This is a genomic window from Variovorax sp. YR566 (assembly GCF_051992195.1).
GTDB lineage: Bacteria > Pseudomonadota > Gammaproteobacteria > Burkholderiales > Burkholderiaceae_C > Variovorax.
In genome coordinates this window covers 5,016,410-5,240,798 of record NZ_CP197092.1, presented here as the reverse complement: position 1 = coordinate 5,240,798, position 224,389 = coordinate 5,016,410, and the positions used below count along the sequence as shown (strand labels likewise).

Genomic DNA, 224,389 nt, shown 5'->3' with positions numbered 1-224,389 from the left:
CCGAGCAGAAGCCGCAGCGCGCCGAGCATGGCTGAACGGCCGCATAGGGCGTGAAGGTCAGGGGTTGCGCAAGGCGCCGCCGGACACCGCCAATGGTGTGCGAGTGCCAGCGCGCCGCCTGCCGTGGGTCGGGCGCACGCAGGTTGACCTGCGCGGCGGCGGCGCGCAGGCGCTCGAAGAACGGAGAGCTTGCGCTGCGTGGCAGATCGGCGACGGCCACGCTGCCCATGGGGACGGTGAGGGCGCGCGTGGCACTGTCGGAAGGCATTGCGGAAGGCATGTCGGGCGGAGGAGCCAGGAGTCGATGCACCCGCAACGATACGACACCGCGCCGCGCGCGTTGAACGAGAATCTGCCGCTCACCAACCGGGAGAAGCAACGCCATGGCGAATGTCGTCAAAACCATCCGCAACTTCAACGCCGGTCGCGACCCCGAGCGCCTGGCGATGAAGTACGAGAAGCTGCGCTCCAGTCCGTTTGTCTTCCTGCGCGGTACCTGCCACCTGTTCTACGACCGCCTGCCGGCCGATGCGCTGTTCGTCAAGGCGCCGACGGCATGGCTGTGCGGCGACGCCCATCTGGAGAACTTCGGCAGCTACAAGGGCGACAACCGGCTCGCGTACTTCGATCTCAACGACTTCGATGAAGCGGCACTCGCGCCGGTGACGTGGGAGCTGGTGCGCTTCCTCACGAGCATCCTGGTGGCCGGCGACAGCCTGCGCGCCTCGCGCGACGATGCGAATGCGCTGTGCAAGGTGTTTCTTGAAGGCTATGCCGGCGCATTGGCGCTCGGCAAGGCCCGTTGGGTGGAGCGCGACACAGCCAGTGGCCTGATCCATGAACTGCTCGCGAAACTCAAGGCCCGCAGCCGCCCCGATTTCCTGAACAAGCGCACCGAACGGAAGAACGGTCGCCGAAGCATCCTGCGCGACGGCGAGCATGCATTGCCAGTCGACAAGGTCGGGCGTGAACGGGCGAAGAATCTGATCGGCGCATTCGCGGCAACGCAGGACAACCCCGACTTCTTCAAGGTGCTCGACGTGGCGCGGCGCATCGCCGGCACCGGCAGCCTGGGCGTGGAGCGCTATGTTGTCCTCGTCAAAGGCAAGGGATCGCCCGACGGCAACTACCTGCTCGACCTGAAGCAGGCACCCGTGTCGTCGCTAGTGCCGCACCTGAAGAAGATCAAGCAGCCCGCATGGCCGTCGAATGCGCACCGCATCGTGGGGCTGCAGCGCCGCATGCAGGCCGTGTCGATGGCCTTCCTGCACCCGATCGTCGACGGCAAGTCTTCCTACGTGCTGCGCGACCTGCAGCCCAGCGAAGACCGGGTGACCCTCGACGTGCGCCACACCGGGCTCGACCAGGTCCGCGACGTGATCGGGGAGATGGGGCAGATGATGGCCTGGGCGCACCTGCGCAGCTCAGGACGCCAGGGTTCGGCCATCGCGGATGCGCTGGTCGACTTCGGCGCTTCGGCGAAGTCGTGGCGGCGCGACCTGCTGGATGCGGCGCACCAGTGCGCGGCGCAGGTCGAGAGCGACTGGGAGGTCTACAGCGAGGCTTATGACGCGGGGGCGATGGTGCCTGCGAAGGCGAAGCCCTAGTCGTGCTACTCCTATGAACTCAATGACTGACAACGCGCCCAAGCCCTCAAAGCCTCTGCCTGAAAAGAAATACTGCTTGCGGAGCGAGTCGAATGGCGACGACATCGTCCTATTCTTTGATTTGGTCGAGGGGCTGCCCGACGGGTGTGTCGAAAAAGAAGGCACCGAGACCGAAGACTTGCTCCTTGTCATCGAAGGCATGGAGGCGCCGAAAAACTGCCCGGCGTTGAGAGAGGGGGCTGTCTACACGATCTGCAGAGTCATCGGTGATATCGAGGTGGACGTCGCGGGAATCCATTGCAAGCAACTGCTGCATCGCGCGGGAACGCGTCACCATTGGCTCATCTCGGTTGGCTGGGCCCGCATGCCGCTTGCTCTTATCCTGGATGCTTGGCTGGGCGGCGTTCCCGTTGGGTGGCGTGCGCTGAATCCGTTGTACAGGCCCTCGTGGATCGAGGCCTGCATGAAGTTGGCTGCATCTCGAAACTGGCGGCAGGTACTGGTAACAGAGCGTGTGGTGCTGAGCGTGACAGGGCTGCAAGCAATAGAAGACTTTTATTGCCATCTGGGGGAAGCGCTCTTTGGTGATTGGGGTTATGCGGGTAACAGCAACCTCGATGCCTTCGAGGAAGTGCTGAGAGCCAACCAACCCGAGCGCATCCTGTTCTGTATTCCGGACGAGGCTGGGTTTGACGCGTTCCTTGCGCGAACTACGGGCAGACCAGACTACGCCACTGTCTTCAAGCAGATCGTCATTGAGGCCGGAGCTCGTCTGAGCACGGCGTGTTAAAGCTGGAGGGTTTACAGCGAGGCCGTTGAAACTAGGCGTGGCCCGGACTTCGCCTGCACCGGGCGGCTGACGCATCTACCCGTTCGGCACCTGAGCATTTCCGCGCCCGTGAGGGGGATGGCTCACCCGATCAGCCCCACCACCGACCGCACCACACTCACCAGCGCCAGCGCAATCAGCAGATTCAGCACATGCCTCCTGAACTGCTCCGGCGACACGCCCTTGAACGAACGCTGTCCGTACCAGATGCCGGCAAGCATCGCTGGTGCGAGCCACAGCGCCCACTTGAGCGTGTCCGGCCCCAGCAGGTTGCCGGACGCGTGGGTTGAAGAAGGCATCAGCGCCGCGCAGATCAGCGACACCACGTCGCTAAACAGCAGCAGCGCAATCAGCGTGGCCCGCAGCGCGGCCGGTGCCATCTTCGCCGTGCTGAGCAACACCGCGATAGCGATGCCGCCGATGGCCGCCACGCCATTGATGAAGCCAGAGGCCAGCCCTGCCGCCAGCCGCACGCCGCGCGTGGGCACCAGCGTGACGTGCGCGCCGCCGCGCAGCAGCAGCGCGGCCGCCATCAGCAGCGCGCCGATCAGCAGGCGCAGCGGCGTCTCGGGCAGCCATGCGAGCAGCGCCACGCCGATGGGAATGCAGATCAGGTTGCCCAGCATCAGCCAGCTGAGCCAAGGCATGTCGACATCGCGCGCGATGCCGCGCAGCTGGCTCAGGCTTGCCAGGATTTCGAGCATGAAGATCGCGGGCACGACCAGCGCGGGCGACACCACCAGCGACATGCCCGCCACGGTGATGGCCGAGAAGCCGAAGCCCGCGAAGCCGCGCACGATGCCCGCCGCGAAAACCACGCACAGGCTGTAGACCAGCGTTACCGGCGCCAGCGGCGGCACCAGCAGTTCAGCCGCCGTCATACCTCGAAAAGCGGCAACAGCTTCAGGCGCTGCACCTTTCCAGAGGGGCCGCGTGGCAGGTCTTGCACGAAGCGGTAGTGGCCGGGCGCCTTGTAGCGGCCGAGCGCGGTGGCGCTGAACTCGCGCAGCTCGTCTTCGGTGCAGGCGCAGCCTTCGCGCAGCACGATGCACACGCCGATCTCCTGGCCGTAGTGGCGGTCGGGCACGCCTACGGCAGCGGCTTCGAGCACGGCGGGATGTTGCAGCAGGGCTTCGTCGATCTCGCGCGGCGCGATGTTCTCGCCGCCCTTGATGATCAGCTCCTTGATGCGGCCGGTGACGAAGAAGAAGCCGTCCTCGTCGCGATGGCCGAGGTCGCCGGTGCGCAGCCAGCCATCGGGCGTGAAGCTTGCGCGGGTGGCTTCCTCGTTCTTGTAGTAGCCGAGCATCACGTTGGGCCCGCGGATCACGATCTCGCCGGTCACGCCGGTGGGCACAGCTGCGAGCTTGGCATCGACCACGCCGGCCATGCAGCCCGACGCGCGGCCCACCGAACCGAGCTTGCGCGCGGCCGGGTCCATGGGGTTGGAGAACGAGGGCGCGGCCGTCTCGGTGAGGCCCATGGTTTCGACGATGCCGATGCCGAACATCCGCTCGAACGCACGCAGGTGCTCGGGCGGCAGCGCAGCCGATGCCGAACGGCAGAAGCGGATGGCCAGCGTCTGCGCCAGCGGCGGCTTCGGGCCTTCGAGCAGGTACGAGATCATGGTGGGCACCACGTTGATCCAGCTGCACTGCGTTTGCGTGGCCTGCTCCCAGAAGCGGCCGGCCGAGAACTTCGGTGGCATCGCCAGGCTGCCGCCGTGCGCGAGCGGCGCGAGCATGGTCACGGCAAAGGCGTTGATGTGATACAGCGGCAGCACGGCGAGCACACGGTCGGAGGGGCGCAGCGCGTGCTCGACGCTGATGGCGTGCGCGTTGGCCGCGAGGTTGCGCTGCGTGAGCATCACGCCCTTGGGCACGCCCGTGGTGCCGGAGGTGTACATCAGCAGCGCGACGGCATCGGGCGAGGGCGGCGGTGTGTCGACGGCCGGTTCTTCCTCGTCGGGCAATGCATCGCCTTCGGGGTCGACCACGACCAGCGTCACGGGCCGGTCGAAGCCTTCGACGATGCCGCGCACACGCTCTTCCCACTCGGGCGCAACGCAGACCACACGGCAGTCGGAGTGCGAGAGCACATAGCGCATCTGCTCCGGCTGCGAGAGCAGGTTGACCGGGTTCACGCAGAAGCCGCCGTGCATCGCGCCCAGCAGCAGCCGCAGGGTCTGCAGGCCGTTGGGCATGACGACGGACACCGTGTCGCCGGGCTGCATGCCGAGGCCGCGCAGCACGGCCGCCACGCGGCGGCAACCGGTCGCGAGCTCGCCGTAGCCCAGGTGGCGTTCGGTCTCGGTGGCGCGGGCATACACCGCGTGCGGCTGCTGCCGCGCCTGTTGCTCGATCAGCGCATGAACCGTTGTTGCAGCCGCCGTCATGCTTACTTCGCGCCGTGCTCGGCGAAGAAGGCGCCGAAGATTTCTTCCTCGCTCGGCACCTTCTCCGGAATCGGCCGCGACACGCGCGTGATGTTCAGGTAGTGGCGGTAGTTCATGTTGTCCGAGAAGTTGTTCTTGCCCCAGGTGCCACAGCCCATCGACAGAGAGAACGGCAGGCCGTTGTCGAAGCTGCCGCCGGTGGCAATGCAGTGCGCCTGGTCGACGATGACGCGCGACACCGGCAGCGTGAGGCCCAGCGTGAGCGCGCGTTCGGGCACCGCACTGTGCAGGCCCACCGAGTGGCCCGCGCCTTCGTACGCGTAGATGCGTTCGACGGTGGCCATGGCGTGCGCGAAGTCGCGCGCCGCATACACCGCGAGCACCGGGCTCAGCTTCTCGCCCGAGAACGGATGGTCGTGGCCCACGCCGTCTTCGGCCACCATGAGGATGCGCGGATCGGCATCGGCAATTGCCAGCCAGGCGGCGCGGTTGGCGCCGTCGATGGCGGCCGCCCGCTCGGCGATGGTGCGTGCCGACTGGCCGATGACGGCGGGCGAGAGCTTGCCCTCGGGCCACATCAGCGCCTGCAGCGTGGCCTTCTGCGCGTCGGCGAGCATGACGGCGCCGCGGTCTTTCAGCGCGGCGAGCGTCTGCGCGCGCACTGCGTCGACGATGACGAGGCTGTTTTCCGACGAGCAGCTGGTCGCGTTGTCGAAAGTCTTCGAACGCACGATACGGTCGGCGGCTGCGGCGATGTCCGCCGTTTCATCGACGATGCCCGCCACGTTGCCCGCGCCCACGCCGAAGGCCGGCGTGCCGCTCGCATAGGCCGCGCGCACGTTGGCCTGCGAGCCGGTTGCAACCACCAGGTCGCACAGGCGCATCAGCTCCGCCGTCGATTGCTTGTTGACCGGCGAGGGCAGCAGTTGCACCAGGTCGCGCGGCGCGCCGATGCGGTCGAACTGCTGGTGGATGAATTCGATGAGCCGCGCCGCCGTTGACCAGCCCTTGGGCGATGGCGCGACGATGACCGCGTTGCGCCCCTTGAGCGCATTGATGATCTTGTTGGCCGGCGTGGCGCCCGGGTTGGTCGATGGCGTGACGGCGCACACCACGCCCACGGGCCGCGCAATTTCGACGATGCCGCGCACCGGGTCTTCTGCGATCACGCCGACCGAGCGCGCGCCGTGCAGGTCGCGCAACAGGCCGAAGGTCTTGCGGTGGTTCTTGCGCACCTTGTCCTCGACGTTGCCCACGCCGGTGTCGGCCACGGCCAGTTCGGCCAGCTCGCGGTTGCGCGCCGGCTCGATGATGGCCCAGCCGGCCGCGACCACGGCGGTGTCGACCTGTGCCTGCGACCAGGTTTCGTAGATGCGCTGCGCGGCGCGTGCGCGCGCCACGAGTTCGGCGATGGGGGAAGAGGGGGCTGCGTTTTCCATGAGTCTGTCCGTGTCGATCAATCGACCTTGATGCTGGCTTCCTTGGCGAGCTTTTGCCAGCGCACGAGTTCTGTAGTGACGACCTTGCCGAGTTGCTCTGGCGTGCCGCCGACGCCTTCGCTGCCCTGTGCGAGCAGCTTGTCGCGGATGTCCGGTTCCTTCACCACGGTGTTGATCACGCGGTTGAGCTTGTCGATGGCGGGCTGCGGCGTCTTCGCGGGCACGAACACGGCGTACCACGAGTCCACGTCGAAGTCGGGCACGCCGGCTTCCTGCATCGTCGGCACGTCGGGGAAGGCCGCGCTGCGCTTGGTGGTGGACACCGCGAGTGCCTTGAGCTTGCCTGCCTTCACGAACTGCGCGGCCGCCGGAATCGACACCCACAGCAGCGGCACCTGCCCGCCCATCACGTCGGTCACGGCCGGGCCGCCGCCGCGGTAGGGAATGTGCGTCATGTGCGTGCCGGTGCGCAGCTTCAGCAGCTCGCCCGCCAGGTGCCCGGGCGAGCCGTTGCCCACCGAGGCGAAGGCGATGCTGTCGGGCTTGGCCTTGGCCAGCGCGATGAGTTCGGCCACGGTGTTGGGCGCGAACTGCGTGTTGGCCACCAGGATCTGCGGCAGCGAGGCGACCATGCCGACCGGAGCGAAGTCTTTCGCGGTGTCGAAGCTCAGCTTGGCGTAGATGGCCGGGTTGATGGTGTGCGAAGACAGAGTGAACAGCACCGTGTAGCCGTCGGGCGCCGACTTGGCAACCACCTCGGTGCCGATGGAGCCGGCTGCGCCACCGCGGTTGTCGATCAGCACCGGCTGGCCCAGCAGCGTTTGAAAGCGCTCCTGCACGATGCGCGCGATCACGTCGGTGCCGCCGCCGGGCGGGTAGGGCACGATCAGGCGGATCGGCTTCGTCGGGTAGTCGCTGCCGTTCTGCGCCTGTGCGGCGAAGGGCGACGACAAGGCGGCGAGAGCCAGCAGCCCGGCGTGCAGCCAGGGGGCGAAGAACAACTTCATTCGGATCTCCTTCTCTTTGTGATGGGCGTCGACGGCAACGGCACGGCCGGTGCGGCGTTCAAGCGATAGCCCAGCGTGACGCTGGCGTCGCGCGCGCAGGCCATCAGGTGATCGGCCAGCCCGCGTGCCTGTGTGCGCGCAAAGCGGATCGAGGGCACGCTCATGCCGACGGCCGCCACGGCTTCGCCGCGCGCATTGAGCACGGGCACGCCGAGGCCGCAGACGCCGATGCGCCACTCCTCGCGGTTCTCGGCATAGCCGCGGGCGCGCGAGCGTTCCAGTTCGCTGAAGAGGGCGTCGAAGTCGGTGATGCTGTTCTTTGTGTGTGCAACCAAGGTGCCCAGCCGCTCCTGCAGCGCCGGCACGTCGAGCGCGGCTGCAGCGAGCAGCGCCTTGCCCGAGGCCACGCAGTACGCCGCCGCACGACCGCCGATGCGCGAGTACGCGGCCACGGGCAGCGGGCTGTCGAACTTGTCGAGGTAGACGATCTCGGCGTCGTCCAGCACTGCGAGGTGGATGGTCTCGCCCGTGGCTTGTGCCAGCAGCGCGAGGTGGGGCCGCAGCAGCGCGCCGATGTCCGATGCATCGGACACCATGGCCCCCAGCTCGAACAGCCGCAGGCTCGGCCGGTAGGCGCTCGTGTCCGGGTCTTGCACGGCCCAGCCGCATTCGACGAGCGTCTGCAGCGTGCGGTGCGCATTGCTGCGTGCCATGCCAAAGGCCTGGGCCAGTTCGGTGACGCGGCAGTCGCGCTGCTGGCGCACCATCCATTCGATGGCGGCGAGGCCCTTGGCAAGCGTGGAGTCCATGAGGCTTTCTATGGGATATCCGATGTTCCAAATATTGGAACTGCGTTCCCGGATGTGAAACGCAATGTAAGAACGCTGGGTGCCCTTTGTCAATCAGGGACTTGGATGTAATGCCAAACGTCTCAGGTTGGAGGCCTCAGCGGCGATGGCGTCCGGCCATGAGTTCGATCACCTCGCGGAAGATGGTGTTGCCGCTGGAGGTGGCCAGGTCGAGCACGTGGCTGCGGCTGTAGTAGGGGCTCAGGTCGAGGCCCACGCCGATGCCTGCGATGGCGATGTCGCCGCGCTGCTCCTGGCGCGCGACCACGTCGCGCAGGTGGTGGTCGAGGTAGTGCGCGTCGTTGGCAAGATGCGTGGCGCTGTCCATCGGCGAGCCGTCGGAAATCACGAGCAGCAGCTTGCGCGCCTCGCTGCGCTGGCGAAGCCGCATGCACGCCCAGTCGATGGCCTCGCCATCGATGCCTTCTCGGAACAGGTCGGCTTTCAGCAGAGCCGCCATTGCGGGGCGTGCGCGCCGCCATGGCGTAGCAGCACTCTTGAAGACGAGGTGGCAGCGCTCGTTGAGCCGGCCCGGATGCGGTGGCCGGCCGGCGCGCACCCATTCGCGCTGCGGGCGTCCGCCGTTCCACGCGCCGGTGGTGAAGCCCAGCACCTCGCTGGTCACGCCGGCCTGTTCGAGCGCACGCGCGAACACGTCGGCCATCATCGCGACCGACTCGGCATGCTCCTTCATCGAGCCCGAGCAGTCGATGAGAAAGGTGACGATGCAGTCGGCCACCGGCTCCATGCGCTCGGTGCGGAACAGGCGGCGCTCGGTAGGCGAGGCCACGAGCTGCGCAAGGCGGCGGCCGTCGATCAGGCCTTCTTCCTGGGCACCGTCCCAGCCGTCGCGCTCGGGCTCGGCCAGCAGGGCGCGCAGTTCACGCGCGAGGCGGGCGATGTTCACTCCCTGCGCGGCAATGCGGCGATCGAGCTTTTCGCGGTGGTCGGCGAGCACTTCCTTGCGTGCGAGCGTGGCGGCGTCGTGTTCGCGGTCGTAGGCGTTGGAGAAGACGCGGTATGCGCCGCCTGCGTCGTCGAGCACCGCGCTGCGGCCCGACTCGGCGGTGGTGAAGCGCTCGACGATCTCCTGGTCCATGTCGGCCACGAGGCTGAACACGCTGCGCTTGTCGTCCACATGCGGGTCGCGCGCGGCGTTGCTGCCTTCTTCATCGGCTTCGTGCAACATCGCGGCGACGGTGCGCGCGATGGCACGGGCGTGCACTGCGTAGGCGGCCTGGTCGGCGCGATCCTTGCGCAAACCTGCCAGCGCATGGCCGATCAGCGGTGCGAGCGCGAAGCGCGTGGCTTCGAGCATGTCTTCGGTTTCTTCCACCACCTGCTGGCCGCTGACGCGGGCGCGGCAGATCTGCGCCACGGCGTACAGCAGCAGGCCGCGCGCGGTGTCGGTCAGGCCCGAGTGATGAAAGGCGAGCGACCACTGTTCGTGCCGGTGCCGCAGGTTGTGCCGCATGCCGGCCATGACTTCGGGCGCCATCGCCTCGACGCGGAACTGCTCGAGCATTTCGAACAGCATGCGTTCGACCGGCTCTTCGGGGCGCAGGCTTTCGTGCAGCGCTGCGTCCGATTCGGTGAGCCGCAGCGCGAGCCCGTCGGCCACGCCACGGAACGAAGCGAAGTCGTCGGTGTCGGGCGAGGGATGCAGGTGCGGCGCAAACCACGGCAGCGCCACGCGGCCACGGTGCAGCCGCCGGCCGCGAAAGTGCAGGTCGCGCTCGCCGCTGAAAGCGCGCACCACGCCCGCGCAAAGCTCCGCGACCTGTTCTTCTTGCCGCACGCGGCGCTGCATCGCGCTCGCGGGTTCGGCATTCATTCGCGCGGGCCTGCAGAGAGCTGGTGCGACTCCTTCAGTTCGCGGTCGAAGCAGCGCTGGAAGTATTCGGCGACCAGGGGCCGCTCGGCGTCGTCGCACTTGTTGACGAAGGACAGGCGAAACGCCAGAGCCGGGTCCTTGAAGATCTCGATGTTCTCTGCCCAGGTGATCACGGTGCGTGGCGACATCAGCGTAGACAGGTCGCCCGCCGCGAAGCCCTTGCGAGTGAGGTCGGCCACCGCCACCATCGACGCGACCAGCTTCGTGCCCGCCTTGTCGGCCAACGATGGCACGCGCGCCCGCACGATGGCGATCTCTTCATCGGCCGGCAGGTAGTTGAGCGAGGCCACGATGTTCCAGCGGTCGATCTGCGCATGGTTGAGCCGCTGTGCGCCGTGGTACAGGCCGTTGAGGTTGCCCAGGCCCACCGTGTTGGCGGTGGCGAACAGGCGGAAGAAGGGGTGCGGCCGCAGCACTTTGTTCTGGTCCATCAGCGTGAACTTTCCGTCGCGCTCCAGGATGCGCTGGATGACGAACATCACGTCGGGCCGGCCCGCGTCGTACTCGTCGAAGACCAGCGCCACGGGGCGTTGCAGCGACCACGGCACGATGCCTTCCTGGAACTCGGTGACCTGCTTGCCTTCGCGCAGCACCACTGCGTCCTTGCCGACGAGGTCGAGCCGGCTGATGTGGCCGTCGAGGTTGAGCCGCACGCAGGGCCAGTTCAGCCGCGCCGCCACCTGCTCTATGTGCGTCGACTTGCCGGTGCCGTGCAGGCCCTGCACCATCACGCGCCGGTCGCGCGTGAAGCCCGCGAGGATGGCGAGCGTCACGTCGGGGTTGAAGCGGTAGACCGCGTCGACCTCGGGCACGTGGTCGTCACGTTCGCTGAAGGCTGGCACCCGCAGGTCGGTGTCGATGCCGAACACATCGCGCACGCTCAGCATCCGGTCGGGTCGAAGGTCGGCGGTATCGGTCATGGCGGCTTTCGGGGAATGTGAGGTTCTTCAGGCCTGCGCGCGATCGGGGGCCGCGTCGGCATCGATGCGGCTCAGCGCCTGTGCGGCGCGTTGCAGGGCGGGCAGCAGCGTCTTCGCCTTGGCGGCGTCGAGACGCATCACCGGCGCCTGTACAGCGATGCACAGGTTGGAAGGCGCGTCGTCGCCCGAAGGCACCAGCGTGGCGATGCACAGCAGGCCCGGCAGGAACTCTTCGTGGTCGATGGCGTAGCCGTCCTTGCGCACGCGCTGCACTTCCTTCTCCAGCGCCTCGGGGTCGGTCAGCGTTCGGGGTGTGTACGGCTCCAGCGGCGCGTTCGACAGCAGCCGGCGGCGCTGCGCCGCGCTCATCTGCGAAAGAAAGATCTTGCCGCTGGCCGAGCAGTGCACCGGCACGCGCGAGCCCGAGTGCAGGTAGAAGCGCAGCGGCGCGGCGGTTTCCACGCGGTCGAGGTACACGACCTCGCTGCCCGAAAGGGCGGTGAGGTTGCAGCTCTCGCCGATCTCTTCCACCAGCTGGCGCAGCACCGTGTGGCGCGCACCGTGCAGGCTGTCGTTGAGCAGCAGGTTCTCGGCCAGCCGCCGCAGCCGCGTGCCGATGCCGTAGTGCCGGCCGTCGCCTTCGCGCTGCAGCAGGCCCGCGCCTTCGAGCTGCTGGAGCATCCGGTGCAGCGTGGGTTTTGGCAGGCCGGTTTCTTCCACCAGGCCCTGCAGCGAGTAGCGCTGGTCTTTCGCGGCCATGACTTCGAGCAGCGCGAACAGGCGCATGGTGGGCGTGTCGCCCGCCGGTTCCTGCGCTTCCGGTGAGAGGCCTTTGACGATCTTCATGGGGCCGGATCATATTCTTTTTACGAAAAACAAGACAATACGTTCCGATTTTTGTAAATTGTTTGACGCCGCGGCGATGCCGACCTATATTCCGCCGGAATGAAATCCGGAACGAGAAGTTCCGACTTTTGACGCGCAACCACTGCCCACTTTCCTTCAGGAGACGCCTTCCATGAGCCAGAAGCAACCCGCAGCACCCACACGCGAAGCCGTCACCGGCGTGCAGAAGATGACGCCCTCCGAGGCCTTCGTAGAGACCATGGTCGCCAATGGCGTGACCGACATCTTCGGCATCATGGGCTCAGCCTTCATGGACGCGATGGACATCTTCGCGCCCGCCGGCATCCGCCTGATTCCGGTGGTGCACGAGCAGGGCGGCGCCCACATGGCCGACGGCTATGCGCGCGTGTCGGGTCGTCACGGCCTCGTGATCGGCCAGAACGGCCCCGGCATCAGCAACTGCGTGACGGCCATCGCGGCCGCCTACTGGGCGCACAGCCCGGTCGTGATGATCACGCCCGAGACCGGCACCATGGGCATGGGCCTCGGCGGCTTCCAGGAGGCCAACCAGCTGCCGATGTTCCAGGAGTTCACCAAGTACCAGGGCCACGTGAACAACCCCAAGCGCATGGCCGAGTACACGGCGCGCTGCTTCGACCGCGCCATCTCCGAGATGGGCCCCACGCAGCTGAACATTCCGCGCGACTACTTCTATGGCGAGATCACCACCGAGATCCCGAAGCCGATGCGCGTGGAGCGCGGCGCGGGCGGCGAGAACAGCCTGAACGCTGCCGTCGAGCTGCTGGCTTCGGCGAAGTTTCCGGTCATTCTCTCGGGCGGCGGCGTGGTCATGGGCGATGCGGTGGCCGAGTGCCAGGCACTGGCCGAGCGCCTGGGTGCGCCGGTGGCCAACGGCTACCTGCGCAACGACTCCTTCCCTGCGAGCCACCCGCTGTGGGCCGGCCCGCTGGGCTACCAGGGCTCCAAGGCCGCGATGAAGCTCATCGCGCAGGCCGACGTGGTGCTCGCGCTCGGTTCGCGCATGGGCCCCTTCGGCACGCTGCCACAGCACGGCATGGACTACTGGCCGAAGGACGCGAAGATCATCCAGGTCGAGGCCGACCACACCAACCTCGGCCTCGTGAAGAAGATCACCGTTGGCATCCACGGCGACGCCAAGGCCACGGCCAAGGAACTGCTCAAGCGCCTGCAGGGCAAGACGCTGGCCTGCGACGCCAGCAAGGCCGAGCGCGCCGCGAAGATCAAGGCCGAAAAAGCCGCGTGGGAAAAAGAGCTCGACGAGTGGACCCACGAGCGCGACCAGTTCAGCCTCGACGCCATCGAGGAAGCCAAAGGCGAGAAGACGCCCACCGGCGGCAGCTACCTGCACCCGCGCCAGGTGCTGCGCGAGCTCGAAAAGGCCATGCCGCCGCGCGTGATGGTCTCGACCGACATCGGCAACATCAACGCCATCGCCAACAGCTACCTGCGTTTCGAGGAGCCGCGCAGCTTCTTCGCACCGATGAGCTTCGGCAACTGCGGCTACTCGCTGCCGACCATGATCGGCGCCAAGTGCGCGGCGCCCGACCGTCCGGCCGTGGCCTATGCCGGCGACGGCGCCTGGGGCATGAGCATGGTGGAAATCATGACGGCCGTGCGCCACGACATTCCGGTGACGGCCGTGGTCTTCCACAACCGCCAGTGGGGCGCGGAGAAGAAGAACCAGGTCGACTTCTACAATCGTCGCTTCGTGGCCGGCGAGCTCGAAAGCGAAAGCTTCGCAGGCATTGCCAAGGCCATGGGCGCCGAGGGCATCGTGGTCGACAAGCTCGAAGACGTGGGCCCGGCGCTGAAGAAGGCCATCGACATGCAGATGAACGAAGGCAAGACCTGCGTGATCGAGATCATGTGCACGCGCGAGCTGGGCGACCCCTTCCGCCGCGACGCGCTGTCGAAGCCGGTGCGCTTCCTCGACAAGTACAAGGACTACGTCTGAGCCATTCCATGACCGACTCGCTGCTGACGCTGAACGCGGGTTCTTCGTCGATCAAGGTTGCATTGTTCGATGCGGCTGGTGACGGCGATGCCTCGTTGCCGGCAGCGCGTTGGTCAGGGCAGGCGGATGGACTCGGCGCGGGCCTGAAGGCGCGGCTGCGTGTACGTGATGCCCAGGGGCAGACGCTGCACGATGCGGCGCTCGATGGCGCGCAGGCTTCGCATCAAGGTGCGCTTGCGGCCTTGCTCGAATGGCATGCGCAGCAGGCCGATGGCCGGCGCATCGCGGCGGTCGGGCACCGCATCGTGCATGGTGGTGCGGACTTCGTTGCGCCGGTGCGCATCGATGCCTCGGTGCTCGATGCGCTCACCAAGCTTGAGCCATTGGCTCCGCTGCACCAGCCGCACAACCTTGCGGGCGTGCGCGCTGCAATGGCAGCGTTCGAAGGTGTGCCGCAGGTCGCGTGCTTCGACACGGCCTTTCATGCGGAGCAGCCCGAGGTCAACCGCCGCTTCGCGCTGCCACGTGCGCTGCATGACGCGGGCGTGCGGCGCTATGGCTTTCACGGCCTCTCCTACGAATCGATCGTCGCGCAGTTCGCCGGCATCGCGCCCGAGCTGGCGCAGCGGCGCGTGATCGTCGCGCATCTCGGCAATGGTGCGTCGATGTGCGGCATCGCGCAGGGCCGATCGGTTGCGACGACCATGACCTTCTCACCGCTCGACGGGCTGACGATGGGCACGCGCTGCGGCCACATCGACGCGGCCGTCGTGCTGTACCTGATGCGCTCGCACGGCATGTCGGCTGACCAGGTCGAGGCGCTGCTGTTCCGCGAATCGGGCCTGCTCGGCATCTCGGGCGTGTCGAGCGACATGCGCGCGCTGGAGGCATCGGCCGAGCCTGCTGCGGCCGAGGCCATCGGGCATTTCGCCGAGCAGGTGGTGCAGCACATGGGCAGCCTCGCGGCCGCGCTGCGCGGTGTCGACGCCATCGTGTTCACCGGCGGCATCGGCGAGAACGCGGCCCCGCTGCGTGAACGCATCCTCGAAGACTGCGAATGGTTGGGTGTGAACGTCGATGCGGCCGCTAATCGCAGCGGCGCCGCGCGGCTCACCACTGCCGAGAGTCCTGTCAGCGCGTGGGTGCTGCGCACTGACGAGGAGGCGGTCATTGCGCGCCACACGGCGAACGTGCTGCGCGCTGCTGGCTGAGGGCTTTCTAGCGCGCCGATGAAGCGCGCGGCACGCTGGCGCCGCAGTGGCGCAGGAAGTCGGCCGTCGCGCGGCCCAGCAGCTTGTCGCGGTGCATCACCGTTGCCAGCCGCCGTGTGCCCGCCGGCAGTCGCGTGCGCAGCTCGACCAGGTGGCCGTCTTCCAGCGCCTGCGCCACCGTGTAGCGCGACAGGCACGCCAGCCCGGTGCCCGAGGCCACCACACGCTTGATCGCCTCGGTGCTGCCCAGCTCGAAGCCCACGCGCACCTGCTCGAGGTTCTGGATCAGCCATGCGTCCGTTACCTGCCGTGTGCCCGAGCCATGCTCGCGCAGCACCCACGTGGCTTGCGACAGCTGCCTGTGCGTGGCGACACGGCCCGCCAGTGCATGGTTGGGCGCGGCGACGATCACCAGCTCGTCTTCGCGCCAGGCGCGCACCACGAGGTCGGGGTGCGTCTGCGGGCCTTCGATGAAGCCGACGTCCACGTCGAAGCCCGCGACCGCCTGGATCACGTCGTGCGTGTTCGCGATGTGCAGGTGCACCTGGCTCTGCGGATGCAGGTGCGTCCATTGCGACACCTTCTCGGGCAGCAGGTACTCGCCGATGGTGAAGCTGGCCGCCACGCGCAGCGGCGCCGCATGCTCGCCGCTGAACAGCGCCTCGACCTCGCCCGCCTGATCGAGCAGCGCCTGTGCCTTGGGCAGCAGCGCGCGGCCGTTCTCGTTGAGCACCAGCCGGCGCCCGAGCCGGTCGAAGAGCAAAACGCCCACTGAAGACTCCAGGTCGGCCAGCGCGCTGCTCGCGGCCGATTGCGAACGCGCGATGCGGTCGGCTGCGGCACGGGTGCTGCCTTCGCGCGCGGTGGCGACGAACACCTCCAGCTGCCGCAGGTTGAGGCGCAGGCGCTGGCTCGAAGCCTGACTCTGACTCTGAAGCTGATCTGTTTTTCCGGTCATGGTGAGCGATATTCTCTGCTTTTTCGTTTGATCGAGGCTGCATAACATCGCACGGACCCCGCCTGAAAACAAAGGACCGCCAGTGTTCAGCTTCCTGTCTCGCGAGCCGGTGCACGACCCGCTGGTCGCGCCCACGCCCACGGCCGACACCACGGTCAAGACCACCACCTGCTACATGTGCGCCTGCCGCTGCGGCATTCGCGTGCACCTGCGTGAAGGCGAAAAGGGTCCCGAGGTTCGCTACATCGACGGCAACCCGAACCATCCGCTGAACCAGGGCGTGATCTGCGCCAAGGGCTCGTCGGGAATCATGAAGCAGGTGTCGCCGGCACGTATCACGCAGCCGCTGCTGCGCAAGGCCGGCAGCGAGCGCGGAGCCGGCGAGTTCGAGCCCATCAGCTGGGAGCGCGCCTACGACATGCTCACCGAGCGGCTCGGCAAGATCCGCGCGACCGACCCGAAGAAGTTCGCGCTGTTCACGGGGCGCGACCAGATGCAGGCACTCACGGGCCTGTTCGCGCGGCAGTTCGGCACGCCCAACTACGCGGCGCACGGCGGCTTCTGCTCGGTCAACATGGCCGCGGGAATGATCTACACCATCGGCGGCAGCTTCTGGGAATTCGGTGGGCCCGACCTGGAGCGCGCCAAGCTGTTCGTGATGATCGGCACTGCCGAAGATCATCACAGCAATCCGATGAAGATCGCGATCAGCAAGTTCAAGCGGGCTGGCGGTCGCTTCATTTCGATCAATCCGGTGCGCACGGGCTATTCGGCGATTGCCGACGAGTGGATTCCGATCAAGCCGGGGACCGACGGCGCGCTGTTCATGGCGCTGCTGCATGAGCTGATAGCCAACGAGCTTGTGGACCACGCCTTCCTCAAGCGCTTTACCAACGCACCGCAGCTCGTGGTGCTCGACAACTGCGAGCGCGAAGGCTTGTTTGCCTTCGACCCTGAACGCGGCCCACCGGGCGACGGCCGTAACCCGCACAACAAGCTGGTGTGGGACAAGGCCAGCGGCACGGTGATGCCCGCGTATCCCGAAGGCATTGCCGACGGCTGCGATCCGGCGCTCGAAGGCCACTACACGCTGGCCGACGGTACGCGCGTCGCGCCTTCATTCCAGCTGCTGCGCGAGCGGGTAGCGAGCTGCACGCCCGAGTGGGCGCAGGCCATCACCGGCATCGACGCGGCGCGCATTCGCAAGCTGGCGCGCGAGATGGGCGAGACGGCGCTGCAGCAGGCCTTCGAGCTGCCCATTCCGTGGACCGATGCATGGGGCAAGCACCACGCCACCACGCAGGCGCGCCCCGTGGCCTTCCATGCGATGCGCGGGCTGGCGGCGCACTCCAACGGCTTCCAGACCGTGCGTGCGCTGGCCGTGCTGATGAGCGTGCTCGGCACCATCGACGCACCGGGCGGCTTCAGGCACAAGGCGCCGTATCCGCGTCACATCGTGCCGAACTACCGGGCCTTCAACGACCCCGGAATGATCCAGCCGAACACGCCGCTCAATGCGGCACCGCTGGGTTTTCCGGCCAGCCCGGAAGAGCTGGCGATCAACCCCGATGGTTCGCCGATCCGCATCGACCATGCGTTTTCGTGGGAGCACCCGTTGTCGGCGCATGGACTCATGCACAACGTGATCACCAATGCGGCTAAAGGCGACCCGTACCGCATCGACACGCTGCTGATCTTCATGGCCAACATGGCGTGGAACTCCAGCATGAACACGATGGCGGTGCGCGAGATGCTCAACCGCAAGGACGAGAAGGGCGAGCACATGATTCCCTTCCTCGTGGTGTGCGACGCCTTCCAGAGCGAGACCGTGGCCTTTGCCGACCTGGTGCTGCCCGACACCACGTACCTCGAACGCCACGACGTGATGGGCATGCTCGACCGGCCGATCTCCGAGTTCGATGGGCCGGTGGACTCGGTGCGCGTGCCGGTGGTGCCGCCGACGGGGGAGTGCAGGCCCTTTCAGGAGGTGTTGATCGAGCTGGCCTCGCGGCTGAAGTTTCCGGCTTTCACCACGCCGGAGGGGGTGCGCAAGTTCACGGGCTACCCCGACTTCGTCGTCAACTTCGAGCCGCAGCCGGGCATCGGTTTTCTCATGGGCTGGCGCGGCAAGGACGGCACCGAGCACCTGCGCGGCGCGCCCAATCCGAAGCAGTGGGAAGCGTATGCGCAGAACAACTGCGTGTTCCAGTACCACATGCCCGAGACCATGCACTACATGCGCAACTGGAACCGGGAATACCTGGACTTTGCAAAAGACAAGGGCTGGCGCCAGCGCAACGACCCGGTGCAGCTGGCGCTGTACTCCGACACGCTGCAGAGCTTTCGCCTTGCGGCACAGGGCAAGAGCGCGGGGCGGCAGCCGCCCGATGCGCTGCGTGAGCGCATCGACAAATACTTCGACCCGCTGCCGTTCTGGTATGCGCCGCTCGAAGAGGCTGCGACCGATCTCGATGCCTACCCGCTCAATGCGCTCACGCAGCGGCCGATGGCGATGTACCACTCGTGGGACTCGCAGAACGCGTGGCTGCGGCAGATACACAGCCACAACTACCTGCACGTGAATCCGCTGACCGCGCAGGCCGCTGGCATTGCCGATGGCGGCTGGTGCTGGGTCGAGAGCCGCTGGGGCAAGGTGCGCTGCATGCTGCGCTACAGCGAGGCGGTGGAGCCTGGCACTGTGTGGACGTGGAATGCCATCGGCAAGGCGGACGGCGCATGGCAGCTGGCGCCTGGAGCGGACGAGGCGCGCAAGGGCTTTCTGCTGAACCACCTGATCAGCGAGGAGCTGCCCTGCGCCGGCACTGCGAGCGGGACCATCAGCAACTCCGACCCGATCACCGGGCAGGCCGGCTGGTACGACGTGCGCGTGCGCATACGGCCGGCCGAACCGGGTGAGCCCGAAGAGAGCTACCCGCAGATCGCGAGCATGCCGGCGGTGCCCGGGGTGCTGGGCAAGGCGGCGAGCGTGTTGACGTACTTTGCGGGGAGGGGGAAGAAATGATGCAGTGGTTGAAGGACCTGATGTCGTCGGCTCCGGTCTTGCCCCCTCTCCCGCAAGCGGGAGAGGGCTGGGGTGAGGGCGGCGGCGCTGGAGCTGGATACCTTGCCGCCATGAAGGCCGCTGCACCCTCACCCCAACCCTCTCCCGCCAGCGGGAGAGGGAGCAACACAGTGCGTGCGGCACAGGGCGAAACACTCGCCAAGCAACTCGCCCTCGTCATCGATCTCAACGTCTGTGTCGGCTGCCACGCCTGCGTCACCTCGTGCAAGCAATGGAACACCTCCGGCAGCGCAGGCCCGCTCGCCGACGAGCGGCCCTATGCCGCCAACCCCACCGGCACCTTCTTCAACCGCGTGCAGACCTACGAGGCCGGCGCCTTCCCGGTCACTGAAACCATCCACTTCCCCAAGAGCTGCCTGCACTGCGAAGACCCGCCCTGCGTGCCCGTGTGCCCCACAGGTGCGAGCTACAAGCGCAAGGAAGACGGCATCGTGCTGGTCGACTACGACAAGTGCATCGGCTGCAAGTACTGCGCATGGGCCTGCCCCTACGGCGCACGCGAGCTCGACGAAGAGCGCCAGGTCATGACCAAGTGCACGCTGTGCGTGGACCGCATCTACGACGAGCAACTGCCGAAGGAAGACCGCAAGCCGGCCTGCGTGAAGGCCTGCCCCACGGGCGCGCGCATCTTCGGCGACGTGAAGGACCCGGACTCCGAAGTGTCGAAGGCCATCCGCGAGCGCGGTGGCTACCAACTGATGCCCGAGTGGGAGACCAGCCCGGCCAACCAGTACCTGCCGCGTCACATCACGCAAGCCACGCAGGCAACGGACGCGCGGGAGTAGCCGGATGCATCCCGCGTTCTCGATTCTTTTCTTCACCACGCTGGCCGGCGCGGCTCAGGGGCTGGTCTTCACGCTCGCACTTGCAGCGCTGTTCGGCCTTGCGTTGGCACCCGGCTTCCTGACGTTGGCGCTTGGTGTTGCCGAAGTGCTGCTCGTGGCCGGGCTTGCCGCATCGTTCATGCATCTGGGGCGCAAGACTCGTGCGTGGCGTGCAGTGCTGATGTGGCGCACTTCGTGGATGTCGCGCGAAGTGATCGTGCTGCCAGCCTTCATCGCGCTGGTGGGGCTGTGGTGGTTGTCGCTGATGCTGGGTATCGGCGCGCCGTGGTCGTGGCTGCTGCCCGTGCTGGTGCTGTGCGGGGCCGTCGCGCTCTGGTACTGCACCGCGATGATCTATGCCTGCCTGCGCTTCATCGAGGAATGGGCGCATCCGCTGACTATCGTCAACTTCACGCTGATCGGGTTGTCGTCGGGGCTGGTGCTGGCCTGTGCAATGGCGGCCTTGAGCGGCGAGGCGCGCTTCGTGGAGGTCTTCGGGCCGTGCGCGCTGGTTGCTACGCTGGCAGCGTGGGCCGCGCGCGGGCAGGCGCTTCGGCGCAACGCGGGCATCCGCCACAAATCGACGCTGCAGTCCGCCACTGGCATTCGCACGCAGAAGCTGGTTCAGAAGTCGATGGGCATGTCGGCCGGTTCGTTCAACACGCGCGAGTTCTTTCATGGCGCATCGCTGGCTGCGCTGAAGAACATGAAGCTCGGGTTTCTGCTGCTGGCCTTCGTGTTGCCGGCGTTGCTTTTGGTGTGGGGCCTTGCGAGTGCAGCGGTGTTGCCGTGGTTGCTCGCGGTGCTGGTGCAGGCACCGGGCCTGCTGGCCGAGCGCTGGTTCTTCTTCGCGCAGGCGAAACACCCGCAGAACCTGTACTACCAGGTGGTGTCTTAGCGAGCAACAGCGTGATCACGCTCGGCCCGAGAAGGCAGGCCTGCTTACCTGCGTGATGGAAGCAGCGTCGACAGCGCATCTGCTTCCTTCTTCATGGCCAAGGCCAGAGCGGTGCCGGCCGCACCGGCCAACTTGTCAGACAGGCCAGTGGCGACAAGTGTGTGCGCTACCCGCCCGGAGGCATCGAGCAGCGGCACGGCAATCACCGTCACGCCGCTCATGTAGTAGCCGCGATCGATGCTGAAGCCGCGCTTGCGGACCTGCTCGACCTCGCGCTTCCAGGTGGCAAGATCGATTGGCTTGTCCCATCGCAGGGCCTTGAAACGCTTTTCGATCTGCGGCCACGTCTCGCTGCTGAAGGCCGCCACCAGGCGCCCCGTGGCACTGACCAGCGCAGGGAAACGACTGCCGACATCCACGTGCAGGCGGAAGGGAGCGTTGGAGCGCGACAAGGCCAGCACGACCATCGGCTCCATGTCATGGGTTTCGACGCCGATCATCGTTACGTTCCACTCGTTGGCCAGAACGTCGAGTACTGGTTGTGCGAGGCTGGCGAAGCTGCTGCTTTCGATTGCGCTGCGGGCCAGGCTCAACATGCCGGTTCCCAGCGAGTAGCGCTTGGTGTCGCTGTCGATCTTGACCAGGTCTTCAACGATGAGTGCACGAAGAATATGCAGGCAGGTGCTGGGGACGAGTTCGAGTTCATCGGCAATGGCCTTGACGCCCATCGCATGCGCGGAGCGCCCGAGAAGTCGCAGGATCGCGATGGCCCGCGTGACGCCGGGCACCGGCCTGACACGCACGGGCTTGGTGGGCTTGGCGCCTGTTTTCGTTGGCTTCGAGGCGGAAGAGGAACTGGACTTCATGGGGCTTGCGATTGGCGGGCGCAAGCTTATCCCAGAAGGCGCGCGGCGAACCAGGCCAGCCCAGGTGTTCCCGATAGCGGCGAGAGGGTCGGTCAGCGCAGTCATGGTGTCCATCGGTCCTAGTCCGCCTTCATTCCCGACGTCTTGATGATCGGCTCCCACTTTCGGCGCTCGCTCTGCACGAACTCGGCGAGCTGCTGGCGCGTGCCGCCGCCCGGGTCGAAACCGTACTCCAGCAATTGCTGGCGGGTCTCGGGCTTCTTGAGAATCCGGTTCATTGCTTCGTTCAACACGTCCAGCGTGGCCGAAGGCGTGCCGTGTGGCGCGAAGAGCGCGTTCCATGCGATGACCTCGAATCCCGCATAGCCCTGTTCCGCCACCGGCTTGATGCCCGGGACGAGCGCGCTCGGCACCGCAGAGGTGACGGCCAGAGCGCGCACGTGGCCTGCCTGCAGCTGCGAGCGCAATGCAGTGGGGGTATCGATCAGCAGCGGCAACTGCCCGCCGAGCACATCGGTCATCGCACTGCCGGAGCCCTTGTACGGCACCTGGAAGATCTGGAGCCTGGAGCGCTCCTTGAGCAGTTCGATGACCAGGCGGGCGCTCGTGCTCGGTGTCGCGATGTCCGCGGAGCGAGGGTCGCTCTTGAGCGCACTCACCAGATCGCCGATGGATCGCATCGGCGACTTGGCGTTCACAACCAGCACCATCGGAAAGCTGCCCGTCAGAACGATCGGTTCGAAGTCCTTCTCCGTCTTGATGCGCTGGCCGGCATAAAGGTACTGGTTGACCGCATGCGTGGCATTGGTCCCCATCGTGAGCGTGTAGCCGTCGGGCGGCGCGTCGGCGGCAAGCTCGGTGCCGAGATTGCCACCGGCGCCCGGCCGGTTGTCGACGATGACCGGTTGCCCCAGCTCTTTGGCCAGCAGATTGCCCAGATAGCGCGTGGCGATGTCCGTGCCTTGCCCGGCCTGGTAGGCCACGATGATCCGGATCGGCTTGGCGGGGTAGGTCTGTGCCGGAGCACCGTGCGAACAAAGAGCGATTGCGCAGCCCGTGGCGAGCAGTTTCCAAAGTCTCATTTTTGTCTCCTGTGAAGGCATCGTCGGTCCGGGCCTGACGCCCTTTTTCGGGTCTGTGTCACAGGCCTGGCCTCCGTTCGGAGTGTTGTGATTCGATGGCACACCACGGTCGGACGGGTTGAATCAAGTATCAAAGTCGCGGATGTAATTGTCAAAGAAGATGCAAATTTGTACTAAGACAAAATTAATTTTTGCACTTTCATGAGCGCCTGCGCGACCAGAACCTCCTGACCCGCAGCCCGCAGCTGGCCGCGCATGAACAGCAGGCTCGAGGTGCGGCGCACCAGCTGCGCTCGAGCTTCCACGAGCACGCCGGCTGCTACCGGCGCCAGAAATTGCGTGTCCAGCTGCACCGTCATGCAGGGCATGCGTGAGGCGGCCTCCCAGGCCACGGTGCTGATCGCGTGATCGGTCAAGGTGGCCAGAAGGCCACCGTGCACGACACCCGCCGGGTTCAGATGAGCGTCGGTCGACCAGACGGCGTAGACCCAGCTCGTGCCTTCTCGCCTGGTCCACAGCGGTCCGGCGGTCGACATGAAGGCACCGGCTGTGCGGATGCGACGCCAGCCTGCAGCGGCAAGGTTCTCGAATGGATCGATGGGTTCTTCCATGGCATGAGAGGTGTTCGTTGGAGGATGTCGAAGGTCTTCTTTCTACCGCAACTGAATCTGAGGTTTTGTCTATATACAAAACAGAGTCGTATTTGACAATGAAACATCGTGAGTCGCATAGTTCAGGCATCGCAAGAGGACCTGAACTGATGACCCACCTGACCGACTACACCTCCTTCTCAGACGCACAGTCGCATTGCTCGACGGAGACGCTCTGGGCGCTTTTCGACGGCGACCGGCAGTCGTTCAACATCGCCTACGAGTGCGTCGACCGCCATGCGAGCGAAGGAAAGGTGGCCATCGTGGTGGCGTATGCGAATGGCAGCGAAGAGGTCATCACGTTCAAGGCGCTGTCGCGCCTGTCGAATCGCTTCGCCAATCTGCTGGTGGCGCGTGGCGTCCAGCCCGGCGATCGCGTCGCGGTCATGCTCGAGCCCTCGCTGGCCTTCTACGTGGCGATCTTCGGCGCGATCAAGACGGGCGCGATCGCCGTGCCGCTCTTTACGCTCTTTGGCCCGGACGGCATTCGCCTGCGCGTGGAAGACTGCAAGCCGAAAATTCTCGTGACCAATGCCGAGAAGGCGCCGGTGTCCCAAGGCATCGACGGTGTCGAGGTGCTCGTGGCTGATGGCGGCTTCGTGCAGAGCCTGAGTGCGTTCCCCGACACCTTCGAGGTTCGGACAACGGCCGAGGACTACGCGATATTCCAGTACACGTCCGGCACCACCCGCGAATTGCCGGCGGCCGTCAAGCACAAGCAGCGCGCACTCGTCACGTTGATGCTGGCGGCGCTCTACGGCACCGGCGTCCGGCCCGGTGACCGCTTTTTCTGCCCGTCGTCTCCCGCATGGGGGCATGGGCTCTGGCACGGCACGCTGGCGCCGCTGGCGCTCGGGGTGACCATCGGCGCCTACTCCGGAAAGTTCGATGCGGCACGGCTGCTCAAGGCCCTGCAACACGGCCGCTTCAACAACATTTCGGCCGCGGCAACGCACTTCCGGATGATGCGCAACTCAGGTGCCGCGGACAAATACAAGTACTACCTGGAAAAGGTTTCCTTCACCGGCGAGCCGATGGACAGCGAAACAGAAGATTTCGTCCGCGCCACTTTCGGGCGGCCCGTGTGCAGCATGTACGGCACCACCGAGATCGGCGTGATTCTCGTGAACTACCCCGGCGCTGCGGATTTCAAGGTGAAGCCCGGTTCGCTCGGCAAGCCCATCCCCGGAGGGCGGGTCGATGTTCAGGACCCGGAAGGCAAGACATGTGCACCGGGTGTCGTGGGCGAACTCAAGATCTGGCGCAACGACGCCTGGGTGCCCACCAAGGACCTGGGCAAGGTCGACCAGGACGGCTACTTCTTTCACGCTGGCCGGGCCGACGACGTGATCATCTCCGCGGGCTGGACCATGAGCGCGGTGGAGATCGAAGACGCGGTGCTCAAACACCCCGACGTGCGCGAGGCCGCTGCGATTGGCGTAGCCGACGAACTCCGGGGCCAGGTGGTGAAGGCCTTTGTCGTCACGGAACGCGAGGGCAGTGATGCCTTCACCAAGGAAATCCAGGACCTCGTGCGCAGCCGACTGAGCCAGCACGAGTATCCGCGCCACGTGGTCTTCGTGTCGGACCTTCCCAAGACACCCGCCGGCAAGGTGCATCGCAAGGTCCTGCGAGACCGCGAGCGGCAGCCCGCGAGCGTCTGACCCCTTTATTCCCCAACCCTCTCATCTACAACCACCAGGAGACCAACGATGTCTGTGCAAAGCGAAAGAACCTTCCCGAAGATCACCGAGCGCGGCCTGGACGAATTGCGCGAGCGCATCGGCCAGAAGATCGAAAACACCCAGGAGCCATGGTGCTACGAAGCCACGCGCGACAACATTCGCCATTACGCACACGGCATCGGCGACGACAACCCGCTCTGGTGCGATCCAGCCTATGCCGCAAAGACGAGGTACGGCAGCGTCGTGGCACTTCCGAGCTTCCTGTTCTCGACCAGCCGGATCGTGTCGGGCTATGTGGGTGGCCTGCCGGGTGTGCATGCGATGTGGTCGGGTGCCGACTGGACCTGGCACAAGCCTGTACTGCGCAATGATGAGATCCGCACCGAGGCCTACCTCAAGGACCTGGTCGAGCACCAGACGCGTTTCGCGGGCCGCGCGGTCCAGCAGATCTATCACGTCGACTTCTACAACCAGAAGGGCGACAAGGTGTCCGAGGCCGACAGCTGGTGCTTCCGCACCGAGCGCGATCATGCCCGGGAGCAGGGCACGAAGTACAAGGAAGTGCGCGCACGCACGCCCCGGCAGTACTCGCCCGAGGAGATCCAGGAGGCCTTCAAGCTCTATCGCAACGAGGAAGTGCGCGGCGCGGCCCCGCGCTACTGGGAAGACGTGGTCGAAGGCGAGGCGCTGCCTGTGATGTTCAAGGGCCCGATGACCGTGACCGGCTTCATCGCCTATGCGCAGGGCTGGGGCGGCCTGTATATCCGTGCCAACAAGATGGCCTGGAAGCTGATCGACGCGCATCCCGGCGTGGGCATTACCAACCGCTTCGGCATTCCCGACGTGCCCGAGCGCGTGCATTGGGAAGAAGACTTCGCGCTTGAAGTGGGCGCGCCAGGCGCCTACGACTACGGCCCGGAGCGCACTTCCTGGCTCACGCATCACCTGACGAACTGGATGGGCGACGACGGCTTCCTGCGCAAGGCCAGCTGCAAGATCCGCCGCCACAACCCCGAGGGCGACATGCTGTTCATCAAGGGTCATGTGAAGCGCAAGTACGTCGAGGACGGCAAGCATCTGGTCGAGATCGAGCAGGAAGCGCGCAACCAGGACGATGAGCTCTCCGTGCTCGGTTCCGGCGTGGTTGAATTGCCCAGCCGCGGCTAGTATTTGCGGCCGGAAACAAAAAAAGGCCAACAAGGAAGACAAACGATGCGTGGTGCGCTCAGCGGCATTCGGGTAGTGGATCTGTCGCGCGTGCTGGCGGGGCCGATGTGCTCGCAAATGCTCGCGGATCACGGCGCGCATGTGATCAAGGTGGAGCCGCCCGGTGGTGACGACACCCGCACGCTCGGGCCGCCCTTCGACCGGCACGGTGACGCGTCCTACTTCAGCGCGATAAACCGGGGCAAGCAGTGCATCAGCATCGATCTTTCGAAGCCGCCGGGACGGCGGGTCCTCGAACGGTTGCTCGAGGAGGCCGACGTCCTGATCGAGAACTTTCTGCCCGGTACGCTGGAAAAATGGGGAATTTCTTACGAAGGGTGGATCAAGGAGCGCTTCCCGCGCCTCATCCACTGCAGCATCAGCGGCTTTGGCGCAGACGGCCCTCTGGGTGGGCTGCCCGGCTATGACGCGGTGCTGCAGGCGCTGTGCGGACTCATGAGCGTCAATGGCGAACAGGCGAGTGGCCCGACACGGATCGGCGTGCCCATCGTCGACCACCTCACCGCCTACACCGCGCTGTCGGGCATCCTGCTTGCGCTGCAAGGCCGCAACGTCTCGGGCCAAGGGCAGCACGTGGAGGCTACGCTGTTCGATGCGGCGCTGAGCCTGCTGGTCCCGCATGCGGCCAACTACTTTCAATCGCATCAGGAGCCGGGTCTGCTCGGCAGCGCCCATCCCAACATTGCGCCCTACGACCGCTTCACGTGCGGCGACGGCGAGATCTTTCTCGGGATCATGAACCGTGGCCAGTTCGAGCGCTTCTGCGGCGTGGTCGAACGACCTGACCTTGCGGTGGACGAACGCTTCGCCGACAACGCTGGGCGTCTGCAGCATCGGGATGCCCTTCGGGTCGAGATCGAACACGCCATCTGCCACCGCGCGCGCAAGACGCTGTGCGATGCGTTGATGGCGGCGGGGGTGCCCGCGGCGCCGGTGCATTCGGTGTCGGAGGCCTTTGCCCAGCCTCACGCAAAGCATCGCGAGATGGTGGTCGCTCGCGATGACTACAAGGGAATCGGTCTTCCTGTCCGGTTGCACGGCACGCCAGGCTCGCCGGGCGCGAGTCCTCGGCCTTTCAATTCAGACGCCGTCTGCGTCCTGGAATCGCTCGGATTCACCGCGCTCGAGATCGAGCAACTGTTTGCCGACGGCGTCGTGCCCGCGCCGAATACGGCCATTCCCTTTGCTTAGGCTTCGAAGTTCAACGTGAGCCCGGGCGTCGGCCAGTCATCGATGGCAATCAGCCTCCCGCTGCCCGAGAGCGTGACGTAGGCCGTGCGCCGGTCGCGCCCGCCGAAGCAGATGTTGGTGGTATAGCGATCGGGCAGCGGTATGTGCTCGACGGTGCTGCCATCGGGCGACACGATGCTGATGCCGCCGTGCAGCAGCGTCGCCACGCACAGGTTGCCGAGTGCGTCGACCGCCATCGAATCGAAGCGCTGGTAGTGCCCGCCCGGCGAGGCGCAGAGCATGCGGCCGCCGTGCGGCGAGGGCCAGCCGTCCTTGCGAACGCGGCCCGGCGCGGTGATGTCGAAGGCCCAGACGCGGGCGCCCTCGGTCTCGGCGTAGTAGAGCGTGTTGCCGTCCGGCGAAAGGGCGATGCCGTTGGGCGTCATCACCGGCCGTGCAATGGTGCCTGCGGCGGCGCCGTCGGCATGGCCGTAGAAGAGGCCACCGCGGTCCATGTCGCGCTCGCGCACCTTGCCCAGGTCGGTGAAGTAGAAGCCGCCCTGTGCGTCGAACACGATGTCGTTGGGGCCACACAGTGCGCCGCCTTCGACTGCGTCGTACAGGCGCTCGGCGCGGCCGGTGGCGAGGTTCACGCGTTCGATGCGGCCGCCCGAATAGTCTTCGGCCTGGCCGACCGGCCGCAAGCAGCCATCCGCTTCGGTGTGCCACTTGAAGCCACCGTTGTTGCAGACATAGACCGCGCCATCGGGCCCGATGGCCGCGCCATTCGGGCCGCCGCCGAGGTCGGCAACCACCTGCACCAAGCCATCGGCACGCACGCGGGTGAGCGTGCCACGCGCGATCTCGACGAGCAGCACCGAGCCATCGTCCATGGCGATCGGGCCTTCGGGAAACTGCAGGCCGCTGGCGAGTTCGCGAATGTGCATTGGAGGGCCTCGGTGATCGATCCTCTTACTTTTTCGGATTCTGCATGCGCGCGATGATCTTGGAGGTCTCGTTGCCTTCCTCTCGACCGTCCGCGTAGCGGCGCATGTAGTCGAACACCTTGGCTTGCGACACCTTCACCATCTGGCCCGCGTGCAGGTTCGGCACCTCGACCGGTTCGTTCTTCAGCAGGCCTTCGATGACGTCGCCGTTCCAGCGCGCGACTTCGACCCACATCCATTCGTTGCTGCCGCTGCGCGTGGTGAAGGGTGCCTTCACGAGAATGTATTCGCCGGGCTGCAGGCCCTTGGCGAAGGCGTCGCGCAGCTTGGGCAACTGCGCGTTGGCCGCCTTGCTGGCGGCGAGCAGTTCGTCGTTGTGCTTGAGCCGCGTGACGCTGTCTTCGTCAGCACCGAAGACCGAGACCAGCATTGCGGTCTGCTGCGCATAGCGGTCGGGGCCCTTGTAGCGATCGAAGCGGATCTCGTACAGCCGGTTCTGCGGATCGCCGCTTTCCCACGTGCCGTTGACCAGCGAGAGCTTTGCCACCGCTGCGGCATTGGGCTTCAGGTGCGTGAGCTGCGGGTCGCGCGCGGCAGCGTGCTTGAGTGCGCGCAGGTCCAGGTCGTACTGGCCGGGCTGCGCCAGCGTGGCGCCTTCGACCATTGCCTGCGAGAACATGTTGACGAGATTGCCCATTGGGCGGTTGCTCGACCACGAGAAATCGCTCACCACCACGTCGGGCAACCCGAACTTCGACATGCCGAGCGTGATGGCCCGCACGAGGTCGCCGCTGCGGTAGGCATGAATGGTCGTGTGCTGCGACATGTCGGGCACGCCGCCGGCCCAGGTGTCGATGCGGCGCTTCTGCCATTCGTCGGGCGAAAAGACCTCGCGCGTTTCTTCGTCCCACAGCAGGCCGTTGGTGTCGCGCGCCACTTGCAGTGTGAGCTGCAAGGCTTTCTGCATCGCGGCCGAAGACTGCTGCGCCGGGTGCGCGAAATCGATGATGAGTGCCTTGTCCGCGGTCTGCAGGGCTTCGGCCTGCTCGCGCGAGATGCCGCGGCCGAAGCGCTGCAGCATTTCCATGCTCGGCGCGCGGTACTCCTTGAGCACAGTGGTGGTGTTCCAGTTCGCGAAGACCACAGGCTCGGTGGCCGTCGCTGGCGTGGGTGCCGCCTTCAGCAGCTTCGGGCTGCCGCCGAGCTTGGCGAGCCGGCCGCGCAACGCGGCCATCGGGTCGGTGGCCGGGGTCTTGGCGTAGTAGATGGCGAACTGGAAGTGGACCGGGCCGGTCTGCTGCGGCGAGCCTGCGGGCACCGGAGCGCCTGGTACGGCCTTGGCTGCGCTTTGCGCAGTCGCTGGTGCCGCGGTCGCGGTCGGCGTGGCCGCGAAGGCGACGGCACCGGCAGAAGAAAGAACCAGCGCGGCGAGCGCGAGGCGGGGGAAGAAGGCGGTCGTCTTTGGTGAGGGCATGGTCAGGACGTCTTCGTTGCTGCGGATGCCGGCATTCTCCACACGGCCCGGCCTCAGCTTCGCCGGCCCCCCGTCGCGCGAGGCTTGCCCGGCGTGCCCGGCAGCAGGTGGTCGAGCGGCAGCGCCGTTTCCGACTTGATCTCGCGCAGCACGATGCTCGAACGCACGTGCGTCACGCCTGGCAGGCTGAACAGCACCTCGTGCAGGAAGCGCTCGTAGTGCTTCATGTCCGGCACGGTCACGTTCAGGATGTAGTCCGCGGGCCCGGTGGCCGACACGCAGCGAATGATCTGCGGGCTCGCGGCCACGGCTTCTTCGAAGCGCTGCACCATCGCCTCGCTGTGGCGGTCGAGGTTCACCTCGGCCACGGCAGACACGTGCAGGCCCACCAGTTCGGGGTCGACCAGTGCCGTGTAGCCGCGGATGACGCCGGCTGTTTCCATGTCTTTTATGCGCTTCCAGCAGGGCGTGGGCGACAGGCCGATGGTGTCTGAAATCTGCTGCACCGTCTGGCGGCCATCGTGCTGCAGTGCAGAAAGGATCTTGAGGCAATGCTCGTCAAGGGAAAGAGAATCGACGTTCATGGCAAATTCCGAGAAGATTATTCTTCAAACAAGGGTCTGCGCCAGTGTATTGAAGAAGCACTTCCCTGGTGTGTCGCAGAACAATTCCGGGCATGAACGCCCCACATGACACAGCCGCACTCAGACGGCCCGGCTACCAGCTCTCCGACAACCTCTGGGCCCCTTCGGGCTCGGTCTTCATCACCGGCACGCAGGCGCTGATCCGCGTGCTGGTGATGCAGGGCCGGCGCGACGCGCAGCGCGGCCTGCACACGCAGGGCTTCGTCAGCGGCTACCGCGGCTCGCCGCTGGGCATGGTCGACCAGGCCATCTGGAAGGCCGGCGAGCGCTTCAAGGAAACGGGCATCCGCTTTGTGCCGGCCGTCAACGAAGAGCTGGCGGCCACGCAGGTGCTGGGCACGCAGCGCGTCGAGTCGGACCCGGGGCGCACCGTCGAAGGCGTGTTTGCCATGTGGTACGGCAAGGGGCCGGGCGTGGACCGCGCTGGCGACGCCCTCAAGCACGGCAATGCGTATGGCTCGTCGCCGCACGGCGGCGTGCTGGTGGTGGCGGGCGACGACCACGGCTGCGTGTCGTCGTCGATGCCGCACCAGAGCGACCATGCCTTCATGGCCTGGCGCATGCCGGTGATGCAGCCCTCGTGCGTGGCCGAGTACCTGGAGTTCGGCCTGTACGGCTACGAGCTGTCACGCTACTCGGGTGCCTGGGTCGGCATGGCGGCGCTGTCTGAAGTGGTCGAAAGCGCCGGCACCGTCGACCTGGACGTGATCAACGAGCGCGTCGAGGCATGGGAAGACGCCGACACCGTGAGCGCTGCCACCGGCCACCGCGCGCCGCCGGACGGCCTGCATTACCGCTGGCCCGACCTGCCGTCGCTGCGCATCGAATCGCGGCTCGAAGACAAGCTCGCGGCCGTGGCTGCTTTCACCAAGCGCAACAGCATCGACCGCGATGTGATCGTGAGCCCGCACGCAAAGGTGGGCATCGTCACCTGCGGCAAGGCGCATCACGACCTGATGGAGGTGCTGCGCCGGCTCGAACTCTCGCCGGAGCAACTGGCGCGCGCTGGTGTGCGGCTCTACAAGATAGGCCTGAGCTTTCCGGTCGAGCAGACGCGCATCAAGGCTTTTGCGCAGGGGCTCGAAGAGATCCTCATCGTCGAGGAGAAGGGCGCAGTGGTCGAGACGCAGCTGCGCGACATCTTCTACAACGCACCGCCCGAAGCGCGACCAGTGCTCGTGGGCAAGCACGATCGAGATGGCCAGCCGCTGGTGTCGGCGCTCGGCGAGCTGCGCCCGTCACGGCTCATCGAGCTGGTCGCGCACTGGCTGGCCGTGCACTTTCCCGACAACCACGACCTGGGCGACCACCTGCAGCACGTGCGCGACTTCACGCCGCCCGAGCTGCTCGGCAACGCAAGCGATGCGGTCAAGCGCGTGCCGTATTTCTGCGCCGGCTGCCCGCACAACACCAGCACCAAGGTGCCCGAAGGTTCGACGGCGCGCGCCGGCATCGGCTGCCACTTCATGGCCAACTGGATGGACCGCAGCACGGCGGGGCTGATCCAGATGGGCGGGGAGGGCGTCGACTGGATCTCGCACGCGATGTTCACCAAGACGCCGCACGTGTTCCAGAACCTGGGCGACGGCACGTACTACCACTCGGGCTACCTCGCGATCCGGCAGGCCGTGGCGGCCAAGGCAACGCTTACCTACAAGATCCTGTTCAACGACGCGGTGGCGATGACTGGCGGGCAGCCGGTCGATGGCGTCATCAGCGTGGATGCCATCGCGCGGCAGGTCGAGTCGGAAGGGGTGCGCAAGGTCGTCGTCGTCAGCGACGAAATCGGCAAGTACGACGACATCAAGGACCGCTTTCCGAAAGGCACCGAGTTCCACGACCGCGCCGCGCTCGACGACGTGCAGCGCCGCCTGCGCGAGATGCCTGGCGTGACGGTGCTCATCTACGAACAGACCTGCGCGGCCGAGAAGCGCCGCCGCCGCAAGAAGGGCGAACTGGCCGACCCGCCCAAGCGCCTGTTCATCAACGATGCGGTGTGCGAAGGCTGCGGCGACTGCACCGTGCAAAGCAACTGCGTGGCCGTGCTGCCGCACGAAACGTCGATGGGCCGCAAGCGCAAGATCGACCAGACCAGCTGCAACAAGGACTACTCCTGCGCCAAAGGCTTCTGCCCCAGCTTCGTGGGAGTGACGGGCGGCAAGTTGCGCCGCAAGAGCGGCGCGCTGGCGGCCGGGCGCGATGCCTTCCTGCATCGGGTGGCCGCATTGCCGCATCCGGCGGAGCATGTGTGGACCGGCCCCTACGACCTGCTCGTGACCGGCGTGGGCGGCACTGGCGTGGTGACGGTCGGCGCGGTGATCGCCATGGCGGCGCACCTGGAAGCCAAGGCCGCGAGCGTGCTCGACTTCATGGGCTTCGCGCAGAAGGGCGGCTCGGTGCTGAGCTTCGTGCGGCTGGCCGATTCGCGCGAGCGGCTCCATCAGGTGCGCATCGACACGCAACAGGCCGATGCAATCCTGGCCTGCGACGTGGTCGTAGGTGCGTCGGCCGATGCGCTGCAGACCGTGCGACACGGACGCACGCGCGTGCTGGCAAACATCCACGAGATTCCGGTGGCCGAGTCGTTGCGCAACCCCGATGCGGATCTGCATGTGGATCTGCTGCTGGAGAAGATGCGCTTCGTTGCCGGCGAAGAGCAGGTCGAGACTTTCGACGCGCAAAGCCTGGCTGAAGAGTTCCTGGGCGACACGCTGGCGGCGAACATCGTCGCAACCGGCTACGCATGGCAGCGCGGACTGGTGCCGCTGAGCCTGGAGGCGCTGATGCATGCGATCGAGCTGAACGGCGTGGCGGTGGCGGCCAACCAGTCGGCGTTCTCGCTGGGGCGGCTTGCTGCGGGTGACCCTGCGGCGTTGGATCAGTTGCGCGCTGCGCCTGTCGATGCGCATGCATCAACGACCGACGAGCGCCCGCTCGAGACGCTGCTCGCCGATGCACGCCGCCATCTGACCGGCTACCAGAACGCCGCATGGGCGGCACGCTTCGAGACACGCATCCGCAGCCTGCAGGCACACGAGGCGGCACTGCCCGGTGGCGATGCGAGCCTGCCATTCACGCGCAATGCTGCGCGCAGCCTGCTCAAGCTCATGAGCTACAAGGACGAGTACGAGGTGGCGCGCCTGTACACAGACGGCGCATTCATGCAGAAGCTGAAGGAGCAGTTCGAAGGCGAGTTGAAGCTCGAATTCCACATGGCGCCGCCGCTGGTTTCTCGTGGGGCGCACGGGCAGGCACCCGCCAAGATCCGCATCGGCGGCTGGATGCTGTCTGCGATGCGATGGCTGGCGCTTGGCAAGCGGCTGCGCGGTACGGCTTTCGATCCGTTCGGGCGCACTGGCGAGCGGCGCGCAGAGCGTGAGTTGATCGTGCATTTCGATGGCTTGCTCGAAGCCATGGCTGGCGAGTTGTCGGCCGGCAATCAGGCAACGGCCGCGCGCATTGCTGCGTTGCCGCTGTCGATTCGCGGCTTCGGCCACGTCAAGCTCGCGAACCTCGAAGCCGCGAAGCTGCGGGAGGCTGAGTTGCTGCACCGGTTTGCACCGGCGCGCTATCCGAAGCCGGAGCGTGCTGTGGAGGCAGGGCAGATCCGGGGGATTGCGATCGTGGCCGGCGCGCGCTGACCCTGGCTGCTCAGCCGACCGCCTTGATGAGCTTGTCGCGTCCTGCCTTCGCCAGCATGGACGCGACGGCGCAAGAGGCGAGTCGTGCGGGTTCGGAATCGGCGCGGCTCGTGAGGATCACCGGCACCTTCGTGCCCAGCACGATGCCCGCTGCATAGGCGCCACCGAGAAAAGTGAGGCTCTTGGCGAGCATGTTGCCCGCGTCCAGGTCGGGCACGATGAGCACATTGGCGCGGCCCGCTACCGGCGAGGTGATGCCCTTGATGCGCGCGGCCTCGGCGTCGATGGCGTTGTCCATCGCGAGCGGACCGTCGAGCACCGCGCCGGTGATCTGGCCGCGGTCGGCCATCTTGCACAGCACTGCGGCATCGAGCGTTGACGGTACTTTCGGATTGACGGTTTCAGTTGCCGAGAGAACGGCCACGCGCACCGCCGGCATCTGCAGCGCATGCGCGAGATCGATGGCGTTCTGCACGATGTCGACCTTCTCTTCGAGCGTGGGCGCGATGTTGATGGCCGCGTCCGAAATGATCAGTGGCTGCGCGTGCCCGGGTATGTCCATCACAAAGCAATGACTGATGCGGCGCGAGGTGCGCAGGCCGCCTTCGCGGCGCACGACTGCGCCCATCAGTTCGTCGGTGTGAAGGCTACCCTTCATCAATGCGTCGACCTCGCCGCGCAGTGCCATCGCGACGGCGGCATCGGCTGCGGCATGGCTGTGCGGTGCGTCGACGATGGCGATGCCGGAGATGTCGGCGCCTATCTCGCGCGCCGCGGCTTCGATCTTTGTACGCGGGCCGACCAGCGTAGGAGCGATAAGGCCCAGTGCCGCAGAGGAGAGTGCTGCTTCGAGCGACACAGCGTTGGCGGGGTGGACCACTGCAACGCGCAACGGAGGCAGGTTGCGCGCAGCTGCGATCAGGCGGTCGTAGTGCGGATGGGCTGCGAGGGTCGAAGACGCCATGCGGGCTCCTGGAGGTGAAGGGGAGGGGGTGCGTTGCCGCAACGGTACTTGAAAAAAAGTTGATCGAGGCAGTTGACGATTGTGTAAAGACTATTTACAGTCCAAACCCAGTCAACGCCAACAGGACACACATCGTGAAAGCCGCACAGATCCGCATCTACAGCACTTGCCCCGCATCGGGCAATGTGTTCGTGCGCGTCGCATCGCATGCCGGCCTCAGCTTTGGTCTGCTGCCGTCGTCGCAGCAGCTCGATCAGTCCCCGTATTCCATGCAGAAGCCGCAGACCAATCTGTGGTCGTGCGATTACGAGGATCAGGTGCAACCGGGTGGAGGAAGCGCATAGGCGCAGACCTCCCAAGCTCTCTCGAAAAGAGGCCCGGAAACCGCAAGGTTCCGGGCCTCTTTGTTTTTCTTCTCACTCATTTCTCAAGCAGCGATCGTGCTGCATGACATCGGGCTTCGGCCTCGTGAACGCTCTTTAAAAATTCGCAAGCACCGAGGTGAGACCGGCCACTGGAACGGATCGTCGCCTCTCACATTTTTCATTCAGCCCTGGTGACGCAATTGGTAGACGTGTCCGCCTTAGAAGCGGAATTCTGGGAGTTCGAGTCTCCCCTGGGGCACCAAATTTTCTCTGGGTGTAGTGTCAATCTGGTAGACGGCCTGCCTTGGAAGCAGGAGGCTGCAGGTTCAAATCCTGCCACTCAGACCATCTCTTTTTCTTCGTCTTTTTTTTCCACGCGTGTGTAGCTCAACTGGCAGAGCACTGGACTCCAAACACAACGGTTGAAGGTTCGACTCCTTCCGCGCGCGCCATTCCTTACCGGCCCTTCGCCTAGTGGTCCAAGGCACCGGGTTTTGATCCCGGCATCCAAGGTTCGAATCCTTGAGGGTCTGCCAGCTCTTCTTTCTCTTTCGTTCCGCTAACTCAGTGGCCAGAGTGCCTCCCTGTCCAGGAGGAAGCCAGGGGTTCGACTCCCCTGCGGAACGCCATACTCGATCGAACGCAAACGCCAAAGGAGCAGCGAAGCATGAAACCCGAAGTCCAACCGAACAAGATCGTCGTGCTCTCGGGCTCGGGCGTGAGTGCCGAAAGCGGCCTGCCCACGTTCCGCGATGCCAAGGGCCTGTGGAACACCTACTCGTGGCAGGAGCTCGCAAGCCCTGAAGGCTGGCGAAAGCACCCCGAGGCGGTGCTGGCCTTCTACAACGAGCGGCGAGCGAAGGCGTGGCAGGCGCAGCCGAACGCCGCGCACCTTGCCATTGCGTCGCTCGAGTCGGCGTATGAAGTCGTGATCGTCACGCAGAACGTCGACGCGCTGCACGAGCGTGCGGGTTCAAGCAACGTGCTGCACGTGCACGGGCAACTCGCATATGCGCGCGGCACGTCGGAGCCTGAACCCAGGCGCTACCGCATCGACGGCGAACCCATTGCCATGGGCCAGTTGTGCGAGGACGGCACGCAACTGCGGCCTGACATCGTGTGGTTTGGCGAAGCGGTGCAGCACTTCGACGAAGCTGAGCTGCATGTGGCCACCGCGGCGCGCGTGCTGGTGGTGGGCACGTCGCTCACCGTCAACCCTGCGGCATCGCTGGTGCGGTACGCGGATCGCTCTGCGCAGAAGGTGCTGGTTGCGCTCGACATGGAAGACGTGCCGCACGGATTCACCTTCCTGCAAGGCAAGGCCACCGACGTGGTGCCGGCCTTGGTGGCAAGGTGGCTCCACGAGGCGAGAGCCGGCACGTGATTGCTCTGCAGCGCTGCTCCAACCCAAGCCCGTCATCGTGTCGATGACGGGCTTTTTTATTGATCTTTCTTGTTCGAATCGATCAGCGCATCGTGCAGGCAGTGTCTGTAGTTCTTTCTCCGCATGCCGTTTGGCACTGGTCGTGCGCAGGTGCCTCGCTTAAGGTACGTGCCTTGCGAATCCGATGTAGCGCGGACCGCCAACACCTCTCAGACCCTTTGGCTCATTGCATCTTCGAGAGATGGGGCGGTTTAAAACTTATTGTTTTGTTTCGGACGTTTTCTGAAGAAATAGACAAAAAAAGATCCGTGCAACAGATCGATAAAGCAGGAAAAGTTTGTTAAAAATCGGGCCTTCCGTTGCGTACTTGTTTCGATTTGATCGAATGGAAAGTGGGCACGAATGGATTCGAAGGCGCGATGTAATGCGAAAGCGTTGCGCCTGAAAGATGGGGCGACCCCCGCTGTGTCACCAGCGCTGGCGCCATCCGGTTGCGATTCGCTGCCGTCCTCCTGCAACTGGAGGGCGGCTGGTTCCACGGTGTCCTCGATGGGCACGAAATTTCTGAGGGAGTTGATCTCATGGCAGTAGACATGTTCATGCGCGTTGAAGGCGCAAACGGCGAATCGAAGGACTCGAACCACAAGGAGTGGACGGACATCAAGTCGTTTGCGTGGGGAGCAACGCAGCCTGGAAACATGGTCAGCGGCGGCGGCGGCGGGGTTGGCAAGGCCAGCTTCAACGACCTGCAGGTGCTCGCGCGCATCGACAAGGCGGCGCCTTCGGTGCTCAAGAACTGCGCCAGCGGCAAGCACCTGAGCAAGGTGGAAGTGTCGGTGTGCAAGGCCGGCGGTTCGCAGATCGAATACACCCGCGTCACGCTCGAAGAAGTGCTGGTCACCTCGGTGCAGTACACGGCCGAGCAGGGTTCAGACGCCGTGTTCGTGCAGTACGCCTTCCAGGCCGCGAAGGTGAAGCAGCAGTACTGGGAACAGACCGACAAGGGCGGCAAGGGCGCCGAGACGGTGTTGGGCTGGAACATCAAGGAAAACAAGGAAGCATGAGTTCCCTTTGCCGGGCGCGTTGCACGCTTCTGCGGCACGCGCCGGGCTCGCATTGACCAGGGAGCCTTCCAGGAATGACCCGTAGCTTCATCGCCCACAGCGTGTTGGGCGAGCGCCTGAAGTTCCGCTCGATGACGGGACAGGAGCGCATCTCCGCACTGTTCGAGCATCGCGTGCGGCTCATCAGCGACATGCCCAACATCCAGCCCAAGCGCATGCTGGGGGAGGACATGAGCATCGAGGTGAACCTCGCCACGGAACTCGGCGGCGCCGGCAAGCGCTTCCTGAGTGGACAGGTCACGCGCTTTGCCTACGTGGGCAAGGACGACGGCGACATGTGCGTGTACGAGGCCACGCTGCGCCCCTGGCTGTGGTACGCCACGCGTCGCTCCGACTTCAAGATCTTCCAGTTCAAGACGGCACCGCAGATCCTGCAGGAGGTGCTCGCGCCCTACGGCTATGCCATCGACGCGCGCCTGAGCGGCAACTACCGCACCTGGGACTACTGCGTGCAGTACTCGGAGAGCGACTTCAACTTCGTCAGCCGGCTCATGGAGCAGGAGGGCATCTACTACTTCTTCTCGCACGCGCAGGGCAGCCATCAGCTGGTGCTGTGCGACGGCGCGGATTCGCACGCCCCCCTGCCCAGCGGTCCGGTGAAGGTGCCGTACCACGCGGGGGTGCTGGCCGCGCAGATCCTCGAGCAGGACTTCATCGACAGCTGGAGCCATTCGGAAGACATCGCTTCGGGCAACTTCGCCGCTGACGACTACGACTTCAAGAAGCCCAACGCCGAGATCGACACAGTGCGCCAGCAGCCGGCCGGCCACAGCCGCGACGACTTCGAGATCTACGACTGGCCCGGCGGCTACACCGAGCTGGGTGACGGCGAGAACTATGCACGCCTGCGGCTGGAGCAGCTCGCCGGGCGCCGCGAACTGGTGAGTGCCGAAGGCAACCTGCGCCACATGGCACCGGGCTACCTGTTCGAGCTGGCGCGCCATCCGAACGCCGAGGACAACCGCCGCTACCTGATCGAGGCCGTGACCTACGACTTCCAGGAGAACGCGCTGCGCGTGGTCGGCGCGGCGGACGCGGCCTACAGCGAATCGACCAGCAGCACCAGCTATCGCCAGACCTTCGAGGTGCTCCCCGACAGCGCGCCCTACCGGCCCGCGCGCGTCACGCCCAGGCCGCGCACCACCGGGCCGCAGACCGCGGTGGTGGTGGGCCCCGCGGGCGAAGAGATTCACACCGATGAGTACGGCCGCATCAAGGTGCAGTTTCATTGGGACCGCTATGGCCGGCGCGACGAGAACTCGTCGTGCTGGATCCGCGTGTCGCAGACCTGGGCTGGCAGCAACTACGGCGCCATGCATATCCCGCGTATCGGACAGGAGGTGATCGTCGACTTTCTCAACGGCGACCCTGACTATCCGATCGTCACCGGCTGTGTCTACAACGCCGCGCAGATGCCGCCTTGGGAGCTGCCGCGCCACAAGACGCAGACCGGCTTCCAGACGAACTGGAGCAAGGGCGGCGGCGGCAAGCACATGCTGCGCTTCGAGGACAGCTGCGGCACCGAGCACATCGAGCTGTCGACCGACCACGGCAACACCCACCTGCACATGGGCTACCTGATGAACCAGGGCTCGGGCGTGCAGCGCAGCTATGGCTTCGAGCTGCGCACCAACGAGTGGGGCTCCATCCGCGCGGACAAGGGCCTGCTGTTGACCACCTACACGCAGGACTACGCGCAACGCGTCTCGCGCGACAACCCCGACGGCCACGAGCACATGGGCGCCACGCTGGCGCAGAGCAATGCGCTGATGCAGGCGTCGGGCCAGGCCATCGCGGCCACCAAGGCGCTGGTCGGGTCGATGGCTCAGGGCAAGAACCAGACGCTGATGGGCCTGGTGCAGGGTGTGCAGGCCGCGGGCGGCGTTTCGCAGGCCGTGGCAGCACTGGCCGCGGGCGGCACGCCGGAAGCCGGCGTCTCGGACAACCCCGACCCCGCCATGGCCGACGCGCAGCAGATGCTCGACCTCTCGCGCAAGATCGACAAGCCCGTGGTCTCCATCGTCAGCCCCGAGGGGCAGACCATGATCAGTCCCAAGCCTATCGTGGTGAGCTCGGGGCAGAGCGTGTCGATGCGCGCCACTTCGGCCATGACGCTGACCACCGGCGCGCAGCTCACGCAGCTCGTTACCGGCGGCATGCTCACGCAGGTGAGCGAGGGCGGGCAGGTCAACGTGGTGTCGGGCGGCGACATCGTCTCGCACGCCAGCGCGGGCGCCGTCAACCTGGTGTCGAAGACCGACGCCTCCATGACCTCCACCGAGAGCAACGCCAACATCACAGGCCGCAAGTCGGTCGTGATCCAGGCGGCCGACCAGGACGTGTTCGTCACCGGCAAGACCAGCATCTCGCTGATCTGCGGCAAGTCGTCCATCGTGCTGCTGGCCGACGGCACGGTGAACATCAACGGCGTGAAGGGCCTCGTCAACTTCACGGGCGAGCTCGACCAGCGCGGCAGCAAGATCTTCTTGAACTGCGATGCGCCCATCGGCAGCCAGAGCGAGGAAGCCGTGGTGGAAGACGGCGTGCCCCTGACGCCCGCGGCTGCTGCCACGTCGGCAGAGGCATCGGAGCGTGCTGTGCCCGCAGCCGCGCCGCCGGGCTACGTCACCACCGGCCTCGGCAAAGGTGTCGACGCCATCGCGGCGAGGTCGCCCACGCTGCAGAGGCAGATCAAGTTTTTGCAGGGCGAGAAATGGAATGTCAGCTATGGCGCTGCAGGCGGAGGCTCGTATGCCAACACCAATCCGGGTGTCAGGAAGATCGTGATCGACGGCGACTACGCGAGCGACCCGTACAAGACCGCCGCCTCGCTGTCGCACGAGGTCGGGCACGCGGTCTATTCATACCGCTTCAAGCCCGATATTTCCTCGAAGACCGCGTTCGTCAACAGCATGCTCAGCTCCGAGGGCGAGGCCGCACTGAACCAGATCCAGGTGCAGCGTGAAGTCTGGCGCGCGGCCAAGGTCGACATCCTCCAGGGCGCGAACCCCGCGAATGTGGAAGCTTTCAACGAGGCCTACAACGGCATGGTGAAGGGTGGTACCCGGGAGGCCGCAAGGGCAGCGGCCGGCAAGTACTACGGCACGCTCACCACATCGACCACCGGCGAGCAGTACACGCAGTACTACGGCAACTCCTACGACAAGAAATATGCCGGCAAGCACTGAATCCATGAACCGGCAAGCCACGACCATGACGCTCTGGCAGGCCATCGATGCGCTGGCGGCGCAGTTGCCGTTCTCCACGCAGGAGGTCGGCCGCACGCTGTCGACCACCTTGAGCGACACGCATGCCGCGGGCGGCGACGCGTTCCGGTTCTTCGAAGGTACGCCGGTGCGCCTTGCGGATGGCGCTGAGCTTGCGCGCATCGACCTGCGCATCAAGCGCGAAGACGCGAGCCAGGGCTTCCTGGTGCTGGAGCTGAAGGGGCGCTGCGTGCCGATGGCCGAAGTGCGCCAGCGCTACGCCGCACTGGAACTCATCGACGTGCCGCGCGGCCGTTCGCTCGACGAAGCGAGCACCTTCACGGCCACGCTCGGCTGGGGCCGGCTGTCGTTCGGCTTCACCGAGCGCAACCCCGACTGCCTGGCCTTCGTGGCTTTCGACCCCGCATAGAACAAACCCGGAAGAAAGCAGCCTGATGAAGTACCACATCCAGGAAGGCCAGTTCGACGTGCCGGACGATGGGCGCATCGATCGCTCGATGAACGTGCTGGCCATGCCCGATGGCTCCGGCACCACGCTCATCGTGAGCCGCGATGCGCTGCGCGCGCAGGAGAGCCTGGCGCAGTTCGTCACGCGGCAGATGAACGACCTGACGCGCCAGGTGAGCCAGCTGAAGGAGGTGTCGCGCACCGACATCGCCGTGGGGCCCGCCATTGCGAGCCTGCGCGCCATCGAGCTCGCCACGCAGTTCAAGCAGAACGGACAGGCGCTGCACCAACGCCAGGCCGTGTTTCTCTTGCCGCAGGACGCCACCGGCAAGGCCGTGCTCATTCTCACGGCCAGCAGCCCCGTGCCGTTCGACGCAGAGGCGCTCGCGCTGTGGCGGCGCACGCTCGAGAGCTTTCAGCCCAGGGCCTGACACCTTGAAGGCCACGACGACCCATGGCCGGTAAACCCGCCGCCCGGCTGCACGACCCCATTGCCCACACCAACGCGCACGCGCGCTTCTGGGCCAAGTTCGCGGGCGGGCTGATCGGCGGCATCGCCGTTGGCTTCGCGGTGGGCGTGGCGGCGGCCGCCGTGGTCGGCACCGGGGGGCTTGCGGGGCCGCTGGTGGCGGGCGCTGTGGTGGTGGGCGCGCGCATGGTCGGCGGGTACGTCGGCGCGAGCCTGGGCGAGTCGATTGCCGATGCGCTGGTGCCCGAGACCCTCACCGTGACCGGCATGATTACCAGCGGCTCGTCGGACGTGTTCATCGACAACAAGGCCATAGGCGCGGCGCGCGCCTCGCCCGAGATGCCGATGGACACCGTGAGCTGCAAGAAAGACTCGCCGCAGATCCTTCTTGCCGAGGGCGCGGAGACCGTGTTCGTCAACATGGGCGTGGCCTCGCGCAAGGACGACCACACCGAGTGCGGCGCCAAGGTGAGCGAAGGCTCGCCCACCGTCTTCATCGGTGGGCCGACCGCACGCGTGCGCGAGGTGGCCGACGAGGTGCCGCTCATCTCGAAGGTGCTGGTGACCATCTTCAACGTGGTCATGATCTACCGCGGCCTGCGCTGCCTGCCCAAGCTCGCGCGCCAGGGCAAGAACGCGCTGCCTTGCCTGATCGAAGGGGCGGTGGGGCTGGGCATGGGCATCCACGGCCTGGTCAGCTCCTTCGGCAACCCGGTGCATGCGGCCACTGGCGGAAAGTTTCTGGGCGGTGAGAGCGAGCTCGACTTCAGCTTGCCCGGCCCGCTGCCCATTGCGTGGCAGCGCTTCTACAGCAGCCACGACCTTCGCCGCGACGGCGCGCTTGGGCAAGGCTGGAGCCTGCCCTATGCAATGGAGCTGCGGCTGGGCAATGACGCCGCCGGACAGCCCACCGTGACGCTCATCGATGAGCAGGGCCGGCCGATGGTGCTGCCAGACATCGAGCCCGGTACTCGGCAATACAGCCTGCGCGACGGCCTGGACCTGTGCCGCTCCGAAGGCGGCCACTACTTCATTCACGTGCCGGGCGGGCTGTTCTTCATGTTCGGGCCACCGTCCGCCGAACTGCCGCGCACGCAGACGCTGAAGCTCGCGCGGCTCGAGGACCGCAACGGCAACTTCATCGACCTGCGCCACGATGCGCTGGGCCGGCTGAGCGAGCTGACCGACAGCACCGGGCGCCTGCTTGCGCTCGACTACGCGGGCGAGAGCCGCCGGCTGAGGGCAGTGCGCCTGGCTGCCGGTGCGCCCGGCGAGCTGCCGGGCCTGCTGGTGGCGTACAGGCACGACGCCGAAGGCCGCCTGCTCGACGTGACCGACCGCAACGGCGTAGTGGTGCGCCGCTTCGGCTACGACGCCCAGGGCCTCATGAGCTTCCACGCCGACGCGGCGGGGCTGGAGTGCCGCTACGAGTGGCGCGGCTCGGCCGGCGACGCGCACGTGGCCCGCCACTGGACAAACGACGGAGAGAGCTACGCCGTGCGCCGCATGACGCCCCCCGCGGACGATGCGCTGGCGCTGGGTGAAACCCTGGTCATCGACCAGCTCGGCCGCGAATTCGCCTGGCACTGGAACGCCGACCACCAGGTCACCGACTACATCGACGCGGCCGGCCGCCAATGGCATGCGCAGTACAACGAGCTGCGCCAGCTCGTTGCCATCACCGAGCCGGGAGGCGCCACCACGCGCTGCACCTACGACCCCATGGGGTTCATGAGCAGCCGCACCGATGCGCTGGGCCGCACGCAGAGCACAGGCTGGACCGAGTTCGGCGAGCGCTGGCGCGAAACCCTTGCAGACGGCAGCACCTGGACTTATGCCTACAGCGACCAGGGCAACCTGGTGCGCGAGACCGACCCGCTGGGCCACACCTCCGAGTACGCCTACGACAGGCGGGGCCTGCCCATCGTCGTTACCGACGGCAAGGGCGGCACCAACCGCATGGCCTGGAACGAGTGCGCGCAACTGCTCTCCCTGACCGACTGCTCCGGCAAGACCACGCGCTACACCTACGACGGCTGGGGCCACCTGCAGGCCGTGACCGACGCAGCGGGCCAGCGCACGCGATTGACGCACGACGCCATGGGACGGCTGCTGTCGGTGTCGCTGCCCGACCAGAGCCATCAGTCGTTCCGCCGCGACGCGGCCGGCCGCATCGTGGCCGCCACCGATGCGCTGAGCCGCAGCACGCAATTCGCACTCGGCCTGCGTGGCCAGCCGCTGACGCGGCAGGACGCCGAGGGGCGCCGCATCGCGTGGCACTACGACAGCGCCCAGCGCCTGCAGTCGCTCGTCAACGAGAACGGCCTGCACTTCGAGTTCGTGCGCGACGCCGCCGACCGCGTGGTGGAAGAGCGCCGCGTGGGCGGCACGCGTGTGCAGGTGGAATGCGACGCCAACGGCTGGCCGGTGTGCATCACCCATGTGCCGGGCATCGGTGACGAAGACCTCGCGCTGCACGACGGCACCGGGCCAAGGCCCGCCGCGAGCCGGCCCTTGCGCACAGAACTGCTGCGCGACGCCGTGGGCCGCCTGGTCGGAAAGCGCACCGAGAGCCACCACTATCGCTACAGCTACGACCAGCTCGATCGGCTGACCGAGGCGGTCAAGCTGCAGGCGCCGCAACCCGGCACCGGCGGCGAAGCGCGCACGCTGCACCGCACCGTTTTCGCCTACGACAAGCTCGGCCGGCTGATCGAAGAGACCGCCATCGACGAGCTCACCGGCGAGACGCACACCCTGCACCACGCGCACGACGAACTGGGCAACCGCACGCAGACCGTGTTGCCCGCCATCGCGTCGCAGCCAGGCGTGCAGCGTGTGCTGAACTACCTGTACTACGGCTCCGGCCACCTGCACCAGATCAACCTGTCGCAGCAGCGCGGCGATGCACCCGCGGTGCACCAGCTCATCAGCGACATCGAGCGCGACGACCTGCACCGCGAAGTGGCGCGCAGCCAGGGTGCGCTGCACACCCGCTTCGCGCTCGACCCCTTGGGCCGACGTGCCGCGTCGTGGTGCCGGGCTGGCGGGCTGGACACGGCTTTCACTACGCAAGACCCGAGCTGGCGCCAGGCCATCGACAGCGCCGGCACGCCCGGGGCCCGCTTGCTCGACGGGTTGATGAAGGAATACAGCTACGACCCCGTGGGCGAGCTGCGGCAGAGCCGGCATTCGCTGCAGGGCACGACAGGGCACCGGTACGACGCTACCGGGCGCATCGAGGAAACCTTGCGCAGCGCGGCGGCTGCCAACAGCGAACGCTTCGCCTACGACCCTGCGGGCAACCTGCTCGATGCATCATCGACCGCGCTCGGCTATGTGCGCGACAACTTAGTGCGCGTTTTCGAGGACAAGCGCTACAGCTACGACGGCCATGGCCGGCTGGTGCGCAAGAGGGCGGGCAGGCATACCGAGCAGCGCTTCGAGTGGGACGAGGAAAGCCGCCTCATGGCCGTGCACACCACGCGCCGCCCGGGCACGCCCGAAGCCACCACGCAACTCACCCGCTTCGACTACGACGCCATGGGGCGGCGCGTGGCGAAGCACGATGCGTTCGGCAGCACGCGGTTCGTCTGGGAGGGGATGCGGCTGATCGAGGAGCGCAGGGGCTCGCAGGTGGTGAGCTATGTGTACGAGCCCGAAAGCCACGTACCGGTCGCACGGCTTGACGCCAAGGCCGAGCCCACCTCGGCATCGACCACGGCGCAGGTCTTTCACTTTCACAACGACACCGCCGGCCTGCCGGAAGAACTGAGCAACAACGAAGGCCAGCTGTGCTGGCGCGCGAGCTACAGGACATGGGGCGCGACCGTTACCGAGCAATGGGAGGTCACGGCCCTGAATGGACGCGCTGTTGCATCGACCGGCACGGCGCCCCAGGCCATCGAGCAGAACCTGCGCTTCCAGGGCCAGTACCTGGACCGGGACACGGGGCTGCACTACAACACCTTCCGGTTTTATGACCCGGACATCGGGCGGTTCATCAGCCCTGACCCCATCGGGCTTGCGGGTGGCGACAACCTGCACAGCTACTCTCCCAATCCCATCGGCTGGATCGATCCGCTCGGACTGTCGCCAGACTACACGGTCTCCGCGAACACAGCACTTCCCGACGTGCAGACCCGTGGCATTCACGTCAACGTCGGCGTTCCGAACGGCAAGCCGATCCACGTGGGGTTGCGACCCGACCATGTCGGCGGCGTTGGCTTGGTGCCGGCCGACCCACGAGCGCGTGCCATTGCGCAGAAGAACCCGGCGCAGTGGTCGAGAATCCAGCAGTCCGTCAACACTTGGCTCCAGAATCCTTCGAACGCCAAAAAAATGGCGGACACCGCGGGCGCGGCGAAGTCGGCATTCACGCGACAGGGCGCCGAGTTCGCGCACCTGGAGCGAAATCTCAAGAAAGGCGTCGGATGTTGAAGCAAACCATCGCCGCGCAACTCGACCTGCTGCACTACCTCGAGCGAGGCGCCGTGCATCTGGCCGCTGGCATGAGCATTCCGGAAGAGGCAGCCTGCGAGCAAGAGGCCGACGAGCAATGGCGCACGGGGTCAGGGACCGTCTACACCTTCGACTTCGACGGCTGGAGCCTCAACCTCCATTTCGACCCCGAAAAGAATTTCTCGCACGACACCATCGACTTCTTCGGCCATTGCGATCTACCCGGTTTCTCGGACATTGCCGGGCCTTTGCAAGCCGCCAGCGCCTTCGAAGGCGCGACACACTTCGACCTGGGCGACGAGCAGGTGGTGCTGCTTCCCTCCAGTGTCACGGTTCATTTCCGCAAGGAGGAGGGCGACGTGCAGGTGCTGACGAAGATTGCCGGTGCTCTGCTTCCGCACGGTGCGCTCGCGGACTACTACCGCTCGATGCTGCAGCGTTGAGCGTGGCCCCGTTGCACCCATGCTCGACATCTACTTCGTCCCATCTTCATGCAGGTCCATACCCAAGGATCCGCGCGGATTGGTGCATGCGGGCTCCATCGATTTCGATGCGCATCGCTCCTTGGACGTTGTGTTCGACCAATGCGGGAAAAAGGGCGCAAACCTCACCTACTTCGACGACTCGCTGCTTTGCCCCGAGCAGGTCGTGACGATGCAGCGTGTGTTCGACGCGAACACCGGGGCACTTGGCGCTCATCGCGGGCAGATCGCCGCGTTCAACGCGATCCGGGGGATTCTTGATCGTGCCGCGGAACAGGGCATGGGGCTTGCGGCGTTCTGCGACTGAGGCCGGAGAAGAGCCCCTTGAAGAACACGCAGCTGTCGATGCTTCCACCGTTCATCCTGGATGCGATAGCGCAGCCCATCGGCTGCGTGCATGACCACGCCCGGTTGGTCGCCAGCCTGGGCGCTGCGCTGTCGAACGGTTTGGGCGTGGCGTTCGTTCTGGACGACGACATGAACTACAACCCCGCGCAGTCGCTGACGTGCAAGCTGTCGGGCCGGGACGCGGTGTTGAAGAAGCGCTTCGAATTCGATGTTCGCTTCTACATCTCGGCAAAGGCGCCGCTGTTTGCCGTCTACTGCTTCGACAGGAAGTGGGGCATGGTCGATCGAGCCAATGTCAATCACCCGATCGATCCGGCGAGGTTGCCCAAAGCGGCGAGGGCTTCGATAGACAAGGGCCGGGCCGTGCTTGCGGCGCAGGGTCTGCAGGAAGTGGCGCACGCGTATTTCTTTCTGCCTGCACCCGGCTGCACCACGCAGCTCGACGGTTTGCCGGCGAACGTGCTCGAGAGCCTGTTCGCCGAGATCGTTTGAGCGGCCCCTGAACTTGCCATGACGCCGACCATCCAGAAACTCCAAGCCTTCGCCGCCGCAAGAGACTTCAAGCCGCTGCCCGATACGCCTGCTCACGAACTCGACGAAGTACTCCACGCCTTCAGTACAGCCAAGGCGCACGCTACAGGCCACGGCCCCGCCAACGATCGGTACTCGCACCTGATCGATTGCGAGTTCAGCAAGGAAATGCAGGCCCGCTTCCATGTCCGCTTCGACCTGCGCGTTTTCGTGGTCTTGCCGTACGTCATGAGCGACGGCGTGAGGCAGCTTGCCGTCGACCACGCGGAGCTTGCCGAACGGTGCGCACCATTCGTGAAGATGCTGCAAGACCGGAAGTTCGACCAGATTTCCTTCGATGATGCCGCGCGGTCTCTTTCGGACGAAATGTTCGACAAGGGATTCGCCGACGACACAGTGCTGGCCTACTTCTTCGAGAGCCTGTAGGCCCATGACCGCGATGACCCCCGGCAAGCTGTTGGCATATTGGGCAACGCGGCCGACCGTGATGCCGATGCAGGAAGAGCTGAGCCTGATCCGCGATATGCGCGCGCTGGACACTGCCGACATCGCGAAGGATCTGGCGTCGTTCGTCTCGCTCATCGAACTCGTCCAGCGATCGCATGCGAGCAACGGGATTTTCGAGATGACCGAGGCCGACGAAGCACACACCGTCGGCTTCTTCCAGTGGCTCAAGAGCCTGGAAAAGACGCTTGGCATCCCGTTGGCAACCCACGCCGATGGCCTGGACCTGACCTGCGCCGAGCTGGCGAAGCGGATGCCGCGATAGGGTGCCGAAGGCTCGACCTCTACTTCGTCGAATCGGCCTGCAGGCACTTGCCTAACAACCCGCGTGGCCTTGAGCGTCGCATCGTGCAGCCGATCCAGTCGATCAACCTGTCGTACAGGAAGCCGCAAAAATTTCCAAACCGTGAGCCGGGCCAAACCGTGCTGACCGCCCTGTGAATCGGCGGGCCTTTTCGGGCTACTTGATGGGCGAGATCGACACCGGAAAGATCAGCACGCTCGTCTGATGGTTGCCATTGTCCGAATGGAAGAGTCGGCCGGTGACCTCGACCGTCTTGCCCTTGAGGCGCTTGAACGCAGCCATGTTCTTTTCGTCGAGCGCCATGTGCAGTAGCACCACGTTTTTCTCGGCAGGCCAATCGCGCGGCTCGTCTTCCGGCATGGAGATGGGCTCGGTGAGCCGTATCGCCGGGAACTTGAGCTTCTCTCCCTCGGGCTTCATCCCGTCAGCGGAGAGCAGCGTGCCTTGGAGCGTGACGACGGCTGGCTCATAGGGGAGGGGCTTGGCGGTCGCGAGCGAAGCACAGAGCGCGAAGGCTAACGAACACAGGATTGAAGTGAAGGGCGTGTTTTGCATGGCGAATTTCTGATGCCGGATTCGTGACAGGCTTCACGATCGTGCAAGCGTAGACTGTACGTCAGTGGCGTACGACTTGGCGCATGCTAACCGTCGTTAGAACACCAACTTTTCCAGAAGCTATGGCCGAATTATTGGACAGAGGACGAGCGCGGTGAATTCGCAGCCTACATCTCTGAGAACCCTGACGCTGGCGATCTCGTCCAGAAGTCCGTTGGTGAACCTCGATTCGATCTCTGGCGAGACCTTGAAGGAGTTGCGCGATGCCGCAGAAAAAGCCAATGGGTGATGCCGAACTGGCCGCCTTCGAAGCGAGCCAGGACTTCGAGGCCTTGCTTATTCAGTCTGCACGCGAGATGGGCGCGGGCAAGACGCGCAAGGTCTACACGCCGGTCGTTGCCGCGCGTGAGAACGCGGGCTTGTCGCAAGCCGGGTTTGCGCAACTGCTGGGCGTCTCGGTGCGTACCTTGCAGCAATGGGAGCAGGGGCGTCGCGAGCCGACGGGCGCCGCGAAGACGCTGATTGCCATTGCAGAGAAGATGCCTGAGGCACTAAGGGCGGTTGATCCCGAGTACAAGGCGCCGCGACGTGCGCTCGGTCGTGTGAAGAGCAGGCAGATCAAGACTTAAGCTTCCGCATCGTCGAGCGCAGCAGCGATCACGGTGATGCGCTCAAAGTCGACGCGATCCCCAATTTGTTCACTGCATGGAGGCGTCCGCCAGCGCGCTTCTCCCATACATTTGAAGGTCCGCCGCGCCTCACGGCGGGACATCGATGCACACCGCAGCGATGTCGATGTGAGGCACAAAAGGCGACGGCCAAGGTGCGCTAACACCATGGCCGTCTGACCAATCAACGTGCACTGACTTTGGAAAGCGAGCACATCAAGTGGCTGATCGAATTATCGCCGGGCAAAACACGCCCACCTCCGACGACGTAACCCGCCAGCAGGACGCGTCAGGCACTCTTGAGAACAAGTTGACCCAATTGCAATCTCTGCTGAGTTGCTGTCATGGGGACTGGAGTGAATGGCTCGAAGGAATTGGGGAGCGGCATCGGGACAACATCATGTGGCTTGCCTCCGATCTGACGGACGACATTGCCCGACTTGTCCAGGAGCTTCTGAAGAGGCTCAACGCGATGGATCAGCCACAAACCTGAGGCCGTCTGCCGGCGAGCGTTGCCGCCCGCCGCTGATGATCTTTCATGGCTTGACGACTGCGGCAGGTGCGCCGGGTGATAGCCGGTCGCGAAAGTAGCCCGCCGATGACGTTCGCAAACTGGAACTTGGGCAACTTGATGCGATGTTCGTCCCGGTCTACGTCAACGCGTGTCGTGGCGCCCTCGCCGCGCTCAACTCGGCACTCAACATCATGACGCGCCGTGCCCGCCTGCTCGGCCTGGACGCGCCCCAACGCCGCGAACTCACCGGCGCCGATGGCAAAGACCTGACGCTCATCGCCGCCCCCACCATCTTCATTGGTGGACCGGGCGAGGACGGCGAGCCCGCAGTGGCCGGCGTGTCGGTCGTCATCCGCACGGCCGAGCCGACTGTTGCCGCGTGAGCGCCCTCCTGGTGCCCGACCGGGCCACCGGGCCGCCCGCACAGGCCCTGGACCGCGTAATCTGTCGTCAGGATCTGTGCCTCATGCTGGGTATCAGCAGCTGGATGAAGACCTACGCGAATGGTTACGATTGGCGGATGCCGAGATCAGCCCCTCGGTCACGTACCTACAAGCCGCCCCGGCTTGACGCGTCTCCATCGGCCTCCATTTGAGCCGGAGGCGATTCACCGCAAACACATGGCTATCAAGAAATCCGATCTCTATTCCAAACTCTGGGCCTCGTGCGACGAACTGCGCGGCGGCATGGATGCCAGCCAGTACAAGGACTACGTGCTGGTCCTGCTTTTCATCAAGTACATCAGTGACAAGTACGCCGACCAGCCTTTTGCGCCCATCCAGATTCCCCCGGGCGCCAGCTTTGCCGACATGGTCGCGCTGAAAGGGCGCAGCGACATAGGCGACCAGATCAACAAGCGGATCATCCGGCCCCTGGAAGATGCCAACGACCTGCGCATCAAGGCCGACTTCAATGACGACGCGTTGCTGGGTCAGGGCAAGGAAAAAGTTCAGAAGCTGGACAACCTGATCGGCATCTTTGAATCCAAAGACCTGGATTTCTCCAGGCACCGTGCCGACGGCGACGATATTCTGGGCGATGCCTACGAATACCTGATGCGCCACTTCGCCACCGAGAGTGGCAAGAGCAAGGGCCAGTTCTATACGCCGGCCGAAGTCAGCCGCGTGATGGCCCAGGTGCTGGGGATTGCCAAGGCCAAGACCAGCCGCGCCACCACCGTGTACGACCCGACCTGCGGGTCGGGCTCGCTGCTGCTGAAAGTGGCCGAGGCCGCGCCGACGCCAGTCACCGTGTATGGGCAAGAAAAAGAAGAAGCCACCAGCGGCCTGGCGCGCATGAACATGATCCTGCACCACAACCCCGGTGCCGTGATTGAGCAAGGCAACACCCTGGCCGACCCCAAGTTTCTCGATGGCGATCAGCTCAAGACCTTCGACTACGTGGTGGCCAATCCGCCGTTCTCGGACAAACGCTGGGGCACCGGGCTCCAGACCGACGCGGACGTGTTCGGACGCTTCGAAGGCTTTGGCGTGCCACCCGACAAGCAAGGCGACTATGCCTACCTGTTGCACATCGTCCGTTCGCTCAAGAGCAAAGGCCGGGCCGCCTGCATCCTTCCGCATGGCGTGCTGTTCCGCGGCAATGCCGAGGCCGAGATCCGCAAGAGCCTGGTGCGGCGCGGCCTGATCCACGCCATCATCGGCCTGCCGGCCAACTTGTTCTACGGCACCGGCATCCCGGCCTGCATCATTGTCATCGATAAGGCCGGCGCCGCTGCCCGCAAAGGCATTTTCATGATCGACGCTGCCCAGGGCTTCATGAAGGACGGCCCCAAAAACCGCCTACGCGAGCGCGACCTGCACCGCATCGTGGACACCTTCTCTACGCTGGACGAGAGCAACCCGCGCTACGCCCGCATGGTCGGCCTGGATGAGATCGAGAAGAACGACTTCAACCTCAACCTGCCGCGCTACATTGACAGCAGCACGCCGGAAGACCAGCAGGATATCGACGCCCACCTAAACGGCGGCATACCAGAGGCTGACGTGCAGGCCCTGGGGCGCTACTGGGCGGTATGTCCGAAGCTTCGCGCAGCCCTGTTCAAGCCCCGACGACCCGGCTATTTGGACCTGGCCGTGGCACCGGCCACCATCAAGTCCACCATTCACCAGCACCCGGAGTTTCAGGCGTTCACCACCGCGATGAACACGCACTTCGACAAATGGTGCGGGGCGGCGGCAAGTCGACTCAAATCGCTGGACAAGGGCAGCTTCCATCCGAAAGATTTGATTCGTGGCGCCGAAGGCCTGCTGGACCACTACGAGCACCAACCCACCGCCGAGAAGCTGATCGACCCCTACGCCGTCTACCAGCACCTTATGGACTACTGGGCCGAGACGATGCAGGACGACGCCTACCTGATTTCCGAGGACGGCTGGAGGGCGCAGACCTACCGGGTGCTGGAGACCAAGAAAAACAAGGACGGCTCACCGGGCAAGACGGTGGACAAAGGCTGGGCCTGCGACCTGGTGCCCAAGCCCTTGCTCGTGCAACATCACTTTGCGGTCGAACAGGCGACGCTGGACAAGCTGGCCGCAGAACTAGAGAGCGCCCAGGCGGCATTGACAGAACTGGAGGAAGAACACAGCGGCGACGATGCCGTCTTCACTGGCTTCGACAAGATCAACGACAAGGAAGTGAAGTCACGCATTAAGGAAGTCGTACGCGACAACGATCCGGAGGACGAACTGCCTGTGCTGCAACGCTGGTTGGCTCTGTCCGAGCAGGCCAGTGCGCTGAAGAAGCGCGTTAAGACCCTGGAAGCCGCGCTCGACGCCAAGGCCCTGGCGCGCTACCGCACGCTGACCCCCGACGAGGTGAAGGCACTGGTGGTGGACCACAAGTGGCTGGCCACGCTGAGCGCCGCCGTGCACGGCGAGCTGGACCGAGTGAGTCAGGGGTTGACTGGTCGGGTGAAGGAACTGGCTGAGCGCTATGGACAGACCATGCCGCAGCTGGCACAGCAGGTAGACGATGTGGATTCACGGGTGGCGGGGCATCTGGCCAAGATGGGGTTTGTGTGCTCATGAGCACAGCGACATCGACCAGCCGATGCCTCGTGAGGACGCAGCAAACCGAAATTGGTGCGTTGCCGGTCGACTGGTCGGTCGTACCTTTGATCAGTCTTGCAGAGAAGATCATGGTCGGAATTGCCAGCGCGGCCACTCATGCTTACCGCCCCACCGGCGTGGTGATGTTCCGCAATCAGAACATTCGCCCCGGCCTGCTCGACACCGAGGATGTGCTGTACATCGACCCGGAGTACGAGCAAACCTACAAGAACAAGCGACTCAGAGCGGGGGACCTTCTCACCGCGAGGACCGGATACCCCGGCACCACTAGCCTCGTCCCTGACGGCTTTGATGGATCACAGAGCTTTACAACGCTAATCACGCGGCCTCGCCCTAATGCAGTGGACGTTCGGTACTTGTGTCTGTACATCAACGGAAGGTCAGGACAACAGTATTTCGAGCAGGCGCAGATTGGCGGCGGCCAGAAAAACGTCAATGCGGCGGCGCTGAAGTTGTTACCGATCGCAATGCCCAGCACCGAGGCAGAGCAGCAAGCAATTGCTGACGCTCTGTCCGACGCCGATGCCCTGATCGCCTCGCTGGAGCAACTGCTGATCAAAAAGCGCCAGATCAAGCAAGGCGCCATGCAGGAGCTACTCACCGGCAAGCGGCGACTGCCGGGCTTCTCTGACCCGTGGCGCGGCCTGCGTCTTCACCAGTTGGGCACCTTTCTGAAGGGTGCGGGAATCAAGCGCGATGAAGCTGCCACAGGCGTCATTCCATGCGTCCGGTATGGCGAGATCTATACCTCCCACTCAGACCACATCCGTACATTTCATTCGTGGATTTCCCGCAGCGTCGCGTCTAGCGCCACGAAGCTGCAACTGGGAGATTTGCTATTCGCCGGATCGGGTGAAACGAAAGAGGAAATCGGCAAGTGCGTTGCGTTTCTCGACGACGTTGAGGCTTTCGCTGGTGGCGACATCGTGATTCTTCGTCCCACCAGTGATGTCAATTCGATGTTCATGGGCTACCTGTTGAACACGCCTGCGGTAGTGCGTCAGAAGGCAGGTCGTGGCCAAGGCGATGCAGTCGTGCACATCAGCGCGACAGCACTCGGCGACATTCGTATCGAACTACCTCCATCCCATGAGCAAAAAGCCATCGCCCAAGTCCTGTCCGACCTGGACACCGACATCGAGGCCCTCGAACTCCGACTCACCAAAGCCCGCGCCCTTAAACAAGCCATGGCCCAAGCCCTGCTGACCGGCCGCATCCGCCTTCTGGAGCCGCAAACATGACTCGTCCCGCCAAAAGCTTTTATCGCGTGATGCTGGGCCGCCAGAGCGCGCATGCCGCCGAGTGCATCGCCGGCGGCTTCATGGGCGCCGACTTCGGCATCGAGCAAGACCTGAGCGGCAAGCTGCCCGATGAGTGGCGGCAGTTCAATGCAGCCTTCATTCCGGTCTTCCTCGCCAGCCGCCCAGGCAAGAGCAAGATCGCGGCGGGCCTGGCCTGCGGCGCACTGTGGACCGTGGCCAAAGGCATCCAAGCCGGCGATGTGGTGCTGAGCCCGGACGGCGCAGGCCGCTACCACGTAGGCGAGGTGCAAGGCCACTACCACTACGCCCCCGGCCAGGTGCTGCCGCACCGCCGCCGAGTGAACTGGCTGCCTATCGCCATCGACCGCGCTGCGATGAGCGAAGCTTTGCGCAACTCCACCGGCTCGCTGCTGACAGTGGCCAACATCACCGACTACCACCAGGAGATCGAGCAGTTCTTGGCCGCGCTGCCCGGCCAGGCCGCGCCCAACATTGTGGCCACCGACCCGGTGGTGGAAGACCCGGTGGCTTTCGCGATGGAGAAGCACCTAGAAGACTTCCTGGTGAAGAACTGGTCACAGACCGAGCTGGCGCGGCACTTCAAGATTTACGAGGAAGACGGCGAGCTGGTCGGGCAGCAGTACGGCACCGATGCCGGCCCTATCGATATTCTGGCCGTCAGCAAGGACAGCCAGCGCCTGCTAGTGGTGGAACTCAAGCGCGGTCGCGCCTCGGACGTGGTGGTGGGCCAGATCCTGCGCTATATGGGCTATGTGAAAGAGCAGATCGCTGAGGCCCACCAGACGGTGGAAGGGGTGATCATTGCGCTGGATGACGACCAGAAACTGCGCTGGGCCTTGCTGGCCGTTCCCAGCATCAGCTTCTACCGCTACCAGGTGAGCTTCAAACTGATCAAGCACTGACGCCATCTGCCCAGAACCGCCCCGAGAGGAAACCGATGAGCAATGTCAGCAAGCCCGAGCGGGCCACACAAGACCGAGTGGTGGCCCTATTCACCAACACGTTGGGCTACAAGCACCTGGGCAACTGGTCTGACAGGGCCGGCAATCACTGCATTGAAGAAGGCCTGCTGACGGCCTTTCTGACTCGCAGCGGCTACAGCGCCGCACACATCAGCGCCGCCCTGCACAAGCTGCGCTCGGAGGCTTTGCTGCACGGGCGCAGTCTGTATGCCGCCAATCAGGCGGTTTACCAGTTGCTGCGCTACGGCGTGTCGGTGAAGGTAGAAGCCGGCCAGGTGAACGAGACGGTGCATCTGGTGAACTGGGCGGAACCTGCCAACAACGATTTCGCAATCACCGAAGAAGTCACGCTCAAGGGCGGGCACGAACGCCGGCCCGACATCGTGCTCTACCTCAACGGCATCGCGGTGGGCATGCTGGAGCTGAAGAACAGCCGTGTGGGCCTGGGTGAAGGCATACGCCAATGCCTGTCGAACCAGCGGCCCGAGTTCAACGAGTGGTTCTTCAGCACCGTGCAGTTGGTGATGGCGGGCAATGACTCCGAAGGCCTGCGCTACGGCAGCATCGAGACGGAGGAGAAGTATTTCCTGAGCTGGAAGGAAGACGAGGCCGACAACGTCGGTTACAAGCTGGACAAGTACCTGGCCAAGATGTGCAGCAAGGCTCGCCTACTGGAGCTGATGCACGACTTTGTGCTGTTCGATGGCGGCATCAAGAAGCTGCCCCGCGTGCACCAGTACTTCGGCATCAAGGCGGCGCAAGGCCATGTGCAGCAGCGGCGCGGCGGCATCATCTGGCACACCCAAGGAGCGGGCAAGAGCATCTTGATGGTGTTGCTGGCCCGCTGGATTCTGGAGAACCGATCGGCCGCCCGCGTGGTCATCATCACCGACCGGGACGAACTGGATCGGCAGATCGAGCGCGTGTTCAAGGACGCGGGCGAGACCATCCACCGCAGCCAGAGCGGCCGCGACCTGATGGCGCAGCTGGCACAGCCCAACCCACGGCTGCTGTGCTCGCTGGTGCACAAGTTTGGCCGGCGCGATGTAGACGACTTCGAGGCTTTCTTGCGCGACCTGGCCGCCCAGCCCAGTCCCACGCAGGGCGAGCTCTACGTGTTTGTGGACGAATGCCACCGCACGCAAAGCGGCAAGCTGCACCGGGTGATGAAAGCCATGATGCCCAATGCGGTGTTCATCGGCTTTACCGGCACACCGCTGATGAAATCAGACGCGCAGACCAGCCTGGAGGTGTTCGGCGGCTACATCCACACCTACAAATTTGCCGAGGCCGTGGAAGACGGCGTGGTGCTGGACCTGGTGTACGAAGCACGTGACATCGACCAGAAGCTGGGCAACTCCGATCAGATCGACCAGTGGTTCGAAGCCAAGACCAAGGGCTTGAACGACTGGCAGAAGGACGAGCTGAAGAAGCAGTGGGGCACGATGCAGAACGTGCTCAGCTCGCGTGCCCGCATGGACCGGGTGGTGGCCGACATCGTGTTCGACTTTGCGGTGAAGCCGCGCCTGTCGAATGAGCGGGGCAATGCCATCCTGGTGGCGTCCAGCATCTACGAGGCCTGCAAGTACTTCGTGCTGTTTGGCAAGACGGTATTCAGAAATCGCTGCGCGGTGGTCACGTCCTACAACCCGCAGGCCTCAGACGTGAGCAAGGAAGAGACCGGCGCCAACACAGAGAGCGACAAGCAGTTTATCTACAGCACCTACACCAAACTGCTGAAGGATGTGCCAGCGCGGCCAGGCAAGAACAAGACCGAGACTTACGAACAGGACGTGAAGGAGCGTTTCGTCAAGGCCCCCGCCCGAATGAAGCTGCTGATCGTGGTGGACAAGCTGCTGACCGGCTTTGATGCCCCGCCTTGCACCTACCTCTACATCGACAAGTCCATGCAGGATCATGGCCTGTTCCAGGCCATCTGCCGCACCAACCGGCTGGACGGAGAAGACAAGGACTTCGGCTACATCGTCGACTACAAGGACTTGTTCAAGAAGGTCGAAAAGGCCATTTCCGTCTACACCGCCGAACTGGACCACAGCGCCGGTGGCGCCGACCCAGAAATCATGGTCAAAGACCGCCTGGAGGCCGGCCGCGAGCGCCTGGACGACGCAGTGGAGGCCTTGGCCCTGCTGTGCGAGCCCGTGGAGCCACCCAAGGGCGACCTGCAACACATCCACTACTTCTGCGGCAACACCGAGATCGCGGATGACCTGAAGGCGCGTGAGCCGCACCGCGTGGCGCTCTACAAGGCCGTGGTGGCGCTGGTGCGCGCCTACGCTAACCTGGCCGATGAGCTGGAGGCTGCCGGCTACACGCCCGAGCAGATCGAAAACATCAAAGGACTGCAAAAGCACTATCTGAACCTGCGCGAGATCATCCGCAAAGCGGCCGGCGAGACCCTGGACTTAAAGCCCTATGAGGCGGACATGCGCCACCTCATCGACACCTACATTGAGGCCCAGGCGCCGCGCAAGATCTCGCCCTTCGACGGCATCGGCCTGCTGGACCTGATTGTCAAGACGGGCATCGCCGACGCGATTGCCGAGCGCCTGGGCGAAATGAAGGGCGACCGGGAATCCATCGCCGAAACCATCGAGAACAACGTCCGCAGCAAGATCCTGAAAGAGCAACTGACCGACCCGGCCTACTTCGCCAAGATGTCGGCGCTGCTGGACGAGATCATCCGGCTGCGCAAGGACCGTGCGATCGAGTACGAAGGCTACTTGGTCCGCATCGCCGACGTGGCCCACAGGGTGGCGGCAGGCAGGTCAGATGACACGCCGCAGCAGTTGAAGACCAGCGGCCAGCTCGCTCTGTACAACAACCTGAAGGACCACGTCGTCAGCGACACCGCGCAGGAGCCCAAGGCGACCTATGGAGGTGTGAGCCAAGCGCTGGACACGGCCCTGTGGCTGGATGCGGCAATCAAAGCGAAGCGGCCTGATGGTTGGCGTGGCGTGGTCGCAAGGGAACAGATGGTGAGGCAGGTCATGTTCGATGTGCTCAAAGACATCAATGAAGTGAACCGCCTGTTCCCCATCGTCTTCGCGCACAAGGAATACTGATGCGCGACGTGCTGGACTTGGGCGAGCTGCATGCCGAGGTGACGCGCAAGGCGATCAAGCACGTCCACCTGAGCGTGCTGCCGCCCGCAGGCAAGGTACGTGTGGCTGCGCCGCAGGGCATGGCGCTGGACACGCTCCGACTTTTCGTCATCTCCAAGCTCGCTTGGATCCGCTCGCAGCAGCGCAAGCTTCAGAACCAGGAACGCGAGACACCCCGCGAGTTTCTGAACAAGGAAAGCCACTACCTGTGGGGCAAGCGCTACCTCCTCGAAATCAGCTTTGCCGATGCGGCACCGGCAGTGAGCCTGACGCCGCGCAAGCTGCAGCTGCAAGTGCGCCCCGGTTCCGACACGGCACGCTGCGAAGAGGTTCTGAATGGCTGGTACCGGCAACAGGTGCGGGACGTGGTGCCCGCGCTGCTGGCCAAGTGGGAGCCGTTGCTGGGCGTGAAGGCAGCCCGGGTGTTCGTTCAGCGCATGAAAACCAAGTGGGGCAGCTGTACGCCCGAATCAGGCTACATCCGGCTCAACACCGACTTGGCCAAAAAGCCGCCCGAGTGCCTGGAGTACATCGTGGTGCATGAGTTGGTCCACCTGCTGGAGCCGACGCACAACGAACGGTTTGCGTCCATCATGGCGATGTACTTGCCACAGTGGCAGCACTTGCGCAAGCAGCTCAATAGGTTGCCGGTGAGGCATGAGGATTGGGGCTATTGAGTGTTAGTTTGTTGGCGGGTATCGCCATTGCACTTGCGCTATCACCCGAGGGGCTCAGGGGGCCCGCGCCGTGGGGGGTGCGGAATGCCGCCCCCGTGACTACATGACGCCAAAAAGCAAAAAGCCCGCTACCTTTTGGATAGCGGGCTTTTAATTTTGGTGCCGGAGAGATGAATCGAACACCCGACCTTCTCATTACGAATGAGCTGCTCTACCGACTGAGCTACACCGGCGAAGCCTCAGATTATAGCCAAGAAATCACGCCTTCTCGGCGTGGTACTGGGTCAGCCGCTCAACTTCGTTACGTGAACCCAACATCACGCTCACCCGCTCATGCAGTTTGGTGGGCTGCAGGTCCAATATGCGTTGCTTGCCATTCGTGGCCGCGCCGCCGGCCTGTTCGACCAGCCAGCTCATCGGGTTGGCCTCGTACATCAGGCGCAGCTTGCCAGCCTTTTCGGGCTCGCGCTTGTCCCACGGGTACATGAAGACGCCGCCGCGCATCAGGATGCGGTGCACGTCGGCCACCATGCTGGCAATCCAGCGCATGTTGAAGTCCTTGCCGCGCGGGCCTTCCTTGCCGGCCAGGCATTCGTCGATGTAGCGCTTCATGGGCTCGTCCCAGTGGCGCATGTTGCTCATGTTGATCGCAAATTCCTTCGTGTCGGCCGGAATCTGGATGTCTTCCTGCGTCAGCACGAAGCTGCCTTGCTCGCGGTCCAGCGTGAACATGGCCACGCCATTGCCCACGGTCAGCACCAGGGTGGTCTGGGGGCCGTAGATGCAGTAGCCGGCGGCCACTTGCTGGGTGCCCGCCTGCAGAAAGTCGCCTTCCTGCACGCCGGGGTGGTCGTCGGGCTTCTTCAGCACGCTGAAGATGGTGCCGATGCTGACGTTCACGTCGATGTTGCTGCTGCCGTCGAGCGGGTCGAACATGAGCAGGTATTCGCCTTGGGGGTAGCGGTTGGGCACCACGTAGATGCTGTCCATTTCCTCGCTGGCCATGGCCGCGAGGTGGCCGCCCCATTCGTTGGCCTCGATGAGCACTTCATTGGCGATGATGTCCAGCTTCTTCTGGATTTCGCCCTGCACGTTCTCGCTCTCGGCGGTGCCGAGCACGCCGCCCAGCGCGCCCTTGTTGACGGCCTGGCTGATGCTCTTGCAGGCGCGCGCGACCACTTCGAGCAGCAGGCGCAACTGGCCGGGAATGAGGCCGTCGGCGCGTTGCTGTTCGACGAGGTAGCGGGTGAGGGAAATCTTTTGTTGAGCCATGTGTCTTGTGGGGTTCGGTTGCTTCAGTTTCCGGCCAGGGCGCGGGTCACGACTTCATGCGTGTCCTTGCTCAGGTCGGGCTTGGCGGCCACGCGGGCGATGGCTTCGCGCGCGGCGCTGCGGTACGGCTCGGCCAGCTTGCTCCAGCGGTCGAGTGCGCGGGCGAGGCGGGCAGCCACTTGCGGGTTGATGGCGTCGAGCTCGATCACGCGCTCGCTCCAGAACACATAGCCGGCCGCGTCGGGGCGGTGGAATGCGCCGGGGTTGGCGCTGCAGTAGCTGAAGATCACGCTGCGCGCCCGGTTCGGGTTCTTCAGCGAGAAGTCGGGGTGCTTCATCAGCTGCTTGACCAGCGGCAGGATGTCGCCGCCGCGGTCGCTGGCGCCAGCCTGCAGCGAGAACCACTTGTCGATGACCAGTGCCTCGTCCTTGAAGATGGCGTGGAAGCGCGCGAGCGCCTGTGCCGCCAGGGTGTTGCCCGACGACACCAGCGCGTTGAGCGCGTTGAAGCGGTCGGTCATGTTGCCGGCGTCCTTGAAGCGCTGCAGCGTCTTGCCCGGCCATACGACGTCGCCCGAGGCGCGCGCCGCCAGGCACAGAAAGTTGAGCGCCATGCCGGCCAGCGCGCGTCGGCCCGACGAGGTCGGGTCGGGGCTGTAGGCGCCGGTGTCGTGGTTCTCTTCATAGGCCCACTGCCAATCGGCAAAGAGGGCGGTGGCCAGTTGCGCGCGCATGGCTTCGCGCACGAGGTGCACGCGCTGCGGGTCGACCACGTCGAGCTGTTCGGCAATGTAGGTTTCCGACGGCAGCGTGAGCACCAGTTCCTTGAAGGCGGCGTCGAGCTGCGGGTTGCGCAGCACGCTGCGCATGGCGTCGATGTACGCGTCGTTCAGCACCGGCGTGGTGTCGGTGGCCAGTGCGGCAATGCCGTGCAGCGCGGCGCGCAGGCCCAGGCGCTGGCCGGCTTCCCAGCGGTTGAACGGGTCGGGGTCGTTGGCCAGCAACGTCAGCAGTTGCGCGTCGGTGTACTCGAAGTCGAGGATCACCGGCGCGCTGAAGCCGCGCAAGATGGAAGGCACGGGCTCGGCGTCGAGGCCCACGAAGGTGATCTGCTCGCCGGCGCGCGACAGCACCAGGGTGCGGGTGCCGCGGGTCACGTCGCTTTCGCCTTCGAGCTGCATCGGCAGTTCGCGGCCGCTGGCGTCGAGCAGGCCGATGTTCAGCGGAATGACGAAGGGCTCCTTCGTCGGCTGGCCCGGCGTGGGCGGGCAGCTCTGCACCACGCTCAGGGTGTAGCTGCGGTTCTGCGCGTCGTACACGCCGTGGGCCGCAAGGCGGGGCGTGCCGGCCTGGCTGTACCAGCGCTTGAACTGGGGCAGCAGGCGTGCCAGTTCCGACTCGGGGTTGGCGTCGGCAATGGCCTGTGCAAAGTCGTCGCAGGTCACGGCCTGGCCGTCGTGGCGTTCGAAGTAGAGCGTGATGCCCTTTTCGAAGCCCTTGCGGCCGACCAGCGTCTGCATCATGCGGACCACCTCGGCACCCTTTTCGTAGATGGTGACGGTGTAGAAGTTGCTGATCTCGATGTAGCTGTCGGGCCGCACCGGGTGGGCCATGGGGCCCGCGTCTTCGGGGAACTGGGCGGTGCGCAGCACGCGCACGTCTTCGATGCGCTTCACGGCGCGGGCCGAAGCGTCGGCGCACAAATCCTGGCTGAATTCCTGGTCGCGGAAGACGGTGAGGCCTTCTTTCAGCGAAAGCTGGAACCAGTCGCGGCAGGTCACGCGGTCACCGCTCCAGTTGTGGAAGTACTCGTGGCCGACCACGCTTTCGATGTTGCTGTAGTCGGCGTCGGTGGCGGTGGCCTGGTTGGCCAGAACGTACTTCGTGTTGAAGATGTTCAGGCCCTTGTTCTCCATGGCGCCCATGTTGAAGTCGCTGGTGGCAACGATCATGAAGCGGTCGAGGTCCAGCGGCAGGCCGAAGCGGGTTTCGTCCCACAGCACCGAGTTGATGAGCGAGTTCATCGCGTGCTCGGTCTTGTCGAGGTCGCCGGCGCGCACGTACACCTGCAGCAGATGCTCCTTGCCGTTGCGCGCCTTGATGCGCTGCTCGCGCGCCACCAGCTTGCCCGCCACCAGGGCGAACAGGTAGCTGGGCTTCTTGAAGGGGTCGACCCACTTGGCGAAGTGGCGGCCTTCGGGCAGTTCGCCTTGTTCGACGAGGTTACCGTTCGACAGCAGCACCGGGTAGGAGGCCTTGGCGGCGCGCAGCGTGACGGTGTACATCGCCATCACGTCCGGACGGTCGAGGAAGTAGGTGATGCGGCGGAAGCCCTCGGCCTCGCACTGCGTGAAGAAGGTGTCTTCGCTCACGAACAGGCCCATCAGCTTGGTGTTCTTGATGGGGCAGCAGGTGGTGAAGATCTCGAGCTCGAAAGCGTCGGGCAGGCCGTCGATGACGAGCTGCTCGCCTTCCATGCGGAACGAGGCGCCCTGGCCGTTGACCAGCACGCGCGCCAGGTTCAGCTCGTCGCCGTCCAGGCGCAGCGGCTGCACCGGCACGTCGGGGTTGCGGCGCATCTGCATGCGGTTGAGCACGCGGGTCTTGGCGGGGTCGAGGTCGAAGGTGAGGTCGACGGTGTCGATCCAGTACGCCGGGGCGGCATAGTCTTCGCGGCGGATGGCAATGGGTTGCCCTTGAGCGTCACGTAGCAGCATCGAGTGTCTCCAGAAAATTCGAATGGGCGAGTTCGTTGTAGTCGCGAACCGCGGCAATCACATGGGGGCCGGCAAGCTCGGCGGCGGTATGGGTGCTGCACACGGCCACGGCGCGCATGCCGCCGCGGCGGGCGGCTTCTATGCCGAAGGGTGCGTCTTCAAAGACGATGCAGCGCTCGGGCGCTATGCCGATGCGGCGCGCGGCTTCGAGAAAAATGGCGGGCGTGGGCTTGCCCGAGAAGCCTTCGTCGCCACCCACGATGGCAAGCGGCAGCGGGTCCATCTTCAGGCGCGACATGGCGAATTCGATGTTGCCCTTGTCGCCGGCAGTGCCCACCGCCACCTTCAGGCCGCGTGCAACGGCGGCCCTGGCAAAGGCCGTGAAGCCCGCCACTTCGGTGAAGTTGTCGCTGAACATGGCACGGTAGATCTCTTCCTTCTCGTGCACCAGGGCCTGGCACTCCTCGTCGGAGAGCTCGCGCTCGAACAGCTCTCGCATGCACTCGGTGCCGGTGCGGCCCGTGGTGCGCGCGAGGATGTCGCTCACGTCGAGCTTCAGCCCGTGGCGCGCCACGAACTCCACCCACGAGCGCGCATGCCAGGGCATGGAGTCGATCATGGTGCCGTCCATGTCGAAGATGAAGGCTTCGACCTTGCCACCATCCTTCAGGCTTTTCAGGCTCATCGGTTTTACACGCCCTGCTTGAGAGAGGCTTCGATGAACACGTCGAGGTCGCCGTCCAGCACCTTCTGCGTGGCCGAAACTTCCACGTTGGTGCGCAGGTCCTTGATGCGGCTGTTGTCCAGCACGTAGCTGCGGATCTGGTGGCCCCAGCCCACGTCGGTCTTGCTGTCTTCGAGCTTCTGCTGCTCTTCCTGGCGCTTGCGCATCTCGTGGTCGTACAGGCGCGAGCGCAGGCGCTTCCACGCCACGTCGCGGTTGCTGTGCTGGCTGCGGCCGTCCTGGCACTGCACCACGATGCCGGTCGGAATGTGCGTCAGGCGCACGGCCGAGTCGGTCTTGTTGATGTGCTGGCCGCCCGCGCCGCTGGCGCGGAAGGTGTCGGTGCGCACGTCGGCCGGGTTGATCTCGATCTCGATGGAGTCGTCGATTTCCGGGTACACGAAGATGCTGGCAAAGCTCGTGTGGCGGCCGCCCGATGAGTCGAACGGCGACTTGCGCACCAGGCGGTGCACGCCGGTCTCGGTGCGCAGCAGGCCGAAGGCGTAGTCGCCCTCGACCTTGATGGTCGCGCCCTTGATGCCGGCGGTGTCGCCGGGTGTTTCGTCTTCGATCTGCGTCTTGAAGCCCTTGCGCTCGGCGTACTTCAGGTACTGGCGCAGCAGCATGCTGGCCCAGTCGCAAGCCTCGGTGCCGCCGGCGCCGGCCTGGATGTCGACGAAGGCGTTCAGCGGATCGGCCGGGTTGTTGAACATCCGGCGGAATTCGAGCTGCTTGATGTCGGCTTCGAGCGTGGCGGCGTCATCGGCAATGGCCTGCAGGCCGTCCATGTCGCCGTCTTCCTTCGACATTTCGAAGAGTTCGGTGTTGTCCGAGAGCCCGTTGGTGAGCCGGTCGAGCGTGACGACCACGTCGTCGAGCGACTTCTTTTCCTTGCCCAGTTCCTGGGCCTTCTTCGGGTCGTTCCAGACGTTCGGGTCTTCGAGCGATGCGTTGACCGTCCTCAGACGTTCGGCTTTGGCATCGTAGTCAAAGATACCTCCGTAAATCGACCGTACGGACGCTCAGGTCCGCGAGCATTGCGCCGATTTGGTTGATCTGTTCTGCGTCCATGGGGTGTCCTGACTGTGTTCGGGGAAACCGGGCATTTTCTCACGGTCCGCCAGCCAGCCAGGGAGTGCCCCTGTATTGCGCCTTTCCCCTCTGGGGGAAGGCGCAAGACCCGAAATCAGAACGCCGGCACGAGCGAGCCCTTGAACTGGGTCTCGATGAAGCTCTTCACCTCCGGCGACTGGTAGGCGGCCACGAGGCGCTTGGCCCAGGGCTTGTCCTTGTCGGCGCGGCGCACGGCGATCAGGTTGGCGTACGGGCTCTTCGGCGATTCCTTGATCACGGCGTCCTTGTTCAGCGACAGGCCGGCCTTCTCGGCGTAGTCGTTGTTGATGGAGGCAATGGTCAGGTCGTCGAGCGAGCGCGGCAGTTGGGCAGCATCGAGAGCGACCAGCTTCAGCTTCTTGGGGTTCGTCACCACGTCCAGCGGCGTGGCCGTGTTGTTCTTCACCGCCTCGGGCTTCAGCGTGATCAGGCCGGCCTGCTGCAGCAGCAACAGCGCGCGGTTGCCGTTCGACGGGTCGTTCTGGATGCCGACCGAGGCGCCATCGGGCAGCTGGTCGATCGACTTGATCTTGCGCGAGTAGAAGCCCAGCGGCGCGGTGATGGTCAGGCCCACGGGCACGATGTCGAAGCCGCGCGCCTTGTTCTGGTTGTCTAGAAAGGGCTGGTGCTGGAAGGCGTTGGCGTCGAGGTCGCCCGAGGCCAGCGCCGCATTGGGCAGCTGGTAGTCGTTGAACACCACGACCTGGATGTTCAGGCCGTCCTTGGCGGCGACCTTCTTGACCACCTCGAAGATCTGCTCGCCGTTGCCGACGGAGACGCCGACCTTGAGCGTGTTCTTGTCCTGCGCGAAGGCGGCGCTGCCGGCGAAGAGGGCGGCGGCCAGCGTGGCAAGGGCGAGGGTGCGGCGGCGGAAAGAGGTATGCATGTCGTTGCGCGAAATCAAAAAAAGAAGGCGCGAATGTGGCATTGCCGCCAGCGTTTGGGAACGAACCAATGCGCATATCGATATGGCGTGTCTTGCCTGCTACAGGATTTCCTTATGCGCATATGCGTATAAACAGCATCCTTTTTGTTCGTTCCCTTTCGCTGCGTTTCTTTTCATACTCGGCACCTTTTTGCGAACCTCCGCGACCTGCCTTTGCGCGGGCTGCGCTTCTTTTTCATGACCCACCCTACGCCTGACACGGGCCGCGGCCACGCGGCGCCAGTCATCCGTCTTCAATCGGTGCAGAAGTCTTTTGCCTTGCCCAACGGCGAGGTGTTCGACGCCGTGCAGTCGCTGTCGCTCGACATCCAGCAGGGCGACGTGTTCGGCCTGATCGGCAAGAGCGGCGCCGGCAAATCGACGCTGCTGCGCCTCATCAACCTGCTGGAGCGGCCCGATTCGGGCCAGGTCTTCGTCGGCGGGCGCGACCTCACCACGCTCTCGCGCCGCGAGCTGCGCGACACGCGCCAGAACATCGGCATGATCTTCCAGCAGTTCAACCTGCTGCAGAACGCCACGGTGTTCGACAACGTGGCCTTCCCGCTGAAGATCCACGGCCGCCACTCGAAGGCCGAAATCAACGCACGTGTGCGCGAATGCCTGGCGCTCGTGGGCCTGGCCGAGAAGATCGACACCTACCCGGCCCAGCTCTCCGGCGGCCAGAAGCAGCGCGTGGCCATTGCCCGCGCGCTGGCGCCGCGCCCGCAGGTGCTGCTGTGCGACGAGCCCACCTCGGCGCTCGACTCCGAAACCACGCGCTCGCTGCTCGAAACGCTGCGCGAAATCAACCAGAAGATCGGCGTGACCATCGTGATCGTCACGCACGAGCTGTCGGTGGTCGAGGTGCTGTGCCGCAACGTGGCCATCCTAGAAAAGGGCCGGCTGGTGGAGCAGTTCGCGGTCGATGCACCGAGCGTCGAGCGCAAGACCGCGCTGGGCCGCGAAATCGACGAACTGGTGCGCCGCCGCGAACGCGAGGCGCGCGAACCCTACTCTCCGCGCCCGCCCTCGCAGCTCGGCGCACAGGAGCTGGCATATGTTTGAGAACATCGCCCCCATCCTCCCCGAGCTGTGGGTCGCCACCGGCCAGACCTTCATGATGCTGGCCATCGGCCTGTCGGCCGCCGTGCTCATCGGCGGGCCGCTGGGCATCCTGCTGTTCCTGCTGGGCCCCGGCCAGTCGCTCGAGAACAAGCCCGCGTTCCTGGTGCTCAACTGGCTGGTGAACACGGTGCGTTCATTCCCTTTCATCATCCTGCTGGTGGCGCTGGTGCCCTTCACGCGGGTGATCGCGGGCACGTCGATCGGGCCGCTGGCGGCCGCGGTGCCGCTGTCGTTCGCGGCCATTCCGTACCTTGCCCGGCTGGTCGACCAGTGCCTGCGCGAAGTGCCGCGCGGCGTGATCGAGGCGGCCCACGCCATGGGCGCGACCGAGCTGCAGATCGTCTGGCGCGTGCTGCTGGTCGAGGCCCGTTCGGGGCTGGTGCTGGCACTGACGGTGCTGGCCGTGAGCTTTCTCTCGTACTCGGCGGTGGCCGGCGTGGTGGGCGGCGGCGGCATCGGTGACCTGGCCATCCGCTACGGCTACTACCGTTTCCAGACCGACGTGATGGTGCTCACCGTGGCGCTGCTCGTGGTGCTGGTACAGATCCTGCAATTCGTGGGTAACACCACGGCAAGCAGGCTCGACAAGCGTTGATTCCTTCTCTTTTCTTCTCTGCTTTCCCTATCTCATGAAAACCGCATTCCTGCGCCGTTCCGTTCTCGCCCTGTCCCTGGCTGCCGTCTCGTTCGGCGGCCTCTCGCTGCAGGCCCACGCGCAAGACCCCGCCAAGAAGAACCTCGTGATCGGCGGCACCGCCGGCTCCAACGCCGACCAGCTCAAGGCCGGCATCGTGCCCATCCTCGAAAAGAAGGGCTACAAGGTGAAGCTGGTCGAGTTCAACGACTACGTGCAGCCCAACCTAGCGCTGGCCCAGGGCTCGCTCGACGCCAATTTCTTCCAGCATCAGGTGTACCTGAAGAAGTTCGCGGCCGACCAGAAGCTCGACCTCGCCGAACTGGTGCAAGGCCCGATCGCGCCCATGGGCGTGTACTCGACCAAGCGCAAGACGCTGGCGGACGTGAAGGAAGGCGACCGCGTGACGCTGCCGAACGATCCGAGCAACCTGGCCCGCGCGCTGGTGCTGCTGGAGCAGAACAAGCTGATCACCATCAAGACCGGCATCGATCCGCTGCGCGCGTCCGAAAAGGACGTGGCCGAGAACCCGAAGAAGCTGAAGTTCATTCCGCTCGAAGCTGCGCAGCTGCCGCGCTCGCTGGGCGACACCGAGTACGCCATCGTCAACGGCAACTTCGCGATCTCGTCGGGCCTGAAGCTCACCGAGGCCGTGGTGCTCGAGAAAACGCCCGACTACTACCTGAATGTGGTCGCCGTGAAGACCGCCGACAAGAACACCCAGTGGGCCAAGGACATCGCCGATGCCTACCGCTCGAAGGAGTTCAAGGCCGTGGTCGACAGCAAGTTCCAGGGCTACGCCAAGCCCAGCTTCCTGCAATAACTCTTCCCGCAAGAAAAGGACTCCCATGCCCGTTCTGGCCGTATTCGATGCTCAGGGAAGCTGGCGCGACACGCACGTGTGCGACGGCTGGATCACCGAACACCTGGCCGGGCAGGGCGTGAGTTGGGGGCGTGGCAAGAAGAAGGGGCAGCGCGTGCTCGACAGCGCGGGGCTGTTCTACGTGCCGACTGCCGACGGCTACCTGGGGCTGCTGCTGGAGGCTGGCGAGTGGGCTGCCATGCCGGCTGGCAAGCCGCATTTCTTCGATGCAGGCGAGGCTGAGTCGCTCGACGGCTTGCCTGCCGCGCTGCCGCTGTTCGAAGCTTTCGTCGAAGAAGTGCTGTCCCTTACGGGTAACGACGCCGACGAAGAGTGAAGGGCGCGGCCGGTCTCAGGCCGCCAGCCGCTGTTGCGCCGCTCGACCAGCGGGCCGCGCCAGCCCCAGATGGTCGCGCAGCGTGCGGCCTTCGTACTCGGTGCGGAAGATCCCGCGCTTCTGCAGGATCGGCACCACGCCGTCGACAAAATCCTGCAGCCCATGCGGCAGCGCATCGGGCATCAGGTTGAACCCATCGGCCGCACCGGCCCTGAACCAGCGCTCGATGTCGTCCGCGATCTGCTCCGGCGTGCCGACAATCACGCGGTGCCCCCCGCCGCCCGCCAGTTCGCGAATCAACTGCCGCACCGTGTAGCCGTGGGTGCGGCCTGCCTCGACCACCGCATTGAAGAAGGTGTGGTTGCCGTTGCCATTGCCGGGCAGCGGAAGGTCTTCAGGCAGGCGCTCGTCGAGCTTCAGGCGGTCGGGCGTGATGCCCAGCGTGCCGGCGATGCGCGTCAGGCTGTAGTCCCACGGAATCAGGTCGACCAGCTCGTCGCGCCGGCGGCGGGCTTCGGCCTCGGTGCTGCCGACGATGGTGGTCAGGCCCGCGAGCACCTTCACTGCGTCGGGGCCGCGGCCCAGTTCGGCGGCGCGTGTCTTCAGCGCGCGGGCATACGCCAGAGATTCCTCGAACGACTGCGAGGCCGAGAACACTGCCTCCGCATGGCGGGACGCCAGCTCGCGCCCGTCGGCCGAAGCACCGGCCTGCACCAGCACCGGGTGGCCCTGCGGCGGGCGCGGCAGGTTCAGCGGGCCCTGCACCGCGAAGTATTCGCCGCGGTGCGCAATGGCGTGCACCTTCGTTGTGTCGATGAAGCTGCCGGTGGCCTTGTCGCCGATGAAGGCGTCGTCTTCCCAGCTGTCCCACAGCGTCTTCACGATGTCGGTGAACTCCGAGGCGCGCGCATAGCGCTTCGCATGGTCGGGCGTGGCGTCGAGGCCGAAGTTGCGTGCTGAGGGCAGGTCGGCCGTGGTCACCACGTTCCAGCCCGCGCGGCCGCCGCTCACATGGTCGAGCGTGGCGAAGCGGCGGGCGATGTTGTAGGGCTCGTTGTAGCTCGTCGAGGCAGTGGCGATCAGGCCGATGTGCGTGGTGGCCGCGGCCACGCAGGCCAGCAGCACCGTGGGTTCCAGTGCGGTGATCGGGCGGAAGTTGATCTGGTCGACGATGGCCGCGTTGTCGGCGAGAAACACCGCATCGAGCTTGGCCGCCTCGGCGATCTGCGCCGTTCGGATGTAGTGCCGGATGTCGGCAAAGGCCCGCGGATCGCTCTCCGGCAGGCGCCATGCCGAGGGCACGAAGCCCGAATGCAGGATGTTGACGTTGAGGTGCAGTTGCCGGGGCTTGGGGCTGGTCGAAAGGCTCATTGGGAGAAGTAGTCGGGCAGCCGGTAGCCGGCCCATGTCGGGTTGGCCCTGAAGAAGCGCTGGAACTCGGCCGACTGGTAGGCCGCCGCAATGTCTTTTGCGAACTGGGCTTGCTCGTTGCTGCGCTTGACGGCCACCACGTTCACGTAGGGCAGCGTCATGTTCTCGAGCTTGAGCGCATCGGTGAGCTTCAGGCCCGAGGCCACCGCGAAGTTGCCCTGCACGGCCGCGATGTCGGCATCGGCCAGCGAGCGCGGGGCCTGCGCGGCTTCGAGCGGCACCAGCTTCAGGCGCTTCGGGTTGGTGGCGATGTCGCGCTCCGACACGGCCAGCGGGCTCACGCCCGGCTTGAGCGTGACCCAGCCGACGGCCGCGAGGATGTTGAGCGCGCGCGCCGCGTTCACCGGGTCCGAAGGCAGCGTGACCGTGGCGCCGTCGGGCACCGTGTCGAGCGACTTGTGGCGCTGCGAGTAAAGGCCCATCGGCGGCGTCGGCACATGCACCACCGGCACGAGGTCGAAGCCCTGCTGCTTGTTGGTGGCGTTGAGGTACAGCGTGTGCTGGAAGATGTTGGCGTCGATCTGCCCGCGCTCGACTGCGTCGTTGGGCTGCACGCCCTGGCTGAACTCGACGTACTTGACGGTGTAGCCGAGCTTCTTCAGCTGGGGCTCGATGCCATTCGTGAAGGCATCGCGGTACGGGCCGGGCATGAAGCCCACGCGCAGGTCGGCGGCGTGGGCGGAAACCTGAAGAAGCAGGCTCAGGGCAAGGCCGCCGAGCAGTGGGGCGGACCAGCGCGCCAGCGAGGGCGCGCGCGAAGAAAAGCGCATGACAGGCAACTCCGGGAGGCAAGAGGGAGCTGCGCACTCTAGGTCGCGGTGCGTGCGGCGCGAACGAAGATTCGTGCGCTTCGATATCCGCTTGTCGAATATCAGGCGGGCTGGCCTTCGTTCTTCAGGAAGTCGACGAACGCGCGCAGCGGCGCGGGCATGTGCGTACGGCTCGGGTAGTACAGGAACGGCCCCGAAAAACTCTGCCACCAGTCTTCGAGCACGGGCACCAGCGTGCCGCGGTCGATGGAGGGCCGCAGGTATTCGTCGAAGGTGTAGATCAGGCCCAGGCCCGACTCGGCGGCGTGCAGTTCGAGGTCGAGCATCGACGCGATCAGCGGCCCGCCCGGCGTGATCTTGACGGCCTTGCCCTTGCGCACGAAGCCCCAGGTGGCGAGCACGCCGCTCGGGAAACGGTGGGCGATGCAGGCGTGCTGCAGCAGGTCGGTCGGGTGCCTGGGCGTTCCGTGCTTCGCCAGGTAGGCAGGCGACGCCGCGGCCACGAAGCGCTGCGTGCGAGGGCCCAGAGGCACGGCGATCATGTCGCGCGCAATGCTCTCGTCGTAGCGGATGCCGGCGTCGAAGCCCGCGGCGAGCACGTCGATGAAGGTGTCGTTGGTCGTGATCTCCAGCGTGATGCCCGGGTGCTCCGCCAGGAAGCGGCTGGCCAGCGGCGGCAGCACGCGCTGCGTCACGATCGTCGGTACGTTCAGCCGCAGCGTGCCGGTGGGGCTGTCGCGAAAGCTGTTGAGCGTGTCGAGCGCGCCCGCGATGTCGTCGAGCGCGGGCGAGATGCGGTCCAGCAGCCGCTGGCCGGCTTCGGTGGGTGTGACGCTGCGCGTCGTGCGGTTCAGCAGGCGCACGCCAAGCTGCGCTTCGAGGCGCCGCATGGCCTCGCTGAGCGAGGAGGGCGATACGCCGCGCAGCGTGGCGGCGCCGCGAAAGCCGCGCGCCCGGGTCACGGCAACGAAGGCGCCGAGATCGGAAAGATCGGGATCGGTCATGGCGGGATTGTGCGTTTTTCTGCACAACCCGTGCGCTGCCGGACGGATTATCGAACGGGCCGATTCCTTCCAGACTAGCGCCATGGCGTTCGAAATCGCGACCGGCCACAGTCAAAAAGTCAGAAAGGACACTGCAATGAACACACTTCAACTCGGCACCAAGGCCATGAACGGCCCCAAGGTCTCCGCCTTCGGCCTCGGCTGCATGGGCATGTCGGGCATGTACGGCCCTTCGGATCGCGCAGAAAGCATCGCCACCATCCACGCCGCGATGGACGCAGGCATCACGCTGCTCGACACCGGCGACTTCTACGGCAGCGGCCACAACGAAATGCTGATCGGTGAAGCGCTCAAGGACCTCAAAGGATCGCAGCGCGACGCCGCACTGGTCAGCGTGAAGTTCGGCGCCATGCGCGACCCGGCCGGCGGCTGGGTCGGCTACGACGCGCGGCCCGCGGCGGTGAAGAACTTCGCCACCTACTCGCTGCAGCGCCTGGGCGTGGACCACATCGACATCTATCGCCCGGCGCGGCTCGACCCGAACGTGCCCATCGAGGACACCATCGGCGCCATCGCCGACCTGGTGAAGGCGGGCTACGTGCGCCACATCGGCCTGTCGGAAGTCGGCTCGCAGACCATCCGCAAGGCGGCGGCCGTGCACCCGATCTGCGACCTGCAGATCGAGTATTCGCTGATCTCGCGCGGCATCGAGGACGACATCCTCGCGACCTGCCGCGAGCTGGGCATCGGCATCACCGCGTACGGCGTGCTCTCGCGCGGCCTGATCAGCGGGCACTGGAAGAAGGATGCGGCGGGCGAGAAGGATTTCCGGGCGCACAGCCCGCGCTTCCAGGGTGAGAACGTGGACCGCAACCTCGCGCTGGTCGATGCGCTGCGCAAGATCGCCGAGGCCAGGGGCGTCACCGTCGCGCAGATTGCCATTGCATGGGTGGCGGCGCAGGGCGACGACATCGTGCCGCTGATCGGCGCGCGGCAGCGCACGCGGCTGGAAGAAGCGCTGGGCGCGCTGAACGTGAAGCTGGCGGCCGACGACTTCGCAGCCATCGAGCGGGCGGTGCCGAAGGGCGCTGCGGCTGGCGACCGCTATGCGGCGGCGCAGATGGCGAGCCTCGACAGCGAATCGCGCCGCGCCTGAGCCTCAGTTCGCGAGGAATTCCTCGATCATCCTCGCCACGCGCTGCGGCTGGTCGTGGTGCAGCATGTGACCGGCGTCTTCGAGGCGCTCGATGTGAGTGTTGGCAACTGACTTCAGGCGCTCGTGGAATTCGTCGAGCGTGTAGCGGTTCTTCCACCAGCCCTTCAGGCTGTCGTCGGATGCCTCGACCATCAGCAACGGAGCGGTGATGCGCGCGTAGAGCGCCAGCGTTTCGTCGACGCGGAAGATGTGTGCGTTGACGATCTTGTGCGCCGCCTCGCCGAGGATCTGCCAGCGTTCGCTGCCGTCGGGCTGCGCGTGGTTCACCGACCAGTGGCTGGCCAGCCAGTTGGCCTTGTCGGGCGTGAGGCGGGGGTTGGTCTTCATGAGGCGGCGCGCCACGCCGTCCACGGCCGAATAGCCAGCCAGCGCCATCTCGCCGCGATGCAGGCGCTTGAGCTCGTCGATCCATTGGCCGTAGCGCGCGGGCGCTTCCTCGGGCTTGCGCGCGGGCATGCCGAAGCCTTCGAGATTGACCAAGCGGCGGATGCGCTGGGGCCGCACGCCGGCGTAGTGCATGACGACGTTGCCGCCCATGCTGTGGCCGACGAGGTCGACCTGCCGGGCACTGTCGTCTTCGCCTGCGTAGTGGTCGAGCAGCCACTCGAGGTCTGCCAGGTAGTCGGCGAGCCAGTAGTTGTCGACGCCGCCGCCGTCGGTCAGGCCGAAGCCGCGCCAGTCGGGGGCGATGATGAAGCGGTCTTCCTCCATCGCATCGACCACGAACTGCCACGATGCGGCCACGTCCATCCAGCCATGCACCAGCACGAGCGGCGGGCGCTCGTCGGAGGGCTGGCCCCAGAGGCGCACGTGGTAGCTGAGGTTGCGCACGGGCACGAATTCGCTGCGGGAGGGGCGGAGGGCTTGGTACATGGGCGTCGATGATAAAGAGGCCTTTGTGCTGACGCAGTCCGGCACAGGACAGCGGGCGGGGGCGGAACGCTCGGGTTTTGATGGGGCGGCCAGCAGGCTGTGGGGCGGGGCGGTAGCATCCCGCGCATGAAAAAGATCCAACTCGGTCAAAGCGACCTGCACGTCACCCCGATCTGCCTTGGCACGATGACCTTCGGCGAACAGGTCGACGAGCCCACCTCCCACGCCATCCTGAGTCGCTCGCTCGAGCGCGGCGTCGACTTCATCGACACCGCCGAGATGTACTCGGTGCCCACGCGCAAGGAAACCTACAGCGTCACCGAGACCATCATCGGCAACTGGTTCGCCGCCAACCCCGGCGCGCGCGAGAAGCTGGTGGTTGCGACCAAGGTGGCCGGCCCTTCGCGCGGCATGCCCTGGGTGCGCGAAGGCAGCGGCATGACGGCAGCCGACATCGAAGCCTCGTGCAACGCCAGCCTGAAGCGGCTGCGCACGGACGTCATCGACCTCTACCAGATCCACTGGCCGGAGCGTCACGTGCCGCTGTTCGGCAACATGTATTACGACCCGGCGAAGGAAACCTCGAAGACGCCGATCCACGAGCAGCTCGAAGCGCTGGGCAAGCTGGTGAAGGCGGGCAAGGTGCGCGCGATCGGCCTGTCGAACGAAACGCCCTACGGCGTGCACGAATTTGTGCGGCTGGCCGAACAGCACGGGCTGCCGCGCGTGGCGACGGTGCAGAACGTGTACAGCCTCATCAGCCGCGGCCACGAGAACGGGCTGGACGAGACGATGCACCGGCTGGGCGTGTCGCTGCTGGCGTATTCGCCGCTGGCCTTCGGCCTGCTGACGGGCAAGTACGACCAGAGCGGCATCGAAGGGCCGGATGCGCCGAAGGGCGCGCGGATTTCGAGCTACGAATCGGTGCGCAAGCAGCGTTGGGGCCGCCCCGATTCGCTGCGCGCGGCCAAGCGCTACAACCAGCTGGCCCGCGACAACGGCCTGACGCCGACGCAGCTGGCGCTGGCCTTCTGCTACACGAAGTGGCAGGTGGCGAGCACGATCATCGGCGTGACCTCGGTGGCGCAGCTGGAAGAAGACCTGGACGTGTACGGCACCACGTTGTCGGCGGAAATCCTGGCGGAGATCGACAAGATCCGCTGGGAGATTCGCGACCCTGCTGCGTAATTCAACGGCCACATTCGCCCTGGGCGGCGGCCAGGGCGAGGGCTGGCAGGCTCAGCAGGCCCATGTTGCCGCCTTTGAACTGGCCCTTCATGCAGTCGCCGTGTGCAGCGCTTGCGACGCCTGCGCTCAACCTGGAATCAAAGGCTGAGCGCGGGGGGCCGTTGAGGTTCTGGCCGGCGCGTTCCGCGAATGGGCGCTCGCGGCCGATGTCGCGCAGGGCGCGGCGGGTGCTTTCCGAATGAAGGATCAGCGGCGCGAGGGGTGTCGTGGCTTGCGGCGGCTGTGTGGCTGGCGTAGCGGGGACGGTGATCGCCTTGCCGCGAGCAGTTCGGGGCATGCGCGTGGTTGTCGCGCGTGTGGTCGCAGTCGTGGTTTGCGGCGCCGCTTCCCGCGGTGCGGGAGGCACGGCCTTCACTGGGGCTTCGACCTGCACCACCTCCATGACCATTCGCTTCACCGGGGCGGTCTCGCGGCCGTGCGACTGCGTGGCGACCAGCAGCAGCCAGAGCACCGCCGCGTGCATCGCCACCACGGCCAGCACCAGCCCGAGGTAGAACGAAGCCGTGGCCACCGGGGCTGGCGTATGCTGCATGGCTGGAACGGAATTCAATGTGGTACGGCAGATTTTTTGCCATGGAACACCAGGTTTTCTGAAGCGATCCTGAACCCGCAATTGCCACCGAGATGGCCAAGAAAAGCACTCACACCTCCGAGACGCCCGCCACCCAGTTGCTGCGCGCGCACAAGATCACCTTCACCGAGCACCCCTATGAGTACGTCGAGCACGGCGGTGCGCAGCGCGGCGCCGAGATGCTCGGGCTCGACCCGTTCACCGTCATCAAGACGCTGGTCATGCAGGACCAGGACGCCAAGCCGCTGATCGTGCTGATGCACGGCAACCGCACGGTGTCGACCAAGAACCTCGCGCGGCAGATCGGCGCCAAGTCGGTCGAGCCCTGCAAGCCCGAGGTGGCGCAGCGGCACAGCGGGTACATGGTGGGCGGTACTTCGCCGTTCGGCACGCGGCGCGAGATGCCGGTGTATGTGGAATCGACCATCCTCGAACTGCCGAGGATCGTGCTCAACGGCGGGCGCCGCGGCTACCTGATCGGCATCGATCCGCAGGTGTGCGTGGCGCTGCTGGGCGCGAAGCCCGTGCAATGTGCGCTGGCAGAATAGCCGGCGCCATGGCGACATCCTCGTCTTCCGACTTCTTTCCCCTGCGAGCCGCTGGCAACCCGGGCCAGGGCACGGCGTTCGCACTTGCCTTTCGCAACGACGAGCGCGAATGGACCGAATCGCTCGACCTGTCGGCGTTGCTGCGCGACGCACTGCTGGCGCGCGGCCAGGCCGCCGCGCTCGCACGCGATGGCTGGGTCACGCTGTCCGACGGACTCTGGCTGCTGCCGCAGATCCTGAGCTACTCGCGCGCCGAGGACGGCAGCGTACGCACCTCCAGCACCATCGAGGTGGCCCATGCCGGACTCTTGCCGCAGGGCGTCTTCGAGTACCAGCATTCGGGCGGCGAAACCACCGAGCAGGCCCTGACCCGCGGGTTCGGCCTGTGGGCGCAGGTCGATCTGGTTGTGTTCCAGGATGCGCTGGGCGGTGAACTCGCCCACTGCACGTCGATGGACATGAGCTGGAAGGAGGGGCGGCAGCGGCGCGTGCTGTTCGGCCCCGTGGCGCACCGGGCGGCGTTGCCGGCGGCCGAGGTTGAGGAAGAGCACCCGTTCTGCCCCTGCTGCCTGTTCACCAATACCTGGGACGCCTTCAAGCCGCAGATCGAATCGGACAGTCTCCACGCCGTGCGCCTCTATGCCGCGCGCGACACCGAGGGCCAGGTGCAGGCCGACTGCCGCGTCAACGGCGAGGACTGGCCCGCCGGCGCCGAGGCCCTGCGCGCCTATGTGACACAGTGGCCCGACCGCGGCTTCGAGTTTCGCAAGCAGTATGTTGTGATCCAATCGCCGCCCCAGGCGCTCGTCGCCGAATAGAACAACAACCATCCCCCGCGGAGTGCCGTCTTGAGTTTCAACTTGCCTTCCCTCATCGCCATCGTGGCGTCGTACCTGATCGGCTCGCTGTCCTTCGCGGTCATCGTGAGCAAGGCACTCGGCATGGCCGATCCGCGCAGCTACGGCAGCAAGAATCCCGGCGCCACCAATGTGCTGCGCTCGGGTAATAAAGGTGCGGCACTGGCCACGCTACTGCTCGACGCTATCAAGGGCTGGGTGCCGGTGTTTCTGATTCACCGGTTCGGCGCGCAGTGGGGGCTGGGAGAGGGCGTTGCCGCCCTGGCCGGCCTGGCAGCGTTTCTTGGCCACCTGTATCCGGTGTTCTTCGGCTTCCAGGGCGGCAAGGGCGTGGCTACGGCGGCAGGCGTGCTGGTGGGCGTCGCGCCCTGGCTGGGGCTGGCCACCGGCGCCACCTGGCTGATCATCGCCGTCTTCTTCCGCTACTCGTCGCTGTCGTCGCTGGTGGCGGCCTTCTTCGCACCGGCCTACTATCTGATCGGCGGCGGCATCGCGTGGCCGCTCGACCGCACAGTGCTGATCGCGCTCATCGTCATGAGCCTGCTGCTGATCTGGCGGCACCGCGAAAACATCCGCCGGCTCGCGGCCGGCACGGAGTCGAAGCTCGGCTCCAAGAAGAAACAGGACTGAAGAAAGAACACCATGGCCTCCATCACCCGCTTCCACGTCGGCCCCCGTCTCTCGGAGACGGCCGTGCACAACGGCACCATCTACCTCGCGGGCCAGGTGCCTGACGACACCTCGCAGGACATCCGCGGCCAGACCACGCAGGTGCTGGGCATGGTCGATCGCCTGCTGGCCGAGGCCGGCAGCGACAAGTCGCGCATCCTCATGACGCAGATCTTCCTGGCGGACATCACCGACATCACGGCGATGAACGAGGTGTGGGACGCCTGGATTCCGGCCGGCAACACGCCGCCGCGCGCCACCGTGCAGGCCAAGATGGCCAATGCGGCCTACAAGATCGAGATCGTGGTGACGGCCGCGCAGGCCTGACGCTCAATCAATAGCGTTTTTCGAGGACCATCTGGTCCGCGTCGCGCCGCATCGAGAAGCGATTGATGAAGCTGTTGCCCAGCAGCACGAAGGGCATGGCCTGCGGCGAGACGATGGCGTCGATGTCGTAGACCTCCACGTCGCCCACGCGCACCGATTGCAGCCGCAGCTTGTAGCCCGAAGTCGTGCCGTTGGCGGTGTTCATCATGACGCGCTGGCCCTTGCTGTAGTCGAGCCCGATGCGCTGGGCGTCGTCGGCCGAGAGCGCGATGGACGTCGCACCCGTGTCGAGCATGAACGTGACCGGCCGGCCGTTGATGGCGCCTTGCGTCATGAAATGCCCGCGGCTGTCGGCCGACAGCACGACACGGTTTCCGCCCCCGCCTGAGCTGCCACCGCCGCCGATGCTGACCGGCGTGTCCATGCGCAGGCTGACGCGCTTGCCGTCGAGTTCGACCACGGCCTGTTCGGCCTGCAGCGAGAGCAGTTTCACGCCCTGGTAGCTCTCGCCTACCGCCACGGTCTTGGGCGGGTTGCCGTTCACGATCAGGATCGCGCGGCTGCCGATGCTGCCGGTCAGGGTGACCGAGCCGGCGGCATGCGCCACTGCAGCGGCAGCCAGCAGCTGCGCTGCGACGACGAGGGCTTTCATGAAGGGAGCCCGCTCAGTCGCGGAAGTTGTTGAACGTGAGCGGCATGTCCGGCACGTCCTTCTTGATGAGCGCCATGGCGGCTTGCAGATCGTCGCGCTTGGCGCCGGTGATGCGCACCGCGTCGCCCTGGATGGCTGCCTGCACCTTGAGCTTGCTGTCCTTGACGATGCGGGTGATTTTCTTGGCCTGCTCGCTTTCGATGCCGCTCTTGACCTTGATGACCTGCTTGACCTTGTCGCCGCCCACCTTCTGGACGTCGCCCTTGTCGAGGAAGCGCACATCGACGCTGCGCTTGGTGAGCTTGCTGCGCAGGATGTCTTCCACCTGCACGAGCTGGAACTCGGCGTCGCCGATCATGGTGATCTCCTTGTCCTTGAGCTCGACGGCGGCGGCCGTGCCCTTGAAATCGAAGCGCGTTCCGATTTCCTTGGCGGTGTTCTCGACCGCGTTCTTCACCTCGGGCAGGTTGGGCTCGCAGACGGTATCGAAGGACGGCATGGACTCTCTCCTGAATTCACTGGTGCTGGATGCGACAATTCTCCCATGATCGTGGAGTCCAACGTCCCGCTGCAGCCCTACAACAGCTTCGGCATCGTCGCGCGTGCGCAGCATCTGGCGCGCATTGCGGGCGAGGCCGACCTGGTCGCGCTGCGCGCCGATCCGGCATGGCGCGACGCGCCCCGGTTCGTGCTGGGCGGCGGCAGCAACATCGTGCTCACGGGCGACGTCAAGCCGCTGGTGCTGAAGATCGAGATCAAGGGCCTTCGGCTGGTGGAAGAAACGCCGCGCGCCTGGATCGTCGAGGCCGGTGCCGGCGAGATCTGGCACGACGCCGTCGAGTGGATGGTGCGCAACGGCTACCCGGGGCTGGAAAACCTGGCTCTCATTCCGGGCACGGTGGGCGGCTCTCCGGTGCAGAACATCGGCGCCTACGGGGTCGAGTTGCAAGACCGCTTCGATTCGCTCGACGCCTTCGACCTGGAAACCGGCCGCAGCTTCACGCTCGACGCCGCCCAATGCGCCTTCGGCTATCGCGATTCGGTGTTCAAGCACGTGCGCAGCGGCCCGAACGACTTCGGCCTGGCGGGCAGGGCGGTGATCACTCGCGTGCGATTTCGCCTGCCCAAGCCGTGGAAGGCCGTGGTCGGCTACCTCGACCTCGAACGAAAGATGGAGGAAACCGGCAACTTCACGCCGAGCGCTCAAGACGTCTTCGACTGGATCTGCGCGATTCGCCGCGCCAAGCTGCCCGACTGGCGCGTGCTGGGCAACGCCGGCAGCTTCTTCAAGAACCCGACCGTCACGCCCGAGCAATGCGCGGACATCATCGCGCGCGACCCCAAGATCGTTCACTACCCGATGGACGACGGCAGCATCAAGCTGGCGGCCGGCTGGCTCATCGATGCTTGCGGCTGGAAGGGCAAGTCGGTGGGCAACGCTGGCGTTTACGAGCGGCAGGCGCTGGTGCTGGTCAACCGCGGCGGCCGCGAGAACCCGGTGACGGGCGGCGAGGTGATGACCCTGGCCAAGGCCATCCAGACCAGCGTGTACGAGCGTTTCGGTATCCGGCTGGAGCCGGAGCCGGTGGTGGTCTGACGGCAGCATGGATCTCGACTTCCTGCACCTGAATTTCCGCCGCCGCATCGGCGCGCTGCTATGGGCCCGGCGGGCGGTGCCGCTCATTGCGTTGCTCGCGTTGTTTCTGGGCTCGCGCCGCTGGGGCTCGGTGGTGGCCGTGATTGTGGTGGCGCTGCTGTTTTCGGCGGTGCTCAAGTTCCTCGAAACCAGCTTGCGGCGCCAGTTCATCCGCGAAGCGCGGCTGCCGCCATTCCTTGTCGGCAAGCTGTGCGAGGCGCATCCGCAGCTCAGCCGGCGCGACGCCGAACTGGTGCTGCGCGGCCTGCGCCAGTTCTTCATGGCGCACCTGCGCAGCGAGCGCAAGTTCGTGGCGATGCCTTCGAAGGTGGTCGACACGGCCTGGCACGAGTTCATCCTGCACACGCAGGGCTACCAGAACTGGTGCAAGGCGGCCTTCGGCGGCATGCTGCACCACAGCCCGGCCGAGGTGCTGGGCAAGGATGCCCGGCGCAACGACGGCCTGCGCCGCACCTGGTACTGGGCCTGCAAGGAAGAAAGCATCGATCCGCGCAAGCCGGCGCGCCTGCCGCTGCTGTTTGCGCTGGACGTCAAGTTCGCGATCGACGGCGGCTTTCACTATGTGCCCGACTGCCGGGCGGTCGAGCGGTACATCGGCTCGGACGCCCAGTGCGGCACCAGCTTCGGGGAATCGTCTTCGTCGGATGGTGGCAGCGCGGGTGATGCCGGTGGGTTCGGCGGCAGCGAGTCGTCGAGCAGTGGCGGTGACGGCGGCTCCGGCGATGGGGGCGGCTCATCTGACGGCGGTGGCGGGTGTGGCGGCGGCTGCGGTGGAGGTGGCGGGGACTGACCCTCGCAGCGCACCAATGAAAAACGGGCCCCGAGGGGCCCGTTGTCGTTTCTGCCTCGCAGGGGAGGCAGAGAGCGGCGATCAGCTCGCGTCGCCGTCGTTGGCCAGCTTCGGCAGCGAAGCGCCTTCGCCCGACGACAGCAGGCCGACCCGGGTGTAGATCGCGAGCTTCTCGCGCGTGTCGACGATGTCGAGGTTGCGCATCGTGAGCTGGCCGATGCGGTCCAGCGGCGTGAACGCGCCCTCGACCTTTTCCATGCTCAGGCGCTCGGGCTTGTACGTCAGGTTGGCCGATTCGGTGTTCAGGATCGAGTAGTCGTTGCCGCGGCGCAGCTCGACCGTCACTTCGCCGGTGATGGCGCGCGCCACCCAGCGCTGCGCCGTTTCGCGCAGCATGATGGCCTGCGGGTCGAACCAGCGGCCCTGGTACAGCAAGCGGCCGAGGCGGCGGCCGTTGTCGCGGTACTGCTCGATGGTGTCTTCGTTGTGGATGCCGGTGACGAGACGCTCGTAGGCGATGAACAGCAGCGCGAGGCCGGGGGCCTCATAGATGCCGCGGCTCTTGGCCTCGATGATGCGGTTCTCGATCTGGTCGCTCATGCCCAGCCCGTGGCGGCCGCCGATGCGGTTGGCTTCGAGGATCAGGTCGACCAGGTTGGCGTAGCGAACGCCGTTCAGCGCAACGGGCACGCCTTCTTCGAAGCGCACCGAGACGGTTTCGCGCTTGACTTCGACTTCGTCCTTCCAGAAGGCCACGCCCATGATCGGCTGCACGATCTGGATGCCGCTGTTCAGGTGCTCGAGGTCTTTGGCCTCGTGCGTGGCGCCGAGCATGTTCGAGTCGGTCGAGTAGGCCTTTTCGGCCGACATCTTGTAGGCGAAGCCTGCCTTCTGCATGAACGCCGACATTTCGGCGCGGCCGCCCAGCTCGTCGATGAAGACCTGGTCGAGCCACGGCTTGTAGATCTTGAGGTTGGGGTTGGTCAGCAGGCCGTAGCGGTAGAAGCGCTCGATGTCGTTGCCCTTGTAGGTGCTGCCGTCGCCCCAGATGTGGACGTCGTCTTCCTTCATGGCCGACACCAGCATCGTGCCGGTGACGGCGCGGCCCAGCGGCGTGGTGTTGAAGTAGGTGACGCCGGCGGTGGTCACGTGGAAGGCGCCGGCCTGCAGGGCGGCGATGCCTTCGTTGGCCAGCTGCACGCGGCAGTCGATGAGGCGGGCATTTTCGGCGCCGTAGAGCATCGCCTTGCGCGGGATCTCGTCGTAGTCGGGCTCGTCGGGCTGGCCGAGGTTGGCGGTGTAGGCGTAGGGGATCGCGCCCTTGTTGCGCATCCAGTGGAGCGCCGCGCTGGTGTCCAGGCCGCCCGAGAAGGCAATGCCGACCTTCTGGCCGGCGGGAACGTTTTGGAGGATGGTCGACATGTCAGGTTTCCCGGGTTCGCGGTTCAGCCGAAGTGGCAGATGTAGCTGTAGGGCTCGCCGCTCACGCGGATCTGGAAAGTGGAGTTGCCCGGCACGCTGAACTTCTGGCCGGGGCCCGAGGCCACCCATTCGCTGGTGCCCGACAGCAGGTATTCGCAGCTGCCGGCGGTGCCTTCCATGATCTCGGGGGCGCCGGTGTTGAAGGTGAGGGTGGACGGCAGGATCACGCCGACCGATTTCTTCGTGCCGTCCGCGAGCGTGAGGCTGTGGCTCACGCATTTGCCGTCGAAGTACACATTGGCCTTGGTGGCCACTGCGGCGCTGTTCAGAGTGTCGGTAGTCGTCGTCATTGGGTGGCGCCGGCGCCTGGGCGGTCGGCAAATCGAGGACGCACCGCACCAGCGGCGCACCCGTCAAGGGTTGGAAAAGTCCTCGATTTTAGGGGCTCGGGCGGCATGGGCCGCCGGCCGGTGGCTCAGCGGTGCCAGCCGCGGTATCCGCCACCCCAGCCGCCACGGTAGCCGCCGCCCCAACCGCGCGAATAGCCGAGGTTCAGCGAGATGCCGACCGGCGGGTAGACGTAAGGATAGGCATAGGGGTACGCATAGGCCGGCTGCACGTAGACCGGATCGGCATATACCGGCGCCGGCTGGTAGACCGGGGCGGGGGCGTTGGAGACCACTACGCCCGGTTCGGGCACCACGTTGTCCCAGGGAGAGCCTCCGGACTGCGGGGCGTAGCCGCCGTTGTTGGCCTCGACCGGATAGGTCTGCACCTGCGACTGCGGCGCCACCGGCGAGGTCGTCACGCCGTAGCCGCTGGCCTGGATCGGAATGGTCGCGCCGGGCTGGCTGTTCATGCGGGTGGTGTACTGACGCCCGTTGTACTCGTAGGTGACGTTGTAGTTCACGTCGCTGCCGGTCGTTTCGCGGATCGGGGTGGCGGAAATCACCCGGGCCTGGACCACCTGGTTCTGCTGGGCGTGCACGACGCCGGTGCCCGCGGCCAGCGTGCCGGCCACGGAAATGCCGGCGAGGGTGCGAAAAACGAGTTTGTTCATGGTGTGTCTCTCCTGCAGATCGCGGTTTGACGCCGGGCTGTAGGTCGGGTTCCGGGGTTTACACGGCGTTGACAGCCCAGGATTCGGCGTCGAACCCTGTCGTAACGGGCTTTTTCGGGCCCCAGTTGACCACCGGCCGCTTGATCAGGCTGGGGTTGGCCAGCAGCACCGCGCGGGCCGAACCGGCGTCGACCACGCCTTCTCGGGTGGCGTCGTCCAGCTTGCGCCAGGTGGTGCCCTTGCGGTTGACCAGGGCCTCCCAGCCGGGCTTCTTCAGCCACTGGTCGAGCTCGGCTTCGGGCACGCCCTGTTTCTTGAAGTCGTGGAAGGTGTAGGCCACGCCATGTTCATCGAGCCAGGCGCGGGCGCGCTTGACGGTGTCGCAGTTCGGGATGCCGTATAGGGTTGTCATGGCCGCGATGATGCCCCGAGCGGCGGGTCGGCGACAATGCCGGCCTCCATGGAAACCCTTAACGACTGGCTCGCGCGCGCCGAGCAACTCCATCCCAAGAACATCGAACTCGGGCTCGAGCGCGCCAAAGAAATGGCGCAGCGCCTCGGCCTGCGCTTCGGCTGCCCCGTCATCACGGTGGCGGGCACCAACGGCAAGGGCTCGACCTGCGCGATGCTCGAATCGATCCTCATGCACGCGGGCTATCGCACGGCGGTGTTCACCTCGCCGCACCTGGTGCGCTTCGAAGAGCGGCTGCGGCTCAAGGGCGAAGCCGTCGATGCTTCCAAACTGATAGCAAGCTTCGAAGTGGTGGAAAAGGCGCGCGGCGACATGCCCTTGACCTACTTCGAGTTCACCACGCTCGGCATCCTGCATTGCATGATCGAGGAAAAGCCCGACGTAGCGATCCTCGAAGTCGGCCTGGGTGGGCGGCTCGACGCGGTCAACATCATCGACACCGATTGCGCGGTCATCACCAGCATCGACCTCGACCACATGGAATACCTCGGACCCGACCGCGAAAGCATCGGCTTCGAGAAGGCCGGCATCCTGCGCCCGGGCAAGCCCGCCATCGTGAGCGACCCGATGCCGCCGCAGAGCGTGATTGACCATGCCAACGCCATCGGCGCCGACCTCTGGCGCTTCGGAACCGACTTCAACGTGTCGGGCGACAAGCAGCAGTGGGGCTGGTCGGGCCGTGGGCGGCGCTACAGCGGGCTGGCCTATCCGGCGTTGCGCGGGGCCAACCAGCTCATCAATGCGGCCGGCGTGCTTGCGGCGCTCGAAGCGCTGCGCCCGCAACTGCCGATCACGGCGCAGGCCGTGCGCAACGGGCTCGCGATGGTCGAGTTGCCGGGCCGCTTCCAGATCGTGCCGGGCGAGCCGGCGCTGGTGCTCGATGTGGCACACAACGCCCATGCCGTGGCCGCGCTGGCCGAGAACCTCGATGCGATGGGCTTCTACCCCACCACGCATGGCGTGTTCGGTGTGATGGCCGACAAGGATCTCGCACCGATCCTCGCGCGCATCGGGCCGCTGATCGACCGCTGGTACTTCACCGACCTGCCCACCCCGCGCGCGGCCAAGGCGGCCGACCTGCTGGCCAGCTGGCAGGCGCAGAACACGCGCACCGATGCCTCAGGCAGCGTGTACGCGGGCCCGATGGAAGCGTTGCGCGCAGCCATCGAGCAGGCGGGGCCCGCTGATAGAATCGTGGTCTTCGGATCGTTCTTCACCGTGGGTGGCGTGCTCGAAAACGGCACCCCCCGGCTGCAAGCCAAACACCTGCTGCCAGGCGGCTGATCGTCGGGCTGTCCATACCATCTGGCACCACCTCGCTGCACTCCTTCAGGGATCGAACTTCATGGCGTTTTTCAAGTTCCGCACGCGCGGCCCACAAGGCAACGAAGGACGCAGCGCCCCGGCCGCTGTCCCTGCGGAAAGTGTCGAAACCATGCGTCGGCGTGCGCGCCACCGGCTGCTCGGTGCAGCGGTGCTGGTGCTGCTTGGCGTGATCGGTTTCCCGCTGCTGTTCGATACGCAGCCGCGCCCCGTGTCGGTCGACATTCCCATCGAGATTCCAGACCGCAACAAGGTCAAGCCGCTGCCCGTGCCCGCCACGCCGGCACCCGCCACGAGCACCGCGCCGGTTGCACCCGACAACAGCAGCTCGCGCGTGGCCTCGGCATCGCCCTCGTCCGGCGGCATGATCACCGAGACCGCCGACGGCACGGTGATCGACTCCGGCAAGCCCGTGCCCAGCACGCCGCCCGTCGCGGCCGCCGAGCCCAAGCCTGAACCGAAGCCCAAGCCCGAGCCCAAACCGGAGCCGAAGCCCGAACACAAGCCGGAACCCAAACCAGAGCCCAAGCCGAAGCCCGAAGCCAAGCCGGACCCCAAGCCCGAAGCGAAGCCCAAGTCGGCCGCCTCGGACGACGGCGCCCGAGCCCGTGCGCTGCTCGAAGGCAAGCCCGTCACCACTGCTGCCAAGCCCGCCGCTTCCGATGAAGGTGGCCGCTTCGTGGTGCAGGTGGGCGCTTTCGCCGATGCCGACAAGGCGCGCGAAGTGCGCCAGAAGCTCGAAAAAGCCGGCCTCAAGACCTATGTGCACGTGGCGAAGACTGCCGACGGCGAACGCACGCGTGTGCGTGTCGGCCCCTTCAGTTCACGTGCCGAGGCCGACCGCGCGGCGGAGAAGGTCAAGGGCTTGTCTTTGTCGGCCGCGATCCTCACGTTGTAAGAGCCGTCGCCAGCTGTTGCCGTGGCCTTGCTCGACTGGATCGCCGTCGCGCTCATCGGGGTGTCGATGCTGTTCGGCCTGATGCGCGGGCTGGTGTTCGAAGTGATTTCGCTGATCGGCTGGGTGGCAGCCTTCATTGCAGCCCAGTGGCTGGCTTCCGGTGTGGCGGCATGGCTGCCGTTCGGCGATCCGCAGGGGGCGTGGCGCTATCCGCTGGCCTTCGTGCTGGTGTTCGTGGCGGTGGTGTTCAGCGTGGGCCTTGTGGCCGCGCTCACGCGCAAGTTGATCACGGTCGTGGGGCTGCGGCCGGTGGACCGGATTTTGGGAGCAGCGTTCGGAGCGGCGCGGGGTGCGGTGGCCCTGCTCGTGCTGGCCGTCGTTGTTCATTTGCTGGTGTTGAGCGACAGTGCCTGGTGGCACGAGTCGCGCAGCGCCATTGTTCTCGATGCGGCATTGCAGGGCCTCAAACCCTCGCTGCCTGAAAAGTTGGCAAGCTACCTGCCCTGAGAGGAATCGTTCATGTGTGGAATCGTCGGCGTTGTCAGCAGCGCACCCGTCAATCAGCTGCTCTATGACGCGCTGCTGCTCCTGCAGCATCGCGGCCAGGATGCCGCTGGCATCGTGACCTTGCTCGAACGCAAGTTCTTCATGCACAAGGCCAAGGGCATGGTCCGCGACGTGTTCCGCACGCGCAACATGCGTGCGCTGCCGGGCAATGTGGGCCTGGGCCAGGTGCGCTACCCGACCGCCGGCAATGCGTACAGCGAGGAAGAGGCCCAGCCCTTCTACGTGAACGCGCCGTTCGGCATCGTGCTCGTGCACAACGGCAACCTGACCAACGCGCATGCGCTGCGTTCGGAGCTGTTCTCCACCGACCACCGCCACACCAACACCGAGAGCGACTCCGAAGTGCTGCTCAACGTGCTGGCGCACGAACTCGAGCGCTCCTCGCGCGGCGTGCCGCTGCATCCGGCCGAAGTGTTCGCCGCGGTCAAGAACATGCACAAGCGCCTGCGCGGCTCGTACGCCGTGGTGTCGCTGATTGCCGGCCACGGCCTGCTCGCTTTCCGCGACCCGTACGGCATTCGCCCGCTGTGCATGGGCCGCAGCGCCGACGGCACCGTGATGGTGGCGAGCGAATCGGTCGCGCTGGAAGGCTCGGGCCATGTGTTCGAACGCAACATCAACCCGGGCGAGGCTGTGTTCATCGACCTCGAAGGCAAGGTGCATTCGATGCAGTGCGCCGAAGCGCCGACGCTGAACCCCTGCATCTTCGAATTCGTGTACCTCGCGCGTCCGGACTCGGTGCTCGACGGCATCTCGGTCTACCAGGCGCGTCTGAACCTCGGCGAAACGCTGGCCAAGCGCGTGGTGTCGACCGTGCCGCCGAACCAGATCGATGTGATCATCCCGATTCCCGAATCGAGCCGGCCGAGCGCCACACAGCTCGCGCACCTGCTGGGCGTGCCGTACCGCGAAGGCTTCGTGAAGAACCGCTACGTCGGCCGCACTTTCATCATGCCGGGGCAGGGCGTGCGCAAGAAGTCGGTGCGCCAGAAGCTCAACGTGATCGCCAGCGAGTTCAAGGGCCGCAACGTGCTGCTGGTCGACGACTCGATCGTGCGCGGCACCACCAGCCGCGAAATCGTGCAGATGGCGCGCGACGCCGGCGCCCGCAAGGTCTACCTGGCCAGCGCCGCGCCGCCGGTGCGCTACCCCAACGTCTACGGCATCGACATGCCGACCAAGGACGAACTGGTGGCGCACGACCGCACCATTGAAGAAATCCGCGAACTGATCGGCTGCGACGCGCTGATCTACCAGGACGTCGACGCCATGAAGCGCGCCATTGGCTCGCTCAACCCCAAGCTCGACGGCTTCGACGCCTCGTGCTTCGACGGTGTGTACGTGACCGGCGACATCGACACCGACGCCATCTCGCGCATGAACGGCAACCGTCCCCGCGTCGAAGAGACCGAAGAAGACTCTTCGCGTCTCGCACTCCCCAACCACAGCGAGTGAGAGCCAAAGAAGTGACCGACGAACGAACCCTGCCGCCCGGACTGCATCGCGACACGCTCGCGCTGCGCACCGGGCTGGCGCCGAGCCAGCACGGCGAGCACTCCGAGGCGCTGTTCCTGACAAGCGGCTTCGTGCAGCCCGACGCCGAAACCTCGGCGCGCCGCTTTGCGGGCACCGAAGCGGGCTTCACTTATTCGCGCACGTCCAACCCGACGGTGGCGAGCTTCGAGCAGCGCCTTGCAGCGCTCGAAGGCACCGAGGCCGCCATCGGCGCATCGACGGGCATGGGCGCGATTCTCATGATGTGCATGGGCCTCTTGAAGGCCGGCGACCACGTGATCTGCTCGCGCTCGGTGTTCGGCTCCACGCTGAACCTGTTCGGCAAGGAGTTCGCCAAGTTCGGCGTCGAAACCACTTTCGTCTCGCAGACCGACGTGGCGGAATGGCGCGCGGCGCTGAAGCCCAACACCAAGCTGTTGTTCGCCGAAACCCCGACGAATCCGCTGACCGAGGTGTGCGACATCCGGGCGCTCGCCGATCTTGCGCACGGCGCGGGCGCGCTCCTGGCCGTAGACAACTGCTTCTGCACGCCGGCGCTGCAGCGCCCCACTGAACTGGGCGCCGATCTCATCATCCATTCGGGCACCAAGTACCTCGACGGCCAGGGCCGCGTGATGGCTGGCGCGATCTGCGGGCCATCGAAGCTCATCGTCGACGTGTTCGGCCCCGTGGTGCGCACCGCCGGCATGGCGCTGTCGCCGTTCAATGCGTGGGTCGTGCTCAAGGGCATGGAAACGCTGGGCATCCGCATGCAGGCGCAATGTGCGAACGCACTGGCCGTTGCGAAATGGCTCGAAGCGCAGCCGGGCATCGCACGCGTCTATTACCCGGGACTCGCTTCGCATCCGCAGCATGAACTGGCGATGCGCCAGCAGGCGGGGAAGGGCGGGGCGGTCGTGTCCTTTGACGTGGTCGGCAACGACCCCGAGACGGCGCGCGCCAATGCCTTCCACGTGATCAACAGCACGCGCGTGGTCAGCATCGCGACCAACCTCGGCGACACCAAGACCATCATCACGCACCCCGGCACGACCTCGCACGGGCGCCTCACCGAAGTGCAGCGCCAGGCCGCAGGCATCAGCCAGGGGCTGATCCGCCTCGCGGTCGGCCTCGAGTACATCGACGACATCACGGCCGACCTGCAGCGCGGCCTGAGCACCCTGACAACCTGATTGATTCATGACCGGCAAAGTTCGCACCCGCATCGCACCGTCTCCCACCGGCTTTCTTCACCTGGGCACGGCCCGCACTGCGCTCTACTCGTGGGCCTATGCGCGCCACCATGGCGGCGAGTTCGTGCTGCGCATCGAAGACACCGACGTGGCCCGCTCCACGCAGGACTCGACCGACCAGATCCTCGCGTCGATGCACTGGCTCGGCCTCGATTACGACGAAGGCCCGATCTACCAGATGCAGCGCCTGGAGCGGTATCGCGAAGTGATCGCGCAGATGCTCGCGGCTGGCACGGCCTACCACTGCTACTGCACGCCGGCCGAACTCGACGAGATGCGCGAGGCGCAACGCGCACGCGGCGAAAAGACGCTGTACGACCGCCGCTGGCGTCCCGAGCCGGGCAAGGTGCTACCGCCCGTGCCCGAAGGCGTGCCGCCTGTTGTGCGCTTCTGCAATCCGCCCGAAGGCGACGTGACGTGGAACGACCTCGTCAAGGGCGAGATCACCATCAACAATCGCGAGATCGACGACCTCATCATCCTGCGGCCTGACGGTGTGCCCACCTACAACTTCGCGGTGGTGGTCGACGACTGGGACATGAACATCACGCACGTGTTCCGTGGCGACGAGCACATCAACAACACGCCGTGGCAGATCAACATCTTCCGCGCGCTCGGCGCACCGTTGCCCGAGTTTGGCCATGTGCCCGTGATCCTCGGCGACGACGGGCAGAAGCTGTCGAAGCGCCGCGGCGCCGTGAGCGTCACGGCCTATGAAGACAACGGCTACCTGCCCGAAGCGATGCTCAACTACCTCGCGCGCCTCGGCTGGAGCCACGGCGACGACGAGCTCTTCACGCGCGAGCAGATGGTGAGCTGGTTCGACGGTTCGCACCTGTCGAAGAGCCCCGCGCAGTGGGATGCAGCCAAGCTCGCGTGGGTCAACGCGCAGTACATCAAAGCGAAGAGTGGCGACGAACTTGCACCGCTTGTTGCAGCACAGTTGCAAAAGCGTGGCATCGCGGCCGACGAGCGTTTGCCTGCGATCTGCGCGCTGTTCAAGGACCGTTGCGACACCACGGTGGCATTGGCCGACTGGGCTGCGGCGTTCTATGCGGACATCAACGTGAGCGATGCCGATCGCGCGCAGCACATCACTGATGCAGTGAAGCCAGCGATCGCAACGCTCGCAGAAAAATTGACGATGGCTGCCTGGGATAAGGCCTCGATCGCAGTTATCATCAAAGAAGTTCTCGCGACACATGCATTGAAAATGCCGGTGTTAGCGATGCCAGTACGAGTGCTTGTGATGGGAACATCGCAGACACCGTCCCTCGATTCAGTGCTCGAAATTTTTTCCCGCGAAAAAGTTATCGAGCGATTGAAAAAGGCCTGAAAAATCGGGCTATAATTCGAGGCTCGACACCCACACGGGGGTATAGCTCAGCTGGGAGAGCGCTTGCATGGCATGCAAGAGGTCATCGGTTCGATCCCGTTTACCTCCACCATCAAAGTGTCGAGAAGGTATGAAGTGCTGATCGCAGCACGTCCAAGGTTTTGACCCTATCGTCTAGAGGCCTAGGACACCACCCTTTCACGGTGGCTACCGGGGTTCGAATCCCCGTAGGGTCGCCAGTTTCACTTCGGTGAAGCAGGCACAAGTGGCAACACTTGGCTCCGTCAAACGAGCGAACGTTGTCTACCAGGAGTGGTAGTTCAGTTGGTTAGAATACCGGCCTGTCACGCCGGGGGTCGCGGGTTCGAGTCCCGTCCACTCCGCCAAGCTTAGAAGCCCTTGTAAGTCAATGACTTGCAAGGGCTTTCGTCTTTGGGCTGGTAGCAGTTTTGGTAGCAATCTATGCTGAAACTGCCTGTGTACCTCAGGGGGCACACTTACTACTTTCACACCCGCATTAGTGGGGTTCAGTTCAAGCGCAGCCTTGGAACGAGCGACCCCCTCACCGCTAAACTGCGAGCAATCGAGTTCTTGCGTGTGATTGATATGCACAAACCCAAGCTGGAAGACTTCAAGTTCGACGGTGTTGACCCGTCGAAGTATGAAATCGATTTGTCTCGGGGTATCGCCAACGCTACGGACCCGGCAGACCACAAGCGCCTCATGCAAGCTCTGAAGCTCATGGCTAAGGCTGCGCAAGGCCCACAGCCTGCGGCTGTCGTTGAGCCCCTGAAGGTGGCCGATCCCACAGGGGAGGGCGCGTTGACGCTGCCCGGGTTGGTGGGCAAGTTCTTCACCCTGAAGAGCACCTTGAGCGACGCAACGAAAACAGACTACACCGCCACGGCCAAGGAGTTGGATGAGTTCTTGAAGGGGCCTGCGCTGCTGGACATTGGCGAAGACAGTGTCACCAAGTACATGGAGTTCCTGGCTGCGCGTGGCAACACGCCGCGCACGATTGATAAGAAAGTCGGCGCCGTTCGTGCGTTGTTCAACTTCGCCAAAAAGCAGAAGCTCTTCAAAGGCGAGAACCCGGCAGCAGATCGCAACTTGCTCACGCGCAAGCAAAAGAATGCGGCAGGCTCCAAGCCCTTCGATCTGGCTGACGTTCAGACGCTCCTTGGCAATGCCCAGTTCTCGGGCCAGCGCTCCAAGGACCCGGCGTTCTACTGGATCACCACGCTGGGCCTGATCACGGGTGTTCGCGTGTCGGCCTTGGCTGCGCTCACCAAGGCGGCTTTCAAAATCTCACCGGCTGGCACTCACTATATTTATATCGACAAGGACAAGACTGATGCAGGCAAACGGCCTGTGCCGCTGCCCAAGGAATTTTTCGTTCCTCTGTTCGAGTTCGTGAAGTCCAGCGGCGGATTTAATTTCCAAGAAAGGCCGGACGGAAAGGGGGCGAGCGACCCCGTTCGCAAGCTCCTGGACGCGCACAAAAAGGAAATTGGCTACGAAGGCGGCAAGCAAACTTTCCACAGCTTTCGCAAGACCTTCAATAATTTTCTGATGCACAGCAAGGTGCCGATTGAAGCTCGCTGCCAGATCATTGGCCACGAACTGGACCATGTCAACGTTCAGGTTTACGGCCAAGAGTATTCGCTGGAAGAGCTCGCAGAAATGGTCGTCCCGCGCCAAAAAGAGTTGCTGAAAATTATTGGATTCTGATTCGATTTTCTTTTTCAATTGAAAAGAAAGCGGCAACTGAAGTGTTGGAAATTCGGGAGAATTTTCAATGCGTAAGGCGTCAGGGTTTTGGTGTTGTTAACTCACGAACCCGAAGGGCCGTCCACAGATTTATTCTGTGGTCGGGTGAGTTATCAACACGGGGCCAATTTTGGCCCCTGCTCCCGGCAGGGCCGACGCTTCTAACCGAAGGGCAGAAGCATAGTCGGTCTCTATGCTTTGCAATATGGCGATAATTATTATATAATGAAGGCTAGAGTAACCACAACAAAAATAATAACAAGGAGGCAGGGTGTTTCAATTCATACACATAGAGTGCTACGCACGGGAGGCGGGCAAGGGTAAAGCAGGCAATAACACAGTGGATAAAGTGGTGGCGGAAAATGACCGAGACGAGGGCAATTGCCCTCACGTCGAGCGGCCGATGCCACCGATAATTCGCTACGGAGTAAGCGCAAAACAAGCTGGTGAATTAGCGAAAAAATGGGCGAAAAATGCCAAAGATGCAAGCGGAAAACGGCTGAGAAAAGACGGTTTATGTCTTGCCGCCGGTGTGATTTCGTATAAAAATACCGGGAAAAATTGGGACAAATTTCGCGAGGATTGCATTGATTGGTTGCATTCCCAATACGGTGATCGACTGAAGTCCGTGATTGAACATACGGACGAAGGCCACCCGCATATCCATTTTTTGGTGGTGCCAAGAAATGGCGAACGCTTCGAAGCGATTCATCGAGGCAAGGCGGCAGCCGCCGAAGCCAAGGCCACCGGAAAATACAAGGGCGGCCAGAACCTCGCCTATATTGAAGCCATGCGAGATTGGCAAGATGAGTTCTCGCGCGGCGTGGCAATGTGCCACGGGATGACGCGAATTGGCCCAAAGCGCAGACGATTGCCTAATGCGGCCTGGAACGCTGAACAGCAGCAAGCAGAATTTTTTGCGGACGCAGCGGCGCAGGCATCCGCGATCAGGCGCAAGGTATTGCGCGAGGCCAGAAAAGAAGGGCAAAAGGAGATTGAGCGGATTAAAACAGAAGCCGCTGAGATAGGAAATAGAATCGCGGAAGTGGCCAAAACCGCTATTAGCGCGCTTCACGCGCCAACGATCCGAGCGAAAAAAGCGGCCGAAAAAGCGGAGGCCGATAAGAAGAGAATTCTTGAAAAAGCCAAAGAAGATAGAAAAGCGCTTGAAGAACGACTAAAGGCGAAAGCAAAATTTGAGATTGAGGCTCTCCAGGGCGAGCTAGACCGGCAAAAACGAATTGCCGAAAGCTACGAGCGAGATTTTGAGAGAATTTTGCCCGCCGAGCAGTTTCTGCAGCTGAAAAGGCAAAAGCAATTGGAGTATAGATAAACCCCGTGGGCTTGATTTCTTTGAAAAATATGTTTCAATAATATTGACCGAGCCGAAGTATGAGCCAAAGGTGCCCTTCGGGGAAAATAAAAAAGCCGCTGTGAAGCGGCTTTTTTATTGGGCTAAATGGGTTAACGAGGAGTCAATCCATAGTTCTGGCTTTCGTCATCCTGCCAGCCTTGAACTCCAACCTTTCCATTGAAAAGCTGTTGAACACCGCCGCTACCGTCTTTCTTGATCACCAAACGGATTTTTTCGCAGTTGGCAAAACGAGGAGTCGGCGTGATCATAATGGCGAGATTATTTTCGCTCACCTCCGCGGGCTGTGCGGTCGAGTAGCAGCTAGGAGCCGTGTTGCCACGGATACGGAAGGTGTACCCGTCTTTCTCCTTGAAAAGCTCTGCCTTGTTAACGCCAGAAGTGGGGCGCTGAGTGCCGCTGGCCGGGCTGGTGCTCTGCATTTTGTAATCCCACTCCTGAGACTCTGCGGCCTGTGCTGCAAACGAGCCAAGAGCGAGCGAGAGAACGATAAGGTTTTTCATATTGAATAGCTAGGTTGATTAATTCCAACGGGTGCCAGAAGCGGCGCGAATTTCGTTGGCTATAGCTTCTGCAAGGTGCAAGGGGACATATTTTGTAATTTTCACCTGCTGACCGTGCGTATTGGCATAGACATAGGCCGTGCCTTTGGGGTTGCTTGCGGCAGTTTCGTTGGCGGTGCCAAGGTCGTCAATATCTTGGTAAGGGAGATTTTTCCCATCGAACGATAGACCCACATTAGGAGTGATTTTTAGAGTGCCAGTGGTTTTAAGAATTTGTTTAATGGCGAAATAGAGCAAGAGCATTGAGGCCAAAGGCCATGCGACAAAAAATAATTTTTCGGATTTTGCCAAGAGCAGAATAGGCGAACTGACTGCACAGGACGCTGGCACCAAAATAAGAAAAATCAAAAATCCAAATGCGCCCGCACCCTTGTGCGAGCCCCAGCGCTCAGCCTTATAAGAAATTTCGACCGTGCCGTTGGCACCATATTGTTTCTCGTAGCCCTTAGCGAAGCTGGTTTCCATGGGGTCCCCTAAGTTGAAAGATTTGCAACAGGTTGTCTACCTGCTGGGTGGATTCCAACCCATGAAGTCCTTCACGTCAAGAGGTTGAGTCTCAACCATATGGGTTGACTAGGAGAACCCCCGTGAATGCAGACGAAGAAACCACACTTGCGAAGGCTGTAGGCACAGCTCTAGGCCAGAGCCGTGCCGCAGCAGGCTTCACCCAAGAGCAGGCAGCAGAGGCGCTAGGGATAGGTGCTGAGGCTGTCTCGCGCATAGAACGAGGGGTTGTGATTCCCTCTCTGCCCAGGCTCACGGAGTTTGCAGAGCTCTACAACTGTCCAGTTGAGAGCCTTCTAGGTAAGGCGGCGGCCCAACCGACTGGTTTGGCTCTCACAATCGCGGGAATGCTCGGGAATCTAGGCAGGGCTGACCGCCAGTTTGTGTATTCCCTGATCGAGACCTCTTGCGAGCACTTGAATTCGCGAAAAGCGTGATTTTTCGATTTCGCCATTTTTTGTTCTCTATTTGAATGGGAGAACTCAATGCATATCGGGAATGGTTTTGAGTTGCAAATACCCCGGAACTTGTTCTTTGTATCGGTTGCCTGAGCCTTTGTCTTCACCGTGCTATCACACGGTACGACAAAGTCTTACCCTAACCCAAATAAATAAAATTTGAGCGGGACTTGGTCGGCGTGTGATAGCTACCACATAGCACGAGTGAAGAGCGCATAGACCGTCTTCAACTTTCCAGTTCGTGAGGTTCTATCTCACAGTAGCGGGGTCTGGTGATTGTCTTCCCTGTGGCTTTGCTACTAATCCATTCTGGCCACTTGCCCATTGCTGGGTTCCAACCGTTCTTGCGCTGCTCCAACCCCACGCAGTTAGATTTAATTTCGGGGTTCCTCTGCTAGCAAGCTCTAATCAAGCCGTTGGCGTCTATATTGAATCGGGAGTGGGGGTGCAGAGAACAAGTTCCTGAAGAAGAACAACTGCACACTCACTGACGCGTAAAAATAGTGATCAATAGATAAATCGTATTTTTCGATTTGTCAACCTGCAAAACAAAAAAGCCAGAACTTTCATTCTGGCTTTTTTGCACTATTGTCAAAACGCGTCAGCGAGCTTGACAAGCGAGAGAATAAATGATAATTCCAATAAAGTCAAGATATTGGGAGGAATATGACAACAAAAGAATTGCAAGACTATTTTTATACGAGACTTTTAGCGGAACTGTATCGGTGTATGGCCGAACTAACTGCCACCGGTGGAAGGGACATACAAGACGATCTGGTCAGTTGCTTCAATTACTATCTACCTGCACTGAGTCAACCGCCAAAACTCAGTTTTGAACAGAAAATTGCAAAAGGGCGGACCCTTCAAGCTTAATTTTCAAGCTGCGGCACATGACGCTGGGTTAATTAGAGCCTTAAATGATCGAGATGGGCGTCAAGGCTTACAAAGCGCGAGGCGGCGTCTCTGAGTTCCCGGGACGCGTGATCCCAGAACACTACCTCTACAAAATAGCCGTCCTTCTTTAACTCGTTTATGGTTGGGACGTAATCAGCGTCGCCTGCGACCAGGACAAACACGTCCTCGCTAACTTTGCCATTTTTGTATGCGTCCTTGGTCAGGAGCGTCGCAATTCCGGTGTCGATCTTCTTTTCTTTATTTCGGATATTTCTGTCTTCAAGGTGCAATTCAAATCCGGCTCTCTTTGCATATTCCCAGATTCCGTCGTTAGGAGGTGGGCGAGAGCCAAATAATGCCGCACGTTTTAGCGTGCGTTTGTCTTGGCCACAAAGAAATTCGTGTAGCTTTCCAAAGCTAATTGTGTACCCGTGGTCAAATATTCTGTTATCTATCGCGTCACGAATGTCGGTTGCCAGCCCTTGCCTCACTGCGCTTGCTCGCCGCCCTTCAATGTAGAGATTGGAATTATCCACATAAACATAATCTGCCATGGTGCTTCCAATTTATTTTTAATGGCTCTTCCAGTTATCCACGAGCCATTTTTTCACATTCACGCGACTGCGAAGGTTGCCTGGCAAATGATCGCGAATCATTTTCTCAATCTTCGTGCCAGTCTCTTTGTTGACTAGCTTATGCTCCGCAGCAAAGGAGTTAATGAAATCCAGGATTTCATATCCTTCTTTGCGGTTCAACTCATCGTTATCTGGGGAGCCTGTCTTCTTTGGGTTGTCCCCGGCAGAAGCTTTCCAGTCATAGGCATAAACGAGATCCGATTTAGACAGCAAAGCCATAAAAACCTCCTTGTGGTCAATCTATAGTAGCATTTGGCTACTCGGATTACGAGCTGTTTTAACCTAGGAGAAACCCATGAGTGATATCAAAGCCGGTGACACCGTGAAGCTCAAGTCTGGTGGTGTGATCATGACAGTTGAGTCTGTTAGTGACGACGAGGCGTACTGCGTGTGGCAAGACGGTGCGAAGTCAGTGAGCCACACGTATAACTTGGTAGTTCTGCAGAAGTACGTTCCTTCGAGCGTCACAGCAGTAGTTGCATCTAGAGGCCCTCGTCGTTTGTGAGGTAGCATGTCCGCACTCGGTTTTTCGAGTGTTTTTGCTACCACCCCTAGCAAAATCAACGACTTACAACGGTTTGGGCAGTCCCGTCCACTCCGCCAGTCAGAAGCCCTTGCAGCTCAATGAGTTGCAAGGGCTTTTCACTTTCTGGCCTCCCCACGCAATTACTTCATCTTGCTGCTTCGGGGCGTGTCACGCCTGCGAGTTGCTGCTCGTTCGACAGCAGGAAGTCGATGAAGGCGCGCACGCGCCGAGGCATCGCCCGGCTCGCGGGATAGACCAGTGATGCGAGCTTTGGTGCGGGCTCGAAGTCTTGCAGCAATCTTTCGAGCCGGCCATTGGCGAGGTGCTCGCCCACAACGAACATCGGCAGGTGCGCGATGCCCAACCCGGCCACCGCCATTGTCGCGAGGTGGTGCATGTCGTCCGACCGCACTGCGGCTCGTGGCTCGATCTGCAGCGGGCCTTCCGACGCCTTGAAATTCCACGGATCCTCGCGACCATCTGGCCGCGTGTAGGCCATGCATCGATGCTCAAGAAGCTCTTCGGGCCGTGATGGCCGCGACATCTCTTTGAAACAGGCAGGTGCCGCAACGGTGACGAACTGACCGTATCCAAGCGGCCGCGCCACAAGGCTCGAGTCGGGCAGGGCGCCCACCGCGATCGCGACATCCAGTCCCAGGTCGAAGATGTCTGACAGCCGCATGGTCGACACGATCTCGATGCGCAGCTTCGGATGCCGCGCGAGCAGTGCTGGTAGCAGCGGCGCCACGAGAAACGTTCCGAAGAGCGGCGGCAACCCCACGCGCACCGTGCCGGCCACCGCGCGCGTGCCCGCGCCAGCTTCTTCCGCCGCTTCGGCCAGCAGGTCGAAGGCCCGCGCACAACGCTCGTGAAACGCCATGCCTTCCTCGGTCAGATGCAAGGCCCGCGTCGTGCGCGCCAGCAACTGCACGCCGAGATCGCTTTCGAGCCGGCCAATGGCCTTGCTCACGGCCGATGGCGTCATCGCGTGCAGTGCCGCTGCGGCGGTGAAGCTGCCCGCATCGGCCACGGTCACGAATACGCGCGCATCGGCCTCCGAGATTGGCAACTCGTGAGTCCGGCTCATCAATCTTGTGCCCTCAACCCGCTTTTTCATGAAGCCCCTCGCGGCCACCATTCGTGGCGTGCACATCGATCACGTCAACACAACCCCGTCTGACCACCAACAGGAGCCGATCATGAAACTCTTCTACAGCCCCGGTGCTTCTTCATTGTCCCCGCACATCGTGCTGCGCGAGGCTGGTCTGACCGCGGAGATGATCCGCGTCGACCTCGAGACCAAGACGCTGCCCGCCACCGGACAGAGCTATCTGCCGATCAACCCCATGGGCAAGGTGCCCGCGCTCGAATTCGACGACGGCGCGGTGCTCACCGAAGGCCTTGCCGTGCTGCAATACCTCGCCGATCTCGCGCCAGCCTCGCGGCTTGCGCCGGCTGCCGGCACCATGGCCCGCTATCGCCTGGCCGAAGCCCTGAGCTTCGTGGCGACCGAACTGCACAAAGGCTTCGCGCCGATGTTCGATCCCGACGTGCCGGCAAGCTACAAGCACAGCCTGATCGCGGACACACGCGCCTTCGATCGCATCGCATCGCTGGTGCAGCCGGGGCCGTACATCCTCGGCGAACACTTCACTGTCGCGGATGCGTACCTCTATCCGATCCTGCGCCTCGGCCGTCATGCGGGACTTGATTTTTCCTCATGGCCGGCGATAGGCCACTACATGGAACTGGTTGCGAAACGCCCCTCCGTGCGCGCCGCTATGCGGGCCGAAGGCCTCATCGAAGACTGATCGATGAAGGCCTGAAGCGACCGCGTTACATCCGGGCTCTCGCAGTCGAATAAACTCCGCCCCGCTTGCAGCTTGTATTCGTGCTGCGCCGCCATAGGCAACATGGCGAAATCAAACCTAATAGGAACTCAGTTGAACCGCATCGAACTCGTCGAAAAAATCGTCACCGCCCACAACGTCAGCAAGGCAGAAGCTGCGCGCATTCTCGAGACCGTTACCGGCTCGATCGTCGCCGCAGTGAAGAAGGGTGACCCCGTCCAGATCGTCGGCTTCGGCACTTTCAAGCAAGTGGCGCGCGCCGCACGCTCGGGCTTCAACCCCAGCGCCGGCACCAAGATCAAGATCGCCGCACAGAAGGTGCCGAAGTTCGTGCCGGGCGCTGCCTTCAAGGCCGCCGTGGACCCGAAGGCTGCAAAGCGCAAGGCCGACAGCAAGGCAGTGGCTGCCAAGCCCGCAGCAGCGAAGAAGGCCGCAGCACCCGCCAAGAAGGCCGTGGCTGCCAAGAAGAAGTAAGAAGCTGCGAATGCAGAAACAAGAACGGCCCCTCGGGGCCGTTTTTATTTGGTGGCGCATTTATGCGCCGCTTCAGTCGGGTTCGATCACACCTTCGCTCAGATAGCGCTGGTATTCGGCAATGGGAATCGCCGTCGTCTGCGTGCTGCCGCCATCGCCCCAACTCAGCACGGCGCTGTCGGGCGCCAACTGGACCTCTATCGGCCCTTGGGGAATGAGGATCAGGGGGCCGTCGCCGGCCCGGTATTCGACATTTCCTGTGACTTTCGCGTTCGCTGCCATGGTTTCGTTCCTCGGGATGTTGGGGAATGCGGGGGCGGGCCTCAAGCGTATCGGATATGGCGACTCGTGGGGTATCGCGCTGCGGCGATGCGTGTAGGCGAACGTCCATCGGAAGCGCCCGTCACATCGGCGTAACGCGCGGCGTGGCACGCTCGCGCTTCGAATGACGAAGCGTTTCAGAATTCTTGTTGCTGTGTCGGTGGCCTGCCTGGCGATCCTGGCGGCAGCCGTCGCGTGGCGACTGACTGCCGGCAGCGATGCGCAGGCTCGCGTGGCGGATGCAGCCCCGTCGCTAGAAATCCGCTGGCACGGCGGCGGCATCGTGCTGCAGGGCGCGGTGCAGGACGTCGCCACGCAGCACGCACTGGCGGACGGCGCAGCCGCGCGCCTGGGTGGTGAGAGCGATCAGGTGACCGACTGGCTCGACATCACGCCAGCGGCGCTGCCGGTGGCCGATGCCGCATCGCTCGCCCGGCTCATCCTTCTAGGGCAGGAAGGCTGGCACCTGCAGCGGCGGCCGACCGAGGGCTGGCTCGCCGTGCAATCGCTGACCGACGAGCGCAGCGTGCAGGCAAATGCGCTGCTGCAGGCCGCCTTCGGCCCTGGCGTTGCGATGCGTCTCGTGCTCCTGCCCTGAGCGGGCGATCTCCTTGCGGGTTCAAGGGGCCTTCACGGCGCCGTCATGTGCCGTCCCCAGCATCCGCTGCATTCAAAACAGAGGAGAGAGGTTCCCATGCATCCATCGTTCAAGCGCCTTGCCGTTGCCGGCGTGGTGGCCGCCACCCTGACTGCCTGCGGCGGCAGCGACAACTCAAACAATTTCATTCCTTTCGTGCCACCGCCCGCGGCAACCAACCCGCCGCCGGCGTCGCCCGCCGTGCCTGGCACCATGGACGTGAAGCTCATCGCCTTCAACGACCTGCACGGCAACCTCGAGCCGCCGAAGCTGTCGATCAGTGCGCCTGCCAAGGGCGGCGGCACGGTGCCGGTGCCCGCCGGTGGCGCGGCCTACCTGGCCTCGGCCATCGCTTCGCTGAAGGCCAAGAACCCGAACAACGCGGTGGTATCGGCCGGCGACATGATCGGCGCCTCGCCGCTGGTCTCGGCGCTGTTCCTCGACGAGTCGACCATCGAAGCCGTGAATGCGATGAAGATCGACTTCAACGCGGTCGGCAACCACGAGTTCGACAAGGGCCAGACCGAACTGCTGCGCATGAAGAACGGCGGCTGCGCGAAGAACACCGCGCTCGAACCCTGCCGCGTCAACAAGAGCTTCCCGGGCGCCAACTTCGGCTTTCTCGCGGCCAACACCGTGAAGGGCGACGGCAACACGCTGTTCCCCGCCACCGGCATGAAGACCTTCACGAAGGACGGCGCCACAGTGAAGGTGGCGTTCATCGGCATGACGCTGAAGGGCACGCCGAACATCGTGACGCCTGCCGGCGTCGCGGGCCTGACTTTCAAGGACGAGGCCGACACCGCCAACGCGTTGATCCCGCAGCTGAAGGCACAGGGCGCGGACGCCATCGTCGTCGTCATCCATGAAGGCGGCACCACCACCGTGGGCTACAACGACAAGAGCTGCGCCGGCCTGAGCGGCGACATCCTGCCGATCCTCAACAAGCTCGACACCTCGGTCGACATCGTGATCTCGGGTCACACGCACCGCTCGTACGTGTGCGACTACGGCAAGACCAACCCGGCCAAGCCCTTCCTGCTGACCAGCGCCGGCCAGTACGGCACGCTGCTGACCGACATCAACCTGACCATCGATACCCGCACGCGCAAGGTGACGGCCAAGGCAGCCGACAACGTGATCGTGCAGGGCGAGGCCTACACCAGCGGCACCACCACCGTCGCGCTGACCGATCAGTACCCGACCTTCGACAAGAACCAGGAAGTGGCTGCGCTCATCAACCAGTACCTCACCATCGCCGGACCGCTGGTGCAGCGCGTGGTGGGCTCGCTCACCGCGACGGCCACGCGCACGCTGACCGCATCGAAGGAAAGCGTGCTGGGCAACCTGATTGCCGACGCACAACTGACAGCGACCAGCCCGGCCGGCAAGGGCGCCGCGCAGATCGCCTTCATGAACCCGGGCGGCGTGCGCGCCGACCTCGCGCCCGCCGGCGACGGGAGCGTGACCTACGGCCAGATCTTCGCCGTGCAGCCTTTCGGCAACAGCCTGGTGGTGAAGACCATGACCGGCGCGCAGATCAAGGCCGTGCTGGAGCAGCAGTTCAACAGCGGCTCCAACACCGTGGCCGCGCCGAAGGTGCTGCTGCCCTCCGCAGGGTTCACCTACAGCTACAGCACTTCGGCGCCCGCTGGCTCGCGCATCAGCAACTTGTCGCTCAACGGAACCGCGATGGCCGACGGCACCAGCTACCGCGTGACGATGAACAGCTTTCTGGCTACCGGCGGTGACAACTTCACCGTCTTCAACCAGGGCACGGACACGCTCGGCGGCGATCAGGACGTAGACGCCCTGGAGGCCTACATCAAGGCGAACAGCCCGCTGACACCACCGGCGACGAACCGCATTACGGTTCTGCCCTGAGCGGTTGCTGGCGAAGGGGGCGGGCCGCGTTCAGCTGGCCTGTCTGCCGGGACGACCAACGCGCCAGCCACCAGCAACTGAGCATCGCCTGCAGCACGGCGATGCCCAACAAGAAGCCGAAGCTCGGCCCGAGGGCGTAGAACAGGCCCAGCCCGAGCAGTGCCTGCGCGAGCCAGTTCGCCAGCGCCATGCACCCCATGGGCGAGAGCTTGCGCAACCAGTGCCGCCAGCGGGTCTGCTGGAACAGCAGCACGAAGGCCGCCATGCAGAAAAGGCTGAGTGCGATCTGGTGCAGCAGGCGCATCACCCTGACACCCGCGCCGCCGGAGTCCCACAACATCAGCGGCGCGGTCGTGGCCAAGCTCACGACGAGCGCCACCTTCAACAGGCGAACCCAGAGCCGCCGGTGGGCGACGGACTCCTGCAGCATGCGTCGAACGGGCAGGCGTATGGAGTTGGGCTTCCCCCCAGGCCGCACCGCCTGCATCGCGAAGCCCAGGCCGAAGAGCAGGGCGAGCAGCGCGATCGACGTCACGATGAATTCGAGCAGTGAAGAACTGCGCAGATTGAACAGTGGTACGCCGAACAGCGCGAAGCCGCGTAGCGAGTCCAGCAGTTCAAGGCGGCGGGTGCTACCGGCGCCTGGGTGGCGCGACGGCCTTGCGAGGTCGAATGTCATGGGGGTGCGCAAAGTGGGGTCGCTGCGATGCTATGAATCTGCATTGCACGAACATTGCGTTTGGGCCGCCTCCAGGCCGGCCCCGGGCGCACCGCCGTTCGCCGATGCCGTGACCTTGCGTAGGCCGATGTCTCCAACCCGATTTGTGCCGGTTTTGCAGACTTAGCATGAGCAAATCTGCTGTCGAAGGCAGAGATTTCTTCGCCGACTCATGTTCTTTGCAAAGGATTTCGTCATGAAAACCATGAACTTCCGCATGCTGGTGCTTTCATCCGCCGTGGCGGCGTGCAGCCTGGCCTTTGTCGGGTGCACCACCACGCGACCGCAGGATCAGTCCAGCAGCGCGTCTTCGCGCACTTCCATCGACGCCCAGGTCGATGCCTCGCTGTCCAAGCTGTACGACTCCGTGAGAGGCTCACGCGAGCTGGTCGCCAAGTCGAGCGGCGTGCTGGTGTTTCCTGCCGTGATGGGGGCCAGCTTGGGCGTGGGCGCTGAATACGGCCGGGGCGCCTTGCGCGTGAACGGGCGCACGCAGTCGTACTACAGCACCACCGCCGGGTCGGTGGGCTTCCAGGCGGGTGCGCAATCGAAGGCGGTGATCTATCTGTTCACCACGCAGGCGGCGCTGGACAAGTTCCGCAGCAGCAAGGGCTGGACAGCGGGCGCTGACGCCACTGTGGCGCTCGCGACCATCGGGGCCAACGGCAGCATCGACACCAACACGCTGCGCCAGCCCGTGGTGGGCTTCGTGATGACGAACGTGGGGCTGGAAGCCGGCGTCTCGCTGTCGGGCGCGAAGATCAGCGAAATCCAGCCGTAGCAGGCTGCTGGGCTCAGTGGCCGAGCCGGGCCTGCAGCTCGGCCACTTGTTTGCGCAGGGCCTCGTTCTCGGCTGTGAGTTCGGCCACGCGCTGTTCCAGCGCCTGCACCGCATCCGGCCTGGCTTGTTGTTGTGCGTCGTCCAAATGCGCTTCGGCGGACTCCTCACGCGGCTTCTTCTTCGATTCGCGCACGCGCTTGGCGGCCTGCTTGAGTTCGTCCTTGCCGGCGTTCGCGGCCGAGACCTGCTCCTCGGCCGGCAGCGTGGCCACGGCAGCTGCGGTGTTGATCGAAATCACGCCCGACTTCACGGCTGCCACCAGTTCCGGCGCGGCCTGCTTCTGGATCTTTTCGATCATTCCGACCTGGCTGCTGCTCAGGCGTGCAGCCTTGGCGATGGCTTCGCGGCTGCTCAACGGCGCGGGTGGCGGCAGGGTGGGGGCTGACGCACTGTCGTCCGGCGAGCCGTCGGCGGGGGGATCGACGTCGAACGGGGCGTCGGACGCCGAGGCTGGCTCAGCAGCGACGCGGCTGCGCTGCTTGTCGACGATGTCCTTCTTCCGCAGCGCCAGCACGCCGCGCAGGAAATCCGAAATGCTGCGCCGGCCAAGGTGCTGGTCGATCATCCAGAGATGCACGTCCTCGATAGTCTTGAAGCGCGTGTTCTGCACCGTCTTGAACGGCAGGTCGTGTTTCTGGCAGATGCCGTAGCGGTTGTGGCCGTCCACCAGCACGTCGCCCCACAGCACCAGGGCGTCGCGGCAGCCCTCGGCCAGGATGCTGCGTTCCAGCGCTTCGTGTTCCTCCGGCGTCAGTGGGTCGATATAGGCTTTGAGTTCTTCGTTGACGACGATGTTCATGAGGGGCGGGAAGCGGAACGGGGCAAAGGGGCGGAATTTTAGATGCGCCCGGCCGGCGGCTTTCGAGACGTCGTCCGGGTGTCTCTGTTTGGTGCATCCAAACGTCTATAGAGGTAAGGACACAGTCGCAAATTTGCGCTGTCATCCTTTTGTAAATATTAATGATTCTTATTTAAATATGTGGCCGGAGAGCCGCAGCCACGCCAATGCGCCCGACGCGCGCCGTTCCGAATTTCGACGCCTGGCCCCAATCTGGAGTTGCTCAAAAAATGCTGTCACTCACGTCCGAATCTTCTCTGGGAGATGTTTTCGTCGCCAACCGGGCCCAGCTTCTGCACGTGGCCCGCAGGATCGTCCGCACCACGGACCTTGCCGACGATGTCGTGCAGGACGCCTATCTCCGCATTGCCGACGGCGCCTGCGACCGCAAGGTCGACAAGCCCATGGGCTATTGCTGCCAGGTGGTGCGCAATCTCGCACTCGACCATTGCCGCCGCCAGTCCCTCGAAGCCACCTACCGCACCTTCGACGTGGACGTCGAGACGCTCGATGTCCCGGGACCAGCGTCGCCGGACCGCGTGATGCGCGACCGGCAGGCTGTCGGCCTGATCGAGAAAGCGCTGTCGGCGCTGTCCCCGAGGACGCGCGTGGCCTTCCAGCTCTACCGTCTCGAAGGCCTCACGCAGCGCGACATCGCGGCGCAGATGGGCTGCGCGCTCGGGCTCGTGAACCGCCTGATTGCCGAGGCGGACGAAGCCATCGGCGCGATGCGTCACCTGATCAAGGATTGACGCAGAGAAACTCTCGTGCCGCTTCGTGTAAGGTAAAACCGTACACGCATGGCACAAGAGCAAGACGACCTCATCTGGCGCACCGCATGGGACTGGGTGCGGCGCGAGCACGACCGCGAGAATTTCGGCGAAGGTTCGCGTATCGAAATGGTGGCGTGGCTTCTCGCCGACCCCGCCCACCGCAAGGCCTACGACAAGGCGGCCCGCCTCTGGCTGCTCGCGGGCCTCGTGCCACCCACCATCGACGTCGATGCGTGGAAGAAAAACCGGAACCGGGCATCCCCCGAAGACGCAGCACCCAGCGACGACGACGCCTGATCGTCGCCAGCGCGCCGCCTGGCCGCTCCCCGCACCGGGGTGAACAGATTCGGTCCCGAATCGTCATGTTGATCAGAAGCCCAGCAATCGGCCACCCACCGGCCCGCTTGCCCGCCTGCTTCCTCAATCAACCGCACAAGGACCGCCCATGTCTACCAGCTGCTTCGATCGCGAAGACGAAACCTTCATCGTCCTGGTCAACCAGGAAGACCAGTACTCCATCTGGCCGCACTGGAAGGCCGTGCCCAGCGGTTGGAAGGCTGTCGACGGGGTAAAGGGCGACAAGAAGACCGCGCTCGATTTCGTCGAGAAGAACTGGACCGACATGCGCCCCAAGTCGCTGCGCGACTGGATGGCCGCGGAAGCTGCCGCAAGCTGATGGCCGGGTCGGCGAGGGTTTCGCTGCTGTGCCTGCCCTGCGCGGGCGCCAGCGCGACGATGTATTTGCGCTGGCGGCATCAGCTGCCGCGCTGGATCGAACTCGTGCCTGTCGAATTGCCGGGCCGGGGCATGCGCATGGGCGAGCGCTTTGTCGAAACCTACGATGCCCAGGTCGCGCGGATCTGCGCCGAGCAGGCGAACGCGATGCACGGCAGCTTCGCGATCTTCGGGCACAGCATGGGCGCATTGCTGGCCTATGGCGTCGTGCAGCGTCTGCGTGCGCTCGGCCGCCCGTTGCCGCTGGCGCTTTTCGCGTCGGGCAGTTCCGCGCCGTCTCAGCGCGACCTGAGCCGCCTCCCCGACACGCATGACGAAGCCGCGCTGATTGCCGATCTGCGCAAGCAGGGTGGCACCCCCGAAGAAGTCTTCGCCAGCGCCGAGCTGATGCGCATCACCCTCGACACGCTGGGCGCGGACTACCGCGTGTGCCAGAGCTTCGAATACACGGCCGATGCGCCGCTGCCCATGCCTCTGCATGTCTTCGCGGGCCGACAGGACGACATCGACGCGGCGCGCATCGAGGCCTGGTCGGCGCACGCCGGCGGCGCGTTCACGCTCGACTGGTTCGATGGCGGCCACTTCTTCATCCGTCAGCACGAGGCGGCCTTCCTGGCTGCACTGACGCGCCGTCTGGGGCAGGCCATGGCCGGCAGGCATCAAGGCTCATTGCATGGGCATCGACTTGACGCGGCATGAGTGAACGCTGCCGGCCCGGTGCCGGCTGCGCCCCTACTAATTTTCTGGAGTGAGCGAGATGGCAGACACGGCAGCAACGACGGTGAATCTGGGGCATCACCCGGTGTCCGCAAACTTCGTGGAACACCTGCGGGCATTGGCGCAAGGCCGGCCGGACGACGTCTGGCTCACGGTGGCGGGCGAGGCGGATGGCGCCTACTTCGAGAAGCCGATCACCTACGCCGTTTTCGAGTCGCGCGTGCGCGCGCTGGCGGCCCGCCTGCAGCAGCAGTTTGCGAAGGGCGAGCGCGCCCTCGTCATGCTGGACAACGATGACCATTACGCGGTGAGCATGCTGGCGTGCTTCTACGCCGGCGTGATCGCGGTGCCGGTGTTCCCGCCCGAATCCATGCGGCCGCAGCATCTCGCGCGGCTGACGGGCATTGCGCAAGACTCGCAGGCGCGCTGCGTGCTGACCTCGGCGGCGATGCGTGCCGCGATGAGCGGCGCGGCCGATGCGTTTGCGCAGGCCGAGATGATTGCCGTCGACGAGGTGAGTCCCGCGCTCGCCGATGCATGGATGCCGTTCGCGCCCGCCGCGGACGATGCTGCGTTCCTGCAATACACCTCCGGCTCGACCTCCGCCCCCAAGGGCGTGATCGTGACCCACGGCAACCTCATCGCCAACGAGCGCGCCATTCGCGACGGCATGGGCATCGGGCCGGACGACAAGTTTGTGTCGTGGGCGCCGCTCTATCACGACATGGGCCTCATCGGCGGCCTCATGCAGCCGCTCTACAGCGGCATTCCGCTGGTGCTGACCTCGCCGCGCTATTTTCTCGAAAGCCCGGTGCGCTGGCTCGAACTGATCTCGCGCCATCGTGCCACCCTGAGCGGCGGCCCCGACTTTGCCTATCGCCTCTGCCTCGACCGCGTGAAGGGCGCGCGGCTCGCGGGGCTCGACCTCTCGTCATGGCGCGTCGCCTACACCGGCGCCGAGCCCGTGCGCGCAGACACCGAAACCGAATTCATCGAGCGATTCGCGCCCGCAGGCTTCGGCCCCGACGCCGTGTATGCCTGCTACGGCCTCGCGGAAGCGACCCTGTTCGTCACCGGTGGCCGACGCGGCGCCGGGCTGGTCGCGCGCACTTTCTCCGCCGATGCGCTGGCCAGGGGCGAGGGCGTGGAAAGCACGCAGGGCGCGATGCTGGTCGGCTGCGGCGCCGCGCCGGAAGGCCACGACGTACGCATCACCGACCCCGATTCGCTGGCCGCGCTAGACGCTGGCCGGGTCGGTGAAATCTGGGCCAGCGGCCCGAGCATCTGTGCCGGCTACTGGGGCAAGGAACGCGAAACCAGCGAGACCTTCGCCATGCATGAAGGGCAGCGCTGGCTGCGCACCGGCGATCTCGGCTTCATGCACGGCGGGCAGCTCTATGTGACGGGCCGCATCAAGGACCTGATCATCGTTCGCGGGCACAACATCTACCCGCAGGACATCGAACGCACCGTCGAAACCGAGATCGAGGCCGTGCGCAAGGGGCGGGTCGCCGCATTCGCGGTGTCGGGGCCGGATGGCGAAGGCATAGGCGTGGCAGCGGAAGTTTCGCGCAGCATGCAGAAGCTCGTGCCGCCGCACCTGCTGGTCGATGCACTGGGTGCGGCGGTCAGCGAGGTGTTCGGCGAGGCGCCGTCCGCCGTGGTGCTGCTCAACCCGGGCGCGCTGCCCAAGACTTCGAGCGGCAAGCTCCAGCGGCAGGCGTGCCGCGCGGGGCTTGCGGCGCGCAGTCTCGATGCGTACGCAATCCACGAGCACGGCGTCTTCACGCACGGCGGCAGCGGGTCTTCGATTCCGGCGGAAGCACCTGTGCTCGACGAAGTCGGAGAAGCGGTCTCGGCCATCTGGAAGGAAGTGCTCAAGTGGCCCGTAGACCGTGCGTTGGCGCACGACGCGCACTTCTTCACCTCAGGCGGCAATTCACTGGCCGCGGTTCAAGCGTGCGCGCGTATCGCCCGGCACTGGAACATCGAATTCGAGCTGCGCGACCTCTTCGAGCAGCCCCGGCTGAACGCTTGCGCGGCCATCGTGCGCAGCCGCAAGGACCGTCCGGGCCGCGTGCCCGGCATGGCGGCCATCGAGCCGCTGTCCGCCGAGCGCCGGCTGCAGCCCTTGCCGCTGTCGCACGCACAGGAGCGTCAATGGTTCCTGTGGAGGCTTGCGCCGCAGAGCACGGCGTACCACATGAGCGGCGCGCTGCGCCTGTCGGGCACGCTGGACGCCGCCGCGATGCATGCCGCGTTCGAAGACATCGCCGCGCGCCACGAGTCGCTGCGCACGGTATTCCTGGCAGGCGCTGACGGCACGGCAGAGCAGCTGATCAGCCCGTCGTGGGCACCGCTTCTGAACCTGGTCGATCTGCGTCACCTCGCGGCCAGCGAGCGCGAAGCACGTGCCGCAGAAGAAGCGCAGCGCCTGTATGCCGCGCCCTTCGACCTGACGCAGGGGCCGTTGCTGCGCGTGGCGTTGATCCGCCTGTCGGACACCTCGCACCTGCTGGTGGTGGTGATGCATCACATCATTTCCGACAGCGCGTCGATGCAGGTGCTGCTCGATGAACTGGCGGCCGGCTATGCCGCGCGGCTGAAGGGCGATGCCCCGTCGCGCCGCGCTGCGCCGCGTATCCAGTACGTCGATCATGCGGCGTGGCAGCGCAACTGGCTCGCCGCGGGCGAGGCCGGGCGGCAACTGGCCTGGTGGCGCGCGCAGCTCGGCGAAGAACATCCTGTGCTGGCGCTGCCGATCGACCGTCCGCGCACGGCGCAGATCGGCTATCGCGCGGCACGCCACAGCGTCGAAGTGCCCGGGGCACTGCTGGCTGGCTTGCGCCAGGCCGCGGCTACCGAGGGCGCCACGCTGTTCATGGTGCTGCTGGCCGGCTTCCAGGCGCTGCTGCACCGCTACACCGGGCAGGAAGACATCCGCGTCGGCGCTCCGGTGGCCAACCGCAGCCGTGTCGAGGCGGAAAACATCATCGGCTTCTTCGTCAATACGCTGGTGTTGCGCAACCGGATCGGTGGGCGCATGCGGCTGTCGGATGTCGTGGCGCAGGCGAAAGAAGCGGTGCTGGGCGCGCAGACGCATCAAGACCTGCCCTTCGAGCAATTGGTCGAAGCACTGCAGCCGCAGCGCAGCCTGAGCCAGAGCCCGCTGTTCCAGGTGATGTTCAACCATCTTGTCGAAGACTATCGGGCGTTGGCGCAGCTGCCGGGGCTCGAGGTTGCGCACCATGCGCTGCCCGACGGAACTGCGCAATTCGAACTCGTGCTGGAAGCCCGCGAGACACCCGATGGCCGGTTGACGCTGGGGCTGGTCTACGCGGCGGAGCTGTTCGATCGGGAGACGATCGAGCGGATGGCTGGGCACTATCTGTCGGTGCTGGAGGCATTGACTGCCCAGCCTGAACTGGCAGTGGGCGATGTGGCGCTGGTGGGTGCTGCGGAGCGTGCGCAACTCGCGGCTTGGAGCGAGAACCCGCACCGCCATGAGGGCGCACAACCCGTGCATCGCCAGATCGAGGCGCATGCGAAGTCGAAGCCGCAGGCGCCTGCTTTGGTCTTCGGCGATGAAGCCCTGAGCTATTCGGAACTCAATGCCCGGGCGAACCGGCTGGCGCACCGCCTGATCGGCATGGGCGTAGGCCCCGATGCACTGGTGGGCATCTGCGTGGAGCGCTCCACCGAGATGATGGTGGGCATCCTTGCAGTGCTCAAGGCAGGCGGCGCCTACGTTCCCCTGGACCCCGAGTACCCCGCAGACCGCCTTTCCTACATGGTCGAAGACAGCGGCATCGCATTGCTGCTGACCCAGAGCCACCTGCGAGATCTCATCCCCGGTGTCGACGCATTGCAGGTGCTGGAACTCGACACCCTCGATACAGCGTCCGAGTCCGAGGCCGATCCGCAAGTCAGCCTGCACGGCGAACACCTGGCCTACGTCATCTACACCTCAGGCTCCACAGGCCGCCCCAAGGGCGCAGCCATCCGCCATTGCTCGCTGTTCAGCTGCATGGCCTGGATGCAGGAGTTCTACACACTCGCAGGTGCAGACACGGTCCTGCACAAGGCCCCCTTCGGCTTCGACGTGTCGGTCTGGGAGATGTTCTGGCCGCTGACATCAGGAGCCAGACTGGTCATTGCCAATCCGGGCGATCACCGGGATCCGGTGCGCCTGGTCGAACTCATCCAGAAGCACCAGATCACGACACTGAACTTCGTGCCCTCGATGCTGCAGGCCTTCCTGGCCTACGAGGGCATCGAAGCAACGACGAAGCTCAAGCACATCATCTGCGGCGGCGAGGCCATGCCCGCAGCCACGCAGAGGGAAGCACTTCAGCGCCTGAGCGGCGCCACGCTGCAGAACCTGTACGGCCCGACGGAGACGACGATCCATGTCACCCAGTGGACGTGCCGGGACGACGGCAGCAGCCAGGTGCCGATCGGGAGGCCGATCAGCGAGACGCAGGCGTATGTGCTGGACGCCAGCCTGAACGAGGTGCCGGCGGGCGTGGCGGGAGAGCTGTACCTGGGGGGCATCAACCTCGCACGGGGCTACCTGAAGCGGCCAGCACTGACGGCAGAGCGCTTCATCGCAGCGGCCAACGGAAGCCGGCTGTACCGCACGGGCGATCTTGTGCGCTGGAACAACGAGGGGCAGCTGGAGTACCTGGGGCGCATCGACCACCAGGTGAAGGTGCGGGGCTTCCGCATCGAGCTGGGGGAGATAGAGGCGCAGTTGCAGGCGCAGCCCGAAGTCAGGGAGGCGGTGGTCGTTGCGAACGAAGGCCCCGCAGGAGCGCGGCTCGCGGGCTACGTCTCGGGGCAAGGCATAGACACCGCAACGCTGCGAGAGCGCCTTGCAGAGGCGCTGCCCGACTACATGGTCCCAAGCGTCATCGTCGTGCTCGATGCCCTGCCACTGAACGCCAACGGCAAGGTAGACCGCAAAGCGCTCCCCACCCCAGCCATCACCAGCGACAAGCCCTACGAGGCCCCGCAAGGCCCCATCGCCGAAACCATAGCCGCCATCTGGGCCGAAGTGCTGCAGATGGACAAGGTCGGCACTCACGACAACTTCTTCGATCTCGGCGGGCACTCGCTGCTGCTGGTTCGCGTGCACCGCCTGCTCGAAGACAGGCTGCGCACCACCGTCGCACTGGTCCAGCTTTTCAAGTACCCCACGGTCGGTTCGCTGGCCCAGTGGATGGCGCGCGGCGCCGATGCACCCGCGGCGTCGTCGCCCACGGCCGGCGACGACCGTGCGCTGCGCCAGCGCGCCGCCTTGCTTCAACGTCGCAAATCCGCGGAAAGAGTCAACTGATGAACACCCTCAACGAGCAGGCCGCGCAGGCCGATGCAGCCACCGGCATCGAGATCGCCATCGTCGGCATGGCGGGGCGCTTTCCGGGCGCTGAAGATGTCGATGCGTTCTGGCGCAACATCCGCGACGGTGTGGAGTCCATAGCCGGCTTCACCGACGAGCAGCTGCGCGCGCAAGGCATCTCGCAGGAACTGCTCGACGATCCGGCCTACGTGAAGGCGGGCGTCCAGTTCAAGGGCTTCGACCAGTTCGACGCCGGCTTCTTCGGCTACTCGCCGCGCGAAGCCGAGTATCTCGACCCGCAGCAGCGCATCTTCCTGGAGTGCGCATGGGCCGCGCTCGAGCATGCCGGCTGCGACGCGCATACCTGGCCAGGCAAGATCGGCGTGTACGCGGGCGAGGGCCCCAACCTGTACCTCATGCGGCACCTGCTGCCCGCATTCGGCCTGGGCGACGGACGCGGCATTGCCGACCTGCTGGGCCTCATGAGCGGCAACTCCGGCGGTTCGCTGTGCACCCGCGTGGCCTACAAGCTCAACCTGCGCGGCCCGGCAGTGACGGTGCAGACCGCCTGCTCGACCTCGCTGGCCGCGGTGCACACAGCCTGCCAGGCGCTGCTGGGCTACGACTGCGACATGGCGCTGGCCGGCGGCGTGTGGCTCAACCTGCTCCAGGACGGCGGCTACCTCTACCAGGCTGGCGCCATCCTCTCGCCCGACGGCCACTGCCGCGCCTTCGACGAGAAGGCCGCGGGTACGGTGATCGGCAGCGGCGCGGGCCTCGTGGTGCTCAAGCGCCTGGACGACGCGCTGCGCGACGGCGACACCATCCACGCCGTCATCAAGGGCACGGCCGCCAACAACGACGGCGCCGACAAGGTCGGCTTCACCGCGCCCAGCGTGAACGGCCAGGCCGAAGTCATCCGCGCGGCGCAACTGATCGCTGGCGTGACGGCCGAATCCGTCGGCTACATCGAGGCGCACGGCACGGGCACGGTGCTCGGCGACCCGATCGAGCTGGCCGCGTTGACGCAGGCCTTCCGTGCCGATTCAGATCGCACCGGCTACTGCGCCATCGGCTCCGTCAAGACCAACGTCGGCCACCTCGATGCGGCGGCCGGCGTCACCGGCCTCATCAAGACGGTGATGGCGCTCAAGCACAAGACGCTGCCGGCCAGCCTGCACTACGAGCGGCCCAATCCGCAGATCGATTTCGCGGCGAGCCCGTTCTACGTCAACGCCGCCACCAAGGCATGGCCCGCGGGTGCCGCGCCGCGCCGCGCGGGCGTCAGCTCGTTCGGCATCGGCGGCACCAATGTGCATGTGGTGCTCGAAGAGGCGCCGGCCGCGAAGCCGGCCGAAAGCCCGTCCAGCTGGCAGGTGCTGCCGCTGTCGGCGCAGAACGCCGCCGCGCTGCAGGAGGCGGGCCGGCAGCTCGGTCGCTATCTCGAAGCATCTGCCGGCCAATCGCTCGCCGACATCGCGCACACCTTGCAGAGCGGCCGCCGCCCGCTGCCGCTGCGCGCGGCCATCGTCGCCAACGGCCATGCCGTGGCTGCGCAGACCCTGCTGTCGCCCCAGGGCGGCTTCGAGCAGGTGATGCGCGCGCCGGCTACCGCGCCCGAGGTCGCCTTCCTGTTCCCCGGCGGCGGCACGCAGCACGCCAACATGGGCGCGGCGCTGTACCGCGACGACCCGGTGTTCCGCGGCGAGGTCGACCGCTGCTGCGCCCTGCTGAACGACGCGATGGGCATGGACCTGCGCCAGCTGCTTTACCCCGCAGCCGGCGCCGAAGTCGCGGCCGACCAGAAGCTGTCGTGCATCGAGTACACGCAGCCGGTGCTGTTCATCGTCGAATACGCGATGGCGCGCGCCTGGATGGCGCGCGGCGTGCAGCCCGCCGTGATGCTGGGCCACAGCCTCGGCGAGTACGTGGCCGCCTGCCTGGCCGGCGTGTTCAGCCTGGAAGACGCACTGCGCATCGTCACCACGCGCGGTCGCTTGATGCAATCGATGCCCGCCGGTGCCATGACGGCCATCGCGCTGACCGAGGCCGAACTCGCACCGTTCCTCCAGGCCGGCTGCGACATCGCCGCGATCAACGGCCATCAGCTGTGCGTGCTCGCGGGGCCGTTGCTGGCCATCGAAGCGGCAGAAAAGCAACTGCTCGCCGGTGGCCTGATGCCGCGCCGCCTGCACGTTGCCATCGCTTCCCACTCGGCCATGACCGAGTCCATCGTGGCCGAACTGCAGCAGGTGGTTGCCTCGGTGCCGCGCCATGCGCCGCGCATTCCTTTCATCTCCAACGTCACCGGCCAGCCGATCACGGCCGAGCAGGCGGTGGACCCGGCCTACTGGGGTCGCCATCTGCGCAGCACCGTGCGCTTTGCCGACGGACTCGCCGCGCTGCTGGGCGTGGCCGGGCGCGTCGTGCTCGAAGTGGGCCCCGGCGAAACGCTGGCGGGCCTCGCGCGCCAGCATCCGATGGCCGGGTCGGCCGCAGGCATCTGGGCGAGCCAGGCGCATCCGCAGCAGCAGGCCCGCAACGAGCGGCAGCTGGCCAGCGTGACCGGCGCGCTCTGGTGTGCCGGTGTCGAGATCGACTGGGCCGCCTGCCGCGCGGGCCAGCCGCGCCGCCAGGTGCCGTTGCCTACCTATCCGTTCCAGCGCCAGTCGTACTGGATCGAGGCGGGCACATTCGAGGGCAGCGCCAAGGCAGGGCCGGCAGCCGACGCCTTCTACGTGCCCACCTGGAAGCGCACTGAGCCGCTGCTGGCGGTGCACACCCCCGCGCCGACCGGCACCTGCACGCTGGTGTTCGGCGAAACGCGCAGCCTCACCGATAGCCTGATCCGCCACCTGCACCGTGAGGCCGACGCGCATCCCGTGGTCTGGGTGGAGCAGGGGCCGGGCTTCGTCGAGATCAGCCCGCGCCACTACGCGGTGCGCCCCGGCGAGCGCGCCGACCACGAGCAGGTGCTGCGCAAGGTGCAGGCCGAGCTGGGGCCGGTCTCGAAGATATATCACCTGTGGAGCGTGGACGACGAGCGTGCAGCGCCTTCGCAGTCGAGCGAGATGCTGGAGCGCGGCTTCTTCAGCCTGCTGGCCCTGGCGCAGGCCCTCGACAGCGCGTCGGCCGGCAGCGAGCGCAAGCTGGCGATCCAGGTCGTCACCAACCAGATGGAAGACGTGAGCGGGCTGGAGCCCCTGTGCCCCGAGAAGGCCACGCTGTTCAGCCTGGCCAAGGTGATCGGGCAGGAGTATCCGCACATCGACAGCCGCGTCGTCGATGTGGTGCTGCCTACAGCCGGCAGTGATGCCGAGGCATGGCTGGTGAAGCAGCTCGCGGCCGACATGCCGGCGCGCCACGACGAGCCGCTGGTGGCGTACCGCGGCCCGCATCGCTGGGTCAAGGCCTACGAGCCGCTGGCGCTGCCTGCGCCAGGCGCGGGGCCGCAGCAGCGGCTGCGCACCAATGGCGTCTACCTGATCACCGGTGGCCTCGGCGGCGTGGGCCTTTCCGTGGCGCGGCACCTCGCCAAGTCGTGGCAGGCGAAGCTGGTGCTGTTCGGACGCACGCCGTTGCCCGAGCGCAGTACCTGGGAGGCGCTGGCCGCATCGCCGGAGCAGCCGGCGGCATTGCGCCAGAAGCTGCTGCAGCTGCTCGAACTCGAAGCCCTTGGCGGTGAAGTGCTCGCGTTGTCGGCGGACGTGGTCGATGCCGCGCAGATGAAGGCGGCCACCGCGCAGGCCCGGCTGCGCTTCGGCGCCATCCACGGCGTGATCCATGCGGCGGGCCATGCCAGCAGCGGGATGATCGGCCAGCGCACCCGCGCCATGGTCGATGCGGTGTTCGCGCCTAAGCTGCGCGGCACGCAGGCGCTGCTCGAAGCGGTGCGCGAAGACGCACTCGATTTCGTGCTCTTCTGTTCATCCATTTCCAGCATGGCCGGCGGCCTGGGCAAGAGCGACTACGCCGCGGCCAACGCGTACCTCGATGCACTGGCCGCGCAAGTGCAGCGCAGTGCGCGCCACGCGGTGTTTTCGGTCAACTGGGACGCCTGGCGCGACCTTGGCATGGCCGCTGGCATGGTGCTGCCCGAAGGCGTCGGCATGGACGGCCCCGAAGGCGCGCTGGCGCTGGAACGCATCGTCAACGGCCCGGCGTTCTCACAGGTCGTGATCTCCACGACCGACCTGACGCAGCGCCTTGGTGAGCTCGACAGCGGCATGCTCGAGCTGATCGAGTCCGGGCCGCTGGCCCACGCCGCGCGCGCGGGCCGTCGCAACCACCCGCGCCCCGCGCTCGACACGCCCTACGTCGCGCCCGACGGCGACCTCGAGACCGGCCTTGCCGCCGTCTGGCAGGACATGCTGGGCATTACCGCCATCGGCATCCACGACAACCTGTTCGAGCTGGGCGGCGACTCGCTGCTCGCCATCCAGATCCTGGCGCGCGTGCGCAAGGCTTACGAGGTCGAGCTGCACCCGGCCGCCTTCTTCAAGGCGCCAACCATCGCCGACCTGGCCCTGCTGGTCGAGACCCGGCTGATCGAAGAAATAGAGAACAGCGAGAACGGCGACCCGGCCGATGCCGCCACACCGGACCGACTGTCCGCCACCGTCTGAAACAAGCACCGTCATGCCCGAAATCCAGGATATCTCCGCACGCCGCGCCAGCCTGAGCGCCGAACAACGCGCCAGGCTGAAGGAAAGACTGCGCGGTGCGAACGTGGCCGGCACGCGCGAGGCCGGGAGCGCCATTCCCCCGCGCCCGCAGAAGGACCGGGCGCCGCTGTCTTTTGCCCAGCGCCGGCAGTGGTTCCTGTGGAAGCTGGACCCGGCCCGCACCGCCTATCACCTGAGCGGCGGCCTGGTGCTCACGGGGCAGCTGGACACCGAGGCCCTGCGCGCGAGCATGCAGGCGCTGGTCGATCGCCACGAGTCGCTGCGCACCGTGTTCCGCGAGGAAGGCGACGGCGAGGCGGAGCAGGTCATTCTTGAGACCTCGACGGTTGAACTGCCGTGCATCGACCTGAGCGCGCTCGACACTGAAGCGCGCGAAGCAGCCATCCAGCACGAGGTGCGCAGCATTCGCACCGAGCCCTTCGACCTCACGCGCGGCCCGCTGATGCGCACCGTGCTGCTGAAGACCGGCGCGCAAACGCATCGGCTGCTGGTCGTGATGCATCACATCGTGTCCGACGGCTGGTCCGTGCAGCTCACGCTGGACGAACTGGCCGCGCAGTACGCCGCGCGCGTGCAGGGGCAGCCGGCAGCGCAGCCCGCACTGACGGTGCAGTACGCCGACTACGCCGTCTGGCAGAACCAGTGGCTCGACGGCGGCGAGGGCGAGCGCCAGCTCGCATGGTGGCGCGATCACCTGGGCACCGAGCAGCCGGTGATCTCGCTGCACACCGACCGCCCGCGCAACGCCGATGGCCGCTACGGCTCGGCGCGCGTCACCATCGCGCTGCCGGCCGACACCGTCGCGCGGCTGCGCCAGCAGGCGCAGGGGCAGGGCGCGACGCTGTTCATGGCGCTGCTCGCAGGCTTCAATGCGCTGCTGTTCAGGCACACGGGGCAGACCGATGCGCGCGTCGGCGTGCCCATTGCCAACCGCAACCGCGCGGAGACGGCGGGCGTCGTCGGCTTCTTCGTCAACACGCAGGTGCTGCGCTCGCAAATCGGCGCGCGCACGACGCTGGCCGAGTTGCTGGTGCAGACGCGTGACACCGCCATCGGCGCGCAGACCCATCAGGACCTGCCGTTCGAGCAGTTGGTCGGTGCGTTGCGGCCCGAACGCAGCCTGAGCGCGAACCCGCTGTTCCAGGTGATGTTCAACCACGTGCGGCGCGACCATCGCTCGCTGGCTGAATGGCCGGGCGTGTCGGTTCAGCGGCTGGATTTCGAGGAAGAGGATGCGCAGTTCGAGCTGACGCTGCAGACGCTGGAGCTCGAAGACGGTCGGGTCGATGCGACCTTTCTCTACGCGGCGGAGCTGTTCGATCGGGAGACGATCGAGCGGATGGCTGGGCACTATCTGTCGGTGCTGGAGGCATTGACTGCCCAGCCTGAGCTGGCAGTGGGCGATGTGGCGCTGGTGGGTGCTGCGGAGCGCGCGCAGCTTGTGGCTTGGAGCGAGAACCCGCGCCGCCACGAGGGCGCACAACCCGTGCATCGCCAGATCGAGGCGCATGCGAAGCACCGCCCGGATGCGCCCGCGTTGGTGTTTGGCGATGAAGCCCTGAGCTATTCGGAACTCAATGCCCGTGCGAATCGCCTTGCCCACCGCCTGATCGGCATGGGCGTAGGCCCAGATGTGCTGGTAGGCATCTGCGTGGAGCGTTCCACCGAGATGATGGTGGGCATCCTTGCAGTGCTCAAGGCAGGCGGCGCCTACGTGCCCCTTGACCCCGAGTACCCCGCAGACCGCCTTTCCTACATGGTCGAAGACAGCGGCATCGCATTGCTGCTGACCCAGAGCCATCTGCGTTCGCTGATCCCGGGTGCCGACGCATTGCAGGTCCTGGAACTCGACACCCTCGATACAGCGTCCGAGTCCGAGGTCGACCCGCAAGTCAGCCTGCACGGCGAACACCTGGCCTATGTCATCTACACCTCAGGCTCCACAGGCCGCCCCAAGGGCGCAGCCATCCGCCATTGCTCGCTGTTCAGCTGCATGGCCTGGATGCAGGAGTTCTACACACTCGCAGGTGCAGACACGGTCCTGCACAAGGCCCCCTTCGGCTTCGACGTGTCGGTCTGGGAGATGTTCTGGCCGCTGACATCAGGAGCCAGACTGGTCATTGCCAATCCGGGCGATCACCGGGATCCGGTGCGCCTGGTCGAACTCATCCAGAAGCACCAGATCACGACACTGAACTTCGTGCCCTCGATGCTGCAGGCCTTCCTGGCCTACGAGGGCATCGAAGCAACGACGAAGCTCAAGCACATCATCTGCGGCGGCGAGGCCATGCCCGCAGCCACGCAGAGGGAAGCACTTCAGCGCCTGAGCGGCGCCACGCTGCAGAACCTGTACGGCCCGACGGAGACGACGATCCATGTCACCCAGTGGACGTGCCGGGACGACGGCAGCAGCCAGGTGCCGATCGGGAGGCCGATCAGCGAGACGCAGGCGTATGTGCTGGACGCCAGCCTGAACGAGGTGCCCGTAGGCGTGGCCGGAGAGCTGTACCTGGGGGGCATCAACCTCGCACGGGGCTACCTGAAGCGGCCAGCACTGACGGCAGAGCGCTTCATCGCAGCGGCCAACGGAAGCCGGCTGTACCGCACGGGCGATCTTGTGCGCTGGAACAACGAGGGGCAGCTGGAGTACCTGGGGCGCATCGACCACCAGGTGAAGGTGCGGGGCTTCCGCATCGAGCTGGGGGAGATAGAGGCGCAGTTGCAGGCGCAGCCCGAAGTCAGGGAGGCGGTGGTCGTCGCGAACGAAGGCCCTGCAGGAGCGCGGCTCGTGGGCTACGTCTCGGGCCAAGGCATAGACACAGCCACGCTGCGAGAGCGCCTTGCAGAGGCGCTGCCCGACTACATGGTGCCCAGCGTCATCGTCGTGCTCGATGCCCTGCCACTGAACGCCAACGGCAAGGTAGACCGCAAGGCGCTGCCAGCACCGGAGTTCACGAGCGACAGGGCGTATGAGGCGCCCGAGGACGAGGTCGAGCAGGCGCTCGCAACGATCTGGGCCGAAGTGCTCGGCGTCGCTCGCGTGGGCCGCAACGACAACTTCTTCGAACTCGGCGGCGACTCCATCCTCAGCCTCAAGGTAGCGGCGCGCGCCGCCAGGGCCGGCGTGCAACTGAATCCCCGACAGGTTTTCGAACACCAGAGCCTGTCGCGCATCGCCCATGCCATCAGGATCGATCACGCTTCACAGTCACCGGCAATTCCCGTACTGACGACAACGCAGCGCGCCGGCACCCTCGCGCTGTCTCACGCGCAGATGCGCCAGTGGTTCCTGTGGCAGCTCGACCCCGCAAGCACCGCGTACCACATCAGCGGTGCACTGAAGCTGGAAGGCAAGCTCGATGTAGAGGCCGTGCGCGCGAGCTTCAACGCGCTGGTGCAGCGCCACGAGTCCCTGCGCACAGTGTTCCGCGCCGACGCGCAAGGCCTGGCTCGGCAACTGATCCGCGAAGCCGGAGCGCTGGACATCGCCATGGTCGATCTCGCGGCGCTGCACACCGGGCAGGAACGCGAAGCGCGCAGCAGGGAAGAAGCCCTGCGCCTGAGCCACACGCCCTTCGACCTGGGCGAAGGCCCGCTGCTGCGCGTAGGCCTGATCCGCCTGGCGCCCGAGGAGCACATGCTCGTCGTGGTGATGCATCACATCGTGTCCGACGGCTGGTCGATGCAGGTCATCGTCGACGAATTCGTGGCGCAGTACAGCGCACGCGTGCAAGGCTCGGTTGCAGAGTTGCCTCCATTGCCGATCCAGTACGCCGACTACGCCGCATGGCAGCGCGACTGGCTCGAAGCCGGCGAGCGCGACCGCCAGCTGGCGTACTGGACGCAGCACATCGGCACCGAGCAGCCCGTGCTGCAACTGCCGACCGACCACGCAAGAAAGGCCGACGGTCGATACAGCGCCGTGCGGCATGGATTCGAACTGCCGGGCGACCTTGTGCAGCGGCTGCACCGGCGCCTGCAGGGCCAGGGCGCGACGCTGTTCATGGGCTTGCTCGCGGGCTTCCAGGTACTGCTCAGCCGCTACACCGGCGAGCCGGACATTCGCGTGGGCGTGCCGGTTGCCAACCGCCACCGCGCCGAAACCGAAAGCGTGATCGGTTTCTTCGTCAACACGCAGGTGCTGCGCAACGTGCTGGATGGCCGCGAGAGCCTGACGCAGGTGCTGATGCGCGCCAGGGAAGCCGCGCTCGGCGCACAGGCCCACCAGGACCTGCCGTTCGAGCAGCTAGTGGAGGCGCTGCAGCCCGAGCGCAGCCTGAGCACCAGCCCGCTGTTCCAGGTCATGTTCAATCACCAGCGCGGCGACCTGAAGGCGCTGCAGAACCTGCCCGGTCTCACGCTGAGCGAGTGCGACCTGGGTGCGCAGGCCGCGCAGTTCGAACTGACGCTGGAAACCACTGAAAGCGCCGATGGCAGTGTGCGAGCGAGCCTGCGGTACGCCGCGGAACTGTTCGAGCCGCGGAGCATCGAGCGCATGGCGGGCCACTACCTCGCGGTGCTGTCCGCCCTGGCCGATCACCCCGAACAGCCGGTGGGCGACGTGGCGTTGCTGGGCGAAGCCGAGCATGCGCAGCTGGCGGCATGGGGTGCGCGAAAGCGGGCGGCTGAAACGAGTGAGCCGATTCATCGGTTGATCGAGAAGCAGGTTCGGGCGCATCCCGAAGCGCCTGCGCTGTCCTTCGGCGAGCAGACGCTCAGCTACGCCGAGCTCAATGCACAAGCCAACCGCCTCGCACACCGGCTGATCGCCCTGGGCGTGCGGCCCGAGACCAAGGTGGGCATTGCAGTGGATCGCTCCATCGAGATGGTGGTGGGCATCCTGGCGATCCTGAAGGCCGGCGGTGCCTACGTGCCGCTGGATCCGGAATATCCGGCCGACCGGCTGGCCTACATGGTCGGCGACAGTGGCATCGCCCTGCTGCTCACGCAGAGCCACCTGCAGGTGCCCGGCACCGAAGCGCTGCAGGTGCTGGCGCTGGACACGCTCGGCCTGGCCGAAGAGCCGTTGCACGATCCGCAGGTCGAACTGCACGGCGAGAACCTCGCCTACGTCATCTACACATCGGGCTCCACGGGCCGGCCCAAGGGTGCGCAGCTGTGCCATCGCAACGTGAGCCGCCTGTTGAGCGCCACCGACGCCTGGTTCGGCTTCGGCCCAGAAGACGTCTGGACGATGTTCCACTCCTATGCCTTCGACTTCTCCGTGTGGGAGATCTTTGGCGCCCTGTGCACCGGCGGCAAGCTGGTGGTCGTGCCGTTCTGGGTGAGCCGCTCGCCTGAAGACTTCCTGCAACTGCTGCGCAAGGAGCGTGTCACGGTGCTCAACCAGACGCCCTCGGCCTTCGGCCAGCTGGCCGGCCTGCCCCAGGCCCATGAAGGCGGCCTGGCGCTGCGCACGGTGATCTTCGGCGGCGAGGCGCTGGACCCGCAACGCCTGCGCGGGTGGATAGAGCACCACGGCGACGACAGCCCTCAGCTGATCAACATGTACGGCATCACCGAGACCACGGTGCACGTGACCTGGCGGCGCATTACCGCTGCGGACGTCGGCGAGGCGCGCAGTCCGGTGGGCATCGCGATCCCGGACCTGGGGCTTCGGGTGCTCGACGGGCAGCTCAACCCGGTGCCGCTGGGCGTGGCGGGCGAGTTGTACGTCTCGGGCGCCGGGTTGGCGCGCGGTTACCTGAACCGCAAGGGCCTGACGGCAGAAAGATTCATCGCAGCGGAAGACGGGGAGCGGTTGTACCGCACGGGCGACCTGGTGCGCTGGAACAACGAGGGCCAACTGGAGTACCTGGGCCGCATCGACCACCAGGTGAAGGTGCGGGGCTTTCGCATCGAGCTGGGCGAGATCGAGGCAGGGTTGCTGGCGCAGCCGGAGGTGCGCGAAGCCGTGGTTGTTGCGAACGGCGGCCCTGCGGGGACCCGGCTGGTGGGCTATGTGTCGGGGCAGGACATCGACACCGCCGTGCTGCGCGAGCGTCTCGGCGAGGCGCTGCCCGACTACATGGTGCCCGCGGTGCTGGTGGTACTCGACGCACTGCCGCTGAACGCGAACGGCAAGGTGGACCGCAAGGCGCTGCCGGCGCCGGAGTTCACCGCGTGCAGCGCGTACGAGGCACCGCGGGACGAGACCGAAGAGAAGCTCGCCGCTATCTGGGCGGAGGTGCTGGGTGTCGAGCGCGTGGGGCGCAACGACAACTTCTTCGAGCTTGGCGGGCACTCGCTGCTTTCCGCGCGGCTGGTGGCGCGCCTGCATGCCGCCATGCAAAGCGAACTCACGATCCGCGACGTCTTCCAGTACCCGACCCTGGCCGCCATGGCCGCCCGGATCGCCGAGGCCCTTCGGGACAGCCCCGTGGTCCAGGCCCTTTCAGAAATCGATTCGCTGATCGACAGCATGGAGACCGTTTGATGGAAACCACAGCAACCCGTCGCATCGCCGAGCGCTTCTCCCGGCTGTCGACCGAGCAGCGCCGCGTGGTGTACGAGGGGATCCGTTCCAAGGGCCTGACGCTCGACCAGTTTCCCATCCTCCCGCGCGAAGACGCGGCGCAGGACCGCTGCCATGTCTCCTACGCGCAGCAGCGCCAGTGGTTCCTGTGGCAGCTCGATCCGCAGAGCACGGCCTATCACATCAGCGACGCGCTCAAGCTCACTGGAGCGCTCGATGTGGACGCGGTACGCACGAGCTTCAAGGCATTGGTGGCACGCCATGAATCGTTGCGTACGGTGTTTCGCGCCGATGCCGACGGGCTCGCCGAGCAGGTGATTCGCGAAGACGGCGAACTCGACTTCTCGCTGCTGGACCTGAGCAAGGCAGACCCCGATGCCCGCGAAGCGATGGCCCGCGAAGCGGCGCACCGCATCGGCAACACGCCCTTCGACCTGACGCAAGGACCGCTGCTGAGGGTGGCGCTGATCCGCCTGGAGCCCGAGGCGCACGTGCTGGTGCTGGTGATGCACCACATCGTCTCGGACGGCGGGTCGCTGCAGATCATCGTGGACGAGTTTGTGGCTCAGTACCGCGCCTGCGTGCAGCACGAAGCGGTGGCGCTGCAGGCAATGCCGATCCAGTACGCCGACTACGCCGTGTGGCAGCGCCACTGGCTGGAGGCCGGCGAGCAGGAGCGCCAGCTCGCCTACTGGAAGGCGCAGCTCGGCGCGACGCAGCCTGTGCTGCAACTGCCGCTCGACCGCGCCCGAAGGCCCGATGCCCGGTATGGCGCGGCCGCCCATCGGGTCGAGTTGCCCGTGCCGCTGGTTCAAGGCCTGCAGAAGCGGGCCCGGAGCCAGGGGGGCACGGTGTTCATGGTGCTGCTGGCCGGCTTCCAGGTGCTGCTCGGTCGCTACAGCGGCCAGCAAGACATTCGCGTGGGCGTGCCGATTGCGAACCGCCACCGTGTGGAGACTGAGGGCGTCGTCGGCTTTTTCGTCAACACACAGGTGCTGCGCGCCGTGGTCGACAACCGCACCAGCCTGTTGCAGGTGCTGGCGCAGACGCACGAGGCGGCATTGGGCGCGCAGATGCACCAGGACCTGCCGTTCGAGCAATTGGTCGAGGCACTGCAGCCCGAGCGCATTCCGGGAATCCAGCCGCTGTTCCAGGTGCTGTTCAATCATCAGCGCGCGGATTTCTCGGGACTGGAGGGGCTGACGGGGCTTGCGCTCGAGCCCTACGACCTGGGTGCCCAGGCCGCGCAGTTCGAGCTGATGCTGGTCACCGACGAGAGCCCCGACGGCCGGCTGCATGCGAAGTTCAGCTATGCGGCGGAGCTGTTCGATGCCTCGACCATCGAGCGCATGGCCGGCCACTACCTGGCGGTGCTGCAGGCGCTGGCGGACCACCCCGAACAGGCCGTGGGCGAGGTGACGTTGTTGAGCGAAGCCGAACGGGCGCAGCTCGCGGCCTGGGGTGCCAATTCGCAAAGCTTTCCGGATGCGACGCCGGTGCACCGGCTGATCGAAAGGCAGGCTGCGCAGCAGCCCGGAGCGGCAGCGCTGGTGTTCGGCGACGAGATGCTGAGCTACGGCGAACTCAACGCCAGGGCCAACCGCCTCGCGCACCACCTGATCGCGCTGGACGTCAAGGCTGAAACGAAGGTAGGGATCGCGGTGGAGCGTTCCATGGAAATGGTGGTGGGCCTGCTAGGCATCCTCAAGGCCGGCGGCGCTTATGTTCCGATGGACCCGGAGTACCCCGCGGAGCGGCTGGTCTACATGGCGCAGGACAGCGGCGTTGCGCTGCTGCTGACGCAAAGCCATCTGCAGTCGCAGGTGCCGGGCGCCGAGGGATTGCGCGTGCTGGCGCTCGACACGCTGGACCTGGACGCACAGCCCGCAAGCGACCCGCAGGTCGCGCTGCACGGCGAGAACCTCGCCTACGTGATCTACACCTCGGGCTCCACCGGCAGGCCCAAGGGTGCGCAGATGAGCCATCGCAACGTGACGCGGCTGCTCGGCGCCACCGATGCCTGGTTCCGGTTCGGCCGGCAGGACACCTGGACCCTTTTCCATTCCTATGCCTTCGATTTCTCGGTGTGGGAAATCTTCGGCGCGCTGTGCACCGGCGGCAAGCTGGTCATCGTGCCGTTCTGGGTCAGCCGGTCGCCCGAAGACTTCCTGCAACTGCTGCGGACGCAGAAGGTGACGGTGCTCAACCAGACGCCTTCGGCGTTCGGCCAGTTGATCAGCCTGCCGCAGGCCTACGAGGCTGGCCAGGAACGCCTGGCGCTGCGCGCGGTGATCTTCGGCGGTGAGGCCCTGGACCCGCAGCGGCTGCGCCAGTGGATCGAGCACCATGGAGACGAAAGCCCGCAGCTGGTCAACATGTACGGGATCACCGAGACGACGGTGCATGTGACCTACCGGCGGATCACGGCGGCAGACCTGGGCCGGCAGCGCAGTCCGGTCGGCCTTGCCCTTCCGGACCTCGGGCTGCGGGTACTCGATGCGCATCTGAACCCGGTGCCGGTCGGCGTGGCCGGCGAGTTGCATGTCTTCGGCGCCGGCCTCGCGCGCGGCTACCTGCACAGGGCCGGCCTGACGTCGGAACGCTTCGTCGCGGGAGCGGACGGAGAGCGGCTGTACCGCACGGGCGACCTTGTGCGCTGGAACAACGAGGGGCAGCTGGAGTACCTGGGCCGCATCGACCACCAGGTGAAGGTGCGGGGCTTCCGCATCGAGCTGGGAGAGATCGAGGCGCAGTTGCTGGCGCTGCCCGAAGTGCGCGAGGCGGTTGTGGTGGCCGACGAAGGCCCCGCCGGCACGAGGCTGGTGGGCTACGTATCGCCGCATGCCGGCCAGGCGATCGACGTTGCGCAGCTGAAGGAGCAACTGGGCCAGGCGCTGCCCGACTACATGGTTCCCGCGGCAATCGTCGTGCTGCAGGGATTGCCGCTTAACACGAACGGCAAGGTAGACCGCAAGGCGCTGCCGGCCGCGGAATTCACGAGCGAGCAGGCGTACGAAGCGCCCGAGGGCGAGGTGGAAGAGAAGCTCGCGGCGATCTGGGCCGAGGTGCTGGGCGTGGCGCGCGTGGGGCGGCAGGACAGCTTCTTCGAACTCGGCGGCCATTCGCTGCTGGCGCTGCGGCTGTTGGAGCGCATGCGCGCCCAGGGCTGGGCGGCACAGGTGCGCACGCTGTTCCAGCAGCCCCGGCTCGGCGCCTTCGCGCAGGCGCTGGCGCAGGAGCCGGTGCGGCGGGAAGTGATCGTTCCGCCCAACGGCATTCCGGCGGATTGCAGGGCGATCCAGCCGGAGATGCTGACGCTTGTGGCGCTGGATGCGCGGCAGATTGCGCGCATCGAGGCGGCGGTGCCGGGCGGGGCGGCCAACGTGCAAGACATCTACCCGCTGGTGCCGATGCAGGAGGGGATGCTCTTCCACCACATGCTGCAGACGGAGGGCGACGCGTACATCACGCTGAACCGCCTGAGTTTCGAGAGCCGCGATAGGCTCGAGCACTTCGTCGCCAGCTTCAACGAAGTGATTGCGCGCCATGACATCCTGCGAACGGCCGTGATGTGGGAAGACCTGCCCGAACCGGTGCAGGTGGTGCATCGCAAGGCGATGCTGGAGCTCCAGTGGCTGGCAGATGCCGAGCCGAGTGGTGCGAGCGCGGCCGCGCGGCTCGATGCGCACGTCGACCCGGCCCGCTACCGCATCGACGTGCGCAATGCACCGATGCTCAGGGCCATCGCCGCTCACGACACGGACAACGGCCGCTGGCTCCTTCAACTGGCGAACCATCACCTGGTGGTGGACCACACCACGCTGGAGCTGGTCGTCGAGGAAATCGCGCTGATCCAGCAAGGGCGAAAGGCCGAGCTGTCGACGCCTGTGCCGTTCCGGCGCTTCGTCGGGCAGGCCAGGCTGGACGTGAGCCAGGCCGAGCACAAGGCCTTCTTCAGCCGGATGCTCGCCGATGTGGAGGAGCCGACGGCGCCGTTCGGCCTGCTCGACGTGCAGGGCGACGGCACCCGCGTGCGCGAAACCTCGCTCGCGCTGGACGCCCGACTCGCGTTGCAGGTCAGGCGGCAGGCACAGAGACATGGCGTGAGCGCCGCGGCGCTGTTCCACCTGGCCTGGGCGCTGGTGGTGAGCAAGACCACGGGCAGGGACGACGTGGTGTTCGGCACCGTGCTGTTCGGCCGCATGCAGGGCGGCGCGAATGCCGACCGGGCGCTGGGCATGTTCATCAACACGCTGCCCGTGCGCGTTCGGCTGGGAACGCAAGGCGTGCAGGCATGCGTGCGCCAGACGCATGCGGCACTGATCGAGCTGATGCATCACGAATACGCCAGCCTCTCGCTGGCCCAGCGCTGCAGCGGACTGCCGGAGCGGATGCCGCTGTTCACGGCGCTGCTGAACTACCGCTACGGCGCGCAGCAGGGCAAGGCGGCGCAGAAGGGCCCGCTCTGGGAGGGCATGGAGATCCTCGGCAGCAGGGAGCGCACCAACTACCCGACCGAGATGTCGGTGGACGACCTGGGCGAGGGCTTCGGGTTGGTCGCGCAGATTCACGAGGCCGTGAATGCCGGGCGCGTGTGCGACCTGATGGTTGCAGCTGTCGAGGCCGTCGTGCAGGGCCTGTCGCTGCAGCCCGACTGGCCGGTCTGCGAACTCGGGGTGATGTCCGATGGCGAGCAGCGCCAGCTTGCCGCATGGGGTGAAAACGCTGTGCGGTACACCGAGGATGTGCCGGTGCACCGGCTGATCGAGCGTCAGGTCGCGGCACATCGCGACGCGGTGGCGCTGGTCTTCGGCGATGAGGTGCTGAGCTACGGCGAACTCAACGCAAGAGCCAACCGCCTCGCGCACCATCTGATCGCCCTGGGCGTGAAGCCGGAGACGAAGGTGGGGATTGCGGTGGAGCGCTCCATCGACATGGTGGTTGGCGTGCTCGCGATCCTGAAGGCCGGCGGTGCGTATGTGCCGCTGGACCCGGAGTACCCGGTGGACCGGCTGGCCTACATGGTGGCTGACAGCGGCATCGCGCTGCTGCTCACACAGAGTCACCTGAGAGCCCTGGTGCCGGGCGCCGAGGCGCTGCAGGTACTGGCACTGGACACGCTGGACACCGGCGGCTGCCCCGATGCAGACCCGCAGATCGCACTGGGCGGCGAGAACCTGGCCTACGTCATCTACACCTCCGGCTCCACGGGAAAACCGAAGGGCGTGATGGTGCGGCATCTGTCGCTCAGCCACTTCATGCTGAGCATGAAAGACGCACCGGGCATGACGCAGGACGACGTGCTGGTCGCGGTCACTTCCCTGTCGTTCGACATCGCTGCCCTGGAGCTGTATCTGCCGCTGCTCAGCGGTGCGCGCCTCGTGCTGGCATCGAGGGATGTGGTGCGAAGCGGCAGTGCGCTCGGGAAACTGATGGATGACTGCGGCGCCACGGTGCTTCAGTCCACGCCCGCGGGCTGGCGGCTTCTGCGGGCCACCGGATGGAATGGTGGCCGGCTCGCGAACTTCAAGGGCCTGTGCGGCGGAGAAGCGCTGCAGGAAGACCTTGCGGAAGACCTGCGGGCGATCGGCGTCGAGCTCTGGAACATGTACGGCCCCACCGAAACGACCATCTGGTCGACGGCGGCCGAGGTTCGCGGCAGGCCTCGCATCGGCGGACCGATTGCGGCCACAACGCTCCACGTTCTGGACGGATTCCTGAACCCGGCGCCGGTAGGTGTGCCGGGCGAACTGTTCCTGGGCGGCATCGGCCTGGCGCGCGGCTACTTCCAGCGCGCGGGCCTGACGTCCGAGCGTTTCATTGCGGCGCAAGACGGCCAGCGGCTGTATCGCACGGGCGACCTGGTGCGATGGAACGCTGAAGGGCAGCTGGAGTACCTGGGCCGCATCGACCACCAGGTGAAGGTGCGGGGCTTCCGCATCGAACTGGGGGAGATCGAGGCGCAGCTGCTGGCGCAGCCCGAAGTGCGCGAGGCCGTGGTGGTGGCGCGCGAAGGCGCGAGTGGCGCATCGCTGGTCGCCTACATCGCATTGCAGGTGGGGCAGGCGATGGAGGTGGCGATGCTGCGCGACCGGCTCGCGGTGGTGCTGCCCGACTACATGGTGCCGGCCGCCATCGTCGTGCTCGACCGCCTGCCTTTGAACGGAAACGGCAAGGTCGACCGCAAGGCACTGCCGGAGGCGGAGTTCACGAGCGACCGTGCATACGAGGCGCCCGAAGGCGAGGTGGAACAAAAGCTGGCTGCGATCTGGGCCGAGGTGCTGGGCGTTGCACGCGTGGGGCGGCATGACAGCTTCTTCGAGCTCGGCGGGCACTCCCTGTTGGCCGCACAACTCGCGTCGAGGGCACGCGTCGACGGCGGCTTCGAGTTGCCGCTGCGCAAGATATTCGAGCACCCGGTGCTTCGAGACCTTGCGAATGTCGCCCGGCAGGCGAGGCATGGCACCCCGTTGTCCAGCCAGGCACCGGTGCTGCAACCGGTCGAGCGCATGGCCGACATGAAGCTCTCACCCGCGCAACAGCGCTTGTGGCTGGTGAACCGGCTGTCGGACGGATCGACCGGCAAGCACTCGGCCTACAACATCTCGGCGGCGCTGCGGTTGTCGGGAGCGCTCGATGTCGATCTGGTGCGGGCCACGCTCGATGCCATCGTGCAGCGGCACGAAGTGCTGCGGACCTGCTTCCCCGAGAACGACGACGGCGACCCCGTGGCGCGCATCGCGCCAGAGAGCGAGCTCGTCGTTCCGTTGACGGATATTTCGCACCTGTCGGGCGAGTTCCGGGCGACAGCGATGAACGACGCGCTCGCCGCGCATGCGGGCACCGCGTTCGACCTGACCACTCGCCCGGCCTTTGCGGCGGCCGTGCTGCGCTTGCAGCCCGAGGAGCATGTGCTGCTTCTGTGCGTGCATCACATCGTGTTCGACGGTTGGTCGGAAGCCGTCTTCATCCAGGACTTCATGGCCCTGTATGCGGCGCTGCGGGAAGGGCGTGGCTCACCCCTTGCACCGCTCGCGATCCAGTACGCGGACTACGCCGACTGGCACCACCGCAAGCTCGCGCAGAACCTTGCGCAAGACACCGCGTTCTGGCGCGACTACCTCGATGCCGCTCCCGCCGTTTCCACGCTCAAACCCGATCGCACCCGTCCCCCTGTGGCTTCGGTGGCGGGCGACACGGTCGGCATCGACATCGGACGCGAACTCGCGCAGGCGCTGCAGGGCCTGGCGCGGGAGCAGAAGACCTCGCTCTATGTGTTGCTGCTGTCGGCCTTCCTGCTCGTGCTGCACCGGCAGGCCGCGTCGGACGACCTGGTGGTCGGCACTGACGTTGCAGGGCGCGACCATCCGGCGCTCGAAGACCTGATCGGCTTTTTTGTCAGCGTGGTGCCGTTGCGTTCCCGGCTCTTGCCCGCGCTGCCATTCGTGCAGTGGCTCTCGACGGTCAAGGAGAGCACGCTGTCGGCCTTCGAGCACCAGGACGTGCCGTTCGACCAGATCGTCGAGCTGGTCGGCGCGCCCCGCAGCCGCCAGCACAACCCGCTGGTGCAGGTGCTGTTCGTCATGCAGAACATGCCCGAAGAACGCTTCGAGATCCCGGGTGTCGTCATCGAGCCGATCGCGAAACCCGGAACGACATCGAAGTTCGACCTCGCGGTCTTCGTGAGCGAGAACGAAAGCGGCCTGCGGGCCGAGTGGACCTTTGCCTCCAGCCTGTATTTGCGCGAAACCATCGAACGCGCATCCGCCGCGTGGCGCGATCTCCTGCAGCAGGTTGTCGCGGCACCCAACGGCGTGCTGGAGAGTTTCGTCATTCAATCCAACCCGGAAAGAAAAACCATGTCATCTACTTCGCCTGCGCTGGGCAAACTGCAGAAGCTCAAGAAATTCGCGGACAAGGACCGCGACGTCCAGTCGGCACCGCGCTCGCCCGTGCGCACGTCCTTCCTGTCGGACCAACGGACTTTCCCGTTGGTCATCGAGGCCGCGAGCAGCGACATCGACGCGGTGGCATGGGCCCGGGAGCAGCGCGACTACATCGAGGCCAGCCTGCGCAAGCACGGCGGCATCCTGCTGCGCAATTTCGGCCTGCGTACGCCGCAGGAATTCGAGGCTTTTGCAGAAGTGATCGAGCCCGAGCTCTACGGCGGCTACGGCGACCTGCCGAAGAAGGAAGGCGGGCGCAACACCTATCGCTCGACGCCGTATCCCGAGCGCCAGATGATCCTGTATCACAACGAGAGCTCGCACCTCGACCGCTGGCCGCGCAAGCAGTGGTTCTTCTGCGAGCTGCCTTCGCCCGTGGGCGGCGCCACGCCCATCGTCGATTGCCGCGAGATGCTGCGCCATCTGCCGGCCGACATGGTGGCGGAGTTCGAGCGCAAGGAGCTGTTGTACGTGCGCACCTTCGTGCCCCGGTTCGACGTGAGCTGGCAGGACTTCTTCAAGACCGACAGCAAGGCGGAGGTCGAGGCGCGTCTCGCACTGACGGGCACCGCCTGGCGCTGGCTGGACGAGGAAACCCTGCAGACCCGCACCCGTTGCCCGGCGGTGATCACGCACCCCGTCACGGGCGAGCGCGTTTTCTTCAACCAGATCCAGCTGCACCATGTGAGTTGCCTGGAGGCGGACGTGCGCGAAGACTTGCTGGTCATGGCCGGAGGCCTGGATCGCCTGCCGCGGCACGTGACCTATGGCGACGGTACGCCGATCGATGATGAGACCATGGCGATCGTCGGCCGTGCCTACGAGGCGTGCGCCGTGCGCTTCGACTGGCGCCAGGGCGATGTGGTGATGCTCGACAACATGCTCGCGGCACACGCGCGGGACCCGTACGAGGGGCCGCGCAAGATCGTGGTCGCCATGGGCGCGATGTTCGACCGCGCTGCCCAGCAACCCGTTGTGTCCGAGGGTTGAAGCCATGGCTGCCATCCTTGAAACCACGAGTTCCGCTTTGCCGCTCAGCCCGGAGCAGCGTGCCATCTGGGCTCAGCATGGAGAACAGGCCGCGACCGGCGCGCCCAAGCTCGTGCTGCTGGCCGATCTTGACGGCGAGCTCGATGCGGCGCGCCTGCAGGCTGCGGTGCAGTCGGTGGTGCAGGCCCATGTGGCGCTGCGCTCGGCTGTGTTGCAGGTTCCCGGCTTCCGGGGCCTGCGGCAACAGGCACTCGATGCGGTGGTCGCGCCGGGCTTGAAAAAAATCGACCTTCGCGGCAACGACGACAGTGCGGCCGCGCTGGCCGACTGGATCGCCGTGTGTACGGAAGAGCCGCTGGATGTCGCGAGCGGCGCGCTGCTGCGCATCGGAGTCGCCCGGCTCGGCGAAACACGACACAAGCTCCTGCTGGTTGCCAGCGTGTTCGCTGCGGACAAGGGCAGCCTGCAGGGCTTGCTGGATCAGATTGCCACGGCCTACCTGACGGGGCAGATCGTCGATGCGGACGAGGTCTTCCAGTACGCGCAGTTCGTCGAATGGCGCCAGGAGCTCGACAGCGACGACGAAGCGGCCGACGGGCGTGGCTACTGGCATGCCTACATCGACCGCGCCGACATGCTGCAGGCGCCGCGCCTGAACACCCGGGCGGACGGGGAGCGCGAAGCCACACCGACTCGAATCAGCCTCGCCCTTCCTCTTGACGCGGCGCTCGCCGCCCGCATGCAGGAAGTGGCCGGGCAGCTTGGGTGCGGCACCGACTTGCTGCTGCAGGCCGTTTGGTGGCTGCTCGTGGCCCGGCTGACGGGCCACCGGCCATTCGTTGCCGGCTGGCAGAACGATTGCCGGCGCAACTACGAAGTGATGCAGGCAGCAGTGGGCGTCTTCGAGAAGATCCTGCCCGTGGTCGTGGATGTCGTGCCTGAAGAGTTTTTCTTCGACTGGATCGGGCGCCTGGGCAAAACAGTCGAGGCGCATACCGAGGCGCAGGAGTACTGGGCAATCGATGCGCCGCCGATCTCCGCGCACCTCGACGTGGGCTTCGGTTTCGACGAGGCGCCGGTGCGGTCGCACGGCGCCATGGCATGGCGTGTGGACACCGCGCCCGGGCCGCAGCCTTGTTTTGAGCTGGCCCTGCAGGTCGGCCAGGCCGGGCAGGCGTTCACGCTGTCCGTGCATGCGGACGCATCGCGCTATTCATCGCAGGCCGTGGAGCGGTTGCTGTGGCAGTACAGCACGTTGCTCGAAGATGCCGTGTCGCAGCCTCGCGCGACGGTTGGCAGTCTCGCGCTGGTCGGTTCGCGCGAGCGCGAATTGCTGTTGCTCGCAGCCCGTGGCGAGGAGGCGGACTTCGGAACCCTCACGCTGGCCGAGCAGGTCGCCGGCTGGGCTCGGACGACGCCGGACGCGCCCGCGCTGGAGACAGGCGATGTGCTTCTGAGCTACCGCGAATTCGATGCGCGAATCAACCGGATGGCGCACTGGCTGCAGGCCAAGGGCGCTACGGCCGGCGCGCTGGTGGCGCTCAACCTTCCGCGGTCGGCCGACTTGCTTGTGGCGATGCTTGCGAGTTGGCGCATCGGGGCGGGCTACCTGCCGCTGGACCCCGAATGGCCCGCTGCACGCCGCCAGGCCGTGCTGGAAGACGCCGTGCCGTCGCTCGTGCTCCATGCCACCGGGTCGGCTTCGCCCGGCGATGCACCGTGGCGTCAGGCATCGCTCGGTGACATGGACCGGGGCGGCTTTGCCGACAGCGCGCCGGCACACCAGCCTGCGATGCGCGACCTGGCCTATGTGCTCTACACCTCGGGTTCGACGGGAACGCCCAAGGGCGTGGTGATCGAGCAGGGGCAATTGCTCAACTACGTGGCGGCGGTGTCGTCGGCCATGGACCTGGGCCGCTGCCGTCGCTGGGCGCTCACCAGCTCGGTCGTCGCGGACCTGGGCAACACGGCGCTCTTCGGTGCGTTCCACAACGGCGCCTGCCTCGTCGTGGCGGACCCCGGCGACGTGAAGGATGCGCGCGCTTTCGCGGGCTTCATGCGCGAACGCCGGATCGACGCGCTCAAGATGGTGCCCTCCCACCTGGAGGCCTTGCTCGAGGACGATGCACCGAAGCTGCCCGAAACGCTGGTGCTGGGCGGCGAGGCCGCACCGCGCTCGCTCATCGAGCGCATCGCGCGGCTCGCACCGCAGACCGTGGTCTACAACCACTACGGCCCCACGGAAACGACGGTGGGTGTGATGGTGCATCGTGTGCCGGCAGAAGGCGCCTCGTCTTCGGTGCTGCCGCTGTCGCGCGTGCTGGCGAACAACCGCATCCATGTACTGGATGAGTCCCTGCGCGTGGTGCCGAGCGGTGCGCTGGGGGCGGTGTATGTCGGCGGTGCGCAGCTGTGCCGCGGCTATCTGAACCGGGAAGTGGAAGGCGCTTTCGTGGCCGATCCATTCCAGCCCGGGCAAAAGCTCTACCGTACGGGCGACCTGGCTTGCGTGCTGCCCGAGGGCGGCATCCGCCTGGCAGGGCGGGCTGACGACCAGGTCAAGATCCGTGGCTTTCGTGTCGAACCGGCCGAGGTGGAGGCGGTGTTGCTGTCGCAGCCCGGCGTACGGCAGGCCGTGGTGCTGGCGGTGCCGGCCGGCGGAGGCGACGCCGAACTCCGGGCCTTCGTCGTGGCAGACGAGTTGCTCGCATCGGAGGCCGACCGTTCGGCGCTGACCGGGCGGCTGGGTACGCTGCTGCCCGCGCACATGGTGCCCGCACGCTGCAGCTTCGTTGCGGAGTTCGCGCGGCTGCCGAACGGAAAAATCGATCGCCAGTCGTTGCTGTCCGCAGCAAAGGTCGATGACCGGAAGCCGGTGACAACGGCCCCGCGCGACGCACTCGAATCGGTGCTGGCGCAGTGCATGGCCGGCCTCGTTCAGCGCGACGTCATCGGCGTGGAAGACGACTTCTTCGAACTCGGCGGGCATTCGCTGCTCGTGATCAAGCTGGTGGCGCGCATCCGCAAGCTGCTGCGACTCGATATCGCGCCGGGGCTGGTGTTCGACCACCCCACCGTCGCCACGCTGGCGGTGGCGCTTCGCGCGCTGGAGGAGCAGGACGTCGAGCGAATGGAACTGCTGGCGCACACGCACGAGCAAGCTCGCCTCAAGGACTCAGGATCAGTTTGATATGCAGGATGGAACAGTGATGAACATCACCGATGCGGCGCAGCGGATTTCGGCAGCAGACGAGTGGGCGGAGGACGACGACGAAATCCGCCGTTGCGTGTCGAACGGCGACGAGGTGCCGTTGTCCCATGCGCAGGAGCAGCTCTGGTTCCTGCAGCGCCTGGGGCCGGGGCTGACGGCCTACAACCTGCCGAGGATGCTCCGCCTGCAGGGCCCGCTGGATGCGGATGCGCTCGAGCGGGCGTTCCAGGCCGTGATCGATCGCCACGGCATCCTGCGCACCCGCTTCTTCGAGAAAGACGGCGTGCCCATGCAGCAGATGGTGCGGGACGTGACGTTCGTGCTGGAGCGGTTCGATCTGTCCCTGGAGTCCGGGGTCGTGCGGCAGGCGCGTGTCGATGCGCTGGCGAGCGAGATGGCCCTGCACGTGTTCGACCTGGGCGCCGCGCCCGCACTGGTGGCGAGGTTGATCCGGCTGTCGGACGAAGAGCATGTGCTGACGGTCTGTCTGCATCACATCGTGTCGGATGCCTGGTCCAACCCCATCCTCGCGGCGGACCTCGCTTCGGCCTACCGCCTGGCATTGGCCGCGGGCGCGGCCGTTCGGCTGCCGGCCTTGCCGGTCCAGTACGCCGACTACGCACTGTGGCAGCGGGAACGCCTGCAGGGCGAGGCCCTGGCGACGCAGCTGAACTACTGGAACACCCATCTGGGTGCCGATGTGCCGCCGCTGGAATTGCCGCTGGACGGGGTTCGTTCCTCGCGGCAGACCTTCGACGGTGCCGTGCATCGCTTCGAGCTGGAGCCTGCACTGGCCGTGGCGTTGCAGAAGTTCTGCCGCACGGAAAAGTGCACGCCCTTCGTGGTCCTGCTCGCGACGTGGCAGATGCTGCTGGGCTGGTACAGCGGCCAGAACGACTTCGCCGTCGGCGTGGCCAATGCCGGTCGCCATCGCGACGAGGTACGCGATCTGGTGGGTTTTTTCATCACGACCCAGGTGTTCCGGGCGCGGCTCGAGCCGCGCGCCACGTTGCTCGAAATCTGCCGACGGGTGCGGCGCGATTCATTGTCCGCGCTGGAGCATGCGGATCTTCCCCTCAAGGCGCTGCTGGCCAGCCGCAACGTGAAGCGCGACGCGTCGCGCAATCCGTTGTTCCAGGTGATGTTCGGCGTGCAGATGGGCGACAGCGCTGCCGGCCTCGCGTTCGGCGACGCGCGCACGGAGGAGATCGGTGCCCGCAATGCGAGCGCCAAGTTCGACCTGTCACTGGATTTCTTCATCGAACCGACGCGGGCGCACGCCCAGATCGAATACAACACGGGCCTTTTCGGCGAGGCGACCGTGGCGCGGCTGGCAGGCTGGTACGTGCGCCTGCTCGAGGCATTGACGGTCGATCCGGGGCAGGCCTTTTCGGGTGTCGATCTTTGCAGCGCGGCGGAGCGCGCGCAACTCGCGGCGTGGAGTGTGAACACGCAGCGCCATGAAAACGCGACACCGGTGCATCGGCTGATCGAAGGGCAAGCGCAACGAACCCCGGATGCGCCGGCCTTGAGCTTCGGCGAAGAGACGCTGAGCTACGCGCAGCTCAATGCGAGGGCGAACCGCCTCGCGCATCATCTGATCGGCCTTGGCGTAAGGCCCGAGGCGAAGGTGGGTATCGCGGTGGAGCGCTCCATCGAGATGGTGGTGGGGATCCTGGCGATCCTGAAGGCAGGCGGTGCGTACGTGCCGCTGGACCCGGACTACCCGGCGGAGCGGCTGGCCTACATGGTGGCCGACAGCGGCATCGGGCTGGTGTTGACGCAGAGCCATCTCACCGTGCCGGGCACCGAGGCCGTGCAGGTGCTGTCGTTCGACATGCTGGACGTTCGCGCCGAACCCGGGACAAATCCGCAGATTGCGTTGAGCGGCGAGAACCTCGCCTACGTCATCTACACCTCCGGCTCCACCGGAAAGCCGAAGGGCGCCGCCAACCGTCATGGCGCCTTGTACAACCGCCTTGCCTGGATGCAGCAAGCGTATGCACTCGGTGCGGACGACACCGTGCTGCAGAAGACTCCCTTCAGCTTCGACGTGTCGGTGTGGGAGTTTCTCTGGCCCTTGATGTTCGGCGCCCGCCTGGCGGTTGCCCTTCCGGGCGACCACCGCGACCCGGCACGCTTGCGAACTTTGATCGGGCAGCACCGGGTCACGATCCTGCACTTCGTGCCCTCGATGCTGCAGGCCTTCCTGGCCCACGAGGGCATCGAGGCCTGTACCAGTCTGCGGCGCATCGTGTGCAGTGGCGAGGCCCTGTCGGCCGAAGCACAGAACGAAGTGTTCAGGCGGCTGCCGCAGGCAGTGCTCTGCAACCTCTATGGCCCGACCGAGGCCGCGATCGACGTGACGCACTGGACCTGCCGGGATGACGGGCGGAGCCAGGTGCCGATCGGACGACCCATCAGCGACACCCAGGCGCATGTGCTGGATGCGGAGCTCAACCAGGTAGCTGCAGGAGCGGCGGGAGAGTTGTACCTGGGCGGGGTCAACCTTGCGCGCGGCTATCTCAACAGGGCGGGTCTTACCGCAGAGCGCTTTGTTGCGACGGAAGATGGAGCCCGGCTGTACCGCACGGGCGACCTCGTTCGCTGGAATGCGGAGGGCCAACTGGAGTACCTGGGCCGCATCGATCACCAGGTGAAGGTGCGGGGCTTCCGCATCGAGCTGGGCGAGATCGAGGCGCAACTCCTGGCGCAGCCCGAAGTGCGCGAAGCGGTGGTGGTGGCACGAGATGCCGCAAGCGGAGCCCGACTGGTGGGCTATGTCTCCGCCCACGCCGGGCAGGCCATCGAGACAGCCGTGTTGCGTGAACGTCTTGCCGCGGCGCTGCCGGACTACATGGTGCCGGCGGCGCTGGTGGTGCTGGATACATTGCCGCTGAACGCCAATGGCAAGGTCGACCGCAAGGCGTTGCCGGCGCCGGAGTTCGGGGAGGCGCGGGCAGGCGAGGAGCCACAGGGGCTGGTGGAGGGCGCACTGGCAGCGATCTGGGGGCAGGTGCTGGGCGTGCCGCACGTGGGGCGCCACGACAACTTCTTCGAGCTCGGTGGCGATTCCCTTGTCGCGCTCAGGCTGCTGGCCAGGATCAACAAGTCGCGTGCGTTGGGCGTGAAGATTTCCCTGCAGGACCTGCTTCAGAAGCAGACGATCGCCAGGCTGGTTGCACAGCTGGACATCGGCGCGACTCCGCAGCCTGTCCAGTTGCTGAACGCGTATGCCGGGCCGGCAGAAGCGATGCCGCTCTTCTGCGTGCCGCCCGGGCTGCGCCATCCGGTCGACTATCGGCCGATGGCGCGCCACCTGGAAGACTCGCGTGCCGTCTACGGCCTGAGCTACACGGACGACATCACCGGGCTGGAGTCGATCGGGCAGATGGCCCGGTACTACGTCGATCTCATCCGCAAGACGCGGCCGCAGGGTGCCGTTGGCATCGTCGGCTGGTCACTGGGGGCGGTTGTTGCAGTGCATGTCGCCAGCCTGCTGGAGCAGGAGGGCGTGGACGTCGCCTTCCTCGGCATGGTCGACAGTTTCCTGCTGGACGAGAGCTTCGATCCGGACGGCTGGTATCAGGACTTCCGCGATTTCGTTCTGGACACCGCGAACGGCAGCATGGGCCGCGAGGCCGTCGACGCAATGCTCGACAGGTTCGAACCAATCCGCTCAGCATCGGACGAGACCGTGCGCGACGCTGTCGAAGAAATCGTGGCCGCGGCCGGCATGAGCATGAAGACGGCCGACATCGTCCAGGGGATCGTCGCAACCCGGCGCATGAACGCGATCACGGAAAAGATCGCCGCGTTCCCGCGCCTGAACGTGGCGCCGCATTTCTGGTGGAAGAAGGGAAGAGCGGCTGCGGAGAAGGCCGCGCTCCTGTCGCAGTTCGACGGCGAAGCGCGTGCTTCAGTCGAAGTGGATGCAGACCATCAGGGCATCGTGCGCCACGCTGCGATGTTGAGTCATCTGCATGCGGCCATGTGCGATGCGCAGGACAGGGAGACAGCAGGCGCGCGCTGATGGATGGCCTGCCCCCCGCATTCACGCGGGGGGCGAGGCTGATCGATCAGAACTTGTACCGGGCGGTCAGGGTCGCCGCGCGAAGGGTGCCCTGGTAGCACTCGCCGTGGTAGCAGATCGAGTTGTACTTCTTGTTTGCCAGGTTGGAGACGTTGAGCGCGAAGCGCCACGGGCCGGTTTCGTAGTGCACGGCCGCATCGACGAGCGTCACGCCGCGTTCGAACGTGGTGTTGTACTCGTCGTTCTGGCGTTTGCCGATGTAGCGCACGCCGCCGCCGAAGCCCAGGCCGTTGCCCAGGGTGTAGTCGAGCCACACCGATGCGGACTGCTTGGGCACGAGCGGCGGGATCTTGCCGACTTCGTCCGGATCGGCGCTGGCGAGCACCTTCATGTCCAGCCAGGTGTAGGCAGCAGCGATGTTCAGGCCCGGTGCGAGCTCGCCCTTGGCCTCCAGCTCGATGCCGCGTGAGCGCTGCTTGCCGATCTGGCGCCCCTCGGAGGTTGCCGGGTCGTAGGTGACCACGTTGGTCTTGCGCAGGTCGAAGGCCGCGGCGGTGAACAGGGTGCGCGTGCCTTCGGGCTGGAACTTGACGCCGACCTCGACCTGCTTGCCGCGGCTGGGATCGAAGGGCTGGTTGTTCGCGTCGACGCCGCTGTTGGGCAGGAAGGACGTGGTGTAGCTCATGTAGGGCGCCCAACCGTTGCCGAGCAGGTAGCTAAGGCCTGCCCGGCCGCTGAACGCACTGTCCGACTTCCGGGTGAAGGTCTCGCTCAGGTAGTTGCTGGTGCTCTGGCGTACCTGATCCTGGCGGCCACCGACGGTGAAGACCCATTTGTCGCCGAACTTGATCTGGTCCTGGGCGTAGATGCCGATCTGGCGCGTCGACTGCGACAGATCGGTCACCGGGATGGTGGGCGTTGCCACGGCCTGGCCGTAGACGGGTGCAAGCACGTCGAGGTCCGGTGCCGCGCCGCGGAAACGCCGCTGCTTGCCGTTCTGGTCGGTGTAGTCGAAACCGAGCAGCACCGTGTGCTGGACGGAGCCGTACTGCAGCTTGCCCTGCACGTTGGTGTCGAGCGTTGCCAGGTTCACGGGGTCGTTCCAGCTTCTGGCAACGCGGGAGAGCGTGCGCTGGTCATCGCCGAGCGAGCCGGCCCAGACTGCTCGCCTGTTCAAGTCGATCCTGCTGTAGCGGAAGTTCTGGCGGAGGGTCCAGGTGTCGTTCAGGGCCGTTTCGAAGCGGTAGCCGATGGCGGCCTGTTTCTGCTTGAGCTGGCCGAAGCTGTAGTCGCCCACCTTCACGGGGTAGAGAACGTAGTCCTGGGTGAGGTAGTACGGGTCTTCAGACGTGTTGTTCTTGAGGTACTCCGCAAAGACGGTCAACGAGGTCGTTGCATTGGGCTGCCAGCGCACGGAAGGCGCGATGTAGGTGCGCGTGTGGTTCAGCTTGTGGCCGTCGGGGTATCTGTCCTGGTCGTTGCTGTCGAGGCCTACGCCAACCAGGCGATAGCTCAGGTCGGTGTTGTTGCCGATCTTGTCGCCGAGGTCGAACGCCAGCTGCTTGCGTTGGTAGCTGCCGTACTGGAGTTCGATTTCGCGGCTCTTCTCCCCGGTCGGCTCCTTGCTCACGCGGTTGACGATGCCGCCTGCGTCGCCCTGGCCGAACACCATCGACGACGGGCCGCGCAATACCTCCACGCGCTCCAGCCCATACGGTTCGCTCAGGTAGTAGGTGGGGCCGAACGCCGGCTGGGCGAGCCCGTCCCGATAGACGCCGTTGGCGGAAGTGCTGAAGCCCCGCAGCAGGATGTATTCCCAGCCACGGTTGTCGGGGCCGTACGTGTTCGTCGTGACGCCAGGCGTGTAGCGAATGGCCTCCATGACGTCCTGCGCGCCGCGCGCCTCCATTTCATTGCGGCCGATGATGGAGATCGACTGCGGCACTTCGAGCACCGGCGTGTCGGTCTTGGTGGCCGTGCTGCTGCGGCGGGCCACGTAGCCGGTGACCGGGCCGGTGGGCGATTCGTCGGCGTTGGCCACCACCTGCACCGCGGGCAGAGTGCCCTGGGAGCTGGCAAGGTCGGCGGTGCGGCGGATCGTGAAGCTGCCGTTGGCGGCGCGCGTCGCCTCGAGCGAGGTGCCGGCGAGCATCTGGCCCAGGGCCTGATCGACCGTGAGCTTGCCTTGCACGGCGCGCGAGTTCTTGCCCGCGACCACCTCGCCGGCAGCAAACACCTGCACGCTGGTCTGGCGCGAGAGCTCGTTGAGCGCTGCACCGAGTGCCTGCGACGGCACTTTCACGTCGAACACCTGCGCCACGGCCTGGCCGGAAGCCTGCGCTTGCGCTGAAGCCAGCGGGGCCCAGACGGTGAGAACGGAACCGAACGCCGCGGCAAGCGCGGCATTCAGCAGATGTTGACGAGGCAGGGGACGCATAAAAGAACAACTCCAGTTTTTGAATTACGACGCATTCACATTCAGGTGCGGATGCCGGCCCAACTTCCGGTCTCTGGCGCATCTATGAGTAAGACGTTCGAACTCATCAAACAGAGACACTCTCCCTGCACAAATCTTTAGTACGCCGGGGTGCGGCGCCGGAATTTCAGTTCTGGACGGCCTCGGGTTCCGGCCGGAGATGCACTGCCGCGCCGGCCGGCGTGGCCAGCAGGGCGCTGCCGATTTCGCCGGTTCTGACCGAGGTGACGGACAGCAGGGTGTCGCTCAGGCCATGCGAATCCTCGCAGGCGCCTTGCAGGTAGATGGCCGGATGGAAGTCGGGCGTGGCCAGGACGCGGTAGTGCCGGTCGACCTCGTAGCTGCCGAGATAGCCCGCCAGCGGCGCGAGCAGAGCCTTGTGGTGCTCTCGCACATAGCCGGTGGCGAGCACCACGGCGTCGTAGCGCACGGTGTGCTCGCGCAGGGCGTTCTGGTCCCACAGCGTGAGGTGCACGCCCTGGTCGTCGGCCATGACGTTGCGGATGTCGTGCCGGCGCAGGAAGCGCAGGCGGTTGCCGCCGGTCACCCGCTGTTGGTAGAAGGCCTTGTAGATCTGCTGGATCAGTTCCAGGTCGGCCACCGCATAGTTGGTGTGCCAGAACTCGTCGAGGAGCGCGGCGCGTTCCTCATCGGAGCGGCTGAAGGTGTAGTCGGTGAACTCGGCGTTGAAGATCTCGTTCACGAAGGGGCTGTCGTCGGCCGGGCGGATCGAGCGCGAGCGGGTGACGAGGTCGACCTGCGGCGCGCCGGGCCGGCCCTGCAGGTCCATGAAGATCTCGGCCGCGCTCTGCCCCGCACCCACCACGGCGATGCGGCGGGCGTCCGGCAGCTGTGCGATGCCCTGCAGGTAGCTGCTCGAATGAAAGACGCGCGGGTCGTTGCGGAGTGTGCGAAAGCCGTCGGGGATGTTCGCCATGCCGCCGATGCTGACCACGAGGTTGCGCGTGAGCCGCTCGACCAGCTTGCCCGCATGGTTGCGCGAGCGCACGCGCAGCAGGGCCACCTCGCCGCCCTTTTCTTCGGGCAGCACCTCGAACACCTCTTCGCCGTAGGCGCAGGCGTCTTCGAACTGCTCGGCGGCCCACGAGAGGTAGTCGTTGAACTCGTGGCGGCTGGGGAAGAAGCTCTTCAGGTTGGCGAAGTCGGTCAACCGGCCTTTTTCGTGCAGGTAGTTGATGAAGGTGAAGCGGCTGGTCGGGTTGCGCAGCGTCGCCAGGTCCTTCAGGAAGGAGATCTGCATGTGCGCGTGGTCCAGCAGCATGTGCGGGTGCCAGGCGAAGCTCAGCTGCTTCTCGATGAACAGCGCGTCGAGCGGGCGGCAGGCATGGCGCTTTTCGTCGAGGGCGATGGCCAGGGCGATGTTGGACGGGCCGAACCCGATCCCGACCAGATCATGGACGTGTGGCATTGAAATCAACTCCTGTGGTGGAGGGCGGCGCGCCGCATGCGGCAGCCCACCCTGGGCCGTGTGTAAGAAGACGCTCGGCGGCGCGGGATGTTCACGCTTCCACTGTCTCGGCCATCAGGGCCAGGCCCTGGTGGAGCGCGGGAAAGAGGCTGCGGTTGAAGTTGTTCCAGCGCAGCTCGAGGATGGTGTCCGCGGGGTCGATGTCGGTGCCCAGCACGTCGAAGATGACTTCGCCCGAATCGATGCCGGTGTCCACGTAGTGGAAGGAGGCGCCGGTCTTCAGCACCGGCTCGATCGCGACCGTCTCGCGCGTGCGCCAGTCGACCACCCGCTGGCCCTTGGCGCCGTACAGCGCGTCGAGCGTGGCCCAGGCGCCGCGGCGCTCGAACGGCGACTCCAGGCGCGTGATGCCCGGATGGATGTTCACGATCCGGCGGAAGAAGGGGCTTTCGGGGCGCGCCAGCTGGTCGAGGATCACCAGCAGGCCGTCGAGCACGACGAGGTCGGCCTCCAGCGCGGTGAGCCGCTCGAGCAGGCGCTGCTCGAACTCCTTCTTTCCGGCTGCGCGCTCGGCGGCCGCGTCCAGCGGCAGCCGCCGGTAGGTCGACGGTACGTTGTGGAAGATGTCGTTGGCCCGGCGGCCCTGCACCTGCAGGTCGCCCGGGTAGATCCATTGGCGGGCCGGATCGAAGCCGAAGCCGTAGTCCTGCAGCGCCTGGCGGTCGCGCGGCGAGCCTTCGTCGTCGTCGAAGAGCACGGCCTCCAGCGAGTAGGCATCGCCCAGCGGCGTGCGCTCGAGTGCCTCGGCCAGGTACTCCAGCGGGGACTTCATGTAGCGCTGCCCGCCCTTGTAGTCGATGTACTGGCCGGCCTTGTCGGCCGCCGCATTCCTCAGGGACATGATGTAGACGAGTTTTGCCTTGGACATGGATATGCGCTCGATGGATGGGTGGATGGAAGAAGTGATGACGTGATGGCGTGATGGCGTTGTCAGCGGTGCGCCGGCGACAGCGGGCAAGCGCCGCAGTAGCCTTCGCGTGGCAACAGATGGAAGAGGCAGCACTGGCGGTGCAGCTTCACGGTCCGCTCGCGACCCTCGAGGCGCACGCGGATTTCGCGTTGCCGGCCGGGCAGGGGGTTGCTCCATGCCGGCCAGGCGGGGTTGTGCAGCAACTGCTGCCTGTCGCCAGCGATCGGCGGCGACCTGCCGGTCAACGCCAGCGCCTGGTCGAGCACCGGTTCGAGGTTGCGCGCCGCGTTGCCCCAGAGGATCTTGGCGGCGATGCCCGTCAGGCGGCACAGCGCCGAGAACAGCGGCTCCAGGTGCTGCCGCAGCAGCGCCGAGTAGCGCTCCTCGGTGGTCGCGCCGCGTTGCGGCTGGCCCAGCTCGCGGATGTGGAAGCTCAGCGGGTGGGCGTGCGGGCCGAGGCGCACCCAGACCTGGTCGGCGGCAACGGGAAATCCATGCTGCAGCACGCTGGCCGCGGCCGCGACCGGCGGCAGCAGCATGCCGAGGTAGTCCAGGCTCCAGGCCGAAGCCACTGCGCGCAGGTCCTTGCCCTCGACCCCCAGGTGCGACGCATGCAGACGCAGTACACGGCCCAGCAGTTCGGGCGAGTGCACCAGGTCGGCAACGCGCAGCGCGCCCGCGGGCGGCTGCGGCGCGCACTGCAGCGCCTCGCCGTGCGGCGCCAGGTTGCCCTGGAACAGGGGTTCCAGCATGGCGATCATGGCGTCGTCGCGAAAGAGGGGGCGCCGGCGGTGCGGCGGTTTGCAGGGGGCATGAAGCTAGGACGGATGGGCCGCGCAGGTGTTCATGCGGCGCGGCGTGAACATTTGCGCGGGCCACCCGTCAAGTGGGGTACAGGCGGTCCGTTGCCGCCCGCAGCCCTGTGGCCCAGCCGGCGCGGCAGGGGTGCATCCATCCGTTTCGCGTCCAGCGGCAGGGCTTGCCCATGCCGCCGGACCCCAGTCGCCCAAGGGCGGAAAGAGTTCTTGCATGACAACTGCCCCCGCTCCCGACGGCGAGTTCGCACGCCTGCTCAAGCCGTTCCTGCCGTGGATCCTGCTGTCGGCGGTCACGGGCATCGGCGCGGGCGCGGCCACGGTCGCGCTGCTGAGCACCATCAACCAGGTGCTCAACCGGCAGGGCGGTCTGTCCGGCGGCCTGCTGCTGACGTTCATCGGGCTGTGCGCGGTGGCGCTGTTCGGGCGCATGGTGTCCGATGTCTCGACCAACTTCGTCGGCCAGCGGGTGGTCGCGCAGGTCCGCAAGAGCCTGGCGCAGAAGATCCTTTCGGCGCCCATCGATGCGCTGGAGCGCTACCGCACCCACAGGCTGATGCCGGTGCTGTCGCAGGACGTGGACATGGTCAGCGACGTGGCGTTCGCGCTGTCCGCGACGCTGATCGCCTGCGTTACGGCGCTCGGCTGCCTGGCCTACCTGGCCTACCTGTCGCTGCCGCTGTTCGGTGTGCTGCTGGTGGCGCTGGCGATCGGCGCGACGGTGCAGGCCATGGCGCAGTTCCGCGGGGTGAGCGGTTTCTGGAAGGCGCGCGAACATGAAGACCAGTTGCACAAGGCCTACCGCGCGATCAGCGAGGGCGCCAAGGAGCTGCGCATGCACCGCGTGCGCCGCCAGCGCATGTTCGGTGGCCAGATCGAGCGCATCGTCGACAACATCCGCACGGTCAACGGGCGCGCGATCAACACCTTCGTCATTGCCGCCGCATTCGGTTCGGGCCTGTTCTTCCTGCTGATCGCGCTGATCCTGGGCTGGGCCTCGTTCCGCCCGACCGAGCCCGCGGTGCTCAGCGGCTTCGTGCTGGTGCTGCTGTTCCTCAAGGGGCCGATGGACCAGATCGCCGGTGCCCTGCCTGCCGTGGGGCGCGCGCGGGTCGCATTCCGGCGCATTGCCGACCTGTCGGCGCGCTTCGCCACGCCGGAGCCGCACCTGCACGTCGGCCATGCCGGCAGCGAGCTGAAGTTCGAGCACGAGATCGCACTGCGCGGCGTGCGTTATGCCTTCGATGCGCCCGAGGGCGGCGAGGCCTTCGCGCTCGGGCCGATCGACCTGCGGCTTCGCCGCGGCGAGATGGTGTTCGTGGTGGGCGACAACGGCTCCGGCAAGACCACGCTGATCAAGCTGCTGCTCGGCCTGTACGCGCCGCACGAAGGCGAGGTGGCAATCGACGGCACCCCGGTGGGCCCCGAGCGCCGCGACGACTACCGCCAGCTCTTCACCACGGTGTTTTCCGACTTCTACCTGTTCGAGGACCTCGCAGCCGGCCCGGACGAAGAGCAGGGCGAGGCCAGCATGCAGGTGCTGCCGCAGCGCGCCTTGCCCTACCTGGAGCGCCTGGAAATCGCACACAAGGTGAGCCTGAAGAACGGTGCGTTCACCACCACGGACCTGTCGACCGGCCAGCGCAAGCGGCTGGCGCTGGTGCATGCCTACCTCGAGGGGCGCCCGGTGCTGGTGTTCGACGAATGGGCCGCCGACCAGGACCCGACCTTCCGCAACCTGTTCTATACCGAGTTGCTGCCCGAGCTGCGTGCCAAGGGACACCTGCTGGTGGTGATCTCGCACGACGACCGCTACTTCCACCTGGCCGACCGCATCATCACCATGAGCGCCGGCCGCATCGCGGACGACCGGCCTCGCGCCCACCTGGAGAGTCTTGCTGCATGACCGACGGCCCGCAAACCAACGATACGCAGCGGCCGGTGTTCATGTCGCAACTGCGGGCGGCGCGAATCCGGCCGTCCGTGGTCCGGCTGTGCGTGCTCCAGACGCTGGCGGACGCGGGCAGCGAATGGCAGCGCGGTGAAGAAGTCTTTCGCCGCATGCTGCTGCGCGGCACCTCGGCCAGCCTGACCACGGTCTACCGCATCCTCAAGGAGTTCGAACATTCGGGGCTTGTCGAGCGCGAATGGGCGCGCAGCCGCGGCGGTGCGCTGGCGGTGTTCCGCTACGCCGCGCCCGGTGCGGATGCCGACGCCTTGAGCGTGCGCATGCGCTGCAACGGATGCGGCACGTTCACCGAGGTGCAGGACCGCGAGCTTCACGAGGCGCTGATGCGCGTGGCCCAGAGCAAGGGCCTGCCGCTGGCGGGCACCTTCGACGTGCAGATCCACGGCTCCTGTTCGTCCTGCGAGCACCGGTCCAGGGGGGAGTCGTCGAGCGAGCACCAGTCGTCGCGCGAGCACGGCAGGATGCTGCCGCTCGTGGGCTTCCGGGCTCGCCCGCGCGCGCAGCGCCTTGCCGCTTGACGAGGAGCCGGCGTGAGTGATGTGCGTCAAGGCGCCTGGCGCCGCCGTGCGGTCGCCGCGGTGCTCGTGTCCCTTTGCGCGGCAGCCGGCGCGGGGTTGCTCTGGGGAAGGGGCGAGCCGATGGACGTCGACTCCGTGCCGGTCGCGCGCGGCACCATCGAGTCCAGCGTCTCGGCACTCGGGGTGCTGCAGCCGCGGCACTACGTGGACGTGGGCGCGCAGGTCTCCGGGCAGATCCTTCGGCTGCATGTGCAGCCGGGCGACGTCGTCAAGCGGGGGCAGTTGCTGGTGGAGATCGATCCCAGCGTGCAGCGGGCCACGGTCGATGCGGGCCGTGCCTCGCTGGCGGGGCTGCGCGCGCAGCGCGACGACCAGCAGGCCCAGCACGTGCTGGCGCAGCAGCAGCATGCGAGACAACGCCAGATGGCTGCCGACGGCGCCACGCGGGACGAGGACGTGCAGGCCGCGCAAGCCGCGCTGGCGTCGGCCGGTGCGCGCGTAAGACAGCTCGAGGCGCAGATCGCGCAGACCCAGGCGACGCTGAAGGCCGACGAGGCTCGGCTCGGCTACACCAGCATCTACGCGCCGATGGCCGGCACCGTCGTGTCGGTGGAGGCGCGCGAGGGCCAGACGCTGAACGCGACCTACCAGACGCCCAATGTGCTGCGCATCGCAGACCTGTCTTCGATGACGGTGTGGTCGGAGGTTTCCGAGGCCGACGTGCGGCGCATCAAGACCGGCATGCCGGTCTACTTCACCACGCTCGGCGAGAGCCAGCGCCGTTGGCAGGGGCACGTGCGGCAGCTGCTGCCCGCGCCGCCGGTGCCCGAGAGCAAGACGGGCAGCGACAGCAGCGCCAAGCCTTCCGCCGCGGCGAGCAAGGTGGTGGTCTACACGGCGCTGTTCGATGTCGACAACGCCGACGGCGAGCTCATGCCGCAGATGACGGCCAAGGTCGCCTTCGTCGAGTACGCCGAAAAAGACGCGCTTTCGGTGCCGCTCGCCGCGCTGGTGCCGGTGGCCGGCAGCAGCGACCGCTTCACGGCGCGCGTGCTTCGCCCCGATGGCAAGGTCGAGGTTCGGCAACTGCGCGTCGGCGTGCGCAACCGGCTCGCTGCGCAGGTGCTGGAAGGCGCGCAGGCCGGAGACCGCATCGTCATCGCCGCCAGGGCTCTGAAGCCATGACGACCGCAGCGCATGCGCCGGGCGATGCGCCGCGGCCGCTGATCGAGCTGCAGGGCATTCGCAAGTCGTACGGCGGGCGCGGTGGCCGGGGCGGCAAGGAAGAAGGGGCGGGCAGCCCGGCAACGACCGTGCTGCATGGCATCTCGTTGCGCCTGTACGCGGGAGAGTTCGTGGCCGTCGTCGGTGCTTCGGGCTCCGGCAAGTCCACGCTGATGCACATCCTGGGTTGCCTCGATCGGCCGAGCGCCGGGCGCTACCTGTTCGACGGCCAGGACGTGGCCAGCTTCGATGCCGACGCGCTCGCCTGGCTGCGCCGCGAGGCCTTCGGTTTCGTGTTCCAGGGCTACCACCTGGTGCCCAGCGAGTCGGCGCGCGAGAACACGGAAATTCCCGCGCTCTATGCCGGCATGTCGGAGGCCGAACGGCGTGCGCGCGCCACCGCACTGCTCGAACGGCTGGACATGGGCGCGCGGCTCGACCATCGCCCGCACCAGCTGTCGGGCGGGCAGCAGCAGCGCGTGGCGATCGCGCGTGCGCTGATGAACGGCGGGCGCATCATCCTGGCCGACGAGCCCACAGGTGCGCTCGACAGCAAAAGCGGCGCCGAAGTGATGGCGCTGCTGCACGAACTGGCGGATGCGGGCCACACCATCATCCTCATCACGCACGACCGCTCGGTGGCCGCGCAGGCGCGGCGGATCATCGAGATCCGGGACGGGCGCATCGTGGCGGACTCGGGTGAGCACACCGGCGAAGGCGCGGCGGCAATCGCTGCCGTGCCGGCCCCGGTCTTCAGTCGTCCATCGGTCACTGGCGGCGCCTCGCTGCCTGCCGACATTCGCGAGGCGACACGGGCCGCATGGCGCGTGATGTGGAGCAACCGGTTCCGCACCGGGCTCACGCTGCTGGGCATCGTGATCGGCGTGGCTTCGGTCATCGTGATGCTGGCGGTCGGCGGCGGCTCGCAGCGGAAGGTGATGGCGCAGTTCGAGACCTTCGGCACCCGCACCATGTTCGTTTCCGTGCAGCTCGCCAGCCTGCGCAATCCGAGCGCGCCGCTCACGCTGGACGACGCGCTGGCCGTTCGCGCGCTGCCCAATGTCGAAGGCGTCGCGCCCTACATCGAAGACAGGGTGGTCGTGCGCCGCGGCAATATCGACCACCTCACCGAGGGCGGCGGCGCCACGGTCGATTTCTCGCGAGTGCTCGGCTGGGGCGTGAGTCGGGGAGTGATGTTCGACGCCGAGGACGAACGGCGCATCGCCAAGGTCGCGGTGATCGGCGAGACGGTGCGCCAGCGCCTGTTCGCCGACGGGCAGGACCCCGTCGGACAGGACATCCTGGTGGACAAGGTGCCGTTCCAGGTCGTCGGCGTGCTGGCGTCGAAGGGCGCCACCAACGGCGAGGACCAGGACGACCGGGTGGTTGTGCCACTGTCTTCCGCGGCCACGCGCGTCTACGGCCATCCCCACCCGACATGGCTTGCAGTGCAGGTGCGCGACATCGACAAGGCGCAGGAAACGGCCACCGCCATCGAGGCGCAGCTCGAACGGCAGCAGGCCGGGCGCCACGTGCTGATATGGAACCGCGTCGAGGCGCTGCGCGTGCAGACCGAAACCGCGCGCGCCATGACGCTGATGCTGGGGCTGATCGCCATCGTGTCGCTGATCGTGGGCGGTATCGGCGTGATGAACGTGATGCTCATGACGGTGCGCGAGCGCACGCGCGAAATCGGCATCCGCGTGGCGACGGGCGCGCGCCAGCGGGACATCCTGCGGCAGTTCATGACCGAGGCGGTGCTGGTGACGTCGGTGGGCGGCACCGTGGGCGTTGTTGCCGGGCTGGGCATCGTCGTGGGGCTGATGCTGGCCGGCGTGCCGGTGCTGTTCTCGCTGGCGGCGAGCGTGGGTGCGTTCGGCTGCGCGGTGCTGACGGGCGTGATCTTCGGGTTCATGCCGGCGCGCAACGCTGCGCGGCTGGACCCTGTGGTGGCGCTGGCGGGGGAATGATGGTGTTGCTGCGAACGCGCTCTGGATGCGGCTGGTGGGCGGCTTTGTTGTGTGCGGCGCTGTCGTCGGGCTGCGCGCTGCATGGCGATCGCGCCGGGCGCGCGGTGGAGCTTCCCTCCGCATGGCGACATGCGCAGGTACTTGGCGACACGGAGCCGGTCGATGTGCAGTGGTGGCGCAGTTTCGGCAGCACGGAACTCGACGCGCTGATTGCGCGTGCGCAATCGCAAAGCAACGATCTCGCGGCCGCTGTCGCGCGGGTGCGGCAGGCCGACGCGCGGGCGCGCATCGCCGGCGCGGCGCTGCGGCCGCAGGTGACGGGCACTCTCGGCGCAAGTCGCGAGGGCCGCCTGGGCGGCAATGCAACGGTTGCCGGCAGCACTTATGCGGCGGGTTTTGCCGCCAGCTATGAACTCGACCTGTGGGGCCGCGATGCCGCGCTGCGCGACGAAGCGCTGCAGGGCTTGCGCGCAAGCGCCTTCGACCGCGACACGGTGCGGCTCACCGTGACAGCCGATGTCGCCGCCACCTGGCTGCTGGCGCTGGCCCTGCGCGAACGCGCCGAAATTGCGGCACGCAACCTCGACAACGCGCGCCGCGTGCTGGCGCTGGTGGAGTCCCGCAGCCGCGCCGGCGCAGTGTCGCCGCTGGATCTTGCACAGCAGCGCGGTCTGGTGGCCGCGCAGCAACGTGCGCTCGCAGCGCTGCATCAGCAGGCGGGCGACGCCGAGACCGCGCTGGCGCTGCTGCTGGGCACTGCGGCGCCGGCGTTCGAACTGCGGGGGCCGCGGCTCGATGCGCTTCAGGTTCCCGTCGTCGGCGCGGGCGCGCCTTCTGCATTGCTGGTGCGGCGTCCGGACATCGCACGCGCGGAGGCGCATCTGGCTGCGGCCGATGCCAACGTGCTGGCGGCGCGCGCTGCGCTGCTGCCGACCGTCTCCCTGAGCGCCACGGTAGGCACCGGAGATAGCCGCTTCGGCAGGCTCTTCGACAACCCGCTCTACAGCCTGGCAGCCGGCCTGACCGCGCCGGTCTTCGATGGAGGGCGACTGGCGGGCGGCCAACGCCTGGCCGAGGCGAAGCGCGAAGAATTGCTGGCCGCCTACCGGGGCGCGATCGTCGGTGCGTTCGCGGACGCGGAGACTGCGCTGAACGGCGTGTCGGCCATCGATGCGCAGGCAACGGCGCAAGGCGCCGAACTGGCCGAGGCGCGCCGCGCGGCAGATCTGTCGGAGGCCCGCTACCGTGCGGGCGCCGAGACACTGCTGACCTTGCTCGACGCGCAGCGCACCCTCTACACCGCGCAGGACCTGGCGGTCCAGTTGCGCATGGCGCGCTTGCAGGCACGGGTCTCGCTCTACCGTGCGATGGGCGGCGGATGGCGGCAGGCCCGGTGCGCGGATGCCGCACTCGCCGCAGTCGAAGGACATGCCGAATGCGTTTGACGCTCGTGGCCCTGCATCGCCGGGCCGGCCTCCTTGAACATTCGGGGCCGCGGATCGTCTTTTTCTCTAGACGCCTGCGCGCCGGCATTTTCCGGTGCGCATCGGCCTCGACGGTCATCCCCCTGAATCAACAACACAGCGCCTGGAGTAGCAGTGGCCCCGCAAAACCATCCGGAGGCGCCGTCCGCCGAGGAGACCGCATGGCGGCTCTACATGGACCTCCGAGAGAATCCATGCCGCACGGGCGCGTTGAAGCTGACGCACTGGCTGCGGGAAGACCAGGCGCATCCGCCCGCATTCGACCGCGCCCTGCGCCTCTGGGCATTGGCGGGCGCCGCCCTGGTCGTCAGCCGCCGCAGGAATTTTCATCCGCCCACGGGCGGGCTCGAATGAGGCGCGCCGGGTTGGCCGCGCACTGCCTCGTGCCCGATGAATGCGTCCGCACCGCGGCGTCGCTTTTCGCTTGCATGCACGCCTCGCCGACCCTGCAGAACACGGAGGAACTGGCCCGATGGCTCGGGAAAGACCCCCGGCACCTGCGCGCGCTCGACATCGCGCTGGCGGAGTGGGGTCTGGTGCAGTCCGGCCACCCCGTGGGGAATGTGCGCGGCGCCTGACGCGGCGAAGGACTCAGCGCGTTCGCAGGGTCACGCTGCCGTCCGGCTGCGGTTCGGCGGCCAGAGGCAGGATCGTCGGCAGGGCGGCCACGAGGCCGTCGGAATCGTTGGTGCGGAAACGGCCCGACAGCCGCATCGCGTCGACGCGCGAACTCGTGCTGACGATGGGCCGTGCGCGATAGCTGTTGACCGCGGCCAGAGCGTCGCCGAGCGGTGTGTTCTCGAAGACGAGCCAGCCATTGCGCCACGCGGACAGGGCTGCCGTGTCGGTTTGCCGCACTGCGGCGGCACGGCCGTCGTCGATTTCAAGCAGGTCTCCCATGCGCAGGTCGATCACTTCCGTCTCCGCGCCGGTGGACCCGTCGCGCGGCGGCATGTGCACGCGCACATGGCCATGCTCCACGCCCACGGTGATCGGGCCGCCACGGTCGCGCACGGTGAACGCGGTGCCGACCACTTCGATGGTGGCGCCGCGCGTGCGGACCCTGAAAGGGCGGTCTGCATCGCGCGCCACCTCGAAGCGCACTTCGCCGTGCGCCATGTCGACGGCGCGGTGCTGGCGATAGAGCGCCACGTCGATCGCGCTCTGCGGTGCCAGGTCGAGCTGGCTGCCGGGCGCGCCGCTTCGGCCGTCGGTCAGCGTCACCTTCAGCATCTGCGCGGTACGGGTTTCGTAGGCTGCGCGGAACACGGGTTGCTGCCAGTACCACTGCACGCCCCGGCCCGCGACCAGGCCGGTGCCCAGCAAGGCGGCGACCGAAAGCAACATCTTGCGGCGCTGCTGCCGGTGCGTCGATGCGGCGGCAGTGGCGGCCGCGTTGGCCATCAGCGCGGCGTCGGGTTCGTCGAAGTGCGCGCGCAAGTCGCTCGCCATGCCGCCGAGTGCGTCCCAGCGCTCGCGTGCCTCCTGCACGGCCGCTGCATGTTCCGCCGATTTGCCGCGCCACTGGTTGAGCAACGCGCGGGCGCGGCCCGCGGCCTCGCCGGGTGCGATCTCTCCTTCGACGATCAGCGCGAGCGCGCGCTCGATCAGCCGTTCGCGCGGAGGAGCGCCTGCCGCCATGCTGCCGCCGTTCACGAGAAGTCTTCGGCCAGCGCCGCGTCGAAGCCCGGCCGGCTCAGCACGACCTGCGGCTCGATCAGCTCCGAGCGCAGTTCGGCGAACACGCGCGAGCAATCGATGGTGGCGCGCAGCAGGTGCTTGGCCACGGCCATCTCGGTGATGTTCAGCCGCTGCGCAATTTCAGCGCGCGTGTGGCCGTAGGCGCGGAACAACAGGAACACCTCGCGCCGGCGCGGCGGCAGTTGTTCCATGGTTTCGACCACTCGCGCCAGCACCCGTTGCTGGGCCACGACGTATTCGCTGGACTGGGCCGTCTGGTGCGTGCCGATGCCAGCATGCGTGCTGACCCATTCCTGCGCGACCTTGCGCCGGCGTGCATCGTCGACGCACAGGTTGCGCGCCACGCGAAACAGCAGGGCGCGGGGCGATTCGATGGAATAGGCGGCGTCCTGCAGATCGGGCAGGGCATCGCCGCGATTGCCGCCGCGCGTCTTGAGCGAGGCCGCATAGACCCGCTCGAAGCTGGACTGCGCGATGTCGGCCGCGTAGTGCGGGTCTCTCAGGTCGCGAGTGAGCTGCCGGCGCAAGTCCGCGTAGTGAGCTACCAGTTCCTGAACGAGGTCGCGCATCCGGCCGCCTTCTCGCAAGCATCGACGATGGACCCCGGGGCCGCTCGCCAGAACGCACCGACGGATTCGCCTCGACTTTCCGAATGGGAAGAGGCGAGCTGGCCGCAGAAGCATTTGGTTTTGAAAATCCCCGGGAGGGGTGAATAAGAACTATTCTTATTGGAGTGTATCACTGAATTGTTAGCCGAAGACATGACTGTGGCGCGTCGCGGATGAGCCGCCTTTGCCACTTTTGCCACTGGCTGTCGAAACTAACTTGTCAGATTCTCGCGGCGTTGCCGCATCCACTCACTGTCCAGAGAGTTCCTTCTTATGTCTTCTTCCCGTTTCGCGGCGCCTTCGCCTGATGCCCCCCAACCCGGGCTGATCGAACGCACGTTCACCCGCCTGTTCCTGCGTCCGGTGCGTGTCATTGCGGCCACCAGCCTGTCGACGCACTTCCGGTTCATCGACCTCGAAGGCGCGGCTTTCGAAGGCCATCGCTGGTCGCCTGGCCAGAAGCTCCAGATCAAGGCCGGCGGCACATTCGAGGCGCGCACCTACACCCCCGCGTCCTTGGATGTGGCGCGCGGCGTCATGCGCATCGTGGCGTTTGCGCACGGCGAGGGGCCGGGCAGCGAATGGGTGCGCCGCACCCGGCCCGGCGACGAACAGCAGGTGTTCGGGCCGCGCCGCTCGCTGGAACTCGAGCCGCTGCCGGCGTCGACGATCCTCTTCGGCGACGAGACCTCCTTTGGCCTCGCGGCGTCGCTGTGCGGCAGGGATGCGCCCGGGCAGGGCGTTCGCGCCGTGTTCGAGGTGAACGCCATCGCCGAATCGCGTCAGGTACTGGATGCGCTGGGCATCCAGCCGCTCGCGCTGATGGAGCGCCGCGCCGACGATTCGCATATCGGCGAGCTGCTGGCCGCGATGGTGCCGCCCATGGACGGCAGCACGCACTATGTGCTGACCGGCAAGGCCGCGTCGATCCAGCAGGTGAGTCGAGCGCTCAAGGCGCAGGGCGTCGAAGCGCGGCGCATCAAGGCCAAGGCCTACTGGGCACCGGGGAAGACCGGGCTCGATTGAACGCGGTCTGCAAGCCGGGTCAGGCTAGACCCGGATCACGCGGCCCGGGTTGAGGATGTTCTTCGGATCGAGCCCGCGTTTGATCGCCCGCATCATCTCCAGCGCCACAGGCGACTTGTGCTTTTCCAGCTTGTCGACCTTGAGCGAGCCCACGCCATGCTCGGCCGAGAACGAGCCGCCGAACTTCTCGACCGCGTCGTACACCAGCGTGTTGATGCGCTCTTCCTCGTTCTTCAGGAACGCCTTGGTGTCGATGTTCTCCGGCGCCTGCACGTTGTAGTGCAGGTTGCCGTCGCCCAGGTGGCCGAAGTTCACCAGCCGTACACCGGCGATCTCGCGCGCCAGCAGCGCATCGGTTTCCTGCACGAAGGCCGGGATGCGCGACACCGGAATCGAGATGTCGTGCTTGATGTTCAGGCCTTCCTCGGCCTGCGCGAGCGGAATGCTTTCGCGGATGTGCCATAGCTGGTGCGCCTGCGTGAGGTTCTCGGCCACCACCGCGTCGGTGACGCAGCCGTCTTCGAAGGCGGTTTCGAGCAGCGCCTCGAAGCGTGCGCGCGCGTGGTCTTCGGATTCGCTGTCGGAGTTTTCGAGCAGCACACAGTACGGCACGGCCTCATCCTTGATGAAGGGCACGCGCAGCTGCGGCATGTGCTTGTCGACCAGGCTCAGTGCAAACTTGCCCATCACCTCGAAGCCCGTGAGGCCCGAGCCCAGGTGCTTGTGCGCAAGGCCCAGCAGCGTGACCGCATGGTCGAGCGAGGGCACCGCGGCCCAGGCCGTGAGTTGCGCGGCCGGCAGCGGGTAGAGCTTCATGGTCGCGGCGGTGATGATGCCGAGCGTGCCTTCGCTGCCGATGACGAGGTCGCGCAGGTCGTAGCCGGTGTTGTCCTTGCGCAGGCCGCTGGTGCCTTCCCAGATCTCGCCCTGCGGCGTGACCACTTCGAGGCCCAGGCACAGCTCGCGCGTGTTGCCGTAGCGAACCACCTGCGTGCCGCCCGCGTTGGTCGCGAGGTTGCCGCCGATGGTGCAGCTGCCTTCGGCCGCGAGGCTCAGCGGGAAGAGGAAGCCGGCCTTCTCGGCGGTCTCCTGCAGCGTTTGAAGAATGCAGCCGGCCTCGACGGTCATCGTGAGGTTGGCGCCATCGATGGTGCGGATCGCGTTCAGGCGCTGCAGGCTCAGCACCACCTGCGTGCCGCTCTCGTCCGGAATGGAGCCGACCGCCAGGCCAGTGTTGCCGCCCTGCGGAATGACGGCGGTGCCGGCCGCCGCGCAGGCCTTCACCACATCGGCCACCTGCTGCGTGGTGCCGGGCCGCACCACGGCCAGCGACTTGCCGCGCGCGCGCTTGCGCCAGTCCTGCTCGTAGGCAGTGAGGTCGCCCTCGTTCAGCACGTTCGCCGCGCCGACGATGGCGCGCAGTTGATCGATCAGGGAAGAAGAAGCAGCAGTGGTCATTGGGCGGAAGCCTCCAGTTGGCGGGCAGCGTTCTTGGCGTGGCGCAGGCGCAGCCGCACATGCCATGCGCAGGCCGCGAAGAGCACGAGGCACAGCAGCACCTCGACGAGCGCGAGCACCTGGCCCACGCCGTTGGTGTCGCTCCAGGCGCGCACAACGCCCTCGGTGAAATAGAGCCAGATCATCAGGCTGACCCAGCGGTAGGTGTACATGCGGTTCTTCCACAGACCCGCTAGCGGAATGACGAGCGGCAGCACCTTCAGCGCCAGCAGCGAGCCACCCGGGCGCAGCGGCGCCAGCCACAGCTCCCAGGCCAGGCCCAGCACGATAAGGCCGACGAGGCTGCCCACGGCGGCCCAGCGGGTCGCGCGAACGGAAGAGGGCGGGAGCGGAGTGTCGGACACGTTGGGCGGCGAAGAGAAGAGAGCGCCCGGCAGGCGGCCAGCGGCGACAAAAAGAGCGGATGGCATGATAGCCGCCATGAATCGCAGGCAACTCTGGAGGGATCTTTCGCGCTTTCCGTGGCGCAACACCGCAGCGGTGCTGGGCGAGCGTTTTCGCGAAGACCGGCTCGGCCTCACGGCCAGCAGCCTGACCTTCACCACCACCATCGCAATGGTGCCGTTCTTCACCGTGGCGCTGGCGCTGTTCACCGTGTTCCCGATGTTCGCGAAGATGCAGGGCCGACTGCAGCGCTGGCTCATCGAGAGCCTGATTCCCGACAACATCGCACGGCAGGTGCTGGGCTACCTGAACCAGTTCGCGAGCAAGGCCAGCGGGCTGGGCATCGCGGGCCTGATCGTGCTGCTGATCACCGCCATCGCGCTGATCCTCACCATCGACAAGACGCTCAACAACATCTGGCGCGTACGCTCGCCGCGGCCGTTCGCGCAGCGGGTGCTCATCTACTGGGCGGCCATCACGCTGGGGCCGATCATCCTTGCGGTGAGCCTGTCGACCACTTCGTACGTGGTCTCGGCCACCAGCGACGTGGTGGGGCGCGGCATGGTCAAGCTGTTCTTCGACACCTTCGAGTTCGCGCTGCTCGCGGTCGGCATGGCGTCGCTCTACCACTACGTGCCCAACACCAACGTGCGCTGGTCGCATGCATGGGCCGGAGGCATCTTCGTGGCCGCCGCCATTGAAATCGCCAAGCGCGTGCTGGCCTACTACCTGAGCCTGGTGCCGACCTATTCGGTGCTGTACGGCGCCTTTGCCACGGTGCCGATCCTGCTCGTGTGGATCTACGTGGCCTGGGTGATCGTGCTGCTCGGCGCGGTCATCGCAGCCTACTTGCCCAGCCTGCTCACGGGCGTGGCACGGCGCGGTGGCACCGCGGGCTGGCCCCTGCAGCTGGCAATGGAAGCGCTTCAGCACCTGGCCCGCGCGCAGGCCACGCCGGCCAAGGGTATGGGCGCGACTGAACTGGTCACGCGCATGCGGGTCGATGCGCTGCAACTGGCGCCGGTGCTCGAAACACTGGTGGCACTCGACTGGATCGCGCCGCTGGCGGAAGAGCCCGCCAACGAAGACCCGCGCTACGTGCTGCTCGCTGACCCTTCGACGCCCATCGAGCCGCTGCTGAAGGAACTGCTGATGCCGCAGGCCGAGCCGCTCGAAGACCTCTGGCAGAAGGGTCCGCTGCGCTCGCTGCGCCTGGGCGACGTGCTCCTGATCTAGATCTTCACCCGACCGAGCCAGATGTCGCGGTACATGGCCCAGTCGCCCATGAAGGAGTAAAGCGGCCGCTTGAACGAGGCCGGCTTGTTCTTCTCGAACCCGAAGTGCCCGACCCAGGCAAAGCCGTAGCCCGCCACCAGCCCGGCCAGCAGCCACAGCGGGTTGAGCGTGACCACCAGCGCCACCAGGCACAGCAGCGAAATGGTCGAGCCCGCGAAGTGCAGCCGCCTGCAGGTGAGGTTGGCATGCTCGGTCAGGTAGAAGGGATAGAACTGCGCAAAGCTCTTGAATTGACGCGGATCGACGGCAGATTCTGGGGCGGTCGTGGTGTTCATCGTGCGAGTCTCCTGTGCCCCTGAAACCCGGTGGTCCCGGCGGATGAGGGCTTTGTCCATAATAGCCACGACCTTCCGGCCGCACCACCCCGGCCTTCCGATCACACCACCGACGCATCAGCCTTGAGCGCCCTTCCAAGCACCCCCGAATCCGTCGAGCCGGCCAGCAACGATGCGCCTTGGGTCGTGTGCCTTTGCGCCGAATGGTGCGGCACCTGCCGCGACTACCGGCCGCTGCTCGAAGAGGTGGCGCGCGCGCATCCGCAGTTCCGCTTTGCCTGGGTCGACATCGAAGACCACGCAGACATCGCCGACGCCTTCGACGTAGAGACCTTCCCGACCCTGCTGGTTGCGGGCGCCGACGGCACGCGCTTTCTGGGCCCGCTGCTGCCGCATGCCGAGACGCTGTCGCGCATGCTCTCCGCGCTGCAGCCGCCGAAGCCTTCGAGCCTTGACGTCGACCTGCTGCTCGCCGTGCTCAACAAGAAACCGACCGTCTTCACGGTCTGACCGGAAGCTCCGTCATGAAAATCCTGATCTTCGGCGCCACCGGCATGGTGGGGCAGGGTGTGCTGCGCGAGTGCCTTCTGGCGTCCGACGTCGAGAGCGTCGTCGCGGTCGGCCGCAATGCCACGGGGCAGCAGCATCCCAAGCTGCGCGACCTGGTCCACAAGGACATGTACGACTACAGCGCCATCGAGCCGCAACTGCAGGGCTTCGACGCCTGCTTCTTCTGCCTCGGCGTGTCGTCGGTCGGCATGAAGGAGCCCGAGTACAAGCGCATCACCTACGACCTGACGCTGGCCGCCGCCACCGTGCTCGCGCGGCTCAACCCGGCCATGACTTTCACCTACGTGACGGGTGCCGGCACCGACAGCAGCGAGCGCGGCAGCAGCATGTGGGCGCGCGTGAAGGGCGCGACCGAAAACGCCTTGCTGCGCCTGCCGTTCAAGGCGGCCTACATGTTCCGCCCCGGCATGATCCAGCCGCTGCATGGCATTCGCTCGAAGACGCCGCTCTATGACGCTGCGATCGTCGTGCTCAGGCCCGTGCTCGGGCTGGCCCACAGCCTGTGGCCGAACAAGGTGACGACCACCGAGAAGATCGGCCGCGCCATGCTGGCCGTGGCGCGCAACGGCGCGCCGAAGGTGCTGCTCGATCCGGCGGACATCAACGCGCTGGGCTGAAGAGCTTTTTCAGGCCGCAGCGGCCCGCGCGCGCCCCAGCTTGCGCCGGCCCGCGCTGGCGATCGCGCTCACCAGGTGCCGCACGAAGTCCTGCGCCAGCGGCGGCAGCGTGCGGCCTTCGAGCGCCAGCACCTGCAACTGGCGCTGCTGCAGCGGCGCCTCCGCAAAGGGCCGCGCCACCACCGTGCCCGCGTCGATCAGGTGCATCACCGTGAGCAGGCCCGACAGCATCACGTCGGGCGTGCGCAGCAAGGGCAGCAGCACTGAAGAGAAATTGCTCACGAACAGCGCGTGGTACTGCAGCCCCTGCAGGCTGCAGGCCTGGTCGAACAGCTGGCGCGCGGTCACGCCCCTGTCGCCCACGGCCAGCGGATAGCGCACTGCGTCGGCCACCGACACCACGCGCTGGCGCGCCAGCGGATGGTCGGGGCGCAGCACCGCGTACACCGGCGCGGTGGCCGTGTGCTCGATCTTCAAGCCCGGCTCGGGCGCAACCACGTACTTGAGTGCGATGTCGGTCTCGCCGCGTGCCAGCAGCGCGCTCACGCCGTCGGGCGAGCCCACGTGCAGTTCGAGCTGGCAGCCCGGATTCGCCGTCTCGAAGCTGCGCATCACCAGCGGCATGAAATGCCCCGCGAAGCCCTCGGTGCAGGCCATGCGAATGCGCCGCGCGCGTTGCCCGCCGAGGTCGCGTACCTGCTCGACCACCTGCTCGATGTCGAGCTGCGCATTGCGCAGGTGCGCGGCCAGCCGTTCGCCGGCGGCCGTGAGCGCCATGCCGCGCGCATGCCGTTCGAACAGCGGCGTGCCCAGGCTGTCTTCGAGCTTGGCGATCTGCCGGCTCACCGCCGAAGACGCCACGAACAGCCGCGCCGCCGCCTGGTTGACCGAGCCGCTGCGCGCCACTTCGAGGAAGTGGCGCATCGGGATGCTGAGAAGCGGGAGAGTCATGACGTCAGGGTGTTGCCTTCAAGGCAATGGTAGCTTGCCAAAACGATGCTGGAAGCATCGGCCTTCAGGCCTTGTACTTGCTGCACCCGATGGACAGACAGACAAGGAAGCCCTTCATGCAACGCACAGACAGCCTGGCCGCTGCCGCCGCCTACTTCGACGGGGGCGGCTTCTTCGCCGACCTCCAGCGCCGCGTCGCCTTTCGCACCGAGAGCGACACCGGCGCCGCAACGCCCGCGCTGGAGGCCTACCTGCGCGAAGAATTGATGCCGCCGCTCGCGGCGCTCGGCTTCGCCTGCGAGGTGGTCGCCAACCCGGTGCCCGGCGGTGGGCCGTTCCTCATCGCGCGCCGCGTCGAAGACCCGGCCCTGCCCACGGTAATGACCTACGGCCACGGCGACGTGGTCAGCGGGCAGGACGCGCACTGGGAAGAGGGCCTCGCCCCGTGGGCGCTGACCGTGCGCGGCGAGCGCTGGTACGGACGCGGAACCGCCGACAACAAGGGCCAGCACAGCATCAACCTCGGCGGGCTTGCTGCCGTGCTCGAGGCGCGCGGCGGGCGCCTGGGCTACAACATGACGTGGCTTGTCGAGATGGGCGAGGAGGCCGCCTCGCCCGGCCTGCACGCGGTGTGCGCGCAGGAGCGCGACAAGCTGCGCGCCGACGTTTTCATCGCCAGCGACGGCCCGCGCGTGAGCGCCGCGCGGCCCACGCTGTTCCTCGGTTCGCGCGGCGCGGTCAACTTCAGCCTGCGGCTGCGCGCCCGGCCGCGCGGCTACCACTCGGGCAACTGGGGCGGTGTGCTGGTCAATCCGGGCACGGTGATCAGCCATGCGGTGGCCTCGCTGGTGGATGCGCGCGGCCGCATCCTCGTCGAAGCCTTGCGCCCCCCGCCGGTCACGCAGGCCGTGCGCAATGCGCTGGCCGACATCGCCATCGGCGGCGGCGCGGACGACCCCGCGGTCGACGAGGGCTGGGGCGAGCCCGGCCTGAGCCCGGCCGAGCGGCTGGTGGCGTGGAACACCATCGAGGTGCTGGCGCTCGGCGCGGGTTCGGCGCAGCGTCCCGTCAACGCGATTCCGTCTGAAGCCGTGGCGCATTGCCAGCTGCGCTTCGTGGTCGGCACGCCGTGGCAAGACCTGGAGAAGATCGTGCGCGCGCACCTGGATACGCACGGCTTCGGCCAGGTCGAGGTGCAGATCACGCTGACCGGCGCGGCGACGCGGCTCGATGTCGAGAACCCGTGGGTGGGCTGGGCGCGCCGCTCCATCGCGCAAAGCAGCGGGCAGCGCGTCGACCTGCTGCCCAACCTGGCGGGCTCGCTGCCCAACGACGTGTTCGCCGACCTGCTGGGGCTGCCCACGCTGTGGGTGCCGCATTCGTACCCGGCCTGCGCGCAGCACGCGCCCAACGAGCACCTGCTCGCGCCGCTGGCGCGCGAGGGCCTGCAGATCATGGCCGGCCTCTACTGGGACCTGGGCGAGCCGGGGCTCGCGCCGTGGGCCGCCGGGCAACTGCCGCCATCCGTTTCTTCCCTTTCCTGACACGCACCATGAACCTCGTCATTTCCCGTCGCGCCTTCGGCCTGCTGCTTTCCGCTTCCGCCGTCCTGGGCGCCCAGGCACCCGCCTTCGCGCAGAGCGCATGGCCTGATCGGCCGGTCAGGCTGGTCGTGCCCTTTCCGCCGGGCGGCGGCACCGACATCGTGGCGCGGGCAATGGGGCAGACGCTGTCGGAGCATCTGGGCCAGCCCATCGTGGTCGACAACAAGCCCGGCGCCTCCACCATCATCGGCACCGATGCAGTCGCCAAGGCCGCACCCGACGGCTACACGCTGCTGCTCTCGGGCTCTACCAGCTACAGCGTGAACCCGGCCCTGCGCGCCAAGCTGCCGTACGACCCGGTGCGCGACCTGGCGCCCATCGCCATCGTGGCGCGCACGCCGCTGGTGCTGGTGGTGGGCAAGGGCACGCCGTGGCACTCGATGCCCGAGCTCATCGCCGCGGCCAAGGCCAAGCCGAAGAGCATCCGCTACGCCACCTTCGGCTCGGGTTCGGGCCCGCACCTGGCCGGCGAACTGCTCGCGCTGGCCGCCGGCATCCAGCTCCAGGACATTCCGTACAAGGGCAGCAGCCAGAGTTCGATGGCGGTGATCGGCGGCGAGATCGAGATCGGCATCGACACCGTGGCCGCCGTGGCGCCACATGTGCGCTCGGGCAAGCTGCGCGCGCTCGGCATCGTGGGCGCAACCCGCTCCAGCATGCTGCCCGAAGTGCGCACGCTGGCCGAGCAGGGGCTGCCCGACGCCACCTTCGATGCCTGGTATGGCTTTGCCGCGCCAGCCCGCACCCCGGCGCCGGTGATAGACAAGCTCGCCCGCGCGGTCACCGCGACCATGGGCAACCCTGCGCTGCAGGCGCAGCTGCGAGCGCAGGGCATGGAGCCGGTGGCAATCGGCGCAGCGGCGTTCCGTACGCAGATGGAGGGCGAGATCTCGCGCTACCGTGCGCTCGCACACCGCGCGGGGATCGCGGCGGAATAAGGGCGTGCCTGCTCAGGCTGTCGCGAAGTCGCGCAGCGCGAACAGCACCTCGTCGGGTGCCTCGCTCATCAGCGAGTGGCCGGCATGCACCGTCACCACCTTGGCGTTGCGCGCCTTGCCCACCAGCGCCTTGGTGGCGCGCGGCGGCGTCATCTGGTCGGCGTCGCCGAGCAGGAACAGCACCGGGCACTGCACCCTCTCCATCGCGGCCTCGCCGTTGGCGTAGTCGTTGCAGGCCTTGAAGCCGATGTGGAACACGTTCGCATCGCGGTTGCTCGCGAGCACGCGGCGCATCAGCGCGCGCGAGCTGCCGTAGAGCCAGGTGCCCGGGCCGAGCGAGGAGGGCGGCGGCGCCAGCAGCGAGTGCGAGAAGGTGTTGACCATGGCGATGGCGCGCTGCGGGTCGCTCACCGAGCTTTCGAGCAGCGCGGGCGACACCACCATCGGGTAGGCCGTGCCGACCATCGCGAGGTGCGTGATGCGGTCGGGTGCGCGCGAAGCCGTTTCGAGTGCGATCAGCGAACCGAAGCTGTGGCCGACCAGTGCGGCCTTCTGCACGCCGGCCGCGTCGAGCAGCGCAATGACGAACTGCGCCGCGTCTTCCACGCTGGCGGGTGGCGGGCCTTCGCTCTTGCAGTGGCCGGGCAGGTCGACTGCGAGCACGTTCCAGCCGTGGTTGGCGAACCAGCGGCTCTGCAGGATCCACACGCTGTGGTCGTTGAGCACGCCGTGGATGAACACCACGGTTGGTTTGGCCGCATCGAAGGGCTTGCCGCCGGTGTAGCAGTAGGTGGTGTGGCCGTTGACGGTGTAGTTCATGTCAGGCGCCCGCCTTTTCCGCGGCCTTCAGGGCACGCTTCAGGTCGTCGATCAGGTCGGCCGGGTCTTCGAGCCCGATCGACAGGCGAATCGTGCCTTGCGAGATGCCCGCACCCGCCAGCGCCTCGTCGGTCATGCGGAAGTGCGTGGTGCTCGCAGGGTGGATCACCAGGCTGCGGCAGTCGCCCACGTTGGCCAGGTGGCTGAAGAGCTTCAGCGCTTCGATGAAAGCCTTGCCCTGCGCGCGGCTGCCCTTGATGTCGAAGCTGAACACCGCGCCCGCGCCGCGCGCGCCATGGCGCAGCAGCTTCTGCGCGAGCACGTGGCTCGGGTGCGATTCGATCAGCGGATGTCCCACGCGCGACACGAACGGGTGGGTGGACAGGAACTCGACCACCTTCTGCGTGTTGTCGATGTGCCGCTCCATGCGCAGCGGCAGCGTCTCGATGCCCTGCAGGATCAGCCAGGCCGTGTGCGGGCTCATCGAGGCGCCGAAGTCGCGCAGGCCCTCGCGGCGGGCGCGAAGCAGGAAGGCACCGACGGTGCTTTCCTCGCTGAACACCATGTTGTGGAAGCCGTCGTAGGCCTGGGTCAGCTCGGCGAATCTGCCGGACTTTTCCCAGTCGAAGCTGCCGCCGTCGACCACCACGCCACCGATGACGGTGCCGTGGCCCGACAGGAACTTGGTGGCCGAGTGATAGACCAGGTCGGCGCCCCAGTCGAAGGGCTTGATCAGGTAGGGCGAGGTGAGGGTCGAGTCGACCAGCAGCGGTACGCCGGCCTCGTGGGCGATGTCGCTCACCGCCGGAATGTCGAGCACGTCGAGCCCGGGGTTGCCCACGGTCTCGCCGAAGAACAGCTTGGTCTCGGGGCGTACCGCGGCGCGCCAGCCGTCGAGGTCGCCGGGCTTCACGAAGGTGGTGTCGATGCCGAAGCGCCGCATCGTGTAGTGCAGCAGGTTCTGCGAGCCGCCGTACAGGGCCGTGCTGGCCACAATGTGCGAGCCAGCGCCCATCAGCGTGGCCACCGACAGGTGCAGCGCCGCCTGCCCGCTGGCGGTGGCGATGGCGCCAATGCCGCCTTCGAGCGCCGACACGCGCTGCTCCAGCACCGCGTTGGTCGGGTTGCTGATGCGCGAATACACGTGGCCCGCGCGCTCCAGGTTGAACAGGGCCGCCGCGTGGTCGCTCGACTCGAAGACGAAGGAGGTGGTCAGGTGGATCGGCACCGCCCGTGCGCCGGTGGCGGGGTCGGGCGCGGCGCCGGCGTGCAGCGCGAGGGTGTCGAAACCGGGGTCGGAATAACCGGGCATGAGGGCCTTTCTGGGTCTGAGCAGTTGTCTCCTGGCAATGCCCCGTTACGTATGCAATTCATGCGTCCGCGACATGGGCGCTCAGGTCGGCGTCGATTGTGGGCTATATTCAAAAACGGCACGCCCGCCTAGATAGCCGAGATTGAGTCCGAGAGGAGCACACGATGAAAGTCAGCGACATCCTTCGCGTCAAGGGCAATACGCTCTTCACCATCACGCCAGACGACCTGCTGGCAGAAGCCGCCAACACCATGGCGGAAAAGGACATCGGCTCGCTGGTGGTCATGGAGCACGGCGACCTGGTCGGCATGCTCACCTTCCGGGAAGTCATCGTGGCCATCGTCGGCAACGGCGGCCAGGTCGGCACCACGCTGGTCCGCAAGGCCATGGACGACGCCCCCGTCACCTGCACGCTGGAAACCGACCTCGACGAAATCCGCCGCATCATGCTGGAGCGCCACGCGCGCTACATGCCCGTGATGGACAAGCGCATGCTGATGGGCGTGATCAGCTTCTACGACGTGGCCAAGGCCGTGGTGGACAGCCAGAACTTCGAGAACAAGATGCTCAAGGCCTACATCCGCGACTGGCCGGCGGAAGACGAAAAGGCCGGCTGATCCTGGCCAGCCCGCTCAGGGCAGCCGCGCGATCTGCGCGCGCAGCAGCGTGTAGAAGCCTTCGGTATCGGCCTCGCTGATCCACAGCGTATTGGGCGTGCGGCGGGTGTAGCCGCGAAAGTCGACCACCGTCGCGCCGGTCGTGAACTCGCCCTTGGTTTCCACATCGACGCTCACCTTCGCGCCCTTGAAGAGTTCGGGCTTGAGCAGATACGCGATCACGCACGGGTCGTAGATCGGCCCGACCGCCACGCCCCGGCGGCGCTGGCCGTACGCCATCATCGAATCGAAGATATCCGCCACCACCTTGCCGGCGTTGTTGCCCATGGTGCGGAAGGGCACGATGCGCTCGGGTGTCAGCAGCACGCGGCGCGCCGCGTCGTGCGACATGGCCGTGACGGGCACGCCGCTGCGGAACACGATCGATGCCGCCTCGGGGTCTGCGTACACGTTGAAGGTGGCGGCGGGCGTGATGTTGCCGCCCACGTCCCAGGAACCGTCCATCACCACGATCTCGGCAATGGCGGGCTTGATGTCGGGTGCCGAGTTGAGCGCCGCCGCGAAGTTGGTCAGCGGCCCCAGGCCCGCGAGCGTGATGCTTTTCGGCGCTGCGGCGCGCAGCGTGTCGATGAGGTACTGCACCGCGTGCGTGGGCATCAGCGGGCCGCGTGGCTCGTGCAGCGTCGGGCCTTCCATGCCGGTCTTGCCTTGTACGTCGTCGGCGAAGATGGGTTCGCGCACCAGCGGGCGCGGGTAGCCGGCGTAGACCGGAATCTCGGGCCGGCCTGCCCAGTCGCGCACGATGCGCGCGTTCTTCTCTGTCACCGTCAGCGGCAGGTTGCCCACGCTCACCGTCAGCGCCTTGATGTCGAGCCGGTCGGTCGCGGCCATGGCCATCAGCAGCGCGATGGCGTCGTCCTGGCCGGGGTCGGTGTCGATGATGACCTGGCGCTTGCCTGCCACGGGCGGCAACCGCGTGGCGGGCGTGCCGGCAAGCGCCTGTGCCAGTTCGGCGGGGCTTGGGCTCTGCGCGAAGGCCATGCCTGCAAGGCCGGCGGCGGACACGCCCAGCAGGGCGCGGCGGGACAGCATGGGCGTCGTCTTCACGCGCTCACTCCTTGATGTTGGCCGTCTGCACGATCTTCTGGTTGCGCGCGTACTCCGTCTGCACGAACTTCGCGAAGCTCTCGGGCGTGCCGCTGCCCGGCAGCGCGCCTTGCTCCATCAGCTTGCCGCGCACGCCTTCTTCCTGCAGCACAGCGTTGAGCTCGTGGTTGATCTGCGCGACCACGGCCGGCGGCGTTTTCGCAGGCGCGAAGATGCCGGTCCAGCTCACCATGTCGAAGCCCTTGAGGCCGGGCATCTCGTCGAAGGTAGGCACGTTGGGCAGCGCGGCCAGCCGCTTGCTGCTGGTGATGCCGAGCGCCTTCAGCCGCTTTCCGTTCACGTGCGGAATGGCGCTGGTGCTCACCAGCATCGCCAGGTCGACCTGGTCGCCGATCACGTCGGTGGCAATCTGCGCGCCGCCGCGGTAGGGCACGTGCGTGACGAAGATGCCGCTGCGTTCCTTCAGCAGCTCCATGGCCAGTTGCAGCACCGTGCCCACGCCCGAGGTCGCGTAGTTGTATTTGCCGGGCTTGGCCTTCGCGAGCTTCACGAAGTCGGAAAAAGTCTGGGCCTCGAGGCCGGGGCGCGCCACCAGCACCATCGGCGCAGTGTTGAGCAGGCCGACCGGCGCCAGGTCTTTCAGCGGATCGAAGCGGAAGGCCGTGGGGTTGACCAGCTTGCCGATGGCAATGGCGCTGTCGGGCCCCACCACCAGCGTGTAGCCGTCGGGCGTGGCGTTTACGGCCTTGGCAACGCCGATGGCGCCGCCCGCGCCACTCACGTTCTCGATGACGACCGACTGCTTGAGCCGCTCGCCAAGGCGCTGTGCGACGAGGCGCGCATTCACGTCCACGCTGCCGCCGGCCGTGTAGGGAACGATCAGCGTGATGGGCTTGGCAGCGGGCCATGCCTGCGCGAGGGCCGCGGTAGGAAGCGCGGCGCAGAGTGCGGCGGCGAGAAGCAGGCGGCGAGGGGTGTTCATGGCGTGGGTCATTCGAGGGTGGTGGGGGCGGGTTCGGTATCGAGGCGGGCGCGCAGCGTGTCGAATTCATCGCTCCACTGCGTGCGCCATGCGCGGCGCTGCGTGTCGTCGATCCACGCACCGTCCAGGCCGTTGTGCATGAAGCCGCGCAGGTCATCCAGGCCGAAGCCGAAGTCGCGCACCATCATCAGCCAGGCCTGCGTGGGCGTGACCTTGTGCAGCGTCGGGTCGTCGGTGTTGGGGTGGATGCGCAGGCCCAGGCCGGGCATGCGGCGGATCGGATGGTCGATGGCCCATCGCTCGGGCGGCAGCGTGCGCAGGTAGTACGAGTTGGTCGGCACCACTGTGAAGATCACGCCGCGATCAGCACATTCGCGCGCGAAGTCGGGCTGGTCGACCACCGTGTAGCCGTGGTCGATGCGGTCGACCTGCAGCACGTCGAGCGCAGTGCGCACGTTGGTCCAGGGCATGCCGAACTCGCCCGCGTGCGCGGTGGTCTTCAGGCCCGCCTTCTTCGCATCGGCGTAGGCCTGCGTGAACAGTTCGGGCGGACGGTCGACCTCGCGGTAGTCGATGCCGATGCCGATCACCTCCTCGCAGCGATGCGCCTTGACCCACTCGACCATCTCCACGGCCGCCTCGGGCCTGGCTTCGCGGTCGATGGCGGCGATGAGGCGGCCGACGATGCCGAATTCCTGTTGCGCGTCCTGGATCGCGCGGACGATGGCGCCTTGCGCGAGCGGGTAGGCAATGCCCGACTCGTGCACCGTACCGGTCGGGTTCCAGAAGAACTCGGCGTAGCGCACGTTGTGCGAGGCCGCGTCCTGCAGGTATTCGAGCGTGAGCTGATAAAGGTCGCCGGCGCTGCGCACCAGTTGGGCGTCGAGCGCGCGCAGCACCCGCAGCACGCCGACGGGCTTTTCGCCGCGCGTGTAGAAGCCCTCGATCTCGTCGGCCGCCAGCGGCGAGCCGGCGCGCAGGTTGAGCTGCTTGAAGGTTTCGTGGCGCACCGTGCCGAACAGGTGGCAATGCAACTCGGCCTTGGGCATGGCACGGAGCATCGATTCCAGCGCGAGAGGCGCGGTGGTGGCAGGCGTGGGGCTGGTCATGCTGACCAGTCTAGTAACGGCGCTCTCATAAAGAAAATTTTGAATTTCTATAATTTGATTCACTGAATCAATAACCGGGGATTCGCCCATGGCCGTCATGCCCCTGCGTGCACTCACGTTGCGCCAGCTGCAGTTCTTCTCGGTGCTGGTGGAAGAAGGCCAGTTCGGCCGTGCCGCGCGCCGGCTCGCCATCACGCAGCCGGCCTTGAGCAACGCCATCAAGCAGATGGAGAAGCTGCTCGGCGCCGAACTGCTCACGCGCTCCACCCACCGGCTGGAGCTCACGCCCGTGGGCGCCGAGGTGCTGGCGCGCACCGACTTCCTGGTCAACACCTTCGAGGTGGCGCTGCGCGACATCGAAAGCACGGTGCAGCGCGGCCGCGCCTTCGTGCGCATCGGCGTGATTCCCTCGGCCAGTGCGCGCGTGGCGGCGGCTGCCAGCGAGTTTTTGCAGAGTGGGCAGCGCGAGGTGGAGCTGGCCTGGCGCGATGCCCCCTCGAACACGCTGCTGGCCGAACTGCGCAGCGGGCAGATCGACATGGCGGTGGCCGCCATCACCGAGCCGCCGGGCGGGCTGACCTGCATCGACCTGTTCCGCGACCCGCTGGTGCTGGTGGTGCGGCGCGACCACGCGCTGGCAGCAGCCGGAGATGCCCAGTGGGAGGCCATCGGCAAGGAGCGGCTGGTGCTGTTCGAACGCGGCAGCATGCCTGCGCTGGGCAACCCGGCGCGCGCGCAGTTCGCGCAGGGCCCGGAACCGTACCGTGTGAGCTATTCCGAGACGCTCTATGCGCTGGTGCGCAGCGGGCAGGCGCTGGGCCTGATGCCGCGCCTGTACACCTCGTCGCTGCGCGACCCCGAACTGGTGGTGGTGCCGTTGCTGAAGCCACGCGTCGAGCGCCGCGTGGTGTTGGCCTACCTGCCGGGGCCGATGCGCAATGTGGTGGCGCAGGAGTTGATCGCGTTCCTGCGCGAGCGGCTGCCGCAAGCCGGCGAGGCGATGGTGCGGCGCGTGAGCGGCAAGGGCGTGCGCGCGCGGCGCCAGTCCTAGCCGTTCAGCTCAGCCGCGGCGTGGATAGTCTCCCGCACGCGCGGATAGATCTGCGCATTCCACTTGCTGCCGCTGAACACCCCGTAGTGCCCCACGCCGGCCTGCAGGTGATGCGTCTTGAGGTACGGCCGGATGCCCGTGCAGAGGTCTTGCGCCGCCACTGTCTGGCCCACGGCGCAGATGTCGTCGCGCTCGCCTTCGACCGTCAGCAGCGCGGTGCGGCGGATGGCTGCTGGGTTCACGGTACGGTCGCCCACGGTGAGCACGCCTCGTGGCAGGTCATACGTCTGGAAGACACGCTCGACGGTCTCCAGGTAGAACTCTGCCGGCAGGTCGTTCACGGCCAGGTATTCGTCGTAGAAGGTGCCGATGGTGCGGGCCTTCTCGATGTCGCCCTCGACCAGATGGCTGTACATGTCCTCGAACTGCTTCTTGTGCCGCTCGGGGTTCATGCTCATGAAGGCCGAGAGCTGCAGGAAGCCCGGGTACACGCGCCGCATCATGCCGGCGTGCGGCCACGGCACGTGGCTGATGAGGTTGCGCCTGAACCACTCGATGGGCTTGCTGGTGGCCAGCGTGTTCACGCCGGTCGGGTTGATGCGGCAATCGACCGGGCCGGCCATCAGCGTGAGGCTGCGCGGCGTGGCGGGGTTGTCGTCTTCGGCCATCAGCGCGGTGGCCGCCAGCGCGGCCACGCAGGGCTGGCAGACCGCGACCATGTGCACGCCCGGCCCCACGGCCTCCAGGAAGCTGATGAGCTGCAGCGTGTAGTCGTCCAGGCCGAAGCCGCCGTGCCACAGCGGCACGTCGCGCGCGTTGTGCCAGTCGGTCAGGTACACGTCGTGGTCGCGCAGCAGGGTGCGCACGGTTTCGCGCAGCAGCGTGGCGAAATGGCCCGACAGTGGTGCGGCCAGCAGCACCGGCGGGTGCACCGCATCGGTGTCCTTGCGGAAATGCAGCAGGGTGCCGAAGGGTGAAACGAGGGTCGTCTCCTCGTGCACGGCCACTTCCGCGCCGTCGACCATGACGCTGTGTATGTCGTAGTCGGGCCGCGTGTGGGTCAGCCGCATGCGCGAGAACACCTCGAACTGGGCGGCCATGCGCCGCAATATGGTGCGCTCCGTGCCGTCTTTCCACAGGGCCTTGCTCATGTACTGCGCCGCGAGCCGCGCCGGAGAGAGCAGGTCGGCTTGGTTCTGGTAGGCCCGGTACAGCATGAATACCTCGCAGGCAAGTTGCGGGCCAACCGCATGGCATGGCGCTTGCACGCAACAGCACAACGCCCAAGGAGCTTCACGATGGCCAAACCCGTTCTCACCATCAGCAGCAAGAACTACGGCGCGTGGGCGCTGCGCGGCTGGCTGATGTGCAGGCTGGCCGGGCTGGACTTCAGCGAGAAGGTCATTCCGCCCGACGATCCGGCCATGAAGGCCGAGATGCTGCTGCTGTCTTCGTCGATGCTGGTGCCCTCGCTGCAGCACGGCAGCGTGAAGGTGTGGGACACGCTGGCCATCGGCGAATACCTCAACGAGATCAAGCCCAAGGCCGGCCTGCTGCCGGACGACGTGGCGGCCCGCGCCCATTGCCGCGCCATCTGCGGCGAGATGCACTCGGGCTTCGGCTCGATGCGCGGCGCGCTGCCGATGAACATCAAGGCCCATTTCAAGAACTTCAAGGTGTGGTCGCGCGCGCAGGCCGACATCGATCGCATCGTCGCCATCTGGCGCGAATGCCTCAAGGCGTACGGCGGCCCCTTCCTGTTCGGCAAGCAGCCGGGCATGGCCGACGCGATGTACGCGCCGGTGGTCACGCGCTTCCTGAGCTACGACGTGGCGCTAGACAGCGTGTGCGCGGCTTACTGCAAGCGCGTGATGGAACTGCCGGCCATGAAGGAATGGGTGACGGCCGCGAAGCAGGAGCCGGAAGAGATCGACGAGCTCGACGCGGAGTTCTGAGCCGCGCGCTTCATGAACTCGCCGGGGGCGGCTCGAAGCCGGCCTGCGCGAGCTTGCGCTCGATGTTCTGCGCGGCCTGCTGCAGGTCGGCCAGGTGGGCCGAGACGATCTCGCGCTCGCTCTTCACCGCCGGCAGCCAGGCGCAGCTGAGGCAGCCCACCACCAGCTCGCCTTGGCGCAGTGGCACCGAGATCGCGCCGAAGCGGTCGGGCGAATCCATGCTGGTCGAAGTCGGGTCGCGCGCCACGTAGCCGAGGTCGCGCGCGTGCGCCACCATGCGCCGGATGTTTTCGGGCCGCCGCGCGGTGCGGTCGAAGTCGTTGGGCGAACGCGCCAGCGCCGCGAGGATTTCGCGTCGCTCGTCTTCCGGGCAGAACGAGAGATAGCAGCGCCCCAGTGAAGACAGCAGCATCGGCGGACGAAAGCCCAGCGCACGGTAGTTGACGGCCAGGCCGTTGCGCGGCCGGTCGGTGTCGAGGATGAGCATGGCCGTGCCGTCTCGCACGCCCAGGTCGATGGGCCACGGCACTACCCGCTGCAGCGTGGCGCGCGCGGGCGCCGCCAGCGCTGACAGGCGCGTGCGCCATGCCATTGCAGGCCCCGACTGCCCGGTGGCCGACGTGGGCACGTAGCGCCTGTCGTGCTCGCTGCGCTCGGCCCAGCCCGCCTGCTGCAGCGTCTTGAGGATGCGCAGCAGCGTGGCCTTCGACAGGCCGGTCTGGCGGTGCAGCTCCTGCAGCGTGACGGCCGACGAGCGCTGGATGGCCAGCATCACGTCGAGCCCGCGGCGCAGCGCGTCGATGGCTTTCACGCTCTGCGCGCCCGTGGTGTCCGACATGCTGGCCTCCGGAAAAAAGTTCACTCAGTGAAACTATATCTTCTGGCTTCGAGGCCCCGTTCCTACAGTGCGGACGACACCAACGTCGTCCCACCGAGAAGGAAAAGAGCATGATGTTTCACCCGCGAAACGCGGTCCGTGCCGCTGCAGCAGCCGTTCTTTCGCTATGCGCCGCCACCGCGGCCATGGCGCAGGCCTGGCCCTCCAAGCCGATCACCATCGTCGTGGCCTACCCGGCCGGCGGCGACACCGACGCCATCGCGCGCACCTATGCCGAGAAGCTGTCGCAGCGCATCGGCCAGCCGGTGCTGGTCGACAACCGGCCCGGCGCGAGCGGGATGATCGGCAACGTCTGGGTCGCCAAGGCGCCGGCCGACGGCTACACGCTGCTCTTCACGCCCAGCACCTTTCCCATTGCGCAGCACGTGCTGAAGACCGGCCCCGGCGTGGCGCACGACGTGGTGAAAGACTTCACGCCCATCGTGAAGACCGGAAACATCCCGCTGCTGCTGGTGACCGCGCCGTCGACCGGCATCCAGAGCGTGGCGCAACTCGTTGCCGGCGCGAAGGCCGGCAAAACCACGACCTACGGAACGCCCGGTGCCGGTTCGCCGATGCACATTGCGGGCGAACTGCTCAACAAGGACGCGGGCATCGCGGCCACGCACGCGCCGTACCGCGGCGTGGCGCCGGTGGTCAACGATGCATTGGGCGGCCATGTCAGCGTGGGCTGGATCACGCCCGGCGCCGTGGCGGGCCACATCGCCGCGGGCAAGCTGATTCCGCTCGCCGTCGCGGAACGCCAGCGAACGAAGCTGATGCCCAACGTGCCCACCTTCATCGAGCTGGGCTTCAAGGACGTGGACGTGAGTGCCTGGATGGGGTTGCTCGGCCCGAAGGCGATGCCGGCCGACGTTGTGCAGGCGCTCAACAAGCACTTCAACGAGATCCTGAAGATGCCCGACGTGCAGGCAAAGATGGCCGCGCTCGGCATCGAGCCCGTGGGCGGCGCGCCCTCCGTGCTGGCGCAGCAGATTGCAGACGACGACCAGCGCTTCGGCAAGCTGGTGCGCGAGTTCGGCATCCGCGCCGATTGAAAAAGGAGACGATGCATGCTGAGCGAAGAAAAGAACCGCCTGCTGACCGAAGTGGGCCCCGGCAAGCCGATGGGCGACTACCTGCGCCGCTACTGGCACCCGATTGCCGGTGCGAGCGAGTTCGACGACAAGGCCGTGAAGCCGCTGCGCATCCTCGGCGAGGACCTGGTGCTCTACAAGGATCTGAGCGGCAACTACGGCCTGGTCGACCGCCGCTGTCCGCACCGCAATGCCGACATGTCGTACGGCTACGTCGAGCAGTGCGGCCTGCGCTGCAGCTACCACGGCTGGCAGTACGACCAGAGCGGCCAATGCGTGCACCAGCCCTTCGAGGAAACGCTGGACCCCGGCGCGCGCATGCGCCAGAACACGAAGATCAAGGCCTACCCGGTGCAGGAGAAGGCCGGCCTGCTATGGGCCTACATGGGCCCGCAGCCCGCGCCGCTCTTGCCCGACTGGGAGCTGTTCAACTGCAGGAACGGTTTTGCGCAGGCGGTGTTCGCGGAGATTCCGTGCAACTGGTTCCAGTGCCAGGAAAACTCCATCGACCCGGTGCACTTCGAGTGGACCCACAACAACTGGACCACGCGCCTGCAGGGCGAAGAAGGGCCCTATGTGCCCACGCACCTGAAGCTGGCCTTCGAGGAGTTCGAGCACGGCTTCGTCTACAAGCGCCTGCGCGGCGGCGAGCGTGAAGACAACGTGATGTGGACCACCGGGCGCGTCACGCTGTGGCCGAACGGCTTCTTTCTCGGCCATCACTTCGAATGGCGCGTGCCCATCGACGACCACCGCACGCTCAGCGTGCTGTGGGTGCTGAGCCGCGTGCCGAGCGAGCAGGAACCTTATGTTCAGGAGCGCATTCCTTCGTGGTACGGGCCCATCAAGGACCCGGCGACGGGGCGGTGGATTACCAGTCATGTGGCCAACCAGGACTTCGTGGTGTGGGTCGGGCAGGGCGCCATCACCGACCGCACGCGCGAGAAGCTGGGCCAGAGTGACAAGGGCATCGTGATGATGCGCCGCCGCTTCTTCGAGGAACTCGAGGCAATGCAGGCCGACCCGGCGCACGAGCCCAAGGGGCTGATCCGCGATCCCGAAAAGAACCGCGATGTGTTCCTGCCGTCAGCGTGCCGCGACGAGATGCTGAACGGCTTGCCGCGTGCCGAACTGGCCGCGCATCCGCTGCTGGGGCCGTATCTGAAGGATTTCTTCGGCCAGGCCGGGCAGCCTGAGGACGTGCGCGCGGCCTATGAGAAGGCCATTGGCCAGAAGGTCGAGGGCGCGACCTTCTTCAAGGTGCACGGCGCCGGGGTCGAAGAAAAGGCCTAGTGGCGGAACATCCGCAGGTCGAGCGCGCTTTCTTCGCCCAGCCACATGGCATGGGCTGTGTGGTCGGCAAAGTCGTCGCCCGTCACGCCGTGCACGAACACGTCGAGGCCGTTGCGGTTGGCGTCGAGCCAGCCGATGACCTGGTCGAACTCGGCGGCGTCGAAGGCGAGCTGGCAGCTCCAGTGCGGATGCGGCCCCACCAGCCGCTCGTGCACGCGGCCGACCACCACCATCAGCTCGTGGCCCGCGCGCTCGCAGAGGGCGCGCGCCTGCGCCACCGTGTCGGGCGCGAAATAGACGTGGGCGTGGTACTGGGCGTAGAGGTTTTCGGGGCGGCGTGGCATGGTGCGCTCATTGTGGCCCTAACCGCGGGCCCAGGTGAAAACGCCCGCTGTAGCGGAACACGTCGCCGAACCAGCGGTGGCGCAGCAGCATCTTCATGGTGAAGTGGTCGGCATCGGCGGGGTCGGGCCGCTCCTCGACATAGGCGGTGCCGAGAAAGAGGCCCAGCGGCAGCGGAATGCGCAGCCCCGCGATGCGCCAGATGTAGCCCATGTCGCGGAACACCACCGCGCCGTCTTCTGCGCTCACTGCCAGGCGCATGCCGATGCCGAAGCGCACGTACTCGATCACCTCGCTGCCTTGCTTCGCATCGTGTTCCATGTGCGAGCGGAAATGGAAGGGCGGCTTTCCCGGAAAGTGGAAGACACGGTCCCAGTAGAGATTGGCGTCGTCGGGGTGGCAGCGGTAGTGCACCTCGATCGGCACATTCGTGCCCTGGTGCGGAACGAGCGCGCCGAACAGCCGGCCGAAGGGCATCAGCAGCGCGGCCCAGGGGGCGTGCCAGACCTCGTTCATTGTGCCGCGCACGCACACGTAGTCGCCGGAGAACGGCGTCATCGTGTAGTGGCGGCGGATGACGTCGCCGAGCCGGTCCCACGCGGGGCCGAGCGCCTGCTGGAAGACGGGTTGCATCGTCATCCTGCTGCCGCCGTTGCCGTGGCTTCGCTGCGCGCCTTGTAGAAGCGCAGGATGTTCTCCGAGGCGTCATTGAGCAGCATCTGCATGACCCGGTCCGCATACCAGTTGAAGCGCGTGCTCAGGCGCCACGACACTTCTACGCGCAGCTCGGTGCCGCCCTCACGCGGGGTCAGCGTGTAGGTGGCGTCGCGCAGGTCGAAATACTGGCCGCCGATCATCACGTGGTCGTCGAGCGCACCGGCGGGGAAGGAGTCGGGCGAGAAGCGAAAGCGCCACTTCAGCAGGCGGTTGGGCTGCCACTCGGTGACGATTTCTTCGAAGTGCACGTTCTTCTGCCACTGCACCTGGCGCACGCGGCCCTCGGGCGTGTCGACGGTCACCCCAGACACCGGCATCGGCACGCCGATGCGGTAGGCCCATGCGTCGCCGACTTCGGCGGGGCGGATGTCGCGCGCGGCATTGAGCTCGTGCCACACGCGCTCGGCCGGCGCGGCGATGAAGAGCGTGCGCGAGGTGTTCGAGAACTGGTCCGGGTTGGGCAGTTGCGGCTCGATGCCGCCGAGCAGCAGCGGCATCAGGGCGAAGCTGTACAGCGCGGGCTTGGGCCAGTTGGTGATGCGGCACACGATGCCCATTGCCAGGCCGCCGACGCTGCCCATCACCGCGAACAGCGGAATGATGACGATGGCGCAGATGATGCCTTCGATGAACACCGCCAGCGTGCCGGTGACGAACAGCGCTGTCGCCACCCAGGGCGCCCAGAGGTAGTAGCCCCAGCTGCGCCGCTCGATGCGCTCGGCCAGGTACACCGTGACCGCGCCGCACACGGCGGGCACGAAGTACACGAACGACCCGAGCATCGGGGAGAAGCGCTGGCCAGGCCCGCCGCTGAAGACGACACGCAGCACCAGCGCGACGAGCGCGCCCGCCAGGATCGGCCAGAACCATGCGAAGGGCATGCGGCGCCGGGGCTCGGCCTGCTCGGCGGGGGCGAGCTCGGAGAGCCTGCTTTCTTCGTTGTCGTTGCTCATGTGGAAACCTCTTCTCCTCGTTGTGCTTGTGTTGTTCGTTCTGTCAGTCGGCACGGCGCTTCGCCGTGACCATGCAGTAGTCGAAGTCGCGCCAGAACATGCCCAGCGCGAGCGCGCAGTAGCTGGCCACGATGTGCTTGCGCCGCCACGGGCTGAGCTTGCCGCGCGCCTTCCAGAGCTCGGCCAGCGTGAAGCGGGTGGCCAGCACCGGGATGTGCAGCGCGCTGGGCGCCACGCGCCAGCGCAGCGACTTCACCTCGATGTCGTCGAAGCCGTGCTCGCCCAGCGCGGCGACGAAGTCTTCGCGCACGGCCAGCGTGGGCACGGCCCAGCTGTCGGCCCACAGGCGGTGCAGCCAGCTTGCCAGGCGGCCGGGCCGGGGCCGCAGCAGAAAGCCGTCGACAACAGCCAGCCGCGCACCGGGCTTCAGCAGCCGTGCGGCTTCGCGGATGAAGTCGGCCTTGGCGGTGCCGTCGGCATAGCAGGCGCTTTCGACGGCCCATGCACCATCGGCCTGCGCGGTGGGCAGGCCGGTGCGTGTGTAGTCGGCTTCGAGGTGCGCCATGCGGTCGGCCACGCCTGCGGCGGCGTCGAGCTTCGCGGCAATGCGGTTCTGCACGGCGACGTTGGTCACGGTGATGGCGTAGAGCGACGGATCGTCGCCGACCAGCGTGCGCGCGGTGGCGCCGGCGCCGCAGCCCATGTCGATCACGCAGCGGCGGTGCGCGGTGCCGGGCTGTGCGTCGCCGAGCCGCAGCGCACGGCCGACCGCGCGGTTCATCTCCACCAGCATGCCTTCGCGCCGCAGCGGGTTCAGGCCCGCGCGCCAGAAGCCGAAGTGCATGTTGTAGCTAGGGCTCCAGGCGCTGTAGTCGGTCGCTACTTCGGTGAAGTAGTCCTGCGTGTCCTCGGTCGTGATGGGCGCGCTGGCGTGGCTTGCCGGGGTGCGCAGGGGCGTTTCGTGCGGCGCGCGGAAGTCGGGCTGGAAGACGGTGGGCATGGCGATTCCCTCGGTGGTTGCTTGTTCGTTGGTTCTCAGAGGCGGCAGTTGCCGTCGTCGCAGGAAGGCGCGACACGCCCGGCGAGCCTTGCGGCCAGCCAGCGCGGAATGCGGTAGCGATTGCGCGCCAGCAGTGCATAGGCGCGGTCGGCCAGCGGCGCGACGATCGGCAGGTCAAGCAGGAAGCTCCCGCTCGACAAGCCGACAGCTGTGCGGCAGATGCGGATCGCGGGCACGCCGACGAACACCCGGCCTTCGGCGTCCGATGCGTGGATGGCCGCCATCAGCGCGTCGCGCGGAGCCGGGCCGCTGCTGAACGCCAGCGGCGAGCAGTCGACCAGTTGCAGCCGGCCCCCCGCATCGCGCGCCTTGAGGCTGCCCATTTCGGCCGAGCAGATCACGCAGCTTGCGTCGAAGTAGATCGTGAGCGGGTAGGCAGGAAGGGCGGTGTGGCTCATGCTGCTTTTGGTTCTCGATATTTCTGTCAAAACAGAAACTAAAGGGCAAAAAAAGGGCTCAGATCATCGGCAGGCTGGCATGGTGCGCGTCCGGGTCTTCGTCCTTGCCGCCCTTGCCGGTCGCAGCGGTATCGCCGCGCACGAACCTCTGCACGCTCGCGCCCAGCGTCATCACCTTGTCGAGCGTGCCGGGCGACAGCCGCAGCATTTCGTCGGCCCAGGTGGCGAGCTTGTCCATGAGTTCCATGGTGGAGCGGATGCGGTCCTGTGCATCGGCCGGTTCTTTCTGGAAGTCGGGGCTGGAGACCAGTTCGCGCAGCACGCGTACGGTGGGGTCGAATTCGCGTTCCTTGCGTTCGCGCACGACGGTGCGAAACAGCTCCCACACGTCGACGCTGGTCTCGAAATAGTCGCGCCGGTCGCCCAGCGTGTGGGTTACGCGCACGAGATTCCAGGCCTGCAGCTCCTTCAGGCTGTTGCTGATGTTGGAGCGGGCGACGCCGAGCGTGTCGCACAGCTCCTCGGCGTTCATCGGCTTGCCGTGTGCGAAGAGCAGGGCGTGGATCTGCGAGACGGTGCGGTTGACGCCCCACATGGAGCCCATTTCGCCCCAGTGCAGGACGAACTTGCGTTGAATGTCGGTGAGTTCCATGGCGTCGAGTTTAGGATTTACGAAATTTCTGTCAATAGAGAAATTTAAAAACTGGCAACAACAGTGAATCAGTGGAATACTGTATGAATAAACAGTAAATCCAGCCTCGAAGGAGTTGCCATGCCAGCTGCCCGGATCCCCATTCACGCCATCAAGGGCCGCGGCGCGGCCACGCATATCGCGCATCGCTTCTCGAAGGACGAGCGCGACGCCTTCGACGACGGCTGGGGCACGCTCGAAGAAGGCGTGGCCGAGGCCGATGAGCTCCAGCCCATTGCCACCGAGGTGCGCTTCGAGGACGTGAAGTCGGTGCTCAACGGGAACGACTCGCCCGACATCTACTTCGACCGATCGCTCAATCCGTACCGCGGTTGCGAACATGGCTGCATCTACTGCTTCGCCCGGCCCACGCACAGCTACCTGAATCTCTCGCCCGGACTCGACTTCGAGACCAAGCTCATCGCCAAGCGCAACATCGTCGAGGTGCTGCGCACCGAGCTCGGGCGCAAGAGTTACAAGCCCAGCTACATCGCCATCGGCACTGCCACCGACTGCTACCAGCCCATCGAGCGCGATCTGCGGCTCACGCGTTCGATCATCGAGTTGCTGCAGGAAACGCGGCATCCGTTTGCGCTGGTCACCAAGTCGAGCGCCATCGAGCGCGACCTCGACCTGATCGCGCCCATGGCGGCCGACCACCTGGTGGCCGTATACGTGACCGTGACCACGCTCGACGGCGAACTCGCCCGCAAGCTGGAGCCGCGCGCCGCTGCGCCGCATCGCCGGCTGCGCACCATCCGCACGCTGACCGACGCCGGCGTGCCGGTCGGCGTGAGCGTGGCGCCGCAGATTCCCTTCGTGACCGAAGACATGGAGCAGGTGCTCGAAGCCGCGTGGGAGGCCGGCGCGCGCAGCGCCTTCTACACGGTGGTGCGGCTGCCGTGGGAGGTGGCGCCACTCTTCAAGGAATGGCTGATGCTGCACTACCCGCAGCGCGCCGACCGCATCATGGCGCGCATCCACGAGATGCGCGGCGGCAAAGACTACGACGCCGACTTCGCCACGCGCATGAAGGGCTCGGGCCTGTGGGCCGACCTGATCCACCAGCGCTTCGAGAAGGCCACGAACCGCCTCGGCTACAACCGCGAGCGCATTCCGCTGGATGTCACCGCGTTCCGGCCGCCTGGGGCTGCGGGGCAGGGCAACTTGTTCTAGCCGTACTCAGGCGCGCACTCGGGCCATCGATGGCGCGTGCCGCCCGAGCGGCGGTCGGCTTTTTCCGGGACCACGCCCAGCGCGCTCAGTTCCCTGCCGCGCAATTCGAGCCGGTGCAGGCACTCGAGAAAGATGTCGAGGTGCTCCGCGTCGATGCCGTCGAGAAGATCCATGTTGAGGCGAGCGACCCGCGGAAACAGCGCGTCGCAGAGCTCGCGGCCGGTGGAGCTCAGGCGCACATGTACTTCGCGGCCGTCCTGCGCATCCTGGCGCCGCTCCACCAGTTTCTTCTCGCTGAGGCTGCGCAGGCCGCGCGAGGTGCGCACACGGTCCAGTTGCAGGCGCTCGGCAAATGCGGAGGAGGTGATCTCGCCGATCTGCGCGAGCATGCCGATCATTCCCCACTCGCGATGCGTGATGCCGAAGCCGCCTTCGACCAGGCGGGTTGCCATGCCGCTGCAGGCACGCACCGCGCGCGACAGCCGGTACAGGAGCAGGTCGTCCAGGGAGCGCGGATCGCGCAAGGCATCTGCATTGGGAAAAGCTTGCATGCGAATCGGAACTGAAAGGTTGTGGCCAGCCCGCCTTGGTGGTGGGTAATGGATTAGATTAACTACTGGTTATTGTCTATAACCAAGACGCAATCCCTGAATATTGCCGCAACAACGACCGATTTGCGACTTTATCCGACAAATCCTCTGCCAATGCCAATTGGTCAGTTGCTGCTCAGTCTTGACTTCATTTTCCCTCGCGATGAGCGGGAATTCATGAATCTGGATGGATTTGAATGATTGCAAATCGGTGATCGATTGATAGCAAATACGTAATTAAGACCTTCCACGCCGCAAGCGTATTGCATTCAGCATTCAAGGAAAGAATCTCCGTGCTCGACCTGAACGAAGTCGCAATGTTCGTGCAAGTTGCGCGCCTTGGCAGCTTTGCCGAGGCGGCGCGGCAGCTGCGTATGCCATCGGCAACGGTGAGCCGGCGCATCCAGCAACTCGAGGCGCGCCTGGGCACCCGGCTGATGCAGCGCTCGACCCGCAAGCTGACGCTGACGAGTGCGGGCCAGACCTTTCATGAGCGATGCGGCCCGGCGGTCGAGAAACTGATCGAAGCAGGGCAATCGCACGTCGCGGGCAGCCAGGCGCCGAGCGGCCCGATCCGGGTGGCGGCCTCGGCCAGCTTCTTCGAATACTTCGAGATGGAATGGGTGTCGGCTTTTATCGCCGCGCACCCGCTGGTACAGCTCGATTTCGTTCTCAGCGACGTCCCGGCCGACCTCATCACCGACCGCATCGACGTGGCGTTTCGCATCGGGCCCCTGCCGGACTCGAGCTACGTGGCTCGCAGGATCTTCGCGAGCTACGGGGGCCTTCTTGCCAGCCCCGCCTATCTGGCGGCGCATGGTGCGCCCACCAATCTGGAGGAGCTGAGCAGGCACGCGTGCGTGACACAGCCGCCGGACACCGGAAATTTCACCACCTGGCGCCTGCAGGGGCCTGACGACGTGGAAGAAGAGGTGCGGGTGAGAGGGGCCTTCACCAGCAACATGCAAGTGGCGCTGCGCGAGGCCGCGTGCGCCGGACTCGGCATCGTCGCGTTGCCGTCGATCCTCACGGCGGCGGAGGTGGCCGCCGGCCGGCTGGTGCCGGTGTTGCCGCAATACATGCGGGCGGGCCGCGGCCTGAGCGTCGTCTATCCCAGCCGCCAGCAGCGGCCGCTGGCAGTCTCGGCGTTCGTCGACATGGCCGTGGAAAAGCTCAGCCTGCAGGAGTGGACACCTCTGTCCAGCGCGGAGACAGAGACGGCCTGAGCACCGGGCGCGGCGCGCCAATTGGCATGCCGCAATTCGGCGACGCATTGCATTTCTGCTATCGACTCAATTCCCGCGCCCGCGCGACCCATATCGGAGCAATGCGCCTGATTTTGGTGCATCTCACGCGATGCGATGTCGCGATTACCTCGAAACTTGAGCGGCTGAATTTCATTTCGAGCGCTAGTAGGAAACTACAAAGATCGTAAACAATTGTCACATGCGATCTCTCAATAGAGATGCGCATTAGCGATCCGATTTTCGTTCCATCTGGAGCCAATTTGCGGATTGCTCGAATTGGACCAGTCTTTCAGCGCCAGTCCAATTCATTCGTTTTCATCGTTTCTCCAATCTGGAGGCAAACGGCTTTCTTTGTTGCAAGGGTGGACAGCGGATGCAGACACGGTCTTTGAGCGCAGCGGGCTTCACTTTGATCGAAGTCATGGTCACGGTGGCCATCGTGGCCATCCTGGCGTCACTCGCCTTGCCCAGCTATCGCGACTACGTGCTGCGGGGCCAGCTCGTCGACGGCACCAATGGCTTGTCGGCCATGCGCGCCGACATGGAGCGCTTCTACCAGGACAACCGGAGCTATCTCAAGACGGGAAGCTTCGTTCCTCCCTGCACAGCGACCTCGACCAGGACCAATGTCGTCGGCAATTTCACGCTGTCCTGCACCACTGACCCCGCGGCGACTTCGACGACCTACACGCTGCAGGCCGTAGGCAGTGGCCCGACCACCGGGTTCACGTTTTTTGTGGACCAGCTCGGGGTGCAGTCCACCACCATCGACAGCAAAGTGTCGGGATGGACGGGCTGCAACAAGGCCTGGGTGACCAAGCGCGGCCAGGCGTGCCCGGCATGAAGGGTCATCTGCGCCGTACGTCGGGCTTCACCCTCATCGAGCTGATGGTGACGATCGTGCTGCTGGCCATCCTGACGATGCTGGCCATGCCTTCGTTCATGACGTGGATCAACAACAACAAGGTTCGCACCGTGAGCGATTCGCTGCAAAACGGACTGCGGTTCGCGCAGAGCGAAGCGTTGCGCCGCAGCCGGCCCATGGTGTTCTCGCTGACCAACAGTTCGGCTCCGCAAACCAGCCTGACGGCCGTTGCCAACGGCAGCAACTGGTCGATCAATGTCTCCAAGTCGAGCCTGGATGCGAACAACGTGTTCGTGCAGGCCGGCGTGCTCACGGATGTCGCATCCGGCGTTCAGATCACGGGGCCTGCAGCCATCTGCTTCAACGCCATGGGGCGGGTGGTCGCGAATACCGACACCGACGTGAATGGCGCCAGCTGCGACACAGCTTCGGTGTTGCAGACCTACGACGTCACCCTGACTCCCGGCGCCGACCGGCCGCTGCGCGTGCTGGTCGCCCTGGGTGGGCAGATCCGCATGTGCGACCCGGCACGCAAGCTGAGCGATTCCCCCGACGGTTGCCCATGAAGAAAAGTCTTCCCCCCGCTTCCCGCGCCCCGCAGTCGGGCTTCGCCCTGCTCGAAGTGCTGGTCTCCCTCCTGCTGTTTTCATTCGGCGTGCTCGGCCTCATCGGCCTGCAGGCGCGCGCCATCAGCCTGTCGACGGATGCGGAAGACCGCAACCGGGCCGCCTTGCTCGCCAACGACATCGCCAGCGCGATGTGGCTCGGCAAGTCGGTCTCCGTGGACACAGGCAAGGGCTCGGTCTGGCAGACCCGTGCCAGCGACGCCACGAAAGGCGGGCTTCCGAATGGCGCCGTGACGGTCACCGCGGTGAGCGGCACCACCAATAGCGCCGACATCCTGATCACCTGGAAGGCGCCTTCCCGCGCAAGCGCAAGCACCGAGCAGAGCAGCACGTTCACCACGCGGGTGACGCTGCCATGAGGCGCGCTTTCTCATCGGCGCTGCCGCGGCAGCGCGGCCTCTCGCTGATCGAATTGCTCGTGGCGATGGTCATCGGGCTGGTGCTGACGCTGGCCGTTACCAGCATCGTCACGGTCGGAGAGGCGCAAAAGCGCAGCACCACTTCCACCAACGACATGGACCAGGCAGGCGCCTATGCCGCCTACGTGCTCGACCGTGCGCTGCGCAGCGCCGGTTCGGGCCTGACCCAGTCGATCCAGCCGACCGACCGTGGCGTGTTCGGCTGCAAGCTCAACGCGGCCGCGCTGCTGCCGGCCACTGCTGCATTTCCGGCGCCCTTCAAGAAAAGCTTCCTGCCTAGCGCCACGGCCAACCTGCGCGTTGCGCCCGTGCTCATCGGCAAAAGCCAGTCCGACGCCGGCTCCGACGTGCTGGTGGTCATGGGCGGCGATGCCGTGGCAGGCGGCGTGCCGCGCGGCCTCACGGACCCCGGCAGCGCCACGACGCTCTCGATGGACAACACGGTCGGCATTTCCACTGGCGACGTCGTCCTGGTGAGCCAGAACGGCACGGCGGACTGCCTGCTCGAGCAGGTGTCCGGCACCACGGCCAAGGTGCTGACACTGGGCGGCACCTACTACACGGCCGGCAAGACCACGTCGCTGGAGACGTTGGCCGCGAGCACGTCGACCTACGTCACGCCGCTGGGCAACCCCGCGAACGGCAACGTCCAGTTCCAGCTCTTCGGCGTGGGCGACAACCGCACGCTCTACGGCTACGACCTGCTGCAGGTCGGGGGAACAACCACGTCGCAGGCGCTCGCGGACGGCGTGGCCGAGATGCATGCCCTCTACGGCCTGGACACCAACGGCGACGGCATCCTCGACGCCTGGGCGGACCCGGGCGCGAAGGGCTACGACATCGCCACCGTCATGACGACGACCGCCACCATGCGGCAGATCGTGGCCGTTCGCGTCGCGCTGCTCATGCGCAGCGCGAGCAAGGAAAAGGATGTCGTTTCGCCCGGAACGCTAACCCTGTTCGACGGCGTGCTGGATGCATCGAAGAACTCGCTCGCGCAGACCGTGACGCTGAGCGCCACGGAAGACCAGTACTACCGCTACCGGGTCGTCGAATTCACCATCCCGCTGCGCAACATGCTGCTGCTGCCATGAAGATTCCCATGCCCCGCGCGGCGAAGCGCCAGCATGGCGTCGTCCTGCTGTTCTGTCTTGTCATCCTCGTGATCCTGCTGGCTGGCGGTGTCGCGGTGGTGCGCTCCATGCACACGTCGCTGTCCACGGCCGGCAACCTGGCCTTCAGGCGCGACCTCGTGAATCAGGGGGAGCGGGCGGTGTCGGCGGTGCTGGCCAAGTTCGCCACCAGCGGAACGCTGGCCACCGCGACGACCGATGTGCCCGCCGAGAACTTCAAGGCGACCAAGCTCGACACCAACGCGCAAGGGGTGCCGAAGGCGCTGCTCGACGACACGGCCTTTGGCGCCGTCGGCAAGGCTTCCAACGACATCACCGACGCCGCCGCACAGGTGAGCATCCGCTATGTGATCGATCGCCTCTGCACCAGCAGCGGCACCGCCACCAGCACCGGCTGCGTGCAGTCTTCCGCGGCGCCGAGCGGCGGTACGGCCGGACCTGTGCCGCCGCCGCCCCCACCGACGGCCACCGTCTACCGCCTGAGCATGCGCATCAGCGGGCCACGCGACACGCAGGTGTTCGTGCAGTCGACGTTCACCAAGCCAGATTGAGAAAGCACCGCATCACCATGACACGTGTTTTTCGTCGCTCGCCACCCGCGGGCTCCGGCATCGTTGCGGCCGCCTTCGCATTGCTGCTGGCCTTGCCATGCATGACTGCAATGGCGGCGCTCAAGCTCTCCGATCAGCCGGTGTTCGCCACTTCCGACGTGCCGGGCAACCTGGCTCTGGCGCTGTCGGTCGAATACCCCACGGCAATCAGCGTGGCCAATCTCGGCGACTATGCCGATGCCACCGAGTACCTCGGCTACTTCGATCCGCAGAAGTGCTACACGTACCAGTACGTCAAGCCGGCTGTCGACGGCAACGCAGCCTCCGACAGCTACTTTCAGCCAGCGGGCGCATCGACCGGCACCAGCAAGCACACCTGCTCGGGCCAGTGGAGCGGCAACTTCATGAACTGGGCCACGATGCAGACCATCGACCCGTTCCGATGGGCGCTGTCCGGTGGTTATCGCAGTGTCGACACCACGAGCCAGACCATCCTCGAAAAGGCATGGGGCTCCACCCAGGGGGGGCTGAGCAATTTCCCCCTGCGAGGAACCGACCAGGGCACGGGGCACAAACTGCCCAAGGCCCTCGTCTCCTCCGTCACGCCTTTCAGCAACTGGAGCAAGTTCAACTCGAGCATCTGGTCGCGCGGCAACACCATGGTGTTCACCGGCTCGGGTGATTCCACCAAGACAGGCGCCGACCTGAGCGACCTCGACGCCGCCAACAAGAGCGCGAAGTCTGTCTACCAGGTCTATGTTCGCGTCAAGGTCTGCGACACAAGCACGACCGCCGGCGGGCTCGAAGCCAACTGCGTCAAGTACGGCAGCAACTACAAGCCCGAAGGGCTGCTGCAGCAGTACGCCAACAAGATCCGCTACGGCGCCTTCTCCTATCTCAACGCCGGGGGCGACACACAGCAGGGCGGCGTGATGCGCGCTCCGATGGGCTTCATCGGGCCGACGTACCCGCAGCCGCTCTCGACCGCGGTGGTCACCAACACCCGCGGCGAGTGGGACGCCACGACCGGCATCATGACCAGCAACCCCGATACGGTCTCGGCTACCGCCAGCGGCGTCTTGCAGAGCGGGGTGATGAACTACCTCAACAAGTTCGGCCAGGCCGCCAAGACCTACATGACGTACGACAACGTCAGCGAGCTCTACTACGCGACCGTACGGTACTTCGAGAACCTGGGCAACGTGCCCGAGTGGACCAATTCGGTGGCCGCCGGCACGGCGGGCAGGGACGCCAAGCTCGACGGCTTTCCCGCCGTGATCGACTGGAGCGGCAAGGACCCGATTGCCTATTCGTGCCAGAAGAATTTCATCCTGGGCATCGGCGACGACCACACCCACTACGACTACAACGTGGGCGGAAGCTCGGTCAGCAAGAGTGCGCGGGCCATTCCTGCCGCCGTCAAGTCGGACACGCTGAACCAGGCCGACACCTGGACGAAGAACCTGCAGACGCTCGAAGGCTTCACAACCACCACGCCGTGGTGGAAGAACGGCGGCACCGACTCGACCTACTACATCGCGGGCCTGGCCTACGGCGTGCACGTCAACGACATCCGCCCGGACCTCACAGGTACCCAGAACATCTCCACGTACTGGATGGATGTCATGGAATACCAACGGGCCGAAGACCTGAACCCCTACTACCTGGCCGCCAAGTACGGCGGCTTCAGTGTGCCCGCCAACTACGACCCCGCCAACACCAAGACGCCGCTGACGCAGAGTTGGTGGAACGCGTCGGGCGACAGCATCAACATGAACGGCAGTACCCGCCAGCGACCCGACAACTACTTTCTGGCGGGCAATGCGGGGCAGATGGTGAGCGGCCTGAAGGCGGCCTTCACCGACATCGCCAATGCCATCCAGGCGTTCACGACATCGTTCTCGCTCTCGAGCGCGCAGGTTTCTTCCACCGGCAGTGCTTCGTACGCATCGCAGTACGACTCCAAGGGCTGGACGGGCGTGCTGACGGCCAGCACGATCAGCTTTGCCAGCGACGGCACGCCATCCACCGCAGCAGCCTGGGCGACCAGCACCACGCTCGAAGCCCAGCTGGCAAGCGGCGGCTGGGACACGGCGCGGCGCGTTGCCACATGGAATGGCAGCAAGGGCGTGGCCTTCCGCGCCGGCAGCGTCACATCGGCCCAACTGGCCGCGCTGGCGCCTTCCTACGCAAAGAGCAATACCAGCACCGACTACCTCAACTACCTGCGCGGCGATCGCACGAACGAATCCACGTCGACCGCTGCAGGCAGCACCAAGGCCCTGCGCAGCCGCACCCTCCTGCTCGGCGACATCGTCAACGCCAAGCTGACGCCCGTCGGGCCGCCCGCCACGAACTATTCGGAAAACAGCAATCCGGGCTACGCAGCCTTCAAGACCAAATGGGCCGCCCGCCCCACCATGGTCTATGCCGGTGCCAACGACGGCATGCTGCATGCGTTCAACGGCGCGCTCAAGGGGAGTACCGCCGGCACCGAGCAGTTCGCCTATGTGCCGAGCGCCCTGTTCCAGGGGCCGAACGGCACGCCGCAGGTCGACGGGCTGGCGCAGATCGGCAACCCCAGCTACGCGCATCACTACTACGTGGACGCAACGCCGCTGGCCTTCGACATCGACTTCAACAATGCGGGCGGAGCATTCACCACCACGAGCACTGGCAGCAATGCAGACTGGCACACGCTGCTGATCGGCGGCCTTGGCAAGGGCGGAAAGAGCTACTACGCCATCGACGTGACCGATCCCGCCAGCATGAGCACCGAAGCCGCCGTGGCGGGCCAGGTGAAGTGGGAGTTCACGGACACCACCATGGGCTACAGCTACGGCGCCCCCACGGTCGTGAAGACGAAGAAGTACGGCTGGGTCGTGCTGCTGACCTCGGGCTACAGCAACAGCGACGGCAAGGGCTACCTGTACGTCGTCAATCCGAAGACCGGCGCGCTGCTCGAGAAGATGGCGACGCCCACGTCCTCCAACGGACTGGCGCAGGCCTCCGCCTATGTCGCCGACTTCGGCGACAACACGACCGACGCGGTGTACGCGGCAGACCTCGACGGACAGCTCTGGCGCTTCGATCTCACGGCCGCCAAGGGCAGCACGAGCTCTTATCCGGCACCGACCCTGATGGCCACGCTCGCCGATGCATCGGGCACGGCGCAGCCCGTCACCACGCCACCGCTGATTGAAGTCCACCCCGTCACGCGCAAGCGCTTCGTGCTGCTCGGAACCGGCAGGCTGCTCGATTCGTCCGATGTGAACTCGACGGCTGCGCAGTCGTTCTACGCCATCCTCGACGGCACGGCCGGAGCCTTCAACGCCGTGAGCACGCCCATCACGCGCAAGCAGCTCACGCAGGTGAGCGACGTGACCGCGGGCATCACCCTGTCGAACACTTCGCAGGGCTGGTACCTCGACCTGGGCGCCACCAGCGGCGTCGGCTGGCGCATGGTGATCAATCCGACCGCCTTCAACGGCATCGTGGGCTTCTCGAGCCTGCTGACCACCGGCGACGCCTGCAGTCCCTCGGGGCAGAGTCGGGTCTATGCCGTCAACTACGGAACCGGCCGGTCGGTGCTGTTGCCGTCGTCTACCGGCTACGTGAGCGTCTCCAGCGCCATCACCGATCTGAAATTCGTGAGCGTGGACGGCACCACCCAGATCGTCACCGGAACGACCAAGGGAGACACCAAGAAGATCGACGCAGACCTGACCAGCGGCATCTCTCTGCGCCTGCTGAACTGGCGCGAAGTGCCGGCGGTGAACTGACATGGGCGTCGCAGGCAGGACATGGCCATGCTGAGGCTCGGCGTCTACAAGTTGCCAGTCGCCGAGGTCGTGGTGATCCAGACGATCGTCCGGCTGTATGCGAGCGACGCTGCCTTTCCGTGGCAGCTGGTCAACGCGCCGCCGTACGACGCACTGCTTGTCGATGCCGCCGCCGTGGAGCACGAATATTCCACGGTGGTCGGCATGGCCGCGGCCGTGCTCAGGCTCACGCGCATGAATTCGGGTGGACAGCCCAACGCGCTGGAGCGGCCGATACGTGCCGACAAGCTGCAGCGCTGGCTCAAGAGCACCGAGCAGGCACTGCGCGAGTCGCGACCCGCGGGGCCGACGCTGGACGAGCAGACCGCCCTGGAGGTCGAGGTTTCCGATGCGGTCCGCTTCATGCTGCGTCGCTGGCCACCGGCCACGCTGTTGCGCAACGACCTCGACAACATCCGCATGGCGAGCCTGCTGGCGCGGCGTGCGCTGAATGCGAGTGAGCTGGCCGAGATCAGCCAGCTTCCATTCACCCAGTGCGCCGCGTTCCTGCAGGCGCTGCGAACGGCCGGCGTGCTGGAGCTGCATGTCGAGCAGGCCCTGCCGCCGTCGTTCGCACCGCAATCCGACAGGCCGATCCGCAGCGACTTCGCGCGAAGTCTCCTCGATGGCATTCGCCGCCGGCTGGGCCTGCGAGCGTCATGAAGGAATACAAGATCCTTCTCACGGGCACGGTGGGGGCAGGCAAGACGACCGCGATCGGATGCGTGAGCGAAACCTCGCCGGTCATGACCGAGGTGCCGAACTCCGATGCGGCCATCGACAAGGAGCGCACCACCGTGGGCCTCGACTTCGGCCAGCTCACGCTGGACAACGGGGACCGCGTTCGCCTGTTCGGCACGCCCGGGCAGGCCCGCTTCGAATTTCTCTGGAAGATCCTCGTCAGGAACGCGCTGGGCGTGATCGTCCTGATGGACAACTCCCGGCCCGACCCGCTGGGCGACCTGTCCATGTACATGCAAGGCTTCGCCGAAGCCCTGCGGACCCTGCCTTGCGTGATCGGCGTGGGACGGATGCACCGCCACTCTGTGCCGACCCTCGACGACTACGCGCAACGGCTCGAGTCCACGGGCCGGGTGTTTCCGATTCTCGATGTGGACGTGCGAAGCAGGGCCGACGTGATCCTGCTGATCGACACGCTGCTGATGCAACTTGAAGCCGACATGCAGGGAGAGACAGAGTGAGTGTTCGACATGGCTTGTCCAGGACGGCAACCGCGCACGCGCAACGCGAGGTGCAGAAACTGGTCGACGAACTGAACGGCGTGACGGCTGCCGTGGTGGCTACCGTGGACGGTTTCGACGTGGCGTCCACAACCATCGGCGATGCCGATCCTGCCCGCATGGCTGCCATGGCCAGCTCCATCGTGGCGATCAGCGGCGTTGTCGCCGAAGAGGCACGCCTCGGCCGCCACCAGAGCGTGATGGTCCTGACGGATTCGGGCTTTGCGGTTTTCCACAGCGTGCACCGGCGCGACGGCGAACTCGTCATCAGCGTGCTCGCCCGCGACAGCGCGGTTCCGGCACTGGTGGCCTACAAGGCCGCCCAACTCGCGAAGACCCTCGCCGAGGCATGACGGCAGATTTCCACAACAACCTTTTCAACCATCCGACAGGAGAACAACTTGGCATCCATCAAACAAACGCTCGACGACATCCTCACCATCGACGGCGCCATGTGCGCCGCCGTTGTCGACTCGGGCAGCGGCATGATCCTCGGCGCCGTGGGTTCGGGCGTGGACATGGAGATTGCCGCCGCCGGCAACACGGAAGTCGTGCGCGCCAAGCTCAAGACTATGCAGGCTCTGGGCCTGAGCGACGTGATCGAGGACATCCTGATCACCCTGGGCAAGCAGTACCACATCATCCGCCCCTCGGCATCGAAGGAGGGTGTCTTTCTCTACGTTGTGCTCGACAAGCAGCGCGCCAACCTCGCGCTGGCCCGCCGCAAGACGCAGGACGTGGACAAGCTGATGGACTTTTGAGATCAGCGGAAAGGCAGAAAGAATCTCCGTGCTCGACCTGAACGAAGTCGCAATGTTTGTGCAAGTGGCGCGTCTCGGCAGCTTCGCGGAAGCCGCGCGGCAGCTGCGCGTGCCGTCAGCGACGGTGAGCCGGCGCATCCGGCAACTCGAGGCGCACCTGGGCACCCGGCTGTTGCAGCGCTCCACCCGCAAACTGGCGTTGACCAACGCCGGCCAATCTTTCCAGGAACGATGCGGCCCGGCGGTCGAAGCGTTGATAGGCGCTGGGCGGCTGCAGGTCGAGGGCGGCCAGGAACCGAGCGGCCTCGTACGCGTGGCCGCGCCGGCCAGTTTTTTCGATTTCTTCGAGATGGAATGGGTTGCCGATTTCCTGGCCGCGCATCCACGGGTGCGGCTGGACTTCGTTCTCGACGATGTCGTGGCCGACCTCATCGGCGATCGCATCGACGTCGCCTTTCGCGGCGGGCCCCTGCAGGACTCGAGCTTCGTGGCCCGCAAGATCTTCGCAAGCTACGGCGGCCTTCTTGCCAGTCCCGCCTACCTGGCGGCGCGGGGCACGCCCAGCAGCCTGCAGGAGCTGCTCGAACACGACTGCGTGACGCAGCCGCCGGACAGCGGCAATCTCTCGACCTGGCGCTTGCAAGGCCCCGACGGTGTGGAAGAAGACGTGCGGGTGAGGGGGCGCTTCATCAGCAACGTGCAGGGCGTGCTGCTGAAGGCTGCGTGTGCAGGGCTGGGCATCGCCGCGCTGCCGTCGATCCTGACGGCGTCCGACGTGGCGGCCGGCCGGCTGGTGCCGGTGCTGCCGCAGTACATGCGGGCAGGGCGCGGCCTGAGCGTCATCTACGCCAGCCGGCAGTACGTTCCGCAGGCGGTGTCCACGTTCGTCGACATGGCGATGGAGAGGCTCAGCCAGCAGGATTGGGCGCCCGCAGCCAGGCTGGCTGCCTAGCGTCGCCGCCTGCGCCCGTCGCGTTCAACCCGCCTTGGCGGAACGATCGGCGACGGTGGTGGGGCAGGACGAGGGCGTTGCACCGGTCGAGTCGGCACCACACCAGTCGCCGCCCAGCGCCTTCACCAGGAACACCGAGGTCAGCAGCCGCTGCCCCTGCAATTGCGCGGCCTGGCGCTCGACCGTCAGCAGCGACTGCTGCGCGGTGATTACGTCGAGATACGTCGAGGCGCCGCCTTCATAACGGCTGGTCGCCATGTCGAGCACGCGCCGCGCCGCCGTCACGGCCGACTGCGCCTGCGTGGTCGCGCTGTCGAGTGCCGACAAGCCGGTGATGCCGTCTTCCACTTCCTGCATCGCCGTCAGCACGGTGCGGCGGTAGTTGCCCACGGTGGCGTCGTAGCCGGCCTTGGCGAAGTCGACGTTGGCACGCACGCGCCCGCCGTCGAACAGCATCTGCGTGGCCGACACGCCCACCGACCACAGCAGGCTGGGCCCGTTGAACAGCGACTCGATCAGGCGGCTGTCTACGCCCACGGTCGGCGAGATGATGAAGCTCGGATAGAAGGCCGCGGTGGCCACGCCGATCTGCGCATTGGCCGCGGCCATCGCGCGCTCGGCCGAGGCCACGTCGGGCCGGCGCTGCAGGATTTCCGAAGGCACGCCCAGCGGCACCGCGGGCGGCTTGATCTCGCGCAGGTCCACCGGCAGTGCGAAGTTCGGCGCGGGCGTGCCGGTGAGGGTGGCCAGCGCGTGCTCGTACTGCGAGCGCTGCTTCTTCAGCACGTCGACTTGCGTCAGCGTGGTTTCGAGCAGCGCCTGCTGCTGCGCCACGTCGAGGCCCGACACCGCGCCCAGGTCGTGCCGCGCCGTGACCAGTTCCAGCGCGCGGCGCTGCAGGCCGATGGAGCGCGAGAGCACGTCGAGCTCGATGTCGGTCGAGCGCAGGTTGAAGTAGTTGTTGGCCACGTCGGCGCTCAGCAGCAGCCGCGTGTTGGCCAGGTCGGCGGCCGATTGCTCGGCGGAGGCCGAGGCGCCCTCGACGGTGCGCTGTACGCGGCCTGCGAGGTCGAGCTCATAGCTGGCGTTCAGCGAAACCGTGAAGTCGTTCTGCACCGTCGACGCGTTGGCGGTCGCGTAGTTCGTCAGCGGCCGGTTGGCGGAAATCTTCAGGCGCGAGGCGCGCGTGCCGAGGCCCAGCTGCGGGTACTGGCTGGCCGCGTTGGACGCCAGTGCGGCGCGCGCCTGCGCCAGCCGCGCGTTGGCAATGACCAGCGTCGGGCTGCCGGCCAGGGCCTGCGCCTGCAATGTGTCGAGCGTGGCGTCGTCGAAGCGCTTCCACCAAGGGCCCTTGTCGGCGCTGTCGCTGGGCGTGCTCATGCGCCAGGGCTCTTCGAGCTTCCAGCTGACGGGCAGGGGCGTGTCGGGTGTCTTGTAGTCGGGGCCGACCGCGCAGCCCGCGACGAGCGCGAGCACCGCAGCAGCCACTGCAACGGCTGGCGATCGCAATGTCACGCCGGTTCCTTCTTTGGCATGACGGGCGGGGCAGCCTTTGCGGCGGCCGGCGGCGCTTCGGGCGCGACGGCCACGATGTCGCCTTCGGCCAGCGAGTCCGAAGGGTTCAACACCATGCGGTCTGTGCCTTCGAGTCCATCGATCACTTCGACGTTTTCGCCGTAGTTGCGCCCCAGCGTCACGGCGCGCAGGCCCACGCGGCCCTTCGCATCGACCACCGCGATGCGCGTGCCCTCGGCGCGGAACAGCAGCGCGTTCGACGGCACGGTGAGCGTGCGGCTCGCGGCCAGCGGCAGCGACACCTGCACGTAGGCGCCCGGCAGCAGCGCGCCGTCCTTGTTGGGCAATGACACCTCGACCTGCATCATCCGCGTGGTCGTGTCGATGGAGCCTGCGGTGCGCGCCACCTGGCCCTTGAAGCTCTGGCCGCGCAGTTCGGCCTGCGTGACGACCACCGGCTGGCCTGCCTTCACGAGCTGCGCGTAGGCCTGCGGAACGTTGATGTACACGCGCAGCGGGTCGGTCTGCGCGAGCAGGAAAAGGGCGCGCCCGGCACCGCCGCCCGCGCCCGCGTCGATCAGGTCGCCCACGTCGACGTTGCGCCGCGTGATCACGCCCGCGAACGGCGCCACCACGCGCTTGAAGCCTTCGGTCTGCTTGAGCCGCTGCACGTTGGCATCGGCCGCCGCCACGTTCGAGGTGGCCTGCGACACGGCGCTGCGGCGCTCGTCCAGGTCTTGCTGCGAAACCACGTCTTTCTTGCGCAGCGCTTCCCAGCGGTCGGCGGTGCTGCGTGCCAGCTCCAGCCCCGAGGCGGCTTGCGCGCGCACGGCCACGGCCTGTGAGAGCTGTTGGTCGATTTCGGGCGTCTCGATCTCGGCGAGCAGCTCGCCCTTTTCGACGCGGCTACCGATGTCCTTGGTCCAGCGCTTGAGGTAGCCGCTGGCGCGCGCCGAAATGGGCGACTGCACGAAGCCCTGCAGCGTGCCCGGCAGCGCCAGCGTCTGGCCGGTGGTGGGCACGCGGGGCAGGGCGGTCTGCACGTACTGCTTCGCGCGCTCGCTGGTGCCTGCTTCGAGCGCGCGAGCGTTGGCGATGCGCACGAACACGGTGCGCGCCGCACCGAGCGCCAGCAGCACCAGCACGATCAGCACCAGCCAGCGCGTGCGCCGCACGATCTGCCGGCGGCGCAGCAGTTCACCCTCGCCCTCTTCAACGGCGATGGGGTGGATGGCCAATGCCGAATGGCGTTGCTCCGTCATGACCAGCTCGGCGCCGGGCCGCTCCCAAGGCGAGCTACGGCCCCCTCGGGGGGCAGCGAATACACGAAGCGAATGAGCGTGGGGGTCAAAGTTTCAGTTCTCCTGGGGCGTTGCGCCCGCTGGCGGTTGATGCGGCTGCGAGGCTTCACGTGCCGCCCGGCGGTGCGCAAGCCGACTGTGCACCCCCGCGAACACGGCGGGTACGAAAAACAATGTCGACACCGTGGCAAAGATCAGGCCACCGATCACCGCGCGGCCCAGCGGCGCGTTCTGCTCTGCGCCTTCGCCCAGGCCCAGCGCCATTGGAATCATGCCGATGATCATTGCCAGCGCCGTCATCAGCACTGGCCGGATACGGGTGGCGCCGGCTTCCAGTGCGGCCGACAGCGGCGGAATGCCCGCCTGCAGCCGCTCGCGCGCGAACGACACCAGAAGAATCGAGTTGGCCGTGGCCACGCCCATGGTCATGATCGCGCCGGTCAGCGCCGGCACGCTCAGCGTGGTGCCGGTGATGAACAGCATCCACGCAATGCCCGCCAGCGCGGCCGGCAGGGCGGTGATGATGATGGCCGCGTCCAGCCATGACTGGAAGGTGACCACGATCAGCAGGTACACCAGCACGATCGCCATCGCGAGGCCGACGCCCAGGCCGATGAACGACGACTGCATGGTCTGCACCTGCCCGCGGATCTCGACCCGGCTGCCGCGCGAGAGTTTGGGCCGCATCTCGTCGACCAGCTTCTGCACCTTCGACGCCACGCTGGCGAGGTCGGTGCCCTGCACGCTCACGTACACGTCGATCACCGGCGCGATGTTGTAGCGCGACATCACCGCCGGCTGGCGGTCGGCCTGCGTGCTCACGAGGTTGCCCAGCAGCTGCTGCGCGCCGGTTCCCCCCGTTGCTGCGCCTGCACCCGCACCAACCGGAATGTTCAGCAGCGAGTCGAGCGAGTCGACGGTGTACTGCGGCGTCTGCACCGCGATGCTGTAGACCACGCCGTTCACCGGGTTCAGCCAGAAGGCCGGTGCCGTCTGCGAGCTGCCCGACAGCGCGATGAGCACGTTCTGCCCCACGTTGGAGGCTGTCAGCCCGTACTGCTGCAGCCGCGTGCGGTCCATCTGCAGGCTCAGCGCCGGGCCGTCGAGCCGCTGGTGCACGTGGGCGTCGACCGCGCCCGGAATCTGGCGGATCGCCTTGGTCAGTTCGGCCGCGCGCAGGGCGTTGCCGGCCATGTCGTTGCCGCTGAACTGCACGTCAATGGCCGCGGGCAGGCCGAAGTTCAGGATCTGCGTGACGATGTCCGCTGGCTGGAAGAAAAATTCGATGCCCGGAAAGCGCTTCGGCAGTTCGGCCCGCAGGAGCGACACGAACTGCTCGGTCGGCTTGTGCCCCTCTTTCAGCGACAGCAGCAGCTCGCCGTCGAAGGTGCCGATGGTGCCGGCATTGCTGTAAGACAGGTTGATGCCGCTGTTGGGCACGCCCAGGTTGTCGAGGATGGTTTCAAGCTGGTCCTGCGGCACCAGCTCGCGAATGGCGGCCTCCACCTGGTCGGTGAGGCGAGCGGTCTCCTCGATGCGCGTGCCGGTGGGCGCACGCAGGTGCAGGCGGATCTGGCCGGCATCGACGGTCGGGAAGAAGTCGCGCCCCAGCGCAGGGTAGAGCAGGCAAGACAGCAGGCAGAAGCCGAGGAACAGGCCGATGAACCCGGCACGCTTCGACAGCACCGCAGACAGCACCAGCGTGTAGGCGCGGCGTACGCGTTCGAAGCGGCGGTCGAAGGCGCGGTACAGGCGCTGCAGGGCGCTCTGCTTCGCGCCTTCCGCCGGTGCATGGCCGCCGCCGTGCGAGCCGCCCATCAGCAGCATCACCAGCGTCGGCACCAGCGTGCGCGAAAGCAGGTAGGAGGCCAGCATGGCGAACACCACAGCTTCGGCCAGCGGCACGAACAGGAAGCGCGCCACGCCCGAGAGGAAGAACATCGGCACGAACACGATGCAGATGCACAGCGTGGAGACGAAGGCGGCCGAGCCGATCTCGCCCGCGCCGACCTCGATGGCCTCTTTCAGCGGCGTGCCCATGTGCAGGTGCCGCTCGATGTTCTCGATGGTCACGATCGCCTGGTCGACCAGGATGCCCACCGAGAGCGCCAGCCCGCCCAGCGTCATGAGGTTGAGCGTTTCGCCCAGCGAGTACAGCACCAGGATGGACGCCAGGATCGACAGCGGAATCGTCAGCCCGATGATCAGCGTGCTGCGCCAGTTGCCGAGAAACAGCAGCACCATCGCGGCGGTGAGCGCGGCGGCCAGGATGGCTTCGAACACCACGCCCTTGACGGCCGCTTTCACGAACACCGACTGGTCGAACAGCGGCGTGATCTTGATGTCTTCCGGCATCGTCTGCGCGGCGATGGGCAGCATGGCTCGGATGTTGGAGACGATGTCCAGCGTGGAGGCGCCGCCGTTCTTCAGCACCGACAGCAGCACGCCGCGCACGCCGTCCTGGCGCACCACGTTGGTCTGCGGCGAGAAGCCGTCGCGCACGTAGGCCACGTCGCGCAGGTAGGTGGTGGCGCCGTTCACCGTGCGGATCGGCAGGTCGTTCAAGCCCGCGATGGCGTCGGGCGAGCCGTTCATCTTCACGTTGTATTCGGTGGCGCCGAACTTGGCCGTGCCCGACGGAAGAATCAGGTTCTGCGTGTTCACCGCGTTCACCACGTCGGCCGGCGAGAGGCCGCGCGCCTGCATCGCCTGGGTGTCGAGGTCGACCGAAATCAGCCGGTTCTTGCCGCCGTAGGGAAAGGGAATGGCCGCGCCCGGCACCGTGATGAGCTGCGGGCGCAGCTGGTTGACGGTGGAGTCGAACAGCGAGTTTTCAGAGCGGGTGGGGCTCGACAGCGCCAGCTGGATCACCGGCACACTGGAGGCCGAATACTTGATGACCAGCGGCGGCGTGATGCCCGGCGGCAGCTGCCGTACCTGCGCCTGCATCGAAGCCACCACCTGCGAGATGGCCATCTCGATATTGGCCGTGGGCTGGAAGAACACCTTGATGATCGACACGCCCGCCAGCGATTGCGATTCGATGTGCTCGATGTCGCTCACCGTGGTGGTCAGCCCGCGCTCCACCTGTCCCGAAATGCGCTGCCCCATTTCCTGCGCCGGCAGGCCGGTGTAGTTCCAGATGACGCTGACCACCGGTATGTTGATTTCCGGGAAGATGTCGGTCGCCATGCGTGCGAGGACAAAGGGCGTGGCCAGCACGATCAGCATCGCCATGACGATGAAGGTGTACGGACGACGCAACGCAAGCTGGACCATGGAGGGGGCTCTCTGCTTCCGACGGAAAAAGGTTTTGCATCATAAGGAAGTAGATTTAAGTTTGCCGACTCCGTTAAATAGGGTGTGGCGCTTTACCAAAAGGGTGCATATGGACAGGGTCTGGCTGGTAGTGATGGGCGTTTCGGGATGCGGCAAATCGAGCCTGGGCGCGGCGCTGGCCACGGCCCTCGACCTGCCGCTCATAGAAGGCGACGACCACCATCCGCCGGCCAACGTCGAGAAGATGAGCCACGGCATCGCGCTGACCGACGCTGATCGCGCGGGCTGGCTTGCAACGCTGGGCCGCGCGCTGGCCGATGCGCCGCAGGGCGCTGTGCTGACCTGCTCGGCGCTCAAGCGCATCTACCGCGAGCAGCTGCGCGCGGCCGCGCCGGGGCTGCGCTTCGTGTTCATGGCGATCGAGCGGGCCGAGGCCGAGCGCCGCGTGGCCGCGCGGGCTGGAGCAGGGGAGCACATGTTTCCCGCCAGCCTGGTAGCCAACCAGTTCGCCACGCTGGAGTCGCCTGTGGGAGAGGCGGGTGTGCTCGCGGTGGATGCGACGGCGCCGCTGGCGCAGTCGGTGGGGGCGGTGAAGGCGTGGCTGGTCAGCCCTTGAGTTCGGCGCGCATTCCTTCGAGCGTGGTGGCCACGCGGCCCATCACGTCGGCCACTGCGTCCAATTCGTCGCGCGTGGCCGGCGCGACCATCGCGGTCACCATCTCCGCCTGAACCGCCAGGCACTTCTGCGCCATTGCCATGCCGTCGTCGGTGAGCGTGAGGCGCCGCACGCGCGCGTCGGCGCCATCGCTGTCGCGCCGCACCCAGCCCCTGGCCTCCATCTGCGTGAGCAGCATGCTGACGCCGCTCTTCGCCACGAAGCAGCGCGCGGCCAGCGCCTGCTGCGTGATGCCCGGCGTGGTCGCGATGGTGGCCAGCACCTCGTGCTCGCCCACGCGCAGGCCTATGGCGGCGAGCCGTGCCGTCATCACCGCATCGCAGAGGTTGTAGGCCCGCACCACCGCTAGCCATGCGGCCGTGCCGTGGGGCGAGGAGGGGGCCTTGTCGGTCTTGCCGGGCTTGGAGGACTTTGCTGCGGGCATCGAGATGGTTCAGTCTTGAACTAGAATGTTCTGAATTGAACCAATTCTAGGCTGTCCATGAATCTCTACCTGCGCTTGCTGATGACCCTGTTGCGCGCCTGGCGTGCACCGCGCCTGGCGCCGGGCGACACGCTGGAGCGGCAACTGCGCGTGCTGCCGAACGACCTCGACATCAACGGCCACATGAACAACGGCCGCTACCTGACGGTGGTCGACCTGATGCTGGTCGAATACTTCGTGCGCACCGGCTTCGCAACAGCCATGTTGCGCCAGGGTTGGAGGCCGATGTCCGGCGGCTCGCTCATCAGCTACCGGCGCGGGCTCAACCCCTTTCAGGTGTACACGCTGCGCTTTCGGCTCGACGCCACCGACCAGCACTGGAACTACATGCGCTTCGAGTTCGTGCGTGGCGACAGGGTGTGCGCGGCCGGCTACATGAAGGGCGCAGCCGTGGGGCGCGGCGGGCTGGTGCCGAACCAGGAGTCGTATGCGGCCATGGGGCTCGTGCCGCCGGCGCATGCACTGCCGTTGCCGGTGCGCGACTGGATAGCGGCTGAGCAGGGCGTGATGAATGCGGCCTGGTAAGGCTCAGCGCGTTGGCGGCGCATCGAGCGCCAGGCGCAGCCGCGTGACGTTCGGGTTGCCCGGATCGCGCTGCAGCTTGAAGCCCAGCTTGCGCGCCAGCGCCAGCATGCCGATGTTGTCGTAGAGCGTGATGTCCGCCAGCTGCTTCACGCCGGCTGTCGCGGCCGCGTCGATCAGCCTGCGCATGAGCTTGTGGGCAACGCCGTGGTGCTGCCAGGCATCTGCAATGACGACGGCGAATTCGGCGACGTGCGCGGTCTCGGGCGTTTCGCCGCGCACGTAGCGCACCACGCCCATCTGCTGCTCCACGCCATCGACCTCGGTCGTCGCGATGAGCGCGAGTTCGTGGTCGTAGTCGATGTGCGTCATGCGCCACAGCTCGTCGGGCTGCGGCTTTCGCGGCGACAGCAGGCGGTGGTAGCCCGTTTCTTTCGAGAGTCCGTCCACGAAGGCCGTGTGCATCGCCAGATCGTCGGCGCGGATCGGGCGGATCCGCACTGGCGTACCGTCGCGCAGTTGCCAGTCCTCGACCAGGTGGCTGGGGTAGTCGAGGGCCGGCATGGCATCAGCCGATTACTTCAGGCCAATCGGTGTGGAAGAACTGGCCTTCGGGCTTGTCGGTGCGCTCGTAGGTGTGGGCGCCGAAGAAATCGCGCTGCGCCTGCAGCAGGTTCGCCGGCAGGCGCTCGGTGCGGTAGCTGTCGTAGTAGGCCAGCGAGGCGCTGAAGGCCGGCACCGGAATGCCGTTGCTCACCGCCAGCGCCACCACTTCGCGCCAGTTCTGCTGCGTGCGGTTCAGCAGGTCCTTGAAGAACGGGTCGAGCATCAGGTTGCCCAGGGCAGGGTCGGTGCGGAAGGCGTCGGTGATGCGGTTCAAAAAGCGCGCGCGGATGATGCAGCCGCCGCGCCAGATCGACGCGATGCGGCCCAGGTCGAGGCCCCAGTTCTTCTTGTCGCCCATGGTCTTGATGAGGTCGAAGCCTTGCGTGTAGCTGATGACCTTCGACGCATAGAGCGCGTCGTGCACCTTGGCCACCAGCGCTTTCTTCTCGACCGACAGCTCGATCTTCGGCCCCTGCAGCAGCTTGCTGGCCGCCACGCGCTGCTTCTTCTGCGAAGACAGCACGCGCGCCTCCACGGCCGCGTTGATGGTGCTGATGACCACCGCGTTCTCGGCCGCGTTGATCAGCGTCCACTGGCCCGTGCCCTTCTGGCCAGCCTTGTCGAGAATCACGTCGACGATGGGCTTGCCCGTCTCCGGATCTTTCTTTTCGAGCGCCTTGGCGGTGATCTGGATCAGGTAGCTCTGCAGCTCGCCGTCGTTCCACTCGTTGAAGATGGCAGCCATCTCGTCGGTGCTGAAGCCGGCCGCCTTGAACAGGCTGTAGGCCTCACAGATGAGCTGCATGTCGCCGTACTCGATGCCGTTGTGCACCATCTTCACGTAGTGGCCGGCGCCGCCGGGGCCGATGTGAATGACGCAGGGCTCGCCGTCCACCTTTGCCGCGATGCTCTCGAAGATCGGCTTCATCACCTCCCAGGTGGAAAGCGGTCCGCCCGGCATGATCGACGGCCCCTTGCGCGCGCCTTCTTCGCCGCCCGACACGCCCGCGCCGATGAAGCGCAGGCCCTTGCTGGAGAGGTACGCGTCGCGGCGCTCGGTGTCGGTGTAGAGGCTGTTGCCGCCGTCGATGACGATGTCGTCCTTGTCCAGCAGCGGAATGAGCTGCTCGATCACCTGGTCGACCGGCGCGCCGGCCTTGACCATGATCTGGATCTTGCGAGGCTTGGCCAGGCTCTGCACGAACTCTTCCAGCGTCTTCGCGCCGACCAGCTTCTTGCCGGGGTTGGCGGTGATGAAGGCTTCGGTGGTGGCCTCGGTGCGGTTGTACACGCTGACCTGGAAGCCGCGGCTTTCCACATTCAGCACGAGGTTCTGGCCCATCACGGCCAGGCCGATCAGTCCGAAATCGCTTTGCTTGTTGCTGCTCATGACCCGTCTTGCCCTTCTTTCATGTGCGTGCGCCGGAATGTCCCGCGCACGGGTTGGTTCGCGGGTCATTTTGCCGGTGCCGGGCGCAGGGTGGCGTCGGAGACGGTCTATACCCGCTTGGCAAGCGGGCATGGCTTGGGTATGTTTGGCGCGCATGAGCGCCGCGCCGGGCCGCCCCAAGCAAGCTCGCACCGCAGTGCGAAGCACGAAGGTATTTCAATGAGCGAAGCCATCGACACCATCCACCGCTGGTCCACCGACGCCGTGCCGCCCGCGCAGCGGCTGGACTACTGGGTGGGCGCGGTCTGCGAGGGCTTCCTGGAGATGGACGTGACCAGCCCGGTGGCCGGCAGCTTCGGCGCCACGCTCGAATCTGCGCCGCTCGGCCCCATCGTCGTCAACCAGGTGCGCGGCAGCGCACAGGACGTCTACCGCACGCGCCGCGCCATCGCCCACAGCCGCAACAACTACTTCTACCTGCTGTGCAAGACCGACTCGGCCTGGGTGGCCGTGCAGGACGGCCGTTCTGCGCGACTGCTGCCCGGCGATGCGGTGCTGGTCGACTCGCGCCGGCGCTACGAATTTCACCTGCTGCAATCGGCCGACACCATTTCGCTCGAACTGCCGACCGCCTGGGTCGATGCATGGATTCCCGACGCGGGCGACCAGGTGGCGCGGCGCATCGACGGGCAGGCGGGGTGGGGCGGCGTGCTGTGCAGCTTCGTGCAACAGCTGACACCGCAGATGGCAGCAAAGCCGCCACTGCCGGCGGCGTTGCTGGGCGACCAGCTCGGTAGCCTGCTGGCACTGGCCACGGGGCACAGCCCTTCAGAGTCCGGGAGCGAAGGGCGCGCCGCGCTGCGCCGCCGCGTGCTCGACACCACGCGCGAGCGCCATGCAGAGCCGGGCCTCACGGCCGCGGGCGTGGCGCGCGAGCTGGGCATTTCGGAGCGCAGCCTGCACCGCTGCCTGGGCGAAGGCGGTACCACCTTCGCCACCGCGCTGGCGGGCTTTCGCATGCAGGCGGCGCGGCGCATGCTGGCCGATGCACGCTTCGATCGCCTGGGCATCGCGGAGATCGGCTTCCGCGTGGGGCTGACCGATGCCTCGCACTTCGTTCGCCAGTGCCGCAGGCATCTGGGCGCCACGCCGGGTGAGCTGCGCCGCTCGCGGCACTGAGCCGTCGCTCAGATGCTGCGCAGGTTGACCCGCTTCGACAGCGCCTCCGCACTCTCGCGCCGCTCGCTGTAGCGGTCCACAAGGTAGCCCGCGCAGTCGCGCGTGAGCAGCGTGAACTTGACCAGCTCTTCCATCACGTCGACCACTCGCTCGTAATACGGCGAGGGCTTCATGCGTCCGTTCTCCTCGAACTCGAGGAAGGCCTTGGCCACCGACGACTGGTTGGGGATGGTGAGCATGCGCATCCAGCGGCCGAGCACGCGCAGCTGGTTCACGGCGTTGAAGGACTGCGAGCCGCCCGACACTTCCATCACCGCAAGCGTCTTGCCCTGCGTGGGCCGCACCGAGCCGACGGACAGCGGGATCCAGTCGATCTGCGCCTTCATGATGCCGGTCATGGCGCCGTGGCGTTCGGGCGATGTCCAGACCATGCCCTCGGACCATTGGGCGAGGTCGCGGAGCTCCCGCACTTTCGGATGGTCTTCCGGTGCGTCGTCGGGCAGGGGCAGGCCGCGCGGGTCGTAGATGCGCGGCTCCGCGCCCAGGGCCTGAAGCAGCCGCGCGGCTTCTTCGGTCAGCAGCCGGCTGTAGGAGCGCTCGCGCACCGAGCCGTAGAGCAACAGGATGCGCGGCGCGTGCGTGGCGCGCTCCGTGGGCAGCAGTTGCCGCAGGTCCGGCCGGTGGAAATGCCCGGCGTCGACGTTCGGCAGTTCAGGGCTTGACGACACGCTGGCCCTTTGCGTCGATGACGGCCTCGCCGTCTTCCTTGGAGAAGGCGCCTTGCTGCGGCCGCGGCAGGATGTCGAGCACCGCTTCCGAAGGCCGGCACAGCCGCGTGCCGAGCGGCGTCACCACGATCGGCCGGTTGATGAGGATCGGGTGCTGCAGCATGAAGCCGATCAGCTCATCGTCGCTCCACTTCGCATCGTCGAAGCCGAGTTCGTCGTAAGGCGTGCCTTTGCGGCGCATGACCTCGCGCACCGGCATGCCCATTGCCGCGATCAGCTGCTTCAGCGTCGCGCGATCGGGCGGAGTCTTCAGGTACTCGATGACGGTGGGCTCGTCGCCTGTGTTGCGGATCAGCGCGAGCACGTTCCTCGACGTGCCGCAGGCGGGGTTGTGATAGATCGTGATGTCGTTCATGGAAGTGTGGTGTCGGGTTTCAAAGACTCAGTCGAAGCGCCAGTGCCGCCAGGGTGACCAGCAGCACGGGCAGGGTCAGCACGATGCCGACCTTGAAGTAGTAGCCCCAGCCGATCGCCATGCCCTTCTTCGCGAGCACGTGCAGCCAGAGCAGGGTGGCGAGGCTGCCGATGGGCGTGATCTTCGGGCCGAGGTCGCAGCCGATCACGTTGGCGTAGACCATCGCTTCCTTCACCGCGCCGCTCGCGCTCGACGCGTCGATGGACAACGCGCCCACCAGCACGGTGGGCATGTTGTTCATGACCGACGAGAGCAGCGCCGAGAGAAAGCCCGTGCCCATCGCCGCACCCCAGACGCCGCCTTGCGCGAACACATTCAGCAGCGAGGCGATGTAGCTGGTCAGCCCGGCGTTGCGCAGCCCGTAGACCACGAGGTACATGCCCAGCGAGAAGATCACGATCTGCCAGGGCGCGCCGCGCAGCACCCTGCGAATGCCGATCACCGGGCCGCGCCCTGCAACAGCCAGCAGCACGACCGCGCCGAAGGCGGCCACCGCACTGACCGGCACACCCAGCGGCTCCAGGCCGAAGAAGCCGACGAGCAGCAGCACCAGCACGACCCAGCCCGCGCGGAAAGTCGCGGGGTCGCGGATCGCATCCGCAGGCGCCTTGAGTTGGGTCGCGTCGTAGCTTGCCGGGATGCCGCGGCGAAAGAAAAGCATCAGCGCCAGCAGGCTCGCGAGCACCGCCGCGATGTTCACGGGGAGCATGACCGAGGCGTACTTGCCGAAGCCGATGCGGAAGAAGTCGGCCGACACGATGTTCACCAGGTTCGAGACGATCAGCGGCAGGCTGGCCGTGTCGGCGATGAAGCCGGCCGCCATCACGAAGGCGAGCGTGGTAGCCGGCGAGAAGCCCAGCGCCACGAGCATCGCCATCACGATGGGCGTAAGGATCAGCGCCGCGCCGTCGTTGGCGAACAGCGCCGACACGGCGGCGCCCAGCAGCACGATGAACGCGAACAGCAACCGCCCGCCCCCGCCGCCCCAGCGCGCCACGTGCAGCGCGGCCCATTCGAAGAAGCCCGCCTCGTCGAGCAGCAAGCTGATGACGATCACGGCGATGAAGGTGGCGGTTGCGTTCCACACGATGCTCCAGACGACGGGGATGTCGGACAGCTGGACCACGCCGAGCAATAGCGCGATGACGGCGCCGAGCGAGGCACTCCAGCCGATGCCCAGCCCGCGCGGCTGCCAGATCACCAGCACGAGCGTGAAGACGAAGATCGCAACGGCGCTCAGCATGTCGGCGGGCATCCGACAGCGCAGGTTTCTCCCTCGCAGCAGTTCTCGGTGAGGTAGGCCAGCAGTCCATTCATCTGCTCGAACGCCGCGCGGTAGATGAGGTTGCGGCCCTGCCGCTCCTGCGAGACCAGCCCCGAATGCACGAGCTCCTTGAGATGGAACGACAGGCCCGTGGCCGACACCTCGAGCGCTTCGGTCAGCGCGCCGGGCGTGAGGCCGGCGGGGCCTGCCACCACCAGCGCACGAAACACCCGCAGGCGAACGGGCTGCGCCAGTGCGGCAAGGGATCGGACAACGTCGTTTTCTTCCATAATTCAAGTATCGTTGAATAATTGAATCGAAGCAATACGGCTGGCACGAATCGGCCATCGCGCTGGCACACATCGGCCATGCGCAAGTCACCGATGTTCCTTACAGTCGTGCTCCGTCACAAACAAAAGGAGACACACCCACCATGTCCGACACCTATGTTCTCGTCCACGGCGCCTGGCACACCGGCGCAGAAATCGAAGCCGTGGCCGACGGCCTGCGCGCAGCAGGGCACACCGTGTATTGCCCGACGCTCGCTGGCAACAACCCCGGCGACGATCGCTCGAGCATTGGCCTGGAAGACGCCATCGCTTCCGCCGTGCGCTACATCGAGGAAAAGAATCTCACGCAGGTGCGCCTCGTGGGCCACAGCTACGGCGGCATGGTGATCTCGGGCGTGGCGGATCGCATTGCGCCGCGGCTGAAGCGGCTGGTGTACATCAACGCCTTCGTGCCGCTCGATGGCGAATCGCTCAACGACATGGTGCCGCCGCATTACGTGACGATGTTCGACGCCGTCGCGGAGGCCAACGGCAATGCCGTGACCTTGCCCTTCGAGATCTGGCGCGAGGCTTTCATCAACGACGCGGACCTGGCGACCGCGACGGCCGCTTACGGCAAGCTCAACCCGCACCCATATCGCACCTTCACCGACAAGATCAGGCTGCAGCAGCCGCTGGCCGCGCTGGCGCTGGGCAAGTCGTATGTCAACTGCCTGCAGGACACCGCGCTGCCGCACGGCATGCCGTGGCATCCGCGCCTGTCGGAGCGGCTGGGCCTGTTCCGGCTGGTGGAGTGCCCCGGCAGCCACGAGATGTTCTTCTCGAACCCCCAGAGGCTCGCGCAGGCGATCCTGGAGGCGGGGCGCGACTGACCCCGTTTCGATCGGTCAGTTGCTGCTGCTGAAGAGCGCGTCGTACACGCGGATCGACGCATAGGCGTCGTTCGCGGCATAGCGGATCTGCGCCTCGGTGAGCTGCTTGTTGGCCCAGTTCGAAGTGGTCGCCTTGCGCGACTTGATGAAGCGGCGGTTGAACACCAGAGCCACCGCCGCCTTCACGCCGACCGACTTGCGGTAGCCGCGGTGGCGGAATTCGTTGTCGATGTCGAACACCGCCTTCGGCTCGATGTTGAGCCGGTTGCGGATCAACGTGAGGTCGCCCGACAGGCCGAAGCCGACCTTGCGCAGCTCGGTGGAGGCGATCAGCGCGGCCACCACCGGGTTGCACTCGGTGCGGTGAAGCTGAAACAGCCACGCCGTGTCGCGCGTGGAGAACTGCACCACGTGCGGGCCGCCCGACACCTCGTTCTTCGCGAAGGTGGGCTTGGATTCGGTGTCGAAGCCGGCGATGCCCGCGGCGAGCAGTATGGCGGCGGCGTGTTCTGCATCTTGCAGTGTCTGCACGACCACGATGTCTTTCAGGCCGAGGCCTTCGAAGGGTTCGAGCAGCGCGATCTGTTCGCGTTCGGGCAGGGGAGGGAGCTTGGGGTTCTCGCTCACCGGGAGGCTGCTTTCGCTGTCTTTTTCTTCACTGAGGTTTTCTTCACTGCGGCTTTCTTTGCGGGTGCTTTCTTCGGCTTCGGTGGCTGGCCCGAGCGCAGCGCTGCTTCATATGCAAGGCGGCCCCACAGGGCGGCTTCCTCGCGGTCTTCGAAAAGGTCCGCCGGGGCTTGCCGGTACGACATCGGCATCGACTTGCCCTGGCGCACGTAGGTGAAGGGCGGCAGGTTCAGCTTGTCGAAATGCGCGGCGCTCTCGGCATCGGCCTTGAGGTAGAGCGTGTCCTTGGCGACCAGCGCGATCATGCGGCCTTCGTGCCAGATGCCGTGGCCGCCGAACATGCGGCGCGTTTCGATGCGGCCGAGCCGCTCGAAGGTTTCGTGCAGGCTTTCGACGAATTCGCTCATGCGGTGATCTCGATGCGGTTGCCGTCCGGGTCGAGCACCACGCTCTCGTAGTAGCCATCGCCGGTGCGGCGCGGGCCGTCGAGCAGCGGGTAGCCGTCGGCCTTCAGGCGCTGCGTGAGTTCGTCGACCGCAGCGTCTGAGCCCACGCTGATCGCCAGGTGCGTCCAGCCCATGCGCTGCGCGCCGGCTTCAGCGGTTACGGGCGAGAGCGTGCTCGTGGTCATGGCCTCGATGCGCGCGCCGTCGCCCAGGCTCAGGAAGCACGAGGCGAAGCCCTTGGCCGGGTTGACGTAGCCTGCGCCGGCGGTGGCGCCGAAGTAGTCGACATAGAAGCGCTTGCAGCGTTCGAGATCGGTGGTCCAGAGTGCGATGTGGTCGATGCGCATGGGCACGAAAAGAAGATGGGGTTCAGCCGATGCGCCACGGCGGGCGCGAGGGCGACCAATGGTAGGCGATGCGTTCGCGGCCGCTCGATGGGTGCCGATCGACCGCACCGCGCTCGAGGCCATAGCGCTCGTAGAAGCGCTGCGCCGACGTGTTGGTGGAGGCAACGTGCAGCCACCAGCCTGTGGGTATGCGCACGCAGGCCTCGTCGAGCAAGGCCTTGCCCAAACCCTGGTTGCGCAGGTGGGGCTCGACGAAGAGCTGGGCCACGTACTCGCGCCGCTCCAGCAGCACCATGAACGCCAGCACCTGCCCGTCGCGCTCCGCCAGCACCACTTCGGCGGGCGGGCCGAACTCGGTCTGCACGCGGTGCAGCCAGTAGCCGATCGGCTCGAAATGGGGAACGCCCCGGTTGGCCGCGATCCAGGCGCGGCGCCAGATGCCGGCCAGCACCATGTTCTCTTCGGCGCTGCCTTCGCGCAACCGCAGGTGGAAGGCGGGAATTTGGGCGGCGGACATGCGAACCATGATACGGCGCGGGGCCGCTGTGGTCGATGAGGCGCGGCCCTAGGAGCGCAGGGTTTGCGCGTGGTGCGCTATGTGGTCGGCCATGAAGCTCTGGATGAAGTAGTAGCCGTGGTCGTAGCCCGCATGGCGGCGCAGCGTGAGCGGCTGGCCCGCCGCGAAGCAGGCGGCCTCGAAGGCCTCGGGGTGCAGCTGCTCGGCGAGGAATTTGTCGGCCAGACCCTGGTCGATGAGGATGCCCTGCGGGTAGGGCGCCACCACCTGCGACTTCATGAGCGCGCTGGCGTCGTGCGCCAGCCATTGCGCACGGTCGGCGCCGGGCTGGCCCAGATAGCCGCCGAGTGCCTTCTCGCCCCATGGGCACTGCGTGGGCGCGCAGATCGGCGCAAAGGCCGAGAGCGACTTGAAGCGCCCCGGATGCCGCAGCGCCAGGGTGAGCGCACCGTGGCCGCCCATCGAGTGGCCGAAGATGCCGATGCGCTCGCCGTCGATGGCGAAGTGCTTTGCGACCAGCGGCAGCAGTTCGTGCACGACCCAGCTTTCCATGCGCCAGTGCGTGGCCCATGGCTCGACGAGCGCGTCGAGGTAGAAGCCGGCGCCGATGCCGAAGTCCCAGTCGTCCTTCGCACCCGGAATGCTTTCCGCTTCGCGGCCGCGCGGGCTGGTGTCGGGCGCGATCAGCGCAAGGCCCAGGCTCGCGGCCATGCGCTGCGCGCCGGCCTTCATCGCGAAGGTCTCCTCGTTGCAGGTCAGGCCCGCGAGGTAGAGCAGGGCGGGCACCCGCTCGTGCGCGACCTGCGGCGGCAGGTAGACCGAGAAGCGCATCGGCAGGCCGATTTCATGCGAGCGGTGTTCGAGAAAGCGCTGCACGCCGCCAAAGGCGTGGTGCTCGGAAAGAGTCTTCGGAGTGTTGTCGGTCATTGCGGGTTCTTGCCGCGCAGGGCGGGCACGAGTTCGAGCACGGCGTCGGCAAAGGTGCGCGGCGCTTCCTGCGGCATGTTGTGGCCCGCGCCGGGCACGAGCCGGTGCGAACGCGGGCCGCTGAAACGGTGTGCGTGGGCCGATGCATCGGCAGGCGGGCGCACGCCGTCGTCGATGCCGTCGAAGGTGATGGCGGGCACGGTGATCGTGGGCTGGACTGCAAGGCGGCGTTCGATGTCGGCGTAGGCCGGGTCGCCCGGCACGAGGCCGAAGCGGTGGCGGTACGACTGGATCACCACGTCCACGAAATCAGGGTGGTCGAAGGCTGCGGCGCTGCGCTCGAAGGTGGCGTCGTCGAACTTCCAGGTTGGCGACCAGAGCTTCCACAGCAGCTTCGTGAGCGCCTTGCGGTCTTTCTCGAGGCCGGCGCGGCCGCGCTCGCTGTGGAAGTAGTACTGGTACCAGAGGCTGTGCTCGTTGGCCGGCGTGTCCGGCTCCATCGCCTTCGCGATGTTCTGGATGTTGTAGCTGTTGAGGGACACCAGCCCCGCACAGCGTTCGGGCCACAGCGCCGCAACCACGCAGGCGGCGCGGCCGCCCCAGTCGTAGCCGGCCAGCACGGCACGGTCGATCTTCAGCGCGTCGAGCAGCGCGAGCAGGTCGGCGCCCAGCGCGGCCTGTTCGCCCGAGCGTGGCGTGGCTTCGCTCAGGAAGCGCGTGGCGCCGTAGCCGCGCAGATACGGCACGATCACGCGGCAGCCCTGGTCGGCCAGCATTGGCGCGACCTCGGCGTAGGTGTGGATGTCGTACGGAAAGCCGTGCATCAGCAGCACGGGAGGCCCGTCGGCGGGGCCTGCTTCGAAGTAGGCGATTTCGAGAACGCCCGCTTCGATCTTGCGCAGGGGTTCCATGCGATTCATGGCGGGCGCCTCCCGGGGTTTAGTAGAGAACCACGCCGCGGATCGACTCACCGCGCTTCATCAGGTCGAAGCCCTTGTTGATGTCCTCCAGCGGCATGGTGTGCGTGATCAGGTCGTCGATGTTGATCTTGCCTTCCATGTACCAGTCCACGATCTTCGGCACGTCGGTGCGGCCGCGCGCGCCGCCGAAGGCCGAGCCTTCCCACTTGCGGCCGGTGACCAGCTGGAACGGCCGCGTGCTGATCTCGGCACCCGCTTCGGCCACGCCGATGATGATGCTGCGGCCCCAGCCCTTGTGCGTGCATTCGAGCGCCTGGCGCATCACCTTGGTGTTGCCGATGCACTCGAAGCTGTAGTCGGCGCCGCCGTCGGTCAGCTGCACGATGGCATCGACGACGTTCTCGGTGTCCTTGGGGTTGATGAAGTGCGTCATGCCGAACTTGCGGGCCATGGCTTCGCGCTCGGGGTTCAGGTCCACGCCGATGATCTTGTCGGCGCCCACCATCTTGGCGCCCTGGATCACGTTCAGGCCGATGCCGCCGAGGCCGAACACCACCACATTGGCGCCGGCTTCCACCTTGGCCGTGAAGATCACCGCGCCGATGCCGGTGGTGACGCCGCAGCCGATGTAGCAGACCTTGTCGAAGGGGGCGTCTTCGCGGATCTTGGCGAGCGAAATTTCAGGGGCGACCGTGTAGTTGCTGAAGGTCGACGTGCCCATGTAGTGAAAGATCGGCTTGCCGTCGAGGCTGAAGCGCGAGGTGGCGTCGGGCATCAGGCCCCTGCCCTGCGTGCCGCGGATCAGCTGGCACAGATTCGTCTTGCGGCTCAGGCAGAACTTGCACTGGCGGCATTCGGGCGTGTACAGCGGGATGACGTGGTCGCCCTTTTTCAGCGTGGTGACGCCGGGGCCGACATCGACCACGATGCCCGCGCCTTCATGGCCGAGGATCGCGGGGAAGATGCCTTCGGGGTCAGCGCCCGAGAGGGTGTAGTAGTCGGTGTGGCAGATGCCGGTGGCCTTGATCTCGACCAGCACTTCGCCGAATTTCGGGCCTTCCAGGTCCACGGTTTCGATGGTGAGCGGGGCTCCGGATTTCCAGGCGACGGCAGCTTTGGTTTTCATGGCGAGTGTGATTCTTCAGAAAGGCGAAGCGGTAAGGATACCCAGACGACGTTCAAACAGGGCCGGCGGGAAAGATTCCCGACATTCCCACAAAGCCGGGCAGGTGGCGAAAGTCCCAGACCCAGTTTCGCAGTGCGGGAAATTCATCGAGAGGAATGCCGCCTTCGCCGGCGAGCGCGACGTAGGGGAAGCAGGCGAGGTCGGCAATGGTCGGCTCGGGCGCGGATGCGAGCCAGCGCAGGCCCGCGCTGGCCTGCTCGGCGAGATGGTCGTCGAGCACGCGGAACACGGCGCGGGCGCCGCTGCGGCAGGCCTCGATGTCGAGGTGGTGGTAGCCCAGTGCGTCGTGCAGCCGTGCGGCCGAGGCGGTGCGGGTGATGTCGTCGGCAGTGGCGAGCCACATCGCGACCTGGCCGCGCAGCTTCGGGTCGGCGGGGTACCAGCGGCCTTGCGCGTCGTAGCGGCTTGCCAGGTAGACCAGGATGGCCTGTGCATCGCGCAGCAGGAGGCCGTCGTCGTCGATCACCGGGAGCTGGCCGAGCGGGTTGATGTTCGCCAGGAATGCGGCGGACTTGTGCTCGCGGCCGGGAAAGAAATCGACCGGCACGGTTTCGTACGCGACACCCAGCCAGGCCAGCATCTGCCGCACCTTGAAGCAGTTGCCCGAGAGCGGATAGTCGTAGAGCTTCAGCGTCGTCATGCCGCTGCCCTCACGCCGAAGCGCATGCCGCGCTCGCGCAGCCATCGCCGATAAGTGACGGAGGATGTGTCGCCGCGCGTCGGCGTTTCGGCGCGGCCTTCGAGCGGCATGCGCTTGAAGGCGTGGTTTTCCAGGATGGGCTTGTCCTGGCCGAAGATGGTGTGCTGGAAGGCGATGAGCTCGGCATCGGTGGAGTCGTCGTCGTAGCAGGCGAGCAGCGTGTGGGCGACAACGTGCTCGTCGTCGATGGGCTGAAGAAAGAGGCCGATCGCGTCGAGCGCGCCCGCACGGAAGCTCGATTTGTAGAGCATGGCCGAGAAGGGCTGCATCACGCGGTACTTGTAGAGCACCTCGCTGCCCGAATCGTGCGCGGCGGAAGCGCGCGGCTGCCAGAAGCGGCAGTCGGTGGCCCAGATTTCGCCGGTGACAGGCTCGACCTGCACCTGATACTGCGCCACCTCGGTGTGCGGCACCTTGCCGAGGTAGTCGGCATGCACGAAGGGAAAGTGTGCCATGTCGAGGAAGTTCTCGATCACGCGCAGGCCCGACACCGCGACGCCGATGCCGCCGCAGTCGATGATGCGGCGGCCGGGCTCGCTGTACTCCGGGAAGTCGAACAGGGCGCGCGCGGGTCGGCCGCTGGGGCAGACCCAGAAGTAGCCGTAGCGCGACTGCACAGTAAGCGGCTGGTCGCCGAGGCGGCATTGGGGCGTGCCGTCGGCGTCGGTCCAGAGCTGCACGGTTTCGCCGAGCAGGCGGGTCGTGCGGGGCGTGGTCGTCGCGGGCCCGACGACCAGCCAGTCGTCGAGCATGTTGGGGTCGTTGGTGACGAAGGGCATGGGTGCTTTCAGCCTTGGGGCAGGGCTTCGATGCCGGCGCGCAGTTCGCGGGCGGCGGTGTGCAGGGTCTTCATGGCGGGCGAGCCGGGGGCTGCATCGGTCCACAGGTGGACGAAGGCAAGCCGGGGCTGGGCGTCGAGGACGAGGGCGACGGTGTTCACGTCGTCGAGCAGGCCGCGCCAGGCGGCTGAGACCGCATCGGCTGTCAGGCCGCGCTGTGCCAGCGTTTCTCGCACCGTGCCGGCGGGCGCACGCACGGTCAGCGTGCGGCAGAAGTGCCAGTCGGTGGGGACGGCGCCTTCCAATTCGGCGGGCGCGGGCGGCGTTTTGGGCGACAGGTGAACCCACAGCATCCCTGCGGCCTCCATCGTGCCGAAGGTCTTCGCGCAGACGTTGCGCGGAGCCTGCATGGCCGGATGCGCCGGAATGCTGGTGCACTGCCCGCTGCCCGCCGCGTACTGCCAGCCGTGATATGCGCAGGCCAGGCGGTTGTCGACGACCTGGCCCAGCGTGAAGCGCACGCTGCGGTGCGGGCAGCGGTTCTCCCAGGCCTGGGCGGTGCCGTCGGCGGCGCGCCAGAGCGCGAGCTCCTGGCCCTCGGCAAAGCCGGCGACGATGTTGGCGCCGGCGCGCAGGTCGGCCGAGCGCGCGACGGGGTGCCAGGTGGCGGTGTTCTGTGTGTTCATGAGTCGTGGGGGCGCAAGACTGGGCGCCGGTGATACCGTACCGCTTCCGCCGCACCGATGAAAGCCACATGAAGAGACGCTACTTTTCATTCCTGCAACGCCGGGCCTCATGAGCCGGATCGATCTCGCCCTGGTCGAGGCCTTCGTACTGATCGCCCGGAGCGGCAGTCTCACCAAGGCCGAAAGCCTCTCGGGTGTCTCCAAGGCCACCTTGAGCCGGCAGCTCACGCGGCTGGAGAAGTTGCTCGGCGCGCAGTTGCTGATGCGCAGCCCCCGCCGCATTGCGCTCACCGAGGCCGGCCGCGCCTTCTTTGCGCGCGGCGAAGGGCTGCTCGACGAAGTGACGGGCCGGCTCGAAGCGGCCAGCACCGAGATCCACGCGCTGACGACGGGCGTCTCGGGCGGCCTCTCGCTGCTGTCGGACACGCAGTTCAGCACCTCCTTCGTCTGCCACGTGGTCAAGCTGTTCCTGGAGACGCATCCGGACGTGCGCTGCCAGCTCGACGTGGCGAACGGCTTCCATGCGCCGCAGATCGGCGATGTCGACTGCTACGTGTGCTCCGAGCCGCCCGATGCGCCGAACCTCGTGGCCAAGCTGCTCGGGCGGCTGAACTACGGGCTGTATGCGAGTCCGCAGTACCTGGCGCGCCGCGGCACGCCGTCGTCGCCTGAAGAGCTGGCCACGCACCAGTCCATCGTGATGAAGGAGCCTTCGGTGCGTTCGCAGGTGCTGCTGGTGTCGGGCGCGTCGAGCTTTGCCTTCCAGCCCGAGCCCGCCTTCGAGACCAACGACCACTGGGTCATGAAGACTTTCTGTATCGACGGCCTGGGCATCGCGCTGCTGCCGGCCTTCTTCGTGCGCCCGGAGCTGGAGCAGGGCGTGCTGGTGCCGGTGCTGCAGCAGTGGCAGCCCGAGCCGCGGCGCATCTACTGTGCCTACCAACGGCAGCGCTACATGGGGCAGAAGCTGCGCTCGTTCGTCGACCTGATGGCGCGCTGCGTGGTCGACATCGATTCGTACAACTACTACGTCGGATCGTCTACGGCGCGGCGCCGCAGGACGGCCGCGAGACCATAATTGCAGTCCGCCAGACCCTCATCCATCATGAAGAAAATCCTCGTCCTCAACGGCCCCAACCTCAACCTGCTCGGCACGCGCGAGCCCGAACAGTACGGACGCGACACGCTGGCCGACGTCGAGCGCCTGTGCAAGGACACGGGCGCGAAGCTGGGCGTGGAGATCGAATGCCGCCAGTCGAACCACGAAGGCGTGCTGATCGACTGGATCCAGGAAGCCGGCCGCGAAGTGGCGGCGGGCAACATGCTCGGCGTGGTGATGAACCCCGGCGCCTACACCCACACGTCGATCGCGCTGCACGATGCGATCAAGGGCGCGAGCGTGCCGCTGATCGAGCTGCACATCTCGAACGTGCACGCGCGCGAGGAGTTTCGCCACCACTCGTACATCTCGCCCGCGGCGAAGGGAATCATCGTGGGGCTGGGCGTGAAGGGCTACACCTTGGCCATCGCGGCCCTGGTGCCCTGACCCTCGTACTTCTAGTAGAGCTGCTTCGGCGCCGTGGCCTTCCAGCTGCGGCTGATGCGCCCGGCGCTGTCGATGCTTTCGAGGTGCACGTCGAAGCCCCAGAGCCGCGCGACGTGCTTCAGCACTTCTTCCGCCCCGTCGTGCAGCGGCAGGTTGTTGCGCTGCGTGTGACGCAGGGTCAGTGAACGGTCGCCGCGCGTGGCCACGCTCCACACCTGGATGTCGGGCTCGCGGCTGCTGATGTCGTACTGGCGTGACAGCGATTCGCGCAGCGCCTGGTAGCCGCTGTCGTCGTGGATGGCGGATACCTCCAGCTCGGCCTCGCTCTGGAAGTCGCGGATCGAGAACAGGCGGAAGTCGCGCATCGTCTTCGGGCTCAGGAACTGGCCGATGAAGCTCTCGTCCTTGAAGTTGCGCATCGCGTAGTCGAGCGTCTTGAGCCAGTCGCTGCCCGCGAAGTCGGGGAACCAGCGGCGGTCTTCCTCGGTCGGCTTCTCGCAGACGCGCCGCAGGTCGGTGTACATCGCGAAACCCAGCGCATACGGGTTGATGCCGCTGTAGGCGCGGTGTCCCACCGGCGGCTGGAAGATCACGCCCGTGTGCGAACTGAGCCATTCCATCATGAAGCCGTCGGCCAGCTGGCCGCGGTCGTACATGGTGTTGAGCAGCGTGTAGTGCCAGAAGGTGGCCCAGCCTTCGTTCATCACCTGGGTCTGGCGCTGCGGGTAGAAGTACTGCGCGATCTTGCGCACGATGCGCACCACTTCGCGCTGCCAGGGTTCGAGCAGCGCGGCGTTCTTCTCGATGAAGTAGAGCAGGTTCTCCTGCGGCTCCGATGGAAAGCGTTTTGACGAATCGGACTCGGCCGCCTGCTCGCTCTTGCGCGGCAGCGTGCGCCACAGGTCGTTCACCTGCTGCTGCATGTGGCGTTCGCGCTCGGTGCGCTGGGCGCTTTCTTGCGCCAGCGAGCGCTTCTGCGGGCGGCGATAGCGGTCGACGCCGTAGTTCATCAGCGCATGGCAGGAGTCGAGCAGTTCTTCCACCGCGTCGAGGCCGTGGCGCTCCTCGCATTCGGCGATGTAGTGCCGCGCGTAGACGAGGTAGTCGATGATGGACGACGCATCGGTCCACATGCGGAACAGGTAGTTGCCCTTGAAGAAGCTGTTGTGGCCGTAGGCCGCATGCGCGATCACCAGGGCCTGCATGGCCATGGTGTTTTCTTCCATCAGGTAGGCGATGCACGGATCGGAGTTGATGACGATCTCGTAGGCCAGCCCCATGTGCCCGCGGCGGTAGTTCTTCTCGGTGGCGATGAACTGTTTGCCGTACGACCAATGGCGATAGATCATCGGCATGCCCACGCTCGCGTAGGCGTCCATCATCTGTTCGGCCGTGATGACCTCGAGCTGGTTCGCGTACACGTCGAGGCCATAGCCCTTGGCGGTCTTGGCGATCTCGGTGTGATATGTCTCGATAAGGTCGAATGTCCAGTCGGAAGGGCTGGGCAGGCGTTCGAGCCGAGGGGGGACGATGATGGCGCTCATGACGTGACCCCTTCCTTCTTGAACAGGTCGCGGAAAACCGGATAGATGTCTTGCGCGTCGGACACCTTGCGCATGGCGAAGTTGGGCGCGACGCCCTCGAGCTGCTGGTACTCCTGCCACAGGTTCTGCTCGGTCTCGGCCACCTGCACGTAGGCGTAGTAGCGCACCACCGGCAGGATGTTCTCGACCAGCAGCTCGCGGCAGCGGCCGCTGTCCTGGTGCCAGTTGTCGCCGTCGCTGGCCTGCGCGCCGTACACGTTCCATTCGCCGCTGGGGTAGCGCGCCTTGATGATCTCGTCCATCAGTACCAACGCGCTCGACACCACGGTGCCGCCGGTTTCGGTGGCGTGGAAGAACTCTTCTTCAGTCACCTCCTGCGCCTGCGTGTGGTGGCGCAGGAACACGAGGTCGATGGTCTCGTAGTGCCGCGTGAGGAACATGTACAGCAGCATGAAGAAGCGCTTGGCCATGTCCTTGCGCGCCTCGTCCATCGAGCCCGACACGTCCATGAGGCAGAACATCACGGCCTTGGCACTGGGCACCGGCGTCTTCACGCGGTTGCGGTAGCGCAGGTCGATGGGGTCGATGTAGGGCACGTGCCGCATGGTGCGGCGCAGCTCGGCGATGCGCTCTTCGGTCTCGCGGATTTCCTTCTGGATGAGCGCTGAAGTGACCTGCGGATGCAGCTTCAGGTGTTCGAGGTGCGCTTCCAGGCGCTTGAGCTCCTTGCGCGGTTCGCCGCCCAGCGCGATGCGGCGGGCGAGCGCACCGCGCATCGAGCGCACCACGTGCAGGTTGTTGGGAGAGCCGTCGCTGGTGAAGCCGGCGCGGTGGCTCTTCCACTCGGGCACGTCGGCGATCTGCGTGCGAATGAGGTGCGGCAGCGCGAGGTCGTCGAAGAACACGCGCATGAACTCTTCGCGCGTGAGGCGGAAGACGAAGTCGTCCTCGCCTTCGCCGCTGTCGCTGGCCTCGCCGCTGCCGGAGCCACCGCTGCCCCCGCCTTCGGGGCGCTTGATGCGGTCGCCTTTCAGGTACTCCTGGTTGCCTGGGTGCACGTACTCGCGGTCGCCGCCGCGTGCATGGCCGAACACCGGTTCGGACACGTCGTGGCGCGGCAGGGTCACGTCTTCGCCTTGCTCCAGTTCGCGGATGTTGCGGCCGCTGACGGCGCGCCTCACCGCTTCCTGGATCTGCCCCTTGTAGCGCCGAAGGAAGCGCTCGCGGTTGCCAATGGACTTGTTCTTGCCCGATAGCCGGCGGTCGATGATCTGCTGCAGGATGGCCACGATGTTGTCAAAGCTCCTTGCAAAGAGAGAACGAACGAAGGGTCGTCTTTTTATGAACTCTTGCGCACCCGCAGATACCACTCGCAGAGCAGGCGAACCTGCTTGGCCGTGTAGCCCTTCTCGACCATGCGGGTCACGAAGTCTTCGTGCTTCTTCTGTTCGTCGGCGCTGCTCTTGGTGTTGAAGCTGATCACCGGCAGGAGCTCTTCGGTGTTGGAGAACATCTTCTTCTCGATCACCGCGCGCAGCTTTTCGTAGCTGGTCCACGCCGGGTTGCGCCCCGCGTTGCCGGCCCGTGCGCGCAGCACGAAGTTGACGATCTCGTTGCGGAAGTCCTTCGGGTTGCCGATGCCGGCGGGCCGCTCGATTTTTTCGAGTTCGCCATTGAGCGAGGCGCGATCGAACACTTCGCCGGTGTCGACGTCGCGGAACTCCTGGTCCTGTATCCAGTAGTCGGCGTAGGTGACGTAGCGGTCGAAGATGTTCTGGCCGTACTCGCTGTAGCTCTCGAGGTAGGCGGTCTGGATCTCCTTGCCGATGAACTCGGCATAGCGCGGCGCCAGCAGCTCCTTGATGTAGCTGATGTACTTCTGCTCGATCTCGGGCGCGAACTGCTCACGCTCGATCTGCTGTTCGAGCACGTACATCAGGTGCACCGGGTTCGCGGCCACTTCCGAGCTGTCGAAGTTGAAGACCTTCGAGATGATCTTGAAGGCGAAGCGCGTGGACACACCGCTCATGCCTTCGTCGACGCCCGCGTAGTCGCGGTACTCCTGGATCGACTTGGCCTTGGGGTCGGTATCTTTAAGGTTCTCGCCGTCGTACACCTGCATCTTGCTGAAGGTGCTCGAGTTCTCGGGCTCCTTCAGGCGCGTGAGCACCGAGAGCTGGGCCATCATGCGCAGCGTTCCGGGTGCGCAGGGCGCCTGGGCCAGCGACGAGTTGCGCACGAGCTTCTCGTAGATCTTGATTTCTTCCGAGGCGCGCAGGCAGTAGGGCACCTTGACGATGTAGATCCGGTCGAGGAAGGCCTCGTTGTTCTTGTTGTTGCGGAAGGCCTTCCACTCGCTCTCGTTGCTGTGCGCGAGCACGATGCCGTCGAACGGGATGGCGCCGAAGCCTTCGGTGCCCTTGAAGTTGCTTTCCTGCGTGGCCGTGAGCAGAGGGTGCAGCACCTTGATGGGCGCCTTGAACATTTCCACGAACTCCAGCAGGCCCTGGTTGGCCAGGCACAGGCCGCCGGAGTAGGCGTAGGCGTCCGGATCGTCCTGGGCATAGGTTTCGAGCTTGCGGATGTCGACCTTGCCGACCAGCGAGGAAATGTCCTGGTTGTTCTCGTCGCCGGGCTCGGTCTTGGCGACGGCGATCTGCCGCAGCACCGACGGGAAGCGCTTGACGATCTTGAACTGGCGGATGTCGCCGCCGTACTCCTCGAGCCGCTTGACGGCCCAGGGCGAGAGAATTCGATTCAGGTACCGGCGGGGGATGCCGTATTCTTTTTCAAGGATCTCGCCGTCTTCGAGCGTGTCGAAGAGGCCGAGCGGGGATTCGTTCACCGGCGAGCCCTGGATGGCGTAGAAGGGCACGTGCTCCATCAACTGCTTCAGGCGTTCGGCGATCGAGCTCTTGCCGCCACCGACCGGGCCCAGCAGGTAAAGGATTTGCTTCTTTTCTTCCAGCCCCTGGGCTGCGTGTCGGAAATAGGACACCACCTGTTCTATGGCGTCTTCCATGCCATAGAACTCCTTGAACGCCGGATAGATCTTGATGACCTTGTTGGCGAAGATGCGCGAAAGACGGGGGTCGTTGCGCGTGTCGACCAGCTCCGGGTCGCCGATGGCCTTGAGCATGCGCTCGGAGGCAGTGGCGTAGGCCGTGGGGTCACGCTTGCAGATGTCCAGGTAGTCCTGCAGCGAGATGACTTCCTCGCGGGTGCGCTCGTAGCGGGCGGCAAAGTTGCTGATCACATCCATGGTCACGCCTCCATCAAGTCAGTGGGCTTTTAGCCCGATGGCGTGCAGCAAAGGCCTTGCGCAACATTTAAAGGTGTGCCTGCCCATGGCTGCATGCCGCGGAAAACTCCCTTACAACAATCTGCTAACAATCAGCATAAAGCAAAGATTGAACCCGGCAAATCATTTGTTAATTCAGAACCACACGGACGAGTAAAGTTCAACGAAAAACAAGGAACAAATTTCCGGATTTCAGTTAAATTCAAAGGCTCGCTTTCCCAATTCTCCCCGGGTGAAAACACCTATGCCAAATGGCTATCGTCCGTTTTTGCCTTTTCTCCGGGAAAGCATCGCCTATTGAGCCTCGGGGCTCAAAAAAACGGGCGTCTCCTGCAATAACGCGCGGTCTGTCGTTTGGTTTATTGCACAGCCAAAAAAAATATAAAAGCAATCCTCGCGCCACTTTTTGATGGGCCGCTTGCGCGTGTTGGCGTGGGAAGGAAGCTTGGGCGCGGGTCGGCATGTACCGCAGAGGTGCAGGACGCACTGCCAATGTGCCTGCTACGGGCCTGGGAGGCCTGGATGCACCAGTCCGGCGACTCCAGCATGACAAAGGGCCGCTAAGCGGCCCTGGTTGGAGGTGGTGGCATCCACTGAAGTGAAGCCCCCGGCGTTACATATCTCAGATGGAGAACAGGTCCGACGTGTAACGCTGGCGCCGGATGAGGCAGGGATTCAGGCAGCTGGCCAGTCCCTGCACGCCTTTGGTGCTCACAAGCCAGCTCAGCTGAAGAATTCCTTCGCCTTGTCGAACCAGCCCTTGTCGGTCGGGCTGTGCTTCTCGCCGCCCTTCTTGAGCGACTCGTCGAGGTCCTTCAGCAGCTTGCGCTGGAACTCGGTGAGCTTCACCGGCGTCTCGACGCGCACGTGGCAGTAGAGGTCGCCGGGGTAGCTCGAGTTGACGCCCTTGATGCCCTTGCCGCGCAGGCGGAACTGCTTGCCGCTTTGCGTGCCTTCGGGAATGTCGATGGCCGCCGCGCCCTTGAGCGTGGGCACGTTGATCTCGCCGCCCAGCGCCGCCGTGGTCATGCTCACGGGCACCACGCAGTGCAGGTTGTCGCCGTCGCGCTCGAAGATGTCGTGCTTCCTGAGCCGGATCTCGATGTACAGGTCGCCCGGCGGGCCGCCGTTGACGCCGGGCTCGCCGCTGCCGGTCACGCGCATGCGCTGGCCGTCGTCGATGCCTGCGCGGATCTTCACTTCGAGCGTCTTGTTG

Annotated in this window: 196 protein-coding genes and 9 tRNA genes (2 of these 205 cut by a window edge); 113 read left to right on the top strand and 92 right to left on the bottom strand. The window is 65.9% G+C overall.

The window, feature by feature from the left end; all coding sequences use genetic code 11:
* Positions 1-268: the 5' portion of a hypothetical protein gene (locus ACTG4X_RS24575; RefSeq protein WP_440532128.1), read on the bottom strand. It extends 905 nt beyond the left edge of the window; the window shows 268 of its 1,173 coding nt (coding positions 1-268); its start codon is at positions 266-268; the stop codon falls past the left edge of the window.
* A 115-nt stretch (positions 269-383) separates the two neighbouring features.
* On the opposite strand from ACTG4X_RS24575, the gene ACTG4X_RS24570 reads away from it, so the two are divergent.
* Both ACTG4X_RS24570 and ACTG4X_RS24565 read left to right on the top strand, forming a co-directional pair.
* A complete protein-coding gene (locus tag ACTG4X_RS24570; protein ID WP_440532127.1) occupies positions 384-1,607 on the top strand; it encodes a DUF2252 domain-containing protein in 1,224 nt (407 codons plus the stop codon).
* Positions 1,608-1,629: 22 nt separating this feature from the next.
* Positions 1,630-2,397, top strand: a complete 768-nt coding sequence (locus tag ACTG4X_RS24565; protein ID WP_440532126.1) for a hypothetical protein — start codon at positions 1,630-1,632, stop codon at positions 2,395-2,397.
* Between the two features lie 122 nt (positions 2,398-2,519).
* Here the strand turns inward: ACTG4X_RS24565 and ACTG4X_RS24560 are convergent, their stop codons facing one another.
* The 8 genes from ACTG4X_RS24560 to ACTG4X_RS24525 form a co-directional block, all read right to left on the bottom strand.
* The gene (locus ACTG4X_RS24560; RefSeq protein ID WP_093082085.1) at positions 2,520-3,317 is read right to left on the bottom strand and encodes a sulfite exporter TauE/SafE family protein; all 798 of its coding nucleotides are present in this window, start codon (positions 3,315-3,317) and stop codon (positions 2,520-2,522) included.
* Complete coding sequence (locus ACTG4X_RS24555) at positions 3,314-4,831, bottom strand: AMP-binding protein (protein WP_440532125.1); 1,518 nt, start codon at positions 4,829-4,831, stop codon at positions 3,314-3,316. Before ACTG4X_RS24555 ends, ACTG4X_RS24560 begins: the two co-directional genes overlap by 4 nt.
* Positions 4,832-4,833: 2 nt before the next feature.
* Positions 4,834-6,270 carry an acylating sulfoacetaldehyde dehydrogenase gene (gene sauS / locus ACTG4X_RS24550; RefSeq protein ID WP_093179982.1) on the bottom strand — a complete coding sequence of 479 codons (1,437 nt, stop codon included), beginning with the start codon at positions 6,268-6,270 and terminating at the stop codon, positions 4,834-4,836.
* 17 nt (positions 6,271-6,287) lie between these two features.
* Positions 6,288-7,277, bottom strand: a complete 990-nt coding sequence (locus ACTG4X_RS24545) for a tripartite tricarboxylate transporter substrate binding protein (protein ID WP_093082090.1) — start codon at positions 7,275-7,277, stop codon at positions 6,288-6,290.
* Entirely contained in the window at positions 7,274-8,086 is an 813-nt protein-coding gene (locus ACTG4X_RS24540; protein WP_440532124.1) for an IclR family transcriptional regulator, read from the bottom strand. The genes ACTG4X_RS24545 and ACTG4X_RS24540 overlap by 4 nt, the downstream gene beginning before the upstream one ends.
* Before the next feature lie 136 nt (positions 8,087-8,222).
* A complete protein-coding gene (locus ACTG4X_RS24535) occupies positions 8,223-9,959 on the bottom strand; it encodes a cobaltochelatase CobT-related protein (protein WP_440532123.1) in 1,737 nt (578 codons plus the stop codon).
* The gene (locus tag ACTG4X_RS24530; RefSeq protein ID WP_440532122.1) at positions 9,956-10,939 is read right to left on the bottom strand and encodes an AAA family ATPase; all 984 of its coding nucleotides are present in this window, start codon (positions 10,937-10,939) and stop codon (positions 9,956-9,958) included. Before ACTG4X_RS24530 ends, ACTG4X_RS24535 begins: the two co-directional genes overlap by 4 nt.
* 27 nt (positions 10,940-10,966) lie before the next feature.
* Positions 10,967-11,785 carry an IclR family transcriptional regulator gene (locus ACTG4X_RS24525; protein ID WP_093179954.1) on the bottom strand — a complete coding sequence of 273 codons (819 nt, stop codon included), beginning with the start codon at positions 11,783-11,785 and terminating at the stop codon, positions 10,967-10,969.
* 172 nt (positions 11,786-11,957) lie between these two features.
* On the opposite strand from ACTG4X_RS24525, the gene xsc reads away from it, so the two are divergent.
* Positions 11,958-13,781, top strand: a complete 1,824-nt coding sequence (gene xsc / locus ACTG4X_RS24520; protein WP_093059498.1) for a sulfoacetaldehyde acetyltransferase — start codon at positions 11,958-11,960, stop codon at positions 13,779-13,781.
* 8 nt (positions 13,782-13,789) lie between these two features.
* Positions 13,790-14,992: an acetate/propionate family kinase gene (locus ACTG4X_RS24515; RefSeq protein WP_307614901.1), complete on the top strand. Its 1,203-nt coding sequence runs from the start codon at positions 13,790-13,792 to the stop codon at positions 14,990-14,992.
* A gap of 7 nt (positions 14,993-14,999) precedes the next feature.
* Here ACTG4X_RS24515 and ACTG4X_RS24510 read toward each other — a convergent pair whose 3' ends face one another.
* Complete coding sequence (locus ACTG4X_RS24510; RefSeq protein WP_093059502.1) at positions 15,000-15,950, bottom strand: LysR family transcriptional regulator; 951 nt, start codon at positions 15,948-15,950, stop codon at positions 15,000-15,002.
* An 82-nt stretch (positions 15,951-16,032) separates the two neighbouring features.
* On the opposite strand from ACTG4X_RS24510, the gene ACTG4X_RS24505 reads away from it, so the two are divergent.
* Genes ACTG4X_RS24505 through ACTG4X_RS24495 form a run of 3 tightly spaced genes read left to right on the top strand, consistent with a single transcriptional unit; the run spans position 16,033 to position 20,754 of the window.
* Positions 16,033-18,972, top strand: a complete 2,940-nt coding sequence (locus ACTG4X_RS24505) for a molybdopterin-dependent oxidoreductase (RefSeq protein WP_440532121.1) — start codon at positions 16,033-16,035, stop codon at positions 18,970-18,972.
* Positions 18,969-19,817 carry a 4Fe-4S dicluster domain-containing protein gene (locus tag ACTG4X_RS24500; RefSeq protein WP_440532120.1) on the top strand — a complete coding sequence of 283 codons (849 nt, stop codon included), beginning with the start codon at positions 18,969-18,971 and terminating at the stop codon, positions 19,815-19,817. The genes ACTG4X_RS24505 and ACTG4X_RS24500 overlap by 4 nt, the downstream gene beginning before the upstream one ends.
* A gap of 4 nt (positions 19,818-19,821) precedes the next feature.
* Entirely contained in the window at positions 19,822-20,754 is a 933-nt protein-coding gene (locus ACTG4X_RS24495) for a dimethyl sulfoxide reductase anchor subunit family protein (protein WP_440532119.1), read from the top strand.
* Positions 20,755-20,798: 44 nt separating this feature from the next.
* On the opposite strand, the gene ACTG4X_RS24490 is transcribed toward ACTG4X_RS24495, so the two are convergent.
* From ACTG4X_RS24490 to ACTG4X_RS24480, 3 genes are all read right to left on the bottom strand, one after another.
* The gene (locus ACTG4X_RS24490) at positions 20,799-21,734 is read right to left on the bottom strand and encodes an IclR family transcriptional regulator (protein ID WP_426389562.1); all 936 of its coding nucleotides are present in this window, start codon (positions 21,732-21,734) and stop codon (positions 20,799-20,801) included.
* Positions 21,735-21,739: 5 nt separating this feature from the next.
* Positions 21,740-22,702: a Bug family tripartite tricarboxylate transporter substrate binding protein gene (locus ACTG4X_RS24485; RefSeq protein ID WP_440532118.1), complete on the bottom strand. Its 963-nt coding sequence runs from the start codon at positions 22,700-22,702 to the stop codon at positions 21,740-21,742.
* Between the two features lie 173 nt (positions 22,703-22,875).
* Positions 22,876-23,313: a PaaI family thioesterase gene (locus ACTG4X_RS24480; protein WP_440532117.1), complete on the bottom strand. Its 438-nt coding sequence runs from the start codon at positions 23,311-23,313 to the stop codon at positions 22,876-22,878.
* 149 nt (positions 23,314-23,462) lie between these two features.
* Between ACTG4X_RS24480 and ACTG4X_RS24475 the strand changes: the two genes are divergently transcribed.
* From ACTG4X_RS24475 to ACTG4X_RS24465, 3 genes are read left to right on the top strand one after another with little or no spacing between them, the layout of a single operon-like run.
* On the top strand, positions 23,463-25,016 hold the full coding sequence (locus tag ACTG4X_RS24475; RefSeq protein WP_093059514.1) for an acyl-CoA synthetase: 1,554 nt from the start codon (positions 23,463-23,465) through the stop codon (positions 25,014-25,016).
* Between the two features lie 48 nt (positions 25,017-25,064).
* The gene (locus tag ACTG4X_RS24470; RefSeq protein ID WP_440532116.1) at positions 25,065-26,204 is read left to right on the top strand and encodes an FAS1-like dehydratase domain-containing protein; all 1,140 of its coding nucleotides are present in this window, start codon (positions 25,065-25,067) and stop codon (positions 26,202-26,204) included.
* 45 nt (positions 26,205-26,249) lie between these two features.
* Positions 26,250-27,455: a CaiB/BaiF CoA transferase family protein gene (locus tag ACTG4X_RS24465; protein ID WP_440532115.1), complete on the top strand. Its 1,206-nt coding sequence runs from the start codon at positions 26,250-26,252 to the stop codon at positions 27,453-27,455.
* Here ACTG4X_RS24465 and ACTG4X_RS24460 read toward each other — a convergent pair.
* Genes ACTG4X_RS24460 through ACTG4X_RS24450 form a run of 3 tightly spaced genes read right to left on the bottom strand, consistent with a single transcriptional unit; the run spans position 27,452 to position 30,439 of the window.
* Entirely contained in the window at positions 27,452-28,381 is a 930-nt protein-coding gene (locus ACTG4X_RS24460) for an SMP-30/gluconolactonase/LRE family protein (protein ID WP_440532114.1), read from the bottom strand. The genes ACTG4X_RS24465 and ACTG4X_RS24460 overlap by 4 nt on opposite strands.
* Before the next feature lie 25 nt (positions 28,382-28,406).
* A complete protein-coding gene (locus tag ACTG4X_RS24455) occupies positions 28,407-29,855 on the bottom strand; it encodes a DUF2314 domain-containing protein (RefSeq protein ID WP_440532113.1) in 1,449 nt (482 codons plus the stop codon).
* A 53-nt stretch (positions 29,856-29,908) separates the two neighbouring features.
* Entirely contained in the window at positions 29,909-30,439 is a 531-nt protein-coding gene (locus ACTG4X_RS24450; protein WP_093059524.1) for an Lrp/AsnC family transcriptional regulator, read from the bottom strand.
* Between the two features lie 92 nt (positions 30,440-30,531).
* On the opposite strand from ACTG4X_RS24450, the gene ACTG4X_RS24445 reads away from it, so the two are divergent.
* A complete protein-coding gene (locus ACTG4X_RS24445) occupies positions 30,532-34,140 on the top strand; it encodes an indolepyruvate ferredoxin oxidoreductase family protein (RefSeq protein WP_440532112.1) in 3,609 nt (1,202 codons plus the stop codon).
* A 10-nt stretch (positions 34,141-34,150) separates the two neighbouring features.
* Here the strand turns inward: ACTG4X_RS24445 and ACTG4X_RS24440 are convergent, their stop codons facing one another.
* Positions 34,151-35,104: a phosphate acetyltransferase gene (locus tag ACTG4X_RS24440; protein ID WP_093082132.1), complete on the bottom strand. Its 954-nt coding sequence runs from the start codon at positions 35,102-35,104 to the stop codon at positions 34,151-34,153.
* A 134-nt stretch (positions 35,105-35,238) separates the two neighbouring features.
* On the opposite strand from ACTG4X_RS24440, the gene ACTG4X_RS24435 reads away from it, so the two are divergent.
* The 7 genes from ACTG4X_RS24435 to ACTG4X_RS24405 all read left to right on the top strand — a co-directional run bounded on the left by ACTG4X_RS24435 (position 35,239) and on the right by ACTG4X_RS24405 (position 36,853).
* On the top strand, positions 35,239-35,448 hold the full coding sequence (locus ACTG4X_RS24435; RefSeq protein ID WP_435468067.1) for a hypothetical protein: 210 nt from the start codon (positions 35,239-35,241) through the stop codon (positions 35,446-35,448).
* Between the two features lie 206 nt (positions 35,449-35,654).
* Positions 35,655-35,731 (top strand) — tRNA-Leu (locus ACTG4X_RS24430).
* An 8-nt stretch (positions 35,732-35,739) separates the two neighbouring features.
* A tRNA-Pro gene (locus ACTG4X_RS24425) sits at positions 35,740-35,817 on the top strand.
* A gap of 28 nt (positions 35,818-35,845) precedes the next feature.
* Positions 35,846-35,921, top strand: a tRNA-OTHER gene (locus ACTG4X_RS24420).
* A gap of 8 nt (positions 35,922-35,929) precedes the next feature.
* A tRNA-Gln gene (locus tag ACTG4X_RS24415) sits at positions 35,930-36,005 on the top strand.
* A gap of 17 nt (positions 36,006-36,022) precedes the next feature.
* Positions 36,023-36,098 (top strand) — tRNA-Asp (locus tag ACTG4X_RS24410).
* A 38-nt stretch (positions 36,099-36,136) separates the two neighbouring features.
* On the top strand, positions 36,137-36,853 hold the full coding sequence (locus ACTG4X_RS24405) for an SIR2 family NAD-dependent protein deacylase (RefSeq protein WP_093059532.1): 717 nt from the start codon (positions 36,137-36,139) through the stop codon (positions 36,851-36,853).
* Between the two features lie 251 nt (positions 36,854-37,104).
* On the opposite strand, the gene ACTG4X_RS24400 is transcribed toward ACTG4X_RS24405, so the two are convergent.
* Positions 37,105-37,392: a hypothetical protein gene (locus ACTG4X_RS24400; protein ID WP_440532111.1), complete on the bottom strand. Its 288-nt coding sequence runs from the start codon at positions 37,390-37,392 to the stop codon at positions 37,105-37,107.
* A 42-nt stretch (positions 37,393-37,434) separates the two neighbouring features.
* Between ACTG4X_RS24400 and ACTG4X_RS24395 the strand changes: the two genes are divergently transcribed.
* From ACTG4X_RS24395 to ACTG4X_RS24350, 10 genes are all read left to right on the top strand, one after another.
* Positions 37,435-37,917, top strand: coding sequence for an Hcp family type VI secretion system effector (locus tag ACTG4X_RS24395; RefSeq protein ID WP_097198611.1), 483 nt, complete (start codon positions 37,435-37,437; stop codon positions 37,915-37,917).
* 74 nt (positions 37,918-37,991) lie between these two features.
* Positions 37,992-41,165: a type VI secretion system Vgr family protein gene (locus ACTG4X_RS24390; RefSeq protein ID WP_440532110.1), complete on the top strand. Its 3,174-nt coding sequence runs from the start codon at positions 37,992-37,994 to the stop codon at positions 41,163-41,165.
* A gap of 4 nt (positions 41,166-41,169) precedes the next feature.
* Positions 41,170-41,613, top strand: coding sequence for a hypothetical protein (locus ACTG4X_RS24385; protein WP_440532109.1), 444 nt, complete (start codon positions 41,170-41,172; stop codon positions 41,611-41,613).
* 25 nt (positions 41,614-41,638) lie between these two features.
* Positions 41,639-42,082, top strand: coding sequence for a DcrB-related protein (locus tag ACTG4X_RS24380; RefSeq protein WP_093060049.1), 444 nt, complete (start codon positions 41,639-41,641; stop codon positions 42,080-42,082).
* Between the two features lie 23 nt (positions 42,083-42,105).
* Positions 42,106-46,560, top strand: coding sequence for an RHS repeat-associated core domain-containing protein (locus ACTG4X_RS24375; RefSeq protein ID WP_440532108.1), 4,455 nt, complete (start codon positions 42,106-42,108; stop codon positions 46,558-46,560).
* On the top strand, positions 46,554-47,024 hold the full coding sequence (locus tag ACTG4X_RS24370) for a hypothetical protein (RefSeq protein WP_440532107.1): 471 nt from the start codon (positions 46,554-46,556) through the stop codon (positions 47,022-47,024). The genes ACTG4X_RS24375 and ACTG4X_RS24370 overlap by 7 nt, the downstream gene beginning before the upstream one ends.
* Positions 47,025-47,043: 19 nt before the next feature.
* Positions 47,044-47,370 (top strand): hypothetical protein, encoded by a 327-nt coding sequence (locus tag ACTG4X_RS24365; protein ID WP_440532106.1) that lies wholly within the window; start codon positions 47,044-47,046, stop codon positions 47,368-47,370.
* Positions 47,371-47,387: 17 nt separating this feature from the next.
* Positions 47,388-47,903: a hypothetical protein gene (locus ACTG4X_RS24360; protein ID WP_440532105.1), complete on the top strand. Its 516-nt coding sequence runs from the start codon at positions 47,388-47,390 to the stop codon at positions 47,901-47,903.
* A gap of 18 nt (positions 47,904-47,921) precedes the next feature.
* Positions 47,922-48,368 (top strand): hypothetical protein, encoded by a 447-nt coding sequence (locus ACTG4X_RS24355; protein ID WP_440532104.1) that lies wholly within the window; start codon positions 47,922-47,924, stop codon positions 48,366-48,368.
* A gap of 4 nt (positions 48,369-48,372) precedes the next feature.
* A complete protein-coding gene (locus tag ACTG4X_RS24350; RefSeq protein WP_440532103.1) occupies positions 48,373-48,711 on the top strand; it encodes a hypothetical protein in 339 nt (112 codons plus the stop codon).
* Between the two features lie 195 nt (positions 48,712-48,906).
* Here ACTG4X_RS24350 and ACTG4X_RS24345 read toward each other — a convergent pair whose 3' ends face one another.
* A complete protein-coding gene (locus tag ACTG4X_RS24345; protein ID WP_440532102.1) occupies positions 48,907-49,305 on the bottom strand; it encodes a DUF4431 domain-containing protein in 399 nt (132 codons plus the stop codon).
* Between the two features lie 263 nt (positions 49,306-49,568).
* Between ACTG4X_RS24345 and ACTG4X_RS24340 the strand changes: the two genes are divergently transcribed.
* The 8 genes from ACTG4X_RS24340 to ACTG4X_RS24305 all read left to right on the top strand — a co-directional run bounded on the left by ACTG4X_RS24340 (position 49,569) and on the right by ACTG4X_RS24305 (position 59,623).
* On the top strand, positions 49,569-49,934 hold the full coding sequence (locus tag ACTG4X_RS24340; protein WP_440532101.1) for a helix-turn-helix domain-containing protein: 366 nt from the start codon (positions 49,569-49,571) through the stop codon (positions 49,932-49,934).
* Between the two features lie 259 nt (positions 49,935-50,193).
* Positions 50,194-50,466 (top strand): hypothetical protein, encoded by a 273-nt coding sequence (locus tag ACTG4X_RS24335; protein WP_440532100.1) that lies wholly within the window; start codon positions 50,194-50,196, stop codon positions 50,464-50,466.
* A gap of 212 nt (positions 50,467-50,678) precedes the next feature.
* Positions 50,679-50,870 (top strand): hypothetical protein, encoded by a 192-nt coding sequence (locus ACTG4X_RS24330; protein WP_440532099.1) that lies wholly within the window; start codon positions 50,679-50,681, stop codon positions 50,868-50,870.
* 237 nt (positions 50,871-51,107) lie between these two features.
* Positions 51,108-53,537 (top strand): N-6 DNA methylase, encoded by a 2,430-nt coding sequence (locus ACTG4X_RS24325; protein ID WP_440532098.1) that lies wholly within the window; start codon positions 51,108-51,110, stop codon positions 53,535-53,537.
* A gap of 29 nt (positions 53,538-53,566) precedes the next feature.
* Entirely contained in the window at positions 53,567-54,820 is a 1,254-nt protein-coding gene (locus ACTG4X_RS24320; protein ID WP_440532097.1) for a restriction endonuclease subunit S, read from the top strand.
* Positions 54,817-55,764 carry an endonuclease NucS domain-containing protein gene (locus ACTG4X_RS24315; protein WP_440532096.1) on the top strand — a complete coding sequence of 316 codons (948 nt, stop codon included), beginning with the start codon at positions 54,817-54,819 and terminating at the stop codon, positions 55,762-55,764. Before ACTG4X_RS24320 ends, ACTG4X_RS24315 begins: the two co-directional genes overlap by 4 nt.
* A 35-nt stretch (positions 55,765-55,799) precedes the next feature.
* A complete protein-coding gene (locus ACTG4X_RS24310) occupies positions 55,800-58,907 on the top strand; it encodes a type I restriction endonuclease subunit R (protein ID WP_440532095.1) in 3,108 nt (1,035 codons plus the stop codon).
* Entirely contained in the window at positions 58,907-59,623 is a 717-nt protein-coding gene (locus tag ACTG4X_RS24305) for a M48 family metallopeptidase (protein WP_440532094.1), read from the top strand. Before ACTG4X_RS24310 ends, ACTG4X_RS24305 begins: the two co-directional genes overlap by 1 nt.
* 157 nt (positions 59,624-59,780) lie before the next feature.
* Here ACTG4X_RS24305 and ACTG4X_RS24300 read toward each other — a convergent pair.
* The 6 genes from ACTG4X_RS24300 to ACTG4X_RS24275 form a co-directional block, all read right to left on the bottom strand.
* Positions 59,781-59,856: transfer RNA gene (locus ACTG4X_RS24300), tRNA-Thr, on the bottom strand.
* A 25-nt stretch (positions 59,857-59,881) separates the two neighbouring features.
* Positions 59,882-60,895, bottom strand: coding sequence for a class 1 fructose-bisphosphatase (locus tag ACTG4X_RS24295; protein WP_093051765.1), 1,014 nt, complete (start codon positions 60,893-60,895; stop codon positions 59,882-59,884).
* Between the two features lie 23 nt (positions 60,896-60,918).
* Entirely contained in the window at positions 60,919-63,612 is a 2,694-nt protein-coding gene (gene pepN, locus ACTG4X_RS24290) for an aminopeptidase N (RefSeq protein WP_440532093.1), read from the bottom strand.
* The gene (locus ACTG4X_RS24285) at positions 63,599-64,297 is read right to left on the bottom strand and encodes an HAD family hydrolase (protein ID WP_440532092.1); all 699 of its coding nucleotides are present in this window, start codon (positions 64,295-64,297) and stop codon (positions 63,599-63,601) included. The genes pepN and ACTG4X_RS24285 overlap by 14 nt, the downstream gene beginning before the upstream one ends.
* A 5-nt stretch (positions 64,298-64,302) precedes the next feature.
* A protein-coding gene (gene prfB, locus ACTG4X_RS24280; RefSeq protein WP_097198623.1) for a peptide chain release factor 2 occupies positions 64,303-65,407 on the bottom strand; the annotation gives its coding sequence in 2 pieces (ribosomal slippage) (positions 64,303-65,325 and positions 65,327-65,407; 1,104 coding nt in all).
* A gap of 115 nt (positions 65,408-65,522) precedes the next feature.
* The gene (locus tag ACTG4X_RS24275) at positions 65,523-66,335 is read right to left on the bottom strand and encodes a MetQ/NlpA family ABC transporter substrate-binding protein (RefSeq protein WP_093051901.1); all 813 of its coding nucleotides are present in this window, start codon (positions 66,333-66,335) and stop codon (positions 65,523-65,525) included.
* 237 nt (positions 66,336-66,572) lie between these two features.
* Here ACTG4X_RS24275 and ACTG4X_RS24270 point away from each other — a divergent pair, with 237 nt between their 5' ends.
* From ACTG4X_RS24270 to ACTG4X_RS24255, 4 genes are read left to right on the top strand one after another with little or no spacing between them, the layout of a single operon-like run.
* A complete protein-coding gene (locus ACTG4X_RS24270; RefSeq protein WP_097200746.1) occupies positions 66,573-67,439 on the top strand; it encodes a methionine ABC transporter ATP-binding protein in 867 nt (288 codons plus the stop codon).
* Positions 67,432-68,094: a methionine ABC transporter permease gene (locus ACTG4X_RS24265; protein ID WP_007835547.1), complete on the top strand. Its 663-nt coding sequence runs from the start codon at positions 67,432-67,434 to the stop codon at positions 68,092-68,094. The genes ACTG4X_RS24270 and ACTG4X_RS24265 overlap by 8 nt, the downstream gene beginning before the upstream one ends.
* Before the next feature lie 34 nt (positions 68,095-68,128).
* A complete protein-coding gene (locus ACTG4X_RS24260) occupies positions 68,129-68,956 on the top strand; it encodes a MetQ/NlpA family ABC transporter substrate-binding protein (RefSeq protein ID WP_097198624.1) in 828 nt (275 codons plus the stop codon).
* A 25-nt stretch (positions 68,957-68,981) separates the two neighbouring features.
* Positions 68,982-69,332 (top strand): hypothetical protein, encoded by a 351-nt coding sequence (locus tag ACTG4X_RS24255; RefSeq protein WP_093176862.1) that lies wholly within the window; start codon positions 68,982-68,984, stop codon positions 69,330-69,332.
* A 15-nt stretch (positions 69,333-69,347) separates the two neighbouring features.
* On the opposite strand, the gene ACTG4X_RS24250 is transcribed toward ACTG4X_RS24255, so the two are convergent.
* From ACTG4X_RS24250 to ACTG4X_RS24240, 3 genes are all read right to left on the bottom strand, one after another.
* Positions 69,348-70,703: an LLM class flavin-dependent oxidoreductase gene (locus tag ACTG4X_RS24250; RefSeq protein WP_440532091.1), complete on the bottom strand. Its 1,356-nt coding sequence runs from the start codon at positions 70,701-70,703 to the stop codon at positions 69,348-69,350.
* Positions 70,700-71,533 carry a MetQ/NlpA family ABC transporter substrate-binding protein gene (locus ACTG4X_RS24245; RefSeq protein WP_093051747.1) on the bottom strand — a complete coding sequence of 278 codons (834 nt, stop codon included), beginning with the start codon at positions 71,531-71,533 and terminating at the stop codon, positions 70,700-70,702. The genes ACTG4X_RS24250 and ACTG4X_RS24245 overlap by 4 nt, the downstream gene beginning before the upstream one ends.
* A gap of 101 nt (positions 71,534-71,634) precedes the next feature.
* Complete coding sequence (locus tag ACTG4X_RS24240) at positions 71,635-72,537, bottom strand: LysR family transcriptional regulator (protein ID WP_258353770.1); 903 nt, start codon at positions 72,535-72,537, stop codon at positions 71,635-71,637.
* 136 nt (positions 72,538-72,673) lie between these two features.
* Here ACTG4X_RS24240 and ACTG4X_RS24235 point away from each other — a divergent pair, with 136 nt between their 5' ends.
* On the top strand, positions 72,674-73,693 hold the full coding sequence (locus ACTG4X_RS24235; RefSeq protein WP_307614928.1) for an aldo/keto reductase: 1,020 nt from the start codon (positions 72,674-72,676) through the stop codon (positions 73,691-73,693).
* A gap of 3 nt (positions 73,694-73,696) precedes the next feature.
* Here ACTG4X_RS24235 and ACTG4X_RS24230 read toward each other — a convergent pair whose 3' ends face one another.
* Complete coding sequence (locus tag ACTG4X_RS24230) at positions 73,697-74,626, bottom strand: alpha/beta fold hydrolase (protein ID WP_440532090.1); 930 nt, start codon at positions 74,624-74,626, stop codon at positions 73,697-73,699.
* 126 nt (positions 74,627-74,752) lie between these two features.
* On the opposite strand from ACTG4X_RS24230, the gene ACTG4X_RS24225 reads away from it, so the two are divergent.
* Positions 74,753-75,814: an aldo/keto reductase gene (locus tag ACTG4X_RS24225; RefSeq protein ID WP_440532089.1), complete on the top strand. Its 1,062-nt coding sequence runs from the start codon at positions 74,753-74,755 to the stop codon at positions 75,812-75,814.
* Position 75,815: 1 nt separating this feature from the next.
* Here ACTG4X_RS24225 and ACTG4X_RS24220 read toward each other — a convergent pair whose 3' ends face one another.
* Complete coding sequence (locus ACTG4X_RS24220; protein ID WP_440532088.1) at positions 75,816-76,406, bottom strand: hypothetical protein; 591 nt, start codon at positions 76,404-76,406, stop codon at positions 75,816-75,818.
* Positions 76,407-76,498: 92 nt separating this feature from the next.
* Here ACTG4X_RS24220 and ACTG4X_RS24215 point away from each other — a divergent pair, with 92 nt between their 5' ends.
* Genes ACTG4X_RS24215 through ACTG4X_RS24200 form a run of 4 tightly spaced genes read left to right on the top strand, consistent with a single transcriptional unit; the run spans position 76,499 to position 78,846 of the window.
* A complete protein-coding gene (locus tag ACTG4X_RS24215; RefSeq protein WP_426389502.1) occupies positions 76,499-76,993 on the top strand; it encodes an aminoacyl-tRNA deacylase in 495 nt (164 codons plus the stop codon).
* A gap of 8 nt (positions 76,994-77,001) precedes the next feature.
* The gene (locus tag ACTG4X_RS24210) at positions 77,002-77,811 is read left to right on the top strand and encodes a DUF6348 family protein (protein ID WP_440532087.1); all 810 of its coding nucleotides are present in this window, start codon (positions 77,002-77,004) and stop codon (positions 77,809-77,811) included.
* Between the two features lie 30 nt (positions 77,812-77,841).
* The gene (plsY, locus tag ACTG4X_RS24205) at positions 77,842-78,480 is read left to right on the top strand and encodes a glycerol-3-phosphate 1-O-acyltransferase PlsY (RefSeq protein WP_093051725.1); all 639 of its coding nucleotides are present in this window, start codon (positions 77,842-77,844) and stop codon (positions 78,478-78,480) included.
* Positions 78,481-78,492: 12 nt separating this feature from the next.
* A complete protein-coding gene (locus tag ACTG4X_RS24200) occupies positions 78,493-78,846 on the top strand; it encodes a RidA family protein (RefSeq protein WP_093051722.1) in 354 nt (117 codons plus the stop codon).
* Between the two features lie 7 nt (positions 78,847-78,853).
* Here the strand turns inward: ACTG4X_RS24200 and ACTG4X_RS24195 are convergent, their stop codons facing one another.
* Together ACTG4X_RS24195 and ACTG4X_RS24190 are read right to left on the bottom strand one after the other, a co-directional pair.
* Positions 78,854-79,498: a retropepsin-like aspartic protease family protein gene (locus tag ACTG4X_RS24195; protein ID WP_093051719.1), complete on the bottom strand. Its 645-nt coding sequence runs from the start codon at positions 79,496-79,498 to the stop codon at positions 78,854-78,856.
* A 13-nt stretch (positions 79,499-79,511) separates the two neighbouring features.
* On the bottom strand, positions 79,512-79,997 hold the full coding sequence (locus ACTG4X_RS24190; protein WP_440532086.1) for a YajQ family cyclic di-GMP-binding protein: 486 nt from the start codon (positions 79,995-79,997) through the stop codon (positions 79,512-79,514).
* Between the two features lie 45 nt (positions 79,998-80,042).
* On the opposite strand from ACTG4X_RS24190, the gene murB reads away from it, so the two are divergent.
* A complete protein-coding gene (gene murB, locus ACTG4X_RS24185) occupies positions 80,043-81,095 on the top strand; it encodes a UDP-N-acetylmuramate dehydrogenase (RefSeq protein WP_093077901.1) in 1,053 nt (350 codons plus the stop codon).
* A 7-nt stretch (positions 81,096-81,102) separates the two neighbouring features.
* On the top strand, positions 81,103-81,945 hold the full coding sequence (locus tag ACTG4X_RS24180) for a glycine-rich domain-containing protein (RefSeq protein WP_093051705.1): 843 nt from the start codon (positions 81,103-81,105) through the stop codon (positions 81,943-81,945).
* An 81-nt stretch (positions 81,946-82,026) separates the two neighbouring features.
* Here ACTG4X_RS24180 and argG read toward each other — a convergent pair whose 3' ends face one another.
* The 4 genes from argG to ACTG4X_RS24160 form a co-directional block, all read right to left on the bottom strand.
* Entirely contained in the window at positions 82,027-83,367 is a 1,341-nt protein-coding gene (gene argG / locus ACTG4X_RS24175) for an argininosuccinate synthase (RefSeq protein WP_093051703.1), read from the bottom strand.
* Positions 83,368-83,390: 23 nt separating this feature from the next.
* Positions 83,391-83,717, bottom strand: coding sequence for a pyrimidine/purine nucleoside phosphorylase (locus ACTG4X_RS24170; RefSeq protein WP_093051699.1), 327 nt, complete (start codon positions 83,715-83,717; stop codon positions 83,391-83,393).
* Between the two features lie 125 nt (positions 83,718-83,842).
* A complete protein-coding gene (locus tag ACTG4X_RS24165; RefSeq protein WP_093051696.1) occupies positions 83,843-84,427 on the bottom strand; it encodes a hypothetical protein in 585 nt (194 codons plus the stop codon).
* 58 nt (positions 84,428-84,485) lie between these two features.
* Complete coding sequence (locus tag ACTG4X_RS24160) at positions 84,486-84,839, bottom strand: ArsC family reductase (RefSeq protein ID WP_097198633.1); 354 nt, start codon at positions 84,837-84,839, stop codon at positions 84,486-84,488.
* Positions 84,840-84,875: 36 nt separating this feature from the next.
* On the opposite strand from ACTG4X_RS24160, the gene folC reads away from it, so the two are divergent.
* The 11 genes from folC (at position 84,876) to ACTG4X_RS24105 (ending at position 94,873) form a co-directional block, all read left to right on the top strand.
* Positions 84,876-86,183: a bifunctional tetrahydrofolate synthase/dihydrofolate synthase gene (folC, locus tag ACTG4X_RS24155; RefSeq protein ID WP_440532085.1), complete on the top strand. Its 1,308-nt coding sequence runs from the start codon at positions 84,876-84,878 to the stop codon at positions 86,181-86,183.
* Positions 86,184-86,244: 61 nt separating this feature from the next.
* Complete coding sequence (locus ACTG4X_RS24150) at positions 86,245-87,120, top strand: SPOR domain-containing protein (RefSeq protein WP_093051687.1); 876 nt, start codon at positions 86,245-86,247, stop codon at positions 87,118-87,120.
* 21 nt (positions 87,121-87,141) lie between these two features.
* Positions 87,142-87,627, top strand: a complete 486-nt coding sequence (locus ACTG4X_RS24145) for a CvpA family protein (RefSeq protein ID WP_093176887.1) — start codon at positions 87,142-87,144, stop codon at positions 87,625-87,627.
* A gap of 12 nt (positions 87,628-87,639) precedes the next feature.
* A complete protein-coding gene (gene purF, locus ACTG4X_RS24140; protein ID WP_097198635.1) occupies positions 87,640-89,142 on the top strand; it encodes an amidophosphoribosyltransferase in 1,503 nt (500 codons plus the stop codon).
* An 11-nt stretch (positions 89,143-89,153) separates the two neighbouring features.
* On the top strand, positions 89,154-90,374 hold the full coding sequence (locus tag ACTG4X_RS24135; protein WP_093176888.1) for an O-succinylhomoserine sulfhydrylase: 1,221 nt from the start codon (positions 89,154-89,156) through the stop codon (positions 90,372-90,374).
* Positions 90,375-90,381: 7 nt separating this feature from the next.
* Positions 90,382-91,770 carry a glutamate--tRNA ligase gene (gene gltX, locus ACTG4X_RS24130; protein WP_097198636.1) on the top strand — a complete coding sequence of 463 codons (1,389 nt, stop codon included), beginning with the start codon at positions 90,382-90,384 and terminating at the stop codon, positions 91,768-91,770.
* A gap of 36 nt (positions 91,771-91,806) precedes the next feature.
* A tRNA-Ala gene (locus tag ACTG4X_RS24125) sits at positions 91,807-91,882 on the top strand.
* A 51-nt stretch (positions 91,883-91,933) separates the two neighbouring features.
* Positions 91,934-92,009: transfer RNA gene (locus ACTG4X_RS24120), tRNA-Glu, on the top strand.
* A gap of 70 nt (positions 92,010-92,079) precedes the next feature.
* Positions 92,080-92,156: transfer RNA gene (locus ACTG4X_RS24115), tRNA-Asp, on the top strand.
* 76 nt (positions 92,157-92,232) lie between these two features.
* On the top strand, positions 92,233-93,501 hold the full coding sequence (locus ACTG4X_RS24110; RefSeq protein ID WP_440532084.1) for a phage integrase SAM-like domain-containing protein: 1,269 nt from the start codon (positions 92,233-92,235) through the stop codon (positions 93,499-93,501).
* 310 nt (positions 93,502-93,811) lie between these two features.
* Entirely contained in the window at positions 93,812-94,873 is a 1,062-nt protein-coding gene (locus ACTG4X_RS24105) for a hypothetical protein (RefSeq protein ID WP_440532083.1), read from the top strand.
* A gap of 131 nt (positions 94,874-95,004) precedes the next feature.
* On the opposite strand, the gene ACTG4X_RS24100 is transcribed toward ACTG4X_RS24105, so the two are convergent.
* Positions 95,005-95,415, bottom strand: a complete 411-nt coding sequence (locus ACTG4X_RS24100; protein WP_440532082.1) for a hypothetical protein — start codon at positions 95,413-95,415, stop codon at positions 95,005-95,007.
* 18 nt (positions 95,416-95,433) lie between these two features.
* Positions 95,434-95,940, bottom strand: a complete 507-nt coding sequence (locus tag ACTG4X_RS24095) for a hypothetical protein (protein WP_440532081.1) — start codon at positions 95,938-95,940, stop codon at positions 95,434-95,436.
* A 122-nt stretch (positions 95,941-96,062) separates the two neighbouring features.
* On the opposite strand from ACTG4X_RS24095, the gene ACTG4X_RS24090 reads away from it, so the two are divergent.
* Positions 96,063-96,416 (top strand): helix-turn-helix domain-containing protein, encoded by a 354-nt coding sequence (locus ACTG4X_RS24090; protein WP_440532080.1) that lies wholly within the window; start codon positions 96,063-96,065, stop codon positions 96,414-96,416.
* A gap of 926 nt (positions 96,417-97,342) precedes the next feature.
* On the opposite strand, the gene ACTG4X_RS24085 is transcribed toward ACTG4X_RS24090, so the two are convergent.
* On the bottom strand, positions 97,343-97,885 hold the full coding sequence (locus ACTG4X_RS24085; protein ID WP_440532079.1) for an NYN domain-containing protein: 543 nt from the start codon (positions 97,883-97,885) through the stop codon (positions 97,343-97,345).
* A gap of 18 nt (positions 97,886-97,903) precedes the next feature.
* Entirely contained in the window at positions 97,904-98,185 is a 282-nt protein-coding gene (locus tag ACTG4X_RS24080) for a hypothetical protein (RefSeq protein ID WP_440532078.1), read from the bottom strand.
* A 76-nt stretch (positions 98,186-98,261) separates the two neighbouring features.
* Between ACTG4X_RS24080 and ACTG4X_RS24075 the strand changes: the two genes are divergently transcribed.
* Complete coding sequence (locus tag ACTG4X_RS24075) at positions 98,262-98,471, top strand: DUF2158 domain-containing protein (protein WP_440532077.1); 210 nt, start codon at positions 98,262-98,264, stop codon at positions 98,469-98,471.
* Between the two features lie 166 nt (positions 98,472-98,637).
* On the opposite strand, the gene ACTG4X_RS24070 is transcribed toward ACTG4X_RS24075, so the two are convergent.
* Complete coding sequence (locus ACTG4X_RS24070; RefSeq protein ID WP_440532076.1) at positions 98,638-99,579, bottom strand: LysR family transcriptional regulator; 942 nt, start codon at positions 99,577-99,579, stop codon at positions 98,638-98,640.
* 112 nt (positions 99,580-99,691) lie between these two features.
* Between ACTG4X_RS24070 and gstA the strand changes: the two genes are divergently transcribed.
* Entirely contained in the window at positions 99,692-100,303 is a 612-nt protein-coding gene (gstA, locus tag ACTG4X_RS24065) for a glutathione transferase GstA (protein ID WP_440532075.1), read from the top strand.
* 132 nt (positions 100,304-100,435) lie between these two features.
* Complete coding sequence (locus tag ACTG4X_RS24060; RefSeq protein ID WP_093051666.1) at positions 100,436-100,816, top strand: HU family DNA-binding protein; 381 nt, start codon at positions 100,436-100,438, stop codon at positions 100,814-100,816.
* 72 nt (positions 100,817-100,888) lie between these two features.
* Here the strand turns inward: ACTG4X_RS24060 and ACTG4X_RS24055 are convergent, their stop codons facing one another.
* Positions 100,889-101,098 (bottom strand): hypothetical protein, encoded by a 210-nt coding sequence (locus tag ACTG4X_RS24055; RefSeq protein WP_093051663.1) that lies wholly within the window; start codon positions 101,096-101,098, stop codon positions 100,889-100,891.
* A 163-nt stretch (positions 101,099-101,261) separates the two neighbouring features.
* Between ACTG4X_RS24055 and ACTG4X_RS24050 the strand changes: the two genes are divergently transcribed.
* Both ACTG4X_RS24050 and ACTG4X_RS24045 read left to right on the top strand, forming a co-directional pair.
* Positions 101,262-101,735, top strand: a complete 474-nt coding sequence (locus ACTG4X_RS24050; RefSeq protein ID WP_440532074.1) for a hypothetical protein — start codon at positions 101,262-101,264, stop codon at positions 101,733-101,735.
* A gap of 96 nt (positions 101,736-101,831) precedes the next feature.
* A complete protein-coding gene (locus tag ACTG4X_RS24045; RefSeq protein ID WP_307614941.1) occupies positions 101,832-103,658 on the top strand; it encodes a bifunctional metallophosphatase/5'-nucleotidase in 1,827 nt (608 codons plus the stop codon).
* On the opposite strand, the gene ACTG4X_RS24040 is transcribed toward ACTG4X_RS24045, so the two are convergent.
* Complete coding sequence (locus ACTG4X_RS24040) at positions 103,642-104,337, bottom strand: DUF418 domain-containing protein (RefSeq protein WP_440532073.1); 696 nt, start codon at positions 104,335-104,337, stop codon at positions 103,642-103,644. The two genes, ACTG4X_RS24045 and ACTG4X_RS24040, sit on opposite strands and share 17 nt — an antisense overlap.
* Positions 104,338-104,572: 235 nt before the next feature.
* Between ACTG4X_RS24040 and ACTG4X_RS24035 the strand changes: the two genes are divergently transcribed.
* Positions 104,573-105,157: a BPSL1445 family SYLF domain-containing lipoprotein gene (locus ACTG4X_RS24035; RefSeq protein WP_440532072.1), complete on the top strand. Its 585-nt coding sequence runs from the start codon at positions 104,573-104,575 to the stop codon at positions 105,155-105,157.
* 13 nt (positions 105,158-105,170) lie between these two features.
* Here ACTG4X_RS24035 and ACTG4X_RS24030 read toward each other — a convergent pair whose 3' ends face one another.
* Positions 105,171-106,016: a plasmid replication/partition related protein gene (locus ACTG4X_RS24030; protein WP_440532071.1), complete on the bottom strand. Its 846-nt coding sequence runs from the start codon at positions 106,014-106,016 to the stop codon at positions 105,171-105,173.
* A 269-nt stretch (positions 106,017-106,285) separates the two neighbouring features.
* Between ACTG4X_RS24030 and ACTG4X_RS24025 the strand changes: the two genes are divergently transcribed.
* The 10 genes from ACTG4X_RS24025 to ACTG4X_RS23980 all read left to right on the top strand — a co-directional run bounded on the left by ACTG4X_RS24025 (position 106,286) and on the right by ACTG4X_RS23980 (position 140,961).
* Positions 106,286-106,807 carry a sigma-70 family RNA polymerase sigma factor gene (locus ACTG4X_RS24025; protein ID WP_093051649.1) on the top strand — a complete coding sequence of 174 codons (522 nt, stop codon included), beginning with the start codon at positions 106,286-106,288 and terminating at the stop codon, positions 106,805-106,807.
* Between the two features lie 48 nt (positions 106,808-106,855).
* A complete protein-coding gene (locus ACTG4X_RS24020; RefSeq protein ID WP_440532070.1) occupies positions 106,856-107,125 on the top strand; it encodes a DUF4880 domain-containing protein in 270 nt (89 codons plus the stop codon).
* A gap of 148 nt (positions 107,126-107,273) precedes the next feature.
* Positions 107,274-107,504 carry an MbtH family protein gene (locus tag ACTG4X_RS24015; protein WP_093051643.1) on the top strand — a complete coding sequence of 77 codons (231 nt, stop codon included), beginning with the start codon at positions 107,274-107,276 and terminating at the stop codon, positions 107,502-107,504.
* Positions 107,504-108,262 carry a thioesterase II family protein gene (locus ACTG4X_RS24010; protein ID WP_440532069.1) on the top strand — a complete coding sequence of 253 codons (759 nt, stop codon included), beginning with the start codon at positions 107,504-107,506 and terminating at the stop codon, positions 108,260-108,262. Before ACTG4X_RS24015 ends, ACTG4X_RS24010 begins: the two co-directional genes overlap by 1 nt.
* A gap of 58 nt (positions 108,263-108,320) precedes the next feature.
* Positions 108,321-113,618, top strand: coding sequence for an amino acid adenylation domain-containing protein (locus ACTG4X_RS24005; RefSeq protein WP_440532068.1), 5,298 nt, complete (start codon positions 108,321-108,323; stop codon positions 113,616-113,618).
* Entirely contained in the window at positions 113,618-118,246 is a 4,629-nt protein-coding gene (locus ACTG4X_RS24000) for an SDR family NAD(P)-dependent oxidoreductase (protein ID WP_440532067.1), read from the top strand. The genes ACTG4X_RS24005 and ACTG4X_RS24000 overlap by 1 nt, the downstream gene beginning before the upstream one ends.
* Positions 118,247-118,259: 13 nt before the next feature.
* Positions 118,260-124,742 (top strand): amino acid adenylation domain-containing protein, encoded by a 6,483-nt coding sequence (locus ACTG4X_RS23995; RefSeq protein ID WP_440532066.1) that lies wholly within the window; start codon positions 118,260-118,262, stop codon positions 124,740-124,742.
* Entirely contained in the window at positions 124,742-133,717 is an 8,976-nt protein-coding gene (locus ACTG4X_RS23990; RefSeq protein ID WP_440532065.1) for an amino acid adenylation domain-containing protein, read from the top strand. The genes ACTG4X_RS23995 and ACTG4X_RS23990 overlap by 1 nt, the downstream gene beginning before the upstream one ends.
* Before the next feature lie 4 nt (positions 133,718-133,721).
* A complete protein-coding gene (locus ACTG4X_RS23985) occupies positions 133,722-136,907 on the top strand; it encodes a non-ribosomal peptide synthetase (protein ID WP_440532064.1) in 3,186 nt (1,061 codons plus the stop codon).
* A 19-nt stretch (positions 136,908-136,926) separates the two neighbouring features.
* Positions 136,927-140,961, top strand: coding sequence for an amino acid adenylation domain-containing protein (locus ACTG4X_RS23980; RefSeq protein WP_440532063.1), 4,035 nt, complete (start codon positions 136,927-136,929; stop codon positions 140,959-140,961).
* Between the two features lie 46 nt (positions 140,962-141,007).
* Here the strand turns inward: ACTG4X_RS23980 and ACTG4X_RS23975 are convergent, their stop codons facing one another.
* The 4 genes from ACTG4X_RS23975 to fhuF all read right to left on the bottom strand — a co-directional run bounded on the left by ACTG4X_RS23975 (position 141,008) and on the right by fhuF (position 146,597).
* Positions 141,008-143,398, bottom strand: a complete 2,391-nt coding sequence (locus ACTG4X_RS23975; protein WP_440532062.1) for a TonB-dependent siderophore receptor — start codon at positions 143,396-143,398, stop codon at positions 141,008-141,010.
* Between the two features lie 166 nt (positions 143,399-143,564).
* Entirely contained in the window at positions 143,565-144,866 is a 1,302-nt protein-coding gene (locus ACTG4X_RS23970) for a lysine N(6)-hydroxylase/L-ornithine N(5)-oxygenase family protein (protein ID WP_440532061.1), read from the bottom strand.
* Between the two features lie 91 nt (positions 144,867-144,957).
* Positions 144,958-145,794, bottom strand: coding sequence for a N(5)-hydroxyornithine transformylase PvdF (locus tag ACTG4X_RS23965; RefSeq protein WP_093077844.1), 837 nt, complete (start codon positions 145,792-145,794; stop codon positions 144,958-144,960).
* Positions 145,795-145,856: 62 nt separating this feature from the next.
* On the bottom strand, positions 145,857-146,597 hold the full coding sequence (gene fhuF, locus ACTG4X_RS23960; RefSeq protein WP_440532060.1) for a siderophore-iron reductase FhuF: 741 nt from the start codon (positions 146,595-146,597) through the stop codon (positions 145,857-145,859).
* A 268-nt stretch (positions 146,598-146,865) separates the two neighbouring features.
* Here fhuF and ACTG4X_RS23955 point away from each other — a divergent pair, with 268 nt between their 5' ends.
* The 7 genes from ACTG4X_RS23955 (at position 146,866) to ACTG4X_RS23925 (ending at position 154,394) form a co-directional block, all read left to right on the top strand.
* Positions 146,866-148,557, top strand: a complete 1,692-nt coding sequence (locus ACTG4X_RS23955; protein ID WP_440532059.1) for a cyclic peptide export ABC transporter — start codon at positions 146,866-146,868, stop codon at positions 148,555-148,557.
* The gene (locus ACTG4X_RS23950; RefSeq protein WP_440532058.1) at positions 148,554-149,138 is read left to right on the top strand and encodes a Fur family transcriptional regulator; all 585 of its coding nucleotides are present in this window, start codon (positions 148,554-148,556) and stop codon (positions 149,136-149,138) included. Before ACTG4X_RS23955 ends, ACTG4X_RS23950 begins: the two co-directional genes overlap by 4 nt.
* Positions 149,139-149,159: 21 nt before the next feature.
* Complete coding sequence (locus ACTG4X_RS23945) at positions 149,160-150,323, top strand: efflux RND transporter periplasmic adaptor subunit (protein ID WP_440534421.1); 1,164 nt, start codon at positions 149,160-149,162, stop codon at positions 150,321-150,323.
* Positions 150,320-152,332 (top strand): ABC transporter permease, encoded by a 2,013-nt coding sequence (locus ACTG4X_RS23940; protein WP_440532057.1) that lies wholly within the window; start codon positions 150,320-150,322, stop codon positions 152,330-152,332. Before ACTG4X_RS23945 ends, ACTG4X_RS23940 begins: the two co-directional genes overlap by 4 nt.
* Positions 152,332-153,777: an efflux transporter outer membrane subunit gene (locus tag ACTG4X_RS23935; RefSeq protein WP_440532056.1), complete on the top strand. Its 1,446-nt coding sequence runs from the start codon at positions 152,332-152,334 to the stop codon at positions 153,775-153,777. The genes ACTG4X_RS23940 and ACTG4X_RS23935 overlap by 1 nt, the downstream gene beginning before the upstream one ends.
* 213 nt (positions 153,778-153,990) lie before the next feature.
* A complete protein-coding gene (locus ACTG4X_RS23930) occupies positions 153,991-154,170 on the top strand; it encodes a hypothetical protein (protein WP_093077835.1) in 180 nt (59 codons plus the stop codon).
* 11 nt (positions 154,171-154,181) lie between these two features.
* A complete protein-coding gene (locus ACTG4X_RS23925) occupies positions 154,182-154,394 on the top strand; it encodes a hypothetical protein (RefSeq protein WP_143696781.1) in 213 nt (70 codons plus the stop codon).
* A 13-nt stretch (positions 154,395-154,407) separates the two neighbouring features.
* Here ACTG4X_RS23925 and ACTG4X_RS23920 read toward each other — a convergent pair whose 3' ends face one another.
* The gene (locus ACTG4X_RS23920) at positions 154,408-155,472 is read right to left on the bottom strand and encodes a FecR family protein (protein WP_440532055.1); all 1,065 of its coding nucleotides are present in this window, start codon (positions 155,470-155,472) and stop codon (positions 154,408-154,410) included.
* Positions 155,469-156,086, bottom strand: a complete 618-nt coding sequence (locus ACTG4X_RS23915) for an RNA polymerase sigma factor (RefSeq protein WP_093051594.1) — start codon at positions 156,084-156,086, stop codon at positions 155,469-155,471. Before ACTG4X_RS23915 ends, ACTG4X_RS23920 begins: the two co-directional genes overlap by 4 nt.
* A 312-nt stretch (positions 156,087-156,398) precedes the next feature.
* On the opposite strand from ACTG4X_RS23915, the gene ACTG4X_RS23910 reads away from it, so the two are divergent.
* The gene (locus tag ACTG4X_RS23910) at positions 156,399-157,151 is read left to right on the top strand and encodes a siderophore-interacting protein (protein ID WP_440532054.1); all 753 of its coding nucleotides are present in this window, start codon (positions 156,399-156,401) and stop codon (positions 157,149-157,151) included.
* 24 nt (positions 157,152-157,175) lie between these two features.
* Here ACTG4X_RS23910 and ACTG4X_RS23905 read toward each other — a convergent pair whose 3' ends face one another.
* Positions 157,176-158,609 carry an FAD-binding oxidoreductase gene (locus tag ACTG4X_RS23905; RefSeq protein WP_440532053.1) on the bottom strand — a complete coding sequence of 478 codons (1,434 nt, stop codon included), beginning with the start codon at positions 158,607-158,609 and terminating at the stop codon, positions 157,176-157,178.
* Positions 158,606-159,079, bottom strand: coding sequence for a DUF2069 domain-containing protein (locus tag ACTG4X_RS23900; RefSeq protein ID WP_307614962.1), 474 nt, complete (start codon positions 159,077-159,079; stop codon positions 158,606-158,608). Before ACTG4X_RS23900 ends, ACTG4X_RS23905 begins: the two co-directional genes overlap by 4 nt.
* Here ACTG4X_RS23900 and ACTG4X_RS23895 point away from each other — a divergent pair.
* Positions 159,078-160,289 (top strand): YihY family inner membrane protein, encoded by a 1,212-nt coding sequence (locus ACTG4X_RS23895; RefSeq protein WP_093051585.1) that lies wholly within the window; start codon positions 159,078-159,080, stop codon positions 160,287-160,289. The genes ACTG4X_RS23900 and ACTG4X_RS23895 overlap by 2 nt on opposite strands.
* On the opposite strand, the gene ACTG4X_RS23890 is transcribed toward ACTG4X_RS23895, so the two are convergent.
* Entirely contained in the window at positions 160,286-160,624 is a 339-nt protein-coding gene (locus ACTG4X_RS23890; RefSeq protein WP_307614964.1) for an Mpo1-like protein, read from the bottom strand. The genes ACTG4X_RS23895 and ACTG4X_RS23890 overlap by 4 nt on opposite strands.
* 123 nt (positions 160,625-160,747) lie before the next feature.
* Here ACTG4X_RS23890 and ACTG4X_RS23885 point away from each other — a divergent pair, with 123 nt between their 5' ends.
* Together ACTG4X_RS23885 and ACTG4X_RS23880 are read left to right on the top strand one after the other, a co-directional pair.
* Positions 160,748-161,134, top strand: coding sequence for a thioredoxin family protein (locus ACTG4X_RS23885; RefSeq protein WP_307614965.1), 387 nt, complete (start codon positions 160,748-160,750; stop codon positions 161,132-161,134).
* A 14-nt stretch (positions 161,135-161,148) separates the two neighbouring features.
* Positions 161,149-161,811, top strand: a complete 663-nt coding sequence (locus tag ACTG4X_RS23880) for an NAD-dependent epimerase/dehydratase family protein (RefSeq protein WP_093176939.1) — start codon at positions 161,149-161,151, stop codon at positions 161,809-161,811.
* A gap of 9 nt (positions 161,812-161,820) precedes the next feature.
* On the opposite strand, the gene ACTG4X_RS23875 is transcribed toward ACTG4X_RS23880, so the two are convergent.
* The gene (locus ACTG4X_RS23875; RefSeq protein ID WP_093176940.1) at positions 161,821-162,762 is read right to left on the bottom strand and encodes a LysR family transcriptional regulator; all 942 of its coding nucleotides are present in this window, start codon (positions 162,760-162,762) and stop codon (positions 161,821-161,823) included.
* A gap of 116 nt (positions 162,763-162,878) precedes the next feature.
* Here ACTG4X_RS23875 and ACTG4X_RS23870 point away from each other — a divergent pair, with 116 nt between their 5' ends.
* Together ACTG4X_RS23870 and ACTG4X_RS23865 are read left to right on the top strand one after the other, a co-directional pair.
* The gene (locus ACTG4X_RS23870) at positions 162,879-164,306 is read left to right on the top strand and encodes a M20 family metallopeptidase (RefSeq protein ID WP_440532052.1); all 1,428 of its coding nucleotides are present in this window, start codon (positions 162,879-162,881) and stop codon (positions 164,304-164,306) included.
* Positions 164,307-164,314: 8 nt separating this feature from the next.
* Positions 164,315-165,304: a Bug family tripartite tricarboxylate transporter substrate binding protein gene (locus ACTG4X_RS23865; RefSeq protein WP_093176943.1), complete on the top strand. Its 990-nt coding sequence runs from the start codon at positions 164,315-164,317 to the stop codon at positions 165,302-165,304.
* Between the two features lie 12 nt (positions 165,305-165,316).
* Here the strand turns inward: ACTG4X_RS23865 and ACTG4X_RS23860 are convergent, their stop codons facing one another.
* Both ACTG4X_RS23860 and ACTG4X_RS23855 read right to left on the bottom strand, forming a co-directional pair.
* Positions 165,317-166,123 carry an alpha/beta fold hydrolase gene (locus tag ACTG4X_RS23860; protein ID WP_093051565.1) on the bottom strand — a complete coding sequence of 269 codons (807 nt, stop codon included), beginning with the start codon at positions 166,121-166,123 and terminating at the stop codon, positions 165,317-165,319.
* Position 166,124: 1 nt separating this feature from the next.
* Positions 166,125-167,435 carry an O-acetylhomoserine aminocarboxypropyltransferase gene (locus ACTG4X_RS23855; RefSeq protein ID WP_440532051.1) on the bottom strand — a complete coding sequence of 437 codons (1,311 nt, stop codon included), beginning with the start codon at positions 167,433-167,435 and terminating at the stop codon, positions 166,125-166,127.
* Between the two features lie 164 nt (positions 167,436-167,599).
* Here ACTG4X_RS23855 and ACTG4X_RS23850 point away from each other — a divergent pair, with 164 nt between their 5' ends.
* Positions 167,600-168,052 (top strand): CBS domain-containing protein, encoded by a 453-nt coding sequence (locus ACTG4X_RS23850; RefSeq protein WP_093051560.1) that lies wholly within the window; start codon positions 167,600-167,602, stop codon positions 168,050-168,052.
* Positions 168,053-168,067: 15 nt separating this feature from the next.
* Here the strand turns inward: ACTG4X_RS23850 and ACTG4X_RS23845 are convergent, their stop codons facing one another.
* Genes ACTG4X_RS23845 through ACTG4X_RS23835 form a run of 3 tightly spaced genes read right to left on the bottom strand, consistent with a single transcriptional unit; the run spans position 168,068 to position 171,250 of the window.
* Complete coding sequence (locus tag ACTG4X_RS23845) at positions 168,068-169,144, bottom strand: nucleoside hydrolase (protein WP_440534420.1); 1,077 nt, start codon at positions 169,142-169,144, stop codon at positions 168,068-168,070.
* Between the two features lie 19 nt (positions 169,145-169,163).
* On the bottom strand, positions 169,164-170,141 hold the full coding sequence (locus tag ACTG4X_RS23840; RefSeq protein ID WP_256216819.1) for a Bug family tripartite tricarboxylate transporter substrate binding protein: 978 nt from the start codon (positions 170,139-170,141) through the stop codon (positions 169,164-169,166).
* 8 nt (positions 170,142-170,149) lie between these two features.
* Entirely contained in the window at positions 170,150-171,250 is a 1,101-nt protein-coding gene (locus tag ACTG4X_RS23835) for an adenosine deaminase family protein (RefSeq protein WP_177142361.1), read from the bottom strand.
* 88 nt (positions 171,251-171,338) lie between these two features.
* Here ACTG4X_RS23835 and ACTG4X_RS23830 point away from each other — a divergent pair, with 88 nt between their 5' ends.
* Positions 171,339-172,301 carry a LysR family transcriptional regulator gene (locus tag ACTG4X_RS23830; protein ID WP_440532050.1) on the top strand — a complete coding sequence of 321 codons (963 nt, stop codon included), beginning with the start codon at positions 171,339-171,341 and terminating at the stop codon, positions 172,299-172,301.
* On the opposite strand, the gene ACTG4X_RS23825 is transcribed toward ACTG4X_RS23830, so the two are convergent.
* Positions 172,298-173,518, bottom strand: coding sequence for a polyhydroxyalkanoate depolymerase (locus ACTG4X_RS23825; protein ID WP_440532049.1), 1,221 nt, complete (start codon positions 173,516-173,518; stop codon positions 172,298-172,300). The two genes, ACTG4X_RS23830 and ACTG4X_RS23825, sit on opposite strands and share 4 nt — an antisense overlap.
* An 81-nt stretch (positions 173,519-173,599) precedes the next feature.
* Here ACTG4X_RS23825 and ACTG4X_RS23820 point away from each other — a divergent pair, with 81 nt between their 5' ends.
* Positions 173,600-174,256 (top strand): glutathione S-transferase, encoded by a 657-nt coding sequence (locus ACTG4X_RS23820; protein ID WP_093051545.1) that lies wholly within the window; start codon positions 173,600-173,602, stop codon positions 174,254-174,256.
* Between the two features lie 10 nt (positions 174,257-174,266).
* On the opposite strand, the gene ACTG4X_RS23815 is transcribed toward ACTG4X_RS23820, so the two are convergent.
* Entirely contained in the window at positions 174,267-175,094 is an 828-nt protein-coding gene (locus tag ACTG4X_RS23815; RefSeq protein WP_307614971.1) for an IclR family transcriptional regulator domain-containing protein, read from the bottom strand.
* A gap of 110 nt (positions 175,095-175,204) precedes the next feature.
* Between ACTG4X_RS23815 and ACTG4X_RS23810 the strand changes: the two genes are divergently transcribed.
* Both ACTG4X_RS23810 and ACTG4X_RS23805 read left to right on the top strand, forming a co-directional pair.
* Positions 175,205-176,191 carry a tripartite tricarboxylate transporter substrate binding protein gene (locus ACTG4X_RS23810; RefSeq protein WP_440532048.1) on the top strand — a complete coding sequence of 329 codons (987 nt, stop codon included), beginning with the start codon at positions 175,205-175,207 and terminating at the stop codon, positions 176,189-176,191.
* 15 nt (positions 176,192-176,206) lie between these two features.
* A complete protein-coding gene (locus ACTG4X_RS23805; RefSeq protein WP_440532047.1) occupies positions 176,207-177,523 on the top strand; it encodes a Rieske 2Fe-2S domain-containing protein in 1,317 nt (438 codons plus the stop codon).
* On the opposite strand, the gene ACTG4X_RS23800 is transcribed toward ACTG4X_RS23805, so the two are convergent.
* From ACTG4X_RS23800 to ACTG4X_RS23775, 6 genes are read right to left on the bottom strand one after another with little or no spacing between them, the layout of a single operon-like run.
* Positions 177,520-177,867, bottom strand: a complete 348-nt coding sequence (locus tag ACTG4X_RS23800) for a DOPA 4,5-dioxygenase family protein (protein ID WP_093051535.1) — start codon at positions 177,865-177,867, stop codon at positions 177,520-177,522. The two genes, ACTG4X_RS23805 and ACTG4X_RS23800, sit on opposite strands and share 4 nt — an antisense overlap.
* Before the next feature lie 7 nt (positions 177,868-177,874).
* Positions 177,875-178,504, bottom strand: a complete 630-nt coding sequence (locus ACTG4X_RS23795) for a DUF4166 domain-containing protein (RefSeq protein WP_440532046.1) — start codon at positions 178,502-178,504, stop codon at positions 177,875-177,877.
* Positions 178,501-179,535 (bottom strand): SRPBCC domain-containing protein, encoded by a 1,035-nt coding sequence (locus ACTG4X_RS23790; protein WP_440532045.1) that lies wholly within the window; start codon positions 179,533-179,535, stop codon positions 178,501-178,503. The genes ACTG4X_RS23795 and ACTG4X_RS23790 overlap by 4 nt, the downstream gene beginning before the upstream one ends.
* Positions 179,536-179,578: 43 nt before the next feature.
* The gene (locus ACTG4X_RS23785) at positions 179,579-180,535 is read right to left on the bottom strand and encodes an SAM-dependent methyltransferase (protein ID WP_440532044.1); all 957 of its coding nucleotides are present in this window, start codon (positions 180,533-180,535) and stop codon (positions 179,579-179,581) included.
* A gap of 35 nt (positions 180,536-180,570) precedes the next feature.
* Entirely contained in the window at positions 180,571-180,993 is a 423-nt protein-coding gene (locus tag ACTG4X_RS23780; protein WP_440532043.1) for a thiol-disulfide oxidoreductase DCC family protein, read from the bottom strand.
* A gap of 58 nt (positions 180,994-181,051) precedes the next feature.
* A complete protein-coding gene (locus ACTG4X_RS23775) occupies positions 181,052-181,645 on the bottom strand; it encodes a GbsR/MarR family transcriptional regulator (protein WP_440532042.1) in 594 nt (197 codons plus the stop codon).
* 120 nt (positions 181,646-181,765) lie between these two features.
* On the opposite strand from ACTG4X_RS23775, the gene ACTG4X_RS23770 reads away from it, so the two are divergent.
* The gene (locus ACTG4X_RS23770; RefSeq protein WP_440532041.1) at positions 181,766-182,860 is read left to right on the top strand and encodes a PA0069 family radical SAM protein; all 1,095 of its coding nucleotides are present in this window, start codon (positions 181,766-181,768) and stop codon (positions 182,858-182,860) included.
* Here ACTG4X_RS23770 and ACTG4X_RS23765 read toward each other — a convergent pair.
* Complete coding sequence (locus tag ACTG4X_RS23765) at positions 182,857-183,411, bottom strand: MarR family winged helix-turn-helix transcriptional regulator (RefSeq protein WP_093051513.1); 555 nt, start codon at positions 183,409-183,411, stop codon at positions 182,857-182,859. The genes ACTG4X_RS23770 and ACTG4X_RS23765 overlap by 4 nt on opposite strands.
* Before the next feature lie 332 nt (positions 183,412-183,743).
* Here ACTG4X_RS23765 and ACTG4X_RS23760 point away from each other — a divergent pair, with 332 nt between their 5' ends.
* From ACTG4X_RS23760 to ACTG4X_RS23705, 12 genes are all read left to right on the top strand, one after another.
* Positions 183,744-184,676 carry a LysR family transcriptional regulator gene (locus ACTG4X_RS23760; protein WP_440532040.1) on the top strand — a complete coding sequence of 311 codons (933 nt, stop codon included), beginning with the start codon at positions 183,744-183,746 and terminating at the stop codon, positions 184,674-184,676.
* Between the two features lie 394 nt (positions 184,677-185,070).
* The gene (locus tag ACTG4X_RS23755; RefSeq protein WP_093051507.1) at positions 185,071-185,541 is read left to right on the top strand and encodes a type IV pilin protein; all 471 of its coding nucleotides are present in this window, start codon (positions 185,071-185,073) and stop codon (positions 185,539-185,541) included.
* The gene (locus ACTG4X_RS23750) at positions 185,538-186,128 is read left to right on the top strand and encodes a GspH/FimT family pseudopilin (RefSeq protein WP_093051874.1); all 591 of its coding nucleotides are present in this window, start codon (positions 185,538-185,540) and stop codon (positions 186,126-186,128) included. The genes ACTG4X_RS23755 and ACTG4X_RS23750 overlap by 4 nt, the downstream gene beginning before the upstream one ends.
* Positions 186,125-186,547, top strand: a complete 423-nt coding sequence (gene pilV / locus ACTG4X_RS23745) for a type IV pilus modification protein PilV (RefSeq protein WP_440532039.1) — start codon at positions 186,125-186,127, stop codon at positions 186,545-186,547. The genes ACTG4X_RS23750 and pilV overlap by 4 nt, the downstream gene beginning before the upstream one ends.
* Complete coding sequence (locus ACTG4X_RS23740; RefSeq protein WP_097200749.1) at positions 186,544-187,701, top strand: PilW family protein; 1,158 nt, start codon at positions 186,544-186,546, stop codon at positions 187,699-187,701. The genes pilV and ACTG4X_RS23740 overlap by 4 nt, the downstream gene beginning before the upstream one ends.
* Positions 187,698-188,291, top strand: coding sequence for a pilus assembly PilX family protein (locus ACTG4X_RS23735; protein ID WP_440532038.1), 594 nt, complete (start codon positions 187,698-187,700; stop codon positions 188,289-188,291). The genes ACTG4X_RS23740 and ACTG4X_RS23735 overlap by 4 nt, the downstream gene beginning before the upstream one ends.
* Positions 188,292-188,308: 17 nt before the next feature.
* The gene (locus tag ACTG4X_RS23730; RefSeq protein WP_440532037.1) at positions 188,309-192,073 is read left to right on the top strand and encodes a pilus assembly protein; all 3,765 of its coding nucleotides are present in this window, start codon (positions 188,309-188,311) and stop codon (positions 192,071-192,073) included.
* Between the two features lie 27 nt (positions 192,074-192,100).
* Entirely contained in the window at positions 192,101-192,775 is a 675-nt protein-coding gene (locus ACTG4X_RS23725; protein WP_440532036.1) for a hypothetical protein, read from the top strand.
* Positions 192,772-193,314 (top strand): GTP-binding protein, encoded by a 543-nt coding sequence (locus tag ACTG4X_RS23720; protein WP_440532035.1) that lies wholly within the window; start codon positions 192,772-192,774, stop codon positions 193,312-193,314. The genes ACTG4X_RS23725 and ACTG4X_RS23720 overlap by 4 nt, the downstream gene beginning before the upstream one ends.
* Complete coding sequence (locus ACTG4X_RS23715; protein ID WP_093051489.1) at positions 193,311-193,706, top strand: roadblock/LC7 domain-containing protein; 396 nt, start codon at positions 193,311-193,313, stop codon at positions 193,704-193,706. The genes ACTG4X_RS23720 and ACTG4X_RS23715 overlap by 4 nt, the downstream gene beginning before the upstream one ends.
* Before the next feature lie 48 nt (positions 193,707-193,754).
* Complete coding sequence (locus ACTG4X_RS23710) at positions 193,755-194,114, top strand: hypothetical protein (protein WP_093051487.1); 360 nt, start codon at positions 193,755-193,757, stop codon at positions 194,112-194,114.
* 28 nt (positions 194,115-194,142) lie between these two features.
* A complete protein-coding gene (locus ACTG4X_RS23705; RefSeq protein WP_440532034.1) occupies positions 194,143-195,066 on the top strand; it encodes a LysR family transcriptional regulator in 924 nt (307 codons plus the stop codon).
* 24 nt (positions 195,067-195,090) lie between these two features.
* On the opposite strand, the gene ACTG4X_RS23700 is transcribed toward ACTG4X_RS23705, so the two are convergent.
* From ACTG4X_RS23700 to ACTG4X_RS23690, 3 genes are all read right to left on the bottom strand, one after another.
* Positions 195,091-196,581, bottom strand: coding sequence for an efflux transporter outer membrane subunit (locus ACTG4X_RS23700; protein ID WP_440532033.1), 1,491 nt, complete (start codon positions 196,579-196,581; stop codon positions 195,091-195,093).
* On the bottom strand, positions 196,578-197,843 hold the full coding sequence (locus ACTG4X_RS23695; RefSeq protein ID WP_440532032.1) for an efflux RND transporter periplasmic adaptor subunit: 1,266 nt from the start codon (positions 197,841-197,843) through the stop codon (positions 196,578-196,580). Before ACTG4X_RS23695 ends, ACTG4X_RS23700 begins: the two co-directional genes overlap by 4 nt.
* 93 nt (positions 197,844-197,936) lie before the next feature.
* Positions 197,937-201,161, bottom strand: coding sequence for an efflux RND transporter permease subunit (locus tag ACTG4X_RS23690; protein ID WP_093077795.1), 3,225 nt, complete (start codon positions 201,159-201,161; stop codon positions 197,937-197,939).
* 109 nt (positions 201,162-201,270) lie between these two features.
* On the opposite strand from ACTG4X_RS23690, the gene ACTG4X_RS23685 reads away from it, so the two are divergent.
* A complete protein-coding gene (locus ACTG4X_RS23685) occupies positions 201,271-201,777 on the top strand; it encodes a gluconokinase (RefSeq protein ID WP_256216817.1) in 507 nt (168 codons plus the stop codon).
* Here ACTG4X_RS23685 and ACTG4X_RS23680 read toward each other — a convergent pair.
* Entirely contained in the window at positions 201,767-202,261 is a 495-nt protein-coding gene (locus ACTG4X_RS23680; RefSeq protein WP_093051472.1) for a MarR family winged helix-turn-helix transcriptional regulator, read from the bottom strand. The two genes, ACTG4X_RS23685 and ACTG4X_RS23680, sit on opposite strands and share 11 nt — an antisense overlap.
* Before the next feature lie 57 nt (positions 202,262-202,318).
* Between ACTG4X_RS23680 and ACTG4X_RS23675 the strand changes: the two genes are divergently transcribed.
* Positions 202,319-202,846, top strand: coding sequence for a thioesterase family protein (locus ACTG4X_RS23675; protein ID WP_093077792.1), 528 nt, complete (start codon positions 202,319-202,321; stop codon positions 202,844-202,846).
* A gap of 3 nt (positions 202,847-202,849) precedes the next feature.
* Here the strand turns inward: ACTG4X_RS23675 and ACTG4X_RS23670 are convergent, their stop codons facing one another.
* Both ACTG4X_RS23670 and gnd read right to left on the bottom strand, forming a co-directional pair.
* On the bottom strand, positions 202,850-203,407 hold the full coding sequence (locus ACTG4X_RS23670; protein ID WP_440532031.1) for an N-acetyltransferase family protein: 558 nt from the start codon (positions 203,405-203,407) through the stop codon (positions 202,850-202,852).
* Between the two features lie 4 nt (positions 203,408-203,411).
* Positions 203,412-204,839: a decarboxylating NADP(+)-dependent phosphogluconate dehydrogenase gene (gene gnd / locus ACTG4X_RS23665; protein ID WP_440532030.1), complete on the bottom strand. Its 1,428-nt coding sequence runs from the start codon at positions 204,837-204,839 to the stop codon at positions 203,412-203,414.
* 219 nt (positions 204,840-205,058) lie between these two features.
* On the opposite strand from gnd, the gene ACTG4X_RS23660 reads away from it, so the two are divergent.
* Entirely contained in the window at positions 205,059-206,018 is a 960-nt protein-coding gene (locus ACTG4X_RS23660) for a helix-turn-helix domain-containing protein (protein WP_440532029.1), read from the top strand.
* A gap of 8 nt (positions 206,019-206,026) precedes the next feature.
* Here the strand turns inward: ACTG4X_RS23660 and arsH are convergent, their stop codons facing one another.
* The 4 genes from arsH to ACTG4X_RS23640 are packed head-to-tail and all read right to left on the bottom strand — an operon-like array spanning position 206,027 to position 208,775.
* A complete protein-coding gene (arsH, locus tag ACTG4X_RS23655) occupies positions 206,027-206,746 on the bottom strand; it encodes an arsenical resistance protein ArsH (RefSeq protein ID WP_440532028.1) in 720 nt (239 codons plus the stop codon).
* Positions 206,730-207,161 (bottom strand): arsenate reductase (glutaredoxin), encoded by a 432-nt coding sequence (arsC, locus tag ACTG4X_RS23650; RefSeq protein ID WP_440532027.1) that lies wholly within the window; start codon positions 207,159-207,161, stop codon positions 206,730-206,732. The genes arsH and arsC overlap by 17 nt, the downstream gene beginning before the upstream one ends.
* 19 nt (positions 207,162-207,180) lie before the next feature.
* Entirely contained in the window at positions 207,181-208,464 is a 1,284-nt protein-coding gene (locus ACTG4X_RS23645; RefSeq protein ID WP_440532026.1) for an arsenic transporter, read from the bottom strand.
* Positions 208,458-208,775, bottom strand: coding sequence for an ArsR/SmtB family transcription factor (locus ACTG4X_RS23640; protein ID WP_093051451.1), 318 nt, complete (start codon positions 208,773-208,775; stop codon positions 208,458-208,460). The genes ACTG4X_RS23645 and ACTG4X_RS23640 overlap by 7 nt, the downstream gene beginning before the upstream one ends.
* 143 nt (positions 208,776-208,918) lie before the next feature.
* On the opposite strand from ACTG4X_RS23640, the gene ACTG4X_RS23635 reads away from it, so the two are divergent.
* Positions 208,919-209,647, top strand: coding sequence for an alpha/beta fold hydrolase (locus tag ACTG4X_RS23635; RefSeq protein WP_093051448.1), 729 nt, complete (start codon positions 208,919-208,921; stop codon positions 209,645-209,647).
* A gap of 15 nt (positions 209,648-209,662) precedes the next feature.
* On the opposite strand, the gene ACTG4X_RS23630 is transcribed toward ACTG4X_RS23635, so the two are convergent.
* From ACTG4X_RS23630 to ACTG4X_RS23585, 10 genes are read right to left on the bottom strand one after another with little or no spacing between them, the layout of a single operon-like run.
* Positions 209,663-210,274: a 3'-5' exonuclease gene (locus ACTG4X_RS23630; RefSeq protein ID WP_440532025.1), complete on the bottom strand. Its 612-nt coding sequence runs from the start codon at positions 210,272-210,274 to the stop codon at positions 209,663-209,665.
* Positions 210,271-210,681, bottom strand: coding sequence for a TfoX/Sxy family protein (locus tag ACTG4X_RS23625; protein WP_440532024.1), 411 nt, complete (start codon positions 210,679-210,681; stop codon positions 210,271-210,273). The genes ACTG4X_RS23630 and ACTG4X_RS23625 overlap by 4 nt, the downstream gene beginning before the upstream one ends.
* The gene (locus ACTG4X_RS23620; protein WP_093051439.1) at positions 210,678-211,067 is read right to left on the bottom strand and encodes a VOC family protein; all 390 of its coding nucleotides are present in this window, start codon (positions 211,065-211,067) and stop codon (positions 210,678-210,680) included. The genes ACTG4X_RS23625 and ACTG4X_RS23620 overlap by 4 nt, the downstream gene beginning before the upstream one ends.
* 22 nt (positions 211,068-211,089) lie before the next feature.
* Positions 211,090-211,584, bottom strand: a complete 495-nt coding sequence (locus ACTG4X_RS23615) for a GNAT family N-acetyltransferase (protein ID WP_256216816.1) — start codon at positions 211,582-211,584, stop codon at positions 211,090-211,092.
* A gap of 48 nt (positions 211,585-211,632) precedes the next feature.
* Positions 211,633-212,511 carry an S-formylglutathione hydrolase gene (fghA, locus tag ACTG4X_RS23610; protein WP_093176985.1) on the bottom strand — a complete coding sequence of 293 codons (879 nt, stop codon included), beginning with the start codon at positions 212,509-212,511 and terminating at the stop codon, positions 211,633-211,635.
* A complete protein-coding gene (locus ACTG4X_RS23605) occupies positions 212,508-213,431 on the bottom strand; it encodes an alpha/beta fold hydrolase (protein ID WP_440532023.1) in 924 nt (307 codons plus the stop codon). Before ACTG4X_RS23605 ends, fghA begins: the two co-directional genes overlap by 4 nt.
* Positions 213,432-213,450: 19 nt before the next feature.
* The gene (locus tag ACTG4X_RS23600) at positions 213,451-214,557 is read right to left on the bottom strand and encodes an S-(hydroxymethyl)glutathione dehydrogenase/class III alcohol dehydrogenase (protein WP_440532022.1); all 1,107 of its coding nucleotides are present in this window, start codon (positions 214,555-214,557) and stop codon (positions 213,451-213,453) included.
* Positions 214,558-214,609: 52 nt separating this feature from the next.
* A complete protein-coding gene (locus tag ACTG4X_RS23595; RefSeq protein ID WP_440532021.1) occupies positions 214,610-215,257 on the bottom strand; it encodes a glutathione S-transferase family protein in 648 nt (215 codons plus the stop codon).
* Positions 215,254-216,096 carry an aromatic ring-hydroxylating dioxygenase subunit alpha gene (locus tag ACTG4X_RS23590; RefSeq protein ID WP_440532020.1) on the bottom strand — a complete coding sequence of 281 codons (843 nt, stop codon included), beginning with the start codon at positions 216,094-216,096 and terminating at the stop codon, positions 215,254-215,256. The genes ACTG4X_RS23595 and ACTG4X_RS23590 overlap by 4 nt, the downstream gene beginning before the upstream one ends.
* An 8-nt stretch (positions 216,097-216,104) precedes the next feature.
* Positions 216,105-216,782 (bottom strand): Rieske 2Fe-2S domain-containing protein, encoded by a 678-nt coding sequence (locus ACTG4X_RS23585; RefSeq protein ID WP_440532019.1) that lies wholly within the window; start codon positions 216,780-216,782, stop codon positions 216,105-216,107.
* Positions 216,783-216,891: 109 nt separating this feature from the next.
* On the opposite strand from ACTG4X_RS23585, the gene ACTG4X_RS23580 reads away from it, so the two are divergent.
* Both ACTG4X_RS23580 and aroQ read left to right on the top strand, forming a co-directional pair.
* On the top strand, positions 216,892-217,860 hold the full coding sequence (locus ACTG4X_RS23580; RefSeq protein ID WP_440532018.1) for a LysR family transcriptional regulator: 969 nt from the start codon (positions 216,892-216,894) through the stop codon (positions 217,858-217,860).
* A 27-nt stretch (positions 217,861-217,887) separates the two neighbouring features.
* On the top strand, positions 217,888-218,328 hold the full coding sequence (gene aroQ / locus ACTG4X_RS23575) for a type II 3-dehydroquinate dehydratase (RefSeq protein ID WP_093051415.1): 441 nt from the start codon (positions 217,888-217,890) through the stop codon (positions 218,326-218,328).
* A gap of 11 nt (positions 218,329-218,339) precedes the next feature.
* Here the strand turns inward: aroQ and ACTG4X_RS23570 are convergent, their stop codons facing one another.
* The 4 genes from ACTG4X_RS23570 to dnaJ form a co-directional block, all read right to left on the bottom strand.
* Entirely contained in the window at positions 218,340-219,872 is a 1,533-nt protein-coding gene (locus ACTG4X_RS23570) for a SpoVR family protein (protein ID WP_093051412.1), read from the bottom strand.
* A complete protein-coding gene (locus ACTG4X_RS23565) occupies positions 219,869-221,161 on the bottom strand; it encodes a YeaH/YhbH family protein (protein WP_093051409.1) in 1,293 nt (430 codons plus the stop codon). Before ACTG4X_RS23565 ends, ACTG4X_RS23570 begins: the two co-directional genes overlap by 4 nt.
* A gap of 50 nt (positions 221,162-221,211) precedes the next feature.
* Positions 221,212-223,134 carry a PrkA family serine protein kinase gene (locus ACTG4X_RS23560; protein WP_093051862.1) on the bottom strand — a complete coding sequence of 641 codons (1,923 nt, stop codon included), beginning with the start codon at positions 223,132-223,134 and terminating at the stop codon, positions 221,212-221,214.
* Between the two features lie 762 nt (positions 223,135-223,896).
* Positions 223,897-224,389, bottom strand: partial view of a molecular chaperone DnaJ gene (gene dnaJ / locus ACTG4X_RS23555; protein WP_093051406.1) — the 3' portion only. It continues 647 nt past the right edge of the window; the window shows 493 of its 1,140 coding nt (coding positions 648-1,140); its start codon lies off the right edge, out of view; it ends in the stop codon at positions 223,897-223,899.

What these genes read in the sequence shown, in the direction of transcription:
- ACTG4X_RS23805 (WP_440532047.1), top strand. Translation starts at nt 176,207, where the DNA reads ATGCTGAGCGAAGAAAAGAACCGCCTGCTGACCGAAGTGGGCCCCGGC.
- ACTG4X_RS24455 (WP_440532113.1), bottom strand. Translation starts at nt 29,855, where the DNA reads ATGCCCTCACCAAAGACGACCGCCTTCTTCCCCCGCCTCGCGCTCGCC.
- ACTG4X_RS24040 (WP_440532073.1), bottom strand. Translation starts at nt 104,337, where the DNA reads ATGACATTCGACCTCGCAAGGCCGTCGCGCCACCCAGGCGCCGGTAGC.
- ACTG4X_RS23695 (WP_440532032.1), bottom strand. Translation starts at nt 197,843, where the DNA reads ATGACGGAGCAACGCCATTCGGCATTGGCCATCCACCCCATCGCCGTT.
- ACTG4X_RS23870 (WP_440532052.1), top strand. Translation starts at nt 162,879, where the DNA reads ATGCAACGCACAGACAGCCTGGCCGCTGCCGCCGCCTACTTCGACGGG.
- ACTG4X_RS23965 (WP_093077844.1), bottom strand. Translation starts at nt 145,794, where the DNA reads ATGTCCAAGGCAAAACTCGTCTACATCATGTCCCTGAGGAATGCGGCG.
- ACTG4X_RS24055 (WP_093051663.1), bottom strand. Translation starts at nt 101,098, where the DNA reads ATGGCAGCGAACGCGAAAGTCACAGGAAATGTCGAATACCGGGCCGGC.
- ACTG4X_RS23600 (WP_440532022.1), bottom strand. Translation starts at nt 214,557, where the DNA reads ATGAAAACCAAAGCTGCCGTCGCCTGGAAATCCGGAGCCCCGCTCACC.
- ACTG4X_RS24355 (WP_440532104.1), top strand. Translation starts at nt 47,922, where the DNA reads ATGACGCCGACCATCCAGAAACTCCAAGCCTTCGCCGCCGCAAGAGAC.
- ACTG4X_RS23930 (WP_093077835.1), top strand. Translation starts at nt 153,991, where the DNA reads ATGGACCTCCGAGAGAATCCATGCCGCACGGGCGCGTTGAAGCTGACG.
- ACTG4X_RS23690 (WP_093077795.1), bottom strand. Translation starts at nt 201,161, where the DNA reads ATGGTCCAGCTTGCGTTGCGTCGTCCGTACACCTTCATCGTCATGGCG.
- ACTG4X_RS23775 (WP_440532042.1), bottom strand. Translation starts at nt 181,645, where the DNA reads ATGGAACTCACCGACATTCAACGCAAGTTCGTCCTGCACTGGGGCGAA.
- ACTG4X_RS24050 (WP_440532074.1), top strand. Translation starts at nt 101,262, where the DNA reads ATGACGAAGCGTTTCAGAATTCTTGTTGCTGTGTCGGTGGCCTGCCTG.
- pepN (WP_440532093.1), bottom strand. Translation starts at nt 63,612, where the DNA reads ATGCTGCTACGTGACGCTCAAGGGCAACCCATTGCCATCCGCCGCGAA.
- ACTG4X_RS24015 (WP_093051643.1), top strand. Translation starts at nt 107,274, where the DNA reads ATGTCTACCAGCTGCTTCGATCGCGAAGACGAAACCTTCATCGTCCTG.
- ACTG4X_RS23785 (WP_440532044.1), bottom strand. Translation starts at nt 180,535, where the DNA reads ATGCCCACCGTCTTCCAGCCCGACTTCCGCGCGCCGCACGAAACGCCC.
- ACTG4X_RS24225 (WP_440532089.1), top strand. Translation starts at nt 74,753, where the DNA reads ATGAAAAAGATCCAACTCGGTCAAAGCGACCTGCACGTCACCCCGATC.
- ACTG4X_RS23840 (WP_256216819.1), bottom strand. Translation starts at nt 170,141, where the DNA reads ATGAACACCCCTCGCCGCCTGCTTCTCGCCGCCGCACTCTGCGCCGCG.
- ACTG4X_RS24275 (WP_093051901.1), bottom strand. Translation starts at nt 66,335, where the DNA reads ATGCATACCTCTTTCCGCCGCCGCACCCTCGCCCTTGCCACGCTGGCC.
- ACTG4X_RS24005 (WP_440532068.1), top strand. Translation starts at nt 108,321, where the DNA reads ATGGCAGACACGGCAGCAACGACGGTGAATCTGGGGCATCACCCGGTG.
- ACTG4X_RS23590 (WP_440532020.1), bottom strand. Translation starts at nt 216,096, where the DNA reads ATGCCCTTCGTCACCAACGACCCCAACATGCTCGACGACTGGCTGGTC.
- ACTG4X_RS23680 (WP_093051472.1), bottom strand. Translation starts at nt 202,261, where the DNA reads ATGCCCGCAGCAAAGTCCTCCAAGCCCGGCAAGACCGACAAGGCCCCC.
- ACTG4X_RS24555 (WP_440532125.1), bottom strand. Translation starts at nt 4,831, where the DNA reads ATGACGGCGGCTGCAACAACGGTTCATGCGCTGATCGAGCAACAGGCG.
- ACTG4X_RS23865 (WP_093176943.1), top strand. Translation starts at nt 164,315, where the DNA reads ATGAACCTCGTCATTTCCCGTCGCGCCTTCGGCCTGCTGCTTTCCGCT.
- ACTG4X_RS24170 (WP_093051699.1), bottom strand. Translation starts at nt 83,717, where the DNA reads ATGACGACGACTACCGACACTCTGAACAGCGCCGCAGTGGCCACCAAG.
- ACTG4X_RS24565 (WP_440532126.1), top strand. Translation starts at nt 1,630, where the DNA reads ATGACTGACAACGCGCCCAAGCCCTCAAAGCCTCTGCCTGAAAAGAAA.
- ACTG4X_RS23845 (WP_440534420.1), bottom strand. Translation starts at nt 169,144, where the DNA reads ATGCTGTCCCGCCGCGCCCTGCTGGGCGTGTCCGCCGCCGGCCTTGCA.
- ACTG4X_RS23725 (WP_440532036.1), top strand. Translation starts at nt 192,101, where the DNA reads ATGCTGAGGCTCGGCGTCTACAAGTTGCCAGTCGCCGAGGTCGTGGTG.
- ACTG4X_RS23970 (WP_440532061.1), bottom strand. Translation starts at nt 144,866, where the DNA reads ATGCCACACGTCCATGATCTGGTCGGGATCGGGTTCGGCCCGTCCAAC.
- ACTG4X_RS24165 (WP_093051696.1), bottom strand. Translation starts at nt 84,427, where the DNA reads ATGAACAAACTCGTTTTTCGCACCCTCGCCGGCATTTCCGTGGCCGGC.
- ACTG4X_RS23620 (WP_093051439.1), bottom strand. Translation starts at nt 211,067, where the DNA reads ATGCGCATCGACCACATCGCACTCTGGACCACCGATCTCGAACGCTGC.
- ACTG4X_RS24230 (WP_440532090.1), bottom strand. Translation starts at nt 74,626, where the DNA reads ATGTACCAAGCCCTCCGCCCCTCCCGCAGCGAATTCGTGCCCGTGCGC.
- ACTG4X_RS24100 (WP_440532082.1), bottom strand. Translation starts at nt 95,415, where the DNA reads ATGAAAAACCTTATCGTTCTCTCGCTCGCTCTTGGCTCGTTTGCAGCA.
- ACTG4X_RS23750 (WP_093051874.1), top strand. Translation starts at nt 185,538, where the DNA reads ATGAAGGGTCATCTGCGCCGTACGTCGGGCTTCACCCTCATCGAGCTG.
- ACTG4X_RS24020 (WP_440532070.1), top strand. Translation starts at nt 106,856, where the DNA reads ATGGCACAAGAGCAAGACGACCTCATCTGGCGCACCGCATGGGACTGG.
- ACTG4X_RS23605 (WP_440532023.1), bottom strand. Translation starts at nt 213,431, where the DNA reads ATGAATCGCATGGAACCCCTGCGCAAGATCGAAGCGGGCGTTCTCGAA.
- ACTG4X_RS23595 (WP_440532021.1), bottom strand. Translation starts at nt 215,257, where the DNA reads ATGACGACGCTGAAGCTCTACGACTATCCGCTCTCGGGCAACTGCTTC.
- ACTG4X_RS23730 (WP_440532037.1), top strand. Translation starts at nt 188,309, where the DNA reads ATGACACGTGTTTTTCGTCGCTCGCCACCCGCGGGCTCCGGCATCGTT.
- ACTG4X_RS23560 (WP_093051862.1), bottom strand. Translation starts at nt 223,134, where the DNA reads ATGGATGTGATCAGCAACTTTGCCGCCCGCTACGAGCGCACCCGCGAG.
- ACTG4X_RS24490 (WP_426389562.1), bottom strand. Translation starts at nt 21,734, where the DNA reads ATGGACACCATGACTGCGCTGACCGACCCTCTCGCCGCTATCGGGAAC.
- ACTG4X_RS23980 (WP_440532063.1), top strand. Translation starts at nt 136,927, where the DNA reads ATGAACATCACCGATGCGGCGCAGCGGATTTCGGCAGCAGACGAGTGG.
- ACTG4X_RS23895 (WP_093051585.1), top strand. Translation starts at nt 159,078, where the DNA reads ATGATAGCCGCCATGAATCGCAGGCAACTCTGGAGGGATCTTTCGCGC.
- ACTG4X_RS24570 (WP_440532127.1), top strand. Translation starts at nt 384, where the DNA reads ATGGCGAATGTCGTCAAAACCATCCGCAACTTCAACGCCGGTCGCGAC.
- ACTG4X_RS24000 (WP_440532067.1), top strand. Translation starts at nt 113,618, where the DNA reads ATGAACACCCTCAACGAGCAGGCCGCGCAGGCCGATGCAGCCACCGGC.
- ACTG4X_RS24150 (WP_093051687.1), top strand. Translation starts at nt 86,245, where the DNA reads ATGGCGTTTTTCAAGTTCCGCACGCGCGGCCCACAAGGCAACGAAGGA.
- ACTG4X_RS23615 (WP_256216816.1), bottom strand. Translation starts at nt 211,584, where the DNA reads ATGTCCGCCGCCCAAATTCCCGCCTTCCACCTGCGGTTGCGCGAAGGC.
- ACTG4X_RS24560 (WP_093082085.1), bottom strand. Translation starts at nt 3,317, where the DNA reads ATGACGGCGGCTGAACTGCTGGTGCCGCCGCTGGCGCCGGTAACGCTG.
- ACTG4X_RS23670 (WP_440532031.1), bottom strand. Translation starts at nt 203,407, where the DNA reads ATGCCGGCCCTCGACTACCCCAGCCACCTGGTCGAGGACTGGCAACTG.
- ACTG4X_RS24210 (WP_440532087.1), top strand. Translation starts at nt 77,002, where the DNA reads ATGGCGACATCCTCGTCTTCCGACTTCTTTCCCCTGCGAGCCGCTGGC.
- ACTG4X_RS23825 (WP_440532049.1), bottom strand. Translation starts at nt 173,518, where the DNA reads ATGCTGTACCGGGCCTACCAGAACCAAGCCGACCTGCTCTCTCCGGCG.
- ACTG4X_RS24070 (WP_440532076.1), bottom strand. Translation starts at nt 99,579, where the DNA reads ATGAGCCGGACTCACGAGTTGCCAATCTCGGAGGCCGATGCGCGCGTA.
- argG (WP_093051703.1), bottom strand. Translation starts at nt 83,367, where the DNA reads ATGTCGACCATCCTCCAAAACGTTCCCGCCGGCCAGAAGGTCGGCATT.
- ACTG4X_RS23810 (WP_440532048.1), top strand. Translation starts at nt 175,205, where the DNA reads ATGATGTTTCACCCGCGAAACGCGGTCCGTGCCGCTGCAGCAGCCGTT.
- ACTG4X_RS24485 (WP_440532118.1), bottom strand. Translation starts at nt 22,702, where the DNA reads ATGAGACTTTGGAAACTGCTCGCCACGGGCTGCGCAATCGCTCTTTGT.
- ACTG4X_RS24195 (WP_093051719.1), bottom strand. Translation starts at nt 79,498, where the DNA reads ATGAAAGCCCTCGTCGTCGCAGCGCAGCTGCTGGCTGCCGCTGCAGTG.
- murB (WP_093077901.1), top strand. Translation starts at nt 80,043, where the DNA reads ATGATCGTGGAGTCCAACGTCCCGCTGCAGCCCTACAACAGCTTCGGC.
- ACTG4X_RS24010 (WP_440532069.1), top strand. Translation starts at nt 107,504, where the DNA reads ATGGCCGGGTCGGCGAGGGTTTCGCTGCTGTGCCTGCCCTGCGCGGGC.
- fhuF (WP_440532060.1), bottom strand. Translation starts at nt 146,597, where the DNA reads ATGATCGCCATGCTGGAACCCCTGTTCCAGGGCAACCTGGCGCCGCAC.
- ACTG4X_RS24525 (WP_093179954.1), bottom strand. Translation starts at nt 11,785, where the DNA reads ATGAAGATCGTCAAAGGCCTCTCACCGGAAGCGCAGGAACCGGCGGGC.
- ACTG4X_RS23685 (WP_256216817.1), top strand. Translation starts at nt 201,271, where the DNA reads ATGGACAGGGTCTGGCTGGTAGTGATGGGCGTTTCGGGATGCGGCAAA.
- ACTG4X_RS24260 (WP_097198624.1), top strand. Translation starts at nt 68,129, where the DNA reads ATGAAAACCGCATTCCTGCGCCGTTCCGTTCTCGCCCTGTCCCTGGCT.
- ACTG4X_RS23830 (WP_440532050.1), top strand. Translation starts at nt 171,339, where the DNA reads ATGGCCGTCATGCCCCTGCGTGCACTCACGTTGCGCCAGCTGCAGTTC.
- ACTG4X_RS24265 (WP_007835547.1), top strand. Translation starts at nt 67,432, where the DNA reads ATGTTTGAGAACATCGCCCCCATCCTCCCCGAGCTGTGGGTCGCCACC.
- ACTG4X_RS23765 (WP_093051513.1), bottom strand. Translation starts at nt 183,411, where the DNA reads ATGCAAGCTTTTCCCAATGCAGATGCCTTGCGCGATCCGCGCTCCCTG.
- ACTG4X_RS23860 (WP_093051565.1), bottom strand. Translation starts at nt 166,123, where the DNA reads ATGAACTACACCGTCAACGGCCACACCACCTACTGCTACACCGGCGGC.
- ACTG4X_RS24095 (WP_440532081.1), bottom strand. Translation starts at nt 95,940, where the DNA reads ATGGAAACCAGCTTCGCTAAGGGCTACGAGAAACAATATGGTGCCAAC.
- ACTG4X_RS23900 (WP_307614962.1), bottom strand. Translation starts at nt 159,079, where the DNA reads ATGCCATCCGCTCTTTTTGTCGCCGCTGGCCGCCTGCCGGGCGCTCTC.
- ACTG4X_RS24395 (WP_097198611.1), top strand. Translation starts at nt 37,435, where the DNA reads ATGGCAGTAGACATGTTCATGCGCGTTGAAGGCGCAAACGGCGAATCG.
- ACTG4X_RS24330 (WP_440532099.1), top strand. Translation starts at nt 50,679, where the DNA reads ATGACGCGCCGTGCCCGCCTGCTCGGCCTGGACGCGCCCCAACGCCGC.
- ACTG4X_RS23755 (WP_093051507.1), top strand. Translation starts at nt 185,071, where the DNA reads ATGCAGACACGGTCTTTGAGCGCAGCGGGCTTCACTTTGATCGAAGTC.
- ACTG4X_RS24510 (WP_093059502.1), bottom strand. Translation starts at nt 15,950, where the DNA reads ATGACCGGAAAAACAGATCAGCTTCAGAGTCAGAGTCAGGCTTCGAGC.
- ACTG4X_RS24310 (WP_440532095.1), top strand. Translation starts at nt 55,800, where the DNA reads ATGAGCAATGTCAGCAAGCCCGAGCGGGCCACACAAGACCGAGTGGTG.
- ACTG4X_RS24250 (WP_440532091.1), bottom strand. Translation starts at nt 70,703, where the DNA reads ATGAGCCTTTCGACCAGCCCCAAGCCCCGGCAACTGCACCTCAACGTC.
- ACTG4X_RS23880 (WP_093176939.1), top strand. Translation starts at nt 161,149, where the DNA reads ATGAAAATCCTGATCTTCGGCGCCACCGGCATGGTGGGGCAGGGTGTG.
- ACTG4X_RS23640 (WP_093051451.1), bottom strand. Translation starts at nt 208,775, where the DNA reads ATGGAAGAAAACGACGTTGTCCGATCCCTTGCCGCACTGGCGCAGCCC.
- ACTG4X_RS24405 (WP_093059532.1), top strand. Translation starts at nt 36,137, where the DNA reads ATGAAACCCGAAGTCCAACCGAACAAGATCGTCGTGCTCTCGGGCTCG.
- ACTG4X_RS24285 (WP_440532092.1), bottom strand. Translation starts at nt 64,297, where the DNA reads ATGAGCCTGAAAAGCCTGAAGGATGGTGGCAAGGTCGAAGCCTTCATC.
- ACTG4X_RS23815 (WP_307614971.1), bottom strand. Translation starts at nt 175,094, where the DNA reads ATGTCGGACACCACGGGCGCGCAGAGCGTGAAAGCCATCGACGCGCTG.
- ACTG4X_RS24500 (WP_440532120.1), top strand. Translation starts at nt 18,969, where the DNA reads ATGATGCAGTGGTTGAAGGACCTGATGTCGTCGGCTCCGGTCTTGCCC.
- purF (WP_097198635.1), top strand. Translation starts at nt 87,640, where the DNA reads ATGTGTGGAATCGTCGGCGTTGTCAGCAGCGCACCCGTCAATCAGCTG.
- ACTG4X_RS23935 (WP_440532056.1), top strand. Translation starts at nt 152,332, where the DNA reads ATGGTGTTGCTGCGAACGCGCTCTGGATGCGGCTGGTGGGCGGCTTTG.
- ACTG4X_RS24545 (WP_093082090.1), bottom strand. Translation starts at nt 7,277, where the DNA reads ATGAAGTTGTTCTTCGCCCCCTGGCTGCACGCCGGGCTGCTGGCTCTC.
- ACTG4X_RS23835 (WP_177142361.1), bottom strand. Translation starts at nt 171,250, where the DNA reads ATGACCAGCCCCACGCCTGCCACCACCGCGCCTCTCGCGCTGGAATCG.
- ACTG4X_RS24075 (WP_440532077.1), top strand. Translation starts at nt 98,262, where the DNA reads ATGAGTGATATCAAAGCCGGTGACACCGTGAAGCTCAAGTCTGGTGGT.
- ACTG4X_RS23740 (WP_097200749.1), top strand. Translation starts at nt 186,544, where the DNA reads ATGAGGCGCGCTTTCTCATCGGCGCTGCCGCGGCAGCGCGGCCTCTCG.
- aroQ (WP_093051415.1), top strand. Translation starts at nt 217,888, where the DNA reads ATGAAGAAAATCCTCGTCCTCAACGGCCCCAACCTCAACCTGCTCGGC.
- ACTG4X_RS24080 (WP_440532078.1), bottom strand. Translation starts at nt 98,185, where the DNA reads ATGGCTTTGCTGTCTAAATCGGATCTCGTTTATGCCTATGACTGGAAA.
- ACTG4X_RS24465 (WP_440532115.1), top strand. Translation starts at nt 26,250, where the DNA reads ATGCGTGGTGCGCTCAGCGGCATTCGGGTAGTGGATCTGTCGCGCGTG.
- ACTG4X_RS24365 (WP_440532106.1), top strand. Translation starts at nt 47,044, where the DNA reads ATGCTCGACATCTACTTCGTCCCATCTTCATGCAGGTCCATACCCAAG.
- ACTG4X_RS24345 (WP_440532102.1), bottom strand. Translation starts at nt 49,305, where the DNA reads ATGCAAAACACGCCCTTCACTTCAATCCTGTGTTCGTTAGCCTTCGCG.
- ACTG4X_RS24390 (WP_440532110.1), top strand. Translation starts at nt 37,992, where the DNA reads ATGACCCGTAGCTTCATCGCCCACAGCGTGTTGGGCGAGCGCCTGAAG.
- ACTG4X_RS24470 (WP_440532116.1), top strand. Translation starts at nt 25,065, where the DNA reads ATGTCTGTGCAAAGCGAAAGAACCTTCCCGAAGATCACCGAGCGCGGC.
- ACTG4X_RS24245 (WP_093051747.1), bottom strand. Translation starts at nt 71,533, where the DNA reads ATGCGCTTTTCTTCGCGCGCGCCCTCGCTGGCGCGCTGGTCCGCCCCA.
- gnd (WP_440532030.1), bottom strand. Translation starts at nt 204,839, where the DNA reads ATGAGCAGCAACAAGCAAAGCGATTTCGGACTGATCGGCCTGGCCGTG.
- ACTG4X_RS23905 (WP_440532053.1), bottom strand. Translation starts at nt 158,609, where the DNA reads ATGACCACTGCTGCTTCTTCTTCCCTGATCGATCAACTGCGCGCCATC.
- ACTG4X_RS24025 (WP_093051649.1), top strand. Translation starts at nt 106,286, where the DNA reads ATGCTGTCACTCACGTCCGAATCTTCTCTGGGAGATGTTTTCGTCGCC.
- ACTG4X_RS24480 (WP_440532117.1), bottom strand. Translation starts at nt 23,313, where the DNA reads ATGGAAGAACCCATCGATCCATTCGAGAACCTTGCCGCTGCAGGCTGG.
- ACTG4X_RS24305 (WP_440532094.1), top strand. Translation starts at nt 58,907, where the DNA reads ATGCGCGACGTGCTGGACTTGGGCGAGCTGCATGCCGAGGTGACGCGC.
- ACTG4X_RS23720 (WP_440532035.1), top strand. Translation starts at nt 192,772, where the DNA reads ATGAAGGAATACAAGATCCTTCTCACGGGCACGGTGGGGGCAGGCAAG.
- ACTG4X_RS23850 (WP_093051560.1), top strand. Translation starts at nt 167,600, where the DNA reads ATGAAAGTCAGCGACATCCTTCGCGTCAAGGGCAATACGCTCTTCACC.
- ACTG4X_RS23780 (WP_440532043.1), bottom strand. Translation starts at nt 180,993, where the DNA reads ATGAGCCACACCGCCCTTCCTGCCTACCCGCTCACGATCTACTTCGAC.
- ACTG4X_RS24235 (WP_307614928.1), top strand. Translation starts at nt 72,674, where the DNA reads ATGAACACACTTCAACTCGGCACCAAGGCCATGAACGGCCCCAAGGTC.
- ACTG4X_RS24440 (WP_093082132.1), bottom strand. Translation starts at nt 35,104, where the DNA reads ATGGCGTCTTCGACCCTCGCAGCCCATCCGCACTACGACCGCCTGATC.
- pilV (WP_440532039.1), top strand. Translation starts at nt 186,125, where the DNA reads ATGAAGAAAAGTCTTCCCCCCGCTTCCCGCGCCCCGCAGTCGGGCTTC.
- ACTG4X_RS23770 (WP_440532041.1), top strand. Translation starts at nt 181,766, where the DNA reads ATGCCAGCTGCCCGGATCCCCATTCACGCCATCAAGGGCCGCGGCGCG.
- ACTG4X_RS24255 (WP_093176862.1), top strand. Translation starts at nt 68,982, where the DNA reads ATGCCCGTTCTGGCCGTATTCGATGCTCAGGGAAGCTGGCGCGACACG.
- ACTG4X_RS23985 (WP_440532064.1), top strand. Translation starts at nt 133,722, where the DNA reads ATGGCTGCCATCCTTGAAACCACGAGTTCCGCTTTGCCGCTCAGCCCG.
- ACTG4X_RS24325 (WP_440532098.1), top strand. Translation starts at nt 51,108, where the DNA reads ATGGCTATCAAGAAATCCGATCTCTATTCCAAACTCTGGGCCTCGTGC.
- ACTG4X_RS24215 (WP_426389502.1), top strand. Translation starts at nt 76,499, where the DNA reads ATGGCCAAGAAAAGCACTCACACCTCCGAGACGCCCGCCACCCAGTTG.
- fghA (WP_093176985.1), bottom strand. Translation starts at nt 212,511, where the DNA reads ATGACCGACAACACTCCGAAGACTCTTTCCGAGCACCACGCCTTTGGC.
- ACTG4X_RS24270 (WP_097200746.1), top strand. Translation starts at nt 66,573, where the DNA reads ATGACCCACCCTACGCCTGACACGGGCCGCGGCCACGCGGCGCCAGTC.
- ACTG4X_RS23950 (WP_440532058.1), top strand. Translation starts at nt 148,554, where the DNA reads ATGACCGACGGCCCGCAAACCAACGATACGCAGCGGCCGGTGTTCATG.
- ACTG4X_RS24495 (WP_440532119.1), top strand. Translation starts at nt 19,822, where the DNA reads ATGCATCCCGCGTTCTCGATTCTTTTCTTCACCACGCTGGCCGGCGCG.
- ACTG4X_RS23990 (WP_440532065.1), top strand. Translation starts at nt 124,742, where the DNA reads ATGGAAACCACAGCAACCCGTCGCATCGCCGAGCGCTTCTCCCGGCTG.
- ACTG4X_RS24530 (WP_440532122.1), bottom strand. Translation starts at nt 10,939, where the DNA reads ATGACCGATACCGCCGACCTTCGACCCGACCGGATGCTGAGCGTGCGC.
- folC (WP_440532085.1), top strand. Translation starts at nt 84,876, where the DNA reads ATGCCGGCCTCCATGGAAACCCTTAACGACTGGCTCGCGCGCGCCGAG.
- ACTG4X_RS24375 (WP_440532108.1), top strand. Translation starts at nt 42,106, where the DNA reads ATGGCCGGTAAACCCGCCGCCCGGCTGCACGACCCCATTGCCCACACC.
- ACTG4X_RS23580 (WP_440532018.1), top strand. Translation starts at nt 216,892, where the DNA reads ATGAGCCGGATCGATCTCGCCCTGGTCGAGGCCTTCGTACTGATCGCC.
- ACTG4X_RS24295 (WP_093051765.1), bottom strand. Translation starts at nt 60,895, where the DNA reads ATGGCTCAACAAAAGATTTCCCTCACCCGCTACCTCGTCGAACAGCAA.
- gltX (WP_097198636.1), top strand. Translation starts at nt 90,382, where the DNA reads ATGACCGGCAAAGTTCGCACCCGCATCGCACCGTCTCCCACCGGCTTT.
- ACTG4X_RS24045 (WP_307614941.1), top strand. Translation starts at nt 101,832, where the DNA reads ATGCATCCATCGTTCAAGCGCCTTGCCGTTGCCGGCGTGGTGGCCGCC.
- ACTG4X_RS23675 (WP_093077792.1), top strand. Translation starts at nt 202,319, where the DNA reads ATGAATCTCTACCTGCGCTTGCTGATGACCCTGTTGCGCGCCTGGCGT.
- ACTG4X_RS23800 (WP_093051535.1), bottom strand. Translation starts at nt 177,867, where the DNA reads ATGCCACGCCGCCCCGAAAACCTCTACGCCCAGTACCACGCCCACGTC.
- ACTG4X_RS23585 (WP_440532019.1), bottom strand. Translation starts at nt 216,782, where the DNA reads ATGAACACACAGAACACCGCCACCTGGCACCCCGTCGCGCGCTCGGCC.
- ACTG4X_RS23875 (WP_093176940.1), bottom strand. Translation starts at nt 162,762, where the DNA reads ATGACTCTCCCGCTTCTCAGCATCCCGATGCGCCACTTCCTCGAAGTG.
- ACTG4X_RS23915 (WP_093051594.1), bottom strand. Translation starts at nt 156,086, where the DNA reads ATGCGCGACCTCGTTCAGGAACTGGTAGCTCACTACGCGGACTTGCGC.
- ACTG4X_RS23995 (WP_440532066.1), top strand. Translation starts at nt 118,260, where the DNA reads ATGCCCGAAATCCAGGATATCTCCGCACGCCGCGCCAGCCTGAGCGCC.
- ACTG4X_RS24190 (WP_440532086.1), bottom strand. Translation starts at nt 79,997, where the DNA reads ATGCCGTCCTTCGATACCGTCTGCGAGCCCAACCTGCCCGAGGTGAAG.
- ACTG4X_RS23955 (WP_440532059.1), top strand. Translation starts at nt 146,866, where the DNA reads ATGACAACTGCCCCCGCTCCCGACGGCGAGTTCGCACGCCTGCTCAAG.
- ACTG4X_RS24475 (WP_093059514.1), top strand. Translation starts at nt 23,463, where the DNA reads ATGACCCACCTGACCGACTACACCTCCTTCTCAGACGCACAGTCGCAT.
- ACTG4X_RS24340 (WP_440532101.1), top strand. Translation starts at nt 49,569, where the DNA reads ATGCCGCAGAAAAAGCCAATGGGTGATGCCGAACTGGCCGCCTTCGAA.
- ACTG4X_RS24535 (WP_440532123.1), bottom strand. Translation starts at nt 9,959, where the DNA reads ATGAATGCCGAACCCGCGAGCGCGATGCAGCGCCGCGTGCGGCAAGAA.
- ACTG4X_RS24240 (WP_258353770.1), bottom strand. Translation starts at nt 72,537, where the DNA reads ATGACCGATCCCGATCTTTCCGATCTCGGCGCCTTCGTTGCCGTGACC.
- ACTG4X_RS23635 (WP_093051448.1), top strand. Translation starts at nt 208,919, where the DNA reads ATGTCCGACACCTATGTTCTCGTCCACGGCGCCTGGCACACCGGCGCA.
- ACTG4X_RS24350 (WP_440532103.1), top strand. Translation starts at nt 48,373, where the DNA reads ATGACCGCGATGACCCCCGGCAAGCTGTTGGCATATTGGGCAACGCGG.
- ACTG4X_RS24110 (WP_440532084.1), top strand. Translation starts at nt 92,233, where the DNA reads ATGCTGAAACTGCCTGTGTACCTCAGGGGGCACACTTACTACTTTCAC.
- ACTG4X_RS24220 (WP_440532088.1), bottom strand. Translation starts at nt 76,406, where the DNA reads ATGCAGCATACGCCAGCCCCGGTGGCCACGGCTTCGTTCTACCTCGGG.
- ACTG4X_RS23735 (WP_440532038.1), top strand. Translation starts at nt 187,698, where the DNA reads ATGAAGATTCCCATGCCCCGCGCGGCGAAGCGCCAGCATGGCGTCGTC.
- ACTG4X_RS24450 (WP_093059524.1), bottom strand. Translation starts at nt 30,439, where the DNA reads ATGAACGTCGATTCTCTTTCCCTTGACGAGCATTGCCTCAAGATCCTT.
- xsc (WP_093059498.1), top strand. Translation starts at nt 11,958, where the DNA reads ATGAGCCAGAAGCAACCCGCAGCACCCACACGCGAAGCCGTCACCGGC.
- ACTG4X_RS23795 (WP_440532046.1), bottom strand. Translation starts at nt 178,504, where the DNA reads ATGACGATGCAACCCGTCTTCCAGCAGGCGCTCGGCCCCGCGTGGGAC.
- ACTG4X_RS24315 (WP_440532096.1), top strand. Translation starts at nt 54,817, where the DNA reads ATGACTCGTCCCGCCAAAAGCTTTTATCGCGTGATGCTGGGCCGCCAG.
- sauS (WP_093179982.1), bottom strand. Translation starts at nt 6,270, where the DNA reads ATGGAAAACGCAGCCCCCTCTTCCCCCATCGCCGAACTCGTGGCGCGC.
- gstA (WP_440532075.1), top strand. Translation starts at nt 99,692, where the DNA reads ATGAAACTCTTCTACAGCCCCGGTGCTTCTTCATTGTCCCCGCACATC.
- ACTG4X_RS24385 (WP_440532109.1), top strand. Translation starts at nt 41,170, where the DNA reads ATGAACCGGCAAGCCACGACCATGACGCTCTGGCAGGCCATCGATGCG.
- ACTG4X_RS24030 (WP_440532071.1), bottom strand. Translation starts at nt 106,016, where the DNA reads ATGAACATCGTCGTCAACGAAGAACTCAAAGCCTATATCGACCCACTG.
- ACTG4X_RS23625 (WP_440532024.1), bottom strand. Translation starts at nt 210,681, where the DNA reads ATGAGCGAATTCGTCGAAAGCCTGCACGAAACCTTCGAGCGGCTCGGC.
- ACTG4X_RS24085 (WP_440532079.1), bottom strand. Translation starts at nt 97,885, where the DNA reads ATGGCAGATTATGTTTATGTGGATAATTCCAATCTCTACATTGAAGGG.
- ACTG4X_RS23940 (WP_440532057.1), top strand. Translation starts at nt 150,320, where the DNA reads ATGACGACCGCAGCGCATGCGCCGGGCGATGCGCCGCGGCCGCTGATC.
- ACTG4X_RS24445 (WP_440532112.1), top strand. Translation starts at nt 30,532, where the DNA reads ATGAACGCCCCACATGACACAGCCGCACTCAGACGGCCCGGCTACCAG.
- ACTG4X_RS24515 (WP_307614901.1), top strand. Translation starts at nt 13,790, where the DNA reads ATGACCGACTCGCTGCTGACGCTGAACGCGGGTTCTTCGTCGATCAAG.
- ACTG4X_RS23820 (WP_093051545.1), top strand. Translation starts at nt 173,600, where the DNA reads ATGGCCAAACCCGTTCTCACCATCAGCAGCAAGAACTACGGCGCGTGG.
- ACTG4X_RS24540 (WP_440532124.1), bottom strand. Translation starts at nt 8,086, where the DNA reads ATGGACTCCACGCTTGCCAAGGGCCTCGCCGCCATCGAATGGATGGTG.
- ACTG4X_RS23660 (WP_440532029.1), top strand. Translation starts at nt 205,059, where the DNA reads ATGAGCGAAGCCATCGACACCATCCACCGCTGGTCCACCGACGCCGTG.
- ACTG4X_RS23975 (WP_440532062.1), bottom strand. Translation starts at nt 143,398, where the DNA reads ATGCGTCCCCTGCCTCGTCAACATCTGCTGAATGCCGCGCTTGCCGCG.
- ACTG4X_RS24035 (WP_440532072.1), top strand. Translation starts at nt 104,573, where the DNA reads ATGAAAACCATGAACTTCCGCATGCTGGTGCTTTCATCCGCCGTGGCG.
- ACTG4X_RS23890 (WP_307614964.1), bottom strand. Translation starts at nt 160,624, where the DNA reads ATGAACACCACGACCGCCCCAGAATCTGCCGTCGATCCGCGTCAATTC.
- ACTG4X_RS23910 (WP_440532054.1), top strand. Translation starts at nt 156,399, where the DNA reads ATGTCTTCTTCCCGTTTCGCGGCGCCTTCGCCTGATGCCCCCCAACCC.
- ACTG4X_RS24380 (WP_093060049.1), top strand. Translation starts at nt 41,639, where the DNA reads ATGAAGTACCACATCCAGGAAGGCCAGTTCGACGTGCCGGACGATGGG.
- ACTG4X_RS23645 (WP_440532026.1), bottom strand. Translation starts at nt 208,464, where the DNA reads ATGCTGAGCGCCGTTGCGATCTTCGTCTTCACGCTCGTGCTGGTGATC.
- ACTG4X_RS23570 (WP_093051412.1), bottom strand. Translation starts at nt 219,872, where the DNA reads ATGAGCGCCATCATCGTCCCCCCTCGGCTCGAACGCCTGCCCAGCCCT.
- ACTG4X_RS23855 (WP_440532051.1), bottom strand. Translation starts at nt 167,435, where the DNA reads ATGCCCGGTTATTCCGACCCCGGTTTCGACACCCTCGCGCTGCACGCC.
- ACTG4X_RS23790 (WP_440532045.1), bottom strand. Translation starts at nt 179,535, where the DNA reads ATGAGCAACGACAACGAAGAAAGCAGGCTCTCCGAGCTCGCCCCCGCC.
- ACTG4X_RS24370 (WP_440532107.1), top strand. Translation starts at nt 46,554, where the DNA reads ATGTTGAAGCAAACCATCGCCGCGCAACTCGACCTGCTGCACTACCTC.
- arsC (WP_440532027.1), bottom strand. Translation starts at nt 207,161, where the DNA reads ATGAACGACATCACGATCTATCACAACCCCGCCTGCGGCACGTCGAGG.
- ACTG4X_RS24180 (WP_093051705.1), top strand. Translation starts at nt 81,103, where the DNA reads ATGGATCTCGACTTCCTGCACCTGAATTTCCGCCGCCGCATCGGCGCG.
- ACTG4X_RS24460 (WP_440532114.1), bottom strand. Translation starts at nt 28,381, where the DNA reads ATGCACATTCGCGAACTCGCCAGCGGCCTGCAGTTTCCCGAAGGCCCG.
- ACTG4X_RS24160 (WP_097198633.1), bottom strand. Translation starts at nt 84,839, where the DNA reads ATGACAACCCTATACGGCATCCCGAACTGCGACACCGTCAAGCGCGCC.
- ACTG4X_RS24200 (WP_093051722.1), top strand. Translation starts at nt 78,493, where the DNA reads ATGGCCTCCATCACCCGCTTCCACGTCGGCCCCCGTCTCTCGGAGACG.